This window comes from Brevibacillus panacihumi (assembly GCF_003710985.1).
Taxonomy (GTDB): Bacteria; Bacillota; Bacilli; order Brevibacillales; family Brevibacillaceae; genus Brevibacillus; species Brevibacillus panacihumi.
This window is the reverse complement of the sequence record NZ_RHHT01000011.1, coordinates 1-196,752: the sequence shown is the minus strand read 5'-3', so window position 1 is coordinate 196,752 and position 196,752 is coordinate 1. Positions and strand designations below refer to the sequence as shown.

The window sequence follows — 196,752 nt, the reverse complement described above, 5'->3', positions numbered from 1 at the left end:
TCCCAGTCTTATGGGCAGGTTGCCTACGTGTTACTCACCCGTCCGCCGCTAGGGTCCGAAGACCCTCGCTCGACTTGCATGTATTAGGCACGCCGCCAGCGTTCGTCCTGAGCCAGGATCAAACTCTCCAATAAAGTTTGCTTCTGGTTCAAAGCTGGCAAATCATTAATGATAGACTCATCAACGCTTTCGCTGTTCAGTTTTCAAAGAGCATTGTAAGCTTTCACTCAACCACTTTTCAAAGAAGCGGAAGAACAATATAACATGTTTGAAATACTGATTCAACCAACAATTTTTGGTAACACACAATATATCATGTTTTAATGCGGTTCATCAACGACCAAATGTTGGTTGTTTGCCACTGGTTCATATCTAATGTGGCGGAAAGCTAATATAGCATGTAGATGAAAGACAAATCAAATGAAAAACATGGTAATCGTAAAGTAGTAACTTCAATTAGAAAAATAGGCTGAGACAAAAGAAAAACCTGATAATAAACATTATGGACAAAAAAAGAGTGCGATTCTGTAATTTTCGCACTCTATGGCTCACAGTTCTTCTTGCCATATTACCGCATTAGTACGGTAACGCCGAATCGGTTGATCACGTCGGATATTATCGTTATCCATTATGGAACAATTTCAAAAACGGTTCCTTGGTTAGCATCAGCCACCTTCGTAGAACCATAAACCCCCAAATATAATCTCGTTTGATCCAGATTCGTTCCCAAACTAACATAATAAGAAGATTGAGATCCAAAATGATAATCGGTTTCAATAACACTAAAATCATTTGGTTTACAATCTGTTTGTGCCCGGGTATAAGCTAAAACACCTCGAACTGGAGGGGGAGATCCTTCATTCCTGGCTAGATCGGTAAACACAACGCTTCCCGTTAAATCGGGAAGCGCATTCCCCATATAGGGCTGGACTCCTGTAAGCGCAGTTCCACCAAATTTATCGGGTCTTGGGTCTTTATGAAAATAGCTCATTAATGGCGGAAGACGCCTCGCTGAAGTCTGTACTGCATCATTGTAATAAGCAATTTTTTTCTCTTCCAAGTTTGGATTTGTCGGGCAGCCCGTAATCAGCGAAGTAGGAAAAGCACCTTCCCACCCTCGCCAGCCAAAGTTGATGAATCCTTCCTGCTCAGATACAGAATTCATGAATGATGCTTGCACAAGCTGGGTAACCGGTATTGGTCTATAATGAACGAATGAAAAAATCGACTCTACCAAATCCTGTCCGACAAACCTCGCATATTTGATGTACTGATTACCGAAGCTTTGAAATGAAATGCCTGGGATATTGCGAACCCCTTTGGCAATGACCGTAAGCGTCTCCTGAATAGGTACAGGAAGTTCATCAAAACGAGTAACCACAGGTGGATTATAAAAAAATGAATTCGTATCGACATCAATTTCGATAATTTTGCCGGCGATTTCCATATCATTTTGACTTAAATGAAACGGATCATAGCCCGATCCACCATCTCCGGTTGTTAAAACAAGTTTTCCAGTTTCAGGTGAAAAGTTTAAGCTATTGACACCATTATGATTTAAAAAAGGCCTTCTTATGTTCAGTAACGTCCGCCGTTTTTGAAGTCGACCATTCGATTGGAGAATCCATTCTTCAACTGTATCAACATGATCGTATTGAATTTCTCGATTCATCCACTTTAGGTGTAAGGTTCGAGGATCACACGGATTCGGCTTAAAAGATTCAAAAGCACCAGGAAGGGCACCTGGACCTTGTGTTCCAGCTACTGAAAAATGAAGATAGAAGAGGCCGTTGTAGTAAAACTTGGGATGAAACGCAAGCCCTAACAACCCCCGTTCATCATATCCACCAGTTGAGACACCTAGTTTTAAGATTCGCGGGGTAATATCTAAAAATGTCCTTATCACACCATCTCGTATGGAAAAAATCTCTCCTACTTGGGTTGCAACAAATAAACTTTCAACGGAATCACTTGGAAGTACAGCTGTTTTCAAAACAGTGGGCATATTTATCTTGCTTACAATAGGCCGTAAACGAACTCTAACCTTTTTCAACTAACTTAAGCACTCCCTCCTCTTGCTTCCTTTTTTAAGAATATGATTAGAACTGTGCCCATAGTACCAGTCACATTTTACCCGCCGCCTTTACCAGACGAAGCAGCAGCTCCTTGCGCGGTTCCTGTGCCTTGCGAGCCAATGCAGCCAGCTTCTCCGTTTCCCCCCAGATCGGGTACAGCACCCGCTCGGCCTCGTCATCAGACAAAGCCTCTATGTGCTTTACGAAAAGCAGCAGCTTGTCTTCGCTTTCCAGCTCTGTCTGAATCTTCAGCTTTAGCGAATCGTGGGAGCGCAGCAGGCAGGCGACCAAGGTAGGAGTAGATCGTTCCGTTACGCCATGGGTGGCGGCAAAAACGGCCGTGAACTTGTCATGCATCAGCTGATGCTCGTCATCTACAAGGGCCATGTAAGCTTCGACCAAAGGAAAATACCGCTCGCCCGAAAGTCCCAGCCCGAATACGGCATAGCTGCCAGGCATGACGCTTTTTTCGTCTTCCGTATCTTCGTACCACTCAAACTCTACCATCGCCTCACGAGCGTACTCCTCCAATAACGGATGCAGTTCGGGATAAGTCAACGCATTTGCAAAAAAACGGTGCGTATCTGATTTGGCAAGCCCCTTGATGGGCAAAGCCTCTCTCACACTGGATTTTAACTTGATTTTGTAGCTTTTTGGAAAGCCCTTTCGGAGCAGGGAGAGAATAAACGAAATCGCCCGCTCATACGCCGCGGCTTCTTCCTTGCGAATAACAACGGTAAAGAGGGAAAAAACATCGTTAGCCTTGCATTCGACCCATTCATCTCGCATATGGACGTCTTCTTGCGAGAAGCTGTCGCTGCCCTCCTTCAGCATACGAACGGCTTTACCACAACCAAGCTGCTTAGCTAGCTCCAGAAAAGTCTGGCCTTTGGATTTGCTGTAGTTCGGCTCGTAACGAATAATCATCACCGCGCCGTACAACAGAAGGTCGATAGGCTGATTCGGTTCATCCAAGTTCTCCAGAGCAGCATCCGGCTTGATTTCATATTCATTGGATCCGTATTCGGAACGAATGACATGATAGTAATGTGGCAAGAATGTGTTCTCGGCCCAGCGGGTCAAGGAATGGATGATATCTCTTCGATGCTCGGCGAGAGCCTCCACCCGTTCTTTGTTCAGCTCCTGTATCCGGTCAAATATAGCAATCGTCCTTGCGACTTCCGGTTCGGGAAACAGATACGGATCCAGCAGATGACGCGCCAAAAAGAAGGTTTCCAGCGGCTTTGTCGGGTAAGAGCCCTTTTCCAGTCTTTTCTCTATATAGGACTGAATTCGGTCCAGAAGCTGCTGCCTTTTCTCTTCATATACGGTTTCCAGCACCGTTATTTTCACAAGCCCTTCTGTCGTTGCGAAGGTTCCTTGGAAGGTAAACCGGTAATCGATCAGCGGCGACGTCCCGAGCCTGTCCAGTTTCTCCTTTACAATGTCCGCCAGCAGAGGCTGAACCTCTTGCAAGATTTGCTCCCGTGTAAAAGGCGAAGCCTTCATCGACCTCCTGCCAGCGTCACTTCCCCTAGATCTCGAACTGTCCACATGAGTCCTGCCCGGACGATAATCCAGCATGATGTAGTTGAAGATGCCGATTTGCAACGTGGTGCGCTTGACCGTTGCCTCCACGTCCTTTCGATTTTCCTGTTCGTCAAACCATTTATGAATCGCCGTTTTCATCTCTCCCAGCGCTTCTTCTTGTAATTTGTTCATCGTCTCTCGCCTTTCTGCGTGCCAATGGCTGATTCTTGGGAAGCAATTTTACGAATGATCTGCATATCCGCTTGCTTCTAGCTGTACCTGTTATTTCCATTATAGTGATCGTATGTTCGGAGTCTACCTACTTTTCACCAGAATAAACTTACCGAACACAAAAAAACGCTGCCAGTTAGCAGCGATCAAAAAATTAGTTTATTTTCCGTTCCTGAGAGCAGCCTTTGTATATTCTCCCTATGCCTGAAAATAACCATAAGCGCCAATAAGCACGCAAATATAGTAAAATATAAGGTATTGCCAAAAACCGGAATAAATGAGATGGCCGCAAAAAGCATTGTAGCACATATCGTGCCTAAAGAAACATAACGGGTTAAAGCGACTATGATGACAAAAAAGCCAAGGCATATTAGGGCCATAACCCAGTCAACCATAAACAGCACAGCCACTGCAGTAAGTGCTCCCTTGCCCCCTTTAAACCCAAAATATACCGGCCAGTTATGTCCGATAACCGCTCCTGCGCCTGCTGCTAAAAGGCTTACGCAATCTTTTGCCTCTCCTGAATAAAAGGAAACGCCAAGGAACAAGCCTATTAAACAGGAAATGACCCCTTTTGCTATATCTCCCGCAAGAACAAAGACCGCAGCAGATTTCCCAAGTACCCTCAGAGTATTGGTAAGCCCGGCGCTTTTGCTTCCATGGCTTCTAATGTCCTTGCCGTATATTTTCCCCACAATCACCGCTGTATTAAGGCTGCCTATCAGGTAGCCCATCGCCAGGGCTGCAAAAAGCTTTACAATATCAATCATCACACTTCTCCCTCGGAATTAATCTTTTCTGCGGAACAATATCATTCACCGAATGAACACTCTACCTATTATAAAAGATTTCCATATATTCGAAAATCGTCTTTTTGCCTCCGCGTGTGCATTGAATGGAATGATTCCATCGGGGAATTGAGTATGTAAAAGGTGAGTATGTCGGAGGTTACAACTAAAAAAGCCATTTTCCAAGTTGACAGGAAAATGGCTTCCTCTACCTCGCGCTTGCTTAAAATTTGTTAGAAAACTGCTTGACGATGCCTTCTGTCAGAATGTCCGCCAAATGAATCATATGGATCTCGTTTTTGTCGGTTGCTGCAATATCCGCTTTCCAATCTCCCTTGAGACAGGCAAGGACTATTTCCGTGATCAACTGAAGGTGCGTATATAGCATATCTTGCAGCGTTTTAAACGGCCAGTTCGGATTCGCTGAGCTTAAAAATTTGGCGATTACATCGGCGTTTCTATGCCAATCCGCCTCTAGCTTATTTACATCGGCCTGATTGCCCGCTTTGGCAGCTTCGACAATTTTCCCAGCGATCAGAATATGCTCTCTCAGAAGATCAGCCAGCTTATTGCCGGCCTCCTCCCCATAATAAGGCTTGATCACATTTCCGATGTCCTGCTGATTCCGCAAAAGCCGATCCAATACGTCCTTCTGATCCTGACGATTCGAAATGGCGCTGACAATATAGCTTCTGGTCCATATCGTATGGTCGATCCAGACCTTCTGCATATCAGTTTTCAGCTTCACCATTTTGGGACTAAGGCATGTCGAATCCTTCTTGTCACCTTCCTTTGCAAGGACAGATCCTACTGCAGGAGTCATGCTAAAAAGGAGCGCAAGGGCTAACGGCAAAACCAGCAACCATTTCTTTTTCATTTTCATCTGCCCCTCTGTACGTTTGGAATAAAACATGCAGTTTTATTATTGTTGGAATATCCAATTTTATACAGAGGATTAGTTACGACCTGCCTATCCCGCAGGGGCAGTCCTGGGCGATTCTTCTACTTTTTTTTCGAGTTTTGTTTCAATAGCTGCTGTGCGATAGTATTTCCAATCAAGTAGGCTGGCGCAGACGTGTTGCCATCCACAGTGAATGGAATAATCGAATCATCAGCAACAATCAGGTCTTTTACTCCATGGACTTGACCATGGCTATCCACTACTCCCCCCTTGCTAAGAGGAGCCATGCGAAGAGCACCTTGCTCATGATGATTGTGGTCAAAATTATTTTTGATAAACTCTTCAAGCTTGCGATTATTATTGATGATGTCTAGTGTAGGTGAAATAAGCCGGTATGACCGATCAATCAAAGCTAACTGTGCAGCTATCTTCTTGATATAAATCTTATAACAGTTTTTAACTGCTTCAAGATCGGCCGCATTATTGAGATAGCCTTCATCAGCCAGCACAATTTTCAAGGGATCATTGCTTTGTATTTTTATGGAACCGCGGCTTTTTGGTTTTAAGAAGAGGATCGCGATTACCAGTTTTTCTTTTGAGCCGATTCCGATAAGTTGGACTGCACGACGAGTTTTGTTTGAGCCTGGAGTGGGATCTGGCAAAAAGGCCCCACCTGAAAATAGCGCATTTGGATCATCAGCAGGAACTGGGTTATCTTTCGGATTGGCGCTAAACTCAGCGAAGTTAAGCGTGTGGTTTCTAAGGTTTTTCCCTACGTTGGAGTTGGCGAAAACAACAGGGATTCCCGCGTCCTTTAGCATTTTCGCAGGACCTATTCCAGAAAGCATCAAGAGTTGGGCACTATTAATACCTGCTGAGAGAATTACTTTTTTCCGAGTGTAGGCACGCACGCATTTCCCCTCTTTGAGAAATTCTACGCCTATCGCTCGCTTATTTTTAAATAAAACCCGAAGAGCTGTTGATTGAAAGAAAACACGCAGCTTCCTACCATTGACTCCTTGGCCTGCGGGAGTCATGATATCTGATGATAGAAAAGCGGTGGAAGCACTTTCTCGCCGTCCATTGGGTTGCTGAAATAATTGCCAACGCGTAAAGGGCCCTAGGGGAGTTTTCGGGTCATTGTAATCGAGAATTTTTCGAAATCCTGTTGCTTTCTCGATGGCAGATACCAACTTTTTGGACATTGCTGTAGGATTTTCCGGTGCTTGCCGAATGTCGATCCTTCCCTTATAGCCATGTATAGTTTCATTGTTTGTTTTTCCATTGTAATTTTCCATTTTTTTGAAACTCTTAATCGCATTCATCGGTGACCAAAGAGGTCCCAGCAGCTTTTCCCATTGCCGAAAAACTGCTGACGTAGGTCTTACATACTGCTGTGTGTTTATGGAAGAGCCCCCACCCAATAATCGACCTGTCGTCCATTCAAAACTTCGCTCGTTTACTTTCTCCTGCGGTACTCCTTCCCCTTGCCAAAAATAGTGAGGAAGATAAAGCTCCTCAAGCTCTAATGCAAACGTAGAGTTGCTAATTGGTGTGTCTCTATCATTATTTTCTCCTGCTTCCAATACGAGAACGGATGTCTTTTTATCGTCCGTCAGCTTCTTTGCAATAACAGCCCCTGCAGGACCGGTGCCTACAACGATGTAATCATAAATTAATTTTGCATCTTTCTGCTTTTGTTCACTCATTCGATACTCCCCTATATGAACAATTTGGATTCCATTAACACAAAACACTCACTTGAATGCGTTAATGTAGGGTATTATTCATTAGGCTCGATGGTGAATGTGATGACCAATCTACATGACCTGATGGTATAACCTTGGTCTAGAAAAGGGTTATTCTACTGAGAAAATGAAATGAATTCTCGGGTTAGACAGGAATGACATAGCATGAGACAATACGAACAAAACCATTTACATTATGGGGGAAATATGGATTCCGTTACACATACGCTATTTGGCTTAACGCTTTACGGGGCATTAGATAAATCGACAATGACCAAAAAAGAAAAAAGGGCGTTGCTGGTCACCGCTATTGCTGGTTCACAGATACCGGATATCGACGTCATTTCCTCATGGTGGGACACTGCTGGAAGGTACCAAATGTGGCATCGCGGCGTTACACACTCACTATTTATGGTACCAGTTTGGGGTGCACTGATCGCAGTCAGTGTACGAGCACTGTTCCGCGTTCGAGGCTGGTTTTGGTTCCTCTTTGCCATGTTGGCTGTCTGGATTCACAATACAAGCGATATTTTCAATGCTTGGGGAACCGGTTATTTTGAGCCGTTCTCCTCTGCTCGTCTAACTTTGGGGACCATACCGATCGTGGATGTGGTTTTCTGGCTGTTGATGGCAGCCGGTTTGCTGTTTGCTCGATTGGGCCGCGGCCGCTTTCCATCCCATCGTGTGTTCCGCATCGTATGGGTGCTGATGGCCTTGCATGTCATTGCTCAATCGGTGCAAGGGGCTGTGCTGGTCAACAGTGTCAACGCAAGGTTTGAACAGACTGCGCTGTCAGCGGATTTTATTCCAGGGATGTTTACCGTCGTAGGCAAGCGTGATCAGGAGGTTCAGCTGTTGTACGGATCAGTCTGGTCGGATTTGAAGCTAGTTGCAAGCCTTGAATCCCGGGAAGATGCGGATTTGGAGCCGTTGTTCGCTCATAATCCCAGGGCCAAAACGCTGTACGAATGGTCTCCTTTTGTCGTCATTGTAAATGACGATGAGCGATTGGGGTTGTATGATCCCCGTTTTTATCGGAATGGTGAATCGTTTTTATTTGAGTATGTTGAAAAGGCGGGGCTCAGGTAGGGGCAATTCTATTGCGCTCCTCTTTTTTTTGCCTTATATGCACAATGCTTTCTTAATTGAATTTTTGTACCCTTCAGGCATGTGAACCTCATCGATTTTATCAACTTTAAAGCTCTTCCATTCGGAATGTTCTTCGCTTATTTTCAAGCGGTCTGTTTCCATAGTTTCGCAAAGATACGTGACAATCAAAACATGCCTGCCTTCGAGCACTTCATACACCCACACGTCTACGCATCGCAGGACGGAACAAGAGATCGCCAGTTCCTCACGAATTTCTCTTCTTAAACACTCTTCTGGCGTTTCTCCCTGCTCCAGCCTTCCACCTGGCAATTCCCATTCCATTCGATCATTTTTAAGTAAAATAACTTGACCCTGTTGGAGGATGATTCCTTTTATGGACACTGGAAGCTGCCAACTCATATCGCCACCTTCTTCCACGCTTTATTTGCATCGTCACGAGGAAACAGGTAGTCCATCTCTCCTCTGTTCAACGAGCATTTTCATAAGTGTATCAATTATCCCATCTATTGTAAGGTAAGTACGGTAATTTCCGGGCGGCAAAAAAATCGTACGGGCAATATCGTGGTTCCTAATCCCCTGTTAACATAGACTGGCATCTGGTCGGGACCTACCCGATACAGCCCTTGTACATATCTGCGAGCGAGAGGAGGCGTCACGAGGTGACCAAACCAGGGCAATCGTACCTGACCACCATGACTGTGACCTGACAATTGCAAATGAATCGGATATTTGGCAGCTTCATCTGCAAAATCCGGTTCGTGGACCAACAAAATCACCTTTTCTCCCTCTGGTATGTCGGAAATGGCCTGAGCCAAGTCGGGTTTGCCATGCAAGACATCCTCGACTCCTGCCATGTATAATGACTCGCCGTTTTTCGTTACGGCTACATGTCTGTTCTCCAAAACTTCAAATCCCGATGCCGCCAAACCTTCTCGCACTGATTTTTGCTGATTGATTCGATAATCATGGTTTCCCAGCACGGCGAATTTTCCCAAGGGGGCCTGCAGCTGGTCAAGAATCGGAATTGCAGCGGCAAGAGGAGAAATCGACTCATCCACCAAATCACCAGTAAAGCAGATGATATCGGGGTGTTCATTCTGGATCACAGAGACGACTGCTTGCAGGTCGCTCGTTTCCATATAATGTCCGAGATGAGCGTCACTAAAGTGAATCAGTTTCGTTCCTTTATAACTATCACCTAAACCTGGTATTGTCAGGTGAATTCGAACTACATCCAGCCAGGTTCGCTCCCAGCCAAATGCGTAAGCGCCTGTTGCTGCACCCAACCCAACAATCCCGCCCAAACATTTTATCGCTTTGCTCAAAAACGTTTTGCGCGAGATTGGGGCAATTCTTGGATCATTCATGTTTTCTCCTTTGCTCATTTTCAGCGATTTCTGCGAAAAAGAACGCCGCTGGAACACCATGTTTTGAGATTTGAAATATTTTGCGTCCCCATCAAAATGGAATTACGTTTGTCAAAATGATTCGTTACAATCTTCATTTCATCGTGCACAAACTGCTGAATCCGTCGAGCGGTTACTCGTCAGTTCTGCTCGGCCTAACTATATTTCTCGTCCACATATATCCTTGCCGAACGAATTCTTTGCTAGGGTTGCTATGGGGCGTATGTTCAAATATAAAATGGATTTCTTTGCATTGCGATAAGAACCTCAGGATATGTGCGATCTTAAAGTGATTCCCGTCATCCTCATGACTTGGATGAACGGGAATCCACATATATCTATTGCCTTCATACGCAACGTTGTGCAAATGAACAACTTTAATGTGTTCCTTCCACTTCTCTAAATATGTTACTATTTCATCCCCTGTTGCAAGTAGATAGTCACCTATGTCGATGCAGAGTTTCAAGTTATACTTTTCCCATTTTTCCATTGGAAAAGAATCAAGATACTGTATTCCTTTTGCAGAACGTTCAATCCCTAATTTCGGCTCACATATAATAGGTATGCTGTATTCAGTTTGTATTCGGGACAATTCTTGCAAACCATTCTCGATCTTCCCGTTTACATCTTCCTTTGTTTCACCCTTAAAATAGGGAAAATGCACCAAAATATATTCCGCACCCAGACGTGACAATAGCGCAGCCTCTTTTTCCAATTGCTTTCGAGCGACGATGGGTTCGGTGGAGACCTTTTCAAGCAGATCGTATTTGCTTCCATTTCGCAGTAACGGAGAATGAACGCCAAAGGGAATTTGTTTTTTTCTACAAAGATCTAAGAAAGCATGGAAAGACGTTTTATTAGGAAACTCTCCAATTTCGATTAAGTCAATATCATCCCAAAATAATTCGTCAAATTTTTCTGGATTTGTTAAAATCGTACTTCCAGATACACCAAATTTATGTTTGTTCAAATGTTACTCCCCCTATCTCCTAACCATATCCTAATTTTACCATAGCTTCATACAGCCTGTTAGTTCATGCACACAAAGCATCGCTTATTTCCACTATTATCACCTCGAAAGCGTGATCTGGTTCGGCTCCCTCATCGTTTTTTGTTCTTCGCGGAATCTAGCAGGCTCGCCACTGCGACAAGTAAGCCGTGCAGATTCGTGGCCGAACCGGGTGGAAAATGATAGGTAACAAAAACGGAAAGACTTTGTATCGCGAACGATGCCGAGTCTTTCCGTATCCTTTTTTTGGGCTTAAACTTTTAAACAAAATCTGCCAGACTGGTTTTACATAGGGTCTCCCTGCATCATCTTTGCGTGGCATTTTTTTGCCTTGAAAACTCAAAAAAGGCCAGCAAAAAATTCCCATATAGAACGGAACATCAAGCGGAGCCATCCTCCCTTTTCCATCTGGTCCGAAGCGATGAGGTTAACCGTTTTCTCTTGGACTTGATCGATCCCTTCCATTTGGTACGTGTACGTAATGGTTCCGGCCTTGATCCCAGCATGAAAAGGAGCAGTCAGCGTATCCACCTCGATACGGGTCTGAATGGGGAGCTGAGAAGGATCGGCGCCTTTCGGGACAATAAAGTGAACGGCTTGTTCAGTTATTACCGGAACCTCTGTGTTTACGCCATCTTTAACAGGAGCGCTTTCTACGCCTTTTGCTGTGCTGTTTGCTGCTGCCACTTGTTTTACCTCAAAGTGATCGAAGCCATAGTCCAACACTTTTTTCGTCTCCGTAAATCGTTTCGTCATCGATTCCGTTCCCATTACAACACTGATCAAACGCATTCCATCGCGCTCTGCAGTACCCGCAAAGCAATAACCGGCACTGTCGGTAAATCCTGTCTTCATTCCGTCAAGACCTTCATATGCGAATTGTTTATATTGTGGATTGCTCGCATTTGATTCCAGCATCCAGTTCGTGTTTCGAAGGGGTTCTCTGTCTGACGAACGGAATTGATAGGACGGGATACTGGTAATCTCCAGAATTTCAGGGTGATCCTGAATGATAGCTGTAACCAGTGTGGCAACGCCCATTGCGGACATTAGATTCTCTCCGTTTTCCTTAGGACGAAATGGCTTCGGCATATCCAGGCGGTCAAGTCCCGACGCATTAATGTAGGAAGTATGGATCATTCCCATGCGCTTGGCTTCCTCGTTCATTCGCGTAACGAATTGCTGCTCAGATCCCGATACATATTCCGCAAGAGCAACCGCAGCGTCATTTGCCGAATGTACGAGCATTGCAGTATATAGTTCCTTGACAGTGTGCGTTTCCCCTTGCGCAAGATAAACACGAGAACCGATGGTTTTAGAAGCATTCTCCTTGATTGTTACAACGTCGTTCCATGAAATTTCTCCTTTTTTGACTGTATCCGCGACAATGTATCCCGTCATCATTTTCGTCATACTTGCCGGAGCGTAAGCCTTATCTGCGTTTATCGATAACAGGACTTGACCGGTTACGGGTTCCACCAGAACGGCTGATCTGATTGAAAGATTGAGTGAACCAATCGATGGTAGTTTGACTGCTGCTGTCGTTTCTGCAGCGGTCGATTCCGTTGACGATGCCGCAAATACGGGTGGTTCTTCCAAAATTGATCCGGAAACAACCAGGGAAAGCATAATCATTACGATTATGAAGGGATTACTACACCAAGATCTTTTGCACTTGAAAGGAATGTTTCGTTCTTCGTTTTTTTTCAACATAATCTCTCCTCTCCACGAACCTTTCCGGCGAATACATGGCCCGAAACATAAATAATACCCTTTCTCTCCCCTGATTGGAAAGACAAAGGGTTATGAAATCAAACTACTCATCCATGCCATCGAGTAAGGATTGTAGCGCTCGCAGCTCGTCTTTTAAACTGGACCGCTCATATTCAATGTAGCCATCTTCCTTTGCTTCTTCAGTTGGGTATTTCGTTCCCTTTTGCAAGTAATGCTTTAACCGCAAATAACCGCTAATCGGAAAATCTTGACGGGTATACCATGTTTGTCGATAACCAACAAAACCGTGCTTCAAAATGATTGATTCAAGGGCTTTTACAACCTCGCTAACAATTTCCCTCAGGTCACAGACTCTATCAAATACCAGTTTTGGGCCACCTGTTTTAGCATCAATATCATCATACTCTGCAACATGAATCCTCAAATGGCTATGATCATGCAGAGAGATCCGCCACTCGGAGCCAACCGGTTCATAATTCCAGCAAAAAGTAGATACTTGTCTCCGTGCATCTTCCGGTACACAACCGGGAATGACATGCAACAGCCCTTCAACAAGGTCAACCAACGGCTCGCTTAAGTAGCTTGGACCAAAGTAATAGGTTTTGCCTTCGCACTCAATATGAACATCCGCCCAACCAATCCCATTCAGTATGTATGAAAACTTCATGTTCTCCACCCCTCAATCTTGTTTTACTATCACCCCGAAAACTTCAAATAAGGGAAAATTGAAGGTTGTCTACAGATGCATCGAGATTGAAAAAAGCTAGTCATGAAGACTGATCTCTGAAGCGTTTCCGAAAGGTTTTGCCATCATTTTTTCCCACAATGGGATGAATTGCTTGATTAACGGTCCGATCGCCACAGCCGTCACCAGGGTCCCCAGCGATACCGGGCCTCCCAGCAAAAATCCCAATAACGTGACCGTGCATTCAATCCCGACTCTTACTTTGCCGATGCCCCAGCCCATTCGTTCATGAAGGGCCAACATAAAGCTGTCGCGTGGTCCAGCCCCCAGCCGCGGCGAGATATACATTCCCGTACCGAATGTGTAAATGACCAGACCGGCAGCAAAAAAGACGACTCGTTCAATGACTGCATCTCCGATGGGAACCCAGTTCAGCCACATGAATAAGTCGATAAACAGCCCGAAAAAAATCATGTTCAAAAACATTCCGACGGTAGGCTTTATTTTGCCAATTACATAGGACGCGAGAATAATGCTGGCGCCCATGATTTGTGACCACATCCCGATGGTCAATCCAAAGGTCTTTTGTAATCCGATATGCAGCGTATCCCAAGGAGCAACGCCAACATTGGCCTTAATCATCATGGCGATCCCAAAACCCATGACGGCCAATCCAAGCATAAAAACACTGTATCGGACTGCGAGCGGATGAAGCAAAAAGTTCCTACCCATGATATATCCCCTTTTTGGAGGTGTTCATCCCCTGAGGGGGAAATGATTGATGTACTCGGTTGTTCTGATTATTAATCAAGTCACTGGATTTGTCTACGACTCAATTACGAACAAAGCCGTTCTCCCTTTTCCATTCTATAACCAGGAATAGCAGCAAGGGCTGAGCATTTTGTCAATGGGAAAGGCATCGAATAACTTTTATGAGAGAACGCTGGCACCAGCCCTCATAAAAGTCGTTCGATGCCCTAGACACAGTGTTTATACCCCTTTTACTTCCGCCTTATTTCTCCGCAGGGAATAGCGGTTAAAAAAGCCGCTCATACCATATACCACGTTTGCTGCTGTACAAGCAACGACATGACGACTTGCCCGCAATGGATGGGTGCATTTGGAACTGCGGACGTTTCGCAGCTGTTCAAGCGTAAGGTCTTTTTTGCTGAGAGCTTCGTCAAACTCCTTTTGTGCCGCCTGTTTTGCTTTAAACAGCATCATCTGGACACGGCTGTACACGTTTATTGCTCCATCTCCCGTTGTTTCAATCGGGAGGAAGATCGCATCCGGGTATTTTTCTGTGATTAATGATTGAACACCATCGGAGACGCCTGAAGACGGCATGCAGCCGAATGGTTTGACAGAGAGGGTCATGTTTACTTTCTTTTTCGCCACGTTGAGAATTAGTTTCCCTACTTCCATATGGCCTTCTCCGCCGCGCAGATGGTTGTTGTAGTGTTCGTGGGATACCTCGGCAATCTCGTCCATGTCAGGAAGATGATAATCGGCAAGACCGATTGTCTTGGCATAGGTCTGGAACATGACTCGGATTGCACGATCGGCTAAGAATAGCATCCGCAAACGCGAGCCAGCATTTTTTCCTTCCAAGCCATAACGGCCGGAATCCTCTCCACGCAGCTTCATCCGCTTGCGGGTGTCGTAACGTCCTTCCCAAATCAGGTAGAGAATCCATGCGGTCATTGACTGCACTTCCACTTCAGCTCCTTCCTGCTCGAGAAAGCGCTGTAATTGATAGTTGCCGTCACCCTCGGTTGTCATCGCCCAAAACTCACCGATGATGCTCACTTTCGGCTTGACCAGTGTCCGGTCTACCTGAATGGACTCCAGCTCTTTACGGCATTTGATCAGCGCGGGAATCAGCCACTTGCGGTGTTTCAAGGCATCGTACAAAATCTGCTTGCAGCGAGCCATAGCAGCATCGGTAGAGCCTGTTTCCACTTCGTAGGGACGAATCCGATAAGCGACGGCATTCAAAATATCTCCCAGGAGAACCGCTTTCAGAAAGCCGACGAAGAACGAGGTATCCAGTTTGAGAGCTGATTCGCCTCCAGTAGCTTGCTTCAGACCATCCTGCTGCTGAAACAAGAGGACGCGAAATCCGTCAAACCCGGCATCGCGCAGTGCTTTGCGATACTCCGTGACATAGGTGCCAAAGCGGCACGGACCGCAGGAGCCGCTGGTGATAAACAGATAGCTGCTGACGATTTCCTCTTTGGACTTGCCTTCTACATCGCGTAAATGGTGCAGATATTTGATCAGGTTGCCTACAGTAAAGTACGTGGGGTTGCATTGACCGCGGTTTCCGAACTCCTTGCCAAAACGAAGCGACTCGTTATCCGGGCAATCCATGTGCTGCACTTTATAGCCTAATCCCTTCAATACGCCCTCTACCAGAAAATCATGCGCCATGGTCAATCCGCCAAACAGGATAGTAGTCGTTGCCTTATCCTTCATGAAAAATTGACGGGGAACCGGATCAAACCACTGGGTTCTTTTGGCCTGCTCCAATCCTAACGCGAGTTCCTGTTCAGCCTGAAAGCGAAGCAAATCATTTTCATAGGATGAGAGTTCTGTCTCATGGTTGGTGGGAAGATCCTTCCTGGTTGACATGTGGTGGTTCCGCTCCATTTCTTTGTTTGTTTAGTTGCCCGTCTGAGAAAAATTGGTTTGCTCGTAGGAGTCAGTTTGTCTTTTCGCTTGCAAGCCTGTTAGCTCCAATCGCTTTTGTTCAATACGCTGCTGCAGTTCTGCTTTTTTCTGTGCCAAGTCATGCAAGCGTTCTTCATGAAGCCCCAAGCTGTGGGCATAGGTTTTTACGCGGATCTTGATCGAACCGCTTGGCTTGTTGGCATCTATATCATGCAAGGCGGAGTATGGCGTCCCTGCCGTGGAGATAATCGAGTCGATGAGCCCGTATGTGGGGGCATCATGTCCACATTTAAAGCTGGATAGATCGAGTACGGCCACGTTAGGGTGTCGGGCGGCAAATTTCGCTGCCCATACCTTCTGCACAGAATTGGAACTAAAGTTTTCCGGCCAGACATCACGAACCTCTAATGCGCAGTCCACACGCCCACTCTCCAGATCGTCCTGGAAAAAGCGGCGCAGCCACTCTTCATCTTTCGGGATGGAGCGCATGGAGAGAATCGGATAGCCCAGTACTTGAAATTCTTCCAATACGCCGTGATTCAAGCCAGGATCGGAATGGTAGGGGCGGCCGATCATTAGCAAAGCGATCCGATTTTCCTGTTCCACCTGTTCCAGTATCATTTTGCCTCTTTCCTGCATCTCGGCATCAAAGAGATCCATCGCCTTCCACCCCTGCTGCACTGCAAAATCGCTTTCGTCCTCTGTCATGTGCAGACAGTCTCTAAATGCTTCAAATAGCTGCTTCTTCATTAAATACAGTTCGGTAAACGTAACGGCCGGATCGAGATAGGCCACTCCACGCGTCTCAAAAAAGTTGATTTCTTTTGTGAAGGCTGCCTTAATCACGTTTGGCGCTCCTGCTACGATCGGACAGCTGGCTGAATCCATGACATTTTGCAGGTGCGTCGGGATGTGGGTGATGCATGGGAAAAAAATGTAGTCAAGCGGCTTTTTCTCATGATGCTTAAACAACAGATTATGGATATGAGCCTGATTCACTTTAGACGGATAGCAAGGGTCTATGGAGCCGTACTTACCGCCTTCCTGCCACATTTCTTCGCTGGTAAAGTCGCTGAATACTATGTTGTTCTTATCCACACCCAGCGTCTCGAAGTAGGTACGCCAGAAGGGAGCCGTGGACCAAATATTAAGGACGCGCGGAATTCCGATACGAATCTTGCTTCTACGCTCCTTTTCAGCTGGGGATGAGCGTTGGAATGGACGCTGATAGGACTTTTTCCGAATCCCGCCTAACAAACTGCGTTTTACCTGAACATCCTCTACAAGTACATCGGGTTCGGGGAGTGGTTCTGCGTCGTAGAAGTGTTGGTACATGCGAGCCGCTTCGTATTCCACCAAATTCGGATAGTGCTTCTTTAATTCTTGACGCTTCTTGGTCAATTGGATGACGGCTTCCTTGTCTTCAACCGTTCCTTTTTCGCAGCTAAAGCCAGAGATATACCGTGCCGTTTGTCCATCCGGTGTCTCGGAGTCAATAAAGGTGCGGCTGCAATGGTTCGGACAGAACGTACAGCGAGTAGATTCATCGTTGCGGCTTATATAAGACAGGTTAATCGCTGATTCGAGACCCAAGAATGTCGAGTAGCCGCGGCGCTTGACGACACGCAGCGTTTCCATCGCGGCGCCGATCGCTCCCGCTTCACCCGGATGGGGATGTACATATACCACTGCATCAGGAACACGCTGTTTAATGTAATCGACCTGTGCTTTGACGGCAGCGAGATTATATTGCGTCCCGCCTTGCAAAACAAACTTGCGGCCTAGTTCGGACATGCGCGGTATTTGAACGACGTATTGCCAAACGTTTTTCGGCAAAACCAGTGCAAGACCGGCCAATAGTTCTTCCTTGGAATAGCCTTCCTTTTGAAAATTAACGCGGTCGGCATCAAGGAATACGGCACACCCGTATGAAAATGTCGGGGATAGGTCAGCCTTGAAAGCTGTCTGCGCATACTCTTGAACGGGAATGCCGAACTGGTCGGCCATCGCTTGCAGCAACATTCCGTTTCCTGCCGAGCATTGGTTGGACAATCGAAAATTACGGATGTCCCCATTTTTCATAAAGAGAACCTTGATATCTTGTCCGCCGATATCGCAAATGACATCGACATCGCCAAATTGGTTAACAGCACTCATCATATGAGCGACGGTCTCGACAATGTTGACATCCGCTTTCAGCGTTTTTTCCAGGACATCGGCCGCGTAACCCGTGGCGCCAAATCCGATAATTTCCAACTCGGCTCCCTGCTCACTCACTCTGTCGCGGAGCCGCTTCAACATTTCTTTTGTATCTTCCAAGGGATTGCCCTTTGACAGTTGGTACTCCTTGAGCAGGATGTCTCCGCTTTCATCGACGAGGACCGCTTTCGAAGATGTAGAACCGCCATCCAGTCCGATCACAGCTCGTACTTTTTGCCCCGACGTGAAAGTTGCGGGTGTAAATTTGGGTATACTATAGGCCCTGCGGAATTCTTCCTGTTCTGTTTCCGAACGCATGAGCGGAGGACCTGCCTTCTCACCCAGCTTTGCCTTCCGACCGTGCGCAATAAATTCCTTCAAACCTTCCAACCCCGTATAGTTGCCCACGCCAACCGGCTCATGCATTCCGTACATCACGGCACCGTAAGCGGCGTAGTACTGGGAATTGTCAGGAACAAAGATCAGCTCTTCAATGGGCATGTCTTTCGGATAGTCGTATCCGCGCTCTTGCCAGGTCTGCGGAATCCGTTTTCTCCAGCATTCTTGCAGAAAAGGCAAATATGTATTGGGGCCGCCCAGCAAAAGGACACGGTGCCGCAGCGTATTTCCGCGGGTCAGAACAGAGAGATTCTGCATCACGATCGCATCCGCGAGTGAGCACATGATTTCAGCAGAGGGAATGCCGCTTTTCACCAGGTTCACAATATCTGTTTCCGCAAAAACACCGCATTTGGCTGCCACATGGTGCAGTTTGGAGTCGTCAAAATGAAGTCGGCCCACCTCTTCCATGGGCATGCCTGCTTTGATCATGCACTTGTCTATCGTCGCGCCAGTGCCAGATGCACACTTGTCATTCATTGAGGTCAGGGCTTGTTTATTACCTGTCTCTTCATTCTCTTTAAATATAATGATTTTCGCGTCCTGCCCTCCCAGTTCAATGACACTCCCCACATCAGGGTGAAGCTGTTCCACAGCCATCGTAACGGCATTCACTTCCTGGACGAACTTCGCTCCTATGTGCTCAGCAATCGGTCCCGCGCCTGAACCCGTGATAAATGCACGAATGTTTTGTTGAGGGATTTCAGAAAATTGATTGCCAATGGCTACTAATAACTCCAAAACCTTTTCCGCTTGCTTCGTGTGGTGCGGTTGATAATCTGACCATAGAATTTCTTTGTTTTTCGGATTTACCACTGTTGCTTTGACAGTTGTTGAACCGACATCAATACCTAGAATCAAAGAGTCGATCCCTTGGTCCGTGCTTTCCACATATCATCATTCCTTCTCCATATTCTTCAATCACATTATTCGACTAAAGAAAGCAACCTATTCACGTTGTTGATATAGGTTGGTTGTTAGGATACGAATATCATTTATAGGCAAAAAAGAAGAGAGAACCCTTGAAAATCAAGGCTCTCTCGACAGTCCGAGTCGGTTTGGTCGTTCATAGATTTGATAGAAACATGCAAGAGATGCGCACTACCTCTCTGCTTTCCTGTAGTTCGTTTATGACCTCTTCTCTTTCTTGACTTTTTCAACGTCTATCACATTTCCATTCAACACAACACACGGAACAGACTGAACGCCATATTGTTTTGCCAAATCCTCCATCTCGGTGTTGGCGTTACTCGGATATAGATCGTAGATCACTACATCACATTTGGAGCAAGCAAACTCATTTACTTGCTTGACGATATCCTCGCACAGATACGTTCCAGCTATAAACACTTCAATTTTTGCCATTAGTCCTTCCCTCCATTGGATAAATTTTTGATTAGCGGACACTCATCTTTGGTTGGTGTACGATCAGAAAATGGTCGATGTGCCACAAGCTCCAACATGGATTTGAACTTGTTCAATTGTTCGATTTTCTCATCGATTTGACGAATTTTATCAGTCGCAAATTCGTGCATTTCTTTTATTGGAAAGTAATCCTCTGTCTTGTAAATGGACAAAAGCTTCTTGATCTCTTCAAGGGTAAATCCCAGCTCCTGTGCTCGTTTAATAAACCGAATGTCGTACACGGTTTCCAATGATAACAATCTATAACCCGAATTTGTCCTCGGCGGGGTGGGCAAAAGTCCTCTCCTTTCGTAATATCGTATGGTTTCGATATGAACACCAGCTTCTTTGGCCGCTTGACTGATCGTTAACCCATTCATGTTTTTCCTCCTTATCTGGTATTATCAACCCTGTATGTAGATACGGAGTCAAGGGGTTCTATTCAGTATCTACTTTATAAAAGCCAACATATTTCATGAGCTCTGCTATCCCAAGAAACAGGTTCCTTAATTGACAATTGAATTTTTGCAAGGCAAGCTGAAAAGATCGTTCCACTTGTTTATAGTGCTGAGTTTCCAAATCGTTCAAAAGTTGTTTCATAATTTTAATTCTGTACGAGTAAACACTCTGTACCCATTCTCTTTGTTTCTCCTCGATTGGATTAACCCCTCTTGTTCCCAATGCCGAATGGCTGATGTTTTGACACCAGCAATTTGTGCGACTTCTCCAATTGTCATGGAATCGGTTGCAGCCGACTGTGGTTTTGGCATTAATAAAGCCATGATTTAAGAAACGCTTACAATTAGGAAATATGGCATACCACTGGAATGTTATGTAAAAAACGGCTGTCGATTTTCTCGACAGCCTTACTACCGTTTACAAATTTAATTGACGCTGACATTGCCGCCATCCACTTGCTCCACTACGTGTTTCAACTGATCCAGCGTAATTCGATTGACAAATTTGCTGAACTTTTCTTTGCCTTTCGCATTCACCTTATAAAAGTCAATCAGCGTAGTGATCACGGGAACTAATTGAGCTTGGTTCAATCCGGATACGAGCAGATTCGCAAGGCTGGCCTTTAATCCCTTTGCATCTCCGCCCACATAAATGTCAAAGCTGTCTCTCATTTTTACAACACCGATATCCTTTAACAGCGGCTCGCTCGTTCCTAAAGCACAGCCTGCATAGCCTACTTTGATCGGCGTGGGGGTTTCAATTCCTGCGATGGCTTTGTTTAACTCCTTCGCGATATCCAGCCCGGCCTCTTCAGCACCTCTGCAAAAATTGCATGCAATCAGACTCTTCGTGACCAAGCCAGCCGGATACACCTCCAAACCAGAACGTTGGAGCTCGTCAACGATAGCATCGCGGCTTTCAAGGGGAATCTCTACGTAAATCTGCTTGAATGGTGTCATCTCAATTTTGGCATCTTGCCCCACAATGGTCCCCATTACAGCAAGCTGTTCTGGTGTAAAAAGACTTCCTCCTACTTGGATCGCCGGTGCAACAGCAATTTTTGTTTTTTCTCCCATAACGCTTTCTCCTCTCTGAATACGGTTCTTTTTACTCAACCAAGAGTCATTTATCGAACCTTGACACGTTGCAAGCGAAGGGCATTGAGTACGACCGACACGGAGCTTAATGCCATTGCTGCGCCTGCGACCCACGGTGCCAACAGACCGAGTGCTGCGATGGGAATCCCGAGCGAGTTATAAGCGAGAGCCCAGAACAAATTTTGTTTGATATTGCTCATAGTTTTTCTGCTCATATAGATTGCATCCGGAATACTGGACAGGTCGCCACGCATGAGTGTCACATCTGCCGCTTCCATCGCGACGTCCGTACCCGTTCCGATCGCCATGCCAATGTCTGCTGTTGCAAGAGCAGGCGCGTCATTGATGCCATCCCCAACCATTGCAACCTTTTTGCCTTGTGCCTGCAGCTTCTTCACTTCTTCAGCCTTCCCTTCTGGAAGGACTTCAGCAAGTACCTGATCGATACCGACTTCAGCAGCAATCGCGTTGGCCGTTCTTTTGTTGTCACCTGTAATCATGATGACCTGGATGCCCATATCTTTTAGACGAGCGACAGCCGTTTTGGAGGTTTCTTTAATCGTATCTGCCACAGCTACCATACCCGCGTACTGTTTATTGATTGCGACAAGCATTGCTGTTTTTCCGGATTCTTCCAATTTGGCCATCGTATCGTAAGCGTTCTTCGCATCTACCTCAAATCTTTCCAATAAGCGTCTGGTGCCAATGAGCACCTCTTTGCCATCCACCACCGCTTGAATTCCAAATCCGGGGATTGCCTCAAACGCTTCTGTTCCGGTTAATGAGATGCCTTTCTCTTGAATCCCAGCCACGATGGCTTCTGCGAGTGGATGTTCGGAATTTTTTTCGGCTGTTCCCACAAGCGTAAGGAACTCCGTCTCATCTCCTTCTGTAATGACATCTGTCAGCTCCGGCTTGCCTTTGGTGACAGTTCCTGTCTTATCCAGAATGATCGTATCAATTTTATGTGTTTGCTCTAAATGCTCTCCGCCTTTAAAAAGAATTCCCAATTCGGCAGAACGTCCTGATCCAGCCATAATGGACGTAGGAGTTGCCAAGCCAAGAGCGCAAGGGCAAGCGATGACCAGGATGGCGATTGCAATTTCCAGAGCTCCTGCAAAATTGCCAGGGGTAATGTAGAAGTACCAAACAAGGAATGCGACAATCGCGATACCGACAACAATCGGAACAAAAATTCCCGAAATCACGTCAGCAATTCGTTGGATCGGTGCTTTGGAACCCTGTGCTTCCTCCACAACTTTGATAATCTGGGCAAGAGCCGTTTCTCTTCCCACCTTGGTTGCTTTGACTCGAAGCACCCCGTTTTTGTTAACGGTGGCTCCAATCACGGCATCACCGGCTTTCTTCTCGACCGGGATGCTTTCGCCTGTCAGCATGGATTCGTCCACAGTCGATATTCCTTCCACTACTTCCCCATCAACAGGTACTTTATCCCCTGGGCGAACAAGAACCAGATCGCCAACAATTACCTCATCCACCGGAATCGAGATCTCCTGACCTTCCCGAACGACGATTGCTGTCTTGGCCCGCAATCCCATCAAGGACTTAATGGCTTCCGAGGATCTTCCTTTTGCAAGAGACTCAAACAGCTTACCCAAAATTACGAGGGTGATCAGGACCGCACTTGTCTCAAAATAGAGAGCCGGAACATGGTGAGTTCCTTCGATGCCCGAAGACCAAATGATTGTCTGATATACACTGTAAAAATAGGCTGCAGACGTACCCAAGGCAATCAATACGTCCATGTTTGCACTGCCATTGCGCAATGCTTTGTAGGCCCCGACATAAAACTGTCTGCCGACGTAAAATTGGACCGGTGTAGCCAGAAGAAGCTGGAACCAAGGATTCATAAAAATTTCTGGCGAATAGATCCAGGAAGTGAAGGAAAAGTGCCCTACCATGCTCCACAAAAGCGGCAACGAGAGAATGGCTGAAAAAAGCAATTTGCGTTTCTGATTCTGAATTTCCTTGCCACGGTGATCCTGAGTCGCTTCCTTCTCTGTTTTCAAGCTGGCTTTGTATCCAAGCTGATTCACCTTCTTCTGCAAATCATCAATCGATACTTCGCCTGGCGAATACTCGACGTGGGCTGTCTCCAAAGCAAAGTTTACAGTGGCTTGCTTCACACCTGGCAGCTTATTCAATCCCTTTTCAATTCTCAATGCACATGCTGCGCAAGTCATCCCTTCCAATTGGAGGTCAACTGTTTCTTTGACTGTGCCGTAACCAAGCTTATGAATGCTTTCCTCTAGACGATCTACATCAACCTTCGCCGGGTCATACTCCACACTTGCTTTCTCCATGGCAAAATTTACACTGGCACTTGATACGCCATCCACTTTGTTCAAACCTTTTTCGATTCGAATGGCGCATGCCGCACAAGTCATGCCTGTAATCTGCAGGTTGACTTGCTTATTTCCCTTCGCCTGTATTGCTTCCATACTGACTACCCCCTCCTCATTATCATCCTGGCGATTCATTTTTTTGGTAATCACAATATACCCCCATAAGGTATGTCAAGTCAACAACTTTTTACTATACCCCTGTACCCTATATAAAGGGCGGAAATTATAGCAGCACGCAGCTGCCCATTTCGTTTTACTTCATCAATTTATTCATGGTGGCCATGAGCTCTTTTACTACCTCTGTATCCCCTTCCTGAATCCGTTCGATTACACAGCTTTTCATGTGATGCTCCAGCAGCAGCTTACCTACTCCGTTTAATGCCGATTGAATAGATGCAATTTGATTCAGTACGTCATCACAGTAAGCATCCTTTTCAATCATTCCTTTTACGCCTCTAACCTGGCCTTCGATTCGATTTAAACGGCTGATTACATTGCTTTTTACTTGATCGGAATGATGGCTTTTTCGCTCGGATTGGTCATGCGAACAACAAGTAGCATCTTCCTGAAGGGTTGTTTTGTCTACATGGTCCATTGTCGTGCTCATTTCGTTTCCCCCTCTTTTGCGAGATGGCTATACTATACCCCCATACCCTATATTAGTCAAGAGAAAAAAGCACTCCCATGTATCGAGTGCTTTCCTTCTCATTCCCTTCTTTCTTCCCGCACCGGTTTCACATCTTTGGGTATCTGCTCGGGCTCTACATGCAGATATTCCACATCAAACGCTCCCGAATAGCCAAACAGATCACCAAAAGTCGGATTCGAAACCTTCACGTCGATCCGGTACTTCCCGCTTTTTTCGTCATACCATTCCAAAACATCTGCATAACCGGAAAACAGCATCGGGAATTTGAAGCCGGCCCATCCCTCGTAAAAATACTGATTGCCGGATTGCAGGCGCATCCCCCCATTTTCCCCTACGGACATCTCGATCTCCACGGCCAAATGCTGATGGGTGCCGAGGTAATCAATGATTTTTTGCTTTTCCTCACTGTAGATCATCGTGGCATCGAAGCGGCGCGTACGATTGGGGAATTGGTATTTTCGTACCCATGTAACGGTTTCGCGGCCAAAGCTGTCTACGTAAGCATAATTTTCGATGGTAAACGGGACATCCGTCCCTTGCTGCGGAAACATGATGTTTCTCCACGTCCCAACATAGAGAAAAGGAAGCGTATAAGCTTTCCCGTACCACACTTTTTCCATGATGCCGCGACCAATGGAGGCGCGATGATCTTGGCTGGAAAAACCGAACCGTTCTTGTATCTTTGGATGAAGCTTCGCAAAGTCTGGTCCCAGCAATCTTTGGTAAATGGAGCTCAAAATTCGTTCAACTCCTCACGATGGAATCGGATGGTTCAGGGGCGTTCTTCTTTTTCAGGCTTTCGCAAGCAGTCTGACGCATTGGGCAAATCCGGAAGACTAAGCATGCCGCATACCGATAACGCCATCATGCCTAGATTTAACGTAACCGGGTTAAAAGGCTCCACCAAAACGGTTGGCTCTGCTACCGCCCCTAATCCAAGCGCAACAAGCAAGATCATATTCCAGAGGTGAAGGGCTTTTCGCCAGCTTCTACCTGCAAAAGCGAAAAGTAGACCAAAGCAAATCTCCCCCACTCCAACAAATAGCAGAGCAAGTTGTTCATACCCCGGGAAAAGACGAGTGGCTTGCAGGAGCTGCAGTTCACCCGTATGCGGATAGAGCAGTTTGGGAAACAACCCTTGATAGATCCAGATGAATGCCGAAATGATCCGACATATCAACTCCGTTAGCGAGCGCCGCAGTGAGATGTTGGGATGAATGCCTTTCTCCAGCCACAGACGCAAAGCGTCAAAGCTCCATGCCGTGGCCCAGCCCATCAACGGCCGAAACAGCAAACGATCCAGCCATCTGCCCATCGCTCCGAATCTGGTCTGATAATCATAGCGAGTAAAAAAACGGATCCCCTCTTCACCAGGGACGTACCTCCAGAACCCAGCCCCCTCCCGAATCAATGAGATGGGATTGTCCGACCAAAACTTCAGGACGGACGTCTTTGTCTCATCCTTCTCGGTCGTACCGACACTTTCCCCTTCTCCCGATATGGAGATGCCAAAACCAATATTCGTTTGGTAGAGGAAGCGTTGGGGTTCATCTTCTGCCCTCTTCGGAAGATATGAAATTTTGGTGAAACGCAAATCCCACTGCTCATGAAGCTCCGGGGTTTGCGTGTATTTCCACAAGGATTCGATTGTTGTCCGGATCGTGCTCTCTACGTAAATCGGTTTGTTTTTTGCCAAGTTGATCCCCCTGCATAATTCCGAAACAAGCCAGGGTACCTCTCCCCTGGCTTGGCAACGGCGGCTATCCTATCATTCTGACTTCCTTATTATACCATGTCTGCCTGAAGAGACGATTAAAAAATGCCCGTCACAGTCACCACCATTAGGTAACATGCTTTTGGATAAAGGCCTCAATCCGGGCATTGCAGTCCTCATATGCCTTGGTCGGCACCCTGTGATCCACGTTTGGTATCATGTACAGTTCATTATGCGGCAATCGTTGCTGCAACAGAAAGGCGTAAGGATGGAAGGGCGTATCCTTTTGGCCATACAACAGCAGAACGGGGTGATTGATTTCTTCCAATCGCTTCGTACAGTTATACGTTAAACTATACCGGTAATACTCTTCCGCGTTTTTGGCATCACATTGTTTCGCATCTCGATACAACTCCCGGAACTGCTTCATATTGATCGAATTCGACCAAGAAACTCCCAATGCGATGGTATGGATTGCTTTTATCTTCGAGAGGAACACTCCGGTGGAAATCAGGCGTTTTACACGCTTTGTGTTCACCTCTGACATGCCGCCAATGACGATTCCTCCGAGTGAGCGATCCGGGTGGGATAACAAGCATTCCAGCACAATCGATCCCCCGGTCGAATAACCGCAAAAGAACGCCTTTTTCAAATCCAATCGGTCCATGAGGCCCTTGATATCATCTGCAATCAATGGATACGTGACAGGCGTTTTGGACGCTTTGCTCTGCCCGTGTCCGCGGATATCAAAAGCGATCACACGGAAGGAGCGGGACAGATGCTCCAATTGACAGCGAAAATTTTTGCTGGATAATACGGGGGGATGAATGCAGATCAGTGCGGTTCCTGACCCTTTTTCTATGTAATGAAGTGAAGCTCCATTCACGTCTATGACTGGCATCTTCTTCCTCCCAGAGTATGCGTAGATCAATCCGCTTGCTTGAAACACCAAGTCGCTGTGGTATTACCATTATGGAACCCGATAAGCATTTTTAGCATGCCACTTTATTCAAGTTCCAGTTTCATGAAATGAGACGAATGGCTACAATTTTTTAACCAACAGGCTTATAATGGACAAGTTGATTGAACCTACATTTCTCGTTTACACCTGGGAGGCTTTTCATTCCATGCTCGACTATGTCATAAAGTTCATATTGGGTGGTTCCCTCGTCGTATTGGCAACCTACCTGAGCAAGTCCAAAAACATTTTTCTCTCCGGTATCATTACAACTCTTCCGATCATCACGCTGCTCAATATGACGCTTCAAATCAAATATATGAATGATCAGGAATTTCACTTGGCACAAAAAAGCGGGATCCTTGGTGCGTTCGGGCTGGTTCTCTTTATTGCATCCTGCTACTTCCTGACTGCCTGGGTGAAACCGCTGTATGCGATCCTTTTCGCTATCCTCATTCTTTTTCTGTATTTTTGGATGTACAAACAGATTGCTGGTTAAAAATGTAAAAACCCGGTTCCCCCCAATAACAGGAGGAACCGGATTCTTTTTTTTTTAGCGTTGATTATTCTGTTCGGTTCTGTTTGCTGTATCTTCGTTCCCGTCGACACCCTCACCCATCTTATTGCCCACTGCGCCGCCGACGACCGCACCTGCAACAGTGCCAAGCGGTCCGAACAGGGAACCGACGGCAGCACCTACACCTGCACCGCCCACAGTTCCTACAGCCTCACTGGCGTCGATGCCTTCCAACATGTTGGTATCCTGGCGATCATTTTCATTCATACGATTGTTCTTGTTGTTTTCAGCCATCCATCTCACTCCCTGGTATTGTGCTAGGGTTTGCAAGCGCAGTCCCGATATGTATTCTGCCCGACTACAGTCAAAATTACGCAAGATGGACTTGATTCTATTCTGTTGTCTTGCCCGTTAGAGCATCAATCGCCCATGGCTTTCGGGAATCCAGCCTGACCTGATAGACCAGAACCGGATCGCTCTGACTATTAAGGTAAACAAGCTCCAATGGCGCTTTTTTTACAAACTGTTCTTTCGCTTCATCCAGTGAAATGGCGTTATCCTGAGAAGGTAGTGCAAAAGAACCCCTCGAAAAATCTCCCTGGATGGCTGTTACAGTCCCGCTGTCCATATCCACTGCAACGAAATACGGATAATCCACTACAGGAACTCCCTGATACAAGGGAACAAATGTAAAAGTCGCCTGACCGCGCTCCTGCAATGCTTTTTCTACCAGTACTTCTTCAACATCCGACGGGAGGTACTTCGCCAACCGGACCAACGCTGCATCCTGGGCTTGTTGGAGCGACGACAGCGGTTTCCCGCCTAGCTCGAAGGAGCCATCCAGACTATAGCCGACAAAGGAACCATCGTCAGCAGTTTTCAGTCTGGCCTCGCGTTTGTCGCTCATTTGCCAGATAAATGATATGGCCTTCTCGTCAATCGTCATAAAAGCCTTTCCGCTTACTGGGATGCCGAATTCTCTCTTCATGACATCTTCGGCTTTGTCCGCATCTGTAATGATCAGCCTTTTTCCTTCAGTCTTGATGGGAGCTACTCGCTTTTCTCCCTGGCTGTTTGCGAGGCGTTTGCCTGTCTTCGCATCAATAACCAGTTGTGGGTCGGACATGTACTGAAGAACAGGACGATCCTTGCCTGCGTACACAAGCCGCAGCCCGGAAGCCAGCTCCTGTGCCGCTTTCGTCTTGTCGATCACTGAAGACTGCTCAGACGACGCTGTTGTTCCCACGCCGTTTTCCTCGATTGGATACAGCAAGAGACTCATCTTGCCGGTGTGTGGATTCACTTCAACGGCTGCGCTGTGCTGCTGAAGCGGAATGCCATGAACCAGCTTGCGGAACGCGATGTAGCCTTCCGTTTCTCTGGAATGCCCGGGATCGATCTCATAGTAGTTGCTTTCTTCACCCAGCTTTTCTTGCAAAAAGTGTTGGGCCCGCTTTTCCAAAGGAGTCATGATCCGTTCCGCGCGTGTTGTTGTCTGCGGCTCAGAATCCACGTTTGCGACTGGTTCGGCTTGATCTGTCGGCACGTTTCTCCTAGCTGATTCGGCGCCTGCCGCGGCCTCTTTTGATACCGCTGGTTGCTCAGTCGGTACAACTGAGGGAGGCAGCTTCCCTAGTTCTGGTTCTTGATAAAGGGCAGCGGGCAAGAACTCGCTTTTCTCTTGTGCCGAGGATGCCTGTGACTCACTCAAGTTTGCTTGCTCGGCAACCTGGCCCGAGCTGAGCCATATTCCCATCAGCGCAGCTGCGCCTATCGTTCCCACATAGGCGGAAACATGAGTGATCCGCCTCTTCCATCGTACGGTTCGTGCCTGGCGAATAAGCCGTTCCTTGCCAATCTGCTTCCATTCGGGACGTGGCGGCTTGGCCTCTTGCTTGATCTGGCGAAGCTTGCTGATCAGTTGATCTTCTTCATCTGGCAATCCCATTGATAATCCCCCCTTCAATCGATTGCCCTAGCAATTTCCTCAATGTCTGCAGCGCCCTGTGACAATCCACTCTCACTTTTGTCTCTGGAATAGACAAAATTTCGGCTGTTTCCTTTACACTGTACTCCTCGATGTAGCGGAGAATCACGACGATCCTAAGCTGCGGTTTTAGCTTCTGGAGCGCCTCTTTAATTAGGCGCATCTCTTCCTTCATCTCCAGCTCCGGCTCCGGAAGCCCTTCCTTGGTCATTATGCGTATCAGCCAATTGTCCGAAAAAAGCCGCTGCCACTTCATTTTGCGGTAATGATCAATCGCCACGTGTTTGGCAATCGAAAACAACCATGTTCTCATCGCCACACGACCATCATACTGCGGCAATGCCTTTAATAGCCGTGAGAACACTTCCTGCGTCAGATCTTCAGCGTCCTCTTGTTTATCGGTAAAATAAACCAGAAAATAGTAGATGTCATTGTAATACGCTTCGTAGATTTCGCTGATCTGCTTTGCCAGATCATCTGACAACGGACTCCCTCCCCGTTCCAGAACCGACACGGGTTCTTCCTATTCTTGTCCGTAACGATACAGCTCACCCGTAAGTGCGTCTACCTCGTCCTCACCAGTCGTGACGTACACGAGGCTGGCGGTCTTTTCGCTGTCTCCATCCATGGAGTAATACAGCTTCAACGGATGCTTCTGAAGATAAATTTTTGCTGCTTCCTCCTGGGAAATGGCTTTCTTGGGGTCGGGAAGCGATGTATTCAGTGTCCCTAAGTCCGGCAGCCTCCAGTCAAGCAGAACCGCTTTTCCTGTCACGGCATCGACATCCGCGATCACCATCGAGTCTTCCACTGGGATCCCGCCATGGATCAAGCTGAACTGGAAATGGTACTGTTGTCTGTCATGATCGTATTGAGCGTAATGTTCCGCTCCCAAGCGCATCATTTCCGTAATGTTGGCAGGAAGATATTCGGACAGTTCTTTAACGGCAACCTGCAAGGCTTGCTCCGGGTTCAGCTTCTTTTCGGACTCGCTCTTCTGCTTGCTGTCCAATACCTGATACCTCGTGATTTTTTTCGTTTGCTTGTCGACGTACAAGGAGCCGATGATTCCCGAATCTGTCTGCCACAAATAATTGATTTCTTTCTCTTCGCTGATTTCCTGGAAGGCGGCACGCTCTTTCGTCATATCGTAGCCGGTTTTTGCAGCGAGAAAAGCAGCGGCTTCTTCTTTTGTTTTCGCAGTTGGCTGTTGGCCTTTTGACTGGAATTTGATTACTTGGCTTTGGCTTGCGTCTGAATCGCGGAACGCTCCCGTACGAGCATCCATTTCACCTAGCTTCGGTCTGTACAGCAGCTTCACCTGCCCATTTACATCCCGTGCATAGACCGGATTCATGTAAGAAGCTAACATTTTCTCTACCTGCTCTTTGGGCAAGGCTTCTTTGGGATCGCCGAATTCAATGTTCGGCTGCTTGCTGAGTATCACGCTTTTGCGGTTGCCGTCCGTCGCCTTGGCGTCGACATGTCCTTCACTGTTCACCCTGAGAATGACCGCATCATTGCGGAACGGGACGCCATTCACCATCTTATGGAATGTGACGGAGGCTTTCCCTTCGTTTGCAATCTCACTTACCTGGTAGCGGCCCAGATCCTCTCCATACCATTCCTTCATAAAGGAGATCGCGACTTCTTTCACTTTGTCAGGCGGATAGGTGGACTCGAACCCTTTGGTGCCCTTTACCTGGAGGAAACCAAGCAGCTCTCCAGACTCCTGGTCAAAAGAGAGGGTTACTTTTGGAATGTTATTCTCCTCCGACTGGTACTTGTTTACAATGATAAGCTGGCTCTTCTCGGAAATCTCCACTTCCATGATGGGGTAATCCTTCAGATAAGGAAGCAAGCGATTTGCCTTCTCCAAACCTTTTTTGATCTTATCCATCACTTTTGTGTCTGCCTTTGCCAGGCTGCCCTCTTGACTTGCCGCTGCCAAGACACTTGCTGCGCTCGCGCTAAAGGGTGCCGTTACCGCCAAGCTTGCTGCCAACAATACGATCATGCTCTTTGGAATTTTTTTCATTTTTTGTCCCTCACTTCACGTAATCTTTTTACCTACGCCCATTATTCGAATGAGACCAAATTTTGTTTCAATTTCCAGAAAAAAAAAGACTGCCAATGCAGCCCTTCCCGTTTCTCCATGTCTTTGTGCAGCTTATGTCAACTTCATTTCCATATAATGCGTGCCTTCAATAGGGTTAAAACGATATGGTGGGATGGTGTAAAACCCTAGCGAGCGGTACAGGGAAATAGCTTGTTCCATCGTAGGAAGTGTATCCAGTCTCATATAGTGATACCCGCGGATTTTCGCCTCCTCAATGATCGAAGTGGCCAAGCTTTTCCCGATTTTTTTCCCTTTATAACCGGGCCTTACATACAGTCTCTTCATCTCACCAAGATGTTCATCCAGTTTTCGCAATGCGACACATCCCGCTACTTCTTCTCCATAGATAGCCAAAAGGATACAGCCGTCAGGAGGAGCGTATTCCCCCGGGATGTTTTGCAATTCCTGCTCAATATTTTGAAAGCTCAAGTCAACGCCTAAAGAATCTACGTACTCCACGAATAGTTCATGTACCTGCTCGTATTGCCAGTCTTTCTGTACCGTAACGATCCTTAGCACCTAACTCCCCCGTCCGTTTGTCACATACTCACATCTGCCTTGGAAATCGGATACCCTTATTCATTTTCTTCTTCATTTGGCAAGAAACTCCTGCTAACACATTTTTTACTTCACGTTATGTGGAGGTGCTGACAGGAATCACAATCGAGAATACGGCTCCTCTTCTATCGTGATTCCGAGCAGTGAGGGTGCCGCCTGATCGTTCAACAATTGCCCTGGATATAGCCAAGCCGAGGCCCGTCTCTCCGTTTTTTCCTTTGACGAAACGATGAAACAGGTTCGGGAGCAAATCCTCTGATAGACCCTCGCCGTCATCGGTTATCTCTATACTTGCTTGATGATTGGTCGTATACATTCGGATTTCTACGCATTCGCTGGCATGCCGGTATGAATTGCTCAGGATGTTGATGACCGCTTGCAGGAATTTATCCCGATCGATCAAGATCTCGGGATTCGTATCGTCATGATGGATGACAACCGTAATGCCATTTTGCATGGCAATGGGCTGCAGCTTGTCAACTGCTTGCTGGATGACATCCTGCGCTTTACAGCGAACAGGATGGAACAGATTCTCTTCACTTTCCAGCTTCGCCAATAGAATCATTTCCGTCACGATGCCTTTTAAGCGTGTTGTTTCTTCTACTATCACATCGAGACCTTGGCTTGCTGCTTCCCCTGTAAAAATACCGTCCCGTATCCCTTCTGCATACCCTTGAATCGACATCAGTGGTGTTTTCAGCTCATGAGAAGCATTCTGAAAGAACTGTCTTTGCACTTCCTGAAACCGCTCCAGCTCTTGCGCCAAAAAGTATACGGACTGTGTAACGGTACCGATCTCGCCACTGGCGTGGATGTGTTTGACCTCGGAAAATTGCCGTTCGCGAACCTTCTTTAGCTCTGTCATCAGGGAGCTTAACGGTTTGACAAGGCTGCTGGTAATGAAGAAGCTCAGCAGAATGGCACAGATTACCCCAATGAAAAGGATAATCATAATGTTAGTGGTGATTTCATATCTGACATCCTTAATACCGCGCACCGGAGTCGCCAACAGCAGCCGCTGATATTCGCCTGCTTTCACCGCTTGCGAAACGACGATATACTCTGCTTCCCCAACCAGCCATAACTTTTTGTCCTGCTTTTTCTCCGCCCTGCGTTCCAGCGTCTGTATCCAGTCTTTCAAGCTGTTGGCTTGGATCGTGGTGTACATGACTTTCTTTTGTTTCCCAAGCAAAAGAATTTCCACCTTTTTGTTGGACATCACCAACTGGTTCAGCTCTTCGATCATTTCCTCTTCTGTCCGGGAGGAGCTGCTTACTTTTTCTGCCCAAAATTCTCCCTTTAGCTTCAGCTCCTTCCTTTGTTGATCGATCAAGTTATCCAGCAGCATAGAGTCGATCAAATAGGCGGAGGCACCCGTCACGATGAGCAAAAGGAGACCGAAAGCAATCATCAGCCGATGCAGCAGCTTCATAACGACCGTTTCTCCTCTGCCACGCGAAGTCTGTAACCATAACCCCACACGGTCTCAATCGGCAGCCCTGTCATTTTTTTGCGGATACGGCGAATTAGATCGTCTACCACGCGGTCGCTCCCAAAGTAGTCATCTCCCCATACCAGGGTGAGCAACTCATCTCTGGAAAATGCTCGATTCGGGTTGTCCTCGAGGAGTCGCAGCATGAGAAATTCCTTATGAGTGACAGCAATCTCTGTTCCCATCCAGAAAACAAAACGATTCTCCGCATCCAATTGCAGGTCAAGATTTTGTAAGGTAAGTTCTGTTTGGGCAGGACGTTCTGTCTTGTCGTACTGCGCCATTTGTTCCGCGCGGCGTATGGCCCGGTTCACTCTGGCGACCAGTTCACGTGGACTGAAGGGCTTGGTTAAATAATCATCACTCCCCAGTTCGAGGCCGAGAATCTTGTCCACTTCCTCGTCTTTGGCTGAAATCATGATGATCGGTGTCTCTGTCTTTTCGCGAATACTCCGGCAAAACTCGTACCCATTCATGCCCGGCAGCATAATATCCAAAATCCACAGATGTGGAGGCGTTGTCTTCCATAAGGTCATTGCCTGTTCGGCCGTTTCTAAAGCGATGGTGACGTATCCTTCCTTTTGAAGATACGCTTCTACGATCTGACGAATGTTAGGGTCATCGTCGACAATCGCGATTCGATAGTGATTCAATGCCATCTCTCCCCTATCCATGTTTCCCTCAACAATTGTATAACAAGGCTGCATATTCTCACAAAGAAAAGTCACCCTGCAAGGTGACTTGAGATTCCCCAATCGATATAGGCGGGAGGATTTTTTATTCGACTTTACGCTTTTTTTGCTTCTTTTTTAGCCTCTTTCTTAGCCTCTTTCTTAGCGGCTTTGTTTGCTTCCTTCTGAGCTGCCTTTGTTTCTTTGATGGCTGCCTTCACTTCTTTAACAGTCAAACCTGTAGTTTCAATTTGCAGCTCCGATGCTTGTTCTGTGAGCTTCGCGACTTTTTCCTGTTTTTGCTCAGCTTGCTTTGCCTTCACATCCGCTTTGATTTGCTTGATTGATTTGCCGGAGGTTTCAATGCCGAGTTTACTCGCTTTTTCGCTAACCTTTTTCAAAAGAGCCTCTTTGCGCTCTGCATGAAAAGCCTTGATAGCCGCTTTAATTTCTTTACCCGTTTTGCCTGCTGTTTCGATGCCCAGCTTGTCTGCTTTTGCTGTGAATTTCGCCAGACGGGCCTGCTGTTGTTCCTCATGCTTGGCTTTGATCTCCAATTTAAGCTGTTCCAGTGTTTTTCCATCTGTACCCAGGCCCAATTTTGTCGCTTCTTCGATTGCCTTCGTCCACTTTTCCTGCTGCTTTGCTTCTTTATTTTGTTTGTGGACTGCCTGAGCTGCCGATTTATCCTGTTTCGCTTCCGCGCCTGCTACACTCACTCCTCCGAGCAGCAAACTCAGAGCAAGGACAGAAGATACCATTTTTTTCATGATGCAATTCTCCTCTCAAATTTTGGGTAGGTTGTTCACCTCCTTCATTCTAGGATTGATTTGTGGGAAAACGATGAGATTTTAAAAAAGGATGCCCCATCGACGTGAGGCATCCAAAAATGTTATATCCCAACTGCTTACAGTCCGTACAGAATGGGGAGCTTTACATGAGACGGATACTCTTTGCCATGATAGATGCGATTCTCGGCCACGACCGGCTTCGGATCCTCATACGGATTGATGCCGGTATTGGTGTTGGGGAAAAACTCGTAATAGTTGCTGGACGTGATGTCGATTCTGATTTTATGTCCTTTTTTGAAGACATACCCGTTGAAGTACATCTCCATCTCATATTTCTCTACTTTTCCGGGTTCCAGCAGTTCCGGTTTGTCAAACCCTTTGCGGAACTCGGCACGAATGACATTATCGGAAATTTTTCTGGCGATCCCCTTCTCGTCGACATCGGATACACGGACGATAAAGTCTGTATCCACTGCACTGGAGGAGGCGTAGAACTCCGCATAGACATTCCCCGCCATGGCCACATCGGTAGAAAGAGGCTCCGTATCATAGACCAGACAATCGCTGCGAAGCTGGATATGGTTGCAGTGGTAAGGCTTCACATGCCCGCGCTCACCGATGGGCTGCAGGGGATCATAGATGTAAGAATCAAAGCCTGGCTCTGAATCGGGCTGCCAGACAATTCTTCCATCGCCAAACATCGAATTGGCACTGCCATTGCTTGCCAGATACAGGTTCACCAGCTTGCTCTCCAACGGATTCCAGTCCTCGGATTCTCTCCACTGGTTTTCTCCTACCACATAGTACATGGCTCTCGGCTTTTTATCCTCGCCGTTTTGAATCCCTTTCAGATAGCGGTCAAACCAGCGGATGATTCGCGTGTCGAAGTCATAGTCCACGGCATTGTCGCCGAACTCCAGATCCTCGCAGTCGCGGAATGCATTCAGATTATGCGGCCATGGACCGAGGATGATCCTTCTGCCCGGGACATCATGCTTGGTCAGGAATCGCCATGTCTCCTGCACCCCCAGCGCATCCCCGTCGTACCAGCCTGACATGATCAGCATGGGTATCTTGATCTTGTGGCTGTGCTGGGTATTGTCCGAATGCTTCCAGAAATCGTCATAGTGATAATGCTCTCTCCACAAATCCCAGGGACCTGATTTTTTCCCTATGATCTTTTCCGGAATTTCCGTAATGGGCCTGTGCGTAACCGCCTCTTCCACACTGATGGATTCACCGGCAAAGACGGCAAAATCTGTCCTGTTGCTCATCGACTGGGCAAGAGTCCAGCAAAGCAGTGGCCAGGAGCAGATGGTTCCTCCCCGTCTCGCGGTATCCGTAAAAGGCGAGCCTACATTCACTTCACTTATGGCTGTTTTCAGGTGAGGATTCCCGCTGGTGGCTGCAGCGGTGGTCGTATAGCCCAGGTAGCTGGCGCCCCACATGCCGATATTGCCATCGCACCAATCCTGTGCCACGATCCAGTTGAACAAGTCGTCCGCATCTTCTCGCTCATTCTGGAAAGGCTCCAGGATGCCGTCTGAGTCAGATCGACCACGGACATCCTGGATGACAAAGGCATACCCTCTCGCAGTCCAGTGCCAGCAGCGGTGAATGTCTCTTTCTTTCCCATAGCAGGTTCTGACTACGATCGCAGGCACCTTTTCTCCTGGTTGCAAACCGTCTGGCAAAAAAACCTCTGTGGCCAGATTCACGCCGTCCCGTGTCGGAACGAAAACGGTTCCGAGGTTATTGATTCCATACTGTGCCTTGGATAGCAAGGGATCGTCGTATTTGACGAGAGGTGTCAGCTTCTCATAGCCTTTCACGACCGCGATCTCAGAGGAGACACGTCCCGGATTGGAAAAGGCGACGATTTTTCCATCCACTGTGATAATGTCCAACACGCCATTGGTTTTTCGCTGAGCCCATAGCTGAGATGTCACCTCTTTGCCGTCGATTCGGTCCGAAAAGGTAAGGTAGCGGCTGTACACACTCCCGTTCGCAAGCGTCACTCTGTCCCCTTCCCACTGGGCTTCTGCATAGGCGGCAAGCTCACTGTGCAGCTTGAGATAATCGATCATCGTATTTTTCTTGTTTTTGTTAAAAGGCTCTCTTTTTAGCTGGGCTCTGGTTCTTCTATCTACATCGCAGATTTCTGCGAATGTTTCCTTAAACGTAATGTTTCCGTTGTATACGCCTGTAAAATAAATATCGAATGTTCGGTCAAACAAGTAATGGCTCATTCTAAATCACTCCTAGATCTCATGGATTCTCAAGCAGCGAACGGAATGTCCGCCTCCGAGATCGGTAATGTCCGGCACTTCTTTGCGGCATTGCTCGGTAGCGAAGCTGCATCTGGCCGCAAAACGGCATTCTTGTCTGGGATTGATCGGAGAAGTAATCTCGCCCTGCAATAATATTCTTTCCTTTTTCTTTTTCAAATTCGGTACGGGAATGGCGGAAAGCAGTGCCTGCGTGTAAGGATGTCTCGGATTTGCAAAAAGCTCTTTCACCGGTGCCTTCTCTACCATTTGACCCAAGTACATCACCATGATTTCCTCTGAAAAATGCTTCACCACGGACAAATCATGCGTAATGAACATATACGTATAGCCGAACTGAAGCTGCAGTTTTTTTAAGAGATTGAGGATTTGCGCCTGAATGGAGACATCGAGTGCTGAGACTGGCTCATCGCAAACAATGAATTCAGGGCTCAAAGCCAGTGCTCGGGCGATGCCGATCCTTTGCCTCCTTCCTCCGTCCAGCTCATGAGGATACGAATTCACAAACCTGTCCGAGAGACCCACAAGCTCCATCAATTCATATACCCTGTTTTCCTTCTCCGCTTTGGTTGCATACACCTTGTGTATTTCCAAGGGTTCCGCGATGGAATGAAAGACGGTTTTTCTCGGATTCAGCGAGGAAAAGGGGTCCTGAAAAATGATTTGGATCTTTTTGCGATATTCCACCATTTCTTTTGGGGTGAGTTTGGTAATATCTTTGCCGTCAAAAAAGATTTCGCCTTCCGTCGGTTCAAGCAGCATGGTCATGAGTCTGCCCGTCGTACTTTTGCCGCAGCCGCTTTCCCCTACGATGCCGATGGTTTTCCCTTTATCAATGGTGAAATTCACGCCATCTACGGCATGAAGATTACCGCCCGGTGTCTGAAAGTACTTTTTCAGATTTTTCACCTCTATGTAGTGGTTACTCATACTTTTTCACCTCTTTTGCCGGGAGCTTCCCTTCATACACAAAGCATTTCGCGTAATGGCCCGGACTGTATTCCTGAAAAACCGGCTCCTCGACACTGCACAGATGCTGGGCATACTTGCATCTGGGGTGAAATTTGCATCCTTTGGGCAAATCGGATGGATCAGGAACAAGCCCTTCGATTGGAGAAAGAAATTCTACTTCCTTATCGATATCGGGAATGGAGCCAAACAAACCATTGGTATATGGATGTAGAGGATTTTCAAAGATATCTTCCAAGGATCCGCTCTCGACGATTTCTCCAGCATACATGATGGCGACCTGATCGCAAATTTCCGATACAACGCCCAGGTCATGAGTAATGAGAATCATGGAGGTTTTGGATCTCGTTTTTAAATCCTTCATTAATTCCAGCACTTGTGCCTGAATGGTCACGTCCAGAGCGGTCGTAGGCTCATCAGCGATTAGCAGTCTTGGATTGCAGGCCAGGGCGATCGCGATGACCACTCTTTGCTTCATGCCCCCGGAAAACTGGTGCGGGTACTCGTAGGCTCGTTCTGCCGGGATCCGCACCAGCTCCAGCATCTCGATGGCCTTCTGTTCCGCTTCCTTCTCTCCTAGCTGCTGGTGGTTGGCGATAACCTCGGCGATCTGGTCGACGACTGTAAATACCGGATTCAAGGCAGTCATCGGGTCCTGGAAGATCATGGATATCTCTTTGCCTCGCAGCTTGCGGAATTCGTCTTCATCGAGCTGCAAAATATCCCGATCGTCCAGCATGATCTTGCCGCCCTCGATTCTGCCTGGCGGACAATCTACCAGTCCCATGATGCCAAGCGCCGTGGTAGTTTTACCCGCACCTGTTTCGCCCACGATTCCGAGTGTCTCTCCTTCATGGACAGTCAAGCTGACTTTGTTTACCGCTTCTACCACGCCATCATCCGTATGGAATTTGATTGTAAGATCCTTTATCTCCAGTAATTTTTTTTGCATAAGGGCCTCCTACCTTTTCATGCGCGGGTCGAGAGCGTCTCGCAACCCATCTCCCACAAGCGTCAGCGCAACCACTGTCAAAACCAGGGCAATCCCCGGGAATGCCGTGACATGCCATACATCACGGATATGCTCTCTGCCGCTGGACAGCATGGCGCCCCATTCCGGGTCTGGCGGCTGCACGCCAAGGCCGATAAAGCTAAGCCCGCTGATCGCCAGGATCAACCCAGCAATCTCCATCACAAACTGGGAGATCAGCGGACTGATGGCATTGGGCAGGATATGCATGACAATGATTCTGAAATCGCTTGCGCCTTGGGCTCGGATCGCTTCCACAAATTCCTGCCCCTTGATATACAGGACCTGCGCTCTAACCATGCGGGAAACCGATGGAACGCTTCCGATCGCCAAAGCAATGATCAGATTGGTGATCGTGGGCTTCATGATGCTGACCAGCGTGATCATGAGCAGCAAGCTGGGGATGGCCATGAAGACATCCAGGGATCGCATAATTATGCCGTCCGTTTTTCCGCCATAGTAGCCCGATATCGCTCCCAGTGTACAGCCGATGATACTGCTCAGCATCATGGCCAGCACACCGATTCCGATCGAGATTCTGCCGCCCCAAAGAATGCGCGCCAGCACATCCCTGCCCAATTCATCTGTACCCAATAGCTTGCCTTTAGCCGGAAATTGCAAGGTCTGCGTCAGATCCGGCTTGATGACATCGTTGTCATAGTCGAGATAAAGCGGCGAGGAATAGATGACAATCAGGATCGTCGCCAGCATGATCATTCCCGCTACTGCTGATTTGTTTTTTCTCAGCCGCAACCAGGCATCCGCCCATAAGCTTCTCTTTTTGCTTTTCTTCTTTCCTGTCGGAGCAAGGGTCAAATCAATTTGCGCCATGGCCCGCCACCTCTTTTCTTTGCTTCCTGCGTGCGTACATCGACCTGATTCTCGGGTCAACGAAGGAATAGGCAAGATCTGTCAGAAGATTGGCAACGGCAATGATAACGGAAGTAATAATCACACCAGCCATAATCGTAGGAATATCCTTTTGTCGTAACGCATCGATCATCATTTTCCCCATTCCATTGATCCCAAACAGCATTTCCATTATGACAGAACCGCCAAAGCACCCACCCACAGCCATACCAACAGAGGTAATGGTTGGAAGAAGGGCATTTTTCAAAGCATGCTTGCGGATCACAATACTCTCTTTCAATCCCTTGGCCCGTGCTGTACGAATGTAATCCTGCCTGATGACATCCAGCATGGACGCTCGGGTAATCCGGGAATTGACAGCCCAGCCAGCAATCGAGGAACAAATGATCGGCATGATCATGGCTGACGGGGTATCGAAGCCATTGGCCGGAAGCCAGCCGAGGTGTACGGAAAACAGGATAATCATAAGTATGCCGCTCCAAAATCCAGGCATGGCTGCGAAAAACAGGCTGACAACCCTCATGATGTTATCGAAGGGTGAATTCTGCTTCACTGCCAATGCGATCCCAAGAGGAATCGCGACGATGAGAATCGTAAATAATGACCCAAAGGCAAGAATCAGTGTGGGGGGAAGTCTGACCCCGATCATCTCAATGACACTCTGCTTTGTCGAATAAGAGGTGCCGAAATCGCCCACGGCAACTTTTTTCATGTAATTGAAGTACTGTACCGGGATCGGATCATTCAATCCTAGCTGTTCTCTCATCATCTGCAATTCCTGTTCCTTGGCATTTAAGCCGAGAATCATTTTGGCAGGGTCGCCCGGACTGAGAGAAAGAAGCAAAAACACGATAATAGATACACCGATCACAATCGGGATCATCTGAGCAAGTCTTTTCAAAATATATCTACCCACGGTTACTCCTCCCTCCGCGATGTATTGCGTAAAGATTCCGACATCAAGGAGACAAACGATGTCGTATTGCCTCCCTGATGCATGACGAATCTTATTTTATGGATGCGTTTCGAAAAGAAACGAGTCCGCTTGTGTGGATTTGGACGTTTTCGAGATTTTTGTTCATGGCATAGTAGCTCATTTTGGTAGCGGTAGGAATCATCGGTACATCCTGTGCCGCGATATCCTGGATTTCTTTGGCGGCTTCTTTCATTTCTGCTTCCGAAGTCGCTGCCTTGACTTTGGCATAGAGTTCCTCAACCTTTGGATTGGTATAGAAGGTAATATTCATTTGCCCAAAGCTGCCGGACCAGTAGCTTTCCAAGGAGCTGAGCGTATTTCCGGTCGTGTCGCTCCAGCCGCCTACCAGAAGCTGATACTCTTTGTTCGCCATTTTCTCCAGGAAAACACCGAATTCCAGATTCTGGATGTCCATTTCCACACTGATTGTTTTCAGTTCCGCCTGGAATGCCTCCAGCTCGGGATCGTTCCCTTGGTATGTCCATGCGGTGAAACGCAACGGGTTGCCTGCATGGAATCCTTCCTTCTCGAGCAGCTCCTTTGCCTTTTGCAGGTCATATTTCGGGAGGTTGGGCGATGAATGGTACGTACTGAACATCTTGGGCACCATGCTGTCGATAATCGTTTTGCCCGGTGTGATGGCGCTAATGCCTTCATTATTGTAAGCGTAAGCCATCGCTCTGCGGATATTGACATTGTCAAATGGCTCCTTCGTCGTATTCATGGCGACAAAGCCGGTGAAGGTGCTCGGTCCCTCAAAATAAGCAAGCTTCTCGTTATTTTGCGCTCTGCTCTTGTCTCTCGCTCCAATTCCTGCAAAATCCGCATCTCCGGTTTCAACGGCTATGTATTTTGCAGATGCTTCCTCGATGGCTTTGAAGGTAATCGTTTCAATTTTTGTCTTATCGAACGGATAATCCGCCCAAGCCTTCAAGACAACCTTGCTGCCCGGTACGTATTCGGTTACCGTGTAGGGGCCTGTACCGATCGGTGCATTAGCGTATTTCTCTCCTGCTTCCTGCAAGTATTTCTTGCTTACAATGAAGACATCCCCGAAGTTTCGGATCGCCCCGCTGTTAGGCTCCGTAAGCTTCACGGTTACTTTGTTGCCGGAGGCTTCCACGCTTTTGATCATGCTCATAAAGGCAGCTTTTTTCGGAACCTTGGCAAGTCTTTCTACAGAGAAGACCACATCCTCGATCGTCATGGGATCTCCATTGTGAAATTTGTAGCCTTCACCGATCGTAAACTCGATCGTCGTATTGTCCGGCTGGCTCCATTCTTTTGCCACACCCGGAATGATGTTGAAGTCATTGTCAAACTTGATAAACGTATCATAGACATGGTACATAATCGTGGATGTGTCCAAGGAATTGGCTTCCGCCGGATCGAGATTATTGCCGATTTTGGTCAAAACGACAGAAATATCTGATTTCGGACCAGCGGCGTTGCCATTGGATGCATTTCCTTGTGATGCAGTGCCCTGCGAGCAGCCGCTGATCAAGAGGACCATGCTGATGGCCACCGACAAGACCAGTGAAAAAGTTCTCTTCATAGCCTTTCCCCCATTTTTATAGGTTGTACGATTATTTCCATACTTCTTTGAAGACTCTCATCCAGTTGCCGCCGATGATTTTGATGATTTCTTCATCCTGATAGCCTCTAGCCATGAGTCCTCTCGTGATATTGAGAAAGGACCGGTAGTCTTTCAGTCCTTTGACATATTCGGTAGAAGGACCATCTCCTGGCTTGAAGCCGATGCTTGGCGCAAACAGCTGCTTGAACGCGACTGCCATCCACTTCGTCTGCGGCATCGGCCAGTCTGTTCCAATTCCCACATGATCTCCCCCTGCGAGCTTGACCACATAGTCGATATGATCGAGGAAATGTTCGATGGTGGTATGTTCCGGATCCTCAGCGATAAACCATGGCATTGCAAAAATGCCCACCACACCCCCCGTGTTTGCGATGGCTAGGATCTCCTCGTCAGATTTGGACCTGGAATGGAAATAGACATTTTCAGCTCCCGTATGAGAGGCGATGACTGGCTTGGTGGAATATTTGCAGGCATCCAGCGTTGTTTGCTTGCCGCAGTGACCCGTGTCTACCACGATTCCAAGCTCATTGAGCTTTGCTACGAATGTTTTGCCGAATGTGGACAGCCCTGCGTTGTTTTCCTCCATGCAGCCTGCGCCGATCTGATTGTGATTGTTGTAGGTAAGCTGAACGACACGAAGTCCAAAATGGTACATCTGCTCCAAAAGGTTGAGATCCTTTTCAAAGCCGTCTGTTTCCTGGCAGGTGACAATGCCTGCCTTGAGATTATGCTGGTGGGCGTACTCGATATCTTCTGAGCTTCTCACCTTGATCAGCCATGGTTTCTTGTCGAATTCTTCCTGCAGGTCGATCGCAGAAGAATACAGCGTGTTTTTATTCGCCACACTCAGCTGTCTGTTTCCGGCGGTCAGTCCGCTTTCATACCAGCATTCTTTGTACAAGTCCTGAAGCTTGCCGTCGACATACCATCTCTTGATCTGTTTTTGGGCAAATTGGACGCGCTGCACCATGCTGTCCGGATATGTTTCGAGAGCCAGCTGCTCTGTTTCACGCTCGATCTCCTCACCCAGGGAGTAGGTACCGATCGGTCCTTGAAACAGCATGTCGATCACGATATTGCCGAAGTGAAGCTCCTTTGCCCGTCTCTCTTGCTCCTTAGTCAAACCGAAGTTGTACAGCTCTTCAATCATGTTTTTGTCCCCCTTGCGATCACCGATTCATGGCTGTTCACTGATTTTGTGCAGCCCGATTGATGACGAAATCAGCCGCTGCCAAATCTTCCACTGCAAGGCCAAGTGCTTCAAACACTGTGATATCTTCTTTCTTTTCCCTCCCTTTGATTTTTCCGAGAAGAAGCTCGCCGATTTCTCCCAGGATGTGGTCCTTGCCAATCACCCCTTCTTGAAACGGGATCAGGAAATCTCCGGCTTCATGGATGGCTGACTCGATGCGGTCTGTGTAGAATCTGCTGTTCTTGACCAGCTCTGTATCAAGCTCCCGGCAATCTGGGGTGCAGGCACCGACAGCATTGATATGTACCCCCATTTTCACATGCCTTCCAAAAAGGATCGGTTCTTTGGCGGCTGTGACAGTGCAGATGATATCGGCATCTTTTACGGCTTCTTCGGAGGTCGGACAAGCTGTGATGGCGATCCCGAATTTTTCGCTCATCTCTACCGAATACTTCAGTGCGGAAGCCATGTTTCGATCCCACACATAGACTTGTTCAATATTTCTGACAAGTCTGATCGCCTCCAGGTGCATCCTGGCTTGAACGCCTGTCCCCAGCACGGCCAGCGACTTCGCGTCCTGGCGGGCAAGAGCGTCCGTCGCTACCGCACTAACAGCGGCCGTTCGTATGGCCGTAATCTCATTTCCCTCCACAACCGCTTTCAAGGATCCCGTCTCTGCTTCAAAAACAACGACAACCCCCTGGTGGGAAGGCAATCCCTTGTATAAATTCTCGGGCAAGACGGTAATGATTTTGGTTCCGGCAATGTTTTGAGAGAGCAAGGCAGAGGGCATGACACCCAGAACATTCCTGCCTTCCAGCTTCATGGCCGTTCGAAGCACCTGGATGGCCTCTCCCCGAGATAAAGCGGAAAGGGTCTCGCTCATTAGCCGAATGCAGGTTTGCATATCCAGCAGTTCCTTGACCTGTTCTCCTGAAATGTAAATCAAATAATCTCACACTCGCTTTCTGCAGGTTGTAGAAGAAGGACCACAGCTTTTGATAATCGGCTAATGGTAGGTTAGCTCGATTCTAAACCTTTTCCCGGTGACCGTATATTGACTTTAAATTGTCCCTATATAAAGATGTAAGTAACTACTCCGTAGGGGGAACTCGGATGAATTTCAAGCTTGCAGTCATTGGACATGCTTCCTCCGTAGAAGAAATAGAGGAAATCGTGAGACACAAGTTCACCAATATTGATGTGTACAAGATTGAATTCAATAATGACGAGGATGTAGACAGGGCCCTCGCCGAATTGAAGAAAATCATCGATATCTGCCATGGAATCCTGTACACCAGAAAAGAGCCCTATAAGCTTCTCTCGAGCAGAATCGAGCATCATAGTACCGTCCGCTATGTGGATATCGATACTTCCAACTTCATTCACAGCCTGCTGCGGGCATCCTACCATTTCGGAGTTGACATCAGACGAGCCAGTGTAGACACGCTTGACTATGCCTCCATCATGAACGCCTATAAATCTCTTGGCATACCAGCACAGGAGGTAAGCCCGCAAATCGTACAGATCGATACCAATTCCAGCCATTTCGTACAGCGGGCCAAAGAAGAACACCTGAAAAACTATGAAAGCGGGCTCAGTGAGTTTTGCACAACCAACATGCGCCAGGTCAGCGACTACCTGACCGAAAAAAAGGTCCCCTGTGTCTTGATTGCTCCCAGCACAGATACGTACATCTATGAAATTCGCCGCATTCTCCTGAGCCATAAACTGAAAAAACTGAATGAAAACAACATTGCCTGCGTCTGCATCTCTGTCAGTCCCCGTGACGACTTTTACGTGTTTCATAATACCGTTCTGCAAGAAGTGCTGGAGCTTAACAAAATTGCTGAGAAAATCGCGATCTTCGCGCAAAAGATCGACGGTGCTCTCATCACCGTCAGCAATGTCGAATATGTCTTGATGTGCAATAGCTCCAATCTGGAATTTGCAACAGAAAATTTCGCACGAATCGATGTACTGACGAGTGTATACACAAATACAGCACACGTACTCAGTATCGGAATTGGCTACGGCGATACAGCCAAAATGGCGAAGGCCAATGCAGTCATAGGCATGCATAAAGCGAAAATGGAGGGTGGCAACAGAGCTTATGTCGTATACAGCCCAGACGAAATATTGGGACCGATCGAGCCAAATGAAACGAATGACGTCAACCCCACGATCTTTGACATGCATCTGGTGCAGATTGCAGAAGCCTCTGGCCTCAGTATTAACACAATATTTAAAATAGATTGTTTAGTAAAACAAAAAAACAAGCGCAACTTTACCTCCGTTGAGCTCTCAGAGCAGCTCGGGGTCAGCGTACGAACTGCCAACCGAATTATCGTTAAGCTGGAACATTGCGGCTATATCGTAGAGGTCGGCCGGCACGTGATTCACGAGAGAGGTCGCCCCAGCCGTGTCGTGCGGGTGTTGTTTTGATTTGAAAAAAAAGAGGCCTACTGTCTCTTTTTTCCAGACAGTAGGCCTTCATCGATGCAAACTCTTACGCTTCCAGTGGTTGATGAACCGGATGGTGATCCGTTTTTCGAATCTCGATTTTTCGGATGCGATGCTTCTCTTTCTTGCGGATCGTAAAGACCAGCTTCTCGTAGTGCCACTGGACCCCTTCCTTGAGGTTCGGATTCTGACTGTATAGCCAGCCTCCGATGGTATCCAGTTTGTCTTCGTCGATATGAACATCCAGCAGATCGTTCACCTCGGAGAGCAGGACTTTTCCGTCTACAATCACATGGTTTTTCTGTTCCATGATCTCAATCTCTGCTTTTTCTTCATTATCGAATTCATCCCGGATCTCACCTACGATTTCCTCCAAGATATCTTCGATGGTTACCATCCCAGAGGTTCCGCCGTACTCATCCACCAGAATCGCGATATGCGTGCCTTGCTTTTGCATTTTCTTCAACAGATCCTTTACCGGCATGGCTTCGGAAACAGTGAGAAATGGGCGAATGAGGGTGGTGATGTCCAGATTCGGCTCGTCAGCATACTTGAGGAAAAATTCCTTGGTGTGTATCATCCCGACGATCTGATCCTTGTTCTGCGAGACAACGGGAAAGCGAGTATATTGCTCTTCTTTTATGATTTGCAAATTTTGTTCAAGCGGGTATTCCAGGTGCAGGCAGCTCATATCTGTTCGCGGCACCATAATTTCGCGCGCCAGCAATTCGTCAAACGCAAAGATGTTGCGAACATATCCATACTCGGATTGATTGATCTTTCCGCTTTGGTAGCTCTCTGCCAAAATAATGCGCAGTTCTTCCTCTGAATGGCTTTCCTCATGTTCCTTTGTCGGCTTCATGCCGAAAGAACGGACAAGGAGCGCTGCTGATCCGTTGAGCAGCCAGATGGCGGGATACATGAGCTTGTAAAACCAGATGATCGGTTTCGCACAGAGCATGCTTACTGCCTCAGCTTTTTGGATCGCTACGGTTTTGGGAGCTAATTCCCCCACCACCACATGCAGAAAGGTAACGATGGAATAGGCGATCACAAACGACAAGATCGCAACGACTTGTTCAGGCAAAAACGGCTGCAGAACGGGGCCAAGTATCGTTTCAACCGTGGGTTTCCCCAAAACCCCCAATCCGATGGCAGTCAGTGTAATCCCCAGTTGACACGCGGACAAATACCCATCCAGGTTACTGATTACTTTCTGAACGGCAAGCGCGTTCTTCCGTCCTTCCATGACCAATTGGTCGACACGACTTGGACGGAGCTTTACAATAGCAAATTCCGTAGCTACGAAGAAAGCAGTAGCAACGATCAAAAAAGCGATCAGCAACAAATTGATGGTCAGCAATCGTCTATCCCCTCTTCATTTTGGCTCTATACGTTCATTGTACGAAACCTCACATATACATATCAACGTTCACTTATATGTGTTTTCGTCGATTTTGTTACAATGATATCTCGTATTTTGCCAAAGAGAGCTGCTGAGGAGGCATCGTTTTTTTACGTCCCGCAATAGGTGCGATACGCACAATTCGAATCCGCTGGCAAGGCAGCATACTCTTCCTGTTCCGGAGAATACGCGAATGGATCGGACAGCACGTCCAAAAGCCTCTCCATCACACGGTAGTCCCCTTGATTTACCGCAGCTTCGAGCGCTTCCTCGACTCGATGGTTGCGGGGAATGATCGCGGGATTGTTTTTTTGCATCAATTGCTGCGCGGAGGCTCTTGATTCCTCCTGACGATCAAGTCTATCCTGCCACTTCTTCTGCCATTCGGCAAATTCTGTGGTTCCATACATGACTGTATCTTCCGGTTTACCCAGTGTGAATGCGCGGAACGTATTGGTATAATCCGCCTGATACTTGTGCATCATGCTGAGCAGGTCTTCTACAAGGGATTGATCCTGTTCTTCCTCGTGAAAAAGCCCCAGCTTTGCTCTCATTCCAGCTAGCGAATACTGCTTATAGAGATCGGAAAAACTCGAAAGCTCTTTTTCTGCCAGCTCGATTGCTTTCTTTTCGTTGTCATGAAGCAATGGCAAAAGGGTTTCCGCAAATCTGGCGAGATTCCACACCCCGATATACGGCTGATTGCCATAGGCATAACGGCCCTGCGTGTCGATGGAACTGAATACCGTGGCCGGATCATAGACATCCATGAAGGCACACGGACCGTAGTCGATGGTCTCGCCGCTGATCGTCATGTTGTCGGTGTTCATCACCCCGTGTATAAAGCCGACGAGCTGCCACTTGGCAATCAGCATCGCCTGCCGTTTGATTACCTCCTGAAGCAGTTTGAGATATCGGTTCTCTTCCTCCTCCAGCTCCGGAAAATGCCGATGCAAGGCATAATCCGCAAGTGCACGCAACTCCTCGGCTGTTCCCCATCTGGCCGCGTACTGAAAGGTGCCTACCCGCAAATGGCTGGCGGCCACACGGGTCAGAATGGCACCGGGCAGCTCTGTCTCACGAATGATAGACTCACCGGTCAGCGCTACGGCAAGGCTGCGGGTGGTCGGAATCCCCAGCTCATGCATGGCTTCGCTGATGATGTATTCCCGAAGCATCGGTCCCAGTGCCGCCCGTCCGTCTCCACGACGGGAGTACGGTGTTCTGCCTGAACCTTTCAGCTGGATGTCAAATCTTTGCCCACTCGGTGTAATCTGTTCGCCCAGCAAAATAGCACGTCCGTCCCCCAGCATGGTAAAATGCCCGAATTGATGACCCGCATACGCTTGAGCCAAGGGCATAGCCTGGTCGGGTATCTTATTGCCCGCAAATACTTCTACGCCCTCCTCGCTTTGCAGAGCCTGGATATTCAACCCCAAGGAGGCTGCTAGCGAAGCATTGAGAATGACCAACTCCGGCTCGCTTACCGGTGTAGGGTTCTGTTTTGTAAAAAAAGTCTCCGGCAGACGGGCGTAACTATTGTCAAAATTCCAGCCTGCCTCATGTATCGCTTTATTTTCTGTCATGGGATCACCTTGTTCTTTTGACTTATGGTAAAGTTTGTACTACTGCTCATCCATTATACCCTTTCCTCATGGGGTTCCTTCGATAATTTCCTGACATTTCACGAGAACTCTCATCGAATTCGCTGGTACGTTTTCTTTCCATATGGAATATTTTCTTTCCAAAATAGATGGCAATATCGCAAAACATCTCGTGATGGCGGCTTTTTCCCTGTTGGCATGCATGGTGCATGTATGCGCTTACAACATCATTTCACGAGGTGATTCCCGAATGAACAACCGTCAAACCAAGAAAAAGCACGGCCTTTCCACAACAGCGATTCACGCTGGCCAGAAGAGTGATGTACAAACCGGCTCCTTGGCTACCCCCATTTACCAGACCTCTACCTTCGTTTTTTCCTCTGTCGAAGAAGGAGCCAGGCGCTTTGCTGGTGAAGAGGCTGGTTACGTCTATTCCAGACTTGGCAACCCCACCGTACAGGTATTGGAGGAAAAAATGGCAGCCTTGGAAAAAGCAGAAGCAGGCCTGGCCTTTGCCTCAGGAATGGCAGCGGTATCCTCGGTCCTCATGGCTCTTATTCAAACAGGCGATCATATTCTCGGAACCAAAGGTCTTTACGGCTGTACGTATGGCTTGCTGAATTTGATGAAGGACCGTTTTCATGTGGACTATACGCTATGTGACATGACGGATGAGGACGCGATCCGCGCAAAACTTCGGCCGACCACTAGGGTCATCTATGTGGAGACGCCGATCAATCCGACCATGAAGCTGGTTGACTTGCAGCTTGTCGCGAAAGTTGCCAAAGAAGCAGGCGCTTATGTCGTCGTTGACAACACCTTCATGTCGCCTTATTTACAGCGCCCCATCGAGCATGGCTGCGATCTCGTGATACACAGCGCCACGAAGTATATTGGCGGACACGGTGATGTCATCGCTGGCATCGCGGTTGGCCCCAAACCTATTTTGGACACGATACGCATGACTACGCTAAAAGATATGGGCGGTATTCTGGCACCCTTTGACGCCTATCTGCTTATCCGCGGACTGAAAACCTTGGGTGTACGGATGGAGCGCCATTGTGAAAACGGGATGAGAGTAGCGGAATTTCTGCATCACCATCCCAAGGTAGCAGCCGTGTACTACCCGGGATTGGGCCATTTTTCCCAGCACGATCTCGCCTGCAGGCAAATGGACGGCTTTGGGGGAATTCTTTCCTTCGAGTTAAAGGGCGGCATGGAATCGGGTATTCGCATGATGAACCACGTTCAACTATGCAAAAGAGCCGTGAGCCTCGGTGATGTGGACTCCCTGATCCAGCATCCTGCTTCGATGACTCACTCTGTCATCCCCCCGGAGGAAAGAGCTGAAATGGGCATTACAGATGGACTGATTCGTTTGTCGGTCGGCATCGAGGATGTGGACGATATAATCGACGATTTGGACATGGCCCTCTCCCAGGCCTGAGTTTACGCGCCCGGTACATATCGTATCGGGCTTTTCTTTGCTATGATGAAGATACAGGTACAAGGAGAATCATGGGTTAGGTGGGATTGCTCTGCGGGGGATTACTTTAGAGATCAAGGGCGTAAATCGAGTTGGCATTACTCATGAAGTCATTGCGTGCTTAGCCGTCAACCAGATAGACATCATCGGCATGGAAGTTCGGCCTCATTATATTTATGTCAAAATTCCTTCGGTGCCAGCGGAAGCGATCGCAGCAATGATCGAGATGATTGCACAGGTGGCAGGCGTCGAACAGGCGAAGATAGTCCCATGCCTCCCTGCCGAGGAACGTGAAAATCGAATTCATACGATTCTGACTACCGTCTCGGAAGGAATTCTGCTGCTGGACGAACATCTGCGCGTCACTGCGGTTAACCGTGCTGCTCAGATCATGCTGCAAATGGAACCAGGTCAGTTGTTGCACAACTCCATCGAGCAGCTGTGGGGCGAGGCTGCATCGGAAATAAGGCGATGTATGCAGGAAGCGATTGATCTTCCGAGTGTTCAAGTACATTTGTCGGCAGCTCAAAAAAGCCCGATGACCTTCGTTTGCAGCTATCACCCTATCATTCCGGCTGAAAAAGGACAGCAACAAGGCGTCGTCATCGTGCTTCGGGACAGAAAACAAATGCAGGAACTACTCTCTTCTGTGCAAAAAAGCGAGTTGTTTACGTTTGAGGATATCATACAGCAGAGTGCGAACATGAGATCTTGCATCGAGACGGCAAAACGTGTAGCCAAGAGTGATGCAACGGTCTTTTTGCAAGGAGAAAGCGGTACTGGAAAAGAGCTGTTTGCCAAAGCCATTCATTTTGAAAGCCATCGCGCTGCAGGCCCATTTGTTCCGATCAACTGTGCTGCCATTCCGGATACTTTATTGGAAAGCGAGCTTTTCGGATATGAGCAAGGGGCATTTACAGGCGCCCTGAAAAGCGGCAAGCGCGGATTATTTGAAATCGCCCAAGGAGGAACGCTCTTTCTCGATGAAATCGGGGATCTCCCCCTGCATCTGCAAGCAAAGCTTTTGCGGGTTTTGGAGGAACGCAAAGTGCGCCGGGTGGGCGCGAGCCAAGCGAATCCGATTGATGTGCGAATCATCACAGCCACCAATCGGAATTTAGCAGAGATGACGAGCAAGGGACTTTTTCGCGAAGACCTGTACTATCGTTTGCATGTCATCCCCATTCATATTCCGCCGCTCCGAGAACGGATACATGACATCCCGATGCTCGCGCAGTTTTTCATGCAAAAAATATCACGGATCTCCAATCGGCCCAACATGCTGTTGTCCCACTCTGCCATTCGTGCGTTGCAAGCCCATCATTGGCCGGGAAACGTGCGAGAGCTGCAAAACGTACTGGAGCGCGCAGTCTACCTTTGCCCTGGCAACGAGATTTTGGCTGAGCATCTATTTCTTGATCTTCAGCAAGAAACATTTGAACATCACGATCATATCCCGACGTCCTCCCATCTTCTCCGCGAGCAGATGGATTCCTATGAAAAAGCCCTTTTACGCCGTGCATTGAAGAAGCATTCATCCATTCGGCAAACGGCAGCCTATCTGGGAATCAGCCATACGGCGGTCCTGCAAAAAATGAAAAAGCATGGGTTGTAGACTGTGGCTCACCAAACATAAGAGTACGTTTTCACGGAAATAGTTTGTAGTATTCTTCTGCTGTCAGCGCAAAGTACTTGCTGCTTGCACCGTCGTGTTCCCTTTCGCAAACATACTTGAGTCCGATTTTCTCCGCTACCCGCATGGATGGTCTATTGCGGGAATCGATATCTGCGACAATCCGAGCAACTTTCACTGTTTGAAAGGCGTGCTCAAGTATCACGCGGGCGGCCTCGGTCGCGTAGCCCTTGCCCCACGCAAGACGGTTTAGCCGCCAACCGATTTCGATCTGAGGCTCCATCTCCTCGGTGGGAATCAACAGAATCCAGCCGACGAACCGAGTTGGCTTGTCCTTTTCAAAGATTGACCAATAACCCAATCCATCCCCCCAGGAATTTTGGAGCCTCTCTGTTAGAAATTGTCTATGCATAGCTGGATCATGCCACGGCCCCCGGATATACTTGGTCACCTCGGGGTCTCGATCCATCTCATAGCAAGCATCAAAATCAGCCATGACACGAGGCCTAAGGAATAGGCGTTGTGTCTCAAAATTTGGCAACATTCGTACTCCTCCATGGGTGCTGAGGTATGTTCAGTCGGTCGTGCTTGCTTTTCCTTTATTAACGATATGAATCGCATGTCCCAATGCAGCCTCCGCCGCTTCCAGCCACCCTTCTGTCAAGGTGGGGTGCGGATGCATGGTCAGCGCTATATCCTCCACACGTGCTGCCATTTCCAGGGCGAGAACTCCTTCGCCTATGAGATTGGAAGCGTCCGCGCCTACGACGTGCAGCCCTAGCAAAACATGTGTCTGTGCATCCACAATCACTTCGGCAAACCCTTCTGTTTCATTTGTCGCCAGCGCACGTCCGTTTGCGCGGAATGGGAACGTCCCGACCTTTACCTGGTGGCCCTGGAGCTGCGCTTCCTCCCGGGTGTACCCTACTCCTGCAATCTGCGGATCAGAAAAAATAACGTACGGAACATGCGGGGAATCGACCGCGCTGGGCAAACCGCCAATCACTTCTGCAGCCACAATCCCTTGCTTGGCAGCGCGATGGGCTAGAGCTGGTCCCGGAGTCACATCGCCAATGGCATAGATATGGGGAACTTGTGTGCGGCACTTGCAGTCTACGGCGATATACCCCTTGTCATCTGTCGTGATGCCTGCTCGATCTAAACCGATACCCTGTGTATTCGGCACTCTGCCGATGGTGACCAGTGCTTTGTCGCTAGAAAGGATTTCTCCTACCTGCAATTCCGAGGACAGATGAAGATGGACTTCTCTTTCTTCGATGCTGGCCTTTTCCACGCGAGTAGAGGTTTTGATCGTGATTCCCAGCTTTTTTGCCTTGCGCTCCACTTCTCGTACCAGATGGCCAGCCACCTGCGGCAATATACGGTCTGCCAATTCGATGATCGTGACCTGCGAGCCCATTTTGGCATAGGCCATTCCCAATTCTACACCAATATAGCCGCCTCCGATAATCGCCAATCTCTCGGGGATCTGAACCAATGCAAGAGCAGAGGTGGAATCCAGAATGTATTCCCCGTCCACCTCTAAAAAAGGCGGGATAAAGGGTCTCGATCCCGTTGCAATTATGGCTTCCTTGAACTTATAGGTCTCGAAATCACCGCCGGTCTCCACCCCGATGCGATCCTCCGATAGAAAAGCAGCGTGGCCTGTCACCACTGTCACACCGTTCTCTTTGCATAGATGTGCGATCCCCTGGTTTAGTTGCGAGACAATACTTTCTTTCCACATTTGCCATGTTCCGAGGTCGACCGTGGCCTCTTTCTCCGGGAGATGGATTCCCATTTTTCTGAAGTGAGTCAATCCGTGAAATTGCTCCGCTGTATGAATCAAAGCCTTGGACGGAATACATCCCCGGTTGAGACATACTCCGCCCAACTGATTCTTTTCGATCAACACAACCGACTTGCCCAATTGCCCCAGGCGAATCGCAGCGGCATATCCGCCAGGGCCACCTCCGATTACGACCACATCTGTCTCTACTGCTACTTCGCCTACTACCATCTATCTCAACTCCGCGAATAATAGATTGGGATTCTCCAGCAATTCCTTGATCCGGTTCGTAAAACGGACGGCAGTGACGCCATCGATCAGGCGATGGTCGAAGCTTAAAGACATGTTCATCATCAGACGTATCACACCTTCCCAATTCCGAACAACCATGCGAGGCTCCATCTTGTGCAGAGCCAGAATCGCCACTTCTGGATGGTTGATGATCGGTGTGGCCTGCAACCCGCCGATTGGACCTACGTTGCTGATCGTAAAGGTGCCGCCGCTGATTTGATCAAGAGTCAATTTGCCTTCCCTCGCCAGAGATGCCAGTTGGCTGATTTCGGCCGCGAGCTCCAGAATTGTTTTTTGATCGGCATGCTTGATGACGGGTACGATGAGTCCATCTTCGGTATCTGTCGCGATCCCAATGTGATAGTAATGCTTGAGGACGATTTCATTCGTCTCGTCATCGATCGAAGCATTCAGCGTTGGGAATTCTTTCAGGGCTATGACAATCGCTTTGATAAAGAAAGGAAGAAACGTCAGCTTGATATTCTTTCGATCGGCATATTCCTTGATCCGGTCTCTCCATTCCTTTACAGCGTCCATTTCCAGTTCATCCACATGGGTTACATGCGGGATGATTGTAGCTGATTTGGTTAAATGTTCGGCTATTTTTTTGCGGATCCCCTTCAAAGGAATTCGCTCTTCTGATTCTCCCAAGAGCAACGGTTTCACAGATGCCGCCTCTGTTTTTGCCTCCGGCACTTTTGGACGATTATCTGGAGTCGGACCCGCTTTCTTTCGCTCCGCGTACTGAATCAGATCGGACTCCACTACTCTTCCCGCGGGTCCCGTACCGACCACATCTTCCAGATCGATCGACATTTCCCTCGCCATTTGACGGACATACGGTGTCGCAAGCGCCCGTGCATGTCTGGGAGCTGGAGGAGGAACGGCCGCTGCTTTTTTCTCTTCCTCTCCCTCTGGTTGTATCACGTAGAGGGTCGCTCCCACTTCCACCGTGTCCCCGACCGCGAAGAACATCTTGCTTACAACTCCTGTAGCGGGTGACGTCAATTCAGCATTTACTTTGTCAGTTTGCACTTCCACAACAGGCTGATCCCGCTTGACGAAGTCTCCTTCTTTTACGAGCCATCTGGTAATTTCCCCTTCATGCATGCCTTCGCCTACATCAGGGAGCTTGAATTCCACCATGCTACTCCCTCCTTTTGGTCCCTGAGTTCAATTAGAAAGAAAGCGTTTCCACAATTCCGCGTTGAACGCGCTCCACTGTGGGCAAGTAGGCATCTTCTACAGAAAACTGCGGTACAGGTATGTCAAAGCCGGTCACTCTCTTCACCGGTGCCTTCAGATAGATCAATGCCTCATCGTTGATCAAAGACACGATCTCTGCACCCAAGCCGGCTGTCCGATGAGCCTCATGAACAATGATGGCACGGCCCGTTTTTTTCACAGATGAAAGGATCGTATCCCGATCCAGCGGATAAAGCGTGCGAAGATCGATGACTTCACATTTCCAGCCCTGTTCTTCTTCTATTTTTTTGGCTGCATGCATGGCTTCACGCAGCATGGCGCCCCAAGCAAAAATCGTCACATCGTCTCCCTCCGAAACGACCTTGGCTTTCCCGAGAGGCACGCGGTATATTTCTTCCGGGACATCTTCTTTAAAGGCGCGATACAGCTTGGTCGGCTCCAGGAAAAGGACCGGATCACGGTCTTCCATGGCGGCGATCAACAGACCTTTGGCGTCATAAGGATTGCTCGGAGCAACGACCTTCAGTCCCGGGGTATGCGCAAAATAGGTTTCCACGCTTTCTGAGTGAAGCTCGGGACCGCGTATGCCGGCACCATAAGGCGTGCGAATCACCATTGGCACCTCAAACTGCCCGCGTGTACGATAGCGCATCCTCGCTGCATGGGAGACGATCTGCTCAAAACCCGGATAGATAAAGGCGAGAAACTGAATCTCCACCACCGGAATCATCCCATTCATTGCCAGTCCGATGGCAGAACCAATGATTCCGGCCTCTGCCAGCGGGGTATCCACTACTCGTTCGGGTCCATACTTTTCCACCAAGCCCTCTGTCGCCCGAAATACCCCGCCATTGATGCCAATATCTTCCCCCAGAAGCATGACGCGGGGATCTTGGGCAAGCATCTGATCCATAGCTTCCGTAATGGCTTGAATCATTGTCAATTTTCTGCTCATGAGATCTTCACGTCCTTCTTGAAGAATGAACGGCACTCTTCCTGCTGCTCGCGGATGTTCCATGGCATTACGGCGTATACGTGCTCAAACATGCCAACCGGATCTGCCTTTGGATAACGTTCTGCCTTTTCCAGATGCAAATCGATTTGCTCGTTCATCTGCGCAAGCCATTGTTCCTCCAGCTTCTCATTCCAGATGCCCTTTTTTTGCAGCAGCTTTTGCAGGCGTGCCAGCGGATCGCGTTTTTCCCGCCACTCCTGGGAAATGGCATCCTGATCGCGGTATTTCTTCGGATCATCTGCTGTGGTGTGGGCGCCGTAGCGGAAGGTGATCGCTTCGATCAAGGTTGGTCCTTCCCCACGCAGGCCCCTCTCGACAGCTTCCTTCACCGTCAAATAGACTGCAAAAATATCGTTTCCGTCCACGCGAATACCCGGAATATCATATGCTGCGGCGCGCTGGGCAATCGTTTTGGAAGCGGACTGCTTTTCAAAAGGAACGCTGATTGCGTAGCCGTTATTCTGGCAAAAGAAGATTGTCGGCGTTTTGAAGACACCTGCAAAGTTCAAAGCCTCATGAAAATCGCCTTCCGAGGTCGCTCCGTCCCCGAAATAGGCGATGCTGGCCGTTTTTTCACCTTTTCGCTTGCTTGCCCATGCGGTGCCGACTGCGTGGACCATTTGCGTTGCGATGGGAACACATGGCGGCATGATTCGCTTGCCTTCAGGGCAAATCGAACCTTCAACATGGCCCATCCAGTACAGGAAGATGCGGTACAAATCCTGTCCATGGACGATAGCCGCTGCATGATCGCGGTAGGTCGGGAACATCCAGTCCCCTGGCGAGAGCGCCAAAGCGCTGCCTACCTGGGAAGCTTCCTGTCCCTCAAACGGCGCGTACGTACCCATTCTTCCCTGGCGTTGCAGGTTTACGGATTTGCGGTCAAAGAGCCGGACCAAAAGCATCTTTTCGTACATGTGAAGCATCAAGGAATCATCGATCTTTCCATCCAGGGATGAAAACAGTTCACCCTGCTCTGACAACACCTGGTACATGTCTCCACTGATTGTGGTTTCGTCGAAGGATTTCCTGTGGTTCTCAGAATAAACCATCATGTCAGTCACCCCTTATCAAAAAGTAGGATTAGAGTGAGTGTTCCAATTTTTCTGTATACGCTTTCATGATAAAACAAGACAAGGTGGGAATGACATGATAAAATGAATAGAATACGAGCCTTTCTCATTACAATATGAATCATTACACGATTCTTTTCCTTCACTTTGCAACCAACGCGAATCGTGTGAAATGGGGCTGAAAAGTTCCAATCACACTCAAATAACCTAGATAGAAAGCGGGGCTTATTCATGATGGATCAAACTGACATCCGCCTGCTGGAGCTACTTCAACTTGAAGGTCGAATCTCTATCAGCGATTTATCCAAAAAGCTTTCTCTCAGTCGCCCAAGCATCTCGGAGCGGCTCAATCGGCTTGAGGAAAAAGGGGTCATCGAAGGCTTCTCGGCTAGAGTTTCGCCGAAGGCTATCGGCAGGGACGTGCTTGTCTTTATTCAATTGAGCCAACTGCGCATTCATTCTTATTCCGATTTTGAAAAGTCCATCCAGGAAAATCCTGATATTATCGAATGCCACCGTCTGACCGGAGAAGTCAGTTACCTGCTCAAAGCGGCCGTGACTGGCATGGAGCATCTCAGTCAATTGATCGATTCCCTCCTGCCCTACGGAAATGTAAATACGTCGCTCGTCTTGTCTTCGCCCGTATCGTTTCGCTGCATTACCCCTCATCCTTCGGGTGGCGTATAAGGAAATAAAGCCTTGTAAAGGTTAAAAATGGGTTGACTTCACGAACATTTGTTCTATAATCGGAGTTAGAATGTCTCCACAGGATTTGTGATTATTTCAATGGCGAGGTGTCCCATATGCACTGTCTTTCCTACGGTGTTCAGGTTTTTTATGAAGATATTGGTACTGGACTTCCTGTTGTCATGCTGCATGGTTTTTCGCTGGATCATCAAATGATGAAAGGCTGCATGGAACCTGTTTTTACTAATCTTCACGGATTTCGCAGACTGTATGTAGATCTGCCAGGCATGGGACTTTCAACACACTATCACCACATCGCAAATTCGGATGAAATGCTAGAGGTTATCCTCCACTTTATCGACCAGGTCCTTCCCGAAAAACCTTTTTTAATCGCTGGAGAATCATATGGAGGATATCTGGCAAGAGGTGTGATTGAAAAACGCCGAAGCCAAGTAAAAGGCGCTCTATTTCTATGTCCGATGGTCGTCCCTGATAAGGAAAAACGTGATTTGCCCCCCAGAACCTTGTTAATGGAGGACAAACACCTATGGGACAAACTGACACTGCAGGAACAAGAGGACTTTACAGCCATGGCGGTGGTCGCAAACGAGAATACGTGGAGCCGCTATAAAAACGAAATTCTTGCCGGCTGTGAATTGGCGGACTATCCCTTTTTGGAAAAAATAAAAACAGCCTACGGATTTTCTTTTGAATTGGATACAGTCTGTTTTCCATATCCCAGTTTATTTGTCGTTGGCAGACAAGACTCTTCTGTAGGGTTTAAAGATGCATGGCATCTGATCGATAACTATCCTCGTTCCTCTTTTATTGTTCTTGACTGTGCCGGTCATAATCTGCAAATCGAGCAACCACATTTGTTTACAGAGCTTGTACATGACTGGTTAGGCAGAGTAAGCGATTATTTGAATGAACCAGCGAGACCATAACTGGTCGACATCCGACTACTCGAGGTCCTTCAATATGGAGAGAAAGCAAAAAAATAGACTGGGCTGCAAACGGAAAACGTTGCCTTCCAGTCTATTTGCTGATTATGATGTCCGTAAAGTCCGTCTCAAGATCTTCCCCGTACTGTTTTTAGGAAGCTCATTGACGATTTCCACCTGCCGCGGCACCTTGTATTTTACCAGCTTGTCGCTGCAAAAAGAGAGAATCTCTTCTTCCGATACTGCTTCTCTGCATGCTATATACGCTTTGACAGCCTCTCCGTGCATTTCGTCAGGGATTCCGATCACCGCCGCCTCGATGATGGCAGGATGCTGATACAGTACCTCCTCTACCTCGCGCGGATAGACATTGTAGCCATCTACGAGAATCATGTCTTTCTTCCGGTCTACGATATACACATACCCGTCTTCGTCCATTCGGGCCAGATCACCGGTATAGAGCCAGCCGTCCTGCAATACGGCCTTCGTATCTTCCGGCAGACCGAGATACCCCATCATCACATTGGGACCGTACACGACGAGCTCCCCGACTTGACCACGGGGCAGTTCATTCCCTTCCGGATCGACCACCTTGTTGATAACTCCCGGAATATCGACACCGACAGAACCCGGCTTGCGGACTCCTCGAATCGGATTGAATGCCGTAGCTGGGGCCGCCTCTGAAAGGCCGTATCCTTCCATGACCTGAACACCGAATTTTCCCTCGAACTTATGCAACAATTCGACAGGCATGGATGCCCCGCCGGAACAGCAGACACGAATACTGGCCATATCTTCTCTTGTCGCTGTGGGAAGCTGCAGCATGTAGTTGTACATCGTCGGCACCCCGGCAAAACAGGTTGCCTTTTGGGTGCGAATGAGATCTAGAATCTCTGCTGGATGAAACCTTGGAGCAATCAAGATCGTTGACCCGTACCGAATGGGTCCATTTACGCAAACCGACATGCAAAAGACATGAAACATGGGCAGGACCGCAACCATCCGATCCCTGGCCTCCAGCTCCAACAGGATCCCCAACGCCTCCGCATTGGAAGCCATATTGCGATGGGACAGCATCGCGCCCTTTGGCTGTCCAGTGGTCCCGGACGTGTAGAGGATGACAGCCAGATCGTTCTCATCCTTCTCCGGCTGTTCATAGCGGTATCCGCTCTCCAGTTGTTTCAGCGAAAGATCGTTGTATATCGGTTCGGTGTAGACAGCCAATGCCACATGATCCAGCCGCTCCTTCATGGGGCTCAAAACAGGCTCCAATGCTGATAGGGCAATGACAGCTTTCGCTTTGCTGTTGGATAAAAGGAATTCGATTTCTCTGGGTGTATAACTCGGATTCATCGGAACAACCGCGGCACCGACACGCAAAATTGCATAGTAAGCCTGGATGAATTCCGGCCTGTTATCCATCAGGAGGGCTACAGCATCCCCCTTGCCTATCCCTCGTTCAGCCAGTCCGGAAGCGATCAAGTCTACCTGTCGATCCAATTCAGCGTAGGTGGTAGTCACATCACGAAACACATAAGCAGGCTGCTGCGGGAATGTTTCTGCGCTTCTTTTCAAATTTTTGTCCAAATGGTACATGGAACTTCCCTCCGTTTCCCTGTATGAAATCCCGAATATTCCGACGGATCAGGACGCTTGTATCAGTGGAGATGCCGTATCGATTCTCTCTTCCTTCTTTTTTGCGAAGAGCAGGAACAGGATGCCAAAAACCAGGCAAATCAATCCGTTCAGAATCATGGCATTGTTAAAGCCCGTAGCCAGATTAGGCGCATTTTGGACGATGGAACCAGTGACCAGCGGAGATATGATACCCGCGAGTGTGACCAGGCTCGACAACACTCCGACGAGCAACCCCGTCCGAAGTGGCATCATGCTGCTGACGATGACGGACGCTGCAGTCCCTACCGAAAATGCAAATCCTTTTGCCAGACATAACGCGATCAAGACGAACACAGTAGATTGGAACCATGTAACAGAATAGAAGAAAATTCCGCCGAGAATAATCGATATGCCACCAATTCGCACATAAGATTTGCGATAGCTGCGATGTTTTTTATACAGCCGATCCCCTCCCCAGGATATCAGGATCGTCATCAAGCCCGCTACCAGACCCGTACCCGCGATCGAATACGCCATCTCTTGATTGGTTAATTGAATGACTTGAACCAGATAGGCTGGTTCCCACACCGAAGCAAACGTAGTGCCCCAGATTTGCGCGAAATAGACAAGGAAACACAGAACAAAGGTCAAGGATAGGAAAACACCAGAAATCTCGGACCACGTTACTTTTGGCAGGGGTGTGGTAGCTGACTTGCTCTCTTCCACGCTTTGGGCTGGTCTTTCTTTTCCCACCCACAGCCAAATCAAAAACCAAATCAGGCTCAATGCCCCCATGAATCCCCAAGAAAAGCGCCAGCCATAGGTATCAATCAAATAGACCAGGAGCGGAGCTGACGCAACCGCGCCGACGAATGCGCCAAAGTTGACAGTCGAATAGACTAGTCCGCGTTTTTCTTCGGGAAACCATTTGTTCAAGTGACTGACGACCGTTGCCCAAAACGGACCTTCCCCGATACCAAGAAGAACCCTGGCTACGACCAGCATCGGCAGACCGGCGATCGCATAGGCACCAAACTGCACCACGGTCCACGATATCGCCATGATCGCCAGCATTTTTTTCGTCCCGATCTTATCCGACAGGGCAGCGCCCAGAATACCGGCAATCGCGAAAAACCAGAAGAAGCTGCTGCCAACAAGTCCCCACTCCTCCTGCGTCAAGGAAAATTCCTTCATGATCGGGACGGCCGAATAGCCTGCGATCGTCTTGTCAGCATAGTTGATCATGTACAACACAAACAGCATTACCATCGTAATTCTGGCCATCATACCCAACCACTCCTATGGGAAAATATGATTTTACATGCGTGTAAAACGAATCTCCTTTGCTTTCTCTGCAGGCTCCAGCTTCGCTGCAAAACCGACGATGCCGCCTTCTTGATCGGTTTGAAAAGAGAGTGGTATGTGAAGGGAATAAGTATCATCATATCGTGCGAAAAATGTGTGCCTTGCTGTCTGAGTCAAACGAAAGGTGAGTCTATTGTTGAGCATCTTCATCTGCAGGCTGTTCTCCGTGTGGGCAATAGAAACGATTCCGTAACCGGGGTGATGATAAGTCCCCTCATAACGGCCATATTGTCGGGAGGATAGCGGATGATCATGGTCATACATGCTGTTGATGCTCTTTTTGAAGTTTTGCAGCTGTTCTTCCATCTTTTTGGCTTCCGCCTGGACCTCCTGCTTCAATCTGCCATGCCAATCGAGCGGCGCCAGATCCAGCAGCCGATCGTAGATTTCATAGGTCAATGCCACTGGGAGGCGAGACTGATCCACTTGGCTCAGGACGACAATTCCGAGCTTCTGTTCGGGCAAAAAACTGACGAAAGAAGTAAAGCCCTGAAGATTGCCAGGATGAAAAATCATGTTATGTCCGCGATAGCTTTGAACAAACCATCCCAAGGCGGAGCAAACAAACGGGATCTCTGGATACGGAGTTTGCTGCGATGAGACCAATTGAGGTTGATGCATTTCCGACAGGAGCTGCTGTCCGACGAGAGGCTGACCATCTGGAAGTACGCCACGATGCTGGAAGGTAAGCCATTTGATCATATCCTCTACGCACGAGATCATTGAACCCGCGGGACCAATCGCTTCGTTGTTCAAAAAAGGAACTTCCGTCACCCTGCCCGCTTTCCACATATACGGCAACGCAGTCGGTCCGGCGTGCCGAGCATCCTCCACCCTAAAATAGCTGTGATTCATCCCCAGCTTGGTCAGGATGCGTTCTTTTACAAAATTCTCCCAGGTCATGCCACTCAACCGTTCGACAAGATGACCCGCAGCCGTATAAAGCAGATTTTGATATTGATAGGAGTGTCGAAAATCTACTGTAGGCTCCAAGTAGGAAACGCGTTCTAGCAATTGCTCGCGTGTAAGAATCGTGTTGTACCAAACCAGATCATGCCTTGGCAGACCTGATCGATGACAGAGGATATCGCGAACCGTGATTCGTTCGGTCGCAATCGGGTCGAACAGCCGAAATGCTGGCCAATATTGCTGCAAGGGAATATCCCAATCCAGCCTTCCCTCCTCCACAAGCAAAGCAAGGCTCATGGCTGTGAATGATTTGGTGGCTGATGCGATGGGGAAAAGGGTATGTGGCGTCATGTCGGCATTCTCCCCTAGACGACGGTGACCAAAGCCAGCCGAGAAAAGGACTTTGTCATCGTGTACGATACCTACCGCACATCCGGGAACGCCCCACCCTTCCCGTGCTCGATCTGCGTGTAGCGCCAGGTCTCTCAAGCGATCCGGGGCTATCCTTAAAGACACCTCCTCCACCTCGCTATTTCTGATTGCAAGGAATCCGTATTTTCCCGATTCCACCTTCAATCTCCATCCGTGTGCCAAATGGCTCGTTTAAGGCTTGGAGCTTCTCTAGTATGTGGGGCTCCTTGCTCAGCTTCGGCCACCCCATGCGGTGAACGGGCAATTCATACCCCAGTTCAATCGGATGGAGTTCGATTTCCAACAGTTCCCCATCCTGCATCTTCCAGATCGGGATGACCGCTTCCCAGACCTCCCGATGCACGCAGAGCCCCCGGGTATAGTTCGCACTCATCGCCTCTAATGCATCTGCGACATTATGACGATGATCCAAACCGTAGTGTTCAAAAAAATCTGCCGGTTGGCTCGTCACGGCCTCCGTCTGGAAAATAAAATCTCCCAGGCTGTAAAAAATGGGACGGTTCTTGTAAATTTCGATGCCTCGCAACAGATGAGGTCCATGCCCTACCACAGCGTGCGCTCCGGCATCGATACACGCTTTTGCAAATACTGGTAGAAAATCTGCGGGGACTTCCTTGTCTTCCCCCTTCATTTCGTGAGCGTGGATGCTGATGATGACGTAATCAGCCCGGCGTTTGGCCTCTTCAATCGTCTGGATGATCCGGCGCAGGTCCCGGGGATGCGGCTCGGTCGTCGTATAATCTCTCTTTGCTTCCCGAAAACGCGAGGTGCCGAAGAGAAAAATATCATCGCCTGGAGCGTTCATAAATCCTTCTTCGATCAAGACCTTGCTGAAGGCATTGATGTCGATGCTGTCGGCTATCTTTTTGAGAGCATCCATCTTTTCTTTCGTAACATGATGCGTCATGATGTAGCGCATCGGGTTGATTCCTGGCCTTCCCGCGCAATCCGGTCTCTGGTCGCCAGCCGCCCACCAGGGATGAAACGTAGAGGTAGCAGCGATCAATGCGACGCGGGCCTGTTCACATTCCAGATAGCGAGGAGCTCCTGCTTCTGCCAGATTTCTACCTGCCCCGGCATGAACGAAGCCGTATTGGTTCAGATACCGCTCTGTGGCCTCCAGTCCGCCATAGAGATAATCCAAGGTATGGTTGTTGGCCCAGCCGATCATGTTGAACCCATATTCTTTCATCACTTGCAGGACTGCGGGTGGCGACATCGCCCATGTGCCGCCGCTTTGCGCGCTTGGATATCCTTCCTGTTCGTGCACGGTCGTCTCCAGATTGGTGATGCGGACATCTGCCTGGTGAAGCAGCCGCGATACCTCCTGAAAAGCCTGGTCCTTGTAAGGAAGGACGCGAGTAATGAAGCTGTCTCCTGTTGCCGCAAAAAGCAGAGGTTTTGTCATGATCCTGATTCCTTCCTCTCCACGATAATATAGGCGGGACTAATAGAATGAAAAATCGTCATCTTCCCCAACGAACGAGTACAGCTTCGAACTGATCTCATCATAATGCTGCAGCCGCTTTTGCACGTTGGCGGCATCATGCACCATCACCCCCTTGATCAGAACATTCAGCAGGGAAAAGAGAGTAGGCATACCACTGGTGGCAGCCGGCTGAGGAGTCGTTACCTTCAAGAGATAGTCAGCAGCCTGACTGATCGGTGAAAGCTCCCCTTCTGTAATGGCCAAGACTTTTGCTCCCAGTGATTTTGCAGACTGGACAAGCCCAATCGTCTCAGCCGGATGGCGAGGAAAGGAGATCGCTATCACCAGCCACTCCTGATCCCGCTCGGTCAAAAAGTAATCGGCATTGTCGACGGCCCCTGTGTATAAATGCGTGTTTCCCTTGATCGCATTCAAGGTGGAGAATAGCCATTTTGCCGGGATGTGACACCATCGAAGACCAACTACGACAATTCTGTTCGCACGGATAATGCTGTCAATCGCCTGCTGGTAAAGTTCGTAATCGAACTGCTGCAAGCCATGCTGCAAAAAGGCGATATCCGTCTCAATGACTTGGTGGGCATAGTTGTCCCTCGTCACTGCGTCCTCGGTGGCGCGGTATTTTTGGATCGGACCTTTTCGTTGATCCATCATCAACAGCGATTTTTTTATCTCATCCTGCAGCTCCGAATAACCGGAATACCCCAAGGAGTGGCAAAAACGAATCACCGTCGCTTCACTCGTATTCGTCAGCTCTCCGATTTTTTTGGCTGTATGTATGGCGATCAGACTGGGCTTGTCGACAGCGATCTTGGAGATGATTTTCTGACTGGCAGTAAGATTGCCAAATTGCTTTCTGATTCGTTCCTTTACCTGTTCCATTTCAGTAGCTCCTTTGTTACATGGAAAACGTAATTTTGTGAATATTATATCTTTTGAAACATTTCACTTCAATACACATCAGAAAATGTAGTAAATCCTTCATTTTGACAATTCCGAACCAGGTGGTCTTATGGGAATGGAAAACAAACCCCGCCTTTTCAGATACGAAAAGGCGGGGTCTCGACAACACTTCGTATTTTATAGGGTACTTGTACTGCTCGCGTTACTGCGCTCGTAGTGAATCTCTCCCCCGATGATCGTCATCTCGATATCGGTAGACAAGATTTCATCCGGCTCGATCTCCAGGAGGTTTTTGGAATACACGGTCATATCCGCATACTTTCCGCGGCTGATGGTTCCTTTGACCGCTTCTTCGTTGGTTGCCAGCGCTCCGCCATAGGTAAACAAGCGAAGAGCCTCCTCTACCGTCAGATTTTGTTCGGGGTTGTATCCCTCATGAGCGTCTGCCGGCGCCTTTCTCGTCACCGCAGCGTGAATCCCCAGCAAAGGTGCCAATGGTTCCACGGGAGCATCGGAACCGCCAGCACACATGATGCCAGCCTCCAGCATGTTTTTCCAGACGTAGGTTTGCGACGCCCGCTCGGCACCGATCCGATCGGCTACCCAGGGGAAATCGCCGACGACAAAACGCGGCTGAATATCGGCCACGATCGATGGACTCTTCAGGCGCTCCAGCAAATCAGGGCGAAGCAATGACGTGTGAATCATGCGATCCCGATACGCGACTGGCGGGAACTGGTCCAAGGTGTCCAGCACCATTTCCAAAGCCTGGTCGCCAATGGTATGCACCGCAATCGGCATCTGGGCATCCCGTGCTTCTTTGAACAGCTGGTAGAGGGTTTGCGCATCATGAATGTAACTGCCGACGTTGTCCGGATCATCGGTGTATGGCGCGGACAAATAAGCTGTCCGACCGCCAAAGCTGCCGTCAGCAAAGATTTTTACGGCACCAATCTGCAGCGTTTCATTCCCAAATCCTGCATACATGCCCCGTTCCACCAAACGTTTGACATGCGGATAGTAAATGAGCAGATTGCAACGCAAGCCCAGCTTTTCCCCGTTCAACAGCTCGTCGTACAACTGCCAGGTTTGATCCAGTCCTCCGAAGGTCCGCAGATCCTCGGTATGGACACTGGTTAGTCCGCATTTGACCGCTATCTGAATCGCTTGTCTCAACAAATCCTTGAACTGCTCGTAAGTTGGCTCCGGGATATGCTTGGCAACAATGTCGGCTGCTGTTTCCAACAGAACGCCAGTCGGTTTTCTTGTCTCCGGATGCAGGACAACCGTTCCTCCAGCAGGAATTTCCATCTCTTCTGTATAGCCTGCCAACTCCAACGCCTTGCTGTTTACCAATGTGACATGGCCGCAAACGCGCGATAAAAATACAGGGCAATGGGGCGCCACCTGATCCAATTCCTCGATCGTAGGCAACCGTCCGTCGGCAAAGCGATTTTCATCCCATCCCCTGCCTTGCAGCCACTCATTTGGAGCCGTTTGCTCAGCCCGTGACTGAATCGCTTGCAAAAGCTCCTGCCTGGAGGTGATCCCAGTAAGATCGAGGTTCATCAAATTCGTGGCGATGGAAGACAGATGCAGGTGACTGTCGATCAAACCCGGTGTCACCATTTTCCCTTCCAGATCTCGTACAATCGCGTCGGGACTTCCCCATTGCAGGAGCATTTCCTGATGACTGCCCAAATCAATGATTTTCCCTTCTTGAACGACTACGGCTTCCACGACGGGGTGGGATGGATCGAATGTATAAAACTTGCCATTGGTATAAATCGTTGTCATAAATACCCCTCACTCATCATGTGATAGATGTCGCTATTGCTTGCTGCGATATCTCGTTGGGAGCGACGGCTGATTTCTTCCGCAGCCTCTTGTGCTTTTTTCAACGCATCTTTCTCATCCACAGTCAACAACTGACGATTTTCCATGATGAACCGTCCGTCTACAATCACAGTCTCCACTTCGTGGCCTCTAGCCGCATATACGAGATTGGGAACGATATTTCGGACTGGATTCGTATAGATGGGAGCCAAGCCGGGATCTTGCATCGTGAGGATGATGATGTCAGCTTTCTTCCCTGCTCGAAGACTGCCGATCTCCTTCTCCAGGCCAATCGCTTTGGCAGACTCAATCGTAGCCAGCCGAAGGGAAAGCCACGCAGGAAACACAGTCGGGTCGGAGCGTTTCACCTTGTTCAAAATGGCGGCAAACTTCATTTCGTTAAACATATTGTGGCAATTGTTGCCTGGCGCCTGATCCGAGCCGAGCGCTGCCTGCCCGCCTGCTTCCAGGAAATCGAGGATGGGCGGCACCAAGCCATCGATGATGCCGATGCTTCCGGCGCAATAGATCATGGAGGCTCCCCGTTTTGCCACAAGCTGCGTCTCTTCTTTCGTCGCTTCGGTGAGATGGACAGCCATCAGACGGGAATCCAGATAACCGATCTCCTCCAGGTACGGGATCGAGCGCTTGCCGTAGCGTTTCAGCATTTGATCGATCTCCCGGTCCCCTTGCGCGACATGCATATGAATGCGGGTATCGTACTTTTCTGCCAATGCCTTGACCTCCAGCATCAGCTCGGTTCCCATCATGTCAGGCCCCTGTGGTCCAAAGAGGCAGGTAATTCGCCCGTTCGCCTGACCATGCCATTTTTCATACAGCTGAATGTTGGCAGACAGTTTTTTTTGTCCAATCGCAGGATCCAAGGGATACAGTTCCCCTACTGGCACCAACCCCATGTCATCCGGGAGCTCGTTTACCGTCTCCGCGACTCTTGCGCGAACACCAACCTTCACATAATGCTCCACAATCTCGTTCATCGAATGGTCATAATCGCAAAAAATGGTGGTTCCGGCCTTCACCCCCTCGATGATCGCCACGAGCGAACCCGCCAAGGCTTCATGCTTCTTCGTATTCTGCATAAGTGGCCACAACCCTTTTTGCATCCAGTGAGACATGTCCTGGGCCATACCTCTGAAGATCGCCAGGCCCGTATGCATATGGGCATCGATGAGTCCTGGCATAACCAGCTTTCCAGTCCCATCTATCATTCGCTCGGCTTGATACGCTCTCAGTATCTCTTCGGTCGGTCCGACAGCGAGGATGGCATTTCCTTTCACTGCGATCGCCCCGTTTTCAATCATGCCGACGCCCTTGCCTTCCATTGTCAAAACAAAGGCATGACCGATGATCCAATCTGCTTTCACATCCGTTTCCCCCGTTCCTCATAGGACAAAAGCTTAATGGTTCAGCACCTTGGAGAGGAAATCCTTCGCCCGATCGGTCTGCGGATTGGTAAAAAACTGTTCTGGCGGCGCGATTTCCACGATTCGTCCATCGGCCATGAAAACGATCTGGTTGCAAATCTCCCGCGCAAATCCCATCTCATGCGTGACCACGACCATCGTCATCCCGGTAGAGGCAAGATGGCGAATAGCATCGAGCACTTCCTTGATCATTTCCGGATCGAGCGCAGAGGTCGGCTCATCGAACAGCATCACTTTGGGGTCCATCGCCAACGCACGGGCTATGGCGACACGCTGCTGCTGCCCTCCCGAGAGCTGGCCGGGATAGGAAGCGAACTTCTCCCCCAACCCAAGTGAAGTCAACAGCTTCTTTGCCTTTTCTTCTGCCTCCTCCTTCGCAACCTTTTTCACCTGAATCGAAGCGATGGCGACGTTTTCGACAGCAGTCAAATGCGGATAGAGGTTAAAGGACTGGAAGACAAAGCCAATGTTCGAGCGAACCTTGTTGATATCCGTCTTGCTGTCATGCACGGATATGCCATCTACCAGGATTTCTCCAGCCTGGATGGATTCCAGCGCATTGATACTGCGGATCAGGGTGCTTTTCCCCGCGCCGCTCGGACCGATCAGGGCATAAATATGGGATTCCGGCACTTCGAGATGAATATCTTTCAGCACATTTACATTTCCAAAGCTTTTGCTCACCTGTTTGATTTGGATCACAGACTATCCTCCCCCCGCAAAATCGAATCGCTTTATCACTCGGATACCCGGTAGCGTCGTTCAATTACATTGATCAGCTGGGAAAGGAAGAACGTGACGCAGAAGTACATGATCGCGACGAAGGTCCATACTTCCATGGCTCGAAATGAAGTCGCTACCACGTTCTTGGCGATCAAGGTCAAATCCACTACCGAGATCACAGATACCAGCGAGGAGTCTTTTATCAATGTGATAAATTGCGACGCCATGGGAGGCACTACCTTGCGAAAAGCCTGTGGCAGAATGATAAAGCGCATGGCCTGAAAGTAGGTCATCCCTGACGAACGCGCGGCCTCCATCTGTCCGCGAGGAACGGCTTGAATGCCAGCGCGGACGATCTCGGCAATAAAGGCCGCGGAAAATAATCCAAGTCCGACAACTCCCGATAAAAACGGTCCCATTTTCAAAATTTTGCCAAGAACAAAATAGATCCAAAACAACAGAACGAGCAGCGGAACGCCCCGGACAAACTCTACATAGCAGACCGCGATAAGAGAAACAAAGCGGTTGCGGGATATCCGACACAGTCCCAGAATAATCCCGACTGGAATACTTACGAGCAAGGCACACGCTGATATTTGCAGCGTCATCCATAGACCGTCCAGCAGAATCGGCATATGTTCAGGAATCACACGCCATGAGCCCATTGCCATCCAACCTCCTCAAGCCCGTATCGTGCTACACGCCGGAACTTAGTAATTGTCCTGTTGAACATTGTTGATCCATTCATTCGACTTGAACCATTTTTGAATGGAAGCCTGATCGGCAGGACCGTTGCGGTAGGAAGCCAGGAACGAGTTGACCCACTGGATCGTGGCGTGGTCGTTGAGCGGCAGGGCAATTCCCAAATTCTCGCTGGATAAAATATCATAAATCCCTCTGACCGAATCTCCGTTCATGATTTCATAGACGGCAATACCTGGCTCATCAAAGATGACGGCATCCGCCTGATTTTGCTTGACTGCCAACGCCGCATTGGCAAAACCGTCAAAATCCATGATTTGCGCATTTTTGAACAATTGCTTGGCCAACAAAGCCCCGGTCGTACCTTGGGAAACGGCAATTTTCTTTCCAGACTGATCCAGGTCTTGCCAGTTTTTTGTGGTGGTATCAGACTTGGGGACCATGACGACTTGTCCTGAGGAGTAATACGGGTCGGAGAAGCTTACAGCCAAGGCGCGATCACCACGGATCGTCATGCCAGAGATGACCATGTCAATATCGCCTGTCTGCAGCGCAGGGATCAGTCCGCTAAATTCAAAATCCTTGAACTCGACTTCTACTTTCAGCGCATCGGCGATTGCTTTTCCTAAATCCATGTCGTAGCCGACATTCACGCCTTGCTTATCTTTCATCTCAAAAGGGAAATAACCCGGCGAGGTGCCGATGATCAGCTTATTTCGGTCGATAATCTTCTGAATCGTAGACGGACCGCCTGCTTCCCCACCGCCTGCCTCCTGGGAACAGCCTGCTGCCAGCATGAGTAAAAACGTCAGGAACAAAAACGACAACCTTTTCATTCCAATCCCCCCTTTAGTAAACAAAACAGATTAGCAGCCAATTGGATCTCTGCGCAGAAACACAGTCATACAGTGCAGCGCGCCCCACCCTTTCATGATTTCATCCACGGGCGTCTCGATTACAGTGATGCCTGCCTGCTCCATCTTCTCCTTCGTCTGGGGATTGCCGGCAGGCAGGACGATTTTTCCCGGCTCCAACGCGACAAAGTTGGTGCAGAAGGTTTCCTTTACCTCATAGGGATCGGTAGCTTCGATCACGGTAAAGTCCTTGTCCAGCAATGGCTTTACAACATCGTAGGGCACTTGCCAGGGAAACAGAACGACTGTCCGCTTGTCCGCAATGTTCAGCAAGCCATCGATATGAGCATGTCCATACGGAATCGGAAAGCGGATAAAATCGGTAACCCCGATATTGCGCAGCTCGGCCTCAACCTGTGCCGCACCTGACTCATTGGCACGTGCTCCTGTCCCGATAATGACTGTTTGCCTGTCCACCCACATCAAGCAGGCACCATCAAAAAATCCATCTCCGTTAATCGTCTTGATGATGGGAACCCCCAGCTTGGCCAACTGTTCGGCAACATAACGCTCTTCCCCGCGACGCGCCTCAATCGCAGGGCGGCAAACAATCGCTCCTTCCGGTGTCATGGCGACCAGATCCCGCAAATAGAGGGCGTTTGGTTTGTCCCCCCGCATGTTCTCGACATAATGAACTTCAATTCCATGCTCCTGGTAAATCTGAACCAGAGCATCCTGCTGCGCGCGCGCCTGATCTGGATTCATCGGTGCCTTCCATCGATAGCGGGAATAGTTCTCCTCCGACACGATTTCGATCTCGCTGCCTGGTCTTCTCATCAAGACGGAGCGAAGCTTGCCTACTTCCGAGTCACAGTACCAGTTGCCCCAGCAGTCAGGCATGTCCTCTGAAAAAACCTTCTCCGACGGAAACCAGCGCTCACCCTGCACATGTAAAGTCATAGCGAAAGTGATTCCTCCCCTTGAGTATTAATGATTTATATAAACCAAGAAGCTTGGATTATATAAGAAAATGACTTGTGATCGAGGGCGTTTCACTTTATGGAAAAGTATAAGAAAAGATAGGTTAAAATATTCTGAATAAATAAAATTTAGTGATCAGAGCTTGTTTCTTTTCCGTGATCTTTCAAATAAAAAGAGGTAAGACTGGCGGATGAAACCTCGAATCGGTTTCGACCATCCTGGCCTGCCTCTGCCTCTCTATTCATCGTCACTACGACTAACGTCTCTAATCTTTATAAGGATCGAATTCGTCTGCCCCGGCCATGCAGACGCCAATCGGCTTCAACACATGCATGATATCAAGTGTTTCTTTGTGTGCTTCGAGAACCTGCTCCAGTTTTTTGTAGACAAAAGGACTTTCATCCGTGCCTGCTCCGCGCAGTTCGACGCCGTAATCACGAATGGCTTTCTTCATTTGCTCTACGGTTATTTTTCCGCCGCTTCGTTTCTTTGTCTTCCAGTTCATTTTTCCGGCTGCTTCCGTACGGCTCATGATGCGGCCAGCGCCATGAACAGTACTGTAATAGGCATCCTTGTTCTCCTGCGAATCCTTCCCTTTTACAATGACGGAGATATCCCCCATGCTGCCGCCGATAAAACCCAGCTGACCGGGCGCTGAAGGGGTTGCCCCTTTTCGAACTACGACATGCTCCTTGCCGTCATGGACTTCTTTCCAGGCAAAATTATGGTGGTTATGCACTTCAAAGGTAGCCTGCGCATCCAAGATATCCAGCACCTGATGGATGACATAATCACGACCCGCGTAAGCATACTTGCCTGCCAACGTCATCGCGCGGAAATACATGTCTCCGACCTCGCTATGCAAATCCAGCAGCGTCGGGGGCTGATCCATACTCTCTCCCGCTGCCTTGTCGGAGAATTTTTTGCCTTGCGCCAGGTTTAAGAAGCCGCTTGCCGTCTTGTGTCCAAATCCACGGCTTCCAAAATGGTTGGCAATCCATACATCCCCGGAGGCTTGTTCCACGAACAGATCGACAAAATGATTGCCGCTCCCAACGGTGCCCAATTGATTGCGAGCCAACGCTTTGAGTGAATCATGCTCGTGCTTCCCGATGCTCTGATAGACGCTCCAGTCCGCATCGTCAAACAGCTCATGGTCGACCTTTTCATTGTTGGACCGCCCGATCCCGAACGATATCCTGCGGGAAATCTCATCCATGATCGCAGGCAATCTGTCTTTAATTTCATCGTATTTCAAATTGGTGCGGACAGCCTTGTTTCCGCAGGCAATGTCATAGCCGACACCGGATGGGGAAATCTGACCATCGTAAACCACAACCCCGCCTACCGGTTGCGAATATCCTTTATGATGATCGGCCATAAGCAAGACCTGCACTACATTGCCGTACTTGGAGCAGGTGACAGCTTGGGATACTGCATTGTCCAGCGGCGTACCCCAAACTCTGACGTTTTCGATGATTTGATACATAGGTTTGCACTCCTTCAATATCGCCCTCTTTACAGTCGAGGATCTATTTCTTTTTCATTCGAAACTTCCCATAACAGCTGAGATACAACACTCTGATACTGCGTATTGTCTTCCGTAATGCGGGAAAACGGAATAGCTAGCATCTGCCTTCCAAGCTGATATTCCTTCATGGATGTTCGCAACTTTTGACCGATTTTCTTTTGTTTGATCAGCTTCCGATACTTGTGAGGGAAGCGGTAATCGTAGCCGTAAATGATGGATAAATACTCAGGGTTGCGAACCTTCATGTAAGGAACTGCTTTATCATCCATGAACTCTGGCTTGATGACCACGCCTTCCATCTGCTTTTCCATCGTCAGGAAAGAATAGTATCGATGAGCTTGAACGTACGAATCGGGCGTATATAAATCGACACATCGATAATCATCATCCGTTACAAATCGGTACATGTCAGAAGTTTTCCAGTTTGGAATCTGCTCTTCTCCGCTTTCATATACCAGCTTTAACAGCCCAAATGGTTTGAATTCGAGTTCTTGGTCGGCGGCATATATCTCAAGCTGCTTCTGATAGATCTGACTGGCTTGTACGTGTTCCTCTACAGGCACATACGTTTCAGCAAATTGGCAGAGATTCTTGAAATTTTGATAAGTATTCCCGCCGTATTTTTCGATCAATGCCTGCTTGGAATGATGATATTGATCTTTTTCAAACCCGCTTTCCTTGTAGGCCTGAAGCAGCTTTTGATAGGCTTGATCAAAATCATTTTGTTTCAAAAATGCCAGCTCGCTCTCCAGCGCCTTCTGGATCGGCTTGAACTGTTTTTCGATCAGCCCTTCGCCCAGCGCCTTCCACGGCATTAGTTCGCCATCCAGAATCATCATACGAACCTGATGCTGTTCCATGAACCCCTGAAAACGTTGCAAGAGATTTTCATAGATGCTGGAAAGCTCGATCTGTTTGATTGGATGGCCATGACGACTGACAGCAAAACATTTGCTGACATCCTTGAACAGATATACATTACATCGCGAGCCCATATACTTCGGCTGCAAAACAACATGCTGCACTCCTTGATCTCTAAAGTACTGCAATGCCTTTTCCAAGGACTCGAGTTGATTTGCCGCTTCATCCTTATCTGCTGGTGGCATGGTACCTGATATAAAATTGATCTGATTTTGCGCGTACGAAAGCAATGTTCGCTTTTGTTCGTCGTTCATCTCTTGAACCGATCTTATTTTATCATCATCTTGAAAAAGAATGGGCAAATCTTCCTGAATCACACTGTGCGCTGACGGATACGTCTGGGTAAATAGCTTATGAGAGATCGTCACAGACGTCAGCGCGTTGCCGTGTACGCATCCTGTATCGAGATGAATCTTGTTTTTGATTCGAAAGGATTGTTTGGCAGCGATATGACCAAACAAGTGATACGGATGATTTTTTACAGCCTCCGTTTTCAAAAAAGCTAATTGATCTTCATATGGCTCTGTGCGATTGATCCTGAAATTGCGTTGGTGTCGTACCGAATTGCTGTCCAGCTTGCCGATGTATTTATTTTTGCAGGGTGCGTGAGTGACATAAAAAGATGGACCCGCAATGCCGTGACGCTTGTAGAATGGCCTGGACAGGCGGTACAAATCAATAAACTTCTCTCTTAACGAGTCGTCTGCTGACAAAATCTGTATGGAATCAAAGTAAGTACGAAGAAGCTCTTCATCGACTTCGCTTATTTCTCCATGAAGATATTTATAGACAAAATTTTCGTGATTTCCTGTCACGAGGTAGAACAGTTCACGGTTTTCATACAAAAACTCGATTGTCTCCTTGGTTTGCTTCCCTTTGTCAATCCAGTCCCCAGCCAGAATGATCTTCGTTTGTTTTCCTTTTCCTTGAGCCATCAGCTTGTTTTCGTTCAATTCAAAACCATGTCGGACCAAAAGACTTTTTAACTCCTCCACACATTCATGAATATCACCGATGATCAAGTAGCTTTGGTCAGGCGGCAGGATGGTAGAAACATATTCATCCTTGTCGGATATGACGATCGAATAGGCAGGATTTGCTTGGAGCGTTGCCGGTAAGTAAAAATCCTTGCTGCGAATGCGGTGGATTCTAGCATATTTTTCGCCCGCGAGTGAACGGATGACTTCTTTTTTCAAGCGATTGATATGCGAAGTGATCAGTTTTTTGGAACGCTCAGAAGCGTAGTAATCCTCACGGCTGCGGTAATCAAAGAGGATTACTTCCACTCTGTAGGTGTTCTCTCTGGCGATCTCACGCACCTTGGCGCGAAAGTCTTCTGCCAATCCCGTAGTGTCGACCACGACAAACTCTGCATTGACCGGAAAGCTCGTTACCATCCTCAGCTTTTCATACAGCAGATGGAACGCTTGCTCACTTGTCTCCAGCATGACTTGGTCGTATTTGTCATGCTCATGACCAAGCAGTTCTTGGCGGATGGCATCGGAGGACAGGTATTGAACGTTTGCTTTTATTCGTTTATTTTCATCAGAAAATTGAAGCGCAGGAATCAGAACCTGCTTAGCGAAGGTTGTTTTTCCGCATTCGGTCGGACCTACCAATAAAAAGACAGTATGAACATTTGTTTGAAGCTGCATGCTTACTCTCCCCTTTTCCTGAGGATGGCACCTTGCGTAGTCTGGATGTTGTTGACGCAATCCCCAATCCCAACAAACTCACAGTGCACTTGCATATCCCATGTCACGTCATTCAGCCATTGCCGAAACGCTGCTTCCCCCATTTCCCATTTGTGATCATCATGACGATAGGAGGTTAGCGCATAATAGCGATTAAAGTCTGCGTTGGGTGTCGTGATGACGAAATACTCGAAATGAACCTCTTGGCATATATGCCGAATCAGCTTTGCCGCTTCTTCCAGACTCATGTGCTCGATCACTTCGGTTAGAATGACATCTACCTGTTCACCGTTATACTCCCATAAAAACTGATCAATCGAGAGCATGGGTATCACGTTATCCAGTTCTTTTTTCTCTGCTTTCCGCTTCACCGCTTGCATTGCTTCCTCGTTGATATCAATTGCGTAATAACTGGATTCCAGCTTTCCAGCAAACGGGATCGCATAGAAGCCTTCCCCGCAGCCAACGTCCAGAATTGATTTGTCAAACGGAAGAAGGTTCTCGATAAAGGCCCTTCTTTGCTGCGCCGTACTTCCATATTCGAAGGAAATGACCTCGCGCTTCGATTGTTCCAAGCTGCTTTTGTATCTGTGGTAGAGCTCCCTTGTAAGCAAGAAGTTCCTGGAAAAAAGGCTTCGGATATAGAAAGGCGCTTCCATCACTTGCAGGCTCTTGATGTATTTCTCCAAAAGACTGTCGGATATGTGAAAACGTTCGTTGCCCGTGATGGCCAAAAATACACAGAGCACACTTGCGACATGAAGCAGTTGATACAAACTCTTTTGTGTCTTTACTGTCAGAGAGTAGCTCATATGTGCGAGATGTTGGATTTCAAAAGAAAAGTCATGCAAGTGATTCGAAAAGAACTGGATATAATGGATCCTTTCGATATGGATCATGTTAATAAACAAAGAATGTTCATACCCTTCTACGTCTCGCTCATCTTGCGCGCGAAGGGTCGCTGAAAAAAATTCATTTAACGCATTCAAAGGAAACAAAGGTGTGTTATACCTGGATAGATTCAAATATTCAAAGTTTTCATTTTCTGACCGTTTATAAGAAACTTCATTCTCCGCATCCTTGAAATAGATGTTGAATATATGATTGTCAGAAAACCAGCCAAATGCAGTTCCTTTCCTGATTGTTCGCAGGATCATTCCTGAGTCGGGATTTTTCTTGATCAGAAATGAGAACTGAGGATTGGCAGATTGCAATTGAAGAATTGCCATGTTACCCATCTCCTCCACTACATACTGTGCAGCCGTGGTTTGTAACCCTATCATTACGCATTACAGGTTTATCGAACATGGCAAAAGTATTACGACATTGGAGTATAATGAGAAAAAGACCATCGACATGGGAGCGGAGTAATTGAATGGCAAAAGAAAGCTTTGACAAAGAAATCCAGTTCTTGCGCATGCTGCTGCTCACCAGCGGGGCTTTCAGCAGAAAACAGTTTGCTGAGCGCTTGGGGATTTCCGTACATACGTTCGACAAAACGGCAAGACGTTTGAAAGACATTCTCCTTTCGATAAAAAAAGAACAAGCCCAGCAAGACAGCTTGGAGCTGAATCAGTTCACCAGGTTCAATTATTATGAAACGTCAGAGCCGCTTCTCCTGTTTTTATTCCGAGCCAAATCACTGAAAGAGTCGGAAAGCTATCGTCTATCCGTGTTGCTCTCCGCAATGCAGGAACAAGCTCTCTCAGCCACAGAACTGCTGGAAGTATGCAACAGACTTTTTCCCTCTGAAATCGTCTTGCCTGACGAAAAAACCATCCGTTCTGATCTGAAGTATCTGGAGGAAGTAGGCGTCATTACCAGGGAGCCAGGTGGACGCCCTATTCGCTATCGACTGCACAACGAAATAATTACGCAGTTGACAGATGAAGAATTACTGGACTTGTATGATTATGTCGATGTCATGGCAAACACACAGGTCCCTTCCGTACAGGGATACATGCTTCGGGATAATTTGAAAAAAATGGTGAAACAGCTCCATCCTGCGCCTGTTTTTACGGAGAGATTTCTCTATAAATACCATTTTCATTCGCGTATCCTAGATGAAGCTCATCTTTACACGTTGTTCCAAGCCATCCACCAAAAACGCAAAATCAGCTTTGACTACTTCACACCAAGATCAGGGACAAAATACGCAGCACAAAACACCAACCCTTTATTCGAAAAAAAATCTACTGGGAGAAAAGAGCATGTCCTCCCGCTCAAAGTGATTTACGACCATCAATATGGCAGATGGTATTTACTTGCTCATAAACACGGCAAAGGAATGGTGAAATATCGGCTGGAGGGAATCACCCAAATTACAGAGGAAGATGTCGTTTCGGTAGATGTATTTATGCAGCAACAGGAGCAGTTGGCGGAAAGCATCCGTTATAGCTGGTTGATTGATACGGGGCGACCTCTAAAAGTCAAAGTCCGTTTTTTCAACCCTGATGGCTACCAGCCCAACTTTGTCAAAGAAAGAGTTTCACTTCAAGGACAGTGGGGAGTCATCACGGAAGAGTCAGATGATTCCTTTATTTATGAAATCATGGTCAACGGCATAACGGAGATCAAGCCCTGGCTTCGCAGTTTTGGATCGAGCTGCGAAGTTCTAGAGCCCGCTTTTCTGCGCAGGGACATGATCAAGGAATGGAAGGAGATTTTGTCCTATTATGAATCCGTTCGAGAAAATCTTTAACTATCAGATTATCAGCAGATTGGAAGAATCGGGTACGATCGCAATCACTTCTCATGAACGGACCTGGTTAAAGACCATGCTGGCCCATCCTGCAGCCAGGCACGCCTTCTCGGAGGAGACCCTCACGAAATTACAAGGCATACTCGCGCAGGTGGAGCCCTACGATTTGTCGGGTGGCTTCGTGGAGAAGGCCAAATCGCAAGAGAAACAAATCTACCACCCGCTCCTCCGCAAATTTCGAGGAATACTTGTACGAAAACAGGGAATGTACATTACCTATCAAAACCGAAATGGCAAAACACATCTTGAGCAACGCGGTTTTCCCTACAAACTCGAATACTCCATGGTAAAGCGCGAGTGGTATTTGCTATGGTACCATTTTCGCATCAAGTCCTTCATGTCGACGCGATTGCAGCATGTCTTTTCTGTGAGGGAGCACCCTGTATCGAGCCAAGTAGCACAAGAAACGATCGCAATCATTGAGACATCTCTCGAAATGAGAAAAGAGCAGGCCGTCATCGAGGTAGTCCCCGCCTACAACCAGGAACTGACACGAATCCTGTACGCCTTTTCTTGCTTTGAAAAAGAGGTTGAGTATCTGGATCAGGCAGATACGTATCGAATCAAGCTATTCTATCTGGAGGATGATCGGGAATACATCCTTTCCAAAATTCGCTTCCTCGGTACTCGCATTCGTGTCATAGAGGGAAAGAAATTGCAGCTGCGGATGTACGAATCTGCCCAAAAGGCTCTACTGCGCTACGGAATATCGATGCGCAACCCGGAAACATCAGAATAACTTCAAAAAAAACAAGCTAGCTGTTGCGTCCAGCTAGCTTGCTTCGTATTTACAACAATCCGCCAAGAACAGCACCTTTCACAAAAAATCGCTCGATGTTCTTCTCGACTGTGGGATCGGGAATGAGAGGCGGCGCATGATGCGGCTTGATCCGAGCGTCGATAATCACGTTGTCGCAGCCCCAATGCTTGTAGGAATAATAGCTGTTGACCCCGTAGATATCGTGGGATGGATTGCTTCTCGTAAAGGTAGCCCAGAGGAAGTTTTTGAGATTTGCACTCAAAAACGAGCTGTCATCGCACAAAATGATCAACGGACACGTATCAATGCCCCCCTTTTCACCAAGCGCGCTGCAGAGCTGTTCCATTTCCGTTAGCTCGATTTTGTAGTCGGTAAAGGATGGCGCTTGCAAGGCGACTACTCCAGGCATCACCAGCTGTGCATTGCCATAACCCCGGATTTCTTTCAATGCCTCAGGAACCTCTGTACACAGATCCCGCTTTTTGTCTCCGCATGCTGCAAATACCACTTTGCTTCCGGTATTCAGGCCTGTACCCGAATAATCCAAAGTATCAATCGTGGTATTGGTCTGAAAGTGAATGTCGCGGTGCAGGTCGATCCGCTCCAGAATATAGCGCAAAAACCCTTCTTCATCATGCGTATCCAGCGGACGATCCTCCTCCGCCGCAATAAAGAGGTATTTCGCCAGGCTAAGCTGTCCGGTGCCAAGAATGCGATTGGCTATCGTGAGAATTTCGGAAGGCTGCTTGACCGGTTGGTATGGCGTATACCGTTCACTGCCAATCGCAAACAACAGTGGATGAACGCCAGCCGCGTCGACCGCATGCACTTCCTTCACACCGGGGATCTCCTGCTTCACCGCATCGCCCGTCAACTCATGGATCAACTGACCGAAGGAAGTGTCCTCCTGTGGTGGACGGCCCACGACGGTAAACGGCCAGATGGCGTTTGGCTTCGCGTATACCTTATGGACCCGCATAACGGGAAATGGATGAGTCAGGCTGTAGTACCCCAGATGGTCGCCGAAAGGTCCTTCCGGTTTGGTCTCATTCGGATATATTTCTCCCGTAATCACGAAATCAGCGTCATTGCTGATGCAATAGCCGTCGATATAGCTGTATTGAAAACGACGTCCCGCAAGCAAACCGGCAAAGGTCAGCTCGCTCATCCCCTCTGGCAGAGGCATAACTGCCGATAATGTGTGGGAAGGCGGTCCTCCCACAAAGCAGCTAACCTTGAGCGGCTTGCCCATTTTGTTTGCCTTGGCCTGGTGGATACCGATGCCGCGGTGAATCTGGTAATGCAAGCCTACCTCTCGATTCACCTCGTACTCATTTCCGGTCAATTGAACGCGATACATCCCCAGATTGGAATTCATGATCCCTGGTTTTTCCGGGTCCTCGCTGTAGATTTGCGGCAAGGTGACGAATGCGCCGCCGTCCATCGGCCAGCTTTGGATCAGCGGCAGGTCCGTGATCTTGATCTCTTGAGCGGTGACGGGCTCGCTTGATGATTTTTGCATAGGGAGGGCTTTCCATGCCGCTAGTCCGCTGCCCACATGCTTGAATGGGTTTTTGATAGCCTTCATGGGATCGTTGCGAAGAGCGATGATGTTCTCCGCGGCTTGCCAGGTATGGCGAAAGATGAAACGGCTGCGCTCGATTGTGCCGAACAGATTCGATACAGCACGAAATCTCGAGCCTTTTACATTTTCAAACAGAAGGGCAGGTCCATTTGCTTCGTATACTTTTAAATGGATCGCCGCCATTTCCAAATACGGGTCTACTTCTTCTTTTATGCGAACCAGATGTCCGTTTTTTTCCAAATCTAGTATGCATTCTTCCAGATTGCTGTACATGATCAAGTGGCTCCATTCTCTAGAGTCTACATTCTCTCTTCCTATTCTACCAATAATTTATCGACTTTCCCACTAAACCGCGCTCCCACTACGAATCTCAAACATCAATCCAAATGGGCGGCTATATGGTTCATTTTCGCTTCATCGCACGTATCTTTTTTTTCGTTTCCGCATCCACACGATGGGACTCGGTGATCTTTTGCAATGTCTTATTGTATGTAAAATCATCGAGGGAGCATTGCTGCAGGTATGCGAGTGTGGCATGAGGATCCTTGACATAACAGACCGACAATGCCCAGGCAACGGCCATTTTGACGTAGTAGCCGTCATGCTTGATCGTATCCAGCTTCTCAAAAACGCGACGGATGTAGACAGGGTCGACATAGAAGTTGAGGAGCATGACAACGCCGAAACGCAGCTCGTATTCTTTGTTTGATTGGAGGTATGGCTGTAAAAAGTCCCAAACGCGTTCTTGATTGGATTTTGTGAAGGTCAGTCCGACGCAAAAGCTGTCGCATACAGACCAGTTGTCAATCTTGGGGACAAAGTCGGACACGTAGAGAAGCTTTTCCTCCAGGTCGCATCGCACATATCCGATAACCATCCCCTGCAGCATGATCTCTTCAAAATAGTCATTTTCCGCTTGCTCCAGATATGTACGCCAGTCCCCTTTTGCAATGGCTTTTGCCATTTTGCGCAGCAAGGGCAATCGCACACCCAGCACATTGTTGATTGTCGGGAGCAGTGAGGAGGCAAACCGCCGGTAGTTTTCCTCCGCCAATTCCAGTAGCTGCTCTCTTACCGTTTTGTCCACTTCACCATTCCTCCCTCGGTTAGAATTTCTCAGTCAAAAGAGATCTCCCACAGGTAAATGGAAGCGATTGAACCAAGTGGTGAATAACGCTGACGGTACTTTTCAAATTGCTCCTTGGTAATGGTATCGAGACCGTGCAGCTTCATCATCCCGCGTCGAATCGCGATATCTCCCCAGCTGACAACGTCTCTGCGCTCCAGGCAATTGATCAGCAGCATTTCAGCCGTCCAAATTCCCACGCCATGCAGCTTGGTCAGTTTTTGGATCACTTCCCGATCCGGCAAATCCCTGATTTCTTCCAACAGAAAAGCTCCTTCGGCAATGGTCGAAGATATCGCATGAATGCAGTTCGCCTTTTTCATCGTCAACCCGCATGCTTGAATATCTTCTGTCGAGTGCCTCGTCAAGTTGAGCGGTGTGATTTCGCCTAGGCGTTTTTGCATTCTTTCCCATACTGTTGCAGCTGCTTTGGCTGAGATGAGTTGCCCGACGATGGCATGGATGAGCGCAGCGAACAGATCAGGGATGATGACACGCTCGATTTTGCCCATGCGTGCCATGGCGGCCCCGAGCTGAGGGTCGACTTTCGTCAGGTAATCCATCTCAGCTTGGGTGTATTCAAAAAGCTTGGTTCGAACAGTTCCCACTTTGCAAGCCTCCTGACCTCTCTTGTCTTCGCTGCTTCCACTATATCGCAAGTAAAGGACTGACGAAGCGATTGTGCAATAGAATAGCAAGATATTGAAGGAGTTAATCTGCCATTCTGCCCCTTTTAGTCGCGCGCAAGGACAGAAGAAAACATGCAAACAGTACAAGTGCTGCTGCTAGATACGGGTAATCGATATGAATATCAAAGAGAAGACCCGCGATGACAGGGCCAGCAATGTTTCCCAAACTCGTGAAGGCGGAATTCAGGCCCGCGACATACCCTTGCTGGTCATGCGCCATTTTGGACATCTGCGTGCCAATCGCCGGCCGCAGAATATCGATCGCCAAAAACAGGATGAAGGTAACCAGGGTGATGGCCCAGAATTGCTGTACAAAAAGGGTCAGCACGATGAAAAGGCTGGCAATGATCAAACACGTTGTGATGACTCGTTCTTCTCCAAAACGGTTCAGAATCCAGCCAAAGATCGTGATCTGCACGACTGCCCCTGATATCGATCCAAACGTAATGATAAACGCGATGTCTTTCGGTGTAAAACCAAACTTGTGGTCCACGAACAAGCCAAAAATCGTCTCATAGTTCGCCAGACCGAATGACATAACGAATACAATGATCAAACTCAAGAAATACGGTTCGCGATACGAAGACATCAGCTGTGTGAGCAGGTTTTGCTTGTTCTTTGGCCCGGATTCAGCAGATGTTCTGGTTTTCGGCCTAGCGGATTCTGGCAGGATGAGCAATGTGATTAGCGCTGCTACAGCAGCTGCAGCAGCTGCCGCATAAAATGGAACGCGAACGCCGTACTCCGCTAAAAATCCTCCGATCCCCGGACCGATGATAAAACCGGTGGTTATCGCTGCGTTAATGAATCCCATCCCTCCGGCACGTTCTTCATCGGTGGTGATATCCGCGGTGTAAGCCATGACAGCCGGCATGATTAGTGCTGCGCCAATCCCGCCGATCATTCGCGAAGCAAATAACAGAAAGGGACTGCTTGCGAAGCCGAACAACCATTCCGAAAATGCAAAGACGAGCATACCGGCAATAATGATCTTTTTTCTTCCCCACGAGTCCGACAATTTTCCTGCCAATGGTGAAAATAGCAGCTGTGTCAGGGAGAACGCCGCTACCAGCAGTCCCAAGATACTTCCATTGATATGAAGGATGTTCATATAGGTAGGCATGATGGGGATGACCAGACCGACTCCAGTGAAAATCAGAAAAATATTGAGCATGAGGAGCAACATCGCTCCTCGATTTCGAAATAATAAAGACATACATGACCTCCAATCCCTTATACGGGAGTGCATACAACTTGCGAATTTAGGTATGCTCAGTCAGATTCCTTTGCCATTCCATAAAGAAATGCCTGGACAGCTGACTGATAAATTTTCCCTACATCCTCGGATGAGGCGGTGCGCGACATCTGATTCAGACCGACAAACAAGCTCTCCAAGGCAATAGCCAAATACTTGGCATTCACAGGCTTGAATTCCCCCTGATCGATCCCGCGCTGAATAAATGTCTCGAAGAACTGGAAGTGGTTTTGGTAAATGACTTTGATCCGCTCTTCTACTTCATTTGATTTCTCTTCCAGATGAAAAAATTCATCTGCCGCCCGAGTAAGCGGATGGTTCAGATCCTCAAGCGCCAATTGTTCAGCTATACCGAACAGCTTTTCTTTCATTGTTTGATACTGCCATTGTTTTTTTTCCCAATTCTCTTCCCACTCACGATCCCATTCATCAAGCAGATAGAGAAACAGCCCTTCCTTGCTTTTGAAATGATAATAAATATTCCCTTTGCTGCTTCCCGTCGCCGCTACGATATCCTCAATCGAGGTCGCTTTGTAGCCCTTTAACGCAAACAGGGAACGAGCGGCATCTGCAACCCGCTTCTTTGTTTGTTCGCTTTGCATTTGCTTTTTATTCAAGGTGATCCCACCTTCCGTTTCGATATCACGGATGTCGCATCCATTTTATACTGAACGTTCATTCTGTATCATACCAAATCAGAACGGAGCGAAGTAAAGTTTTTTCGCTCAGCACAACACACATCATCAGCCATGCGAGGGAGATCGACGCATGGCTTTCATAATGAGATGTCTGATCAGAGACCCTAATTACGATTACCTGCTTTATGGATGCCGCGCCAGCCCACAGCCGCTGCCGTGCCAGCCGATTTAAGCCCGACGGTATGACGATAACCCGCCGCTATCGAGTCGCATCTTTTGTTCGCAACGGTTTTCAAAATCAAATCCCCCTTCATTCATCATTTCCAGACAATAGTTCAAAGCTCTGGCAAGGGAATTGGTCGCTTCTCCTCTTATAGAGAAAGCAGGATGCAACGAAGAAAGACTTCCATTCGTCCCATCTCTCAGTCGCTGCTTTTTTGACTTGAATACGGCCTTAATTTACCCATGATAGGTCGTGGCATCTCTGATTGTTTTTTCGGACTGAGAGCCTCATGCACTCGACCGTTTGCAAAAAATCGAAGAAGAGAACCGAACCTTTTTCTGATAGAGAGACAATATAGGGTGTAAGCAGCTTACTCAGGAGGGCCCTCTTCATGCAAGGTGAACATATGTACCAACTGCTCAAAAAAATGAAGGAAGGTGATCAACAGGCGTTTCACGAGATGTATGATGCCACCTTTCAGGACGTTTACCGCACAGTCTCTTTTCTGGTGGATCACCAACAGGATCGGGAAGATGTCATGAACGAGATCTATATGCAAATGTGGATCTCACTTGACAACTACGATACGAACCGTCCCTTCCACTTCTGGCTGCACGGCTTGGTAATCCGTCAAGTGCAGAGATTTCGGGTCAAGAGCTGGAGGAGATTCCGAATTTTTGAACGCATCCTTGCCTTTTCTCGGGAAGAGTCTTATTGGGATCAACCTACTGCGTTGATGGATGGAACGCATCAAATGATATCGCAGTCCATGCGAAAGCTGACCGACAAACAGCGGGCAGTGATTATCCTCCGCTTTTTTCACGACTATACGCTTGAGGAAATTGCGACTATTCTCGATATTCCGCTGGGTACAGTCAAGTCCAGATATCATGCTGGCCTCCAGGCGCTTCGAAAAGACTTAGGGAATCTCCTCCCAGAAAGGATGGAAAAAATCAATGACTATCGAACGCAAAATCCGTGAGCATCTACTCAAAGAGGCTGAATCGATGGAATGTCCTCCGGAAATTTCCAAACGAATCGAACAATCCTATACTCACTATTTTCAACCAAAAAGGAGAGAAATGACGATGAAAAAAAGAGTGATTGGTGGAATTGTTGCTGCTGCGATTTTGATTCCAACCGCAGCATTTGCTGCCCCTCCCCTGCTTGAAATGCTTACTAGAACACCATTGACTGCTGAACAAGTCAAGGTAGATGAAGTTAGCAAAGCAACACTTGAGAAGCTGTATAGCGCATTTCCCGAAACAAAATCGTTTGAGATCATCGAGGCAAGCAACGTTCAAGGTGATGCAATCAACCCGAAAGACTCCACTGAGTTATCCAAAGTAAATGTGAACCAAACAAGCATCATCCTGCAGGAAAAAGGCGGAACCGGTAAAAAGATTACCCTTCATATAAATGGCGGTACGGGTGAGATTGAACACGTGGATCAAGAGAATTGGGAGCCTAAGGAGAAGCCGCTCATTACGTTAACCGATCAGGAAATCAAGGCGAAGGTAGATTCTCTCATTGATAAAATGTATGGTAACGTCGATGCGTACGAGTTTGCTATGGAACAAATGGAGAACCCAAATCAAAAAGTATTGATGTTGAATTACATCATAAAAGGAGCAGATACCCCGTTCTACCAAGTATTTGTTCACGACAACGCCATTAATCTTACTCGGGTAGGAGGCGAGCCTGCACCTTCGCACATCAAAGTAGAAGGATTGTTCACAAGGGATGGCAAGCCTGATTATACGTATGATTCCATTTTAAACGATGATAAACTGTTTGCTTTGCTACAAATCAGCCCGACAGAATTAAAAGAAGAACTGGCAAAAGGTCTATCTGTTGCGGATATTGCAGCGTCCAAAAATATCACCAAACAACAAGTGCTCGAGGTGATTGCAAATACACAGGTTGAAATACAGCTGAAAGCTGAACAAAATGGAGTGGTTCCTAAAAGCAATCGCTCAAAGGAACAATTGTTAAAGGATATTGAACCAAAACTATTGCCAATCCTTGATCACAAAAATGAGACGCCACAGAAGTAATCATAAGTCACGGCTGATGCGGTCAGATAAGTAATAAGCGGCCGGTATTCTTCGATGAGAGGATACCGGCCCTTTCTATTCAATGGAGGATACCACGAGTGATTAGCAAAGCCTGTCAATTCCTAATATCCTGCTTTTCGGTCCACGACGCCTGTCAACGGCTCGCCTTTTTCATACCGTCCGAGGTTTGCAAGCAAGTACTGTCCCAGCCGCTCTTTGGTGCTGGGCCCTGACATATGCGGGGTTATATACGCTTGCGGCAATGTCCAAAGCGGACTGTCTGCCGGAAGCGGCTCTTGCTCAAATACATCCAGAATGGCCGCCCTCAGATGCCCCGATCGCAATACTTCGATTAGCTCTTCTTCGGCAATCAGCGAGCCGCGCCCGATATTGACCAGACAGGAGGTAGGCTTCATCGCCAGCAAAACATCGCGGTTGACTGCATGGCGGGTTTGTTCCGTCAACGGCAAGATCAGGACCAGAACATCCAAGTCTTTGACAAAATCATGCCATTCATTCGGACCGAAGTGGCGATCTACCAGATGCGCTTCCCTCCCGCTATAGCTTAGGCCGTAAACCTGCATATCAAAGGCACGCGCTTTTCGGATAATTTCTTTGCCAATCGAGCCGAGACCGGCGATGCCGATGGTCTGCCCTTGCAAAAGCTGTGTTAAGAACGGCTGCCAGCTTCTCTCTTTTTGAGCTGCCTGGCTTCTGGCAATATCTTGATAGACATAGAGCAGCTGGGCAAAAACATATTCAGACATCGGACCGCCGAATTGATCCACGACACGCGTAATCACAATATCCTCGCAAATGGAAGTGGAGCGCATCAGGTCATCCACACCCGCTCCAAGGGACTGGATCCACTTGACGGAGCTTGCCTCCGGCCTTTCGAGCAGTTGCAGCGGAAACTTCCATTGCAACAGGATCTCCGTATCGGGTAGGTTCGCCACTGCCTCTTCCGGCGTCGTTGCAGCATGGACGTTCGTATATCCTTTCTCTTTTAGCATGTCTGCGTATGTACTGGCATCTGACGGTGTATAGATCAGGATTTTGGCTGCTTTGTTCATTTTGATTCCCCCATTCTTTTCAAACGCATTTGGTTATGAAAATCAATATTGCGCAAATTCAATCGTCTTGGCTGAGTATTCTCCAACACAGAGCCATTTCGCATGTATTGCGTCATGTCAGCTTCATTTTAGCCTATTTAATCAATTCTTCAATGTATGATTGGACACACGAGTTCAAATTGAACAAAAAGAGAGGATAAAATGCTCTGAAATGAACACTTTATCCTCGAATCAAAGAACTTTATATCCTATCTGACATAACCGGGGTCCTTCGCTTGCTGAAAGGCAGGCATTACCTCCCGGGCGACGAGCTCCATCGATTTCATCACTTTCTCATGCGGCAGAGCGCCAAAGTTCATCAGCATCATCACATGATCCATCCCGATCTCCTGGTATCTGCGAATCATTTGGATCACATCCTCGGGAGAACCGATCAGGAGCTGTTCTCTCGCTTGCAGATCCTCGAAGGCCGCTCCTTTCCCATATTGCCGGGTTGCCAGATAGAGATTCAAATGCTCCCTCGCTATCTCGATCGCTTCTTCACGCGTTTCCGCGACGTACGTATGCAAAGCCAGCGGGATATTGATCCTGCTCTCATCATGGCCGGCACCCCGATACGCCATCTTGAAGTCTTGAATGATCCCTGCCAGTTCCTGAATCGAGTTGGCTGCCACATACGGAACACCCATGATGTTGTACCCCATCGCCCCTACATATTTGACCCCCTGAGGACGAAGCGCGCCAATCCAGAGCGGCACTTCCTTTTGCTTGGGCAATAGCTTCAACTGAACATCCGAAAACTGATAAAACTCGCCTCGATGGCTAAACATCTCTCCCTTCCACGCTTTTTCGATTACAGCCAATGCGTCATTAAAACGAAACGCTTTGTCTTTTCCATCGAGGTTGAACCCGGCGAACTCATGCGGCAAATATCCGCTACCGAGACCGAGATTCAGCCGGCCATTGCTGAACACGTCCGCCAACGCATAGTCCTCTGCGACGCGCAAGGGATTGTGAAAAGGCAGTGAGACAATGGATACGCCTAGACGGATCCGATTTGTGCGCTGCGCGGCTGCGGTAATCAGCATATGAGGCGAGGTCAAGATGCCGTACTCGCTGAAATGGTGCTCAGCGTACCAGACGGAGTCGTAGCCCAAGCGATCGGCAAGCTCTGTCTGCTCCAATACTTCATACAGCATCTCCTCGGCTGTGCGTGCATATCGGTCGGAGTAGTTGTCAAAAACGGTGAATAATCCAAATTTCATAAATGGTTCCTCCTCAGTTCATTGTGATTGTAGAAAAAACAAACCAGCACACCAAAAAAGACCTCTCGTCCTGTTTTGATGTGCTGGCGGAAATCCACTACTTGAAGAAAAGGTTTGCTTTTCCCCCATGGATAACTCAGCATGTACGCTTATTTCAGTTCGCAATAGCGGTCATAGGCTTGCTGGATCGCATACTGGATCGCTCCTACGCCGGGTACTTTGATGGACTCTTTCAGCCGCTGCCTCACCTCATCCAATCCATTTCGCAGACTAACTCCGCGAAGCAGATTCGCGAGGAATTGATTGGACAGCTCCATGACAAAGGTAAAGGAAATATCGTGGATCGTCTCTGTCTCCTTGTCGACAATCATCACACAGCCGATCATGCGGTACACCTCGTGCAAAGACGTATCCTTGGGAAACTCGGCAAATCCTGCTGTCATGACCAGGCTGCTGCACCTATTCACTTCTCTCTCACCTCCTCACACTAGTGACTGCTCAGGTAAGCGTCCCGAATGCGCGAATCCTGCAATAAGTGTTGCGGGAGCCCTTCCAGCTTGATTCGACCATTTTCCAGGACATAGGCGTAATCGGCGATTTGCAACGCGGCTTTGGCGTTTTGCTCGACGAGGATAATCGTCATGTCGGACTGCTTTAGCTGATAGAGACGGTCGAAGATTTCCTCCACGATCAACGGCGCCAAGCCAAGCGAGGGTTCGTCAAGCAGAAGCACCCTGGGATGTGCCATCAGCCCGCGAACGATAGCCAGCATTTGCTGCTCTCCTCCGCTCAGCGTGCCTGCCAGTTGTTTGCGCCTTTCCTTCAGCCTGGGGAACAACTGATACATCTGCTCCATCTCTTCCTCGATCCTGCGCTTCTCTTTTGCAGGAATCATCCAGGAGTCAAGTCGCGGATATGCTCCCAGACGAATGCTCTCTTCGACAGTCAGTTCGGCAAACATGCCCCTTCGCTCCGGCACCAGATTGATTCCCATCCGCGAGACGCTTTCTGCCGGCAGCTTTTCCATCGCCTTGTTCTCGAAGTATATCGTCCCTTGTTTGGGGCTGTATTGACCAGCGATTGTACCGAGCAGCGTAGATTTTCCGGCTCCGTTGGCCCCGATGACTGCGACGAGGGAACCCTTGTCAATCTGCAAATCAACGCCTTTGAGGGCGTGAATCGTGGAGCGGTAGGTATGGACATCTTTCAACGTCAAGATCGGCTCGCGGTCCTCCCGCATGCTTTCGGGAGCTTCGTATTGCTTTTTGACGTCTCGTCCCAGATAGGCTTCGATGACACGTTCATTGCTGCGCACTTCGTCAGGTTTGCCCTCCGCAATTTTGCTGCCAAAATCAAGAACGATGATATGGTCGGAAATCTCCATCACCGTCGACAGATCATGCTCGATGAGGAAGATGGTCAGGCCGTCCTTCTTCAGCTTCTGAATCAGTGCGACCATCCCTTTGACTTCCTCCCGGCTCAAGCCAGACAGCGGTTCATCCAGCAAAAGCAGCTTCGGTCGGAGGGCCAGAGCACGCGCCACCTCGAGCAGACGCTGTTCCCCGAAGGACAGATCATTGGCCAAAACCTCCGCCCGATCCGTCAAACCGACCAGCTCCAGCATGTCGAGCGCCAGCTTTTGAGCCTGTTCCTCGTCCGCTCTGATCCCGGGCAGGCGAAGCATCGAGGACAAGACGTTGGGCTTTCTCGTCTCCTTTGCTGCCACCATGATATTCTCCAGCACACTCAGATTGGTGAATATTTGCAGGTTTTGAAAGGTTCTTGCGATGCCCAGCTCGGCGATCTTATGCGGTTTGAGATGGTTGATCCTCTCACCGTTGTACCGGACCTCTCCCGCATCTGGCGTGTACATCCCGGTAATGCAGTTGAAGGTAGATGTTTTGCCTGCCCCATTGGGACCGATCAGCGCAACGACCTTGCCTTTTTCCACTTGAAACGTATTGTTGTTGACAGCGATGACTCCGCCAAAGCTCTTGGTGACGTCTTGAAATTCCAATAAAGCCTCCGTCATTTCGCATTCACCTGCACGTTCGACTTTCTTTTATGAAACATTCCCATGATTCCATTCGGCAAATAGACCATGATGGCTACCAGCAGCCCGCCGAAAAAAATCACCTCAATCGCTCCGCCAGAACTGGAATCCTGCAGCAGCAGCGGCACGTATTGCCGCAGCGCCTCTACCAGCAGCGTAACGACGACGACTCCAACCAAAGAGCCCCAGATCGAGACCAGTCCGCCCAAGACCGCCATAATGACGAATTTGATCGACATGTCAAAGTTAAAGACGGCTGGACTGATAAAGCTCATGTAGCAGGCGTACAACCCGCCGCTCAGACCTGCGAAAAGAGCGCTGATCACAAATGCTTGCAGCCGATACCGTCCTGTATGGATCCCCATCGATTCCGATGCTGCCTGGCTGGCATGCATGGAACGCAGATTTCGGCCCCAGCCGGAATGGACGAGATTCCTGCACAAAAACAGGCCTAACAGGGCGATTGCCCAGACGAAGTAATACCATGCCGTATCACCGGAAAGGGACATCGAACCAAATGAAAGCCCGGGTATCCCCGACAGGCCGGAGGATCCTCCCGTCCATTCGCTCTCCTCAATCAGGACGATATTCAGTACAATTCCGAAGCCTAGTGTGGCGAGGGAAAAATAGTGCCCATTCAGATTTCGCGTGATCCAGCCCAGTCCGTACGCAAGCAAGCCTGAAAGGAGCATCCCCAGAACAATTCCCAGCCAGGGACTGATCCCGAATGAAACGGCCATGACGCCCGTGGCATAGGCCCCCACTCCCCAAAATGCAGCTTGAGCCAGGGAGACCAATCCGGCGAAGCCCATCAACAGACTGACGCCGACAGTCGTGATGCAATAAATTCCAATGATCACTAGCACACTGGTCAGGTACGAGTTGACCATCAGAGGCAAGGTTGCCGCAACGATGATACCCAGGAGCAGCAATCCCCATCTTTTCACTCCGATTGCTGCAGGTTTGTAAACTTGCACGATTCGTTCCACGTAGGACTCTCCCCCTTACACCCGTTTTCCACTTTTGGCTCCGACAATTCCCTGCGGGCGGAAGACGAGAACCAGGAGCAAGATCAAGAACGCGATCGCATCCTTGTATCCGGAGGAAATCAAGCCTGCCCCCAAGGATTCAGCCAGCCCGAGCAGCAATCCGCCGATCACCGCTCCGGGAATGTTGACCAGGCCGCCGATGGTCGCCGCGACAAAGCCTTTGAGTCCGATCATCATGCCCATGTCATAGGTAGCCAATGATACAGGCGCAATGGCCACTCCCACGATTCCTGCTAAAGCAGCTCCGAGGCCAAATGCCAGTAGGGCCATGCGATTCGGAGAAATTCCCATTAACCGGCTTACTTCGCGATTCATCATGCAGGCACGCAGTGCGGAACCCGTCATCGTTTTTTCAAAGAACAAGTAGAGAAGGACCATGCTGACCAGCGTGATGCCGGCGATAAAAAAATCTTGTCGCGGGACGTAGGCTCCCAGCAAGTGGACAGGCTCGCCCGAGAGAAAAGCCGGCAAAGTCAATGGGTTGCTGCCGAAAGTGATCTGGGAGATCCCCCGCAGAGCGGTAGAGATACCGATCGTAATGATGATCAACACCACTTCGCTGCTGAATCGCGCCGGATGCAAAGCGATTTTTTGGATGATTGCCCCTACAGCCGCTGCTACCAATATCGCAACGATGCAAGCAAGCCAAAGCGGGCATCCCGCCGACACGAGCGTTGCAGCGCTCATCGCCCCCACCATGACAAATTCTCCTTGGGCGAAATTGATCACTCCGTTTACGTTGTAGATCGTGACGAAACCGACAGAGATCAGCGCGTAGATTCCGCCCACGGTAAGCCCCGATACGATTAATTGAATCAAGTCCGCTCCAGACATTCTCGATCCTCCTATTTCGCGATCACCCATTTGCCATTTTGAACCTGCAGGATGATGACATCCTCCGGTTTCAGACCTGTATGATCATTCGGGCTCATGTTGAAGATTCCAGTAGCCCCTACTAACCCTTGAATCTTTTCGAGATTGTCACGGATGGATTGGCGTGTTACATGTTCTCCGGACATCTCGATTGCTTTGGTCACGAGCAGTGCGGCATCGTATGCCATTCCGTCGATTGGACTCACACCTGTTTGGAAGCTGCTCTCATAATCCTTGACGTATTTGGTCAACAACGCTTGTTGCGGATCGCTGCTTTCGAGCTGATCGGCCACCCATACCTTCCCGGAGGCGATATAGGTTCCCTCTGCTGCTTCTTTCCCCGCCAGATCGATAAAGGCATTGGCACCGGCACCTGCGCTGTAGATCAACATTTGATCCATTTTCAACTCCCAAAAATTGCGATTCACGATGGAAGCAGATGGCGGAATGGCCCACACGATGATGGCATCTGGATTTTTGGCTTTGATGTTGGTCAGTTGGGGCTTCATGTCCTTGTCACCTGCGCCGAATTTTTCGGCGGCGATGATCGCGATGCCCTCTTCCTTCGCTAGTGCTTCGAAGGCTTGTCTGCCGCTTTCTCCATACGCATTGTTCATAGACAGGAATGCGACCGACGTTTTTCCTTTTTGCTTCAGGAAAGACACGATGCTTTTTGCAATGTCCTGGTTGTTGCTTGGCGTTTTAAAAATCCACTCCCGTTCGTTCACCGGACTTGTAATCCCATCACCAGACCCGACGGATACGAGCGGTACCTGCTGCTGGGTTACGTACGGTACGATGGGCATGGTCGTGGGAGTTGTACCGCCCCCTATAATGGCCAATACCTGATCCTGCTCCACCATTTTCTTTGCGACGATCAATGCCTGTGTCTCACTGGATTCGTTGTCGTAGACGACGAGCTCGATCGGTACGCCGTTGATGCCGCCTTTTTCGTTTATCTCCTTTACGAGCATCTCGATTGCATTCTTTTGCGGGACACCCCAGACGGATGAGCCCCCGGTCAACTCCAGATCCACCCCAATCTTATACGTTGCTCCCGCTGCTCCCCCCTCTGTCTTTACCGTCGAGCTGCCGCATCCCATTAAGCTGGCGACAAGTGCTAGACTCAGCCATATTCCCAACCTTTTGCGAAGCTTCATGCGAATCCCCCTTTGTTTTTGACAATAAAAAAACCAGCAGCAATCGAAAGCGAATATGGAGCCCAGATTGCGGTGCTCCTTCGCTTTTGATTTCTACTGGTGTTTTATCCACTTGCTAGGAACAGGTTTTCAGGCCGATTCCCCGTAGATAAGCCAGTGCTTTCGCATTGTTTTTTTCTCTTGCTGGTATTTTAGCAAGCTGTGACAAAAATGTAAACGCTTATATTTGTAAAAGTATCTATTTTCAATTAATTTCGTGCATATCGCAGTATCGTTCATAAGCAGCTCGCAGCGCTTGAATAATGGCTCTTTGCGGCGGCACCAGAAAACGTTCCTCGATGTCTTGCACAATCTCTTGTATCCCGTTTTCAACAGACTTTCCCCTGACCATGGACGAAATAAAATCATTGGTCACTCCCATAACGAAGGTAAAGGACGCATCCACGATGATCTTCGTATCCCTATCGATCACCAGTACACAACCGACGACTTTCTGAATTTCATACAAGGTCGTCCCCTTCGGAAGTTGTGCAAATCCTGCGACCAAAACATTTTTTGTATTTGATCCCCAATTCATCGATCGATCCACCCTTACACAAGTAGTCTTTTGGACCTTAAGAAAGTCCTGGTTGAATTTGTATTATAAATTCTAATTCCTTTTTTTACAATTTGCCAGCTTGCCAGAAACGTTTTTCTCCACAAAAAAACCTCGACTTCGCCGCCTCTTGCGACTCCATCGAGGATTTAACGATCTATCGTGGTTAAGACCAGTGGGCACGTTCCCACAAATTCAGCTTTTGACCAATCCCTTTCGCCAAGGCTTCCCGATAGACGGCATACCCCCAAGCGACATCATAGATCGGCATGCCCCCTGTAACGAACAAGATCCGCTCTGCATCATCCGTTCTGCCTTGTACGTTGCCCAATACGATGTCCCCGAGATTCAGGATATCTTGATGCTTCGCTCTGCCTTGGTCAATTAATTGCAGCAGCTGTCCGGTAGGGGTCCATTCCGTAATGCTAGCCATGCCTTTGGGGTGTTCCTTGGCATCATTCATCCATGACTGGTGCATTTTCCAGTTATCTGCCACGATTTTGCTTTCCAAATAGGTCGAATCATCCAGATCAGCCGTCCCTGTCAACGTTACTAGACATCCGGGCTTCAGCCAGTCTTTTTCAATTTTCACTTTCGTGTGACCAGAAGTAGCCACACTGATTATGTCAGCGGGAGCGACGGCCTCCTCCATACTGCTGACAGCAATTACATTCAGGTTGAGTTGTTCGCTCATCTCGTTTGCAAACGCCTCTGCTTTTTCCAAAAACAAGTCATAGACTCTTACTTCCTTTAGCTGCTTCTGCGTTTCGGCAATAGCTTTCAGACACGCTCTGCTGATCACCCCAGCCCCCAGAATGCCCGCCACCTCTGAACCGCTTCTCGCGAGGTATTTCGCCGCAACCCCGGGAACCGCGCCTGTTCGCATCGCGCTGATCAGATTGCCCGACATATAGGCAAGCGGCTGCCCTGTGTCCGGATCATTCAGCGTAACCATCAGGATGGATCGAGGAAAGCCCCGCTTCGTATTTTCTATATTGGAGCCGTACCACTTGTCTCCGCAGACGTGGAATTCTCCTCCTACATAGGCGATCATCGACATGAAGCGGCGATCAGGACCCGCTACCGGCATCCTCGGCGTGCGCTGTTCCTCAGGAAACCAGAGCATGATGCCATGCTCATTCTCCCGCGGACCTCCCATCAGATAGTCGCCTTTCCCCAGCAAGACAAATGTCTTCTCGATGGTCTCCACGCATTTTTCCATATTCAATACCCCGGCCTGGATGACATCCGGTTCGGACAAGTACAAAAAATCGATCCGTGTATCAGACATGCTCAATCCCTCCCTGATTTATCTGATTTAGAAATTTTTCTCCGTTCCCAAACGTCCTGTTTGGCGATGGAAACGATTCATGTTGGTCACAACCAGCAGCGCAATACCGACCAGAATCGTGATGCTGGTAAACAGCCAGTGCTGACCATTGATGATCAACAGCGGTGACAGCGTAACGACAGCAATCTCTACCGGAGCCATCGGAATATAGGCGAGGGCAAAATCGTCGAGCGTCTTGCTTTTCAGATCCGGGTCGACGATGCGCAACAGTGCGATGGACATCGCAGTCGTTCCTGTCGCCCATCCCCAGGAAAAGATGCAGCGTTCAAACCAGTATTCCTTGAAATAGCGAGGGCCCAGCACCTTGAAGAAGAAAAAGCAGTACAAAAGCCCAAAAATAAACAGCAAGGTCAATGGGGCAGCGTACTTCAAGACAACGGGCAGCTTGATGGATGCGACGCCAAAAGCCACCAGGATATCAGTAGCACTTCCACTGACGCGATTCACCATTTTTTTGTCGACATAGCGGTCCGATTTGGTCCACTCCATGATCTTCATGCAGAGCAAGGCGGCGAGAAAGGCACAGCAAAATGCAGGAATGCTCAGCTGAGGGAACCATTGCGAACCCAACGTGCTCAAGTAATAGCCCGCTGCTGCCGTCAGCCCTACCAAAGTCACATGAAACGCGAGCGGGTCTATGGAAATCGAGGAGACTGTTCCTTCCCCGACAGATTGGCGATTTTCCTCCGGGACAAGTCCCGTCTTCAGCTCCTTGGGAAGCTGCGAAAAGTCGGTTATAAACCCCGTATGCCCGTTTCTCGTTCCCCATTTAATGAGAATCAGTCCGCCCACGATAGCGCTTACAATCCCGACCGTAGCGGATGTCATGGCGAGAGAAGCCGCTTCATCCCAACCAAGACCGTCAAAAGCCTGCCCGATCGCAGCAGCAGTACCGTGCCCCCCTGCAAAGCCGCTTGCCAGCATCAAGCCAAATCCGGTGTGCAAATCGCCCCAGAACAAATTGAGTATCAAGAGGCCAAACAGCATGCCGCCGCCCCACTGCATGAGCATGAGCGCTTGGGAATACCCCCACATTTTCCCTACCCGTCTGGTGACGGATCTGAAGGGCACCTTTTCAGAACTGAACGGCAAGGATGCAAATACGAAGGCGATCAGAATGCTTGGATAGGTTCCGATCAAACTGGAAAACGGCAAGAGTTCAAGGCCGTTCGGACCGAAAGTGAGACCGAGTATTCCGGCAATGAGACCGGCAGGCAGGAACAGCTCCTGTACCACCTTTACTTTTGCCCTTAGAATCACCCCTATCAAGAACAAAATCGACATAACACCTAAGTCCGTAACGATTGTCCAAGGCGAAAAATTCATACTGAGCCTCCTTATCTCCCTAGATGGATCAGACCTCTCTACGCGTATTTTCGGGCCCCCCTCCTTTCTGGCAGATTTGTATGTGCAAATCGCATGCCAAAAGATTAAGGGCTTCATAAAGCGGACTTTTCTCGTATTCATTTCTCAAAATAAGAAAAATGTTCATTTTGATAAGCGATGATTCTCAATTTGATAATGGCGAATTTTACGGTACAACGTCGGCAAGCTGATCCCGAGCTGTCGGGCGATCCGCTTTTTGTCGGTGGTGGAGGTGCCCCACTCGGCAAGCAGATGTGTAATTTGCCTTTTTTCATATTCCTGTTTGCTCAGGATGCTTTGTTCCAGTGGAAAGGGGTGGTCGGGGGTTTCGAGGTGTTCGACGATGGTGTGATCCTGCAAGTTATTTTTTATCGCGGAAGGGAGCTGTGACAGGCGTAGAATGGTTTCGTCCGGATGAGACAGATTGATCGCATATTCGATACTGTTTTCCAGTTCGCGGATATTGCCGGGCCAATGGTAGGCTTCCATCGCCAGGCGCGCTTCTTCGGACAAGGCTTGGATATTGCGCTCCAGCAAAACGGAATACCGTCTGATAAAATGCTGCGCCAACGGTACAATATCCATTTTTCGTTCGCGAAGAGGCGGAATCTGGATGGGGATCACATGCAGCCGATAATAAAGATCTTGGCGAAACGTCCCTTCTGCAACCATTTGCTCCAGGTTGTTGTTCGTGGCGGCAATCACTCTGACATCGATCGGAATCGCTTCCGTTCCGCCTACTTTGTCAATTTCCTTCGTCTGCAAAACCCGCAACAGCTTGACCTGCAGATAAAGCGGCATCGTTCCGATTTCGTCTAGAAAGATCGTTCCCTTGTTCGCAAGTTCAAATTTTCCCGGCTTTCCTTTGGCATGTGCCCCTGTAAAAGCCCCCTTTTCATAGCCAAACAGCTCGCTCTCAATCAATGCCTCCGGGATCGCCCCGCAATTGATCGCAATAAACGGATGCTTGGAACGCGGGCTTTCTTCATGGATCGCCCGGGCGAACATTTCCTTGCCGGTTCCGCTCTCACCCGTGATCAGCACCGTAGAGTTGCTCTGTGCGATGCGGGAAGCAATTGTCTTGATATGTTGCATGTGCGGCGTCTCACAAATAATCTCCTGGAAGGTAATCTGTCGATTCGGAGTCGCGAAGTCAAACGCAAGCTGCTTCATGTTCTCATAATCGACGATCGAGACCACGGCACCAGTGACTGCATCATCGGCTGTCACCGGCTTGATGTCTGCAATGTAGCGGTATCCCTTCCCGTTGACCTTGGCCGCCAGCTCATAGCTTTTGAACTCCTTGGCATTCAATGTCTCAGCCAGCGGAAAATCCGGGAAAACTGACGTCACCAGCATGCCTTCCATCGCGGCCGCCTGTTCCGAGCCTCGAAGCATTTGTTCCGCTAGCGAGTTTGCCTGTCGGATTCTTCCCTCCTGATCAATGGAGAGCACGCCGTTGGAGATCGTGTTGATCAAGGTCAACAGAGCGCTGTTCACGCGTATTTGCTCTTCGTAAAGCTCTTGTTCGGCAATTTTGGAGGTCATCAATTCCGCCATCCTGTTTAGAAACTCGATGAGACCCGTCTGGTTTTGCTGGAGCACCTGCATCCGTTGCTGATCGTAGGCGACGACGTTAATCGTGCCGATCGTCCGGTTTTTGTAGAGAATGGGCACGATGATGCCCCCTGTATACGTGCATTTGCCATATCCTTGGCAGGCCAAGCAAAAATCTTCTTGCCCGGGCTGATGAATGACGATAGGTTCCGTATTTTGTAAAACATGCCGGGTGACCGTCCCGTAAGCCATCGCTGCCCCTATCTTCTTTTTGGCAGAACCAGTAGCCGCGATCCGTTTCACCTCCGCGTCGATAATTTCCACATCCATTTGAAAAGCTGCTTTTATGGCTTCCGCAACCTCTTGTGCAACCGAGACTATCTTCCGCAGATCGCTCATCGTTCTCCTCCGTTTTTTCAGATTATTCACACTCAATCATACCAAAAATCGTGGGATAGGCAGGTTGGGGTCGCTTCTCCTGGTGCAAAAAAAAAAAAGACCCTTGTAATAGAGAGCCCTGCAAAAGTCCACCTACTATCTGTAAACTGAATCCCCAGTGCTTTTAGGTACTGGGGATTCATGTGTCGTGAATGTAGCTGTAGTGGGGAGAAGCATGTTTCCGATCTGCGCTACGGTCTACGTCCCGCAAGGGAGTTAAACTGTCCGCTCCACAGCGATCCTGGGGGAAGCGCAAAACGGCGCGCAGCTCCGGAGTTTATTCATAGGTTGCGCTTCTGTTTCCCCGGGCTTCGCTGTTCCGCTAGGCTGGACTCCGCCAATCGCTCCGCCTGGAAACCTGCTTCTCCTCCGAAACAGTAGGTTTTCAAAGGCTGAACCCCAGTGCCCTTAGACATTGATGTTTGTTGTACAATGAGAAGAAAACGAAAGAGTGGGAACCATTGCTACAGCCCTCTAAACAAATGACGGCATCTTTCCATGCCGAATTATACAAACTGATTCCCGAGGATCACCCATTACGAAAAATCAATGAAATCGTAGATTTCACGTTTATTCATGACTTAGTTCGTTCCTCTTATTGTGAGCATTACGGAAGACCTGCTAACGAACCAGAACTCCTGTTTCGTTTGCTGTTTTTACAAGTTCTCTACAATCTTTCGGATGAACGCATCATTCAGGAAACGCAGGTAAACCTCGCTTACAAGTGGTTTTTAGGTGTAAATCCGGAGGATAACCTTCCTGACCCCTCCCAACTGTCTCGCTTTCGTAATCATCGATTAGGAGCAGGAGCCGTGGATGAGGTGCTCAAATCAGTTGTGCGTCAGTGCATCGAAAAAGGTCTTGTGAAGTCAAAGACGATCATCATGGACTCCACCCATACACTGGCAGCTTCGCAAAAACAAAAGCCACTTGAAGTACTTCGAGATGCGGCGAAGCGCCTGTTCCGTGTTGTGGTGAAAAAGCATCCCAAGCTTGAGAAGAAACTCCCGAAGTTACCGGGGTTGAGGAAAGATCAAGAGGATGCCGAGAAGATCATGCTTCAGTACCTGGCTAATCTTGGGGAAACTGTTGAGTTGTTGTTGCCGGATCATGAAGGTTCCATCTCGGAGAAAGTTCGAATCGCCAAGGCCATCGTGGAAGACGAGCGTCTCCTTGCCAATAAAGGCATTATGTCGGCCATTGATCCGGATGCACGCTTTGGATGGAAGAGCAATACAAAATCCTTTTTTGGCTACAAAGAACATATCGCCATGACAGAAGAAGAGATCATTACGGCTGTGGAAGTTACTGGAGGAAGTTCGGATGACGGCAAACAATTCAAAGAACTTTTGAATCAAACCTTGGACGCAGGTATAGAAGTACATGAAGTGATTGCTGACACTGCATATTCGGGTAAAGATAATTTGGAAGAGATGAAAAGTAAGCAGATTCAACCCGTCGTACCACTTAACCCGATCGTACATAACGGAGGGCTTAGACAAGAAGGTTTTGAATACAACAAGGATGCAGACTTTGTTATTTGTCCGGCAGGACAACACAGTATTCGAAAAGCTGTCCAAGGAAGCAAGCAAAGTGGCAATAGTCGTTCTCTTGTTTTCTATTTCGATACCGAGAAATGCAAGGCGTGCCCGCTTAAGGAAGGATGCTTCAAGCCAGGAGCGAAGAGCAAAACCTATTCCATTCGGATTGTGGCGGAACATTACCAAGAGCAAATCGAGTTTGAGAACAACGATACGTTCAAGGAACGTATTTGTCGCAGACCGATTATTGAACATAAAAATGCGGAACTAAAAAGGTATCATGGGATGACCAAGGCTAAGTACCGTGGTCTCTTTCGCATGCGAATACAGGCCATACTTACGACTTTCGTCGTAAATGTAAAACGGATGATAAAATTAACAGAGAAAATGCAGTCCGCCTCCTGAGGGAGATTGAACTGCATTTTTTCGTTATTGCCCTCTTTTTTACACAATTCAATGGGGTTACTCGAGTTGCAAGCTCCAACAAGGGGATTTTGCAGAGCTCTCGTAATAGGGTCTTTTCCGCATGGCTTGCATTAGCTGTGTTTTGCCTGGAATTGTACCATAAACTGGCTCAGTGCTTTGCAAGCCTCGTAAGGAACTGCGTTGTAGGCAGATGCCCGGCAACCTCCGACAGAACGGTGGCCGTTGAGCCCGACAAAGCCTTCTTTTTTCGCTTCTGCGAGGAATTGCTTCTCCAACGCTTCATCTTTGACACGGAACGTGATATTCATCAGAGAGCGGCTTTCCGGTTCTGCGTGACCATAGTAGAACCCGTTGCTTGCATCGATCGCATCATAGATCAGCTTCGCTTTTTCTTCATTGCGCTTGGTCAGCTCAGCCAAACCGCCTGTCTCCTGTACCCAGTTCAGCACTTCTCCCAGCAAGTAGATGCCGAAGGTCGGAGGCGTGTTGTACAGGGAGTTGTTTTTGGCGTAGATGCCGTATTGGAGCATCGTCGGAATGTTGGTGTTGGCCTTTTCCAACAAGTCTTTGCGCAGTATCACCACGGTGACACCGGATGGACCGAGGTTTTTCTGTGCCCCAGCGTAGATCATCGCAAACTGGTTCACATCGATCGGTTTGCTGAGAATATCGCTGGACATGTCTGCGATCAGTGGAACGCTGCCTGTATCCGGGAACTCTCTCCATTGCGTACCAAAAATCGTGTTGTTGGATGTCAAATGAACGTAAGCATCGGATTCCTGGAACTTGATGTCTTCCAGTTTGGGAATGTAGCGGTAGTTGCTGTCTTTGGAGCTTGCAGCATGATACGGCTCCCCAAAGAGTTTCGCCTCGCCAAAAGCCTTCTCCGACCAAGCTCCTGTCATGATATAAGCAGCCGTTTTGCCCGGTTGCAAGAAATTCATCGGCACCATGGAGAACTGCATGCTGCCTCCGCCTTGCACGAACAAAACCTCATAGTCATCAGAGATGGACAGCAAATCTTTCAATCGTGCGATCGCCTGATTGTGAACCTCTTCATACACGTCGCCGCGATGGCTTAATTCCATGACAGACATGCCGGTTCCCCGGAAGTCCAAAAGCTCTTGTTGCGCTTTCTCCAGCACGGCCAAAGGCAGCGCAGAAGGTCCAGCATTGAAATTGTAGGCACGGTTTCCCTGATTCACCGCTCTCACTCCTCAATTATCTCTTTTTATGACAATAAAAAATGCATGTACTCCAGCACCTTTCTATTGTACCTAGAAATCCGGATATTTGCAGTAGAAGAAAGTGAAAAAATGAAAATCTTTTGCCAAAAAAGGAACGAGAGAGATTTTTTTACCGCTCCCGTTCGTATTATCGCTGATTTCCTGTTCAGGCATACTGCTCCGCAACCAGATCAAGAATTCCGATCTTCTCCAGCAAATGCGTGGGGGCAAGAAACGTAACCGTCACCACGCCTGGATGCCGACCAATTTGGATCGAGCCTGTAATCGTCGCCCGGTTCAAGACTTCGGGGACCGTCAGCCCAAGCACCTGTGCAGCACGAGACAATCCATTCTCTGTCGCTTCGTTCAAATTGGCACCCGTGCCGATAAAAGAAACGGGCAGCGAATCTTCGATGGCATCCAGCTTCCAGCCTTTGGCGTAATCTCGCGCTTTGGCTTTCTCCTCGGGAGTGAACGGTTTCGCCAGATAAGGCAAATCCTCTTCTACGGGCAATAGAATCGGGCCATCCAGCTTCAATCCGGGAATGACATGCACCTGCAAGGTCACAATGCCTGCCACGTCAGTAGTGTGTCCCGCGATCTCTCCATCTCCCTGCATGGCGTGCATGTCTCCGAGATAGACTCCGCCTCCCGGTACCTTCACCGGACAAATCAAGATGGCATCCTGTCTGACGCGGTTAATATCCATATGTCCATCCGTCTTGTGGGTCGACAGTTCCTCTTTGGTCAATGCGTATTCATGCGGGGCGTCGATCAAGAAGGAACCAAAATCCCCGGCATTATGCGAATCGGGCATCGCTTTGGAAGGGGTGGTACCCAACTGGCCCAGGAACGGACGGACACGGGCTACGACCCCTACCAGATCGTGAGGAGCAAAAGCAACGATTGGATTTTGTATCGATGCTTCTGGGGTATTCATATAATAGCGGCCGTTTTCTGCGATTTTTTCTGCCGCTTCTTTGGGCAATGTCACGCCAAATTCTTTCTTGTCGTTAAAAGCGATGGTATAGCCATTGGTAAACGTGAATGGTGTCGTGTCTGCTCCGCATTCAGAGCAGCGTATCGATTCTGGTCCGATGCCGTCGATTCTGGTCTCGGGGTAAAGCTTCCCGCAGCCCGGACATTTTGCAGCGACAAAAGGATCTCCCAAGAACCTGCCTTCCATGGTTCGCTCATTTCCAGAAGCCGTCACCATAGAGGTCACTTCGATGGATTTGATCCGAATCGCAATCGCGTCCCCGACATTGGCACCTTCCACGTAGACTGGCTGCGTTACTTCATGGCCGCCACGCAGCGCTGGCGTAATCATCGGGCCCCAGCACCCTGGTGTCGTATTGGCGACGATGTACCCGCCATCCCGGACGGGACCTAGCATGGGCTGGGCTGGATCAAGAATGCCATTGATAAAGCTGTTCACATATACCGTTTGCTGGGCAACTGTCTTTTTCATAGCCATCGCTCCTTAATTACGGTGAAATGCTTACAACTCTATTATAGCGCTGATTTTACCAGATAGAATGATAGGGATGCTGGGAATGTGCAATCGTTACTCCAAACGGAAACCTTGCCCCTGCACAAACTCCTTCATATGTACTCTGCGAGGCTTGTTCACGTAGTGGGCCATTTGCTTGGTCCAGCCGTCGGTTTGTTTGCCTTTGGTGCGGCGTTCGTAATAAGCAGCGGAAATTTCCTCGTACTCCTGCAAAGCTTCACGTATTCCGTCTGTATCATACTGCTCTTCATGGACGTATGCGCGCATCGGGAGGCGCGGCTTTTGCTCGATATCCTGCGCCGGATAGCCCAAGCACATGCCCATGATCGGGTACGTCAAAGGCGGCAGCCCCAGTAGCTCAGCGACCTCCCTCGGATTGTTGCGGATTCCCCCGATCATTACCCCTCCCAGACCGTAGGAACGGGCCGCGAGCAAGACATTCTCCGCTGCCAACGCCGTATCCACCGCCGCTACGAGAAAGCTTTCGACGCCTTCCGCAGCGATCGTTTCCCCATTCATCTCACAGGCCTGCTGCAGCTTGTAGAAATCGGCGCAAAAAACGAGAAATACCGGACATTCCTCTACCCACTGCTGGCCGCCCGCCAGAACGGCTAATTGCTGTTTTTTCTCACGTGAGCGGACGACGATGACGCTGTAGGCTTGGACATTATGGGAAGACGGAGCCCATTGCCCGCAGGTCAGGATGTCGGTGAGAATTTCTCCGTCGATCGGCTCCTCCGTATATTTGCGAATGGATCGATGTGATTGAATCAAGCGGGTGACTTCTGTCGACATGATTGCCTCCTTATTCAGGGATGATATGGTTTTCTACCTATCATAACCGAATAAGGAGTTTGCGGAACACAAATCTCTTGAACTTTTTCACCGAGAATCGTGATGCGAACAGGTGATGCCGTTGCCTCGCGCTGTGTTCCAAACCAAACCCGCCCTTCCTGGACGAAAATGAACAAGCCTTCCTGATCACCAACTGGAGCAAATGTTTGCGTCGGCGGCCTCCAGGGAACGATACCAAGCTCTTTCTGCACGAAGGAAAGCATGTTCGGGACATCGGCTACGGGCAAGCCGATTTCATCGATCCCGAGCACCTGTCCGATGTGAAAAGCGTCTTGCTGTTGGTTCTGTAGATCATGGCGGGCAATCATCTCTACAATGTTTTGATCCGGGTCCAGGAAATAGAAGGAATGGGCATTCCAGTGGGGAAAATGAACTTCTGATGAAACGGTGCCATCTTCTTCTGGAAACAACACCAAGGGGACCCTGTTCTCCATCCACGTTCTCGCCTCGTCGTATTTATTTTCCGGAATCGAGAAGGCGAAATGGTAAAAAGGGGCAACGCTGTCCGGCTCCATTCGAGTAAAACGAACACTTGTATGGCCTGCTTGAAACGCAAAATGATCATCCGATTGCTCTGTCTGAAGAAAACCCAGAAGCTCCGTGTAAAAATGCTTCATTTCGTCCATTCGATTGGCTTGAAAATCAACTCCGATGAACTTCATTCCGATCCCCTCCCTTTTCTTTTAACGTTACCTGATTATTCATACTTTGTAAATGATTAAGTTTATTAAATTGCTCAAGCAGTGCCTGCAATGAAAAAAGCCACTCGTTAACGAGTGGCTGCTGCACGATGTCCTAATGCTTTTGATTTTTCGTTTGATTCCATTGCTTGATCTGCTCAATCATGCCTCTGATTTGATCGCGCGCTTCGGCATGCTCGGGTTCGCTCGCCCAATGCTGCACGAGTGGCGGCATCGCTTTTGACATATGCGAATACAGGCACCAGATCTTGACCATTTCCACGCGTTCCGGCGTTGCCTCTCCCGTTAACAGCTCGGTAAACTTGTACAGCAGCTGATCCAGTTCCGGGATTGGCGTCAGTTTCTTTTCGTCCACGAGATGACCTCCTTCTTTCCTATCGGTCCTTATTTCTTCGTTCATTGTATCCAATCTGGTCAACAGAAGAAAGGATTTTGCCGCACGCTATTCAGCTACGATGCGCAAAAGATCCGTCAGCTTGGAAATTTCGTATGTCGGGCTGATGTCTGTTTCATTTTTCTTTTGCCGCGGGTTAAACCAGCACGTATCGATTCCGTAGCGATTGCCTCCCAAAATATCCGAGGTTAGCGAATCGCCGATCATCAGAACGCGCTCCCGGCGGGTGATGCCCAGTTTGGCAAAAGCATAATCGAAAATTTCCTTCTGTGGCTTCTGATAGCCTGTTTCTTCGGAAATAATGATCTGTTCAAACATCTGCGATAGCGGCGAATGGGAAATTCTCGAGATTTGAACCTCCCGGAATCCGTTGGTAATGATCGCCAGCCGTTGTGTAGAGAGCGCCTGACACAATTCCTCTGCTCCCTCGATCAGAAAGGCTCCTTCTCCCAAAAACTGCAGGTAGGCGTCCCCAAAAGCTTCCGGCTGATGTGGAAGCTGATATTTGTTAAACAATCGTTTAAATCTTTCTACTCGCAGCTCGGCTAAGGTGATTTCTCCTCGCTCCATTTCCCCCCAAATCTCTTTGCCGATCTCTTTGTAGAAGGCTGTATATTCGTCTGCCCTGTCCAGCATATCAAAGGCCGTATACACTTTTTGCAATGCGTATTGCTGTGCCCGCTGAAAGTCAAATAGCGTATCGTCCGCGTCGAATAATAGGATATCGTATCTCATCAGGTCCTCCCCATCGTTGTCGATCTCGTCTGACTTCTTTGCCCTTTGATCATTGTAAATCATTCTCGCCGTTTCGCAAGTACAACCGCCGCCAAAGCAAAACAGCAAGACCACGACATCACGGGTCTTGCTGCTTCTTGGTGAAAATATTACGAAGTTCGAAAACGCGTAATCTGCTGCTTCATGTCATCGGCCAACGCAGCCAGATTTTGTACCGAAGAGGTAATCTCTTCTGACGTAGCCAATTGTTCTTCGGAGGCTGTGGAGCTTTCTTGGGAAAGCTGCAGCACTTGATCAGAAATGCTTGTAACTTCTTCAATTCCCGCCGCTACCTGTCTGCTGAAGTCGCGAATTTCTTCTACCGATTCATTGACTTCTCGCACTTGGTTGGTGACGTTGTCGATAGCGGCTTCAATAGCAGCGAATGCTTGCTCAGCTTGTTCCGTATACGTCAAGCCCTCCTGAACCAGCATGTTGCCATTTTCCATCGCGCCTACCGCCTGAATCGTCCCCTGCTGAATCAGGCTGGTCATTTCGATGACCTGCTCCGCAGACTTGCGTGATTCCTCAGCCAGCTTTCGGACCTCCTCCGCGACGACAGCAAATCCGCGCCCATGTTCTCCGGCACGTGCCGCTTCAATCGCAGCATTCAAGGCCAACAGGTTGGTTTGCTCTGAAATCGCGGTGATGAGTGAGACAATATCGGTGATTTGCTTGGAACGCTCGTCCAAAGAGCGAATCAGTGCCGTCGTTTCCTCCGTTGAGGTATGGATCGCATTCATCTGGGACAGGACGTTGTGAATGGATACTGCCCCTTGCTGCGTCATTTTCGTTGCGCTTTCCGTTGCACTCAGCATGCTTTCGCTCGATAGCGAGATATGATCGACTTCCTCGGCGATTTCCTCGACCTTGAGAGCCGTTGCCTTGAAGGTTTCCAACTGCTTCTCTGCTCCGATCGCATTTTTTTGCGAAAGGTCTGCGACTCGCGCAGCGGACTCCGCGCTTTGCTCGGTCGATGCTGACAATTCCTCCGTAGAAGCCGCGATATATTCACTGGATTCCGATACCTGGACCAGGATCTTTCGTAAGTCATCAACCATTTGGTTCATGGAGTCAACCAAAACGCCAATTTCATCGCGATTCCGCACTCGAATCGGTTCGAGGGAGAAATCTCCTTCCGCCAACTTTTTCATCGACTCGCTTACTTGGATCACCGGTTTGGAAATAATACGCCCGATCCATACGCTGATCGCCAGTCCCATTACGAGCGCAATAAGCGTGGCAACGACCAGCATCGTGATGATAAAGTTCGTGGTTTCCTTCGCTTTGTTCTGGTCCTTCTCCATAACAGATTTGGCGATATTGAGAATATTATCTGCCTGTTCGTGAAAAATCGATCCTGCACTGCTGATCGTGGAGTTTTGGAATTGGATCTTGGCCAGCTCGGGATTTTGCTGGTTCATATCGATCAGATCTCGCATGAGGCTGTGATACTTGTCATAGGCCATGGTAAGATCCGCGATCTGCTCTTTGGCCTCCTCGTTTGGTGCTGTCCCTGTAAACTCATCCAGTGCCGTTTGAAAGATCATTTCAGATGCTTCATAGAGAGATACGTAGGAAGAATCTCCTGTCAAGAGAAAACCTCGCAGTGCATTTTCCTGCACAATCATTTCCTTTTTCAGCAATTGAACATTTTCAATGACAAGCGAATGCCGCTGCAACAAATTGCTGTAGGTCCAATCCACGTTTTTTATCTGTACCATGGCGATCCAGGATACGATGGTAAACAATAGCAAAACCGATAAGAAGCCGCTGACAATTTTTTTCGCAATGGTAAATTTGAATACCGCCTTCTTCATGTGCAACATAAACTCCTATCCCCGAATAATTGATAGATCTCTGTATGAGTGATCCGGCAACATGCCGGAGCTTGACTTTCCTGTTATCACCACACTCTCTCGCGTCTAAACAGATCCTTTTCAAGAAAGTGAAAATTACCTGTTTCATAAACTAATTCCCTTCTAAAAATTTTATAAACATTTAGCGGAAAAAAATGCCGAACCCGTATATAATTAGAAAGGTTTTGCATTCCAACACGTTAGGTGATTCGATTCTATGATAAAAAAAACGCTGCTCGTCGGATGCTGTATTGCCCTGTTGATTCTCTTTACGATGCAGGAGGCTCCGGCAAAACTGAAAGAACATGCAATTCGCAATCCTTGGTACATCTTTTCCTGGGATGACGATGGAAAAATAATGATTACCGATACCGAGCAATATGAAATCCTGTCGAACATGGACTATGTGGCTGAATACGGAGAAATCTACAACGCGCTTCAGCCCGTATATCCCAAAGGGACCGCAAGTATTATTTTTGATCAACCGCCAAGTCTGTCGGAAGGATCATCCATCGAAATACGTTCGGAATCCTACGCGGGGCGACTGAATAAACCCCTCGTCCACCAAGCGAAGGTGACAAAAGTCGTTGGAAACGAAGTGCAATTTTCACCGCCGCTTGCGATGCAAATAGATCGCAATGTTTTTGTGAAGCAGGAACAGAATCATGTCCAGGGCTGGACCCAAAAGCAGGTGCAAGCATCCAAATCAGATACCGGATGGACGGTCACCGTGATCGGAAAAACCCCTGTTTCGGAAGTGACGACTCAATACCAACTGGAACAAAATAGTCCAATGATCGGTGTCACCGTGAAAACAACCTATCAAAAGGATGTAAAGGTGTTTCGAGAGGCACTGGACCTTACGTTCAAACCGCAAGTGTCAGAGGTGTACCGCAAAAACCGGATAGTTGATACCTGGTGGTTTCAATCTTCCTATTGGCTGGACCGGGAAGGGGTTCGTTTCGGATCAGGCAGCCGATGCGCCTTTTTGTACCATACGCCAGAGGTTTCTTCTCTTGAGCTGAATACTGATAAGAAAGAGCTGCTCATCAATCTGGATCATATGAATGACCACCATTACGTGCAGCAAACACAAGACAATCGGGTGGGAAAGGTACGCCATCCTTCCGAATATCGTGCGACACAAGAGCGAACGAACTCCTTTTCTCTCGTGGTTGGCTATCAGCCCAAGGTCATGCCGCGTTTTATGACCCAGCCTGACGGGTATTTGGCGACACATGTGTGGACCGAGCATGCGGATGAACAGTCCTTGGAGACGAACCGGGCTATCTATTTTGGCTCTGAGAAAATCACTGACGCCTCAAAAGCAGTCGGCGGCTTTGTCAAATACGGGATTCCCGTTACGAAAAGCGTTTTTTATTCCAATCCGTATTACAAACCAGACGAGCGTTCATCGATCGCGATAAAACAAAGGCCGGACTTCTTGTCCTTCCTTGACCAGCTTCATGCGAATGGGAATGAAATCGTGCTGCACACGCTCTATCCTTTCGAGTTCCGGCATTATCAACCTACGACAGCAGAAGCGATGTCATTTATGAAAGATCGCTTCGACAGTGTCACCTGGATTGATCATGGGTACCTGAAATCCAGCTTTGCCTTTAACGGGCTGGACATCAAGACCCCAAACTACCTGGCAAATATGTGGGAAAAATATGACACACGTTATTTCTGGCATTACAGCTCGGAGGATACCGGAAATATCAATACCTCTTTCGATCTGTTTCAGAACCGGCGTGACGATGCCCAGCGCACTCCGTTGTACTGGTCGCACCCGACCGTCACTGGCCCATTCTACACCTGGGCAGCATTGGTTGTGCCAGAAGATACCTTGGATCAGTATACCGGCAAACATTTGTATGATCTGGTGCGCAATCGCGGTGTTTTGATCAACCATACATACCTCGCCAGAATTCCAGCTGGAAAACGAGGTGGCCATTTTATCAGCCTGGACGCAAAAGGAAACTGGGTCATTCACCCCTCTTTTGATAAAGTATTACAAAGAATGGCAACCATGCGCGATCAAGGGGATCTATACCTGACCACCGTTGGGAACATCATGGATTATTGGCTGGATCTCTCTCATGTGCAGATGTCGTACGCACCCAACGGAGCCGTCTATCTAAAAAATGAGAGCGGCCATCCGATCAAAGGCTTGTCGATGGCAGCGCGGAGCAAAGAAGTATATGTGAACGGGAAAAAACCTCTCCAAAGAGAGGCGAATGGCGACTTGGTATTCTGGTTTGACCTTGCCCCCGGGGAGTACGCTGTCATCGCGGATACTCCTGAGGCCAGCCTCTATCAGGCGGATTGGAATCGTCCGATCACACTGCAGTCAAAAGAATGGGAGCAACCGCAATAGCAGTTACTCCAGCTGCAAAATTTCACGAATCTCCTGCTCGGTCAGAGCAGACAAAGCCTCTCCACCTGGTTGAATGACTTCATCAATCAGGTGTTTTTTCTTTTGTTGAAGATCGTACATTTTTTCTTCTACTGTTCCTTGTGTGACCAGTCTGATGACCTGCACGATCTTTTTTTGTCCGATGCGATGGGCCCGATCCGCTGCCTGCTCTTCAACTGCCGGGTTCCACCACAGATCGTACAAGATCACAGTATCGGCACCTGTCAAATTCAGCCCGGTCCCCCCGGCTTTCAAGGAGATCAGGAACAAATCGCGCTCTCCTTCATTGAACCGTTGGCACAGTGGGACACGCTCCCGGACAGGGGTTTGTCCATCCAGATAAAAATAAGGGATTCCCAGCTCGCCCAGTTTTCGCCCGATGATCCCGAGCATCTCGGTGAACTGCGAGAAAACGAGCACGCGTCTGCCTGCTTGACGGCACTCCTCAAGGGTGTCGAGCAATTGCTCGAATTTGGCGGAGCTGCCTGTGTACTCTTCGACAAACAAAGCAGGATGACAACATAGTTGGCGCAAACGGGTCAAGCCCGCCAAAATTTTGATGCGTTTTTTTTGGAATCCTTTCTCCTGCAAATGCTTCAAGGTTTCCTGCTGTAATTTGACCAGGTAGGACAGGTACAGCTTTTTCTGCTCCGGAAGCAGGTCCGAGGTCTGTATGGATTCAATCTTATCGGGAAGCTCCTGAAGAACGTCTCGTTTGACCCGGCGCAGCAAGAAAGGCTTGATGCGTTTGGCGACGATCTCGGGGTGCAGCTCGTTGAATGCTTTTCTACTGGGAAACAGCGCCGGAAACACTGCATCATAGATCGACCAAAGCTCCTCCAACCTGTTCTCGATCGGGGTCCCCGTCAAAGCAAAGCGGTATTCCGCCTGGATCTGCTTTACTGCATGAGCCGTCTGCGTGGCATGGTTTTTAAACGCTTGTGCCTCGTCAAGGATCAGTGTGTGATAACGGGCTTTTGCAAAATGGTCGTGATCACGGCGAACGAGCGGATATGAGGTAATGAATACATCGGCCTCTCCCATCTCCCGGTATCGCTTGTCGCGCTCCTCCTTTGTTCCATCTGCAACTACTGCCCTGACCTGTGGTGCGAATTTCTTCAACTCATGGTACCAGTTATACACCACGGAAGCAGGCGCTACGATCAGGGCAGGAAGCTTCTGCTCCCGAATTTCCGGCAAGACAGAGACGAGGAATGCGATACTTTGCAATGTCTTGCCCAATCCCATATCGTCGGCCAGAATCCCGCCGAAACCATAATGAGCCAGTGTTTTCATCCATTGAAAACCGTACCGCTGATAATCACGCAACACGTGCTGTAACGAATCCGGCAAGGGAAAATCCAGATTGTCCGGATTGCGCATGTTTTCCAACAGCTTGCGGAATGACCTTCCCAACTGAACAGTGCGTCCTTGATGATCGGCATCCAGGAAGCGCATTCCCCGAATCAGTGGCACACGCACCTCGCTGCCTTTCAAATCGGCTTGACGAATGCTCATTGCATCGAGAAAGCGGCCGATTTCCTGAAATTCTTCTCCCTCCAACGGCAGCAAGGAGCCATTGGGAAGACGATAGTATCTGCGCTTTTCCTCGACAGAATGTAGGAGCTGGCGGATTTCAGATTCGGGAATACCGGCAAATTCAAATTGCACGTCCAGCCAATTGGTTCGTTCCTTCAGCTCCACCTTGACCTTTGCGCCAACTTGCCCTGGATGAAGCCTGGTTTTGACCGCAGATGTGGCATACACTTGAACAAGCTTCTCCAACCTCGGCACGACGTGGTATAGAAAATGATATTCGGCTTCCTCATTCTCCAAAAAATAACCGGCCTCTGTTTGGGTAAACATGCTATTTTGCATGATCTCCAGGATCTGCCTCTCTTTTTCGACGTCGCGGATCAGGATTTGTGCATGGGGTTGCGCTTGTCCGTCTTCCTCCAACGGATTGATCATGACCTGCCCGTAATGAAATTCCAAGCCGGCCAGCAAGCGGTCCCGTATTCTATCCAAATAGAGCTTCGCCTGCAACGGCGTTTTCACGATTCGGTCGGAAATCGCAGGCGCGATCTGTACTTCTCCCAGCTTCATCAAGCTCGGTACAACCTGCTCGATAAATGGGGAGAGCTGCGCGGGTTCGATCACGATACTTTCGGCGTTTGCTTTTTCCATGATCTGTTTCAGCTTGAAGAGACGCTTGCAGGGCTCACTTCCGAGTTTGTATAATGTCCCCTCGTACTGCGCCATGCCGTAAGCCTCTAGGATCGTCAAGCTGTCCAAACCCTTTACGGTCATTTGGTACTCTAGTTGTCTACCGTTCTCATCCTGCGTGAACGCAAAAGCAAGTGGCAAATTCCCTTCCGCCAGCTCGATGCCATGGTACTCCTGATCTCCCTGGATCCATTTCACCAGCGGGGCTTTCTGCAGTGCTGACAGCATCCGTTCCCAAAAAACAGGCGGAATCAACAGAATGCGCTCTGCGTTGCGAGCGCCTGCGTAACCCATCTGGGAAGTGCTGTTGATTGCTTCCCGATACATGGTCTCATGCTGATAGATTTCGAGGAGTAATTGTATCACTGCCTCATTATCAGGTTCAAAGCAGTGTTCCTGGGGATCGAACGTGAAGTGCTTGGTAAAGACGAAAGCTTCCTTGCGGGCGAGCCTGCTTAGAAAGTCACGCATTTTCTGGACAATATAAAGCCTTTTGCCGCCTAGCCTCATTTCGATGCCGAAAAGAATTTGCCGATAGCCATATGGGTATGGCCGGACAGTGAATTCCACCTCAAGGGCTTCGCGTGTATCAAAGCGTACCCTCCCGATCTGCCTTGCCGATTCGTCCTTTCCTGGTCCCTGAAACAGATCCAGCATGCTTTTGGCTGCATGCAGTCTCAAACCGTCTCGTCCGCCCTGCGCAGCTGTCGTGCTCAGGTAAGGACGGAGCAGAGTACCGTGTTCCAACCGTTCGTGCAGGTGAATCAGAACTGCTGCAATGTGCTGGCAATACTGATCATAGGAAGATAGAGAGGGACAAGTGCATGACGCTTCCATGCTCCGATCCTGAGCGAATTCAATGGATAAAGCAAAATCCTCCCTGCCGCTGACTACCGCTTCATACACTCCGTAGTCGTGATCGATGTGCGTGATCCCCACTTTTCGCTCCCGGACGTATGCCTCACCCTTTTCGTATGCCAATCTGCCGCATAATTGCCGAATCTCTTGTCGTGTAAGATGAAAAGCCATCGTCGGTTCCTTTCTTTCATCAATCGATTTTCCGGTCAGTCCGTCCTTCATTTCACCATCATACCAGATGAAACGAAAAAAAACTCTTTTGAGTCATCTGTTCCCCATAAAGGAATCGGACCCAAAAGAGTGTTTGGTTTTATTCTTTCATGATAAAGATCCTTGCATCTGAAATGTCTCTCTCGCCTTCAAAGAGCGCTGATCCTGCAGCCAACAGGCGGTACCGTGCTGTTCATTCAAGCTCGTTCTGGGAGGAGCGTGATGATGGCATACCTTCATGACATAAGGACAGCGGGGTGCAAAAGCACAACCGGTACCCAGTCGGCTTACATCAGGTGGCGACCCCGGGATTGGCACCAGAGGTTCCTGTCGATCGGCGTCCAGACGCGGCATGGATTGCAACAATCCCTTGGTATACGGATGCTGCGGATTGGAAAAAATTTCATCCGTCGGACCAATCTCGACGATTTCCCCCGTGTACATGACCGCGACTCGCTGCGCCATATTGGCCACAACACCCAGATCGTGGGTAATGAGAATCATGCCCATCTGCGTCTGCTCCTGCACACTTTTCATCAAATCCAGAATTTGAGCCTGAATCGTGACGTCGAGAGCAGTAGTCGGCTCGTCCGCGATCAAAATATTGGGGCGGCAAGCCAATGCGATGGCGATGACGACGCGCTGTCTCATCCCGCCGGAAAATTGGTGCGGGTAGGCCTCCATACGCTCTTCGGCATTGGGAATGCCCACGAGCTTCAGCATCTCAATCGCTTTTTGACGAGCCTCTGCTTTGGTCAAGGTCTGGTGTTGCACAATTCCTTCCATGATCTGCTGGCCGATCTTCATAGTCGGATTCAGCGAGGTCATCGGATCCTGAAAGACCATGGAAATTTCCTTGCCACGCAAAGACTCGAGTTCTCGTGGTGAAATGGTTGTAATATCCATATTTTGGTAATGGATGCGACCATCTGTAATCCGCGTCGTCTGTTTAGGCAGCAAACGCATCAAGCTTTTGGCCGTCACTGATTTTCCAGACCCCGACTCACCGACGATTGCCAGCGTCTCCCCTTTGTTCAGGGTAAACGATACGCCGCGAACCGCCTGGATCACTCGATCCTGAAGATGAAAAGAGATACGCAAATTTTCAACTGAGAGTATAGTCTCGTTCATCGACATCGATCCCTTTCCTATTTTTTCATTCGTGGGTCGAGAGCATCGCGAAGTCCGTCAGCCAGCAGATTGAAGCTGATCATCAAGACACTGATGATAATACCCGGGAATACGAGTTTATAGGTAAAATAGCGCATCGCCACGTAGCCGTCCTGAATCAGCATCCCCAAGGAAGCGAGCGGCGGCTGCAGCCCCAAGCCAATAAAGCTCAAGAAAGCCTCGAAGAAAATGGCGCTGGGAATGGTAAACATGATCGTGACCAAAATCGGACCGATTGCATTCGGCAGCATGTGCTTGACAATCAGACGGGAATTGGATGCGCCTAATGCCCTGGAGGCCATGACGAATTCCTGAGCCTTGATCTGCAGGATTTGCCCGCGGACGACACGCGCCATGCTGACCCAGCCTGTGACGATCATCGCCAAAACAATCGAGAAAATCCCCGGCTCCAGGATGAGAATGAAGAGAATGATGACGATCAGATTCGGGATCCCCATCAGCACCTCGATAATCCGCTGCATCACCGTGTCAGTCCGGCCGCCGTAGAAAGCTGAAATCCCTCCGTAGGCTACCCCGATGATCAAATCGAGCAAGGCAGCCAAGCTCGCGATCAGCAAGGAAATCTGCGTCCCTTTCCATACGCGCGTCCACAGATCCCGGCCAAATTCATCGGTACCGAACCAGAAGTTCTCTGTCACGCCGCGGACTTCGTATTGGTTGATTCCCTTCGAATCGACTCCATCGAAACCAAGCCACTCAAGCCCAGGAACTTTTGGGGGCAAATTGGAAAAAAGAAGATTCTGCTCGTCGTAGGTACGCCCTGACATCGAAGGACCGGCCAACGCCAGAAAGGTGATCAAGAGGATCATAAACAAAGACAGGACCGCACCTTTGTTCTTCACCAGTCGCTGCCAGGCGTCTTGCCATACAGATTTCATCGGACCGCTGGTTTGCTCTTGCAGACTGGCATCGACCGGCTCCGGGACGAAAAGATCCTCGGGAATTGAATCTGCAGGAAAGAGTGGTGCTGCGGATTGAGGAAGCTGCGAGTTGTTCTTGGTTCGTTCCAGTTCCATGCTCATCCTTTTTGGCTTCCTCCTCGCAAATTGATTCGTGGATCCAGCAAACCGTACAAAATATCGACGATAAACACCATGAAGATAAAGAGAAAGCTGTAAAACAACGTAATCCCCATGATAACGCTGTAATCATTCACGATGACAGAGAGCGAGAATTGCTCCCCAAGACCCGGCACCGAGAAGATTTTTTCAATGACCAGTGTACCCGTCATGATATTGACAGCAAGAGGTCCGAGCATCGTTACAACGGGAATCAACGCATTGCGCAGTACGTGTCGGATGATGACCTTGCGCTGATTCAACCCTTTCGCCTGGGCTGTCATCACGTAATCCTGGTTGATAACGTCCAGCATTTCCGTGCGGATAAAGCGAGCCACAGTGGCGATCACCGTCACCGACAAGGCGAGTGTAGGCAAAATGGTATATTCATAGCCCTTCCATAAAGCAGGAGGCAGGAGGCCCCACTTCAATCCCACGTAGTATTGCAGAAGTGCTGCAAAGATGAACGACGGGATTGACATTCCCAATACGGCCAAAGTCACAGAGGTGTAATCCAGCAAACTATTATGTCGCAGAGCCGATGTCACACCTAGTGCTAATCCTACCAAGGTCCCGACGATCAATGCCTGAAATCCGATCAGCGCCGATGGACCTATTCGCTCCGAGATGACTTCGGTTACGCTTCTCCCCACATACTTGTAAGAGTCGCCCAGGTCACCTTGGACCAAATTGCTCATGTACTTCAGATATTGAATAGCAACGGGCTGATCCAAGCCGTACTTGGCATTCATGTTCGCCAGCTGCTGATCATTCAATCGATCATTGTTAAAGGGCGTACCTGGAAGCATTTTCATCAAAAAAAAGGTCGCGGTCGCGATAACCAATAATGTGACCAGCATATATCCCAACCGTCGCAGCAGATATGCTCCCACTTCGTCCACCTCATCTCATTCCAGCGTCTGTAAAGCTCCCCCACAGGGGGAAAGAGGATGCTTGGCGGCACCCTCTTTTCACATGAAATCATTTATTTCACGATATCGACCCAGAGGTAATTGTTCGTTGGTGCAGTTGGCAGGTACACAAAATCTTTTACGTACTCTTTTTGCAGAATCGCGAGTCCTTCTTGATACATCGGCGCAATCGCCACATCTTCCTCGATCAAGATTTTCTCCAGCTCTACCATTTGTTTGAAACGGCTTTCCAAATCGGTGTTCAGCTTGGCTTGCTGCACCAGCTCATCGTATTTCGGGTTGGAATATTTCATCCGGTTTGCAGAACCGCCCGTCACCCACATGTCGATATACGTCATCGGGTCGGCGTAGTCTGGTCCCCATGTCCCCAGGGAAAGGTCGTAGGTGATCGCTTTCTCAATTTCCAGACGTTGGTTGGAAGGCACGTTTTTCAACTCAAGAGTCAGACCAGGGAGATTTTTCTCCAGTTGATTTTTCAGGTACTCCCCGATTTTCTTCGATCTGTCGGTGTCAGCAGCGTTTACGCCAAGCTTCACCTCGGTTACGCCGGATTCCTTCAGTCCCTGTTCCCACAATTTCTTTGCATCTTCAAGCGAGCCTTGCTGCAAATCGCCGTTGAATTCGCGGAAATCTTTACCCGACGCGTCTGTTGCAAAACGCTTCGGCACGAGGCCGTTCAATGGCGATGAACCATCGTTCAGAATGACATCAGTCAGACCTTTTTTATCCCATGCCATGCTGATCGCTTTGCGAATGTTCTTATTCTTCAGTACAGGATGTTCATGGTTAAAGCGGATGAAATAGATGGTTGGCGTTTCGATAATATGAAAACGAGGGTCATCTTTGAACTGATCCACGTAGGAAGAGTCCAGCTCAATGCGATCAAGTTGACCTGCTTCAAACAAGGTGAGCCTTGCGGGAGCATCTTTGACAACATAGCCATCGATCTGATCGAGCTTTACTTTTCCTGCATCCCAGTAATTCGGGTTTTTCGTATAGGTCCAGCCCTGATCATGCTTCCAATCCGTCAGCATGAACGGACCATTATACAGCATATTGTCGTATTCGAGGCCGTATTTGTCTCCCTTGCTTTCGACGAATTCCTGTTTTTGGGGATAGAACGTTGGGAAGGACAGCAATTGATTCAACAGCGGATTTGGATTTTCCAATGTTACTTCCAACGTACGGTCATCCAATGCTTTTACTCCCAGCTCGTCCGGCTGTTTTTCGCCCTTTTCGATCGCAACCGCGTTTTTCACAGCCAGGGTTTCAAACATGAAGCTGTAGTGGCCGGCTTCTTTAAATACTTTCTTCCAAGAGAATTCAAAATCTTTGGCCGTAACGGGCGAGCCGTCGCTCCATTTCGCATTTTCGCGAATCGTGAAGGTATGGACCAGATTATCTGCACTCACATCATGCTTTTCCGCGATGGCCAGATACGGTTGACCGTTTTGATCACGACGATAGAGCCCATCCATTGTATTGTTCAACACTGTGAAGGAAACCGTCTCGTGGACGTGGGCAGAATCCAGACTCGGAATTTCGTCTGTATTAAAAACCTGCAATACTTTTTTACCGCTGCTTGGCTGTTCTGTCGTCGTTCCACCGTTGTTGTTTGGCTCAGGCGATTGGCTGCTTGACTCACCTGAGTTGAAGTTACAGCCTGTCACCGCCAAGGCTGCCATCAGCGTAAAAGCCAGAAAACTCTTTCTTTTCTTCATGAGTGCCCCCCTACCATCCAGATCTAATATAGACGATATAACCATATATGGATATACTATATAAAGTACAATTTTTCTGAACTCTCAGTCAAGCCTTAATTAAAATTATCCCGCTTCCGAAAGGTATCTAGTCTCATGTGGTCTTCTCTTACAAGAACAGGGTGGATGCTTCTTGCTCTGAGCCCGGTTATCGCATCGTTGATCTATTCTCTCATATTTCCCAGTGATCCCTATTACCTGACCTGGCTCGACGGGCTGACTTATGTCTCCTTGCTGATGCTGATGATTGGCGCCATCCTCCTAGTCCGCAATGGGAGATTCTTCTACGGCTTTATCGATAGCTGCAAGCGTTTTTTGCGTTCCCTGCAAAAAAAGGAAAGCTTTATCCGCGAGCAGGAAGGTCGCCGTGCGGATGCCGTTTATCAACAAAAAACATGGTCTCCCATGCCGTTCTTGCTTGTGGGATTCTTCTATTTTCTCCTCAGTCTTGCTCTATCGATTCTCTCTATTTCCTGACACCCAATAGGCTGACCACGACTTCGGTGGTCAGCCTGCTTGATTCAAGATTTCTTGACGGAGCGAATCTCAATGCCTGCCTCGCGAAATGCGTGGTGGATTGCTTTCGTCAATTCGACCGCTCCGGGGGTGTCTCCGTGGATGCAGATCGTATCGGCACGTACCGTCGCTTCCTTGCCATCCGGCGTCGTCACTTTTCCTTCCTTCACCATGCGCACGACTCGTTTTGCCATCGTCTGCGGATCGGAAATCGTCGGTCCGGAACGCGTCAGGACGATGGAACCATCTTCTGTATGTTCGCGATCGGCGTACACCTCGAGCGCGATCGGGATGCCCATCTTTTCCCCGATCCAGGAGACAGCCGAGCCGTTCAATGCGTACACGATCATTTTCTCGTCGAGCATCGCCAGGCCCTCCAGGAACGCACGGGCGATCTTTTCATCCGCCATCGCCATCATGTACAATGCGCCGTGTGGCTTGCAGTGGTCCAGATCCAATTGATACGCTCGAGCAAATTCTCGCAAGGCCCCCGTCTGGTAGAGGATGTAGTCGCGAATCTCTTCTGCCGAGCAGGTCATATACCTGCGCCCAAAGCCCATCATATCGGGAAAGCCGGGATGAGCGCCGATACTCACCCCGTGCTGGCGAGCGAGCTGGACGGTTTTTCTCATCACGTGCGGATCGCCAGCGTGAAAGCCGCAAGCGATATTGGCGGATGAGATCAGGGCCATCATCTCTTCATCATTGCCCAACTGGTAGTGGCCAAAGCTCTCGCCCATATCACAGTTTAGATCTACGTACATGTCTACCTGCCCCTCACTTGATCAAAGTTACCAATTCCTGGCCTGCGTCAACCAGTTCCTCGTTATTGACCACGAATTGATCTACGATGCCATCCGCCTCCGCCTTGATCTCGTAAAAGTTTTTCATGACTTCGATCAAGCCGATGACGTCACCCTCCTTGACCGACTCTCCAGCCTGCACGAATTCCGGCATATCCGGGCTGGGCCTGCGATAAAAAATGCCCGGCAATGGGGATACAATTGCTGTTTTCTCTGCCATTTTCACACTCTCCTCCTAGCTCCCGCTTTCAATCATCTCTGCGACCCGCCCGAGCTTGGTCTGCACATCTTTTCTCGCATCCAAGGCTTCTGCCATCGTGACGGAGACAAAGCGCACTTTTTCGTTCGTTTTGACCTGCGCCATGCGATCCAGATCGGTGCTGATCACAGTCGCGATGGTCGCGTAACCGCCGCCCGTCACCGCATCATGCAAAAGGACGATCGGTTCGACGCCATCAGGCACCTGGATGGACCCGATCGGGTAGCCCAGGTCTGTCACATTGGATGGATTGCTGCCTGCTCCAAATGGCTGCTCGCGTTCGACGAATTGCAGCCGCTCCCCTCGATGACGATACCCGGTTCGATTGGCTTCCGGCGTGACAGTCCATTCGGTAGCCAAAAAGGTTTCTTTGCTTTCTTCCGTCAGGCGATAGCTGCAAAGCCCTACGACGACACGTATCTCATGAGTTTTCCCGTAGGTGGGAATCAGGCTTGCATCCACGCTGGCGCCAGCTGCTACCGGCTTACGGATCATATCTGCCGTGTGGATCACGTCTCCCTCCGCCAATGCCCTGCCTTCAAACCCGCCGATGCCGATCAAGGTATAAGTCGAGCGAGAACCCATGACCAGCGGAACCGCGATCCCGCCCTCAACAGCCAGATACACCCGCGCCCCTCCCTTGACAAAGTCAAAGGAAAGCTGGTCTCCCTCCCGAACCTCCAGCGTCGTCCACATCGGAACAGGCTGTCCATTGATTTTGGGAGGAATTTCTCCTCCTGTCAGACTGATTTTCATCCGCTTGCCAAATTCCAGGACGGGCCCGAGATATGTGATTTCCAACACCGCAGCGTCGAGGGCATTTCCCACCAGCATATTGGCGACGGTGTATGCATATTTGTCCATGGCACCAGAGGGAGGCATTCCGATCTCGTAATAACCGATGCGACCACGATCCTGAACAGTCGTCTGCAGCCCGGGCTTGAGAACCTTAATCATGGTACAACCTCCTTAATGCCCGCTCGGCAAAGCCCTCCAGATCGGCGAGGACCTCTCCCGGCGTAAATTGAATCTCCTTTTTGTGATAGACAAAGCTGCCATCCTCCACTTGCTCACGGATCGCTTGGTACTCCTCTTCCCCTATGCTGCGATAACGGAAAATATCGCCCTGCTTCGGAAAGACGATAGACTCCTGAAAGTCGAACAGCGTCTGATCCTTTTGATAGATTGGCGCGGGCGCAATGCCGTACAATTGGTAGCCGCCTGCTCCTTGAACCGGATAGATGACGGAAAAAGCTCCGCCGAAGCCAAATGCCCGTTCTGGGGTGAACGTACGCGGCCGGACGTATTTGGGCACCTCGATCTGTTTTTCCCGGGGAACCATCTGGAAGCACCAAGGCAACCCGGGAACAAAGCCAATCATCGAGACGAGGAATGGAGCGCTTGTAATCGCTTCGATGAAGGCTTCTGATGAATCATAGCCGTTGATTTTTGCGGAATATTCCAAATCCGTCGAATCCGGTGCCTGATGCCTGTCGCGGAATCTCATCAACGCTTCATGTGTCCAGGGATCGTTGAAATAGACGGGCACATCGACCAGACGAGAGGTGATGGTAATATCATCGAGCCCTTCCATTTCGAGCTCGATTTGCTGCAAACGCGCCATCATTTCCTCAGGCGGGATCACATCCGGATCAAAACGCACCATGTATGAGGCGTTGGAGGGACAGATGTCGTGTACGCCCTCGAGACTGGCTTCCTTCAGCTTTCGCGTGATGGCTATCCCTTTAAAGTTGGCTTCCAAGCTCATCGCTTCGGACAATTGGACAAAGATAAATTCATCCCCGCCATATTCGTAGCGGGTTTGCATCTGGGTAACTTCCTTCACGGCGATCACCTCCATAAACATCTGAAAATCATTGCGTTCAAAAACTGATTTTCTGTTCAAGATGTCTGCGTCAGGGAAAGATGGGATGCTCTCTCGCGAATGGCTTGCCGATCACGCAAAAATCCGCCATCCTGACCCCTGTGCACCGCGATCAATTCTGCCAGGATGCTGACCGCAATCTCCTCCGGGGAATCGGCCCCCAGATTGAGTCCGATCGGATTGTACAAGCGTGAGAGTTCATCCTTGGTAAACGTTATGCCTTCTTGCATTAGAGAATTCATGATTCGCTCGCACCGCTTTCTCGGGCCCAGCATCCCCACATACGGCGCTTTCGACTGTAATGCAAAGCGCAGTGCATCCTTGTCACGCTCCAGGTGATGATTCATGATCACCACGTAGGTACGTCCCCCGATGGACACATCCACCATGTCTTGTGGCGAGATCAGCAAACGCTGCTCTGCTTTGGGGAAGCGTTCCGCGGTATTGAATCCGGGCCTCGGATCGATGACGGTCACGGAAAAACCGAGCGTGGCCCCCATTTCGACTAGCGGCAACGCATCATGTCCGGCCCCAAAGACCAGCAATTGCGGTGCTGGCTGGTATACGTCGAGAAAAATCTCTCCCCCTTCATCTGGGAGGGCAAGCATAGTTGATTTCGCATGAGAGAGACTCAACTGCTGGGAAGCAAGCTGGGTCGCAAACTTGTTCCAGCCCAAAAGCCCGAGATCGCCAAGCGGATTGCCCCATTGCGGGATGAACAATCTAGCGGGATTTGTTTCCAAACCTTCATCTGACTCTGGAAGAAACAAGGTGCAAAGAACCCCTGGATTCCCTTCCAAAACCGTCTTGCGCCATTCCTGCAAGAGATCATTCTGAACAACGGCTGGCGGCAGCGGTTCTATGTACACCTCGACGGTTCCCGGGCAGCCAAGACCGAGTCCCCATACGAGGTCTTCATCCATGACATACTCTTTTCGCACTGGCTTGGCAGTTTCCATTACCTTCAGCGCTATCTCGGCCACGTCTGCTTCCAGACAACCTCCCGAAATCATGCCGCAGGTATTCCCCTGCGAATCGATATACATTTTGGCACCCGGATGGCGATAGGCCGAACCTGTCACACGAATGACAGTCGCAAGCGCTCCCCCCAGCCCTGCCCGACTCGCCTCCTCCATGGCCTTCGCAATCTCCATCTGCTCGTACATCCGCGCACCTCCTCTTTGTTTACCGAGGGCCCACTCCATCAATCGAGTGGGCACCTCCGGCAAACTGCGTCATAGCAAAATGGATTCCAAAGCCCGCTGTGCATACACACAGCAGAGGTGGCGCCGATACTCTTCCGATGCAAATTGATCGCTGCCCATCTCTCCATCATCGGCGGCCAACGATGCAGCCTGGCGAATTCGCTCTGCAGTCGGTGCGTGCCCCAGCAGCTTATCCTCGACGCTTCTGGCTCGGTATGCGACGTCTCCGGCTCCATTGACCGCCACCCGAATGGTGGAGACAACTCCATCGGGGTCGAGGGCGGCAATCGCGCATACTCCGACAACCGCATAGCCGGAAGCAGGATGAGCGTATTTCAGATACGTGCTTCGAGCCCCTTCAGGGGGAATCAGAAAGGAGACGGAAGTGAGGAGACTGGTCTCCGGCAGGGCAGTTACGAGTGGGCCAAGGAAAAATCCATCAGCTTCTACGAGCTCTGCTCCATCCTCCCCTTGGATCTCCAGCATGGCGTCCAGAGCGAGTGCGACTCCGGGAAGGTCGGCGGCAGGGTCCGCATGCGCGATATTTCCACCAATCGTTCCGCGGTTGCGAATCTGGATGTCGCCGATCTGCCCGATCGCCTCAGCGAGTACGGGCAAGTGTTGGGCGACGAGCGGATCCAAAAGCACTTGGCGATACGTCGTCATGGCTCCGATGATGATCCGGTTTCCTTCCTTTCGCACTCCTCTCAGCTCCGGGATCTCCCCGATGTCGATGAGTGTTCCGGGTGTCGTCAAGCGAAATTTGAGCAGCGGCACAAGGCTGTGTCCGCCCGCCAGCAGTTTCCCTTCCCCGTCACTATCCCGCAAGAGACGGATCGCCTCTTCGACGGAGTGGGCTTGAACGTAAGAAAAGGTGCTTGGTATCATTCCTTATCCCTCCCACTGCGAATCGCCCGCCATACTTTTTCAGGGGTGAGCGGCATATCCAGCGCAGCAACGCCAAACGGTTTCAACGCATCCATGACGGCGTTCACTACTGCAGGCGGTGCCGCAGTCGTTCCGGTCTCGCCAATCCCTTTGGCACCGAGCGGGTTGACGGGAGACAGCGTTTCGGTAAAAGCCGATTCGATCGGAGGAAAGAAACGCGCTTTTGGCATCGTATAGTCCATAAATGTTCCAGACTGCAGTTGGCCCTGTTCCGTATAGACTGCGCCCTCCCAGAGCGCTTGCCCCACACCTTGGGCGATTCCTCCGTGCACCTGCCCTTCGGCCAGCAGCGGATTGATCACTCTTCCCACATCATCGACGGCGATGTAACGCCTGATTTCGACTTCACCCGTTCCTTCGTCGACCTCTACAACGCAAATATGGGTGCCGAATGGATAGACGAAATTGGATGGATCAAAGAAGGATTGGCCCTCAAGAGCCGGCTCTACTCCTTCCGGCAGATTCCAGGCATAGTTGGCCGATCTGGCTATTTGCTGGATCGTCCTGCTTCTCGACAGATCACCTTTTACCGTAAATTGGCCCGCGATAAACTCGATCTGATCCACAGTTGTTTCCAGTTCGTGGGCAGCGATTTTGCGCGCCTTTTCGATCACACGGTCCGTCGCCAGCGAGACGGCAGCCCCGCCGACAGCCGTAGCGCGAGAGCCGTATGTACCCCAGCCCATGGAAACGCTTTGGGTATCACCGGACACGAGCTCTACATCCGAAATGGGAACGCCTAGTTTCTCGGCGACGATTTGACAAAACGTGGTAGCAGTTCCTTGCCCGTGCGGCGATGTACCGGTAAAGACCGTAACCGTACCGCCAGGGTGGACGCGGACGGTGCTGTTTTCCCATACGCCGCCTTGAAAGCCGATCGCTCCAGCCACTGCTGAAGGACCGAAGCCGCACAACTCTACATACGTGGAAAATCCAACGCCCAGGTATTTGCCCTTCTGCCGCTGTTCCTTTTGCTCTTCGCGGAAGGCGGCATAGTCGAATATCTCCAGTGCTTTATCCAGCGCCTTCTGATAGTCGCCGCTGTCATAGGTGACACCCATTGCACTGTTGTAGGGGAAGGCATCATTCGGTACCAGATTGATGCGTCGCACCTCTACAGGGTCCATGCCGATTTTGTCCGCAAAGAGATCGACTGCCCGCTCGATCTGGTATGTCGCCTCTGGCTTGCCTGCTCCCCGATACGCATCTGTCGGCGTGGTGTTGGTGTAGACTCCGTATGTGACGACAGCCGCCTGCGGAATGGCGTACGCGCCTGTGACCATCAAACCGAAGTCTATCGTTGGGCAGCCAGCGCCGAATGTGGACAGATAGGCCCCCAGATTGGCCGTGTTGGTTACGCGAAGTGCAGTGATGCGCCCGTCCTTCGTACCCGCAAGCTCTACTTCAAGCACTTCGTCGCGTCCGTGGCTTGTCGCCATAAAATGCTCCTTGCGTTCCTCCACCCATTTCACGGGCTTTTGGATTTCACGGGCGATGCAGGCGACGACGGCCTCCTCCGTATAGGTGGCGATCTTGGCACCAAAGCCTCCGCCGACATCCGGTGCGATGATGCGCAGCTTGGTCTCGGGGATTCCCAACACATCCGCATAAATCAACCGGTGTATATGTGGATTTTGCGAAGTGCACCAGAGGGTCATTTCGCCGCTTCCCGGATTGTACTGAGCAACAGCGCCCCTGGTCTCCATCGGACTCGGGATGACCCGTTGGTTGTAGAGGCGTTGTTTGACCACGACCTCCGCATCCGCGAAGACCTGATCCGGTATCTCGCCTGCTTTCCACAACAAAGCCAGATTATTCGGCACATCATCATGCAGCAGAGCGGCGTCATCCTGCATGGCCAGCTCTTGAGACACGACTGCCGGCAATACCTCGTAGTCCACCTCGATCAGATCGAGGGCGTCTCGGGCCACGTAGCGGTTCTCTGCGATCACCACCGCAACAGCTTCACCAGCGTAACGCACTTTATCGGTCGCCAGTGCAGGCCGATCCTTCGGTTTCAGGTCGCAGCCCGGCAAAAACCACATGGCCGGAACAGCTTTCATTTTTCCTGCCAAATCAAGCCCCGTGAAAACAGCCGTGACTCCCGGGAGACTTCGCGCCTTTTCAGTATCTACACGGATGATCCGGGCATGTGCATGAGGGCTGCGCAGGAAGGCGGCATGTACCATGCCAGTCAGCTTGATATCATCTGTAAAACAGCCGTTTCCTGTCAGCAAACGCGGATCTTCCTTGCGTCTGACAGCACTTCCGATCAAGCTAGCCATCGTTACCCTACCTCCTTAAGCCTTCATAGAGTCGGCCATCGCAACTTTTGTTTCCCCTGCTTCCCTTAACGTCTGTGCGGCATGCTTCACCGCGTCCACGATGAACTGGTACCCGGTACAGCGGCAAATAACTCCCTCCAAGGCAAGACGTATCTCTTCCTCGCTGGGGTCAGGGTTTTCATTCAGCAAGCCGATCGCTGCGATCATCACCCCGGGCGTGCAGAAGCCGCACTGCAGCCCGTGCTTCTCCCAGAAGCTCATCTGGATGGGATGAAGCCCTTCTTTGCTGGCAAGTCCTTCGACTGTCGTAATGGATTTTCCATTCGCCTGCACAGCCAAGACGGTACATGATTTCACGGGATCTCCGTCCAAAAGTACGGTGCAAGCTCCGCACTGGCTCGTATCACAGCCAATATGTGTACCTGTCAGATTCAGTTCCTCGCGAAGATAATGGACCAGGAGCATACGCGGTTCGATAACGCTTTTGCTCTCCGCCCCATTGACCTTCATCGATACCTCTACTTGATGGGCCATCGTCACACCTCCTAAAAATCGAAAGCTTACACCTGTGATGTCAACTTCCTCATTTCCGTGTCTGCCGATTTGAAAAATTGTCCCAAGACGAGCTTTGCCACACCACCCATGACGCGTTGACCTACTGAAGCCAGAACCCCTGTCACCACCACCTCCATTCGGCATGTCACCGCAGCCCCGTTCTCCGTCTCGTCCAGATGCATGTGGGCCACTGCGTCCACTTCTCCCGGCAATCCTTTTCCCTTTACCTTCAAGCAGTAGTAAGATGGCTCTTCCTGGTCTGTCATTTGGACCTGTCCGGTGAATACACCCTTTACGGGTCCTACACTCAATCCCATTTCGACGTCGTAACTGCCGTCATCCATTCGGGAAAAGGATTTGCATCCAGGTATCGCGGTTTTAAGGACGTCCTCATTTTGGATCAACTTCCAGACAATCTCCCTTTGTAATGAAAAGGTATGCGTATAGGATAGCTGCAAGTAGTACCCCTCCTTGAAAAAATGCCAAAAATCCAATTCGGAATATTTTGATAATTTTCGACATTCCTGTTTTTTCTCCGTGCTCGGTACTTTTAAATATAGCAGACAAACATACTTCCTACAACAATGACTCAAAATATTTGAACTATTATGATAATATGAAATAGAAGGCTGATTTTACCATCCCGATAAAGGAGACGAGTTGCATGACGAAAACACTCCGTTCGTTCCCGATCGATGCCGTACGCCAGCAGTTTCCGGCGCTCAAACGAACCTATCAGGGAAAAAGCGCCGTCTATTTGGATGGCCCTGGAGGTTCTCAAGTAGTAAAAAGCTCCATGGATGCCATCTATGCCTACATGGCCAATGGAGGCGCCAATCTGCACGGGTCCTTTCCCTCCAGCCGGGAGACGGAAGCGACGATCGCCGAAGCCCGGGAATCCGTCGCACAGCTCTTTGGAGCCAAGTCAAACGAAGTCGTCTTTGGCGCCAATATGACTACGATCACGTTTGCCATCGCCAGAGCATTGGGGCGGCAGTGGCAGGCAGGAGATGAACTGGTCATCTCGGAGCTGGATCATCGCGCCAATGTCGACCCCTGGCTTTCGATCGCCGAAGATCGCGGCATGACCGTTCGTTGGCTGAGGGTTCATCCGGACAGCCTGACACTCGAGCTGGAGGACCTGGATGACATCATCACGCCACGAACCAAGCTGGTTGCGGTCGGCCTCGCTTCCAATGCCGTAGGGACCATCAACGATGTTCCAACAATCGCATCAAAAGCGAGAGAGGTTGGAGCGATCATGGCCGTCGATGCCGTTCATGCCACTCCTCATTTTTTTGTGGATCGGGACCAGTTGGGAGCGGATCTGTTGCTCTGCTCTGCCTATAAATTTTTTGGTCCTCACATCGGCATCGCCGTCATCCGCGAAGAATTGTTCGAGTCGCTGCTGCCGTACAAGCTGGCTCCTGCTCCCCACTACCTGCCCGACAAGCTGGAAACCGGAACGCAAAACCATGAAGGAATCGCGGGCATCAAGCCTGCTGTCCAATTTATCGCCTGCCTGGGACAAGGCGAGACGCTGCGGGAGCAGTTCCGAAGCGGGTTTGAACTGATCGAATCCTATGAAAATGCTCTGGCAGAAAAAATGCGCAACGCTCTGCAAGCCATCCCCGAGGTCACCCTGTACCAAGCGGCTCCCGAGGTGCCCAAAACGCCGACGATTGCTTTCCGAATCGCAGGCATCTCGCCGCAGGAGGTCTGTCAGCGCATGGCAGATGATCATGCAGTGTTTGTTGCGGACGGCGACTTCTATGCAATGACCCTGGCTGACAAGCTGGGAATCAATCAGGATGGCGGCTGGATTCGTGCAGGACTCGCTCCTTACAACACGGAGGAAGAAATCGACCGGTTTATCCAAGGCATCCAAGAGATCGTACATACCCTTCGGTAATGCAGGATATAGAAAACGAGCCCTCAAGAGTTGCCTCTCGGGCTCGTTTCATCTTTTCACGAAGGATATCCTATGTTTACAATTCCAATTTATGGATCTCCAAGAAGTTCGTCGCAAAATTGCCCGATACGAAGTCTGGATGCTCCAACAGCTTGGAGTGGAATGGAATCGTCGTATGCACGCCATCGATGATAAATTCGTCCAATGCTCGCTTCATGCGCGCGATGGCTTCTTCGCGATCCTTGCCCCAGACGATCAGCTTGGCCACCATCGAGTCGTAGAAAGGCGTTATCTCATAGCCGGGATAAACAGCGCTGTCGACTCGCACCCCATAACCTCCCGGCGGAAGGTAATTGGCTACCTTTCCGGGAGAAGGCATGAAGTTTTTGGCGGGATTCTCCGCATTGATCCGGCACTCGATGGCCCATCCGTTGATCTTCACGTCTTCTTGGCTGAAGGAAAGCGGATTTCCGGCTGCCACGAGAATTTGCTCCTTGATCAGATCAAAGCCCGTAATCATTTCCGTGACGGGATGCTCCACCTGGATTCGCGTATTCATTTCCATGAAATAAAATTGGCCGTGCTTGTCGAGCAAAAATTCGACTGTTCCCGCACCGTGGTAGTTCACCGCTTTTGCTGCGGCGACAGCTGCCTGCCCCATCGCTTCACGCAAGCTCTGATCCAGGGCAGGAGATGGCGCTTCTTCGACGAGCTTTTGGTGGCGGCGTTGAATCGAGCAGTCGCGCTCTCCCAGGTAGACCACATTTCCATGCTTGTCGCCCATTACCTGAATTTCGACGTGTCGAGGCTCCTCTACGTATTTCTCCAGGTAGACCCCTGCATTGCCGAAAGCCGTTTCCGCTTCCTTCTGCGCCTGACGAATGGACTTGCTAAGCTCCTGCTCGTCGAAAGCTACACGCATGCCGCGGCCTCCCCCGCCAGCGGTTGCTTTTACGATGACCGGATACCCGATGCTTTTGGCGACTTTGAGCGCTTCGTCGATGTCGTCGATCAGCCCTTCCGTACCTGGCACGAGCGGAACATTTGCTGCCCGCATCGTAGATTTGGCTACGGATTTGTCCCCCATCTTTTGAATGGATTCTGCCTCCGGTCCTATGAATGCAATCGAGCAATCCCAGCATAGCTGGGCAAAGGAAGCATTTTCCGCCAAAAAGCCGTAACCCGGGTGGATTGCATCTGCTTTGGTCAACAGCGCTATGCTGATGATGCGTGACATATTCAAATAACTGTCTTTGGAAGCGGTAGGACCGATGCAGTATGCCTCGTCGGCCAATTGAACATGCAACGCTTCACGATCTGCTTCCGAGTAGACGGCGACCGTAGCCAGACCCAACTCCCGGCAAGCGCGAATGATCCGAACCGCGATTTCTCCGCGGTTGGCGATTAATACTTTTGTAAACATCCTTCTACTCCCCCTACTTGGTCTTGACTGCAACCAGATTTCGTCCATAATCGACGAGCTGACCGTCCGCGACAAGAATTTCTGCGACTTCCCCATCCACCACTGCACGAACCTCTTCTGTCAATTGGAGGGACTCTACGTTCAGACGGCCAACCAGGTCTCCCGTTTTCATAGATTGTCCGGGAGAGACGGCAGCGTAAAACAAACCCACGGAGGATGAAGAAATGTACGATATTTTTTCCACAGATGCTACCGGCTCTTTGACAGCTGCTGCCTCTTCCACAGCAGCTGCAGCTTGTTGGTAGCCTTCGTTTTCATTGGTTTCTACGGCCTCCTGCGCAGGAGCTTCTGGAGTCACAACGATCGTTGCGGGAGCCGCTTTTTTGATCACGATGCTTTTGCCATCACGCTCCCATTCCAATTCCTCGATAGACGTCTGATTCACTAATTTGATCAATTCTCGTATGTCATGAAGTTTCATCGCAAGTTATCACTCCTACAATGGGATGTTCCCATGCTTTTTCGCGGGTCGGCTCTCTGTTTTGTTGCGCAGCATTTCCAGCGCTTGCGCTACCTTGCTTCTCGTCTCGCGCGGATCGATGACATCATCGACCATGCCGAGGCTGGCAGCGACGTAAGGATTGGCGAATTTCTCGCGGTATTCTGCGATTTTTTCCGCTCTCGTCGCAGCAGGGTCCTCGCTTTGCTCAATCTCTTTGGCGAAGATGATGTTGGCCGCCCCCTCAGGTCCCATCACGGCAATTTCCGCATTGGGCCATGCGTAGACGATATCTGCGCCAATCGACTTGGAGTTGAGCGCCACATATGCGCCTCCGTACGCTTTGCGCAGAATGACCGTAATTTTGGGCACTGTCGCTTCGGAATAGGCGTACAAAATCTTGGCGCCATGGCGGATGATTCCCCCGTGCTCCTGGTTGATCCCGGGGAAGAATCCGGACACGTCCTCAAAGGTGACGAGCGGAATGTTGAAGCAATCGCAGAAGCGGATAAACCGCGCCAGCTTGTCGGAGGAATGAATGTCCAGTCCGCCTGCCATGACCTTGGGCTGGTTGGCGATCATCCCGACGCTGTGTCCGTCGATGCGGGCGAACCCTACGACGATGTTTTTGGCGAACTGCGGTTGAACCTCCAGAAAATCACCGTTATCCACGATTGTCTCGATGACTTTGCGGACATCGTAGACCTTGGTGCTCTCCGCCGGAACCAGCTCCAACAGCTCCTCCTGCAGCTCACGCCGTATCATAGTCTCGACAACAGGTGGTTTTTCCTGATTGTTTTGCGGCAGGAAGCTGAGCAGACGGCGCACTTCTTCCAAGACTTCCTGCTCGGTCTCTCCTGTGAAATGCGCATTTCCGCTGATGCTGGCGTGCACCTTGGCTCCGCCCAGATTTTCCGCAGAGATTTTTTCCCCGGTCACGGTCTCGATGACTTTCGGACCTGTAATGAACATCTGGCTCGTCTTTTCCACCATAAATACAAAATCTGTAATCGCCGGGGAGTATACGGCTCCACCCGCGCAAGGGCCGAGTATCACGGAGATTTGCGGGATCACACCCGAATAGATCGCATTGCGGTAAAAAATCGTCCCGTAGCCGTCCAGGGAGCTGACGCCTTCCTGAATGCGCGCGCCGCCGGAATCGTTCAGCCCGATGACAGGCGCGCCGTTTTTGGCAGCCAAGTCCATCACCTTGGCGATTTTCATCGCGTGCATCTCACCCAACGCTCCGCCGAACACCGTAAAATCCTGTGCAAAAATATAGACGGGCCTGCCGTGAATTTTTCCATACCCTGTCACGACGCCTTCCCCTGGCGCTTCGATCTGGTCCAGGCCAAAATGGGTGGCGCGATGCTCCACAAATGGATTCAATTCCATGAAGCTGTCCGGGTCAAGCAGCAGCTCGATCCGCTCACGGGCCGTAAGCTTGCCGCGATCGTGCTGGGCGTCGATGCGAGCGTCTCCCCCGCCGAGTTGAATCTTGAACTTGCGCTCCATCAATTCGTCGATTTTCTCATGCATTTTGCTCATGGCAGGCTTATTCACTCCATTCACCTTTTATTGAAAGGATTTTTCGTAGATGGCGATCAACTGCTGGACAGCACTTGTCGCGGAAAGCTCTCCCCTGGCGACTCTCCCTTCCACATCGGGGAGGGCCTTGGCCACTTCTGGATGGCTGTAAAAATGTGCGCGCAAATAATCCTCCGTCATGCTTTGCATCCAATTCAACGACTGGGCCTGGCGGCGAGACTGGAGGACGCCTGAGCGCGTCATCTTCTCACGGAAGTTCTCGATAACGGCCCAAATTTCCGGTATGCCTTCAGACGTCAGAGAAGAACACATGTACGCCTTCGTCTCCCACCCTGGCGTGGCCGGCTGCAAATAGTGCAGGACGCGGTTAAACTCGCCTTTTGCAATCAATGCCCGATCTTTGTTCTCTCCGTCTGCTTTGTTGATCAAGAGGGCGTCGGCAATCTCGATGACCCCCTTCTTGATCCCTTGCAGCTCATCTCCTGCACCCGTCAGCATGAGCAGCAAAAAGAAATCGACCATCGACCGAACTGTCGTTTCACTTTGGCCCACACCAACTGTCTCTATCAAAATCACATCAAAGCCTGCCGCTTCACAGATCAGCATCGTCTCTCTCGTCTTGCGGTTTACGCCGCCCAGTGTCCCGCCGGCTGCGGAAGGGCGAATAAAGGCATTCGGGTTTCGCGACAAAAGCTCCATCCTCGTCTTGTCCCCCAAGATGCTGCCCTTTGTCACCGGACTGCTGGGATCGACTGCAAGTACCGCAACGCGATGCCCTTTTTCGCATAGCATCGTGCCAAACGCTTCGATAAAGGTGCTTTTTCCCGCGCCCGGCACGCCGGTAATGCCAATTCGAATCGATTTGCCGGTATGCGGGAGAAGCTGCCCGAGGACTTCCTGGGCTATTTCCATATGGACAGGAGAGTTGCTCTCCACCAAGGTGATTGCCTGCGCCAATACCGACCGGTTATTTTCCAGAACGCCTTGTACATATTGCTCCACAGAAAGCCGGGGACGACGGACTGTAGAGGAAAACGTCAAGGAACTCCGATCATGCTTGGCTTCGCTCATAGCTCGGAAGCCTCCAGTCGATGGACGATCTCCTGAATCACGTTCTGCGCGGCTACCGGAATGACAGTTCCCGGTCCGAAAATGGCTGCCGCGCCATGCTCTCGCAGGAAGGCGTAATCCTGTGGCGGGATGACTCCTCCGATGACCACCACGATGTCATCGCGTCCCAGCTTTTTCAGTTCTTCGACCAATTGCGGCAGGAGGGTTTTATGTCCGGCGGCAAGCGAGCTGAACCCGATGGCGTGCACGTCGTTTTCCACAGCTTGCTTGGCTGTCTCCTCCGGCGTCTGGAAGAGCGGTCCCACATCCACGTCAAAGCCCATGTCGGCAAATGCGGTCGCGATCACTTTCGCTCCACGGTCGTGTCCGTCCTGACCCATTTTGGCGATCATGATGCGCGGACGTCTTCCTTCCCATTGTTCAAATTCATCTGCCATTTTGCGTACCGCAGCCACTTCTTCCGCCTCTCCGAATTCAGCGCTGTAGACACCGCTGATCGAACGGATCACTGCCTTGTGGCGTCCAACCACTTTTTCGTAAGCATCCGAGATTTCGCCCAGAGAAGCTCTGGCACGGGCCGCTTCGATCGCCAAGGCCAGAAGATTGCCTTCCCCCGTCTCGGCACATGTGGTGATCGCCTGCAAAGCGGCCTGCACTCTCGCCTCGTCCCGATTCTCCCGCAGTTCCTTGAGGCGGCGGATCTGCGCCTCCCGAACCGCAGTGTTATCCACTTCGAGAATTTCCAGCGGATCTTCTTTTTCCAAGCGGTACTTGTTGACCCCGATAATCGCTTCCTTGCGCGAATCGATATGCGCCTGGCGACGAGCGGCGGCTTCCTCAATCTTCATCTTCGGCAGACCTGTCTCGATCGCTTTTGCCATCCCGCCCAGCGCTTCGATCTCCTCGATATGCTCCCAGGCGCGCTCCACGAGCTGAGCCGTCAAGGATTCCACATAGTAGGAACCCGCCCATGGATCCACCACTTTGCAGATCCCGGTCTCATCCTGCAAGTACAGCTGCGTATTGCGGGCGATGCGGGCGGAGAAGTCGGTCGGCAAGGCAATCGCTTCGTCCAAAGCATTGGTGTGAAGCGACTGGGTATGGCCGAGGGCGGCTGCCATTGCCTCGATGTTCGTGCGAATGACGTTGTTGAACGGATCTTGCTCCGTCAAGCTCCAGCCCGAGGTTTGGGAATGCGTGCGCAAAGCCATGGATTTCTCATTTTTCGGATTGAACTGCTTGATCAGGCTGGCCCAGATCAAGCGAGCGGCCCGCATCTTGGCTACTTCCATAAAGTAGTTCATGCCGATGGCCCAAAAGAAGGAAAGCCTCGGGGCAAATGCGTCGATGTCAATGCCAGCTTTCAGGCCCGTGCGAACGTATTCCAGTCCGTCTGCCAAGGTGTACGCCAGCTCAATGTCGGCGGTCGCTCCAGCTTCCTGCATATGGTAGCCGGAAATGCTGATGCTGTTGAATTTGGGCATGTGCTTGGACGTATAGGCGAAAATATCCGAGATGATTTTCATCGACGCTTCAGGCGGATAGATGTAGGTGTTGCGCACCATGTATTCTTTTAAAATGTCATTTTGGATCGTTCCGGTCAGCTTGGCCTGGTCTACACCCTGCTCCTCGGCTGCCACGATGTAAAAGGCCATGATCGGCAAGACGGAGCCATTCATCGTCATCGATACCGACATCTGATCCAGCGGGATGCCGTCAAACAAAATTTTCATATCGAGGATGGAGTCGACTGCCACTCCCGCTTTTCCCACGTCGCCGACAACGCGCGGATGATCGGAATCATAGCCGCGATGTGTCGCCAGGTCGAACGCGATGGACAGCCCCTTTTGTCCTGCCGCCAGATTGCGCCGGTAAAAGGCATTGCTCTCCTCTGCCGTGGAAAAACCGGCGTATTGGCGAACTGTCCAGGGACGGGTCACGTACATCGTCGGATAAGGTCCGCGAAAATAGGGAGGCAAGCCGGGCAAATAGCCAGTGTGGGTCATTCCTGCCGTATCCTCTGCGGTATACAAAGGCTTCACCGGAATTTGCTCCAGCGTTTGCCACATCAGCTCATCCAGGGATACGCCTGCCTCTTCCTTGGCTTTTGCTTCCCATTCCGGAACTGATGACAAAGATTTATGGGAACGATACTGTATTTTTGTAAAATCAGGCTGCTTGCTCATGACATCACCCCTATACGTTCCTGAAGGTCGTGAAGCATCTGGTAAGCATTCGTCCGGACATGAATCCAGTCATCCACACCGGCAGTCCGGTATTCGCCCATCTGCTCCGTCCCAGGCAACCCAGCCAAGAGCAGGACGACATCCGGCCTCGCTGCCTTGATTCGTTGCGCGAACGGTACGACAATACTGGGGTAGCTTTCGTCATCCGAGCAAATGGCGACCACTGGCGCACCAGAGGCGATCGCCTCAGCGGCTGCTTCCTCTGCGCTCGTTGCGGGAGCAGGACGAAGGACCTCAAAGCCGCCAACCGCAAAAAATTCGGCACTAAAGTCGGCACGGGCCTTATGCTTCGCAAGCGCTCCCAGTGTTGCCAGGTAAACCGTCGGACGATTGCCGTTTTTCTGCCGGTATTGTTCGGCTCGCTGGCGTAGGCCCTCGAAGGCTTCTGCTGCGCGTTGCTTGCGGAGCGGACGTGCTGTTGTCGGAGCATTTTCTGTCGACAAAACCGCCTTCGCCAGCGTTCCCAGCGTTGCCCCGGCATGGGCAGCCTGTACCGCTTGCTTGATCCATTCAGGAGATGTGATACGGGTTTGCTGTAGCGTTTGCAATAGCGTCGCTTGGCCGGCGGCGTCCGCTTGCGGTGTGGCGCCACGGATGTACTCTTCCTTTGCCAGTGACGGTTCCTCGATGTTGGGGTACATATTGGTTCCGACGATCCGGTCTTTTCGCTGCGCGATATTCTCCGCTTTCTTTGCGGCGACCTGCTCGATCTGCCCTTGTACGAATCCGCTCTTGATCGCGCTCAGCATCCCGCCTTGTGCCTCTACCTGCTGGAACAAGTCCCACGCTTTTTGCGCGATCTGATCGGTCAGCCACTCGACATACCAGGAGCCGCCAGCGGGATCGGCAACCTTGGCGAGATGCGCCTCTTGTTCCAGAATAATTTGAGTATTGCGGGCAATGCGCCGCGAAAATTCGTTGGAAGGTCGGATCGCTTCGTCGAAGGCAGAGACATGAAGGCTGTCGATTCCGCCGATAATCGCCGAAAACGCTTCTGTGCTTGCTCGCAGCATATTGACATAGGGGTCAAGAACCGTTTTGGTCCAGGCGGATGTCCTCGCGTGAATATTCATTTTTTGCGCTTCAGGACTTCCTCCATATGCCTCGATAATCGTAGACCAAAGAAGACGAGCAGCTCTCAGCTTGCTGATTTCCATAAAAACCTGAGATCCGATGGAAAAGGAGAACTGCATCTTGGGCGCGATCTGGTCGATGGTTAAGCCCCGTTTCAACAACTCGCGGATATGCTCGACTCCGGCTGCCAGACCGAACGCCAGCTCCTGCACGGCATTCGCCCCTGCATTGTGGTATGGATGCGACATGACGTGAATCGTCCGCAGTCCGGGAGCATGCTGATTCGCCCACTTGGCCGCGGCAGCCATGTCTTCATAGGCATCTTGCAGGGGACATGGAAGCTGGCCTTCTGCGATAAGTGTCCCGAGCGGGTCGGCCCCGACAAAACCCTTGAGGCACGTTGGCTCTTGGCCGGTCTTTTCCAGATGGGCCAAAAGTAAAGTTAACATGGGAAAAGCCACAAAACCGGTGTGCAAAAACAACGGATGCTTTGCAAGATCGACGCCTGCCAACGCGGCATCCACATCTTCTCTGCGAAAAATGGCGACGCCGCGACTGGAACGAGCCACGTCAGAATTCGGATCCGGGTCCTGCCCCATCAGGCCAGCATGATCCAATACCAGGTTCACCGCCGTCTGCCCGCGCTCCAGATCATGTTTGATGGCTTTGTTGTACGCTTCAGGCGTTGCTTCCCCGATCTCCTGGCTTACTTCCCAGCCCTTTGCAGCCACACCTGGCGCCCGGGTTCCCCGGATATACGGCGCAGTACCCGGAAGTCCTGTCAGATGCGCCAGGTCCTTCACATCCTCCTCGCGATAAATCGGCTGCAAGGTAATTCCTTCGTAGGTTTTGGTAAGCAGTTTGGCATCGAATGAAGCGCCTTTCAGTGATTTTTCCGCTTCCTCTCGCCACTGCTCATAGGTCGGCACCGCAAATTCCTGAAACAACCTCTTATTGCTCATCGATCGATGGCCCTCCCCTCTATGTCCGCTGCTTTATTTGCCAATCAGTCCAATTTGACCAAAAACAAGGGCTGTCCCGGCTCAACCAATTGTCCGTTTTCGACCAGAACCTGGACGATCTCCCCCGACACTTCCGCCTCAATTTCATTGAACAGCTTCATCGCTTCTACGATGCAGACGACGCTCGACGCATGCACCCTGTCCCCCACCTTGACATAGGGAGGCGCATCCACCGCGGGGGCAGCGTAAAAAGTCCCGACCATCGGAGAAACAATCTTCTGTATATTTGCGGAATGATTTTGAGTATCGATTGCAACTTCTGCGGTTGAACGCGGAGATTCTTGAACGACTGCTCGCTCTGTTTGTGCATGGGTGACCGCTGGGGCGACAACAGCCGGAAATGCTACTGGTGACTTGGACGAACTGATCGGCTCTGTTTGCACCCTCGCGACCAATTGTGCACCGGGAAGACTTCTCTTGATGCTGATGCGCGCTTGTTCATCCTTCACCTCTACGGACTCAATATCTGTTTGTTCCAGCAATTTGACAAGTTCTTTCACTTCATAAATGGTTAGCATCGTCATTCCTCCTGATCCACCAAGACCGACTGGTTGGTCTGTATACGGTTACTTTACCACGAGGTGCCTTCTTTTGTACAGACCAACTAGTTGGTCTGTTGCGTGATTTCCTTCATGATCTGTAAAAAAAGCCCCGCTACACCTGTTCAGGAAGAGCGGAGCCTATTTTTCATCCGACACCAAGCTGACCTACCACAGCTTGCCTGGAAAATCATGTTGCTTCAAGAAAAAGCGAGCGTACCTCGGGTTTTTCATCGCGTCTGGCTGCAGGATCGAATGCAAAACCATGTCCGCATAAATATCGGCGATTTGCTCGATCGAATACGTACCTGTTTTTTGATACCACTTGTAGATCCAGTTGACCATCCCGAAAATGGCCATCGAAACGATCGTAACAGGTAGCTCGGGACGAAAATCTCCGCTTTCGATGCCCTCCTGGATCACGGTAAACATCATTTTCTTGTATTGGTCCCGCTTGCTCTCAATCTCGGAGAAATATTCGGGAGCCAAAAACAAGCTCTCTTGATAAAAAATCGTCACCTGCGACCGATACAGATCAATCATCATCACAAAGGACTTGACGATGGCTTGCAGCCGTTCCGGAGGCGTCTCCCACTGCTCGTAAGCCTCCTGCGCCTTTTCCAGTACGTAGGAGATGAACTGGTCGTGGATGATATAGAGAAGCTCATCCTTTGACTTGAAGTTATGATAGAATCCGCCTTTGGATGTTCCGCTCTCTTTTACGATCTGATCTACAGTCACCCGATGATACCCATGCGCTTCAAACAGGCGCATGGAAGTCTCGATGATTCTTTCCCGAATCGATTTCTCGCTCATTATCTTCACCCGTGAACATTATAGCATAGATAAGGCATCGTCAGTCTTCGTCTATGGATTCTGACTGGAAACTGGAGCGACCCCGAAGTATTCTTCCATCGTCAAGCCGCTCTCCACAATCGCCTTGGATGTTTCCACACCTACATAGCGCATGTGCCATGGCTCATAAATATAGCCGGTGATCGCTTCTTTTCCCTCCGGATAGCGCACGATAAATCCGTAATCCGCTGCGTTCTCGGCAAGCCAGATCGCTTCCTTCGTCCCGGCAAAACAGCTGCTCGCTGCGCATTTGCCATCGATGCCAGAGATGTCGATGGCAAGCCCTGTCTCATGCTCGCTCGTGCCGGGGTACGCACTGTAGGTTCTCGCCTTTTCCAGCCCATCCTTTTTCACGTAGCGGTTAAACAGGTCTTTTTGATAGGCGTGAGGGCGGTATGCGGAAACTCCTGCAAGCTGAATCCCGTCCGCTTTTGCTGCGGCAAACATTTGCTCCAAGGCAGTCGCTGCTTCCTGACGCATTTTCCTTCTCTCGCTTTTTTCCGGCAGAAGATACGGCACGTTCGGAAAGACCAGATCTGGCGGCTCGTATGATTCCGGCAATTTATGCTGCTTGTTTACCAGCACGGACATGCTTGCCGGCTCCGCTACGACCTCCAGATCCAGACCCGCAGGTATTTCCTCTTGCTCGCTTGTTCCTTGCTCTTGTGGCGCAGCTTCAGCCGGCTTGCCTGCTTCTTCCTCTTGCGAAGGCTTCACTTCCGTCCCCTCCTGCTCTTCACTCGTTTGTGGAGGCTGCTCCTCTTGCGCTGGCGGTGGCGTCACCGTTTCCTGGGGCGGGGACTGTATCACCTCGCCGCTTGCTGCCTGCCCGCTGCAGCCTGTCATGGCAAGCAAGACCGCTGCTCCAAGCAAAAGGGCTGAACCTCTTTGTTTCCACACTCTCTCCATGCTTTCTTGTCCTTTCAAAGGAAGATCTCTCTATTTTTTTTCAAATAGACGCAGGTACTCTCCGAATCCTTCTTTTTCCAGATCCTTTTTGGGAATAAATCGCAACGCAGCCGAATTGATGCAGTAACGCAGGCCATTGGGACCTGGACCGTCTTCAAAAACATGTCCCAGATGGGAATCTGCCCCGCGACTGCGCACCTCCGTGCGGATCATGTTGTGGCTCAGATCGACGTGTTCCGTCACCTGCGACTGTTCGATCGGCTGGGTAAAAGAAGGCCAACCGCAGTGGGAATCAAACTTGTCAAGCGAACTGAACAGCGGCTCGTTGGAGACGATATCGACGTAGATTCCTTCCTCCTGATGATTCCAGTACTCGTTGGAAAAAGGCGGCTCCGTCCCGTTGTTCTGCGTCACATGAAACTGCATCGGAGTCAATCGTTGCTTCAATTCTTCCAGGCGGTTCGTATCGCGCCACGCTTCCTTTACGAATGCAGCACGACCGGATGCAGCCTGATAATACTTGTAGCGAAGCGGATTTTTCTTGTAGTAATCCTGGTGGTACTCTTCTGCCGGGTAAAAAGGTTTCGCAGGCAGGATCAGCGTTGCGATCGGCTTGTCGAAGCGTTGGCTCTCTTCCAAAAGCCGCTTGGATTCCAGGGCTTGCTGATGCTGTTCCTCGTCGTGGTAAAAGATCGCAGGGGCGTAAGACTGTCCACGGTCAGCGAACTGCCCGCCAGCATCGGTGGGGTCTATTTGCCGCCAGAAAATTTGCAGGAGCTGCGGATAGGAGATCAACGCAGGATCGTAGGTGATTTGAACGGCCTCGTAATGTCCCGTCGCACCGCTGCATACCTGTTCATACGTGGGGTTCTCGACCTCTCCCCCTGTATATCCGGACACGACGCGAATGATGCCCGGCATCTGGTCAAATGGCTTCACCATGCACCAGAAGCATCCTCCTGCAAAGGTTGCGACACGGTAATTGCTAGTGTGATCGCTCAAGTAATTCGCCTCCCTTGGCATATCCTTGCAAGTGTATACGACTGATTTTACATGGAAATCCATGAGAAGACCACTCCTCAGTTGTTCAGCAGGGTCCGATCTCCCAGCAGGAAGCCCTTCTGATGCGGCTGACGTGTGATGGCATTCTATAGCCAAGCCTTTTTTAAGAGTTTCACGCCAAGCTGGATTTCATCACATGATAAATTGCTGAAACCAAGTTTAATCATGGGTCTGTCGGTTTTGTTTTCCATGAAGAAAGGAGTAGTAGGATAGACTTTAACCCCCTGTTTGGAAGCTTGTTGAATAAGCCACTCTTCTGAACGCTCCAAGTGTACTTTCACTAGTACGTACAAGCCCGACTGCTCGCCAATGATAGATATATTTTGTTTGAAATGATTCCTTAACTCCAAAACCAAGTGCTGCATTTTTCGTTTATAAACGTGCCGCATGCGTTTAATATGGCGATTCCATTCCCCTTCTTCCATAAATTTCGCCATGGTGAATTGGCTGAGCAGCGAAGTGGTGCTCTCGAACCGTTTGAACTGATTTTTATAACGGTTGAGAAGCGGCTGAGGCAATACCATATAACTTAAACGAATTCCCGGAAGAAAGCACTTTGAGAAATTTCCGAGATAAATCACTCTCGCTGCATCGATGGAAGCGAGAGCGGGAAAAGGCTGTTGTGTATAGCGAAACTCACTGTCATAATCGTCCTCGATAATGTACCCCTGCCTCTTGTTTGCCCAATGGATCAGCGCATGTCTTTGTTGAATAGGCATGCTTACCCCGTACGGACTGTGATGGGATGGCGCCACATAAATGATTCGAGATTTCATCTGTTCCAGATGTGAAAAATCAGCCCCTGTCTCATAAACGGGCAGCGTTTCAAGTGTAAAATCATTCAATTGAAAAGCTTCTCTGGCGCCATCATAACCAGGATCCTCCACAATCATGCTGGAAAAATCATGTTTCAGGACATGACCGAGGTACACGAGCATTTGTTGGGTACTGCTTCCAATAATAATGGAATGCGGGTCTGTTCTCACCCCGCGAGACTGAAGTATATAGGCTGCGATTTGTTCGCGGAGGCACAATTCGCCAAAAGGATCCCCGTATCGAAAGCTGTCCTTTGCCGTTAATACTTGATTCGAGATTCTCCTCCACGCTTTTAAAGGGAAATGCGATTGATCGACGGCGTCTGCGCGGAAATCAATGTGAACAGATGGTATCGGCTCTGTTTGCTTGGGAATAGAAGAACTGCGAGCCTCTTGAAAGTAAAGGGGCTCTAATTCATTTACAAAATACCCTTTGCGCCCTTCCCCGCGAATATAGCCTTCTGCAACGAGCTGCTCGTAAGCCATTAATGTGGTATTGCGGCTTACTTGAAGGGATTGTGCCAGATGACGAATGGAGGGCAATGGCTCCTCCGCCTTAATGTCGCCATGTTCAATCAATAATTTGAAATGCTCGTAGATTTGTTTGTATTTAGGCGCTCGATCCGTCAAAGCAAATATGGTATTTATCATTTGATCCCTCTGACATGTTCTTTTTTTCAGTATTGTACCTTTTTTCATGTCAGTTTGGATACTATCATTCCGTGTAAGGATATCCGTTGCCTATCAAAAATAAGGATTGAGGAGATGTTACATGTATATCCCAGAGCATTTTGCGATGAAGGAAGGAACTGCTGCCTACGATGTCATACAGGAAAACAGTTTTGCAACACTGTTTTCGATTCATAACGGTTTGCCCTTCGCTACCCATTTGCCTCTGCTGTTAAATCAGGAGAAAACCTTTTTGTACGGACATTTTGCCCGTTCGAACCCGCAGTGGAAGGATATTCAAAACCAGAAGGTGTTAACCGTTTTCCATGGTCCTCATTGCTATATCTCCCCCTCTTGGTATGAGACCCATCAAGCAGTGCCAACGTGGAATTATGTGACGGTTCATGTCTACGGAGAGGTTGAGCTGATCGACGATGAACAGGAGCTCTTGAATACCTTGCATGACCTGGTATTGAAGTACGAAGCCCCAGACAGTTCTTACCAATTGCAGGAGTTGGATGCTGATTTTCTCCTTGGCATGAGCAAGGGGATTCAAGGATTCAGAATAAAAATCGATCAGATAGAAGGGAAGGCAAAGCTTAGTCAAAACCATTCCTTGCACAGACAAGAACTCGTAATCAAACAGTTGGAACAGATTCCACACCCAAACGAACAGCAAATTGCCTCCTTGATGAAAGCCAACCTCCAGCAAAAAGCGTAACCTTTATCACCATACAAGGAGGAGCTCGAATCCATCATGTCCAAAATTACAACAAGGAGTTGCACGTTATGGAGCTTTCAACGATTTGGCTGTTTGTTTTGGCTGCTGCGACATTGTTAATCATCCCTGGACCAGCAGTGTTCTATATCATGGCAAGAAGTATAAATCAGGGCAAAAAAGCGGGCCTGGTATCCGTTCTCGGTGTATCTCTTGGCGGTTCTGTTCATGTTTTAGCTGGAGCGATGGGAGTTTCAGCGATTCTGATGACTTCTGCTACAGCCTTTCAGATCGTGAAGTACTTGGGCGCTGCTTATCTGATCTATCTGGGGTGCAAGACTTTATTTTCTAAATCTGCTGAAACGGCTTCAGATATCCAAGAAGCCCCTCGCGAGAAATTAGGTAAGATTTTTTATGAATCAGCGCTCGTAGAAATCATGAATCCAAAGACAGCACTGTTTTTTTTAGCCTTCTTTCCGCAATTCATATCGCCTGCTGCCGGATCAGTCACGTCACAATTTTTGCTTTTAGGAACGATCTTTATTATCCTAGCTTTTATTAGTGATGGTCTGTATGCAGTTCTCGCAGCAAGCATGAGAAAGCGACTCGTAGGCAGGAAAGCGAGCTCGAAGCTGATGAATCGGATAACTGGCTATTTTTATATTATTTTAGGGGTATTCTCCGCCTTTGCGAGCCCCTCGAAAACCTAAGTGACACAAAGGAAAAGGAGAGATAGCTATGCCCAGATTTATCATTGAAGATGATTTTTGGTCGTTATTCCCTCACGCCAAAATAGGCACCGTGATTTGCCAGGGGATTGATAATTCCAAAAGAGACGTTGAGATCTACGAGAAGCTGCTGCAGGAGGCGGAAAAAGAAGCGCATACGTTTTTAAGTATGGATGAATTCAGTAGAAACCCAGTCATTTCCGTTTGGCGAGAAGCGTTTCAGAAATTCAAGACAAAAAAAGGGGCAAGATGTTCCATTGAAGCTTTATTAAAAAGAGTGAAAAATGGCAATCACATCGGAACGATAAACCCGCTTGTAGACATCTATAATTCCATTTCCTTGCGATATGGGCTTCCGTGCGGCGGAGAAGATATCGACACGTTTGCAGGCGATATTCGGCTTGCGCTGGCTACTGGCACCGAACCGTTTATCCCATTGGGAAGCGATGAAAATGCGCCGCCATATGAAGGGGAAATTGTGTATAAAGATGATGCCGGTGCCATATGCAGGTGCTGGAATTGGCGTGAAGCCCAAAGGACGATGCTGACAGAACAGACGAAAAATGCGTTCCTTTGTATAGAATTGATAGATGAGACAAGAAGCGATGAGTTTCATATGGCCTTGAAAGAATTGTCTGATCTAGTGTCACAGCATCTTGGTGGTATTGTGAGGATTGAAGTGCTGGATCGCAATAATAAGGAAATGACAATTTTTGAATAAGCTGCATGAAAAGGCTGTCACACGAACGAACATCTCCGTTCATGTGACAGCCTATCTTCATTTACCCCAATTCCTTCCAGACCAGGTGGAGAAAGAGTTTTCCGGTGATCAGCATCGCTCGCTCATCTCCGTCAAATCGCGGATGGTGCAAGGGATAGATGGCATCCTGTTCAGGATTTCCTACCCCCACGAAAAAGAATGCACCCGGCACCTTTTGCAGGTAGGCAGAAAAGTCTTCTCCTGTCATGCTTGGCTCTACCCGTTTGAATTTATCCTCCCCGACGACTCGTATCGCGGCCTCTTCGACGCTTCTCACCTGTTCCGGATGGTTCCAGACTGCATCGTAGCCTTTGCGGAACACCAGTGAGCCCGCAGCATCGGCGGCCTCGCAAGTCGCTTTTGTGATCTTCGTAATCTGTTCATGCAGAAGCTGTCGTACGTCCGGGCTGAAGCAGCGAATCGTCCCGGTCAGCTTGCAGATATCCGGAATGACATTGGAGGCTTGCCCGCTATGGATGGAAGCCACCGTCAAAACGGCCGGCTCAAGCGGATTGACGCGACGACTGACGATTTGCTGCAGGTTCAAGACCAGCTGGCAGCCGACGACCAGTGGATCGACGGTCATATGCGGCTGTGCGCCATGGCCGCCGCGCCCCTTGATTTCGATCTCGAACAAATCCCCCGCTGCCATGGCGTATCCTTCTGTCACAGCTACCTCACCCACCGACAAGGCCGGCCAGACATGTGCGCCGTAGATGACATCCACCCCGTCCAGACAACCATCCTCGATCATGGCTTTTGCTCCGCCGGGTGGCTTTTCCTCGCCGAACTGGTGAAGAAAGACGACATTGCCGCGTAGCTCTTCCCTTGCCTTGCTTAGCACATGGGCTGCGCCCAGCAACGAAGCTGTGTGCAGGTCATGGCCGCATGCGTGCATGACGCCAGGAATTCTCGACTTGTAAGGCACCTCTTTTTCATCCTGGATCGGCAAAGCATCGAAATCGGCGCGCAAGGCAATGGTACGGCCCCCTTTTTCAGCCGCTCCTCCTCGAAGCAACCCGATCACCCCGCGACCGCCGACGCCCGTCCTTACCTCCAAGCCCAGATTTTGCAGGTAATCGGCCACCTTCTGGGGAGTATTCACCTCCTGGAAGGACAGCTCCGGGTACATATGCAGATCGCGGCGAATATTCACCAATTCCGGATACAAGGTCTCCAGTTCGCGACACATAGCGGCGAGCATCGTTTTCCCCCTCTCTTTGAATGACTACTGGACGCCTGTCATGGCCCATTTTTCCAGATCGCGGTGGAAACCGAATACACGGGGCTCGCCGTATGCAACCTTTTTGGAAATCCCCACGAAGTCATTGTCCGAGTAGAGAGAGATAAGCGGTACATCTTCATTCCAGAGCTTTTGCAATTCGCTGTAGATTCCTTTGCGAACATCGGAATTGGCTTCCGCCTTGCCTTTTTTCAACAGCTCTTCCGATTTGGGGTTGTCGTATTGCATAAAGTTGTAGGTGCCGCCTATGCCATAAAGGGACGAGACCTCAGGATCCAGCGTCAGGGTGAGTCCCATCAGTACGACTTCAAAATCTCCGGCCTTGGCTTTCGCGAGCACCGTTGGGAAATCGTATTTCGTGACTTTTACGTTGAAACCTGAGGCGATCAGGTTTTGGGTGATGATGTCAGCGGACTGCTCGCGAACCTTGTTGCCGGTCGGAACCATGAACTGCAGCTCCCGATTGAAGTCCCACCCTGCTTCTTGCAGCAATTGTTTGGCCTTGGCGGTATCAAATGTATATTTCTTCAAATCTTTATCGAGATAAGGGTTAACCGATGAATAGGGACCGTCTATCACTTCCCCATAGCCTTTCAGCAGCTTGTCTACCAGCTGTTGGCGGTCAACGGCGTACGCGAGTGCCTGACGCACCTTCGGATCGAGTTTCTTCGTGTTGAACATCATGGTTTGGAATCCAATCGTAGGCTCGTCCTTGGCGACAAGATGGTCCATGCCTTTGACCGTGTCGTAATCCTGCGGCGGAATCTTTCCGATGCCCCCGCCTACGTTCATGTGGACTTCTCCTGTTTGCAATTGGGCGACCATATTCGCAGACGGCATGATTTTAATGAACATTTTCTCCAGCTCCGGCTTGCCGCGGTAGTAGTCCGGGTTGGCTTCCAGCTCTACATACTGGTCCTTCTGGTATTTGACAAATTTGAACGGTCCATTGGTAACGGTTGGATTTTGCATGAAGGGGTCCTGCGACAGGCTCGCAGGATCTACTTTTTCCAGCACATGCTTCGGCAATATCATCAGCTTGCAGCCCAGCTGTTCTTTTAACATATTGGGATCAACCGGAGCTTTGGTTTTGAATTCCAGCGTTTTGTCGTCGATGACCTTGACGGATGGGATGCTGCTTTCTCCCGCTTTGAGCTTCCCGTTTTCCTCAAGTCCATCCAGCATGGACAAATAGCTGCCTACACTCGTCTCTGTTTTGGGATTGGCGATGAGGTTGAAGGTGAATGCGGCATCGTGAGCCGTGACAGGCGTTCCGTCCGTCCATTTGGCGTCCTTGTTGATTTTGATCGTATAGGTCTGGTTGTCTGTCGTCTCAAACGAATCGGCCAATTTGGGCACGAATTTCAGTGGCCCCTCCATTTCCAGGAAGGAGTCGAACATGAACTTCTCCGTGAACTGTGAAGCGACGTCCACACTGTTGATCGTATTAAACAAGATCGGCGGATTGGTCATCCCAAGGAACATGGAGCCGCCTGCCGCACTTGTGGCACCGGCGGGCGCCTGAGCTGTGCCACCCGCAGTCCCGTTTCCTTGGACCGGAGCCGAACTCCCGCCTCCACCACCGCACGCGGCCAGTGTGAAAAGTGAAGAAATAGCCAAAATGCTTGCTGCTTTCTTGACGATTTTCATCATTTTCCCCCCACATCTATCGTAATAAAAAACGTGTTGCCATCACTCATTACTTCAGGCTTTTCGGGTCCATCGCATCCCGCAGACCGTCTCCCATGAAATTAATCGAGAGAACGGCGAGCAAAATCATCAACCCCGGTGGAATCCAGAGCCAAAGCTGTGTCGACAGCACCGTAAGCGATTGAGCTTCCGTCAGCATATTGCCCCAGCTCGCTGTCGGAGGCTGGACACCCATCCCGAGAAAGCTCAGCGATGCTTCCATGATGATCGCAGAGGCGATGCCAAAGGTGGCGTTGACGAGGATGGGAGCCAGGCAGTTCGGGAGGATGTGCTGGAAGACGATTTTGGGCGTCGAATACCCCAGTGTAATCCCTGCCTTGACGTAATCCATCTCCTTGATCGACAAGACGCTGCCGCGCACGATCCGGGCGATCCCGGGCCAGCCGAGCAATCCCAGCACGATGATGATATTGTACAGACTCGGGCCCATGATGCTCACCAGCACCAGAATGACCATCAAGTAGGGAAAGGACATGAAAACATCGGTCAATCGCATGATGCACATGTCTACCCATTTGCCGAAATAGCCGGCAATCGCCCCGAGAACCGTTCCGATGACGACGTAGATCGCGACGGCGCCAATCCCGACAGCCAAAGAGACACGCGACGCATAGATCAAACGGCTCGCGATGTCACGCCCCACCTGGTCCGTCCCCAGCCAATACTCGGCAGACGGTTCCGCAGCGAAGTCTCCTGTGATTTCATACGGATCCCTGGGCGAAATCCACGGTGCCAGGATCGCCATCAGCGTAATGACGATGAAGATCACCAGCCCTACAACCGCAAGCCTGTGTTTGAAAAAACGCTTCGTAATCATCTTCAAGTAGCTTTCTTCTTCACCCAGACCCAAATCCGGCGGGTGCTGAAGGACCGGCTCCTGTTCCGTTTTCAGATTGGCAAGCGACATCTGCTTCCCCCCTTTTATGCCTTAATTGTATTTAATCCGCGGGTCTGCAACCGAATAGAGTATATCGGCGAGAAGATTGGACAACAGGACTGTGATCGCCGCGATAAAATTGATTGCCATTAAAGTCGGATAATCGCGTGAGAGGATGGATTGAATCGTGAGTTGTCCCAATCCCGGCCACTGAAAGATCTGTTCAGTCACGACTGCCCCGCCGATCAGCAGCGGGATGTCCATGCCAACGACCGTAATGATCGGAATCAGCGCATTGCGAAAGGCGTGCTTGTTGACGACGAGAAATTCCCGCAAACCCTTGGAACGGGCGGTACGCAGATAATCTTGTCCCAAAATCTCCAGCATGCTGGAACGCACATACCGAACCATGCTCCCTGCGATCCCCGTAGCCAGGACAAATGCCGGCAGGAGCAAATGCATGATCGTATCGCCAAAGCCTCCGTCTCCTCCAAGTGTGTTCATGCCGCCTGACGGGAGGATTTGCCACTGGACCGCAAACAGATAGATGAGACCGAGCCCCAGAAAGAAGTTCGGGATGGAGATGCCCATAAAGGAAAAGCCGGTGGTCAAATAATCAATCCACGAGTATTGCCGAGTCGCGCTGATCACGCCGATTGGAATGGCGAAGATGTATGCCAGCAGCAAAGCTGAACCCATCAGCAAAAGCGTCGGCAAGACCCGTGAAGCCACCATCTCCCCTACGGGAGCGTAGGTCGAGAAGGAATAGCCGAAATCTCCCTGCAGCAGGTTTTGCAGCCACCGCCAATACTGGACGTAGATCGGATCATTCAGTCCCAATGCTTCTTTTTTCAACTCGATGTCCGCCTGCGTCGCATCCGGACTGATAAACATTTCCACAGGGTTGCCCGGTGCCAGATTGACGATAAAGAAACTGAACACGGTTACTCCGAATAGCACCGGGATGGCGATGAGCAAGCGCCGTACGATATATGGAAACACGAATAATCGTCCCTCCTTCGTTGATTAGACAAGTGGAAAATGACACGCTACGGCGTGAGCGGTTTTGGTCAGATCAGGCGCCTGCTCCCGGCAAATCTCTTTGGCAAGGGGGCATCGAGTATGGAATCGGCATCCTTTCGGTGGATTGGCAGGATTGGGGACGTCCCCCTCCATAACGATCCGCTCCCGATTGCGCAGATGCGGATTAGGGATGGGATAGGCGTCCAGCAGAGCTTGCGTATACGGGTGTCTGGGGGATTTGAAAATCTCCTGCGTTCGGGCCAGCTCCACGATTTTTCCCAGGTACATGATGGCGATCCGGTCGCTGATGTACTTGACGGCACCCAGGCCATGCGCGATGAACAAATACGTGAGCTGAAATTCCTTCTGCAAATCCTTCAGCAGATTCAACACCTGCGCCTGAATCGAGACGTCCAGCGCCGATACGGGTTCATCACAAACAATCAGCTTGGGTTGCAGAATAAGCGCCCTGGCAATGCCGATCCGCTGTCTTTGTCCTCCGGAGAATTCATGCGGATAGCGGCTTTTATGGTACTTGGTCAGTCCGACGATCTCGAGAATTTCGTCTACCTTTTGGGAAACCTCGCTTTTCGGTACCAGCTTATGGGCCAATAGCGGCTCCGCCAGCAGATCGCCGATGCGTTTTCTGGGATTGAGCGATGAATACGGGTCCTGGAAAATGATTTGCAGATCCGTGCGTGCCTTTCGCAATTCTGCTCCTTGCAGCGAAGCCATGTCCCGGCCCGCAAAGATCACTCTGCCTTCTGTGGGAGGTTCGAGCTGTACGATGGCTCGTCCCGTCGTCGATTTCCCGCAGCCAGACTCGCCTACCAGCGACAGGGTCTCCCCGGGATAGATCTGAAAGTCGATTCCGTCCACCGCTTTCACGTGGCCGACGGTGCGGGAGATGATCCCTTTTTTGATGGGATAATATTTTTTGAGCTTCTCGACGACCAAGAGCGGCGTCTGTTTATCGGGGGGGTTACGCATTAAGCAATCACCTCATTTTGACTGTAGCCAGAGACTCCTTGCTCCTCCTCCTGGTACAGCCAGCATCTGACACGATGGCCGCTGCTGCCCTGGATCGCTAGCAGCGGGGGCTTTTGCGTGGCGCATTGTTCCGTGGCGTGCTGGCAGCGTTGGTGAAAACGGCAGCCTTTTGGCATCGCGTGGAGATGGGGAACGGTCCCGGGAATGGAGAAGAGCTTTTGCTGGCTATCGTGTTCGAGATGTGGAATGGATTCCATCAACCCGATCGTGTACGGATGCTTGGGATCATCGAACAGAGTAAAGACATCTGCCTCCTCGACAACTTGTCCTGCATACATGACCAGCACTTTATCAGCCATTTCTGCGATGACACCCAGATCATGCGAAATGATCATGATCGCCGTTTGCGATTCCTGTCTCAGTTTTTTCATCAACTCCAGAATTTGCGCCTGGATCGTCACATCCAGAGCTGTTGTCGGTTCGTCCGCGATCAGAAGCTTTGGCTTGCAGGAAAGAGCCATGGCGATCATGACTCGTTGCCTCATGCCTCCGGACAATTTGTGCGGGTATTCGTCAATGATCTGCTCTGCGCGAGGTATGCCAACCTTTTTGAGCATCTCGATGGCATATGCCCTCGCTTCGCTCTTGGACATTTTCATATGTAAGTGAATCAGTTCCAGCATTTGATTGCCGATGCTAAATACCGGATTGAGGGATGTCATCGGCTCCTGAAAAATCATGGAAATTTCATTTCCACGGATCTCGCGCATTTGTGCTTCCTCCAACTGCGTCAGTTCCCTTCCGTTAAAGCGGATGGCTCCCTTTTTGATCAGACCGGTGCGGTCGAGGAGCCTCATGACAGACAAGGAGGTGACACTTTTCCCGCAACCGGATTCACCAACTATTCCAATGGTTTCACCCTGTTTTAATTGAAAGGTGACTTCGTCAACGGAGACTACCTCCCCCTTGTCTGTGCGAAACGCGACCTGAAGTTTGTCAACTTCCAACAAGTTATTCTCCAAACTCCACACCTCCATCTGTCCATTTGGCTTTATACCCAAGCAAAGCGAACTATCTCGGCGTCACATATTCTTTTGTTTTATGGGGTTGAACAGGTTATGCTTATTCAGAGTATACGGATAATTAGTTGCAGAATCAATCTATTTTTCACTCAATTCAGAATTAACTGTTTTCGTTTAAGCGCTTACAATCCTTGTGGCTCTAAGGGTGAGAATCTTACAAATAAACCCATCGAATACATTTTGGAGCATTCCTGCTCAGCAAGCAAAAAAGGCACTGAACAGACGAAAAACTTCTTTGCCTGTGTCAGCACCTTTTCTTATATTGAGAGTTTCACCGGCCACTATACGTACCGATTGAACCACTCCACCGTATAGTTTAACCTCAAGACACGCTGGCAGGGATCGCCGCTGCGTGACATTTCGTGATTGGCGTCAGGGAAACGGATAAAGGATACCGGGGCTTTCCCCTGATGCTGCAAGGTGATGAAGAGCTGCTCGGCCTGTTCGATCGGGCAGCGATAATCTCGCTCTCCGTGCATAATCAGCAAAGGCGTCTTGACCTGTGATGCGAGACGCAGCGGGGAATGATGCCACATTTTCTCGGGGTTGGAAAATGGATCAGCCTGAATTTCTTCCGCCGAAAAATAATAGCCGATATCGCTTACCCCGTAAAAACTCATCCAGTTGCAAATGCTTCTGTCCGTGACCGCAGCCTTGAAACGATCGGAATGTCCGACGATCCAGTTGGTCATGAAGCCTCCATAACTCCCGCCAGCAACGCCCAGACGGTTTTCGTCGATATAGTCGAGCTGGCAGAGGACATCCACACCAGCCATCAAATCACGGAAATCATGACCGCCATAGTCTCCGCAGCAGGCTTGCATGAAGCGTTCGCCATACCCGTGGCTTCCGCGCGGATTGGTGTAAAGCACGACATAGCCTTGGGCGGCAAGCAATTGAAATTCATGAAAAAAAGTATGCCCGTACATCGAATGCGGTCCGCCATGGATCTGCAGGATAGCCGGGTATTTCTTCCCTTCCGCGAAATTTGGCGGCTTCATGATCCAGCCCTGGATCTCCCAATCTTCTGCACCCGTAAACAGGATTTCCTCCGGCGAGGACAAAGCGATATGCTGAAAAAGCTCTCTGTTCACATCTGTCAGACGAGCTTCTTCCCCTGTTTGCAGATCGAGGGAGAATAGATCTCCAGGGATCAGCGGGTCACTGACAGCAGCCACGAGACAATCCTGCTCCGCGTGATAGGTAAAGCCGAATACATTTCGCTCTCCATCCATAATCTGGGAAACGTTGCCGTCCAGGGTTACTTGCCATATCCCCGATCTGCCGCGCTGGCTCGTCAAAAACAGCAAGCCATCCCCATTTTTTGTCCACACGTCGCCGGGATCGGGATGGCCGGGCGATCGCACATCGCCAATCGTGACATCGCCAACCTGTACATCCCACTCTGCTGTAATGCACGTAATGGCGCCTGTTGCGAGATCTGCCACCCAGACTTTTTTCATTGTCCCGTACAGATGCTTGCCTATCACACTGCCGACAAAAGAGAGCTTGGATCCATCCCGGGAGAAGCGCGGCATGCCAAAAGTCCCGTTGCTTTGCGTGATTTTCCTCCATTCTCCCCCGTCTACAGGTACGAGGTAGATGTCGATCTCATGCTGCAGGTCCGGGTTGGACGAACGGTTGGCGCTTATTGCGACCCATTTGCCATCCGGCGACCAGCTTCCCGCCGTATGATCGCCCGCCCCAGTCGTCAATGGTCTGATTTCTCCGGTCTCCACCTGGACGATCGCCAATTGGCGGTTCTTCTCGTACAAAAATCCAAATTCATCTGACTTGTATTTCATCTTGGTGACGCGAATGGCTTTCTCCGCATTTTGCTTGTGAACGTAATCTTCTTGTTCCGCAGCTTCTTCGCGATACCTGTCTCCCGCTTTCATCCAGGAGGAAAACAGAATCTGCTTTCCATCCGGAGACCAGAGTGGAGCAGAAGCCCCGTTCGGACAATCCGTGATCATTTTTGGCACTGGTTGTGACTCATCGATCGCAAGCATCCAGATCTGCGCCTTGCCTGAGCGGTTGGAGACAAAGCAGAGTTTGGACCCATCGGGAGACCAGCGCGGATAGGAATCCCGCACGGGTCCGCAGGTAAGCTCCGTGGTGCGATCTTCTTCCCGGGAATAAAGGATCAAATGACTCTGGTATTGGCGTTCTTCATCAATCCTGTTCAGAACATAGACAACTTTAGAACCATCTGGTGAAAGCTGCGGGTCACTGGTGTAGCGGATTTGGTACAAATCTTCTGCTGTAATGCCCCGTTTGTTGTCAGACATGACTTTCACTCCTTTTTTCATGGGTTGATCGCATCAGGATCATCAGCTATTCAAATACACTTCTTCGTTTAGCAAAGCTGGCGGCCTCTTCCCTTGCAGACCTGCCACCAGATTTTCCGCCGCAAACTGTGCCATGCGAAATCTCGTCTCCTCTGTGGCCGACCCGATATGCGGCAGAGTCACGACATTCGGCATGCCAAGCAGGGGATGATCGTGATCGACGGGTTCCTTAGCAAACACATCCAAGCCTGCCGCCAGGATTTCGCCTTCCCGCAAGGCCTTGACCAAAGCTTTCTCATCGACAGTCGCGCCGCGGGAGCCATTGATAAAGATAGCTGTTTTTTTCATCGCCTGAAATTCCTTTTCCCCGATCAGGTTGGTTGTCTCTTCCGTAAGAGGCACCATCACACAGACAAAATCCGCCTGCCTGCACAGTTCGTCCAGCGTACAGTAAGTGGCCTGGTATCGGCGCTCCACCTCTACATTGCGCGAACGATTATGGTAGAGAATGTTCATGTCAAAACCAAGATGTGCCCGTTTGGCGATAGCAGAACCGATCCGGCCCATTCCGACGATGCCCAGGGTCTTGTGATGGACATCCGTGCCAAACTGGGCGGATGTGAGAGGCGACGTCCAGCGGCCTGACTTTACGAGCTGGTCCATCTCCGGAATCCGTCGCGCTGCCGCCAGGATCAATCCCATCATCGTATCAGCTACCGTATCCGTTAATACGTCTGGTGTATTGGTCGCCATGACGCGATGCCGGCTCATGGCTCCCAAATCAAAATTGTCGTAGCCTACTGCGATATTGCTGACAATTTTCAGCTTCGGTGCGCGCTCCAGCAGCTCGTGATCGATTTTCAAACCCGTGCCGATCAGACCCTCCGCTCCGCCCAAGGCTGCATCAAAGGCAGATCGGCCCTCTTCGTTCCACTCTTCCAGGTGCATGACCTCGCATGCTTCCTGCAAGTAAGCAAGGACTTCCGGGTATATTTTTTTATACGCGATTACTTTTGGCTTCATGTTCGCTGCGCCCCGCTTTCTTAAGGAAAATAGAAGAAGGACCAACGATTTGCTTCTTCGTTGGTCCCTCATGGATTCCGTATCAATGGGTCGAATTCCTGCCTGCACTAGATGTGGTTGGTATAGAAATAGTTCAAGAAGTAGGCTGCACTGATCGCAGCGCCGACGATAAAGACGACCCCGCTTTTTTTGCGTTGTTGGGCAAAGCGCAGAATGCTGAAGCAAAACAGCACGCCGGTAACCATAAAATAGGCTACGGCAACCCAGAAAAAGTCCCAAGGCAAACTGGCAAAATCTACATTACCCAAAAAGAACACCGTCCCTTGTCTACCATCCTGGCATCACGATGGTTTGTATCTTATCCTCCATTATACCAAGAGAATACCAAAGATATCATCATCCTTCCAAACCGTAACAGAAGTGTCAAAGTTTTGACTCGGTAAGCTCCTGCCATACTCGGGCAGCAGATTTGTGCCAGGCCACGCCTTCTGGAAAGGCTTTCTCTACCTTCTTGCGCAATCCTTCATCTGCCTGCAGTTCTGGGCTAAGCAACGTAATCATTCCGCTGTCTTCGCGCGTGCGGATTAATCGGCCGATGCCCTGGCGCAAGCGCAAAAGCATGTACGGCATGTCTACCTCTTCGAAAGCATTGCCGGCTGCCGCCTTGCGCTTCGCCGCGAACACGGGGTCATTCGGCGGAAATGGCAAGGACCAAATGACGACATGAGAAAGCGAAGGGCCAGGCACGTCCAATCCCTCCCAGAGGGAGACTGCGCACAGATTGGTGTGTTCTTCACGCTGGAATTGGGAGATCAAATGGCTGATTTCCTGATCCCCTTCAAACAGGAATTTCTGCTGATTGCTGCTTTGGCTCCTGCTCTCGAGGCTTTGCTTGAAGGCATGCATCTCTTCCAAGGAGGGAAACAGCAGCAAGGACTTGCCTTGTGTTTTCTCCAGCATGTCCAGCGTCAGTTCTACCTTTTCCGCAAACGCATCGGAGGAAGTGAAATCAGGGGCGAACACCTTCATCCGATTTTCGTAATCATAGGGGGAAGCTACCGAAAAAGACAGGAACTCATCAATCCCCAGGCTGTCTGCAAGATAGAAGAAAGAACCATCCGCGGACAAGGTGGCAGAAGAGAAGACGACTGGCATTTTTTGCGAGAAGACGAACTCCTTCAGCACCTCCTGCACTTTTCGCGGCATTACCACGAGGCTCGTCCCAGTCGCATCTTCTGTCACCCATGTAATGACTTTCGAAGGGTCTTCGAACAATTGCAGCGCGATCTGAATCATCTCCAAATGCTCGCTGACGATATTCAATTGGAATTCATCCAATGTGTACAGGCCGCCCTCCAAGACGAGTTCTTCCTCTATGGAGTCGATCAGACCGGAAAAAGCCCGAATCTGCGCAAGCAAGCCAGGATGGAGCGTGATTTCCCTGCGCTCAGAACCCGGAACCGGCTTGCTTTCCTGCTTGAGCATGGCAAAAAGAATGTCGCTTTGCATGATCGCATCCTCTACTGCGTACGCCAAAGACTCTCGAATCTCCCCTTTTAGCAGGCGGGTGATCACTTCTTCAAATACGCTGTGGTTCAGCTTGTAGGTTAAAGCCTTTTGCGCTGCCGTCTCCAGCAGATGCCCCTCGTCAAAAATGACGGAGCTGTGACTCGGGAGCAAAGGAAGGTGTCCTCCCCGTTTTCTCCCCTCGTAGGTCCAGACATGCTCCATGTAGAAGTCATGCGAACAGATGATGAGATCAGCTGATTTGCGATAGTAATCCCGAGAGAGCGTCTGCCCGCAGCGATGCTGTTTGTCACAGGAGAAGCAATCCTGGAAGACATCCCAGTTGGCCACATTCCACTGTTCGTCGTCCAGTGCAGGATATTGACTGCGGTCCCCATAGGGGGAAAATGCTTGCAAGGCTTCATAGTTGTGAACAAACGGAGGCAAATCCTGATAGATTTCCTGATACAGCTCCCCATCTTCTTCCCGCAAACGGGCTTGATCCAGCTTTTGCAGACAAAGATACTGGTTGGGTGACTTTCCTAGACGCACATCAATTTCCATATTCAGGTGCCGGGCCAGTTTGGCGATGTCCCCCTCCGGCTTGACCAGTTGTTCGATCAATGATTCATTTGCACAGGCAATGATTGCCGGCTTGCGTGTATATCGGGCATAGCAGATGGCGTACAGCAGGTAAGCCAGCGTTTTCCCAGTCCCGACTCCAGCCTCTGCAAAAATCGTCTGCTTTTCTGCATACGCGCGTTCGAGTTGGAAAGCCATGTAGATCTGTTCATCGCGAACCTCAAATCCGGCTTCGGGCAATACTTCATAAAAGACATCGGCAATCCAGTCACTGACTTGCGAGATAAACGGTTGTGTCGGATCGTATGAAAAGGGGTAGCGTTCCACGTATGTTCTGCCTCCATTGTACTCAGCTCAAAATGTAATAATCGCATGTTCGTCCTCTGAACACAATATCTCTTCGCTTAAAAGACACAAGAAAATGTCCGAAAGAAGAAAAAATGGTACACTAGTTTTTGTCATCTACCACAGACAGGAGCGATTGCTGCGATGGAAAAAGTAATGTTTATTGAGATTGGCATGGGGATCGACTTGCACGGTCAAAACGTAACCAAAGCCGCAGTACGTGCAGTGCAAAACGCGATCCATCACAACTCCATGCCGGGCTTGCGTTCTGTGTTGCCTGGCAACGATATTCACAACATGAAGGTGCATGTCCGCTTGGCCGTGCCGGCAGACAAGGAAAAGCTGGATTTGGCGGTCGTACGTGACGAGCTGCCCTACGGTGAGGTAAGCTTTGAAGTCGTCGACGGCGGAATGTTGACCTCCAGCGGTGTCATTATTGCCGAAAAAGAGGATAAAAATGATTTGGCCTACGTCGTCATCGCTTCGGTGGAAGTAGGCTATTAGGAGACAGGTTGAAACAACAAAGAGAGTGCTTCCCGACTCGCATGCGAGCGAATAAAGCACTCTCTTGTTTGTGTTATTGTCTAAAAGGCTTGTTCCAGCTCATCTACAAGCTGCCCTACATAGCGAACGGCCTCGCGAATCGGCTCAGGCCTGGACATGTCTACACCCGCCATTTTCATCAGCTCAAGCGGCGACATGGATCCCCCTGCCTTCAAAACCTCCAGCCAGCGTTGGACGGCTGCCTCTCCCTCCTGTCTGATTTGCCCGGCCATAGCCGTAGAAGCAGTAAGTCCTGCCGCATACGTGTACGGATAGAGCCCCATATAGTAATGCGGCTGGCGCATCCAGGTCAGATTGGCCCCTTCGTCCAACTCCACTGCGTCGCCCCAGAAATCGGAAAGCACCTGCCCCTTCCATTCGTTAAGTTGTTTCGCTGTGATTGGCAGATCAGCCTCCGCCGCTTCATAGACCTTCCTTTGCAATTGCCCTTCCAGCAGATGGGTGACGAAATTATGGTAGTACGTATTCAGAAGCTGCAGGTTGACCCAGCGTTTCAGACGGGCGTCATCGGACTGTTCGCGGATATGCTGGGCAAGCAGCAACTCATTTAGCGTCGACGGTGCCTCAATGAAATAGAGAGACGGCCGATAATTGGCGTAGCGCTGATATTTGCCCGCCAGCATGAAATGCCCGGCATGCCCCAGTTCGTGGGCAAGCGTGAAGGCACTTCGCATGTTGTCGGCCCAGGTAATCAGAATGAAAGAATGCGCGCCGTATGGACTGGAACAAAACGCTCCCGTAGATTTTCCGACATTGTCCACGTAATCGATCCATCTGTTCTCCAACGCCTGTTTCATGATAGCGGTATATTCCTCGCCCATGATTTCAAGGGCGGCGAGAATGGTCTTGCCAGCTTCTTGCGTGGTCACCTTCGGACTGAACTCGGGATCGAGCGGCACTTTCAAGTCGCAGAAAGCGAGCTTTTCCAATCCCAATACTCTCGCCTTCAAGCGAGCATAGCGGCGCATATGCGGGGCCAGCTCGGTCCCGATTATGTCGAGAATATTGTGGTACATCTCCAGGCTTACCTTCTGCGCGTCCAACAACATATGTGTGACGGATTCATATCCGCGCAGACGGGAGAGTACGGTCTGTTTTTTCACCTCTGTGCCGTATGCTGCGGCAAAGGTATGCTGATACTGCTGCAACGTCTTGGTAAAGGATTTATAGGCCGCATGCCGAAGCTGATAGTCCGGTGACATCTCATAGTCGCTTTCATACAAGGCAAATGATACTGGTCTCATCACCCCGGCCGAGTCTGCCACGGAGTCAAATCGCATGTCGGAGAGCTTGCTGCGATTGTAGATCAGATAAGGAGCGGAAAATACCTCTCCCAAAGCTGCTAGGGCAGATTCTGTCTCTGCAGACAACCGGTAGGGTTTGGCCGCATACAGATCCAGCAGTTTTTTACGGAATGGCAAAAGCCCCGGCTCTTCGTCCAAGAAACGCTCGATGCTGCCTTCGGGAAGGTCCAGAATTTCAGAACGGATAAAAGAGAGCGAAGACTGGATCTGCGAAGCGATGTCCCCCACCTGTGCCGACCTGGATTGATTGGCCGGATTGGTTCCATCTTCTGACAGACGCAGACTCGCAAAGGTGTGGAGCTGGATAAGCCGAACCGCTAGCGCCTCCTCCGCTTCGAGGCAGGCGAGCAGTTTTTCCGCGTTGTTCAGTTCCCCCTTGTAACGGGTAACGCCAGGAAGCAATTCTTGCAATTCGTGCAGCTTGTTCTCCCATTCTTCTTGTGAGGCAAATAGATCATCCAGGTTCCAGGTCTGTTCCGTGGGCACTTGTTCACGCGTCAATCTCATCTGGGATTTCCTCCTCTTTTTGACTATGAAAAGATGTATTGGCTATATTTCCGCTATCTCCTGTTCCGTCCGATTCTGAATATTTGTGAAAAAAGCAGGTCTAAGCGTATTCTATCCTGTTTTTTGGTATAATATGGGTGTCTTTAGGATGAACGAAGATGGGAGTCGATAAGATGACTTTTGAAAACTTGCTGGATCGGTATGCCGAGCTGGCAGTTCGAGTTGGAGTAAACGTACAAACTATGCAAACACTCGTCGTCGCAGGACCTGTTCAATCAGCCCCTTTTATTCGCAAAGTGGTTCGCAAGGCATATGAAGCTGGAGCCAAGCACGTCTATATCGATTGGAACGATGACGAATTGACACGTATGAAATATGAGTTGGCACCGGAAGAGGCCTTTGAAGAATTTCCGCTATGGAAAGCGAAGGGCTGGGAAGAGTTGGCAGAACACGGAGCAGCTTTTTTGTACATCACCTCTTCCAACCCGGATCTCTTGCAGGGAATCAATCAGGAGCGAATCGCCAAGGCGAGTAAAGCGTCGGGTCAAGCACTGCAGCGTTTTCGCAGCTATACCATGTCGGATAAGGTAAGCTGGAGTGTCATCGCGATTCCCTCCCCGGCATGGGCCAACCTGGTTTTTCCCGAGCTTCCTGAAGATGAGCGTGAACAAGCACTGTGGGAGGCCATTTTTGCAGCGACACGCATCCACGAACCTGACCCCGTCCGAGCCTGGAAGGAGCATCATCACGAACTGAACCGCAAAGTGGAATACCTCAATCAAAAACAGTACAAAGCCCTGCACTATGAAGCACCCGGAACCCGATTGACCATTGAATTGCCAGCGAATCACATCTGGATTGGCGGCGGCAGCGTAAATCAAGACGGCGTATCCTTCATGGCCAATATGCCGACAGAAGAAGTCTTTACGGCGCCAAAACGCGATGGCGTAAATGGCGTAGTGCAAAGCACCAAGCCTTTGAGTTACCAAGGCACCGTGATTGAGGATTTCCAGCTTACATTTGAAAAAGGACGAATCGTACAGGTCACAGCAAAAAAAGGAGAAGACTCTCTCAAAAAGCTGATCGAAACGGACGAAGGCTCTTGTTACCTGGGTGAAGTGGCATTGGTCCCCCATCTCTCTCCCATTTCCCAGTCGAACATCATTTTCTTCAATACCCTATTCGATGAAAATGCCTCCAATCATCTGGCGATCGGCAATGCCTATCCGACCAATCTTCAAGGAGGAAGCGGGATGAGCGATGAAGAGCTGCAGCAACACGGATTAAATACCAGCATGGTCCACGTTGATTTCATGATTGGGTCGGACAAGATGAGTATCGATGGCGAGACCATGCAAGGAGAACGGGAGCCTGTCTTCCGCAACGGCAACTGGGCTTTATAACGAGAGTCGCTCTGTTTCGAGCGGCCTGAAATAAAAGGAGGGGGAGCTGGTTTGCTCCCCCTAATGGATATTTTTCTTTTTGAACTGTCCTCCGTTGACATCGTGGATGGTACCCATCGCGAGGAAAGCGGAATGATCGATCTCCTCTACAATTTCCTTGAGCTTCGTCTCTTCCAGCCGCGTAATAACGGCAAAAATCACTTTCTTCTCATCACCGGAATATCCACCTTCGCCGACGAGATAGGTCACGCTTCTGCCTAAAGTGGCTGAGATGGCATCCCCGATTTTCTCGGCTTCGTCACTGATGATCCACACCGCTCTCGATTGCTCCAGTCCTACCATCGTCAAATCGATCATTTTGAACGCAATATAATAGGCGATCAAAGAGTACATGGCCCGGTCCCAGCCAAAAATAAAGCCTGCACTGCCGAGAATAAAGATATTGAAAAACATTACCATTTCCCCTACGGAGAAGGGACTTCTTTTGTTCAACAGAATCGCGACAATCTCTGTGCCATCAAGCGAGCCGCCAGCCCGAATGACTAATCCGACGCCGATTCCGACGATGATTCCGCCAAATACAGCGGAGAGCAGCAGATCTTCCGTCAAGCCGGAGACTTCGTGCAGCAATGTCGTTCCGATCGACATGACAGCTACACCGAACAAAGTGGCGATCGCAAAACTTTTTCCAATCTGTTTATAGCCGATAATCAAAAAAGGCAGATTCAAGAGAAATAAAAAAACTCCTAGAGGGAGACCCGCCAAATGGGAGAACATGATCGACAGTCCTGTCACACCGCCATCGATGATGTTATTGGGTACGAGAAAAATCTCCAGCCCAACCGCGACAAGACTGGCCCCTACTACGATTGCAGATGCTCGAAGCAGTAATTTTCTTTTCGACAGCCGCTTGTGAGCTGCCGAGACAGGCTGAAAATGTTGTTCCATCTGCTACCATCCTATTCTTCGATACCACCGTACTTCCATCATTCCCCATTCCCTAAAAAAATAGCCAGCCTGTGGTGCAAGCTGACTTACGATGTCCTTTATCCTATGAAATGGGCCAATTCACGATTGAACTTCTCCCGTTCACAATAGAACAGTCCATGTCCGCTTTTTTCAAAGGGGATTACTATGGAATCCCGGATGCCTGCATGCATCGCCTGGGCAAACGGAAAGGGACATATCCGATCCTGTACGCCGTGGAAAATCGCTGTCGGAACGTGGATTCTGGGCAAATCATTGCGCAAATCCTCGTCGCGAAGGGCGATCAACCCTTGAATCGTGGCGTGGCCGGAAGCGACCAATCCAAGGCTGTTGAACCAGTTTTTAAAACTTTCTGTCACATATCGGGCAAAAAAGAGATTGCCGAAATCGCTCAGCATTTGCGGACGGTCCTGGTAGGAGGCTTCAATCAGCTTATTTACCTCTTCTTTGGTCATCCCGTATGGATAATCCGGTCTTCTGGTAAAGACAGGGGCAGCGGCGCTGATTAACGCCAGCTTGGAGACCCGGTGATCGACATGGCGTCCCATGTAACGGATCGCGACTGCTCCACCCATGGAAAAGCCGGCGAGGGTAAAATCATCCAGGCCTAATGTATCCACAATCGCCAGCATATCGTCCGCCAACCGGTCATAAGAATAACCCGTCCAGGGACGGTCTGATTTCCCGTAACCACGCAAGCCCACTCCAATGCAACGATACCCCAATTTGGGCAACTGATCGAACTGGTATTCGTACATCTCTTGATTGAGCGGCCAGCCGTGGATAAACAAGATCGGCTTTCCATTCCCCGGATCGATGTCCTCCACATACAGATTTACATTGCGCTCTACTGGAATGTAGTAGCCCACGCCAAACTCCTCCTTTTTAAGTCGCTTTGCTCTTTTGTTCGCACAGCCTACCGTAGCTTATGTAGGCAGTCGCAAGGAGGATATCCGCCTGTAAAAATAGACACGAACAGTAGGCAATCAGCACGCATTTTGGGTTATAATGGGGGGATGACACTTCGTACGGAGGACCTGACGATATGCTGCAAAGAGAATTGACACGAGATCAAGCCATTCAGACAGGAGAACAGATCCTTGAAGTATTGGAAGGTCAAATACTGGAGAGGGGCTACACGTATTTTTCCAACGGTGTTGTGTTCAACACCCGCGTAGAGGACGAAATCCTGTTGAAAAGCGATGTGCAAGGCACGCAAGTCTACCATGTCTCGCTGAATATGCAGAATGTGCAGGAGAGCACCTGCACCTGTCCTTACTCCCGTCTGTGCAAGCATATCGCGGCTACATTTTTTCAAATGTACAGCGTATTTGAGAACCCGCGTCATTTTTTGGCTCGTTCCCAACAGCCAAGGACGCTGAAATATTCCGCTGCCCTGCTGGTCCCCCCCTTTAAAAAAGGTATACAATACTTGACCGGGAGCCATACCGACACATGGAGGGACGGTCAGCTGGACGCTTCCGCTTCCGTAGCGGAATGGTGGCGTTTTTTTGAGAGCTGGACGCGAAATCTTCCTTCCGCCATGGAGAGCTTCCGCGCCTCCTCCGAGCTGTTCTCCAGTTATGAGAATCTCTTGGGAATCGCTGTCTCCTGGCCACCGAGACGAGCTTCTCTCTTTGCCGTACACGCAACCCTCTTTCACCTCAATCTTTTGCAGGAATTCGTGCTAACCAAGCGCCATTCCCATTGGTCTCAAGAGCTCTCACAGTCCGCAGAGCGATTGCTGTCCAACCTGGAAGGACTTCTTTATTATTGGGACCCTTCCCATCTCGACGAAGATGATCAGAAGGCTTTGAACGAGACAAAACAGCTCTTGAGCGAATGGAAAAATAAGGAATATCTTTCTGTTTTCGAGATGCTTGCCTATCAATTGCTTTGGTGGAACCTGCTGCAAGCCCCAGCATGGGTCCAGGAAGAATCAGAAGAGCTTGACCTGCGAATCGCTGATCCGGCGACGACCCCAGCGCAATTGGAAACGTACCGCATGCTAAAAGCCCTCTTTCTCGTGATGGACGGAAAAGATCAGGATGCACTCGAGATTTGGCTGGCTAATCAGCAGTTGCCTCTCGCGTTCTATTTGCCCTTGCTGAAATCATTTGCTCGCGGCCAGGAATGGGAGCGCTTTTTGGAGTGGACACATCGGCTTGAACGCCTGATCGGAACGGCGGATCAAGCGCATTACCGATTCGTGACCGCCATTTGGCGGGAAGCCATGAAGCAGTTGGGGCGTGAACAGGAATGCGGCACAAGGCTCAAAGCTTTCTTGCCAGGCAGCTTCGCGGAATACGCCGCCTTTCTATTTGAGCATCAACATTATCGGGAGTGGCTGGACTTGCAGCTCTCCTACCGGATTCCTTTTCCAGAGATACAGGCGTGGAATATCAAAGCCATCGAGGAGTCGAACCCGCCCTTGCTCCTTCCGCTATTTCTGTCTGAAGTAAATCGGCTGATTGACGAGAGAAATCGCCCCGCATACAAGGAAGCGATCAAGCTGTTGAAAAAAGTGCGATCCCTGTACAGCAAGCTCAATCAGGAGCTTCGCTGGGAAAGCTATCTGGAGCTCTTGTCCGCAAAGCATAATCGGCTTCGGGCCTTCCAAGAGGAGTTAAGGAGAGGAAATCTGAACGTATGAGTACCGGGACAATACTGAAATTGAACGCAGCGCAACTGACAGATGGCACCTTTCTGATTTCCGCGACGGATTCCCATCATCTCGCTGTCGCCTCTGAAGAACTTGCCAGCTTTCTTTTTGCTTGGGATGAACAATCATTTTACGGCACTTTTTTGGCCAGGAATGAAGAGGGTTTGCTTCTCAGCCCGCGTGAGGCACTCTCCTTTTTTATCGATCCTCCCTGGCTTCGCCACGTCCTTTATGAGCCGAGCGAGTCATTCGCCGCCTGCCAAAATACAGCGCTTCTGATCCAGCAATGCCTTGAGTCCGCGTCTTTTCTCCCCGATTTCGCCGCATGGAAGGCTGGCTATCCTGGGTGGAGGTTCGCAGACGAGCCACCTGAACTGCCGGATTCCGCCAGACGATGGCTTTCTGCTGTCATTGAAGAAATGACCGCAAACAGAAGCGAGGTTGGACGCGCATGGGAGCAATTGCAGATCGAATATCCGGCTCTCACTGTTACGGGAGAGGAATTGTCCCCGCATCTGCAAGAGCAGGAATGGCTCCAATCCATCGGTTGGCTGCCTGATTTGACACCGTTTCGGACTTGTCTACAACTCCTGGAGGACCCGGAGGGGGAAAATGACTGGACCCTGCAATTTCGCTTGCAGGATCGCGAACATCCAGATCGGCTGTACCCGATCGAGCCTAGCCCGCTTTTCCACAAAAACGGCGGATTCGAGGAAATACCTGTTGCCTGGCAGGCATATTCGGACCGTATTGACAGGGACCTTGCCACATGCGTGGAAGTGATGCCATGGCTGATGCCAGATGAGGCTAGCGGCCGGATTAGGACCCGGCTCGACAATGAACATGCGTGGCTTTTCCTGACTACAAGCAGCTTGCAGCTGGTGCAGGCAGGCATTCACGTCTTTTTACCTGCCTGGTGGGAACAGGTGCGACGTACGAAACCGCGCCTAAAAGCAAAAATCAAATCACAAGCGGGTTCCTCAGGCCCCTCGTTTCTAGGCATTTCGCAGCTCATGGATTTTGAATGGAAGCTGGCATTGGGTGATGTGGAAATCAGCGAAGCAGAATTCGCGCAATTGCTCAAGCAAAAGCAGCGCCTGCTGAAGATCAGAGGCCAATGGGTGCAGTTGACGCCGGATCTTTTCTTGCAGATGCAGGATGCATTGAAGAAAAATCGCGGAAAGAACGCATTGACTCTTCGCGACGTCATGAACATCCATTTGCGTGCGTTACCCAAAGAAGAAGATGGATTCCTCGCTGAAGACGACGAGCCACAACAACAGCTCGCTTTGGAAGTGGAACTGAACCGTCCCTTGCAGCAATTGTTCACCCAATTGCAACAGACGCAAAAGATTCCGTTGCTCGCGCAGCCGCAAGCCTTCCATGGTACTTTGCGCAACTACCAGCTGGCAGGGAGCTCGTGGCTGTGGTTCTTGCGGAAATATCGACTTGGCGCATGTCTGGCGGACGATATGGGGCTCGGGAAAACAGTGCAGTTCATTACCTACCTGCTGTATGTGAAGGATAACGAGGAGCAAAGCACCCCTTCCCTGCTGATCTGTCCTACGTCGGTGATCGGTAACTGGCAAAAGGAATTGGAACGTTTCGCTCCGTCTCTCAAGGTGGTCATTCACTACGGCAACCACCGCAAAAGAGACGAGGCATTCTTATCGGAGATCGAAGGGGCGGATCTGGTCATTACGTCCTATGCTCTTTCCCATTTGGATGAACAGGAGCTGTCTCGTGTTCATTGGAATGCCATCTGCCTCGATGAAGCCCAAAATATCAAAAACGCGTATACCAAACAGGCGTCCGCCGTGCGTGACCTGCGTGCCAACCATCGGATCGCGCTGACAGGCACACCAATTGAAAATCGGCTGAGTGAATTATGGTCGATCTTCGACTTTTTAAACCCGGGTTATCTGGGAGGACTCAGTGAATTCACACAGCGCTTCGTGCAACCGATCGAACGGGATCAGGACAAAACCTTGATCGCCCAAGTGCAGCGCCTGATCCAGCCCTTCCTCTTGCGCCGCGTCAAGACCGATCCATCCATTCAACTGGATCTGCCGGAAAAAAGCGAGCGCAAGGAATTTGTCCCGCTCACGGCAGAGCAAGGCGCTCTTTATGAAACGGCCATACAGGACATGTTCGCTCGCATGGAACGGGCATCGACAATGGAGCGCCGTGGTCTGATCCTGACCACGTTGACCCGCTTGAAGCAGCTTTGCGATCATCCCGCTCTCATTCTGGGCGAAATCCAAGCGCAAGATGAGGTCGGGCGCTCACACAAGCTGGAGCGTCTGCTGGAGCTGATCGAGGATATACGCCAAAAAGGAGAGCGCTGCTTGGTGTTTACCCAATATATCGAAATGGGAAACATGCTGCGGCGTGTCCTGATCCGGGAAGGCTATGGACCTGTATTCTTCCTCAACGGCTCAACAAAAAAGGAAATGCGGGATGAAATGATCAGCCGCTTCCAGGATCCTTCCGAGGACGTGGAAAACCGGGCAACCGTGTTTATCCTCTCCTTGCGCGCTGGCGGGACCGGCTTGAACCTGACAGAAGCGAATCATGTCATTCACTTTGACCGCTGGTGGAATCCGGCAGTCGAGAACCAGGCCACAGACCGCGCTCACCGCATCGGCCAAAAACGGAATGTGCAGGTCTACAAATTTATATCGCTTGGGACGATTGAAGAGCGGATCGACGAAATGATCGAGCGAAAACAGTCCTTGAGCCAGCAGATCGTCGGCGGAAGCGAAAGCTGGATTACCGAGTTGTCCAACGCTGAACTGCGGGAGCTTTTCGCATTGCGACACGAATGGATGGATACGAGAAGGTAGGTGATGAGCTTGAACGTACCAACCCCTACTCCCCCGGAAGAGTCAAAGGACGGGGAGTCAAAACGCGAGTTGCCGGAAGCTTGGCAGCGATTTCTAACCGCTATTCAAAAGGAAGCTGCCTCACTTCCGACGTCCAAGAATTAAAAAAAAGGTCCGATCAGGGTGCTGGTCGGACCTTTTGCATTGGTGCTTCACTAATTTCATTTATGCAATAGTATGATCAGTTTTCTTTATTAGTCCCCCGCAAAAACGGTGTTATAATGATAAGTGTAGATGTTCCTGCTTTTTCACTGCAAAGGTTGTGACGGAAAGATGAATTTTTCCTGGAAACGCAATTTATTTGTCCTATGGCTAGGAGTCTTTTTTTGTAGTACGGCCTATACCATCTCCATCCCGTTCTTGCCGATCTTCCTCCATACATCGATGGGAATTAACGAAAATCTGGAGATTTGGGCGGGTATCTCGTTCGGAATCACGTTTTTGGCAAGTGCTTTGATTTCTCCCTACTGGGGCTCGCTTGCAGACAAGTACGGGCGCAAGCCGATGCTGATCCGTTCCGGATACAGTCTTGCACTCCTCTATTTCTTGACATACTTCATCACCGACCCTTATGTGTTCATCGTCTTGCGCATCTTCCAAGGGCTGCTGGCCGGGTTTGTCCCTGCGTCCATCGCCTTGGTCGGTACCAACACACCGGAAAAAGATGTCGGCTACGCACTGGGTGTCATGGCCACAGCGGGAGCGACAGGGAACATTATCGGTCCATTGGTCGGCGGGGTTGTCAGCCACCTTTGGGGAAACCGGGAAGCATTTCTTTTTTCCGGATGTGTCGTGCTGGTGGCTGCCTTGATCGCTACCTTTTTTGTAAAAGAAACCAAATTGAACAAATCCGGTGTTCGTTCGCGTGTAAGTGAAGATTTGCGCGCAGCCTGGGCGAATCGACCGCTCATGGCCCTGCTAGGTGTCAGCATGATGGTAACGTGTTCGGTTATGCTGCTGGAACCGCTGCTTACGGTCTACGTCCTGCAATTGGGAGTGAGCGAGCAGGAAGCCTCCCTGAGCGCGGGCATTATTTTCGCCTCTGTCGGAATCGCCACCGTGATCGCGTCTCCAAGATGGGGACGATTGGGAGGCAGCATCGGTTTTTCGAAGATTTTGTTTATTGGTTTGATCGGAGGAGCAGTCGGGAATTTGCTGCAATACTTCTTCACTGATTTGTACGGCTTCGGAATCCTTCGCTTCGTATACGGCCTGTTTTTTGCCGCGGTCTATCCATCCATCAATGCAATGATTGTCAAAGTAACGGAACCAGAATTTCGCGGCAGGGCCTTTAGCCTCAACCAATCCTCGAACCAGCTCGCAACCATGCTGGGACCCGTTATAGGCGGGGTAATGGGCGGACTCATCCCGATCCGGGTGGTCTTTATCCTCAACGGATTGGCTCTGCTGGTCACTGCCATCGTGATCTATTACAAAAAACCGGGGCGCAAGTCGACTCCTTCGCAGCAAACAGCGTCGGATGCGCAGTTAGTAGCAAAATAGGCGGCGGGTATGGATACCCGCCGCCTTTTTGCTGTCGCCTCCCCTGCCTTCAGGGAGCGATCGTCACTTTAATCGCCTTTTCCTCAAGCTGCCGGATCGTTACGGCATCCACTTCGTCATCCGTGATGATTTCATCGATCTGGGAGAGCGCAGCAAAATAGGTAAATGCCTGTACGCCAATTTTGCTGGCATCAGCCAACAGAAAGACTTTATCCGAGATATTGATCATTTTCTTTTTGACGAGTGCCTGCATTTCATTGGATTCACTGATGCCGCGCTCCAGGTGGATGCCTTTGCAGGAGAGAAATACCTTGTCGACATGATACTGATCCAGGCTGCGTTCGGCGCTGGGTCCGAGAAAGGACAGGGAACGCGGCGCGAGGGTGCCTCCTGTCGAAATGACCTCCACCTTTTCCTTGGTGCTCAGCTCCATCGCTACCTTGATCGAATTGGTCAATACCGTAAGCGGAATATCCGGGACGATCGCAGCCATATACCAAGCCGTCGTGCTGGCATCGAGAATGATCCGGTCATGCGGCTCGATATACGCGACGGCCTGTTTGGCGATGCGTTTCTTCTCTTCCATGCGCGTTACTTCTCGCTCCAGGTAAGGAATTTCCGGCTGAGGGTCCGAGATGCTGACCGCCCCGCCATGGCTTCTCATCAGGCGCCCTGCTTCCTCCAAACGATCCAAATCACGGCGAATGGTCTCTTCGGTTACGTTGCAAATTTCACTTAATTCCGAGACGCGGATACTTCCTCTCTCATTTACCAGACGGACAATCATTTCGTGTCTTTCGGCTACAAGCATCGTCATCCTCTTTTCCTGCTATTGTGATCTGCGTCAACCGTTTTTTGTATATGTTTGATTATACCAGTTTTACTCACAAAAGCAGGAGAATTTTTGATGATTTTCTTTGGATTATCTTTGCTGGAATAACCGTTTACAAAGTCACTTGCCTGATATCCATTACCTCAGCTACTTTTTGCAAAAGTCGGGCATGATGGCCGACTGCCAGCGCGCAGTGGTGTGTCGGGGCTTCCCGGAACCATTTATCCATATAGTCGTCCGGATGATCGCGAAACTTGACCGGGGTTTGGGTATTTCCGATCTTCATCGTGGGACCGTCGGTAGAAACTCCTTCGCCAAAAATGAGCTTCAGTTTGCCGTCCCCTGTCTGTGTCAGGTTTACAGTGGTTACGGGGCCGCGCTTTACTTTTGCTTCCACGGAAACGCCCGTCCCTTGCTTGCCATGATAGAGTCCCATCCCGCGCAGGATTGGTTTTCCCTCTGCGATGGCAATATGAAAAGGCCCGTCATGTCCAAGAAGAATGGTCTCATCCTCATAATCGACGACGACGATCTCGGAATAGCTACCGCCGATTCCCAGTAAATCGCATATTTTCATCGCCACGGCTGTTTTCAGGTCCCCCTCCCCTGCACAGGGAATCCCTTTTGCGGTCAGAAGGGAGTGACCGACGATAAAGCCTGCCTGCAGCTTTTCATACGGGTTCCCTGGAGCACCGTGATAATAATAGGTCAGGGCATCGAGATCGTAGTAGCGCACCAGCTTTTCCTGTGCGGCTGCCACGCGACATGACCACTCCAGCTGCTCGGCAGTAGGCTTTCTGGCGATCGGATCTGCTGGAGAATCCCCGCTGATTGCAAACATCTCCTCGATTTCAGCCATCTTTTCCCGGACCTGCGTCTCCGTTACCTCCCGAAGCATCCGGTCTACATCGCACATTTCCAACACTTCGACATGCAATCCCATCTGCGCCTGAATCATGGTAAAATCGCTGTACATATCGAGCATGCCGCTGTAGGTATTGCCTAAAAAACCAAAACGGCTGTGGCGCAAGGTCCTGCGCACAGAAGCGGCCATTATCCACTCTTCGATGTTTGTCCAGGCGCGCATGGCCTCTGGACGGTCCTTCGTCACCTCATTGGCCAGCGAAATGGCGGGAGTCTGATCGAGTCCCAAGAGCCCGTTGATGACACGAAAGCGAATGTCAGCCCGTGAAAAAGCATTGGCGATCTCGGGAACGGGGCAGGCTCCGCAATGCGCCAGCCACTCGCCTGTCGTCGTCTGCTCGTAGTTGATCCGGGCGGCCGGCTGCAAATTGAGAACGACCACGGGCGCATGGCAAATCTGGTGGACGGGCAGCACAGCAGAGCTCGTGCTGTAGGTGCCGGAATGACAGAAGATCAGGTCTACATTGTGGGCCTGAAACCACTCCCCTGCTCGCCTGCCTTCCTCCTCAGAATCTACCAGCCCGTAATAGAATACTTCTCCGTGCAAAGCCATTTTTTCTTTTAAAAACTCCCCATAGCCAATGATGCGCTCACGCAGTCCCGGAAACTGCTCCCAGTATGTCGAAAGGCCAATCGTGTAGAGCCCGATTCTCCCCTTTTTCATCGGTTTTAGTTTTGTACCCTCTGCCATGAATGCTCCCTCCCTGCGAAAAATACAAGCTTTATGCGTTCATTGTATTCGCTTACAATAAAGGAAACATCCCATGATCTTGTTCATTCCTAACAGAATCTTGCTGGGAGGCGCATGCTGTGGACCGTTATCGAGAACGGGCAGCCCATGATTGGACGGAAGATTCGATACGCTTGATCTCTACGCCTAGCCAAACTGCTAAGAAAACCTTCTATTACGTGCAAGAAGTCGGCCATTTTCGGACGAAGCCCGGCTATTTTACTGAACGGCAGCAGCTTCATTCCTACCTGATTGTCTATACCTTGGCGGGCAAAGGCTATCTTGATTATCGAGGCAAGCGATATGTATTGGGTCCGAATCAGGCTTTTTTTATTGATTGTCGGGAGTACCAGTTTTACAAGACCGACTCTCATGACCTGTGGGAAATCCTCTGGGTTCACTTCAATGGAAGCAACAGCCGCAGCTATTACGAGCAATTTGCCACACATGGTCCACCCGTCGTCCGATTTGGGGAGGAGGCAGATGCAGCAGGGCTGATCAGGAAAATGATTCAACTTCATCGGCACAAGGATGTACGTACAGAGATGCTGACCTCCCAGTATCTGGTCCAGCTTCTGACCCAGCTTCTGCTGGCAACTAGCCCGATGCCGCAAATCGACGCTTATATGCCGCCCGTCATCGAGAATGCAGTCCGTGACCTGGATCGCCGTTTTCAGGAGAAAATCTCGCTTGATTCACTGGCTCGCCGACACGCTATCAGCAAGTTCCATCTCGTGCGGGAGTTCAAAAAATACACGGGCTATACCCCGAACGAATACGTCATTCACTGCCGTATTACCTATGCCAAGGAGTTGCTCACCTACACCGATCTCACAGTCGGACAGATCGCCGAACAAGTGGGAATGGATCATGTCAGCCACTTTATCGACCTGTTTAAGAAACGGGTGGAAATGACTCCGCTTGCGTTTCGGAAAAAATGGCAGCGCCCGCAGTCATAGCGGCCACGGGCCTGACATCCCAATAAAAAAACTGCCGAAGAGATGACTCTTTCAGCAGTTTTTGATACGGTTGCACTCATCGGTGTTAAACACCCGTGCGTCTGCGTTGATTATTCGGTTTTTTGGTGTGCTGGCTTTTCATCGTCTGATTCATTGCTTTTGGATTGTGACTCGATGCACGGCCATTGGATTGCGCTTGCTTTTTCTCCGCCAGCTTACGTTTAATGGCCTCTTGCAGGCTGATCTTGCCAGGCTTGTTTTCCATTGCTTCTTTTTCGTTTTGATTTGGCTCCGACATGCGTAGCAACTCCTTGGGAAAAATGGTCCTTCTCCTTGTATTCTAGTGCATGACAGCAAAATCTGCCAAGAGAAATCTATCTCTTTATTTTGCCCGAAGTTGCGCGTATGCAACACCACTCGCCTGCACACGCAAAATATCTGCCAGCAAATCAGCCAGATACGCGCCTGCTTCAATCGGCGGTGTGCCTCCGCGATGGATATTGGAGATAACCGTGCGATCGGATTCAACGGTACGTTCATTGGGCTGATAGATCATGTAGGCGCTCAAGCTCTCCGCCGTCGCGAGTCCCGGACGTTCTCCGATGAGGGAGATGACGACCTTGCACCGTACGATGGAGGCGACATGATCCTGCACCCAGACGCGTCCCCTATGGATAAAAAGCGGCTTCGCCACACTGAGATTTTTCAGAGCCAACCCCTGCAGCAAGGAAGGGAGCAAATCGGGAATGCAGGCTTCACAGGCCGACGTGCTAAGCCCATCCGAGATGATGATCTGCACGTCCTTGTTTTTGTCCCCATGCTGCTCGAGCCAGCGTACCGACTCTTCGGACAAGAATCTGCCCGAGTCTAGATTCATCAAATACTCCTGCATGTCTTTGGCTCTCGTATACAGCTCAGGCAGCCCCAATTCTGCCAGCCATGCCGGCTCAATTCGTTTCATCACTGCGTCATGCGCCGCTGCCTGATCGATGCGGAACTGCAGGTAGCTGGTCGTCTTCATCCGCGTCCCTGCCCGGCCAATCCCGATTCGTGCCGGTGTCCGCCGCATCGCTTGTTCCAGCACTTCCCGATTGTGCGGGTTCTTCACGCCAAGCTGTTTCTCTTCGGGAAAGGGAATGGCTTCCTGACTCTTTTTGGACAATTCCTCCACCACTCTTTGGACCAAGTGATCCAGATCGATCTGCTTCATCCCGATTTCTCCCCTTCCCTAGTCAAATATGGACAAGTCCCCGGCCCGCTCCGTCAGCCGTCCGTTTTCCATGATGCCCATCTTCTCCAGCCATTTTTCAAACTCTCGCAGCGGCCGTAAGCCCAAAAGCTCCCGCAGGCTCGCATCGTCGTGGTAGCTTGTATCTTGGTAGCTCAGCATGACATCGTCACCGCCTGGTACGCCCATGTAAAAATTGGCACCCCCCAACGCTGTCAGCATCCCGGCAATTTCCTGATCATTTTGATCGGCATGCATGTGATTGGTGTAGGTAGGGGCGATCCCCATCGGCAGCCCATGCAGTTTTCCCATAAACAAATCCTCCAGGTCCGCACGAATCATCTGTCTGCCGTCATACAAGGTTTCGGGACCGATGAAGCCGGATACGTTATTCACCATAAACGGCTTCCAATGCCGACAGTAGCCGTATGTTCTTGATTCCAGCGTCTGCATGTCGACCCCTTCATGCGAATCCAGCGATACCTCTGAGCCTTGCCCCGTTTCAAAATACATCACATTGGGGCCTGATGCCGTCCCGCAGCGAAGCATCAATGCCATCGCTTCGTCCAAAATCTCCTTATTCACGCCAAATGCTTCATTGGCGCGCTGTGAACCCGCCAAGCTCTGAAACATCAGCGAGATCGGGGCTCCGTTGCGCAGAGCTTGCACCTGTGTAGTGATATGGGCCAACACGCAATTTTGTGTGGGGATTTCCCAGCGCTGCATGAATTCATGCGTCATCCGTAGCAGCCTGGCGACGCTTTCGACCGAATCATTGTTGGGATTAATTCCGATCACGGCATCCCCGCATCCATAGGAAAGACCCTCCTTGATCGAAGCGAGTATCCCCTCCGGATCATCGATCGGATGGTTGGGCTGACAGCGAAAAGCAAGCCGTCCCGGTTCTCCGATCAAGGTATTGCAATAGGCTTGATGGCGCATCTTCTGGGAAGCGAGGACGAGGTCGATGCTGGACATCAGCTTGGCCACAGCGGAGATCATTTCACTGGTCAATCCGCGGCTGATGCGGGATAGCTCCGGCATCCCTGTCGTATGAGAGAGAATGTACTCCCGCAATTCGCCCACTGTCCAATTCTGGATCTCCCGGTAGACAGACAAATTCAGATCGTCATAGATAATGCGCGTAACCTCGTCTTTTGCATACGGAATCACCGGATTTTCATAAATGTCTTCCAGCTTCATTTCACTGAGGACCACCTTGGCAGCCATGCGCTCCAATGCAGAGCTCGCAGATAATTTACTCATCTGATCGCCTGATTTTTCTTCGCTTGCTTTGCCCAGTACTTCTCGTACAGAAGAGAATTGGTAATGCTGCTTTCGGATCGTGCAAGACAATTTCATGACTACACCTTCTTTCCTCATCTAAAAAAGGTGCCTCACGCGGCTGCGGCGAATAACCGCAACCTCGAAAAGCACCTTTGCTTGAGCATGTTTACTTTTTCATGCAACCCAATCGGAAAACGTGACGTTCCGACGCCATTGTCGGAGATGCAGTCTGAATTTTCCTTCAATTTGTATTATATCGGGAAAGTTTGTTCATTTCTACAATTGTTTCGTATATTCGCTTGCCTTTCCTTGAAATTTCCGTAATGTTCCAGTATGATAAGGACAAGAACGTTTGTTCGATATATTTTTAGTAGATAGTGGGAGGAATTTTTGTGTCAGTGTTCCAGCCGGAAATCACAAGGAAGCATTTGGAATCCTTCGTTTTTATGGGGAAATCCGCACGTACGACGAATGAAGCGGAAATGAAAGGAGAAGGTGTCATCCCTGCAATGTGGGGCCATTTTTATCGGGATCAGGTGCTGGCGAGCATCCCTGCGAAGGAACATGCACCGGTTCTCGCCCTTTACACCGACTATGAATCCGATGAAACGGGGGCTTATACGTTTGCAATCGGTGCTGAAGTTGGCCCAACAGAGGTAGCGACAGCAGGTCTGAATACTTATGCTGTGCCTGCCTTCGAATATGTCGTGTTTACGACGCGAAAAGGAATCATTACCGAGATTGTCCCGGAGACTTGGCAGTACATTTGGGAATGGTCAAAAACGAACAAGCGGGCGTTTGTAGCCGATTTCGAGCTGTACGATTCCCGATGCAGCGATCCGCAGAACAGCCAGGTCGATATTTACATCTCTGTTCTCTAAAGAGCTCCTTTTCTACATGCGGTACTTTTTCAATTTCTCGTAAAACGCAGAGCGGCTGATTCCCAGGAGTCTGGCCGCTTTTGTCTTGTTCCCGTTCGTTTCGCGAAGCGTTCGCTCGATCTCCCTTTTTTCGGCTGCATGAACCACATCCCCGCCAGTTCTTGCTGCTGTTTGCGCGATCTCCTCCGGCAGGTCTGCGAACGAGAGCTCTCCTTCCTCAGCCAGTATCATGCCTCTTTCCATCACATTGCGCAATTGACGGATATTTCCTGGCCAATCGTATTGGTACAGCACTTCCTGCGCCGCATCCTCGATTCCCGTCACTCTCGTATTCAAGACGGGATTCAACTGCCTGATAAAAGCGTTGGCGAGAAGGAGAATGTCGCTTCTTCTCTGTCGCAATGGCGGAATGGTCAGGGTCATGATATGCAGGCGGTAATACAGATCTGCGCGAAAAGTCTTCGCTGCCATCATTTCCTCGAGCGGGGCGTGGGTCGCCGCAATGATTCGCACGTCTGTGTGGATCGGTCGGCTTCCCCCGACACGAAAGAAATCCTTGCCCTCCAACACGCGCAACAGCTTCGCTTGCAAAGCCAGCGGCATGTCGCCGATCTCATCCAGAAACAAGGTCCCCCCTCCCGCCAGCTCCAGTTTGCCGATTCTCCCTGCACGGTCGGCACCGGTGAAGGCTCCGGACTCATAGCCCAGGAACTCGGCTTCCAGTAGATGCTCCGGGATCGAAGCGCAATTGACTGTAATGAAAGGACCGTGGGCGCGATCGCTTTCCTGATGCACAGCATGGGCGAACAGTTCTTTGCCCGTACCACTTTCGCCACGCAGGAGCAACGGGGTATGGTGCCTCGCCGTTTTGGCCGCCAATGCGATACAATGCTTCATCCGCTTGTCGGAAGTGATGATATGATCCCAGGAATACATTGCCTGAAAAGGATGCTTGAGAGCGTTTTTTTCCGGCAGCCTGCTGATGTCATCATGCTGACAGGAGATCGATTGCTTTCTCGATTCCAGCAGCGCGCGGGCCATGCGCGCTTTCGTCAGCATTCCGATGATCCGCTGATGTTCATCGACAACCACCCTGTATCCTTCTGGACCGTGCGAGACCATCTGTTCGAGCTGCTCCAACGTCATCTCAGACAGCTTGTCCATGCGTGCCGTCACCGCATCCGTCTTGATATAATTGCGGATCGGCGCTGTAAAAGAAACGTTTTCCACGATCATCTGATACAACGAGCTGGACGAAAATCCCCCGAGTATTCTGCCGGATGCATCCCTTACCGCCAGGACATCCAAACCTGAATCCAGCATGATGCGGGCTGCCTCTTCCATCGTATCATCCGGCCGCAGGAAAGCGGAAATGGGCTGGATCCAATCGTGCAACCGCATGGTCATTCGTCATCCTCCCCCGTTCCCGAAGAGTTCTCTCCCCTAACCATACGACATGGGCACTTGATTCCCTTCCCGGTTTAGCAGGGAGAACGGATGCGGCTAGGAAAGGAGACCGCGTTGCTTCAGATAGGCGACGATTTGATCGACACACGCTGGAATCGACATGCGATCTGCTTTCACTACCAGTTCGGGATGTTCGGGCGCTTCGTATTCCGAGGTTATGCCCGTAAAATTCGATATCGTTCCGGCCCGGGCGAGTTTGTACAAACCCTTGGGGTCCCTTGTTTCACATATGTGCAAGGGACATTTCACGTAGACTTCGATAAAAGTCCCCGCTGCAAACATCTGACGGATCATTTCACGGTCCCTCTTGTAGGGAGAGATGAAAGCAGCCAAGACGATCACGCCTGCTTCCGTAAGAATTTTCGTTACCTCGCCAGCGCGCCGGATATTCTCAGCTCGATCTTTCGGGGTGTAGCCCAGATCCCGATTCAACGAATGACGCAAGCGGTCACCGTCCAACACATAGCTGTTCAACCCATGCGCTTGATAAATGGCATGCATCTCATTTGCCAAGGTCGATTTGCCTGCACCAGACAATCCGGTAAACCAGAGAACATAGCTTTTTGCAGTCACCTTCTCTCCCCCTTTGCTATAGCTGCGCATTTCCACTATCCTCCATCATCCCGAAAAACGTTGCAAAAACAGTTCTTGCGCATAGCTGTGGAGTTGAATATCCAATTGATTTTTCTGGAATAGAAGCTGCATCGTAGCGGGATCGACATCATTGATTGCCATTCTGTTGTCCGTCACGTTTTCACGATAGATCTTGTCCGAAGAGGACCACCCCAATTGCTTGCGCATGGCCGGAAAACAGAGATGGGACCATTCTGTTATCCCGACAAATGAAAACGATGATGCAAGATGTGCCTTGGCACGATGCAGATCAGGCTCGTAATCACCGGGCCTCCAGGTGAAATAGGCCATCTCGGACTGATGAGTGAATCCTTGAGGATTGCCGGATAAATAACGTGTCTGTAGATTGGAGGTTAAGAAATCAAGTTCATCCGATTGAACGAACTGCGCAAAGCTCATTCCGGAGATTTGTTCATATGTGGGAATCGACGGATTGCGCAGCAGGAAAAAGAAAACCGAGAGGACAAGCTCGAACGGATTGCGTAGAAAGGTACAATAGCTGACAGGCCTCGTGATCAACTCATGGATCCCAAAGGGGAAATGACCAGAGACAATGCGCAGGGAACTGTCCGGCTGATTGCACAGTGCAACCAGCTTCTCCGTAGACCATCCACCCTCTTCATGCAGAAAGGCGATTTCTTCCCGTTTGTATTCTTCCATGAGCGTTTGGTTGATCGATGTCCCAGCCGTTTTAGGAATGTGAAGAAAGAGAAGCAATGGCTCTTTTTGCAAACTGATCCCCCCTTTCATCGCTTTTGTAGTGTATGTTGAAAGCTTCTCGCCGGGAAGTCAAAAAAGGCTCAGCATCAACACAATCGTTGACACCGAGCCTTTCCTTCTTTATTTCTTCAAGCTTTCACCCATGCCCTTCAACAGGTTGAGACCGAAACCGATCGCTCTGTTGATGTCGGGGTCATTCATAGCTTTATACAAATCCAGCAAGCCCACTTTTTGATCCTTTTGCAAACCTTCCTCCGCCTTTTGCAAGCCGTGCGTCAGGCTGCTGACCAATTTTTTGGTCGTAGCGGGATCGATGTCGCTGACGGCTTCCGCCACCGCCATGGCATTGTTCAGTGTATTCGTTACTGGGGGGCGGGTCAGCTGTCCAAGTGCGATCTTGGCCACCTGCTCCTTCGCCTCGACCAGTGCTTGGACCGTTTCCAGAATCCCGCTGGCGTGAAGCTCCTGCAGCAGCTTGATGGTGTCAAGAATTCCATCGGCGTTCTGTGCCGCTTCCGCTTTGATCTGGTCGAGCTTTTTCGCTTCCTGCTCCTCTGGCGTCAAGACGGGCTTGGCAATTTTTACAATCGGTCTCGCCATGGCTTACTTCACACCTCCTGCCTGATTTACTTTGGCAATCGGCTCGTAATCGTCACGCGCCCACTTGCGTTCCACCTGAACCCCCAACTGTGGATTGCGCTTGGCGTAACGAGGGTTGTACATCGGCAGCGGATTCATCCCGTCTTTTTCCAGAACCTCCATATACACCTTGGTCTGCTTGTAGGCAGGTGTCTGCGTCCGTACATCCACCGCATTACCGGTCAGGATATTGATCGCATTTTCATGGCTGACGGAGTTCATTGGCACGTAGAGTTCCTTCCCTTGGACACGATCCGTCACCACTGCACGCAGCTTGATTGCTCCGTACGGCGATACCAGGCGCACCAAGGAACCGTCTTTGACACCGCGTTCTTTCGCGAGCTCTGGCGGTACCTCCACGAACACATCCGGCACCTTGTACTGGATGCCTTTCGACTTATTGGTCATATTTCCTTCATGGAAATGCTCCAGCAAACGTCCGTTGTTCACGATCAGATCAAATTCCGGAGCGAATTCAACTGGCGGCACATACTCGACGAGCGATAAGCGGGCACGTCCGTCCGGGAATGTGAAACGCTCGGTGTACAGGAGCGGCTCGTCGGTGCCGTCCGGTTTTACAGGCCAGACCAGACTGTTCCAGCCTTCCAGACGATCGTAGGAGACCCCTGCAAAAATCGGGCTCAAGCTGGCGATCTCGTCCATGATATCTCCTGGATGGGTAAAGTTCCAATCTGCCCCCATCCGTCTGGCGATCTCCTGTACGATCCACCAGTCAGGCTTGGAGTCGCCGAGTGGCTCCCATACTTTGTTCAGGCGCTGGATGCGTCGCTCCGTATTGGTGAAGGTTCCATCTTTCTCCAGAGACGGAGCTGCAGGCAAGATGACATCCGCGAACTGCGCTGTTTTTGTGAAAAAGACGTCCTGCACGACGAAGAAGTCGAGCCCGCCCAAGGTCTCCTGCACATGATTGGAGTTGGAATCGACCCAAGCCATGTCCTCTCCGACCAGATACATCCCCTTCAGCTCGCCCCGCTCGGCTGCCTGAAGCATTTGGATATTGGTCCACCCTGGAGTGCTTGGAATTTCTGCCCCGTATGCTTTTTCAAACTTTTTGCGTGCGACATCATCACTGACATGCTGGTAGCCCGGCAGCCAGTTAGGCAGGGTTCCCATGTCACAAGCGCCTTGTACGTTATTGTGTCCGCGCAGCGGGTATGCCCCTGTACCAGTGCGTCCAAAGTTGCCAGTTACGAGCAAGAGGTTGGCGATCGCCGCAGAAGTATGCGATCCTCCTGTATTCTGGGTAACGCCCATGCCCCAGAGCACGCAGGTGCCGCTTGCTTCATGAATCATTTTGGCGACCTCAATCAATTGCTCTTTGGAGATTCCGGTTACTTCCTCTGCGTAATCCAGTGTGTACTTTTGCAGCATCTCGCGGTATTCCGTGAAGAAATTGACGCGATCCTGGATGAACTTCTCGTCATGCCAGCCCTGATCGATCATGTACTTGGCGACAGCTGTCAGCCACACGTAGTCAGTCCCTTGCTTCGGATGGATATACAGGTCTGAGCGGTCTGCCATTTCATGCCTGCGCAGATCGGAGACGATCAGCTTTTGCCCATACAGCTTTTTGGCGCGTTTCACGCGAGTCGCCAATACCGGATGGCCTTCCGTCGGATTGGCTCCGATAATGATGACCAAGCCTGCAGCCGCAATATCCTTGATCGTACCAGAATCGCCGCCGTAGCCCACGGTCGACATCAAGCCGTCAGAAGCCGGAGACTGGCAGTAACGGGAGCAGTTGTCCACATTATTGGTTCCGAAAACCTGACGCGCCAGCTTTTGCATGACGTATGCTTCTTCGTTGGTCGTCTTGGAGGAGCTGACAAAGCCAAGGGCATTGCCACCGTAGGTTTGCTTGATTTCCCCAAGCTTTTTGGCTACGAGATCGAGCGCCTCGTCCCAGGACGCAGGTACGAATTCGTCGCCTTTGCGAATCAAAGGTGTCGTCAATCGCTGATCGCTGTTCACAAAGTCCCAACCGAACTTGCCCTTCACGCAGGTGGAGACGGCATTCACAGGCGCTTGTTCGCTTGGCTCAATTTTCAGGATATGGCGCCCCTTGGTCCATACTTCGAAGGTACAGCCTACTCCGCAGAAGGTGCAGACGGTTTTGGTTTTCTCCGTTCGCGTTTCGCGCATCGCTGATTCGATTTCGGAGACAGCCATGATTCCGCTGTAGCCCGGCTCTACCTCTTTTACGAGATCGATCATCGGCGTCATCAGGTCTTTGCCGATGCCGGTCATGAAGCCAGCCTCGCCCAGCATGGATTTTTCCATCAAGGCATTGCACGGGCAAACGGTGACACATTGACCGCAGGAGACGCAGGATGACTCGTTGATGGATTTGTTGTCATCCCACAGGACGCGAGGCTTTTCCCGCTCCCAGTCGATCGTAAGGGTCTCGTTCACCTGCAGATCCTGGCACACCTCTACGCAGCGGCCGCACAGGATGCATTGATCCGGATCATAGCGGTAGAACGGATGAGACATGTCGACCTCGTAGCCCTTTTCCCGGAATGGACGGGATTGGTGCTCGATATGGAGCATTTCCGTCGTGTTGTGTACGCGGCAATTCCCGTTGTTGTTGTCGCAAACGGTGCAATAGAGCATGTGGTTCTCCAGCACGCGATCCATCGCTTCTGTTTGGGCGGCGCGAGCTTTTTCGGAGGCCGTTTTGATCTCCATGCCCTCCTGAACGACTGTCGAGCAGGCACGCATAATCTCGCCGTTGATCTCGCACATACAGGTGTCACAGGTCTGAATCGGACCAAGAACCGGGGAATAACAAATGTGCGGATGTTCGATTTCTTTTTGCAGCAAATAATCGAGCAGACGTGTGCCTTCTTCGATCTGATGCGCTTCTCCGTTCAATTGAACGCTAATCATGTTTTTCGTCATGGCTCCTCCTTACAAACACAACAATAAAAACCCACCACAAAACAACTGATGCAACAAGAAGACTTGTCGCTCAAGCCGTTTCATGGTGGGTTAACACTTAGCATTTACGTACCAGTTATCAATCCCGCCATTTGAAGCGAGTGGAAGCCAGGACGATGAAGGACGCAAGCGTCACTCAATCCATCTTTGAACTTCCATTCATAATTATATGATACCGGGAAAAAAAAGCAATAGTTCGACATGAAATCGTTTTCTTTCTTCTGACAGGGAAAGCCTGCTCCGATGGCGAAGTAGGGAACAGACTTCTCTTACGAAAGGCAGTGAATGATGATGGATTGTCTTTTTTGCAAAATCGTAGCCGGTGATATTCCCTCGACCAAGGTGTATGAGGACGAACATGTCCTCGCCTTTCATGACATCAACCCGATCGCGCCTGTCCATGTCCTGATGATTCCCAAGAAGCACATCGCTTCTCTCCTGGAGATTCAGCCTGAGGACAAGGAATTGATCGGCCACCTCCACCTCTCCCTGCAAAAGGTAGCCGAAACCATGGAAGTGAAGGACCCCGGTTTCCGCATCGTGACCAATATCGGAAAACACGGACAGCAGACCGTCTTCCATCTGCATTACCATCTGATCGGCGGCAGACAGCTCAACTGGACGATGTAGCTTAAGCTTCGTTTATCGTCCGTCCTTCTCCAGGATGTGCTTGGCAATCGCTTCCCCGTGATAACGGCCGTTTTCAATAAAAATGGCGTTGGCGCGATTTCCTGCTGCGACGACTCCCGCAATGTACAGGTTGGGGACATTGGTCTCCATCGTCTCGGGGTTATGCACAGGAATACCCGTTTCCGGATCGGTCTGAACCCCCAGTGCATGGAGGAAGGTTCGATCCGGACGGAAGCCAATCAGGGCAAATACCATGTCGTTCTCCAGCGTTATCATCTTTTCGCCGCTCTTGACGCGAATCGTCTTCTCCTGGATCGACTCCACTGTAGATTGGTACATCACCTGAATGCGCCCCTTCTCCGCCAGGCTCTCAAAGACAGGACGAGTCCAAGCTTTGACCTTCTCGGACAAGGTTGCCCCCCGGCAGATCACCGTCACCTCAGCACCGGCCCGCTCCAGCTCCATCGCTGCGTCGACCGCCGAGTTGTTCCCGCCTATCACAGCTACCTTCATGCCGCTGTATGGATGCGCTTCTTGATAAAAGGAAGAAACTTTGGGCAGGTCTTCGCCGGGAACCCCCAGCTTGTTCGGATGATCGAAATAGCCGGTCGCAATCACCAGATTTCTACATATGTAAGTGTGCTCTTGATCAAACCGATCTTTCGTTTGGACCTCATAGCCTTCTGCGATCGGCTTTGCTGAGACCACTGTTTCATACACGTGTACCCGCAGCTGTTCGCGTGAGGCGACCAGTCGATAGTAATTCAACGCTTCCTGCCTTGTCGGTTTTTCATTGGCAGTAGCAAACGGCACCTCCCCGATCTCCAGCCGATCCGGCGTGCTGTGAAAAATCATGTAGGTAGGGTAACGGTAAATCGAGTGAACCAATGAGCCCTTCTCTATCACCAAAGGATTCAATCCGGCACGTTTGCACGAAATCGCCGCAGCAAGCCCGCATGGACCCGCCCCTACAATCAGTACATCATTCATTTCTCTTACTCCTCGTTTCTATCCATATCTTTTTTCTTTTATTCTACCATAAGCTCATGCTTCCCAAAGAGTTCCAGAAAAATGGCAATAAATCACCAATGAAAGGTCTTTTCACTCTCCTTATACTTGGTAGTATGATGAAAAAACAAAATCTACATATGTGGTCTCTCTCCCTCTTGATGCTTGCCTATGGCCTCTCCCTTGCCATCGGGGTGCCGGCCTCGACGGCATCAACGCTTAACCTGCGCGATATCGCCAACAGCTATGCAGTGAGCCAGATCCGCTCGCTCAACGATGCCGGCATCATTTCCGGCGACGAGCACGGGTATTTTCACCCGACTCGGCCCGTCACACGCGCTGAATTCGTCGCCATGCTGAACCGGACGATAGGAATCAAGCCGGTCGCAAGCAATACAGCGTCTTACACCGATGTGCCGAAAAGCTCATGGGCCTATGGGGACATCCAAGCGGCCGCAGCCCTGGAACTGGTAAATGGAACGAGCAGCCGCACATTCTCCCCTGTCCGCACGATTACACGCGAGGAAGCAGCAGCGATGCTGGTACGTGCGCTCAAGGAGAAATCCGTCACGAATGCCTCCCTGTCCTTGAAAGACGTCCAAGCCATCTCCACATGGGCGCTCCCCTCCGTGCGCGATGCTGTGCACAGCGGCTGGCTAACCGGTTACAATGGATATTTTCGTCCCAAAGACGCGCTCTCCCGCGAGGAAACGGCTGTCATTTTGTATCGGATTCACAATCTTCTCAAGTCTCATCCTGTTTCTGCAAAGCCTTTGGTGTCCTTGGGCTGGCAGTATCAATCCACAACCGCAGAGTTCATCAACCAGGTAAAGAATTCCTCGGTCAATACCTTGTCGCCGCGCTGGTTCTTCCTGCAAAAAGATGGCTCGATTAGCGATACGACAGATGCCTCCTTGGTCACCTGGGCGAAAAAGAATGGAAAACAGGTTTGGCCGCTCTTTGGCAACCGATTTGATTCCGCTACCACGCATGCCGTTCTCACCGATCCGGCGAAGCGAAAAGCCCTTGTGCAGACCTTGGCCGGATATGTGCAAAAATATCAGCTAGACGGAGTGAATGTTGATTTCGAATCGTTCTCCCCGTCAGACCGCGATTTTTTCACGTTGTTCATCAAGGAGCTGACAGCAGCACTGCATCAAAAGGGGGCTGTCGTCTCCGTCGATGTTCCACCTGACACAGGCTCGGACTGGAGCGATCCTTTTGATTATGGAAAACTCGCGGAATACGCCGACTACATCGTCCTGATGGCCTATGAGGAGCACTGGGTCGGCAGTCAAATGGCAGGTTCGGTTGCATCTCTGCCCTGGTTCAAGAATACAATTGCCAATTTACTCGATGAAGTCCCGTCCGAACGCCTGATCGTCGGAATGCCGCTCTATACCCGTGATTGGTACAAGGCTCAAGGAGGTATGCAATCTACCGATCTCAGCATTCCAGACTCCTACGGCTTGCTATCCCGCTATGGAGGGAGCACTAAATGGGACGCAAATCTTGGCCAATACGTCTCTTATTACAATAAAGGAGGAGTGACTCATACCATCTGGTTGGAAGAGAGCCGTTCATTGGGATTAAAAGCAAAAGCAAGCCTCGATTATCATGTAGGGGGTTTTGCTTACTGGTACATCGGTTCAGAATCGCCAGATGTTTGGTCCGCGATCAACAATTCCATTTTGTTAAAGCAAACACGAAAACGCTTATAAAGAAAAGCCACGCTGCAAATGAACTTGCAGACGTGGCTTTTTTCTCCTTTTAGCACACCTTTTGAAGCAGCTTCCCCCTCAATTTGGTCAGCATATCTTCTGTCATTTTGTCCAAATCGTATTTCGTCGCAAAGCCCCATTCTTCTCTGGCCGCCGACGCATCGATCGAATCCGGCCAACTATCTGCGATCGCTTGACGCACGGGATCCACCTGATAGGACAAGGTAAAGTCCGGCAGATGCTTGCGGATTGCGGCTGCCACCTGCTCCGGCTCAATGCTCATCGCTGTCACGTTAAAGGCATTGCGATGCTTCAGCCTTGCCCCGTCCGCTTCCATCAGGTCGATGATGGCGTTCAGCGCATCCGGCATGTACATCATGTCCATGTAGGTGCCTTTGGCAATGTAGGAGGTGTAGCTGCCTTCCAGAATCGCCTGGTAGTAGATATCCACGGCATAGTCAGTCGTACCGCCCCCTGGAGGTGTTACATAGGAAATCAATCCGGGGAAACGGACACCGCGCGTATCTACGCCGAATTTATGGTAATAGTAGTCGCACAAAAGCTCTCCCGCCACCTTGTTGACGCCATACATCGTTGTCGGCCTTTGAATGGTTTCTTGCGGCGTCTGGATTTTGGGTGTCGACGGTCCAAAAGCACCGATCGAGCTAGGTGTAAAAAATTGGCAAGAAAGCTCGCGTGCCGTCTCCAGCGCGTTAACTAGTCCGCCCATGTTGAGATTCCATGCCAAGAGCGGTTTTGCCTCTGCGGTCGCCGACAGCAGCGCGGCAAGATGCATAATCGTATCAGCCTGATGGGACTTTGCCAGCTCCAGCATACGCTTCGCATCGGTGACGTCGAGGATTTCAAAGGGACCTGATTCCACTACAGGGCTGTTGTCTGCCTTGCGAATGTCTGTCGCGACGACAGCTTCGGCACCGTACAGCTCGCGGAGCCTCATAACCAGCTCAGAGCCGATTTGTCCCAATGCACCGGTTACCAGGATTTTTTTCATTTCAGAATCCCCATTTCCGTCCCTACTTTTTCGTAGATCGACAGGGCACGATCCAGCATGTCGCGGGTATGAGCCGCCGTAGGCATATTCCGCAAACGACCTGTTCCTTTGGGAACCGTCGGGAAGACAATCGCCTTTGCATAGACGCCTTCCTCATACAGGCGTTTGCTGAATTCCTGTGTTTTTTGCTCGTCGCCAATGATGCATGGCGTGATCGGTGTTTCGCTGTTGCCGATTTCGAAACCCAGCTCCTTAAGTCCTTTTTTCAAATAATCGCCGTTCGCCCACAGTTTGTCATGCAGCTCCGTGCTGTTCTGCAAGATGTCGATGGCAGTGATGCAGGCCGCCACATCAGCAGGAGTCAGCGCCGTAGAGAACAGGAAAGGACGGCTGCGAACCTTCAGCCAATCGATCAGCTGCTGACGACCGGCCACATAGCCGCCGACTACCCCGATCGCTTTGGACAAGGTGCCGATCTGAAAATCGACTTTGTCAGAGAGACCAAAATGCTTGACAGTTCCTGCTCCTTTTCCCAATACCCCGGAGCCGTGCGCGTCATCGACGTATGTCATCAGGTCGAATTCTTCCGCGACCTCGACGATTTCCGGCAGCTTGGCGATGTCGCCGTCCATTGAGAATACGCCATCTGTGATGACCATCAGTTTTTTATATTTTCCGGACGCCTTTGCTTCCTTGGCCTTCTGGCGCAAGTCATCAATGTCCGAATGATTGTATCGAATGATCTGCGCCCGCGAAAGCCGGCAGCCGTCAATAATCGAAGCATGGTTCAATTCATCGGAGAGAATGGCGTCTTCTTTGTCCATCACGGCAGAGATCGCTGCCATATTGCAGTTGAAACCGGACTGATACGCGATGGCGGCTTCGGTCTGCTTGAAGCTTGCAATCTTCTCCTCCAGCTTTACGTGAAGTTCCAGGGTACCGTTTATGGTACGGACAGCGCCTGCCCCTACCCCGTATTTTTGTGCTGCCGCGATTGCAGCATCAATCAGCCGCTGATCCGTAGCCAAACCAAGATAGTTGTTGGAAGACAGGTTGATCAGTTCTTTTCCACCGATCGTGATCATCGGACCATTTGCACTTTGCAAAGGATCGATCACATTGTAGAGACCCTTGCTTTTGAGATCCGATAGATTTTCGCTCAAGAAATGCTCCAAGGTTTTGCTCGCCATTTGTAGATCCCTCCGACCATTCATCACTTGTTACGTACATATGTCCTTGTGGAATAGACATTATAAAGAACGATAAATTCTTTAATACCAAGGCTTTATTGATTATAAAGTATCACCTTTTCCTATATATGTCCATATGAGAAAGACATAAAATTAAAAAATTTTCTCGTCATTTCCGATCTGCCAAATCTCCTCAGACCCTTACCAATTGCTTCTTTTTTTGATAGAATATATGTTCGTATTACGAAATCTGAGTGATGGGTGGTGCAAAGATATGTCCGTACCGAAACAGCGTGATGCGCGCAAGCTCTTGCAAACGATAAACGAATATCCCTGGTACGTGGAGAAGTTCATTGAACATAAAAAAACCAAGAAAAATTCCCCTTCTACCCTGCTAGGTTACTTGCGCGACATCGCCTTTTTCTTTCGCTGGATGATGGCAGAAGGACTGACTTCCGCCACCGAGATGAAGAAATTGCCGCTATCCGACTTGAACCAGCTGAAAAAAGAGACGGTGGAAAGCTACATTCTGTACCTCCAGGAGTCACATCTCTATGAGCGTTCGGTTCTGTTGACCAATCCCACTCGCAGCTCCCGAAAAGAGTACAGCGACCGGACGATCAACCGGAAAATTTCCAGTCTCAAATCGTTGTTTCATTATTTATCCGCCCTGGCTGAGGACGAGCATGGTGAATCCTACCTGACTCGGAATGTGCTGGCAAAAATCGAACTGGAAATGACAGAGATGACTCCGCTGGCACGCGCCCATGCGATCCGGGCAAAAATCTTGATCGATGAAGAAATTTATCAGTTCGTTGACTTCGTCCATACGGGCTTCCTCGCCCACTGTGATACCTTGAAAAAGCAACAGTACCACTTGAAAAATCGAGACCGGGATACTGCGTTGGTCGCGATGATCCTGTCAGGCGGCTTTCGTGTGTCTGAGGTCGTCAGCCTTAATCTTTCGGATCTGGTCATGGAAAAAAACCAGATCAAGCTTGTGCGCAAAGGAAAAAAGGAAGACGCCCCCTTCTTCAGTGACTGGGGGAAGGATTATCTGGCAAAATACCTGCAAACACGTGACTCCTACCACCCTCCGGCACACGAAGACGCGGTCTTTCTCGCGGTCTCGCCGGGAAAACCCGAGGGGCACCGCATCGATGTGCGCTCTGTGCAAAAGCTGGTAAAAAAATATGCCAAAGCATTTGGCATCCCCGACTTGTCCGTACATAAGCTGCGGCACAGTTTTGCTACGCAGTTTCTTCGGCTCAATCCAGATCCTCATCAACTGCAAGCGCAGCTCGGCCACTCCAAAATCGAGACGACCATGCAGTACGCCCATGTGCTGGAGGATGCCTTGAGCAAAGCCGTCAACCGCACTACGTAGCTGTTCTTTTATCTTTCCACTTGCCCGACAAAAATACCCGGCTGACGATCAGCCGGGTTCTTTGCTCACGCACGATTCATTTGTTCTTTTTCCTGCAGCCGCAGTTCCACTCTCCTGATTTTTCCAGAAGTGGTTTTCGGCAATTCTTCCACGAACTCGATTTTACGCGGGTATTTGTAAGGAGCGGTCAAATTCTTGACATGCTCTTTCAATTCTTCGGCCAGTGATTCAGAAGGGGCATTCCCTTTTTTCAAGACTACGAATGCTTTTACTACATGCCCGCGCTCCGGATCAGGGCTTGCGACCGCGGCGCACTCGGCGACAGCAGGGTGTTTGACCAAGGCATCCTCCACCTCAAAAGGACCAATCGTATAGCCTCCCGAGATAATGATGTCATCCGACCGGCCTTCAAACCAAATGTAGCCATCATCGTCCATTCTCCCTTGGTCCCCGGTGACGTACCACTCCCCGCGGAATGCTTTGGCTGTCCGGTCGGGATCATTCAGATACCCTTTAAACAGCGCAACCATGTCTTTATGAATGGCGATATCCCCTACCTTGCCCACAGGCAGCTCGCTTCCCTCTTCGTCCACGATGGCTACGCGCACTACCGGGGATGGTCGTCCCATCGAGCCCGGCTTCGGCTCCATTCCGACGAAGGTCCCGACCAGCAAGGTGTTTTCTGTCTGTCCGTATCCATCCCGGACTGTCAAGTTGAAGACCCGTCTAAAGGTATCGATGACCTCCCGATTCAACGGCTCTCCAGCCGAACAGGTGGAGCGCAAGGCTTGCAATGTATAGCTTTCCAGGTCTGGAGCTTTTGCCATCATTCTGTACTCGGTCGGTGTAGCGCACAAGACGGAGATCGGATACTTCGACAGAATGGACAGATAGGTATCGGCACTGAATCGGCCCTTGTATACAAATGCTGTAGCACCTAAGCCAAGCGTTGAGACGAAGGGGCTCCAGATCCATTTGGCCCAGCCTGGACCCGCTGTGGCCCAGACTACGTCTTTTTCCTGAACATCCAGCCACTGCGTAGCCGCTACTGCCAGGTGGGCCAATGGCCATCCGGCAACGTGCATGACGCCTTTAGGCCCGCCTGTCGTTCCGGAGGTGTAGGACAAAAAGGCCAAATCATCAGAGCTTGTTTGTACACAGGTAAACTCGTCAGCCTGGTCTTGGATCAGCAAATCAAGGGAGATCCAGCCATCTGCCCGATCTCCAAGCGTGATAAAATGCCGGAGCGTCTTGCAGCGATTTCGCAGCGGCTCCACTTCCCCCATCATGCTGTCAAAACAAATGACAGCAGAAGCGAGGGCATGATCGATGCGATATTCAATATCCTTTTGGCGAAGCATTTCCGATCCTGGCAAGATGACGGCACCAAGCTTCAATAATGCAAGGTACAAGCCATACGCTTCAATCCCGCGCTTTACGAGAACCATCACCTTATCTCCCTGTCCGATGCCAATAGATTGCAGCCCATTGGCGATCCGATTGGAAAAACGACGCAATTGGTCATAGCTGAGGATTTGCTCCGCTCCACTCTCGTCCAGTTCCCATACGGCACGTTTGTCAGGATGGTTCAGCGCATACTGATCTACTTGTGCTGCAAAATTATAGTACTTTGGCATGTTCAGCTCCAAACGATGCACCTCCAACTTTTAACTATACAGAAATTAATATTCGACATTTTCGGAAAATATCCTTTTCGTAAACAAGCTTTTTTCCGCATAGCAACAAATGGCAGGCCGCTTTTGTGAAACTAAATTCATGGTAGTGCGTCATAATGATATAGAAAAAGTTCAATAAAAATGAAAAGCCCTCATGCAGCAACATGAGAGCTTTCCTGGGTGCTTAGATGACGCGCTTGATTTTGACCACGCGTTTTTCCCAATTCGTTCCGAAGAATTTGGAATAGGTCACACCAGGACTTCCGTATGTATGCAGGATTTTTCCATCGCCTGCATAGATGGCAACATGGGTGATCCGGTCAGAAGCATTTTTGGCAGAAGACTTCATAAAGATCAGGTCACCCTTTTGCAAATCCTTTTTGGAGACCGTTTTTCCGACGGTAGATTGTTGACGGGAGTCGCGCGGCAACGTGATTCCCGCCTCCTTAAAGACGCGCTGCGTAAACGATGAGCAATCGAAGGTTTTGGTCGTATTTTTGCTGGAGCCAAACTTGTACTTCGTTCCCATGTACTTCTCGCCATTGGCAATCACTTTATTGGCAATCGCTGAAGAAGAAGATTCGGATTTATTCGACGAATCGCTTGTCTTGTCGCTGCTTGCATCCGCAATCACTCGGCGGGCACCTACAAATTTCTTTTCATAATCAGAGAATTTTTTCAGTACAACTCCACCCTCACCTTGCGAAGAGTAGACAAACTGATCATTCCCGAGATAAATCCCCATAAAATTCGGACTGCCTTTTCCACTGGAAGCAAAGAAGACCAGGTCGCCAGCTTCCAGATCTTTTTGCGCAACCTTCTGGCCCGTCTTATACAAAGCCGAAATGGTATTGCCAATTTTGATGCCTGCCTGTTTGTATACATAAGTCGCCAAATTCGCAGAACCAAAAGCGTTAGGGCCATCTGCCTGGAATTTATACGCTTTGCCTACCAGTTGTTTCGCATCTTTTGCGATCTCGGTCACATCGACAGATTTCGGTGTACTAGCGGCCGCGTATCCTACTTGACCACCCATTAACAGGGACGTACTCAGCATGACTGCTACTGTTGACTTCATTACCCAATCTCGTTTCGTCACTTTCTTTTCCTCCTTGTCATGTCGTGGAACCCTCTGTGGGGTACATGGACAGGTTACCGCATAAGGAAACAGGAGGATAAGACCGTAAAATTTACCAATATTGGTTTTAGGATCATGGAACTACTAACAAAAACCAGCCCAAAGTATGCCATAACTGTTCATTAGACCAAAAGTACCATTTCAGCAAAAATGGTTTTTTTCACTTTATTTGAACATGAAAAAAACCAGAATCTGCATAGAACTAACAGATGCTGGTTTTCGCAAAGCCACAAGCCAAGCGGGATTTAGCGCAGGCGGGCTGTAAATTCTCCCCATTTTTCCTCGCCCCAGAAGAGGCTGAACTGATCTCCATCGTGCACAGGTCCCACCCCGGCCGGTGTGCCCGTGTAGATGATATCCCCTTGATCCAAACCGAAATGCTCGGTCGTATATTGAATGATCGTCATCAAGTCGAAGATCACATCCCGGATGTTGCCTCGCTGCACCTGCTCCCCGTTTTTCAGCATGGAAAAGTCGGTTTGCGTCAGTGCACTCTCGCCTGGAAACGGATGAAAAGGCGTCAGAATCGCGGCGTTTTTGAAGCCCTTCGCCAACAGCCACGGATGACCGTTCTTTTTCAGGACGCTTTGCACATCCCGCAGCGTCAGGTCGACTCCCAATGCCATCTCGTCCACGACCTCGTCCAGAGTCATCCCCGGCTTGTACGCGCGCCCGATATGTACTACCAATTCCGCTTCGTAATGGATCTCCCCGCGATTGCCTGGAAAATCAATTACCTGTCCGGCTGCTTCAACCAAAGAACGTGTCGGCTTGTCAAACAGCATGGGGGATGTTGGCACGTCGTTGCCAAGCTCTTCTGCATGCAAGCGGTAGTTGCGTCCTACACAAAAAATATTTTGAATCTGCTTCATTCTGTCCTCTCCTAACTATACAGCTATGACGGCTTTTGTCTTGTGCGATCTGTTTTTACTATATCATGGGTGAGCGGATCGGGACAGGGGATTACCCTTCTGGTGCAGGACCGGAATATCGATGCCACAGCTGGAGATTGCCCCTCGCTTCCACCTCGAATACCGTATCACAAATCCCTTCCATCACTTGCTCCAGGTCGGATTCTTCCGGTGTCGGATACGAAAAGGCATAGCAGATCTTGGCTTGCTCATCCGTAGATTCGTAGCGGATTGAATGAAAATTCGGCCACAATTCCAACGCTTGCTTGCGCGACAAGAGTGTCGCCTCCAAAGGAAACAAGCCGTCCCATTCCGATCTTTGGTACGTAGAGGTAACTTCCACGCGAAATGCTTCGGCTTCCTCGTCGATGCGCTTGAAAACAACCTGATCCTCCCGGTAAAAGCCATATCCGGACGGCAGTGTATCCGCTAGAGAAAAACCGATCCCGATTGGCAAATCGTCCGGTTTTAAGGCGTGGACGAGTCTTCCTGGCAACAGGTAATATCCCTCCTGTTGGACGGAGAGGAATTCGCCTAGCACTGCTACTGTCTGTTGGTTACTTTCGCTCGTCGTGACTTGTATGTACATGATCGGTGCACCTCCATCTTCAACAGTATGGTCACAATGACTTGACTCAAAACACTGTTAAGGGCGGGGTGGATCAGACTGTAGTGGAGGGGAGGAAAAAGAGAAAAACGCTCCGGCGGGTTGGGATCTTTGCTGGGGGTCATCCCTGGCCGCCTCCCACTCCAAAGGCGGAACCGCGGCCAAAAGCAGCCGTTTCGAGGAAGTGATTCAGGGTGTAGAGTAGAGAACTGACGCTTTCTGGCGACCGTTTGGTCGCCTTACTCCTATCAGTTCCCCCTCATCAAACCGTACGTGAGGTTCTCCCTCATACGGCTTTCCGATGTTCTTCTTTCCTTGGCATTCGGTTATCGCGTACGGCAAGCTTCACAAGAATTCCTCTTGTAGCTTTTGCTATCTCTCTCATCCGCGCATGTCTCGCTTGTTTATTCCTTTTCTTGTTGTTAAAGAGCACAAGTCTTGTCAGAACATACAA

The 196,752-nt window shown here is 49.9% G+C and carries 165 protein-coding genes, 1 rRNA gene and 2 pseudogenes; 29 read left to right on the top strand and 139 right to left on the bottom strand.

What is annotated here, in order from left to right; translation table 11 throughout:
- From EDM58_RS07500 to EDM58_RS07475, 6 genes are all read right to left on the bottom strand, one after another.
- Positions 1–134, bottom strand: a 16S ribosomal RNA gene (locus EDM58_RS07500); the annotation flags it as partial.
- 494 nt (positions 135–628) lie between these two features.
- The gene (locus EDM58_RS07495; RefSeq protein ID WP_122912778.1) at positions 629–2,053 is read right to left on the bottom strand and encodes a PQQ-dependent sugar dehydrogenase; all 1,425 of its coding nucleotides are present in this window, start codon (positions 2,051–2,053) and stop codon (positions 629–631) included.
- 70 nt (positions 2,054–2,123) lie between these two features.
- Positions 2,124–3,797 carry a DUF6138 family protein gene (locus EDM58_RS07490; protein WP_122912777.1) on the bottom strand — a complete coding sequence of 558 codons (1,674 nt, stop codon included), beginning with the start codon at positions 3,795–3,797 and terminating at the stop codon, positions 2,124–2,126.
- 185 nt (positions 3,798–3,982) lie between these two features.
- Entirely contained in the window at positions 3,983–4,606 is a 624-nt protein-coding gene (gene plsY / locus EDM58_RS07485) for a glycerol-3-phosphate 1-O-acyltransferase PlsY (RefSeq protein ID WP_122912776.1), read from the bottom strand.
- Positions 4,607–4,847: 241 nt separating this feature from the next.
- Entirely contained in the window at positions 4,848–5,501 is a 654-nt protein-coding gene (locus tag EDM58_RS07480; RefSeq protein ID WP_183187444.1) for a PH domain-containing protein, read from the bottom strand.
- Positions 5,502–5,626: 125 nt separating this feature from the next.
- Positions 5,627–7,234, bottom strand: a complete 1,608-nt coding sequence (locus EDM58_RS07475; protein ID WP_122912775.1) for a GMC family oxidoreductase — start codon at positions 7,232–7,234, stop codon at positions 5,627–5,629.
- A gap of 246 nt (positions 7,235–7,480) precedes the next feature.
- Between EDM58_RS07475 and EDM58_RS07470 the strand changes: the two genes are divergently transcribed.
- Positions 7,481–8,362, top strand: coding sequence for a metal-dependent hydrolase (locus EDM58_RS07470; RefSeq protein ID WP_122912798.1), 882 nt, complete (start codon positions 7,481–7,483; stop codon positions 8,360–8,362).
- A gap of 33 nt (positions 8,363–8,395) precedes the next feature.
- On the opposite strand, the gene EDM58_RS07465 is transcribed toward EDM58_RS07470, so the two are convergent.
- The 17 genes and pseudogenes from EDM58_RS07465 to EDM58_RS07385 form a co-directional block, all read right to left on the bottom strand.
- Positions 8,396–8,782 (bottom strand): NUDIX hydrolase, encoded by a 387-nt coding sequence (locus EDM58_RS07465; RefSeq protein ID WP_122912774.1) that lies wholly within the window; start codon positions 8,780–8,782, stop codon positions 8,396–8,398.
- Positions 8,783–8,886: 104 nt separating this feature from the next.
- Complete coding sequence (locus EDM58_RS07460; RefSeq protein ID WP_122912797.1) at positions 8,887–9,750, bottom strand: metallophosphoesterase; 864 nt, start codon at positions 9,748–9,750, stop codon at positions 8,887–8,889.
- A gap of 172 nt (positions 9,751–9,922) precedes the next feature.
- Positions 9,923–10,759, bottom strand: a complete 837-nt coding sequence (locus EDM58_RS07455) for a TIM barrel protein (RefSeq protein WP_122912773.1) — start codon at positions 10,757–10,759, stop codon at positions 9,923–9,925.
- 378 nt (positions 10,760–11,137) lie between these two features.
- Complete coding sequence (locus tag EDM58_RS07450; protein WP_122912772.1) at positions 11,138–12,511, bottom strand: D-alanyl-D-alanine carboxypeptidase family protein; 1,374 nt, start codon at positions 12,509–12,511, stop codon at positions 11,138–11,140.
- 103 nt (positions 12,512–12,614) lie between these two features.
- On the bottom strand, positions 12,615–13,199 hold the full coding sequence (locus EDM58_RS07445; RefSeq protein WP_122912771.1) for a hypothetical protein: 585 nt from the start codon (positions 13,197–13,199) through the stop codon (positions 12,615–12,617).
- 96 nt (positions 13,200–13,295) lie between these two features.
- Positions 13,296–13,949: a YczE/YyaS/YitT family protein gene (locus EDM58_RS07440; RefSeq protein ID WP_122912770.1), complete on the bottom strand. Its 654-nt coding sequence runs from the start codon at positions 13,947–13,949 to the stop codon at positions 13,296–13,298.
- A 258-nt stretch (positions 13,950–14,207) separates the two neighbouring features.
- Positions 14,208–15,851, bottom strand: coding sequence for a 2-hydroxyglutaryl-CoA dehydratase (locus EDM58_RS07435; RefSeq protein WP_122912769.1), 1,644 nt, complete (start codon positions 15,849–15,851; stop codon positions 14,208–14,210).
- Positions 15,852–15,881: 30 nt separating this feature from the next.
- Positions 15,882–19,379: a BadF/BadG/BcrA/BcrD ATPase family protein gene (locus EDM58_RS07430; protein WP_122912768.1), complete on the bottom strand. Its 3,498-nt coding sequence runs from the start codon at positions 19,377–19,379 to the stop codon at positions 15,882–15,884.
- Between the two features lie 237 nt (positions 19,380–19,616).
- Positions 19,617–19,853 carry a thioredoxin domain-containing protein gene (locus EDM58_RS07425; protein WP_122912767.1) on the bottom strand — a complete coding sequence of 79 codons (237 nt, stop codon included), beginning with the start codon at positions 19,851–19,853 and terminating at the stop codon, positions 19,617–19,619.
- Positions 19,853–20,272 (bottom strand): MerR family transcriptional regulator, encoded by a 420-nt coding sequence (locus tag EDM58_RS07420; protein WP_122912766.1) that lies wholly within the window; start codon positions 20,270–20,272, stop codon positions 19,853–19,855. Before EDM58_RS07420 ends, EDM58_RS07425 begins: the two co-directional genes overlap by 1 nt.
- 58 nt (positions 20,273–20,330) lie before the next feature.
- Positions 20,331–20,638: pseudogene (locus EDM58_RS07415) on the bottom strand (MerR family DNA-binding transcriptional regulator); the annotation flags it as partial.
- Positions 20,639–20,776: 138 nt separating this feature from the next.
- Positions 20,777–21,427 (bottom strand): NAD(P)/FAD-dependent oxidoreductase, encoded by a 651-nt coding sequence (locus EDM58_RS07410; RefSeq protein ID WP_122912765.1) that lies wholly within the window; start codon positions 21,425–21,427, stop codon positions 20,777–20,779.
- Positions 21,428–21,477: 50 nt separating this feature from the next.
- On the bottom strand, positions 21,478–23,910 hold the full coding sequence (locus tag EDM58_RS07405) for a heavy metal translocating P-type ATPase (protein WP_122912796.1): 2,433 nt from the start codon (positions 23,908–23,910) through the stop codon (positions 21,478–21,480).
- 157 nt (positions 23,911–24,067) lie between these two features.
- Positions 24,068–24,421: a metal-sensitive transcriptional regulator gene (locus tag EDM58_RS07400; RefSeq protein ID WP_246000562.1), complete on the bottom strand. Its 354-nt coding sequence runs from the start codon at positions 24,419–24,421 to the stop codon at positions 24,068–24,070.
- Between the two features lie 98 nt (positions 24,422–24,519).
- Positions 24,520–25,200 (bottom strand): DUF4166 domain-containing protein, encoded by a 681-nt coding sequence (locus tag EDM58_RS07395; protein ID WP_122912764.1) that lies wholly within the window; start codon positions 25,198–25,200, stop codon positions 24,520–24,522.
- Positions 25,201–25,235: 35 nt separating this feature from the next.
- A complete protein-coding gene (locus EDM58_RS07390) occupies positions 25,236–26,159 on the bottom strand; it encodes a DoxX-like family protein (protein ID WP_122912763.1) in 924 nt (307 codons plus the stop codon).
- 145 nt (positions 26,160–26,304) lie between these two features.
- Positions 26,305–27,078, bottom strand: coding sequence for an alpha/beta fold hydrolase (locus EDM58_RS07385; protein ID WP_122912762.1), 774 nt, complete (start codon positions 27,076–27,078; stop codon positions 26,305–26,307).
- 226 nt (positions 27,079–27,304) lie between these two features.
- On the opposite strand from EDM58_RS07385, the gene EDM58_RS07380 reads away from it, so the two are divergent.
- Positions 27,305–27,634: a DUF3147 family protein gene (locus tag EDM58_RS07380; protein ID WP_122912761.1), complete on the top strand. Its 330-nt coding sequence runs from the start codon at positions 27,305–27,307 to the stop codon at positions 27,632–27,634.
- A gap of 54 nt (positions 27,635–27,688) precedes the next feature.
- On the opposite strand, the gene EDM58_RS07375 is transcribed toward EDM58_RS07380, so the two are convergent.
- From EDM58_RS07375 to EDM58_RS07300, 16 genes are all read right to left on the bottom strand, one after another.
- Positions 27,689–27,946, bottom strand: coding sequence for a glycine zipper domain-containing protein (locus tag EDM58_RS07375; protein ID WP_122912760.1), 258 nt, complete (start codon positions 27,944–27,946; stop codon positions 27,689–27,691).
- 97 nt (positions 27,947–28,043) lie between these two features.
- The gene (locus EDM58_RS07370; protein WP_122912759.1) at positions 28,044–29,600 is read right to left on the bottom strand and encodes a PepSY domain-containing protein; all 1,557 of its coding nucleotides are present in this window, start codon (positions 29,598–29,600) and stop codon (positions 28,044–28,046) included.
- Positions 29,584–30,123 carry an RNA polymerase sigma factor gene (locus EDM58_RS07365; RefSeq protein ID WP_122912758.1) on the bottom strand — a complete coding sequence of 180 codons (540 nt, stop codon included), beginning with the start codon at positions 30,121–30,123 and terminating at the stop codon, positions 29,584–29,586. Before EDM58_RS07365 ends, EDM58_RS07370 begins: the two co-directional genes overlap by 17 nt.
- Before the next feature lie 39 nt (positions 30,124–30,162).
- Positions 30,163–31,677 carry a YcdB/YcdC domain-containing protein gene (locus EDM58_RS07360; protein WP_122912757.1) on the bottom strand — a complete coding sequence of 505 codons (1,515 nt, stop codon included), beginning with the start codon at positions 31,675–31,677 and terminating at the stop codon, positions 30,163–30,165.
- A 132-nt stretch (positions 31,678–31,809) separates the two neighbouring features.
- The gene (locus tag EDM58_RS07355) at positions 31,810–32,277 is read right to left on the bottom strand and encodes a GNAT family N-acetyltransferase (RefSeq protein ID WP_122912756.1); all 468 of its coding nucleotides are present in this window, start codon (positions 32,275–32,277) and stop codon (positions 31,810–31,812) included.
- 115 nt (positions 32,278–32,392) lie between these two features.
- Positions 32,393–33,748, bottom strand: coding sequence for a sensor histidine kinase (locus tag EDM58_RS07350; RefSeq protein WP_122912755.1), 1,356 nt, complete (start codon positions 33,746–33,748; stop codon positions 32,393–32,395).
- Positions 33,745–34,467 carry a response regulator transcription factor gene (locus EDM58_RS07345; protein ID WP_425455606.1) on the bottom strand — a complete coding sequence of 241 codons (723 nt, stop codon included), beginning with the start codon at positions 34,465–34,467 and terminating at the stop codon, positions 33,745–33,747. Before EDM58_RS07345 ends, EDM58_RS07350 begins: the two co-directional genes overlap by 4 nt.
- Positions 34,468–34,595: 128 nt before the next feature.
- The gene (locus EDM58_RS07340; protein ID WP_122912754.1) at positions 34,596–35,249 is read right to left on the bottom strand and encodes a hypothetical protein; all 654 of its coding nucleotides are present in this window, start codon (positions 35,247–35,249) and stop codon (positions 34,596–34,598) included.
- 137 nt (positions 35,250–35,386) lie between these two features.
- Positions 35,387–37,519, bottom strand: a complete 2,133-nt coding sequence (locus EDM58_RS07335; protein ID WP_122912753.1) for a CocE/NonD family hydrolase — start codon at positions 37,517–37,519, stop codon at positions 35,387–35,389.
- Positions 37,520–37,531: 12 nt separating this feature from the next.
- Complete coding sequence (locus EDM58_RS07330) at positions 37,532–38,488, bottom strand: ABC transporter ATP-binding protein (RefSeq protein WP_122912752.1); 957 nt, start codon at positions 38,486–38,488, stop codon at positions 37,532–37,534.
- Entirely contained in the window at positions 38,481–39,479 is a 999-nt protein-coding gene (locus EDM58_RS07325; protein WP_122912751.1) for an ABC transporter ATP-binding protein, read from the bottom strand. The genes EDM58_RS07330 and EDM58_RS07325 overlap by 8 nt, the downstream gene beginning before the upstream one ends.
- 9 nt (positions 39,480–39,488) lie before the next feature.
- Positions 39,489–40,388, bottom strand: a complete 900-nt coding sequence (locus EDM58_RS07320; protein WP_122912750.1) for an ABC transporter permease — start codon at positions 40,386–40,388, stop codon at positions 39,489–39,491.
- On the bottom strand, positions 40,375–41,343 hold the full coding sequence (locus tag EDM58_RS07315; protein WP_122912749.1) for an ABC transporter permease: 969 nt from the start codon (positions 41,341–41,343) through the stop codon (positions 40,375–40,377). Before EDM58_RS07315 ends, EDM58_RS07320 begins: the two co-directional genes overlap by 14 nt.
- 91 nt (positions 41,344–41,434) lie before the next feature.
- Complete coding sequence (locus EDM58_RS07310; RefSeq protein ID WP_122912748.1) at positions 41,435–42,958, bottom strand: ABC transporter substrate-binding protein; 1,524 nt, start codon at positions 42,956–42,958, stop codon at positions 41,435–41,437.
- Positions 42,959–42,989: 31 nt separating this feature from the next.
- On the bottom strand, positions 42,990–44,150 hold the full coding sequence (locus tag EDM58_RS07305; protein ID WP_122912747.1) for a dipeptidase: 1,161 nt from the start codon (positions 44,148–44,150) through the stop codon (positions 42,990–42,992).
- 37 nt (positions 44,151–44,187) lie between these two features.
- Positions 44,188–45,141: an ornithine cyclodeaminase family protein gene (locus tag EDM58_RS07300; protein WP_122912746.1), complete on the bottom strand. Its 954-nt coding sequence runs from the start codon at positions 45,139–45,141 to the stop codon at positions 44,188–44,190.
- 167 nt (positions 45,142–45,308) lie between these two features.
- Between EDM58_RS07300 and EDM58_RS07295 the strand changes: the two genes are divergently transcribed.
- Positions 45,309–46,637: a helix-turn-helix domain-containing protein gene (locus EDM58_RS07295; RefSeq protein ID WP_122912745.1), complete on the top strand. Its 1,329-nt coding sequence runs from the start codon at positions 45,309–45,311 to the stop codon at positions 46,635–46,637.
- A 64-nt stretch (positions 46,638–46,701) separates the two neighbouring features.
- On the opposite strand, the gene EDM58_RS07290 is transcribed toward EDM58_RS07295, so the two are convergent.
- Complete coding sequence (locus EDM58_RS07290) at positions 46,702–48,018, bottom strand: hemolysin family protein (protein WP_122912744.1); 1,317 nt, start codon at positions 48,016–48,018, stop codon at positions 46,702–46,704.
- A gap of 152 nt (positions 48,019–48,170) precedes the next feature.
- A complete protein-coding gene (locus tag EDM58_RS07285) occupies positions 48,171–49,646 on the bottom strand; it encodes a protein adenylyltransferase SelO (RefSeq protein WP_122912743.1) in 1,476 nt (491 codons plus the stop codon).
- A 268-nt stretch (positions 49,647–49,914) separates the two neighbouring features.
- Here EDM58_RS07285 and megL point away from each other — a divergent pair, with 268 nt between their 5' ends.
- Positions 49,915–51,111 carry a methionine gamma-lyase gene (megL, locus tag EDM58_RS07280; RefSeq protein ID WP_122912742.1) on the top strand — a complete coding sequence of 399 codons (1,197 nt, stop codon included), beginning with the start codon at positions 49,915–49,917 and terminating at the stop codon, positions 51,109–51,111.
- A gap of 190 nt (positions 51,112–51,301) precedes the next feature.
- Entirely contained in the window at positions 51,302–52,765 is a 1,464-nt protein-coding gene (locus EDM58_RS07275; RefSeq protein ID WP_122912741.1) for a sigma-54 interaction domain-containing protein, read from the top strand.
- Between the two features lie 31 nt (positions 52,766–52,796).
- On the opposite strand, the gene EDM58_RS07270 is transcribed toward EDM58_RS07275, so the two are convergent.
- From EDM58_RS07270 to pdhA, 5 genes are read right to left on the bottom strand one after another with little or no spacing between them, the layout of a single operon-like run.
- Positions 52,797–53,327: a GNAT family N-acetyltransferase gene (locus EDM58_RS07270; RefSeq protein ID WP_122912740.1), complete on the bottom strand. Its 531-nt coding sequence runs from the start codon at positions 53,325–53,327 to the stop codon at positions 52,797–52,799.
- A 30-nt stretch (positions 53,328–53,357) separates the two neighbouring features.
- Positions 53,358–54,803 carry a dihydrolipoyl dehydrogenase gene (lpdA, locus tag EDM58_RS07265; RefSeq protein ID WP_122912739.1) on the bottom strand — a complete coding sequence of 482 codons (1,446 nt, stop codon included), beginning with the start codon at positions 54,801–54,803 and terminating at the stop codon, positions 53,358–53,360.
- A complete protein-coding gene (locus tag EDM58_RS07260) occupies positions 54,804–56,009 on the bottom strand; it encodes a dihydrolipoamide acetyltransferase family protein (RefSeq protein ID WP_122912738.1) in 1,206 nt (401 codons plus the stop codon).
- A gap of 31 nt (positions 56,010–56,040) precedes the next feature.
- Positions 56,041–57,024 (bottom strand): alpha-ketoacid dehydrogenase subunit beta, encoded by a 984-nt coding sequence (locus EDM58_RS07255; RefSeq protein WP_122912737.1) that lies wholly within the window; start codon positions 57,022–57,024, stop codon positions 56,041–56,043.
- On the bottom strand, positions 57,021–58,136 hold the full coding sequence (gene pdhA / locus EDM58_RS07250; protein WP_122912793.1) for a pyruvate dehydrogenase (acetyl-transferring) E1 component subunit alpha: 1,116 nt from the start codon (positions 58,134–58,136) through the stop codon (positions 57,021–57,023). The genes EDM58_RS07255 and pdhA overlap by 4 nt, the downstream gene beginning before the upstream one ends.
- A 255-nt stretch (positions 58,137–58,391) precedes the next feature.
- On the opposite strand from pdhA, the gene EDM58_RS07245 reads away from it, so the two are divergent.
- Both EDM58_RS07245 and EDM58_RS07240 read left to right on the top strand, forming a co-directional pair.
- The gene (locus EDM58_RS07245; RefSeq protein ID WP_122912792.1) at positions 58,392–58,844 is read left to right on the top strand and encodes an Lrp/AsnC family transcriptional regulator; all 453 of its coding nucleotides are present in this window, start codon (positions 58,392–58,394) and stop codon (positions 58,842–58,844) included.
- A gap of 116 nt (positions 58,845–58,960) precedes the next feature.
- Positions 58,961–59,791, top strand: coding sequence for an alpha/beta fold hydrolase (locus EDM58_RS07240; protein WP_122912736.1), 831 nt, complete (start codon positions 58,961–58,963; stop codon positions 59,789–59,791).
- A 102-nt stretch (positions 59,792–59,893) separates the two neighbouring features.
- On the opposite strand, the gene EDM58_RS07235 is transcribed toward EDM58_RS07240, so the two are convergent.
- The 14 genes from EDM58_RS07235 to EDM58_RS07170 all read right to left on the bottom strand — a co-directional run bounded on the left by EDM58_RS07235 (position 59,894) and on the right by EDM58_RS07170 (position 78,377).
- Positions 59,894–61,384 (bottom strand): long-chain-fatty-acid--CoA ligase, encoded by a 1,491-nt coding sequence (locus EDM58_RS07235; RefSeq protein ID WP_122912735.1) that lies wholly within the window; start codon positions 61,382–61,384, stop codon positions 59,894–59,896.
- A 48-nt stretch (positions 61,385–61,432) separates the two neighbouring features.
- Positions 61,433–62,692, bottom strand: coding sequence for an MFS transporter (locus tag EDM58_RS07230; protein WP_122912734.1), 1,260 nt, complete (start codon positions 62,690–62,692; stop codon positions 61,433–61,435).
- A gap of 30 nt (positions 62,693–62,722) precedes the next feature.
- Complete coding sequence (locus EDM58_RS07225) at positions 62,723–64,195, bottom strand: serine hydrolase (protein ID WP_183187443.1); 1,473 nt, start codon at positions 64,193–64,195, stop codon at positions 62,723–62,725.
- Between the two features lie 13 nt (positions 64,196–64,208).
- Positions 64,209–65,519 (bottom strand): CapA family protein, encoded by a 1,311-nt coding sequence (locus EDM58_RS07220; protein WP_122912733.1) that lies wholly within the window; start codon positions 65,517–65,519, stop codon positions 64,209–64,211.
- Between the two features lie 39 nt (positions 65,520–65,558).
- Positions 65,559–66,440 carry a MurR/RpiR family transcriptional regulator gene (locus tag EDM58_RS07215; protein WP_122912732.1) on the bottom strand — a complete coding sequence of 294 codons (882 nt, stop codon included), beginning with the start codon at positions 66,438–66,440 and terminating at the stop codon, positions 65,559–65,561.
- Positions 66,441–66,638: 198 nt separating this feature from the next.
- Positions 66,639–68,258: an amidohydrolase gene (locus EDM58_RS07210; RefSeq protein WP_122912731.1), complete on the bottom strand. Its 1,620-nt coding sequence runs from the start codon at positions 68,256–68,258 to the stop codon at positions 66,639–66,641.
- On the bottom strand, positions 68,255–69,682 hold the full coding sequence (locus EDM58_RS07205; protein WP_122912730.1) for an amidohydrolase family protein: 1,428 nt from the start codon (positions 69,680–69,682) through the stop codon (positions 68,255–68,257). The genes EDM58_RS07210 and EDM58_RS07205 overlap by 4 nt, the downstream gene beginning before the upstream one ends.
- A gap of 33 nt (positions 69,683–69,715) precedes the next feature.
- Complete coding sequence (locus tag EDM58_RS07200) at positions 69,716–70,444, bottom strand: amino acid ABC transporter ATP-binding protein (RefSeq protein WP_122912729.1); 729 nt, start codon at positions 70,442–70,444, stop codon at positions 69,716–69,718.
- Between the two features lie 35 nt (positions 70,445–70,479).
- Positions 70,480–71,130 (bottom strand): amino acid ABC transporter permease, encoded by a 651-nt coding sequence (locus EDM58_RS07195; protein ID WP_122912728.1) that lies wholly within the window; start codon positions 71,128–71,130, stop codon positions 70,480–70,482.
- 45 nt (positions 71,131–71,175) lie between these two features.
- Entirely contained in the window at positions 71,176–72,003 is an 828-nt protein-coding gene (locus EDM58_RS07190) for a transporter substrate-binding domain-containing protein (protein WP_122912727.1), read from the bottom strand.
- A 30-nt stretch (positions 72,004–72,033) separates the two neighbouring features.
- A complete protein-coding gene (locus EDM58_RS07185; protein ID WP_122912726.1) occupies positions 72,034–72,981 on the bottom strand; it encodes a dimethylarginine dimethylaminohydrolase family protein in 948 nt (315 codons plus the stop codon).
- A 286-nt stretch (positions 72,982–73,267) separates the two neighbouring features.
- Positions 73,268–74,491: an RtcB family protein gene (locus tag EDM58_RS07180; RefSeq protein ID WP_122912725.1), complete on the bottom strand. Its 1,224-nt coding sequence runs from the start codon at positions 74,489–74,491 to the stop codon at positions 73,268–73,270.
- Positions 74,492–74,520: 29 nt separating this feature from the next.
- Positions 74,521–77,109 (bottom strand): metallophosphoesterase, encoded by a 2,589-nt coding sequence (locus EDM58_RS07175; RefSeq protein ID WP_122912724.1) that lies wholly within the window; start codon positions 77,107–77,109, stop codon positions 74,521–74,523.
- 2 nt (positions 77,110–77,111) lie between these two features.
- Positions 77,112–78,377, bottom strand: coding sequence for a class I SAM-dependent methyltransferase (locus tag EDM58_RS07170; RefSeq protein ID WP_122912723.1), 1,266 nt, complete (start codon positions 78,375–78,377; stop codon positions 77,112–77,114).
- 146 nt (positions 78,378–78,523) lie between these two features.
- Here EDM58_RS07170 and EDM58_RS07165 point away from each other — a divergent pair, with 146 nt between their 5' ends.
- The gene (locus EDM58_RS07165) at positions 78,524–79,849 is read left to right on the top strand and encodes a helix-turn-helix transcriptional regulator (RefSeq protein WP_122912722.1); all 1,326 of its coding nucleotides are present in this window, start codon (positions 78,524–78,526) and stop codon (positions 79,847–79,849) included.
- Positions 79,824–80,648, top strand: a complete 825-nt coding sequence (locus tag EDM58_RS07160) for a WYL domain-containing protein (protein ID WP_122912721.1) — start codon at positions 79,824–79,826, stop codon at positions 80,646–80,648. Before EDM58_RS07165 ends, EDM58_RS07160 begins: the two co-directional genes overlap by 26 nt.
- A 49-nt stretch (positions 80,649–80,697) precedes the next feature.
- On the opposite strand, the gene EDM58_RS07155 is transcribed toward EDM58_RS07160, so the two are convergent.
- The 5 genes from EDM58_RS07155 to EDM58_RS07135 form a co-directional block, all read right to left on the bottom strand.
- Positions 80,698–82,527, bottom strand: coding sequence for a UbiD family decarboxylase (locus EDM58_RS07155; RefSeq protein WP_122912720.1), 1,830 nt, complete (start codon positions 82,525–82,527; stop codon positions 80,698–80,700).
- Positions 82,528–82,657: 130 nt separating this feature from the next.
- On the bottom strand, positions 82,658–83,341 hold the full coding sequence (locus EDM58_RS07150; protein WP_122912719.1) for a DNA alkylation repair protein: 684 nt from the start codon (positions 83,339–83,341) through the stop codon (positions 82,658–82,660).
- A 29-nt stretch (positions 83,342–83,370) separates the two neighbouring features.
- Entirely contained in the window at positions 83,371–83,988 is a 618-nt protein-coding gene (locus EDM58_RS07145; protein WP_122912718.1) for a DNA-3-methyladenine glycosylase family protein, read from the bottom strand.
- A gap of 103 nt (positions 83,989–84,091) precedes the next feature.
- A complete protein-coding gene (locus EDM58_RS07140) occupies positions 84,092–85,285 on the bottom strand; it encodes an MFS transporter (protein WP_122912717.1) in 1,194 nt (397 codons plus the stop codon).
- A 56-nt stretch (positions 85,286–85,341) separates the two neighbouring features.
- Complete coding sequence (locus EDM58_RS07135) at positions 85,342–85,941, bottom strand: TetR/AcrR family transcriptional regulator (RefSeq protein WP_122912716.1); 600 nt, start codon at positions 85,939–85,941, stop codon at positions 85,342–85,344.
- Positions 85,942–86,576: 635 nt separating this feature from the next.
- On the opposite strand from EDM58_RS07135, the gene EDM58_RS07130 reads away from it, so the two are divergent.
- On the top strand, positions 86,577–87,167 hold the full coding sequence (locus tag EDM58_RS07130; protein WP_122912715.1) for a sigma-70 family RNA polymerase sigma factor: 591 nt from the start codon (positions 86,577–86,579) through the stop codon (positions 87,165–87,167).
- Positions 87,142–88,242: a hypothetical protein gene (locus tag EDM58_RS07125; RefSeq protein WP_183187442.1), complete on the top strand. Its 1,101-nt coding sequence runs from the start codon at positions 87,142–87,144 to the stop codon at positions 88,240–88,242. Before EDM58_RS07130 ends, EDM58_RS07125 begins: the two co-directional genes overlap by 26 nt.
- A gap of 122 nt (positions 88,243–88,364) precedes the next feature.
- Here EDM58_RS07125 and EDM58_RS07120 read toward each other — a convergent pair whose 3' ends face one another.
- From EDM58_RS07120 to EDM58_RS07070, 12 genes and pseudogenes are all read right to left on the bottom strand, one after another.
- Entirely contained in the window at positions 88,365–89,315 is a 951-nt protein-coding gene (locus EDM58_RS07120; RefSeq protein WP_122912714.1) for a D-2-hydroxyacid dehydrogenase, read from the bottom strand.
- Between the two features lie 248 nt (positions 89,316–89,563).
- Positions 89,564–90,580 carry an LLM class flavin-dependent oxidoreductase gene (locus tag EDM58_RS07115; RefSeq protein ID WP_122912713.1) on the bottom strand — a complete coding sequence of 339 codons (1,017 nt, stop codon included), beginning with the start codon at positions 90,578–90,580 and terminating at the stop codon, positions 89,564–89,566.
- A 149-nt stretch (positions 90,581–90,729) separates the two neighbouring features.
- The gene (locus EDM58_RS07110; RefSeq protein ID WP_246000561.1) at positions 90,730–91,047 is read right to left on the bottom strand and encodes a DUF3870 domain-containing protein; all 318 of its coding nucleotides are present in this window, start codon (positions 91,045–91,047) and stop codon (positions 90,730–90,732) included.
- A 20-nt stretch (positions 91,048–91,067) separates the two neighbouring features.
- The gene (locus EDM58_RS26005) at positions 91,068–91,799 is read right to left on the bottom strand and encodes an ABC transporter ATP-binding protein (protein ID WP_425455605.1); all 732 of its coding nucleotides are present in this window, start codon (positions 91,797–91,799) and stop codon (positions 91,068–91,070) included.
- Positions 91,800–91,856: 57 nt separating this feature from the next.
- A pseudogene (locus EDM58_RS26000) lies at positions 91,857–92,612 on the bottom strand (ABC transporter ATP-binding protein); the annotation flags it as partial.
- Positions 92,609–93,622, bottom strand: a complete 1,014-nt coding sequence (locus tag EDM58_RS07100; RefSeq protein WP_122912710.1) for a branched-chain amino acid ABC transporter permease — start codon at positions 93,620–93,622, stop codon at positions 92,609–92,611. The gene EDM58_RS07100 and the pseudogene EDM58_RS26000, both read right to left, overlap by 4 nt.
- A gap of 15 nt (positions 93,623–93,637) precedes the next feature.
- A complete protein-coding gene (locus EDM58_RS07095) occupies positions 93,638–94,516 on the bottom strand; it encodes a branched-chain amino acid ABC transporter permease (protein ID WP_122912709.1) in 879 nt (292 codons plus the stop codon).
- A gap of 11 nt (positions 94,517–94,527) precedes the next feature.
- Entirely contained in the window at positions 94,528–95,715 is a 1,188-nt protein-coding gene (locus tag EDM58_RS07090; RefSeq protein ID WP_122912708.1) for an ABC transporter substrate-binding protein, read from the bottom strand.
- 244 nt (positions 95,716–95,959) lie between these two features.
- Entirely contained in the window at positions 95,960–96,292 is a 333-nt protein-coding gene (locus EDM58_RS07085; protein ID WP_122912707.1) for a DUF3870 domain-containing protein, read from the bottom strand.
- 184 nt (positions 96,293–96,476) lie between these two features.
- Positions 96,477–97,601 carry a tyramine oxidase subunit B gene (locus EDM58_RS07080; protein ID WP_122912706.1) on the bottom strand — a complete coding sequence of 375 codons (1,125 nt, stop codon included), beginning with the start codon at positions 97,599–97,601 and terminating at the stop codon, positions 96,477–96,479.
- 27 nt (positions 97,602–97,628) lie between these two features.
- Positions 97,629–98,987, bottom strand: a complete 1,359-nt coding sequence (locus EDM58_RS07075) for a sodium/glutamate symporter (RefSeq protein WP_122912705.1) — start codon at positions 98,985–98,987, stop codon at positions 97,629–97,631.
- Positions 98,988–99,149: 162 nt separating this feature from the next.
- Positions 99,150–100,982, bottom strand: coding sequence for a sigma 54-interacting transcriptional regulator (locus EDM58_RS07070; RefSeq protein WP_122912704.1), 1,833 nt, complete (start codon positions 100,980–100,982; stop codon positions 99,150–99,152).
- A 500-nt stretch (positions 100,983–101,482) separates the two neighbouring features.
- On the opposite strand from EDM58_RS07070, the gene EDM58_RS07065 reads away from it, so the two are divergent.
- Positions 101,483–102,967, top strand: coding sequence for an IS1182 family transposase (locus tag EDM58_RS07065; RefSeq protein ID WP_425455603.1), 1,485 nt, complete (start codon positions 101,483–101,485; stop codon positions 102,965–102,967).
- Between the two features lie 131 nt (positions 102,968–103,098).
- Here EDM58_RS07065 and serC read toward each other — a convergent pair whose 3' ends face one another.
- From serC to EDM58_RS07030, 7 genes are all read right to left on the bottom strand, one after another.
- Positions 103,099–104,193, bottom strand: coding sequence for a 3-phosphoserine/phosphohydroxythreonine transaminase (serC, locus tag EDM58_RS07060; RefSeq protein WP_023554239.1), 1,095 nt, complete (start codon positions 104,191–104,193; stop codon positions 103,099–103,101).
- Positions 104,194–104,380: 187 nt separating this feature from the next.
- On the bottom strand, positions 104,381–105,685 hold the full coding sequence (locus EDM58_RS07055; RefSeq protein WP_122912702.1) for an acetamidase/formamidase family protein: 1,305 nt from the start codon (positions 105,683–105,685) through the stop codon (positions 104,381–104,383).
- A gap of 96 nt (positions 105,686–105,781) precedes the next feature.
- On the bottom strand, positions 105,782–106,522 hold the full coding sequence (gene nfsA, locus EDM58_RS07050; protein ID WP_122912701.1) for an oxygen-insensitive NADPH nitroreductase: 741 nt from the start codon (positions 106,520–106,522) through the stop codon (positions 105,782–105,784).
- Between the two features lie 14 nt (positions 106,523–106,536).
- Positions 106,537–107,244 carry a VOC family protein gene (locus tag EDM58_RS07045; RefSeq protein ID WP_122912700.1) on the bottom strand — a complete coding sequence of 236 codons (708 nt, stop codon included), beginning with the start codon at positions 107,242–107,244 and terminating at the stop codon, positions 106,537–106,539.
- Between the two features lie 133 nt (positions 107,245–107,377).
- The gene (locus EDM58_RS07040; protein WP_122912699.1) at positions 107,378–107,638 is read right to left on the bottom strand and encodes a DUF2573 family protein; all 261 of its coding nucleotides are present in this window, start codon (positions 107,636–107,638) and stop codon (positions 107,378–107,380) included.
- An 87-nt stretch (positions 107,639–107,725) separates the two neighbouring features.
- Positions 107,726–108,412 (bottom strand): YjjG family noncanonical pyrimidine nucleotidase, encoded by a 687-nt coding sequence (locus EDM58_RS07035; RefSeq protein ID WP_122912698.1) that lies wholly within the window; start codon positions 108,410–108,412, stop codon positions 107,726–107,728.
- A gap of 149 nt (positions 108,413–108,561) precedes the next feature.
- A complete protein-coding gene (locus tag EDM58_RS07030; RefSeq protein ID WP_183187441.1) occupies positions 108,562–110,271 on the bottom strand; it encodes a methyl-accepting chemotaxis protein in 1,710 nt (569 codons plus the stop codon).
- 256 nt (positions 110,272–110,527) lie between these two features.
- On the opposite strand from EDM58_RS07030, the gene EDM58_RS07025 reads away from it, so the two are divergent.
- Positions 110,528–112,690 carry a polysaccharide deacetylase family protein gene (locus EDM58_RS07025; RefSeq protein ID WP_122912696.1) on the top strand — a complete coding sequence of 721 codons (2,163 nt, stop codon included), beginning with the start codon at positions 110,528–110,530 and terminating at the stop codon, positions 112,688–112,690.
- Positions 112,691–112,693: 3 nt separating this feature from the next.
- On the opposite strand, the gene EDM58_RS07020 is transcribed toward EDM58_RS07025, so the two are convergent.
- The 5 genes from EDM58_RS07020 to EDM58_RS07000 form a co-directional block, all read right to left on the bottom strand.
- On the bottom strand, positions 112,694–115,984 hold the full coding sequence (locus EDM58_RS07020; RefSeq protein ID WP_122912790.1) for a DEAD/DEAH box helicase: 3,291 nt from the start codon (positions 115,982–115,984) through the stop codon (positions 112,694–112,696).
- A 147-nt stretch (positions 115,985–116,131) separates the two neighbouring features.
- Positions 116,132–117,154 carry an ABC transporter ATP-binding protein gene (locus tag EDM58_RS07015; RefSeq protein ID WP_122912789.1) on the bottom strand — a complete coding sequence of 341 codons (1,023 nt, stop codon included), beginning with the start codon at positions 117,152–117,154 and terminating at the stop codon, positions 116,132–116,134.
- Between the two features lie 17 nt (positions 117,155–117,171).
- Entirely contained in the window at positions 117,172–118,224 is a 1,053-nt protein-coding gene (gene opp3C, locus EDM58_RS07010; protein ID WP_425455604.1) for an oligopeptide ABC transporter permease, read from the bottom strand.
- An 8-nt stretch (positions 118,225–118,232) separates the two neighbouring features.
- On the bottom strand, positions 118,233–119,165 hold the full coding sequence (locus tag EDM58_RS07005; RefSeq protein ID WP_023554251.1) for an ABC transporter permease: 933 nt from the start codon (positions 119,163–119,165) through the stop codon (positions 118,233–118,235).
- 92 nt (positions 119,166–119,257) lie between these two features.
- On the bottom strand, positions 119,258–120,925 hold the full coding sequence (locus tag EDM58_RS07000; protein WP_122912695.1) for a peptide ABC transporter substrate-binding protein: 1,668 nt from the start codon (positions 120,923–120,925) through the stop codon (positions 119,258–119,260).
- A 165-nt stretch (positions 120,926–121,090) separates the two neighbouring features.
- Here EDM58_RS07000 and EDM58_RS06995 point away from each other — a divergent pair, with 165 nt between their 5' ends.
- Positions 121,091–121,441: a DUF3899 domain-containing protein gene (locus EDM58_RS06995; protein WP_183187440.1), complete on the top strand. Its 351-nt coding sequence runs from the start codon at positions 121,091–121,093 to the stop codon at positions 121,439–121,441.
- 44 nt (positions 121,442–121,485) lie between these two features.
- Here the strand turns inward: EDM58_RS06995 and EDM58_RS06990 are convergent, their stop codons facing one another.
- The 9 genes from EDM58_RS06990 to EDM58_RS06950 all read right to left on the bottom strand — a co-directional run bounded on the left by EDM58_RS06990 (position 121,486) and on the right by EDM58_RS06950 (position 129,878).
- Positions 121,486–122,244: a LamB/YcsF family protein gene (locus EDM58_RS06990; protein ID WP_122912693.1), complete on the bottom strand. Its 759-nt coding sequence runs from the start codon at positions 122,242–122,244 to the stop codon at positions 121,486–121,488.
- Between the two features lie 13 nt (positions 122,245–122,257).
- On the bottom strand, positions 122,258–122,503 hold the full coding sequence (locus EDM58_RS06985) for an acetyl-CoA carboxylase (protein WP_122912692.1): 246 nt from the start codon (positions 122,501–122,503) through the stop codon (positions 122,258–122,260).
- A gap of 15 nt (positions 122,504–122,518) precedes the next feature.
- A complete protein-coding gene (locus tag EDM58_RS06980; protein ID WP_122912691.1) occupies positions 122,519–123,499 on the bottom strand; it encodes a 5-oxoprolinase subunit C family protein in 981 nt (326 codons plus the stop codon).
- On the bottom strand, positions 123,492–124,370 hold the full coding sequence (locus tag EDM58_RS06975; RefSeq protein ID WP_246000564.1) for a 5-oxoprolinase subunit B family protein: 879 nt from the start codon (positions 124,368–124,370) through the stop codon (positions 123,492–123,494). The genes EDM58_RS06980 and EDM58_RS06975 overlap by 8 nt, the downstream gene beginning before the upstream one ends.
- A 74-nt stretch (positions 124,371–124,444) precedes the next feature.
- Positions 124,445–125,593 carry an XdhC family protein gene (locus EDM58_RS06970; RefSeq protein WP_183187439.1) on the bottom strand — a complete coding sequence of 383 codons (1,149 nt, stop codon included), beginning with the start codon at positions 125,591–125,593 and terminating at the stop codon, positions 124,445–124,447.
- Positions 125,594–125,662: 69 nt separating this feature from the next.
- Positions 125,663–126,520, bottom strand: coding sequence for an FAD binding domain-containing protein (locus EDM58_RS06965; protein ID WP_122912689.1), 858 nt, complete (start codon positions 126,518–126,520; stop codon positions 125,663–125,665).
- Positions 126,517–128,865 (bottom strand): xanthine dehydrogenase family protein molybdopterin-binding subunit, encoded by a 2,349-nt coding sequence (locus tag EDM58_RS06960; protein WP_122912688.1) that lies wholly within the window; start codon positions 128,863–128,865, stop codon positions 126,517–126,519. Before EDM58_RS06960 ends, EDM58_RS06965 begins: the two co-directional genes overlap by 4 nt.
- Positions 128,866–128,880: 15 nt before the next feature.
- The gene (locus EDM58_RS06955) at positions 128,881–129,399 is read right to left on the bottom strand and encodes a (2Fe-2S)-binding protein (RefSeq protein ID WP_122912687.1); all 519 of its coding nucleotides are present in this window, start codon (positions 129,397–129,399) and stop codon (positions 128,881–128,883) included.
- A 26-nt stretch (positions 129,400–129,425) separates the two neighbouring features.
- A complete protein-coding gene (locus EDM58_RS06950; protein WP_122912686.1) occupies positions 129,426–129,878 on the bottom strand; it encodes an SRPBCC family protein in 453 nt (150 codons plus the stop codon).
- A gap of 206 nt (positions 129,879–130,084) precedes the next feature.
- Here EDM58_RS06950 and EDM58_RS06945 point away from each other — a divergent pair, with 206 nt between their 5' ends.
- A complete protein-coding gene (locus tag EDM58_RS06945; RefSeq protein ID WP_122912685.1) occupies positions 130,085–131,332 on the top strand; it encodes a cysteine desulfurase-like protein in 1,248 nt (415 codons plus the stop codon).
- A 76-nt stretch (positions 131,333–131,408) separates the two neighbouring features.
- Here EDM58_RS06945 and accC read toward each other — a convergent pair whose 3' ends face one another.
- The 11 genes from accC to pdxR form a co-directional block, all read right to left on the bottom strand.
- Entirely contained in the window at positions 131,409–132,755 is a 1,347-nt protein-coding gene (gene accC / locus EDM58_RS06940) for an acetyl-CoA carboxylase biotin carboxylase subunit (RefSeq protein WP_122912684.1), read from the bottom strand.
- 13 nt (positions 132,756–132,768) lie between these two features.
- The gene (locus EDM58_RS06935; protein WP_122912683.1) at positions 132,769–133,236 is read right to left on the bottom strand and encodes an acetyl-CoA carboxylase biotin carboxyl carrier protein; all 468 of its coding nucleotides are present in this window, start codon (positions 133,234–133,236) and stop codon (positions 132,769–132,771) included.
- Positions 133,237–133,251: 15 nt separating this feature from the next.
- Positions 133,252–134,793 carry an acyl-CoA carboxylase subunit beta gene (locus EDM58_RS06930; protein WP_183187445.1) on the bottom strand — a complete coding sequence of 514 codons (1,542 nt, stop codon included), beginning with the start codon at positions 134,791–134,793 and terminating at the stop codon, positions 133,252–133,254.
- Between the two features lie 36 nt (positions 134,794–134,829).
- On the bottom strand, positions 134,830–135,873 hold the full coding sequence (meaB, locus tag EDM58_RS06925; protein WP_122912681.1) for a methylmalonyl Co-A mutase-associated GTPase MeaB: 1,044 nt from the start codon (positions 135,871–135,873) through the stop codon (positions 134,830–134,832).
- Entirely contained in the window at positions 135,870–138,059 is a 2,190-nt protein-coding gene (gene scpA / locus EDM58_RS06920) for a methylmalonyl-CoA mutase (protein WP_122912680.1), read from the bottom strand. The genes meaB and scpA overlap by 4 nt, the downstream gene beginning before the upstream one ends.
- On the bottom strand, positions 138,056–140,155 hold the full coding sequence (locus EDM58_RS06915; protein ID WP_122912679.1) for a methylmalonyl-CoA mutase family protein: 2,100 nt from the start codon (positions 140,153–140,155) through the stop codon (positions 138,056–138,058). The genes scpA and EDM58_RS06915 overlap by 4 nt, the downstream gene beginning before the upstream one ends.
- A 44-nt stretch (positions 140,156–140,199) precedes the next feature.
- The gene (accB, locus tag EDM58_RS06910; RefSeq protein WP_122912678.1) at positions 140,200–140,733 is read right to left on the bottom strand and encodes an acetyl-CoA carboxylase biotin carboxyl carrier protein; all 534 of its coding nucleotides are present in this window, start codon (positions 140,731–140,733) and stop codon (positions 140,200–140,202) included.
- A 189-nt stretch (positions 140,734–140,922) separates the two neighbouring features.
- Entirely contained in the window at positions 140,923–141,570 is a 648-nt protein-coding gene (locus EDM58_RS06905) for a TetR/AcrR family transcriptional regulator (protein ID WP_183187438.1), read from the bottom strand.
- A 51-nt stretch (positions 141,571–141,621) separates the two neighbouring features.
- Positions 141,622–142,518 carry a M15 family metallopeptidase gene (locus tag EDM58_RS06900; RefSeq protein ID WP_122912786.1) on the bottom strand — a complete coding sequence of 299 codons (897 nt, stop codon included), beginning with the start codon at positions 142,516–142,518 and terminating at the stop codon, positions 141,622–141,624.
- A gap of 30 nt (positions 142,519–142,548) precedes the next feature.
- Entirely contained in the window at positions 142,549–143,520 is a 972-nt protein-coding gene (msrB, locus tag EDM58_RS06895; RefSeq protein ID WP_281275080.1) for a peptide-methionine (R)-S-oxide reductase MsrB, read from the bottom strand.
- Positions 143,521–143,666: 146 nt separating this feature from the next.
- Positions 143,667–145,046 (bottom strand): MocR-like pyridoxine biosynthesis transcription factor PdxR, encoded by a 1,380-nt coding sequence (gene pdxR / locus EDM58_RS06890; RefSeq protein ID WP_122912676.1) that lies wholly within the window; start codon positions 145,044–145,046, stop codon positions 143,667–143,669.
- Between the two features lie 121 nt (positions 145,047–145,167).
- Between pdxR and EDM58_RS06885 the strand changes: the two genes are divergently transcribed.
- The 3 genes from EDM58_RS06885 to EDM58_RS06875 all read left to right on the top strand — a co-directional run bounded on the left by EDM58_RS06885 (position 145,168) and on the right by EDM58_RS06875 (position 147,231).
- On the top strand, positions 145,168–145,785 hold the full coding sequence (locus EDM58_RS06885) for an FMN-binding negative transcriptional regulator (protein ID WP_122912675.1): 618 nt from the start codon (positions 145,168–145,170) through the stop codon (positions 145,783–145,785).
- A 68-nt stretch (positions 145,786–145,853) separates the two neighbouring features.
- Positions 145,854–146,492 (top strand): LysE family translocator, encoded by a 639-nt coding sequence (locus EDM58_RS06880; protein ID WP_122912674.1) that lies wholly within the window; start codon positions 145,854–145,856, stop codon positions 146,490–146,492.
- Positions 146,493–146,520: 28 nt separating this feature from the next.
- Positions 146,521–147,231 (top strand): B3/B4 domain-containing protein, encoded by a 711-nt coding sequence (locus tag EDM58_RS06875; protein WP_122912673.1) that lies wholly within the window; start codon positions 146,521–146,523, stop codon positions 147,229–147,231.
- Positions 147,232–147,292: 61 nt separating this feature from the next.
- Here the strand turns inward: EDM58_RS06875 and EDM58_RS06870 are convergent, their stop codons facing one another.
- From EDM58_RS06870 to EDM58_RS06825, 10 genes are all read right to left on the bottom strand, one after another.
- Positions 147,293–148,474, bottom strand: a complete 1,182-nt coding sequence (locus EDM58_RS06870) for a M20 metallopeptidase family protein (RefSeq protein ID WP_122912672.1) — start codon at positions 148,472–148,474, stop codon at positions 147,293–147,295.
- Between the two features lie 24 nt (positions 148,475–148,498).
- Complete coding sequence (locus tag EDM58_RS06865) at positions 148,499–150,163, bottom strand: ABC transporter substrate-binding protein (protein ID WP_246000559.1); 1,665 nt, start codon at positions 150,161–150,163, stop codon at positions 148,499–148,501.
- 49 nt (positions 150,164–150,212) lie between these two features.
- A complete protein-coding gene (opp4C, locus tag EDM58_RS06860) occupies positions 150,213–151,130 on the bottom strand; it encodes an oligopeptide ABC transporter permease (protein ID WP_122912670.1) in 918 nt (305 codons plus the stop codon).
- 21 nt (positions 151,131–151,151) lie between these two features.
- The gene (locus EDM58_RS06855) at positions 151,152–152,102 is read right to left on the bottom strand and encodes an ABC transporter permease (protein WP_183187437.1); all 951 of its coding nucleotides are present in this window, start codon (positions 152,100–152,102) and stop codon (positions 151,152–151,154) included.
- 24 nt (positions 152,103–152,126) lie between these two features.
- A complete protein-coding gene (locus EDM58_RS06850; protein WP_122912669.1) occupies positions 152,127–153,113 on the bottom strand; it encodes an ABC transporter ATP-binding protein in 987 nt (328 codons plus the stop codon).
- The gene (locus tag EDM58_RS06845; protein ID WP_246000558.1) at positions 153,113–154,135 is read right to left on the bottom strand and encodes an ABC transporter ATP-binding protein; all 1,023 of its coding nucleotides are present in this window, start codon (positions 154,133–154,135) and stop codon (positions 153,113–153,115) included. The genes EDM58_RS06850 and EDM58_RS06845 overlap by 1 nt, the downstream gene beginning before the upstream one ends.
- A gap of 341 nt (positions 154,136–154,476) precedes the next feature.
- Positions 154,477–156,486: a S9 family peptidase gene (locus EDM58_RS06840; protein WP_122912667.1), complete on the bottom strand. Its 2,010-nt coding sequence runs from the start codon at positions 156,484–156,486 to the stop codon at positions 154,477–154,479.
- 42 nt (positions 156,487–156,528) lie between these two features.
- Complete coding sequence (locus EDM58_RS06835; RefSeq protein WP_122912783.1) at positions 156,529–157,509, bottom strand: 2-hydroxyacid dehydrogenase; 981 nt, start codon at positions 157,507–157,509, stop codon at positions 156,529–156,531.
- 107 nt (positions 157,510–157,616) lie between these two features.
- Positions 157,617–157,826: a hypothetical protein gene (locus EDM58_RS06830; protein ID WP_246000557.1), complete on the bottom strand. Its 210-nt coding sequence runs from the start codon at positions 157,824–157,826 to the stop codon at positions 157,617–157,619.
- A gap of 106 nt (positions 157,827–157,932) precedes the next feature.
- Positions 157,933–159,924: an ATP-dependent DNA helicase gene (locus EDM58_RS06825; RefSeq protein WP_122912666.1), complete on the bottom strand. Its 1,992-nt coding sequence runs from the start codon at positions 159,922–159,924 to the stop codon at positions 157,933–157,935.
- Positions 159,925–160,086: 162 nt separating this feature from the next.
- Between EDM58_RS06825 and EDM58_RS06820 the strand changes: the two genes are divergently transcribed.
- Complete coding sequence (locus EDM58_RS06820) at positions 160,087–160,446, top strand: Lin0512 family protein (protein ID WP_122912665.1); 360 nt, start codon at positions 160,087–160,089, stop codon at positions 160,444–160,446.
- 80 nt (positions 160,447–160,526) lie between these two features.
- On the opposite strand, the gene pepF is transcribed toward EDM58_RS06820, so the two are convergent.
- Positions 160,527–162,317 (bottom strand): oligoendopeptidase F, encoded by a 1,791-nt coding sequence (gene pepF / locus EDM58_RS06815; RefSeq protein WP_122912664.1) that lies wholly within the window; start codon positions 162,315–162,317, stop codon positions 160,527–160,529.
- 173 nt (positions 162,318–162,490) lie between these two features.
- Between pepF and EDM58_RS06810 the strand changes: the two genes are divergently transcribed.
- The gene (locus EDM58_RS06810) at positions 162,491–163,720 is read left to right on the top strand and encodes an aminopeptidase (RefSeq protein WP_122912782.1); all 1,230 of its coding nucleotides are present in this window, start codon (positions 162,491–162,493) and stop codon (positions 163,718–163,720) included.
- 60 nt (positions 163,721–163,780) lie between these two features.
- Here EDM58_RS06810 and EDM58_RS06805 read toward each other — a convergent pair whose 3' ends face one another.
- On the bottom strand, positions 163,781–164,668 hold the full coding sequence (locus EDM58_RS06805) for a YitT family protein (protein WP_122912663.1): 888 nt from the start codon (positions 164,666–164,668) through the stop codon (positions 163,781–163,783).
- A gap of 98 nt (positions 164,669–164,766) precedes the next feature.
- Positions 164,767–165,576, bottom strand: coding sequence for an alpha/beta fold hydrolase (locus EDM58_RS06800; protein WP_122912662.1), 810 nt, complete (start codon positions 165,574–165,576; stop codon positions 164,767–164,769).
- Between the two features lie 176 nt (positions 165,577–165,752).
- Between EDM58_RS06800 and EDM58_RS06795 the strand changes: the two genes are divergently transcribed.
- The 4 genes from EDM58_RS06795 (at position 165,753) to EDM58_RS06785 (ending at position 171,757) form a co-directional block, all read left to right on the top strand.
- Entirely contained in the window at positions 165,753–167,360 is a 1,608-nt protein-coding gene (locus tag EDM58_RS06795) for an SWIM zinc finger family protein (protein ID WP_122912661.1), read from the top strand.
- The gene (locus EDM58_RS06790) at positions 167,357–170,215 is read left to right on the top strand and encodes a DEAD/DEAH box helicase (protein ID WP_122912660.1); all 2,859 of its coding nucleotides are present in this window, start codon (positions 167,357–167,359) and stop codon (positions 170,213–170,215) included. The genes EDM58_RS06795 and EDM58_RS06790 overlap by 4 nt, the downstream gene beginning before the upstream one ends.
- Before the next feature lie 3 nt (positions 170,216–170,218).
- A complete protein-coding gene (locus EDM58_RS25645) occupies positions 170,219–170,359 on the top strand; it encodes a hypothetical protein (protein ID WP_183187436.1) in 141 nt (46 codons plus the stop codon).
- A 168-nt stretch (positions 170,360–170,527) separates the two neighbouring features.
- Complete coding sequence (locus EDM58_RS06785; RefSeq protein ID WP_122912659.1) at positions 170,528–171,757, top strand: MFS transporter; 1,230 nt, start codon at positions 170,528–170,530, stop codon at positions 171,755–171,757.
- Positions 171,758–171,806: 49 nt separating this feature from the next.
- Here EDM58_RS06785 and EDM58_RS06780 read toward each other — a convergent pair whose 3' ends face one another.
- Together EDM58_RS06780 and EDM58_RS26150 are read right to left on the bottom strand one after the other, a co-directional pair.
- On the bottom strand, positions 171,807–172,568 hold the full coding sequence (locus EDM58_RS06780; RefSeq protein WP_122912658.1) for a DeoR/GlpR family DNA-binding transcription regulator: 762 nt from the start codon (positions 172,566–172,568) through the stop codon (positions 171,807–171,809).
- 133 nt (positions 172,569–172,701) lie between these two features.
- Complete coding sequence (locus EDM58_RS26150; RefSeq protein WP_183187435.1) at positions 172,702–174,204, bottom strand: L-fucose/L-arabinose isomerase family protein; 1,503 nt, start codon at positions 174,202–174,204, stop codon at positions 172,702–172,704.
- A gap of 119 nt (positions 174,205–174,323) precedes the next feature.
- Here EDM58_RS26150 and EDM58_RS06770 point away from each other — a divergent pair, with 119 nt between their 5' ends.
- Positions 174,324–175,202 (top strand): helix-turn-helix transcriptional regulator, encoded by an 879-nt coding sequence (locus EDM58_RS06770; protein WP_122912657.1) that lies wholly within the window; start codon positions 174,324–174,326, stop codon positions 175,200–175,202.
- An 85-nt stretch (positions 175,203–175,287) separates the two neighbouring features.
- Here the strand turns inward: EDM58_RS06770 and EDM58_RS06765 are convergent, their stop codons facing one another.
- The 3 genes from EDM58_RS06765 to EDM58_RS06755 form a co-directional block, all read right to left on the bottom strand.
- A complete protein-coding gene (locus EDM58_RS06765; RefSeq protein WP_122912656.1) occupies positions 175,288–175,500 on the bottom strand; it encodes a hypothetical protein in 213 nt (70 codons plus the stop codon).
- A gap of 84 nt (positions 175,501–175,584) precedes the next feature.
- Positions 175,585–176,412 carry an ethanolamine ammonia-lyase subunit EutC gene (gene eutC / locus EDM58_RS06760; protein ID WP_122912655.1) on the bottom strand — a complete coding sequence of 276 codons (828 nt, stop codon included), beginning with the start codon at positions 176,410–176,412 and terminating at the stop codon, positions 175,585–175,587.
- A gap of 18 nt (positions 176,413–176,430) precedes the next feature.
- Positions 176,431–177,792, bottom strand: coding sequence for an ethanolamine ammonia-lyase subunit EutB (locus EDM58_RS06755; RefSeq protein ID WP_122912654.1), 1,362 nt, complete (start codon positions 177,790–177,792; stop codon positions 176,431–176,433).
- Between the two features lie 317 nt (positions 177,793–178,109).
- On the opposite strand from EDM58_RS06755, the gene EDM58_RS06750 reads away from it, so the two are divergent.
- Positions 178,110–178,598 carry a GyrI-like domain-containing protein gene (locus tag EDM58_RS06750; protein ID WP_246000556.1) on the top strand — a complete coding sequence of 163 codons (489 nt, stop codon included), beginning with the start codon at positions 178,110–178,112 and terminating at the stop codon, positions 178,596–178,598.
- Positions 178,599–178,610: 12 nt separating this feature from the next.
- Here the strand turns inward: EDM58_RS06750 and EDM58_RS06745 are convergent, their stop codons facing one another.
- The 5 genes from EDM58_RS06745 to fdhF all read right to left on the bottom strand — a co-directional run bounded on the left by EDM58_RS06745 (position 178,611) and on the right by fdhF (position 184,979).
- On the bottom strand, positions 178,611–180,005 hold the full coding sequence (locus tag EDM58_RS06745) for a sigma-54 interaction domain-containing protein (RefSeq protein ID WP_122912653.1): 1,395 nt from the start codon (positions 180,003–180,005) through the stop codon (positions 178,611–178,613).
- Positions 180,006–180,101: 96 nt separating this feature from the next.
- Positions 180,102–180,668: an adenylyl-sulfate kinase gene (gene cysC / locus EDM58_RS06740; protein ID WP_122912652.1), complete on the bottom strand. Its 567-nt coding sequence runs from the start codon at positions 180,666–180,668 to the stop codon at positions 180,102–180,104.
- A 15-nt stretch (positions 180,669–180,683) separates the two neighbouring features.
- Complete coding sequence (locus EDM58_RS06735) at positions 180,684–181,430, bottom strand: sulfotransferase family 2 domain-containing protein (RefSeq protein WP_183187434.1); 747 nt, start codon at positions 181,428–181,430, stop codon at positions 180,684–180,686.
- A 108-nt stretch (positions 181,431–181,538) separates the two neighbouring features.
- Positions 181,539–182,018 (bottom strand): helical membrane plugin domain-containing protein, encoded by a 480-nt coding sequence (locus EDM58_RS06730; protein WP_122912650.1) that lies wholly within the window; start codon positions 182,016–182,018, stop codon positions 181,539–181,541.
- Between the two features lie 3 nt (positions 182,019–182,021).
- Complete coding sequence (fdhF, locus tag EDM58_RS06725; RefSeq protein ID WP_122912649.1) at positions 182,022–184,979, bottom strand: formate dehydrogenase subunit alpha; 2,958 nt, start codon at positions 184,977–184,979, stop codon at positions 182,022–182,024.
- A gap of 330 nt (positions 184,980–185,309) precedes the next feature.
- Here fdhF and EDM58_RS06720 point away from each other — a divergent pair, with 330 nt between their 5' ends.
- The gene (locus EDM58_RS06720) at positions 185,310–185,648 is read left to right on the top strand and encodes a histidine triad nucleotide-binding protein (protein ID WP_122912779.1); all 339 of its coding nucleotides are present in this window, start codon (positions 185,310–185,312) and stop codon (positions 185,646–185,648) included.
- A gap of 12 nt (positions 185,649–185,660) precedes the next feature.
- Here EDM58_RS06720 and EDM58_RS06715 read toward each other — a convergent pair whose 3' ends face one another.
- Positions 185,661–186,638, bottom strand: coding sequence for a YpdA family putative bacillithiol disulfide reductase (locus tag EDM58_RS06715; protein WP_122912648.1), 978 nt, complete (start codon positions 186,636–186,638; stop codon positions 185,661–185,663).
- Between the two features lie 137 nt (positions 186,639–186,775).
- On the opposite strand from EDM58_RS06715, the gene EDM58_RS06710 reads away from it, so the two are divergent.
- Positions 186,776–188,377 (top strand): S-layer homology domain-containing protein, encoded by a 1,602-nt coding sequence (locus tag EDM58_RS06710; RefSeq protein WP_122912647.1) that lies wholly within the window; start codon positions 186,776–186,778, stop codon positions 188,375–188,377.
- A 49-nt stretch (positions 188,378–188,426) separates the two neighbouring features.
- On the opposite strand, the gene EDM58_RS06705 is transcribed toward EDM58_RS06710, so the two are convergent.
- Complete coding sequence (locus EDM58_RS06705; RefSeq protein WP_122912646.1) at positions 188,427–189,389, bottom strand: L-threonine 3-dehydrogenase; 963 nt, start codon at positions 189,387–189,389, stop codon at positions 188,427–188,429.
- Positions 189,386–190,579 (bottom strand): glycine C-acetyltransferase, encoded by a 1,194-nt coding sequence (locus EDM58_RS06700; protein WP_122912645.1) that lies wholly within the window; start codon positions 190,577–190,579, stop codon positions 189,386–189,388. The genes EDM58_RS06705 and EDM58_RS06700 overlap by 4 nt, the downstream gene beginning before the upstream one ends.
- A 274-nt stretch (positions 190,580–190,853) precedes the next feature.
- Here EDM58_RS06700 and xerS point away from each other — a divergent pair, with 274 nt between their 5' ends.
- A complete protein-coding gene (gene xerS / locus EDM58_RS06695; RefSeq protein WP_122912644.1) occupies positions 190,854–191,966 on the top strand; it encodes a tyrosine recombinase XerS in 1,113 nt (370 codons plus the stop codon).
- 65 nt (positions 191,967–192,031) lie between these two features.
- Here the strand turns inward: xerS and EDM58_RS06690 are convergent, their stop codons facing one another.
- The 4 genes from EDM58_RS06690 to EDM58_RS06675 form a co-directional block, all read right to left on the bottom strand.
- Entirely contained in the window at positions 192,032–193,615 is a 1,584-nt protein-coding gene (locus EDM58_RS06690; RefSeq protein ID WP_122912643.1) for an acetate--CoA ligase, read from the bottom strand.
- 211 nt (positions 193,616–193,826) lie between these two features.
- Complete coding sequence (locus EDM58_RS06685; RefSeq protein WP_122912642.1) at positions 193,827–194,741, bottom strand: C40 family peptidase; 915 nt, start codon at positions 194,739–194,741, stop codon at positions 193,827–193,829.
- 284 nt (positions 194,742–195,025) lie between these two features.
- Positions 195,026–195,652: a fumarylacetoacetate hydrolase family protein gene (locus EDM58_RS06680; RefSeq protein WP_122912641.1), complete on the bottom strand. Its 627-nt coding sequence runs from the start codon at positions 195,650–195,652 to the stop codon at positions 195,026–195,028.
- A gap of 91 nt (positions 195,653–195,743) precedes the next feature.
- A complete protein-coding gene (locus EDM58_RS06675; RefSeq protein ID WP_122912640.1) occupies positions 195,744–196,280 on the bottom strand; it encodes a hypothetical protein in 537 nt (178 codons plus the stop codon).
- Between the last annotated feature and the right edge of the window lie 472 nt (positions 196,281–196,752).

Bases quoted from the DNA above. Each gene is read 5' to 3' on its own strand.
- EDM58_RS07490 (WP_122912777.1), bottom strand. From the start codon at position 3,797: ATGAACAAATTACAAGAAGAAGCGCTGGGAGAGATGAAAACGGCGATT.
- plsY (WP_122912776.1), bottom strand. From the start codon at position 4,606: ATGATTGATATTGTAAAGCTTTTTGCAGCCCTGGCGATGGGCTACCTG.
- EDM58_RS07480 (WP_183187444.1), bottom strand. From the start codon at position 5,501: ATGAAAAAGAAATGGTTGCTGGTTTTGCCGTTAGCCCTTGCGCTCCTT.
- EDM58_RS07475 (WP_122912775.1), bottom strand. From the start codon at position 7,234: ATGAGTGAACAAAAGCAGAAAGATGCAAAATTAATTTATGATTACATC.
- EDM58_RS07470 (WP_122912798.1), top strand. From the start codon at position 7,481: ATGGATTCCGTTACACATACGCTATTTGGCTTAACGCTTTACGGGGCA.
- EDM58_RS07465 (WP_122912774.1), bottom strand. From the start codon at position 8,782: ATGAGTTGGCAGCTTCCAGTGTCCATAAAAGGAATCATCCTCCAACAG.
- EDM58_RS07460 (WP_122912797.1), bottom strand. From the start codon at position 9,750: ATGAATGATCCAAGAATTGCCCCAATCTCGCGCAAAACGTTTTTGAGC.
- EDM58_RS07450 (WP_122912772.1), bottom strand. From the start codon at position 12,511: ATGTTGAAAAAAAACGAAGAACGAAACATTCCTTTCAAGTGCAAAAGA.
- EDM58_RS07445 (WP_122912771.1), bottom strand. From the start codon at position 13,199: ATGAAGTTTTCATACATACTGAATGGGATTGGTTGGGCGGATGTTCAT.
- EDM58_RS07440 (WP_122912770.1), bottom strand. From the start codon at position 13,949: ATGGGTAGGAACTTTTTGCTTCATCCGCTCGCAGTCCGATACAGTGTT.
- EDM58_RS07435 (WP_122912769.1), bottom strand. From the start codon at position 15,851: ATGTCAACCAGGAAGGATCTTCCCACCAACCATGAGACAGAACTCTCA.
- EDM58_RS07425 (WP_122912767.1), bottom strand. From the start codon at position 19,853: ATGGCAAAAATTGAAGTGTTTATAGCTGGAACGTATCTGTGCGAGGAT.
- EDM58_RS07420 (WP_122912766.1), bottom strand. From the start codon at position 20,272: ATGAATGGGTTAACGATCAGTCAAGCGGCCAAAGAAGCTGGTGTTCAT.
- EDM58_RS07410 (WP_122912765.1), bottom strand. From the start codon at position 21,427: ATGGGAGAAAAAACAAAAATTGCTGTTGCACCGGCGATCCAAGTAGGA.
- EDM58_RS07405 (WP_122912796.1), bottom strand. From the start codon at position 23,910: ATGGAAGCAATACAGGCGAAGGGAAATAAGCAAGTCAACCTGCAGATT.
- EDM58_RS07400 (WP_246000562.1), bottom strand. From the start codon at position 24,421: ATGAGCACGACAATGGACCATGTAGACAAAACAACCCTTCAGGAAGAT.
- EDM58_RS07385 (WP_122912762.1), bottom strand. From the start codon at position 27,078: ATGCCAGTCATAGACGTGAATGGAGCTTCACTTCATTACATAGAAAAA.
- EDM58_RS07380 (WP_122912761.1), top strand. From the start codon at position 27,305: ATGCTCGACTATGTCATAAAGTTCATATTGGGTGGTTCCCTCGTCGTA.
- EDM58_RS07375 (WP_122912760.1), bottom strand. From the start codon at position 27,946: ATGGCTGAAAACAACAAGAACAATCGTATGAATGAAAATGATCGCCAG.
- EDM58_RS07370 (WP_122912759.1), bottom strand. From the start codon at position 29,600: ATGGGATTGCCAGATGAAGAAGATCAACTGATCAGCAAGCTTCGCCAG.
- EDM58_RS07360 (WP_122912757.1), bottom strand. From the start codon at position 31,677: ATGAAAAAAATTCCAAAGAGCATGATCGTATTGTTGGCAGCAAGCTTG.
- EDM58_RS07350 (WP_122912755.1), bottom strand. From the start codon at position 33,748: ATGAAGCTGCTGCATCGGCTGATGATTGCTTTCGGTCTCCTTTTGCTC.
- EDM58_RS07345 (WP_425455606.1), bottom strand. From the start codon at position 34,467: ATGGCATTGAATCACTATCGAATCGCGATTGTCGACGATGACCCTAAC.
- EDM58_RS07340 (WP_122912754.1), bottom strand. From the start codon at position 35,249: ATGAAAAAAATGGTATCTTCTGTCCTTGCTCTGAGTTTGCTGCTCGGA.
- EDM58_RS07335 (WP_122912753.1), bottom strand. From the start codon at position 37,519: ATGAGCCATTACTTGTTTGACCGAACATTCGATATTTATTTTACAGGC.
- EDM58_RS07330 (WP_122912752.1), bottom strand. From the start codon at position 38,488: ATGAGTAACCACTACATAGAGGTGAAAAATCTGAAAAAGTACTTTCAG.
- EDM58_RS07325 (WP_122912751.1), bottom strand. From the start codon at position 39,479: ATGCAAAAAAAATTACTGGAGATAAAGGATCTTACAATCAAATTCCAT.
- EDM58_RS07320 (WP_122912750.1), bottom strand. From the start codon at position 40,388: ATGGCGCAAATTGATTTGACCCTTGCTCCGACAGGAAAGAAGAAAAGC.
- EDM58_RS07310 (WP_122912748.1), bottom strand. From the start codon at position 42,958: ATGAAGAGAACTTTTTCACTGGTCTTGTCGGTGGCCATCAGCATGGTC.
- EDM58_RS07305 (WP_122912747.1), bottom strand. From the start codon at position 44,150: ATGATTGAAGAGCTGTACAACTTCGGTTTGACTAAGGAGCAAGAGAGA.
- EDM58_RS07295 (WP_122912745.1), top strand. From the start codon at position 45,309: ATGAATTTCAAGCTTGCAGTCATTGGACATGCTTCCTCCGTAGAAGAA.
- EDM58_RS07285 (WP_122912743.1), bottom strand. From the start codon at position 49,646: ATGACAGAAAATAAAGCGATACATGAGGCAGGCTGGAATTTTGACAAT.
- megL (WP_122912742.1), top strand. From the start codon at position 49,915: ATGAACAACCGTCAAACCAAGAAAAAGCACGGCCTTTCCACAACAGCG.
- EDM58_RS07275 (WP_122912741.1), top strand. From the start codon at position 51,302: ATGGAAGTTCGGCCTCATTATATTTATGTCAAAATTCCTTCGGTGCCA.
- EDM58_RS07270 (WP_122912740.1), bottom strand. From the start codon at position 53,327: ATGTTGCCAAATTTTGAGACACAACGCCTATTCCTTAGGCCTCGTGTC.
- lpdA (WP_122912739.1), bottom strand. From the start codon at position 54,803: ATGGTAGTAGGCGAAGTAGCAGTAGAGACAGATGTGGTCGTAATCGGA.
- EDM58_RS07260 (WP_122912738.1), bottom strand. From the start codon at position 56,009: ATGGTGGAATTCAAGCTCCCTGATGTAGGCGAAGGCATGCATGAAGGG.
- EDM58_RS07255 (WP_122912737.1), bottom strand. From the start codon at position 57,024: ATGAGCAGAAAATTGACAATGATTCAAGCCATTACGGAAGCTATGGAT.
- pdhA (WP_122912793.1), bottom strand. From the start codon at position 58,136: ATGGTTTATTCTGAGAACCACAGGAAATCCTTCGACGAAACCACAATC.
- EDM58_RS07245 (WP_122912792.1), top strand. From the start codon at position 58,392: ATGGATCAAACTGACATCCGCCTGCTGGAGCTACTTCAACTTGAAGGT.
- EDM58_RS07240 (WP_122912736.1), top strand. From the start codon at position 58,961: ATGCACTGTCTTTCCTACGGTGTTCAGGTTTTTTATGAAGATATTGGT.
- EDM58_RS07235 (WP_122912735.1), bottom strand. From the start codon at position 61,384: ATGTACCATTTGGACAAAAATTTGAAAAGAAGCGCAGAAACATTCCCG.
- EDM58_RS07230 (WP_122912734.1), bottom strand. From the start codon at position 62,692: ATGATGGCCAGAATTACGATGGTAATGCTGTTTGTGTTGTACATGATC.
- EDM58_RS07220 (WP_122912733.1), bottom strand. From the start codon at position 65,519: ATGACAAAACCTCTGCTTTTTGCGGCAACAGGAGACAGCTTCATTACT.
- EDM58_RS07215 (WP_122912732.1), bottom strand. From the start codon at position 66,440: ATGGAACAGGTAAAGGAACGAATCAGAAAGCAATTTGGCAATCTTACT.
- EDM58_RS07210 (WP_122912731.1), bottom strand. From the start codon at position 68,258: ATGACAACGATTTATACCAATGGCAAGTTTTATACATTCGATCCATCC.
- EDM58_RS07195 (WP_122912728.1), bottom strand. From the start codon at position 71,130: ATGGGCTCATGGCGTGTGATTCCTGAACATATGCCGATTCTGCTGGAC.
- EDM58_RS07190 (WP_122912727.1), bottom strand. From the start codon at position 72,003: ATGAAAAGGTTGTCGTTTTTGTTCCTGACGTTTTTACTCATGCTGGCA.
- EDM58_RS07185 (WP_122912726.1), bottom strand. From the start codon at position 72,981: ATGACTTTACATGTGCAGGGTGAGCGCTGGTTTCCGTCGGAGAAGGTT.
- EDM58_RS07180 (WP_122912725.1), bottom strand. From the start codon at position 74,491: ATGTATCAAATCATCGAAAACGTCAGAGTTTGGGGTACGCCGCTGGAC.
- EDM58_RS07175 (WP_122912724.1), bottom strand. From the start codon at position 77,109: ATGCAGCTTCAAACAAATGTTCATACTGTCTTTTTATTGGTAGGTCCG.
- EDM58_RS07170 (WP_122912723.1), bottom strand. From the start codon at position 78,377: ATGGCAATTCTTCAATTGCAATCTGCCAATCCTCAGTTCTCATTTCTG.
- EDM58_RS07165 (WP_122912722.1), top strand. From the start codon at position 78,524: ATGGCAAAAGAAAGCTTTGACAAAGAAATCCAGTTCTTGCGCATGCTG.
- EDM58_RS07160 (WP_122912721.1), top strand. From the start codon at position 79,824: ATGAATCCGTTCGAGAAAATCTTTAACTATCAGATTATCAGCAGATTG.
- EDM58_RS07155 (WP_122912720.1), bottom strand. From the start codon at position 82,527: ATGTACAGCAATCTGGAAGAATGCATACTAGATTTGGAAAAAAACGGA.
- EDM58_RS07140 (WP_122912717.1), bottom strand. From the start codon at position 85,285: ATGTCTTTATTATTTCGAAATCGAGGAGCGATGTTGCTCCTCATGCTC.
- EDM58_RS07130 (WP_122912715.1), top strand. From the start codon at position 86,577: ATGCAAGGTGAACATATGTACCAACTGCTCAAAAAAATGAAGGAAGGT.
- EDM58_RS07125 (WP_183187442.1), top strand. From the start codon at position 87,142: ATGACTATCGAACGCAAAATCCGTGAGCATCTACTCAAAGAGGCTGAA.
- EDM58_RS07120 (WP_122912714.1), bottom strand. From the start codon at position 89,315: ATGAACAAAGCAGCCAAAATCCTGATCTATACACCGTCAGATGCCAGT.
- EDM58_RS07115 (WP_122912713.1), bottom strand. From the start codon at position 90,580: ATGAAATTTGGATTATTCACCGTTTTTGACAACTACTCCGACCGATAT.
- EDM58_RS07095 (WP_122912709.1), bottom strand. From the start codon at position 94,516: ATGTCTGGAGCGGACTTGATTCAATTAATCGTATCGGGGCTTACCGTG.
- EDM58_RS07090 (WP_122912708.1), bottom strand. From the start codon at position 95,715: ATGAAGCTTCGCAAAAGGTTGGGAATATGGCTGAGTCTAGCACTTGTC.
- EDM58_RS07085 (WP_122912707.1), bottom strand. From the start codon at position 96,292: ATGAATTGGGGATCAAATACAAAAAATGTTTTGGTCGCAGGATTTGCA.
- EDM58_RS07080 (WP_122912706.1), bottom strand. From the start codon at position 97,601: ATGTCTGATACACGGATCGATTTTTTGTACTTGTCCGAACCGGATGTC.
- EDM58_RS07075 (WP_122912705.1), bottom strand. From the start codon at position 98,987: ATGAATTTTTCGCCTTGGACAATCGTTACGGACTTAGGTGTTATGTCG.
- EDM58_RS07070 (WP_122912704.1), bottom strand. From the start codon at position 100,982: ATGAGCGATCTGCGGAAGATAGTCTCGGTTGCACAAGAGGTTGCGGAA.
- EDM58_RS07055 (WP_122912702.1), bottom strand. From the start codon at position 105,685: ATGAAAAAGACAGTTGCCCAGCAAACGGTATATGTGAACAGCTTTATC.
- nfsA (WP_122912701.1), bottom strand. From the start codon at position 106,522: ATGTCGACAGAAGTCACCCGCTTGATTCAATCACATCGATCCATTCGC.
- EDM58_RS07045 (WP_122912700.1), bottom strand. From the start codon at position 107,244: ATGAAGTTCATCGGAGTTGATTTTCAAGCCAATCGAATGGACGAAATG.
- EDM58_RS07035 (WP_122912698.1), bottom strand. From the start codon at position 108,412: ATGAGATACGATATCCTATTATTCGACGCGGACGATACGCTATTTGAC.
- EDM58_RS07030 (WP_183187441.1), bottom strand. From the start codon at position 110,271: ATGAAGAAGGCGGTATTCAAATTTACCATTGCGAAAAAAATTGTCAGC.
- EDM58_RS07025 (WP_122912696.1), top strand. From the start codon at position 110,528: ATGATAAAAAAAACGCTGCTCGTCGGATGCTGTATTGCCCTGTTGATT.
- EDM58_RS07020 (WP_122912790.1), bottom strand. From the start codon at position 115,984: ATGGCTTTTCATCTTACACGACAAGAGATTCGGCAATTATGCGGCAGA.
- EDM58_RS07015 (WP_122912789.1), bottom strand. From the start codon at position 117,154: ATGAACGAGACTATACTCTCAGTTGAAAATTTGCGTATCTCTTTTCAT.
- EDM58_RS07000 (WP_122912695.1), bottom strand. From the start codon at position 120,925: ATGAAGAAAAGAAAGAGTTTTCTGGCTTTTACGCTGATGGCAGCCTTG.
- EDM58_RS06995 (WP_183187440.1), top strand. From the start codon at position 121,091: ATGCTTCTTGCTCTGAGCCCGGTTATCGCATCGTTGATCTATTCTCTC.
- EDM58_RS06990 (WP_122912693.1), bottom strand. From the start codon at position 122,244: ATGTACGTAGATCTAAACTGTGATATGGGCGAGAGCTTTGGCCACTAC.
- EDM58_RS06985 (WP_122912692.1), bottom strand. From the start codon at position 122,503: ATGGCAGAGAAAACAGCAATTGTATCCCCATTGCCGGGCATTTTTTAT.
- EDM58_RS06980 (WP_122912691.1), bottom strand. From the start codon at position 123,499: ATGATTAAGGTTCTCAAGCCCGGGCTGCAGACGACTGTTCAGGATCGT.
- EDM58_RS06975 (WP_246000564.1), bottom strand. From the start codon at position 124,370: ATGCAAACCCGCTACGAATATGGCGGGGATGAATTTATCTTTGTCCAA.
- EDM58_RS06970 (WP_183187439.1), bottom strand. From the start codon at position 125,593: ATGTACGAGCAGATGGAGATTGCGAAGGCCATGGAGGAGGCGAGTCGG.
- EDM58_RS06965 (WP_122912689.1), bottom strand. From the start codon at position 126,520: ATGATACCAAGCACCTTTTCTTACGTTCAAGCCCACTCCGTCGAAGAG.
- EDM58_RS06960 (WP_122912688.1), bottom strand. From the start codon at position 128,865: ATGGCTAGCTTGATCGGAAGTGCTGTCAGACGCAAGGAAGATCCGCGT.
- EDM58_RS06955 (WP_122912687.1), bottom strand. From the start codon at position 129,399: ATGGCCCATCAAGTAGAGGTATCGATGAAGGTCAATGGGGCGGAGAGC.
- EDM58_RS06945 (WP_122912685.1), top strand. From the start codon at position 130,085: ATGACGAAAACACTCCGTTCGTTCCCGATCGATGCCGTACGCCAGCAG.
- accC (WP_122912684.1), bottom strand. From the start codon at position 132,755: ATGTTTACAAAAGTATTAATCGCCAACCGCGGAGAAATCGCGGTTCGG.
- EDM58_RS06935 (WP_122912683.1), bottom strand. From the start codon at position 133,236: ATGAAACTTCATGACATACGAGAATTGATCAAATTAGTGAATCAGACG.
- EDM58_RS06930 (WP_183187445.1), bottom strand. From the start codon at position 134,793: ATGCATGAGAAAATCGACGAATTGATGGAGCGCAAGTTCAAGATTCAA.
- meaB (WP_122912681.1), bottom strand. From the start codon at position 135,873: ATGAGCGAAGCCAAGCATGATCGGAGTTCCTTGACGTTTTCCTCTACA.
- scpA (WP_122912680.1), bottom strand. From the start codon at position 138,059: ATGAGCAAGCAGCCTGATTTTACAAAAATACAGTATCGTTCCCATAAA.
- EDM58_RS06915 (WP_122912679.1), bottom strand. From the start codon at position 140,155: ATGAGCAATAAGAGGTTGTTTCAGGAATTTGCGGTGCCGACCTATGAG.
- accB (WP_122912678.1), bottom strand. From the start codon at position 140,733: ATGCTAACCATTTATGAAGTGAAAGAACTTGTCAAATTGCTGGAACAA.
- EDM58_RS06905 (WP_183187438.1), bottom strand. From the start codon at position 141,570: ATGAGCGAGAAATCGATTCGGGAAAGAATCATCGAGACTTCCATGCGC.
- EDM58_RS06900 (WP_122912786.1), bottom strand. From the start codon at position 142,518: ATGGAGAGAGTGTGGAAACAAAGAGGTTCAGCCCTTTTGCTTGGAGCA.
- pdxR (WP_122912676.1), bottom strand. From the start codon at position 145,046: ATGATAAATACCATATTTGCTTTGACGGATCGAGCGCCTAAATACAAA.
- EDM58_RS06885 (WP_122912675.1), top strand. From the start codon at position 145,168: ATGTATATCCCAGAGCATTTTGCGATGAAGGAAGGAACTGCTGCCTAC.
- EDM58_RS06880 (WP_122912674.1), top strand. From the start codon at position 145,854: ATGGAGCTTTCAACGATTTGGCTGTTTGTTTTGGCTGCTGCGACATTG.
- EDM58_RS06875 (WP_122912673.1), top strand. From the start codon at position 146,521: ATGCCCAGATTTATCATTGAAGATGATTTTTGGTCGTTATTCCCTCAC.
- EDM58_RS06870 (WP_122912672.1), bottom strand. From the start codon at position 148,474: ATGCTCGCCGCTATGTGTCGCGAACTGGAGACCTTGTATCCGGAATTG.
- EDM58_RS06865 (WP_246000559.1), bottom strand. From the start codon at position 150,163: ATGAAAATCGTCAAGAAAGCAGCAAGCATTTTGGCTATTTCTTCACTT.
- opp4C (WP_122912670.1), bottom strand. From the start codon at position 151,130: ATGTCGCTTGCCAATCTGAAAACGGAACAGGAGCCGGTCCTTCAGCAC.
- EDM58_RS06850 (WP_122912669.1), bottom strand. From the start codon at position 153,113: ATGCGTAACCCCCCCGATAAACAGACGCCGCTCTTGGTCGTCGAGAAG.
- EDM58_RS06840 (WP_122912667.1), bottom strand. From the start codon at position 156,486: ATGTCTGACAACAAACGGGGCATTACAGCAGAAGATTTGTACCAAATC.
- EDM58_RS06835 (WP_122912783.1), bottom strand. From the start codon at position 157,509: ATGAAGCCAAAAGTAATCGCGTATAAAAAAATATACCCGGAAGTCCTT.
- EDM58_RS06820 (WP_122912665.1), top strand. From the start codon at position 160,087: ATGGAAAAAGTAATGTTTATTGAGATTGGCATGGGGATCGACTTGCAC.
- pepF (WP_122912664.1), bottom strand. From the start codon at position 162,317: ATGAGATTGACGCGTGAACAAGTGCCCACGGAACAGACCTGGAACCTG.
- EDM58_RS06810 (WP_122912782.1), top strand. From the start codon at position 162,491: ATGACTTTTGAAAACTTGCTGGATCGGTATGCCGAGCTGGCAGTTCGA.
- EDM58_RS06805 (WP_122912663.1), bottom strand. From the start codon at position 164,668: ATGGAACAACATTTTCAGCCTGTCTCGGCAGCTCACAAGCGGCTGTCG.
- EDM58_RS06795 (WP_122912661.1), top strand. From the start codon at position 165,753: ATGCTGCAAAGAGAATTGACACGAGATCAAGCCATTCAGACAGGAGAA.
- EDM58_RS06790 (WP_122912660.1), top strand. From the start codon at position 167,357: ATGAGTACCGGGACAATACTGAAATTGAACGCAGCGCAACTGACAGAT.
- EDM58_RS25645 (WP_183187436.1), top strand. From the start codon at position 170,219: ATGAGCTTGAACGTACCAACCCCTACTCCCCCGGAAGAGTCAAAGGAC.
- EDM58_RS06785 (WP_122912659.1), top strand. From the start codon at position 170,528: ATGAATTTTTCCTGGAAACGCAATTTATTTGTCCTATGGCTAGGAGTC.
- EDM58_RS06780 (WP_122912658.1), bottom strand. From the start codon at position 172,568: ATGCTTGTAGCCGAAAGACACGAAATGATTGTCCGTCTGGTAAATGAG.
- EDM58_RS26150 (WP_183187435.1), bottom strand. From the start codon at position 174,204: ATGGCAGAGGGTACAAAACTAAAACCGATGAAAAAGGGGAGAATCGGG.
- EDM58_RS06765 (WP_122912656.1), bottom strand. From the start codon at position 175,500: ATGTCGGAGCCAAATCAAAACGAAAAAGAAGCAATGGAAAACAAGCCT.
- eutC (WP_122912655.1), bottom strand. From the start codon at position 176,412: ATGAAGCAGATCGATCTGGATCACTTGGTCCAAAGAGTGGTGGAGGAA.
- EDM58_RS06755 (WP_122912654.1), bottom strand. From the start codon at position 177,792: ATGAAATTGTCTTGCACGATCCGAAAGCAGCATTACCAATTCTCTTCT.
- EDM58_RS06745 (WP_122912653.1), bottom strand. From the start codon at position 180,005: ATGACCATGCGGTTGCACGATTGGATCCAGCCCATTTCCGCTTTCCTG.
- cysC (WP_122912652.1), bottom strand. From the start codon at position 180,668: ATGCGCAGCTATAGCAAAGGGGGAGAGAAGGTGACTGCAAAAAGCTAT.
- EDM58_RS06730 (WP_122912650.1), bottom strand. From the start codon at position 182,018: ATGGCGAGACCGATTGTAAAAATTGCCAAGCCCGTCTTGACGCCAGAG.
- fdhF (WP_122912649.1), bottom strand. From the start codon at position 184,979: ATGACGAAAAACATGATTAGCGTTCAATTGAACGGAGAAGCGCATCAG.
- EDM58_RS06720 (WP_122912779.1), top strand. From the start codon at position 185,310: ATGGATTGTCTTTTTTGCAAAATCGTAGCCGGTGATATTCCCTCGACC.
- EDM58_RS06715 (WP_122912648.1), bottom strand. From the start codon at position 186,638: ATGAATGATGTACTGATTGTAGGGGCGGGTCCATGCGGGCTTGCTGCG.
- EDM58_RS06710 (WP_122912647.1), top strand. From the start codon at position 186,776: ATGAAAAAACAAAATCTACATATGTGGTCTCTCTCCCTCTTGATGCTT.
- EDM58_RS06705 (WP_122912646.1), bottom strand. From the start codon at position 189,389: ATGAAAAAAATCCTGGTAACCGGTGCATTGGGACAAATCGGCTCTGAG.
- EDM58_RS06700 (WP_122912645.1), bottom strand. From the start codon at position 190,579: ATGGCGAGCAAAACCTTGGAGCATTTCTTGAGCGAAAATCTATCGGAT.
- xerS (WP_122912644.1), top strand. From the start codon at position 190,854: ATGTCCGTACCGAAACAGCGTGATGCGCGCAAGCTCTTGCAAACGATA.
- EDM58_RS06680 (WP_122912641.1), bottom strand. From the start codon at position 195,652: ATGAAGCAGATTCAAAATATTTTTTGTGTAGGACGCAACTACCGCTTG.
- EDM58_RS06675 (WP_122912640.1), bottom strand. From the start codon at position 196,280: ATGTACATACAAGTCACGACGAGCGAAAGTAACCAACAGACAGTAGCA.